This window comes from Agrobacterium sp. P15N1-A, from assembly GCF_044626815.1.
GTDB lineage: Bacteria > Pseudomonadota > Alphaproteobacteria > Rhizobiales > Rhizobiaceae > Agrobacterium > Agrobacterium leguminum.
Genome location: NZ_JBIUPF010000001.1, coordinates 1 through 226,057, shown reverse-complemented (window position 1 = coordinate 226,057; position 226,057 = coordinate 1). Strand labels below are relative to the sequence as shown.

Below are 226,057 nucleotides of genomic sequence, written 5' to 3'. Positions count from 1 at the left end.
CGCCATTGGCGGGCCGAAGCTTGCGCCTTCGATCTCGCCCGGCAAGACCTGGTCCGGCGCGATCGGCGGGGCGGTGGCGGCCGTGATCGGCGGCGGCGCGGTGTCCATGGCCTATCACGGCAGGATCAGCGTGTTGGTGCTGGGGCTCGCCCTGATCCTTTCGGTGTTCAGCCAGATCGGCGATCTCTTCGAATCCTTCGTGAAACGGCGTTTCCAGGTCAAGGATTCCAGCCATCTCATTCCGGGCCATGGCGGCTTCATGGACCGTGTCGACGGTCTTGTTTTCGCCTGCTTTACGGTATTCCTCATTGCTTTCGTGCATGCGGCGGCAACCGGTGACGTGCCCGGATCGGGCGGCGGTCTGTTGCCGGGTTTCTGAGCGGCGCGAAAGGTCACGACACAAAGGGCAGATTGTCATGAACACAGTAATGGCGGCGACCGGCTTTCTGACCGGCTATATCGTGCCCTTCATCCTGGTGCTGTCGCTGCTCGTTTTTGTCCATGAAATGGGCCATTATCTGGTCGGTCGCTGGTGCGGCATCCGCTCCACCGCATTCTCCATCGGTTTCGGCCCGGAGCTGATCGGCTTCACCGACAAGCGCGGCACGCGATGGAAGATCTCGGCGATCCCGCTCGGCGGTTACGTCAAGTTCTTCGGCGATGAGGATGCGGCGAGCAAGCCGGATAGTTCCGGCCTGTCGCATATGTCGCTGGAGGAGAGGGCGCAGACGCTTTCCGGCGCAAAGCTGTGGAAAAGAGCGGCCACGGTTGCCGCAGGCCCGATCGCCAATTTCATTCTCGCCATTCTCATCTTCGCGGTGCTCTTCGGCATTTACGGCCGGATGATCGCTGATCCGGTCGTGGCGGAAGTCCGTGAAAACAGCGCGGCTGCGGCCGCGGGCGTGCAGCCCGGCGACCGGCTGGTGGCGATCGATGGCGAAAAAGTGATGACCTTCGAGGATGTCCGCCGGTACGTCGGCATCCGGCCGGGCACCCCGATCACGGTGACGGTCGAAAGGGCGGGCGAGGAGCTGAAGCTGCCGATGGTCCCGACCCGCACCGAAACCACCGACCAATTCGGCAACAAGCTGGAAATGGGCATTATCGGCATCGTCACCGACCAGACCAGCGGCAATTTCCGCCATATCGAATATTCGCCGTCCGAGGCGCTGGTCGAAGGCGTGCGTGAAACGGGTCATGTCATCACCGGTACATTCAACTATATCGGCAATCTCGTGACAGGGCGCATGAATGCCGATCAGCTTGGCGGTCCGGTGCGTGTGGCGCAGGCTTCCGGCCAGATGGCGACGCTCGGCATTTCCGCCGTTATCCAGCTTGCCGCCGTTCTTTCCGTCTCCATAGGTCTTTTGAACCTGATGCCTGTGCCGGTTCTGGACGGCGGGCATCTGGTGTTCTACGCCATCGAGGCCATTCGCGGCAGGCCGCTCGGCGCGGGCGCGCAGGAAGTCGCGTTCCGTATCGGGATGATGATGATTTTGGGTCTTATGGTTTTTGCAACATGGAATGATATCAGCAGCTTGATCGGCTGAGGATTGTGTTTTAACGGTTTTGTTAGTTATTTGTTTACCTTGTTTTTATGCCGAAGTGGCGAATGAGCCACTCTGGAGCACGAAGTAAACAGAATTTAACGTTCGCGCTTGCTTGTAGGGGAAAAGCAGGTAAAACGACGCACATGGCCGGAGTCGGGTTCCGCCCGCTGAGGGACAACGTAAAAAGGTAAGAATTGAAATGAAGGCTGGTTCAAGATTTTTGAACGCTGTGTCGGCGGTTGCTCTGTCTGCCGGTGTTGCTTCGGTTGCGGGCCTTGGCGTGCTTGCCTCTGCTGGCGCTGCAAATGCGGCCGTCATCAGCAGGATCGATGTTCGCGGGGCCGACAGGTCCGGTGCGGACTCCGTGCGTTCCAACATCACCATTGCGCCGGGTAAGAACTTTTCCAATTCGGACATCGATGAATCGGTGAAGCGTCTTTACGCCACCGGTTACTTCTCGAATGTTTCCATGCGCGTTTCCGGCAGCACGCTGGTCGTGACCGTCAATGAGAACCAGCTCGTCAACCAGGTGGTCTTCAACGGTAACCGCAAGATCAAGGACGACAAGCTCGCCGGCGTCGTGCAGACCCAGTCCCTCGGCCCGTTCAATCAGGCCATCGTGACGGCGGATATCGCCCGCATCAAGGAAGCCTACGCCGCCATCGGCCGTAGCGATGTTGAAGTCACCACGCAGACCGTTTCCGTCGGTCAGGGCCGTGTGAACATTGCTTTCGTCATCAATGAAGGCGAACGCACGAAGATCGGACGTATCGATTTCGTCGGCAACAATGCCTATAGCGATGGTCGTCTGGCCGCCGTCATCAATACCAAGAAGTCCAACATGCTGTCGTTCCTGACGCGTAAGGACGTCTACAACGAGGACAAGCTGCGCGCCGACGAAGAGGCGCTGCGCCAGTTCTACTACAACCGCGGTTATGCCGACTTCCGTGTCGTGTCCTCCGAGGCTGTGCTGGACGAGTCCAAGAACGAATACACCATCTCCATCACGGTCGATGAAGGTCAGCGTTACAACTTCGGCAACGTCGCGGTCGAATCGACCGTTCCGGGCGTCGACGGCTCGGAACTTCAGGGCCTCGTGGAAACCCACCAGGGCGGAAGCTACAGCGCCAAGGAAGTGCAGCAGAGCATGGAAGCGATTTCCAAGCGCGTGGCCGGCGAAGGTTATCCCTTTGCCCGCGTAACGCCGCGCGGCGACCGCGACATGGCTGGCAACACCATCGGTGTGACCTATATCGTCGACCAGGGCGAGCGCGCCTATGTCGAGCGTATCGAAATCCGCGGCAACACCCGTACGCGTGACTATGTCATTCGTCGCGAGTTCGATATTTCCGAAGGCGATGCGTTCAACCAAACGGTCATCACGGCTGCAAAGCGCCGTCTCGAAGCGCTCGGCTATTTCTCGAAGGTCAATATTTCGACCGCGGGCGGCAGCGCGCCTGACCGCGTCGTCATCGTTGTCGACGTAGAAGATCAGTCGACGGGTTCGTTCGGTATCGGTGCCGGCTATTCGCAGAACGACGGTGTGCTGCTCGAAGCCTCCATCGAAGAAAAGAACTTCCTTGGTCGCGGCCAGTACATCCGTCTCGCCGCCGGTGCGGGTGAAGATGATGCGCGCAGCTATACGCTGTCCTTCACGGAACCCTATTTCCTCGGATACCGTCTTGCCGCAGGTTTCGACCTGTTCAAGAGCCAGAGCCGCAGCGAAGACTATTATGACTACGACGAGCAGGGCTTCTCGCTGCGCGTTACCGCGCCGATCACCGAGGACCTCTCGACGACGTTCAAGTACACCTACAAGCAGCTCAATTATGACGGTGAGGGCGACTGGGAAACCGGCAGCAACTTGGCCGGGCCCTACAAGGACTTGATCCGTGGCGGTGACTGGACGCAGTCCATCATTTCGAACACGCTGAACTACAATACGCTCGATGACCGCAACATGCCGCGCGAAGGCTGGCAGGCTGCTCTGACGAACGAATTTGCAGGTCTCGGCGGCGATTCCGAATATTACAAGATTTACGCCAAGGCTCGCTTCTTCTACACGCTTTCCGATGAGTACGATGTCATCGGCTCGCTGACCGGCCAGGCCGGCCATGTGCTGCCGACGGGTGACAATCTGCTCGTCTTCGATCAGTTCAAGTTCGGCGGTCGTCAGGTTCGCGGCTTCAAGAACGATGGTATCGGTCCGCGCATCGGTTCCGACTCCATCGGCGGCACGACCTATTTCGCCGCTTCTGCTGAAGTCTCGGCTCCGATGCCTGGCGTTCCGGAAGATTTCGGCCTGCGTCTTGCTGGCTTCGTGGATGCCGGCACGCTCTATGGCAACAAAGTTAAGATCGGTGCTGGGGAAACTCTGCAGGACGACAACTCCATCCGCGCATCTGCCGGTATCGGCGTGATGTGGGCGTCGCCCTTCGGTCCGATCCGCGTCGACTACGCCGTGCCTTTCGCCAAGGAAGACTACGACGAGGAACAGCGTTTCCGGTTTGGCATGTCCAACACTTTCTGATATCGGCAGTCCAGAACTGCAACTTTGAACGTTCTGGAGTTTCCGGCTGATGGAATACAACGCCTTTTTTCCGCCCCACGAGGGACTGCGATTGAAAGATATCGCAGACCGTTTTGGGGCGGAACTGTCTGATGACGCGGCGGGAGAGCGGATCATTCGGTCCGTTGCGCCGGTCTACCGGGCAAAACCCGATCAGCTCTGCTATATTCTTTCGCGCAAGAACCGCGATGAGCTGCAGACCTGCGATGCTGGCGCCGTCATTTGTGACGCCGCACTTGTAGACATGCTTCCGTCTCACACCCCTGCGCTGATATCGAAAAACCCGCACACGCTTTTTGCGCAGGTTGGTGCCTTGCTGCATCCTTCCGCCATGCGGCCTGGTCCGATTGCGCGTATGGAAGCTGAAATTTCCCATGCTGCGCATGTCGATCCATCCGCGAAGCTGGAGGCGGGCGTCATCGTCGAGTCTCTTGCCGTGATTGGAGCTGGCGCCCATATCGGCGCGGGCACTCGGATCGGTCCCGGCGTCATCATCGGGCAGGACGTGCAGATCGGGCGCGATTGCACTATTGCCGGCGGCGCAAGCGTTCTTGCAGCCCTCATCGGCAATAATGTGATTATCCATAACGGCGCGCGCATCGGTCAGGACGGTTTCGGTTATGCGCCCGGTCCGCGCGGCATGCTGAAGATCGTGCAGATCGGCCGGGTCATCATTCAGGACAATGTCGAGATTGGCGCCAACACCACGATCGATCGCGGCACCATGGATGACACGGTCATCGGCGAAGGCACCAAGATCGACAATCAGGTCCAGATCGGCCACAACGTCCGCATCGGCCGCCATTGCGGCATCGTCAGCAAGGTCGGCATTGCGGGCAGCACCCGCATCGGCGACGGTGTGATGATTGGCGGCGCGGCCGGCATCAACGGCCATATCAACATTGGCGACGGCGTACAGATCGCGGCGATGAGCGGCGTTGTGGCGGACGTGCCGGCGGGCGCCCGTTATGGCGGCACGCCCGCGCGTCCGATGAAATATTTCCTGCGCGACATGGCCGAAATTCTGGCACGCGCTGAAGGGCGTGATAAAAAAACAGGAGAGAAAAACAATGACTGAAGAAACGAAGACGGCGCTCGGCGCGGCTGACATTCTGGAAGTCATGAAGCTTCTGCCGCATCGTTACCCATTCCTGCTGATCGACAAGATCATCGAGATCGACGGTAACAACTCGGCGATTGGCATCAAGAACGTGACGGTCAATGAACCGCATTTCACCGGTCACTTCCCGGACCGGCCGATCATGCCGGGCGTTCTGATCGTCGAGGCCATGGCCCAGACGGCAGGCGCGATCTGCGCTCGCAGCCAGGGTGAGGGCGGTCACCTGGTTTACTTCATGACAATCGACAATGCGCGGTTCCGCAAACCCGTAATCCCCGGCGATCGTCTGGAAATCCATGTCGTCAAGCAGCGTCAGCGCGGCAATGTCTTCAAATTCCATTGCGAAGCGAAGGTGGACGGCGCGCTGGTGGCGGAGGCCGATGTCGGCGCCATGATGATCCCCGAGGATCAGCAATGAGCACGATTGCCGCCTCGGCCAGAATTCACCCGAGCGCCGTGATCGAAGACGGCGCGGTGATCGGTGAAAATGTCGTCATTGGTGCGCTGAGTTATGTTGGCGCGAAAGTCACGCTGCATGACGATGTCCAGTTGCACAATCACGCCGTTGTTTCCGGCCTGACCGTGATCGGCCGTGGTTCGGTCGTCCATCCCATGGCGGTCATCGGCGGCACGCCGCAGGCAATTCGCCACGACGGTTCGGAAACAACCCTCGAGATCGGTGAGCGCTGCATCATGCGTGAAGGCGTGACGATGAACGCCGGCAGTTCCGATGGCAGCAGCAAGACCATTATCGGTGACGATAATCTCTTCCTTGCCAATTCGCATGTGGCGCATGATTGCCGCCTCGGCAGCCACATCGTCCTGTCCAACAATGTGATGCTGGCGGGCCATGTCACCATTGAGGACCGCGCTATTCTCGGCGGCGGTTGTGCCGTGCACCAGTTCACCCGCATCGGCCGCCAGGCCTTTATCGGCGGACTTTCGGCGGTCAATTACGATGTCATTCCCTATGGCATGCTGAATGGCAATCCCGGCATTCTCGGCGGCCTGAACGTCGTCGGCATGACCCGTGCCGGCATCGAGCGCGCCGATATCCACAAGGTCAGACGCGTCTACAAGGCGATTTTCGAGGCTGAGGGCACGATCCGCGGCAATGCGGCGGCAATCGACCGTAACGACTATCTGGATTGCCCGCAGGCGCTCGAGATCATCGATTTCATTGGCGCAGGCACCGACCGTGCAATCTCTTCGCCCAACCGGGGCAAGTGAGCCGTGACAGGCGGCGGGCGTCTCGCCATTGTGGCCGGCAGCGGCCAGCTGCCGCTTTATGTGGCGGCCGCCGCCCGTGAGATGGGCGAGAACCCTTTCATCGTGCGCCTGCGCGACGATTCCCGTTTCGACTGGAGCGGTTTCGACAATGCCGTCATCAGTGTCGGCGATGTCGCCGGGCTAGGCCGTCTGCTGCGCGAAAACCGGGTAGACCGTGTCGTGCTGTCCGGTGGTGTGGCGCGGCGGCCGGAATGGCGCGAGATCCGCCCTACAGTCGGCATCCTGCTCAAATTGCCTTCGATTGTCAGGACGCTGCTGTCGAGCGGCGACGACGCCGTTCTGCAGATGGTCATCAAGATCATCGGCACGCTTGGCGCAAAAGTCATCGGCGCTCATGAGATCGCCCCCGGCCTGCTGGCCGCGATAGGCCCCTTCGGTGCGCAAAAACCTGCCGAGGATGATCTGCGCGATATACGCAAGGCGGCTGAAGCCGCGCTCGCACTCGGCAAGCTCGATGTGGGGCAGGGCGCCGTCGCCGTCGGTGGCCGTATCGTCGCGCTGGAAGGCGTCGAGGGCACGGATGCCATGCTGGCGCGCGTCGCGGCATTGCGCGCCGAAGGACGGATATCCCCGCGCCGCAGGGGTGTGCTCGTAAAGCTGTGCAAGCCGCAGCAGGATGTGCGCGCCGACCTGCCGACAATCGGTGTGGAAACGGTGGAGAATGCGCGAAAGGCCGGGCTGGCGGGTATCGCCGTCGAAGCCGGGCGGGCGCTGGTGCTCGATCGCGAGGCGATGTTGAAAGCGGCCGATGAGGCGGGCATATTCGTCTGCGGTATCGATACGTCACTCAGTGGAGACATGATGGGGGAGACTTGATCGGATGACAGCGGCATTAAAAGTGGCGGTCATAGCCGGGGAAGTATCCGGCGATCTTCTGGGTGCGGATCTGATCCGCTCGCTCAAGGCCCAATATACGGGGCCTGTCGAGCTGGTGGGTGTCGGCGGCGAGGCGCTGGAAGCGCAGGGACTGGTTTCCCTGTTCGACTATTCCGAACTCTCCATCATGGGCTTCACGCAGGTTCTGAAAAAACTGCCGAAGCTCATTGCGCGGATCAACCAGACCGCTCAGGCAATCGCCGCCGCAAAGCCCGATATTCTGCTGATTATCGACAGCCCGGATTTCACCCATCGCGTTGCGAAAAAAGTCCGGCGGCAATTGCCGCCTCTGCCGGTCGTCAATTACGTCTGCCCCAGCGTCTGGGCGTGGAAGGAATACCGCGCCACCGCGATGCTCTCCTATGTCGATCACGTGCTGGCTCTGCTGCCCTTCGAGCCGGAAGCCATGCAACGTCTCGGCGGCCCGCCGACCACCTTTGTCGGTCATCGCCTCAGCGTCGATCCCGAGGTGCTGGCGGTACGTCAAAAGCGGGCGGAACGTTCTCTGCCGGCGGATGGCGAACCGAAGTCCATTCTCCTCCTGCCAGGGTCGCGCTCCACTGAAACGACGCGGCTGATGGAGCCGTTTCAGGCGGCGGCGAGAGCTTTTGTGGAGCGCAACGGTCCGACGCGGTTCCTGTTGCCCACCGTGCCGCGTCAGGAAAAACGCATCCGCGAACTGGCTGCGTCATGGCCGGAGGATATCAGGCCCGAAATCGGTATCGATTCCGCTTTCAAATGGAATGCCTTTGCTGAAGCCGATGCGGCCATCGCCGCTTCCGGGACGGTCATTCTGGAACTCGCACTAGCGGGCGTACCGACGATCTCGGTCTACAAGACCGACTGGATTTTCACCATGCTGAGCAAGCGGGTGAAGACCTGGACCGGCGCGCTACCGAACCTGATTGCCGATTACGCCGTCGTGCCGGAATATTTCAATGAGGTGGTAAGGGCAGGTTCGATGCTGCGCTGGGCCGAGCGTCTGTCTTCCGACACCATTGAGCGGCAGGCGATGCTCGAAGGTTATGCGCTCGTGCAGCAGCGTTTGCATACGGATGTGCCTCCGGGCGAAACCGGTGCGCGCATTCTTCTGGATGTCCTGAAGAGCAAAGCTCGTCCCTCGCAATAATCAGATAAGCCCTTCTCCCACGAGCTGCCGTCCTGCTGCCGATGCAGGCAGGCGAGGGCGCGATTTTACTGCATTTGATCGTTAGCGCGGCAAACGGCCGACCGTCAGACGGCTCCCGGCCCATAAATTTTCGTCTGGCACACCTCTTGCTTTCAATCTTGTATGCAAGATAGCCATACATCAGAAAGCGCCCAGAGCGCGGTGGAAGACGCCATCATCTCCGGCATCCTTTCCGCGCGCATCCGTCCGGGAACCCGCCTCAGCGAGAACCAGCTCGCCAGCCTTTTCAGCGTGTCACGTACGCGCATTCGCGAAGCGATGATGCGGCTGGAGACGCGCGGCATCGTCACCGTCAGTCCGCGCCGCGGCTGGTTCGTGGTGGAGCCTTCCGCCGAAGAATCCATCAAGGTCTATGAAGCACGGCGCATCATCGAATATGGCCTCCTGCGCAATCTTTCCGGCGTCAGCGCCGAAGGTATCGCCATCCTCGCTGATCATCTCGATGAGGAGAAGGCGGCGATTGCCAAAGGCGATCGCCAGCGCCTGACCTGCCTGATGGGCGATTTCCACATTCGCATCGCTGAAATCGCCGGCAACGACATCATCGTCGAAACGCTGCGCGACCTGACAGCCAGAACCATCCTCATCTCCATGCTCTATCAGTCCGATTTCCATGCGCAGCAATCGCATGACGGACATTGCCGCATCTTCGAAGCGATCAAGGCTGCCGATTTCCATGGCGCCGCCGAACTCGCCATCCGCCATCTCGATGAAGTCGAAACCGGTCTCGACCTCACCCGCAGGCCGGACCCGCTCTACGAGCTTCGCAATTCCCTTTCACTTCAGCCTCTTTCCCCAAGCCACAAGGAGTAATTCCCAATGATTTCCAGACGTTCATTGCTTGCCATCGCCGCGATTTCCGCAACGCTCGGTTTTTCGCCCGCAGCCTTTGCAGATGCGCTCGGTGATATCACCTCCCGCGGCACGATCCGCGTTGCCGTCCCGCAGGATTTCCCGCCCTTCGGCAGCGTCGGCACGGATATGGCCCCGCAGGGCTATGATATCGACGTCGCTAATCTGATCGGCGAGAAGCTGGGCGTGAAGGTCGAACTCGTGCCGGTAACCAGCGCCAACCGCGTTCCCTATCTGCAGACCAACAAGGTCGATCTCGTCATTTCGAGCCTCGGCAAGAACCCGGACCGTGAAAAGGTCATCGACTTCTCCACCGCCTATGCGCCTTTCTTCAACGGCGTGTTCGCTCCGGATTCGGTTGCCGTGGCCAAAGCGGAAGATTTGTCCGGCAAGACCATCGGTGTCACCCGTGGCGCCGTCGAGGATCTGGAGCTGACGAAGGTGGCGCCTGCCGATACGACGATCAAGCGTTATGAGGACAATAACGGCACGATCTCCGCCTTCCTCGCCGGTCAGGTGGAAGCCGTGGCCACGGGTAACGTCGTGGCCGCCGCCATTCTCGCCAAGAACCCGCCAAAGCGCCCCGAGCTGAAGTTCCTGATCAAGAATTCGCCCTGCTATATCGGCTTGAACAAGGAACAGCCGGCGCTGCTGGAGAAGGTCAACACCATCATCGCCACCGCAAAGACCGATGGTTCGCTGAACACGATCGCGCAGAAATGGTTGAAAACCGACCTGCCCAAGGATCTCTGAGCAACCCGGCAAAATACATGCCCCGGCCTCGCCTTAAGGCGGGACCGGCGCATGGTTTGTCCTCGCCGAAAGGAAGCATCGGGTGAAATACACATTCGATTTTGAATGGCTTCTCGACTATTATCCGCAGATCGCCAAGGGCATCGCCGTTACGCTGGAATTGATTGCCATCGGCGGCGTTCTCGGCATCGCACTCGGCATTGTCTGCGCCTGGGTGCGCGCGCTCGGGCCCAAATGGCTGCGGCCGCCAGTCGCGACCTATGTGGAGCTCATTCGCAATACGCCATTCCTCATACAATTGTTTTTTATCTTTTTCGGCCTGCCGTCGCTTGGCCTGCAATTGTCGGAACTGACCGCCGCCAACATCGCCATGGTGGTCAATCTCGGGGCCTATAGTTGCGAAATCATCCGCGCGGGTATTCAGGCAACGCCGAAGGGACAGTTCGAGGCGGGGGCAAGCCTTGCCATGACCCGTTTCGAAACCTTCCGGCATGTGGTGCTGGTGCCCTCACTGCAACGAATATGGCCGGCGCTTTCCTCTCAGGTGGTGATCGTCATGCTCGGCTCGTCGGTCGTATCGCAGATTGCCGCCGAAGATTTGACTTTCGCGGCCAATTTCATCCAGTCGCGCACCTTCCGCGCCTTCGAGGCCTATATGGTCTCCACCGTCATCTATCTCGTGCTCGCCGTCCTTCTCCGGCAGGTGCTGGTCATGGGCGGCAACCTCATATTTCCGCGCAGGAGTGTCCGATGATCGAATTCTCCACCTGGGATATTCTCAGAAACCTGCTGCTCGCCACGCGCTGGACGGTGTTGCTCTCGCTCGTCTCCTTTGCGGGTGGCGGCATGGTGGCGCTGCTTCTGCTGTTCATGCGCATTTCCCGGAAAAAATCGATGCGGGCTTTCGCACGCTATTATGTCGAGCTTTTTCAGGGCACGCCGCTTTTGATGCAGCTCTTCATCGCCTTTTTTGGCCTCGGCCTGTTCGGCATCGATGTGCCGGCCTGGCTGGCGGCGGGCCTGACGCTGATCCTGTGGGCAGCTGCCTTCCTCACCGAAATTTGGCGCGGCTGTGTCGAATCCGTCGCGAAAGGCCAGTGGGAGGCATCGGCAAGCCTTGCCATGGGACGCCTGCAGCAGATGCGTTACGTCATCCTGCCGCAGGCCATGCGGGTCGCCATTCCGCCAACCGTCGGTTTCTTCGTGCAGGTCATCAAGGGAACGGCCGTGACCTCGATCATCGGTTTCGTGGAACTGTCCAAGGCCGGCACGGTCGTCACCAACGCCACCTTCCAGCCCTTCACCGTTTATGGCCTCGTCGCCCTCATCTATTTCGCGCTGTGCTGGCCGCTGTCCAAGAGCAGCCAGATCCTCGAAAGGAAGCTCAATGTCGCTCATCGAAATCACTGAAGTCCGCAAAAGCTATGGCAGCAACGAGGTTCTGAAGGGCATCAACCTCGATGTGGAGCCCGGTGAGGTTATCGCCATCATCGGCAAGAGTGGATCCGGCAAATCGACCCTGCTTCGCTGCATCAACGGGCTGGAGACTATTTCGGCCGGTTCCATATCGGTCGCAGGCGCGCAGCTTCTCGAAGACGATCTGCATCTGAAAGCCCTGCGGCTGAAGGTCGGCATGATCTTCCAGCAGTTCAACCTCTTCCCGCACCAGACCGTCGGCGGCAACGTCATGCTGTCGCAGACCGTGGTGAAGAAGACCCCAAAGCCGGAAGCTGAAGCCGTAGCCCGCAAGATGCTGGAACGTGTCGGGCTGGTGCATAAGTTCGATGCCTATCCCGATGAATTGTCCGGCGGCCAGCAGCAGCGCGTCGCCATTGCCCGTGCGCTTGCCATGCAGCCGATCGCGCTGCTCTGCGATGAGATCACCTCGGCTCTCGATCCCGAACTGGTTGCGGAAGTGCTGGCTGTCGTTCGTGAACTCGCCGCTGAAGGCATGACGCTCCTGATGGTGACGCATGAAATGAAATTTGCGCGCGACGTCTGCTCCCGCGTCGTTTTCATGCATGAGGGCAGGGTACATGAAATTGGCCCGCCGGAAGAGGTGTTTTCCAATCCCGCGACACCCGAACTCAAGCAGTTCCTGGGCGTTGCGGCACGCCACTGAGAACTATTCCGACGCCCAACAAAAAAGGCCGGCGGGTGAAAACCCGCCGGCCTTTGATCTTATAGGGTTTCGCGGCTTAGCGCTTGGAAACCGGAACGTAGTCGCGCTTGCCGGCGCCCGTATAGAGCTGGCGCGGACGGCCGATGCGCTGCTGCGGATCTTCGATCATTTCGTTCCACTGTGCGATCCAGCCGACGGTGCGGGCAAGAGCGAAGAGAACGGTGAACATGGTCGTGGGGAAGCCGAGCGCTTTCAGCGTGATGCCCGAATAGAAGTCGACATTCGGATAAAGCTTCTTTTCGACGAAGTAGGGGTCGGAAAGGGCGATCTTTTCCAGCTCCAGCGCGACCTGCATGATCGGATCGTCGGAGTTGCCGGTGGCTTCCAGCACTTCGTACATCGTCTTCTGCATGATCTTGGCGCGCGGGTCGTAGTTCTTGTAGACGCGGTGACCAAAGCCCATCAGGCGGAACGGGTCGTTCTTGTCCTTGGCGCGGGCGATATATTCCGGAATGCGATCAACCGTGCCGATTTCGTTGAGCATGTTGAGCGCCGCTTCGTTGGCGCCGCCGTGAGCCGGGCCCCAGAGGCAGGCAATGCCAGCCGCGATACAGGCGAACGGGTTCGCACCCGAAGAACCGGCAAGACGCACCGTGGAGGTGGAAGCGTTCTGCTCGTGATCGGCATGCAGGATGAAGATGCGGTCCATGGCGCGGGCCAGAACCGGGTCGACCTTGTAATCCTCGCAGGGCACGGCAAAGCACATGTGCAGGAAGTTGGAGGCGTAATCGAGGTCGTTCTTCGGGTAAACGAAGGGCTGGCCGATATGGTACTTGTACGCCATGGCGGCGATCGTCGGCATCTTGGCGATCATGCGCAGCGAAGCGACCATGCGCTGGTGCGGATCGGTAATGTCGGTCGAGTCGTGATAGAAGGCAGAGAGGGCGCCTACCGTGCCGCACATGACGGCCATCGGATGCGCATCGCGACGGTAGCCGGTGAAGAAGCGGCTCATCTGCTCATGCACCATGGTGTGGCGCGTGACGCGGGTGTCGAAGTCCTTCTTCTGAGCCGCGGTCGGCAGTTCGCCGTAAAGCAGCAGATAGCAGGTTTCCAGGAAGTCGCCCTGTTCGGCGAGCTGCTCGATGGGGAAGCCACGATGCAGCAGAACGCCCTCGTCACCGTCGATATAGGTGATCTTGGATTCGCAGGAGGCTGTCGACGTGAAACCCGGGTCATAAGTGAAAGAGCCCGTGTGCTTGTACAGCGTGGCGATATCGACGACGCTTGGTCCGATCGTGCCTTCCCTGACCGGGAGTTCGACCTGCTTTTCGCCAAGTGTCACTGTAGCGCTTTTTTCCGTCATACTGATCCTCCGAAAACATGCGGGTGGGGGCGTTGAGACACGCCCCGCGGTTAAGCGTCTACCGATTAGCTATATGATCCTTGCGCAGATGCCAAGCTATCCAAAGGTCAAATTGTGCATTGCGGCAAACGCAATTGCCTTGCTTTCGTCTTTCCCGGCGATGGCAATTCAATCTCAGTCAACGCAGGGTTAAAGGAAAGGATTGCAATCCCTCGCATCCGCCTGCAAACCTGTTCCCGGTGCGGCAGGGGCGCGGCGCGGATTGCTCGGTCAAGGGGAAAAACAGCATTTCAGATATGCCGAAACGATGCAGGGCGATTTGCCCGGCACGGCGGAAATCCTTTATCCGCTTCGCAGAACCGGCGATATCGCGACATATGATACGCCCGCCCTTGCCGGCAAGCCGAACCTGCGAACTGTCGCCTCTCAAAAAATCGCCGCATGCTTTGCCGAGGAGCGCGCATTCGGTCACGATTTTCTTTTCGTTCCGGTTTTCATCGGCGGCGGTGCGATCCTCTGGTTTTCCCTCGACACCTCGTCTTCATTCTCCGTTCTGGCGATCACATGTCTCATCGCCGCCGGTCTGGCGTTATTCGCGAAATATCGCTCGGGCTTCGCAGCGACGGCCTGCGGCATTTTTGCGCTGCTTTTGCTGGGCATGCTTTTCGCCAGCGTCGAAACGTGGCGTGCGGGAACGGTGGTGCTGGATACGCCCGTTACCACCACCATTACCGGCACGGTGACACGCCGCGAGGTGGATGCGCGCGGGGACTGGCGATATGTGGTGCAACTCACCGCGACGGAAGCGCCGGCATTGTCACGCCCGCCGGGCAAGGTCTCGCTCCTGTCACGCGGGGGAGGCGAGCCCGCCGCACTCGGCGCGACCATTCGTGGCAAGGCGCGGCTCTCGCCGCCATCCGGCCCGGCCTTGCCGGGGCTCAATGATTTCGCCTTCGCCTCCTATTTCAGGGGCATAGGCGCGACCGGATTCTTCTATAAGCCGCCACAGACGCTCACTTCACCCGGCATTGACGCTAAGACGGACTGGCTGGAATGGGCCGACATGCGGCTCTATGGCCTTCGCACCGCCATTGCCGAACGCATCCGCAACACCATCGGTGGCGATGCGGGAGCCTTCGCCGCCTCCATCGTCACCGATGAGAGACAGGCCATATCCGCCGAAACGATGGAAGCGTTGCGGCTCTCCGGCCTTGCCCATATCGTCGCCATATCCGGGCTCAACATGGCGCTGGCGTCGGGCATATTCTTCGTGGGGCTGAGGCTTGCCTTCAGTCTTTTTCCGGCATTTGCGCAGCGCTGGCCCGTGAAGAAGATTTCGGCTTTCGCCGCACTCCTGATGACGCTTGCCTATTACCTGATTTCAGGCTTCGCAGTTTCGGCTGAACGCGCCTGGCTGATGATGTCGGTGATGCTGATCGCGGTGCTGTTCGATCAACCCTCGCTCAGCCTCAGGAATGTCGCGCTTTCCGCTTTGGTCATTCTCGCTTTTTCGCCTTCGGAAATCATGGGCCCGAGCTTTCAGATGTCTTTTGCCGCGACCATCGCGCTCGTCGCCTCCTTTGCGGCCTGGAGCCGCTGGCGTGTCGACCGCGAGCGTCTGTTCATCGGGCGCAAACCGGCATGGATGACGGTGGCGCAAACGGCGGGCGCCATCATCGGCGGCGTCATCACGACGTCGCTGATCGGCGGTCTTTCGACGGCGATCTATTCGGTCGAGCATTTTCAGCGTGTCACCACCTATGGACTTTTCGCCAATCTGGCTGCCATGCCGCTGATGTCGCTGATTGTCATGCCTTTCGGCCTTGTCGCCATGCTGCTGATGCCTTTCGGGCTCGACGCACCATTCCTGAAGGTCATGGGATACGGCATGGCCCTCGTCATCGAGGTTGCGCAGGAGGTGGCGTCCTGGGGCGGAAGCGCTGCGACGGGCCGGCCACACGGGTGGTTTCTGGGGCTCGCCTCGGCCGGTTTTCTGCTGCTGACATTGCTGCGCAGCCGGCTTGCGCTTCTGGGCATGCCGCTTCTGCTCCTCGCCTTCGGCCTGTCGTCCGCCACGGCCTATCGCGATCCGCCCGACCTGCTTGTTCACGAGGATGGCGAGCTTGTGGCGCTGCTGGAGGACGGCAAAGCCTATACGACGAAGGCCCAGCCGCAGGGTTTCGTTTATGGCCAGTGGCAAAGGGCGCTGCTTTTGCCGGAACAGCCTGTGCCGCCAGTCTTTCTAAAGACGGAGGCCACGGCAAAAACCGTGGCTTTGGCCCCGAAGGCGAAGCTTGATCCGCAGGAGATGAGCGCGGTTGCACGGCAGATGACAGCGGCCCTGAGAGACGCCGAGCCCGGTGTTTTCACCTGCAGCAAAGGCATATGGTGCGTTGCGCGCGCGGGAAGCGGCGAATGGATCATCGTTCTGGAAGACGGCCGCTTTGCCGGAAAGGCTTGCGATATTGCCGATATCGTTATCGTCTCCCGCAGAACGTCCTTTTCCCAATGCCGTTCGGGCGCGCTTCTGCTGAACCGCGATATCTTGCGACGGATCGGTTCGCTGGAAATGGACTTCGCCGGCAGCGATCAGGCAGGGGCGATCGGCAGGCTGCGCGCCGCAATCGCCGGCATGGACAGGCCCTGGAGCGAACATCGCTATTACGACTGGAAAAGCGGCCGTTTCGATCACGACGTGCCTGATGCCGTCATGCGGTTGCTGGCGGCATCGCAATAAAGTGCCGCCAGCATGGGTCGTCAGGCCTTGATGCGCAGATCCGCGGTCAATTCGCCGATCCCGCTAATTTCCTCTTCATGCGCCGCATCGCGCCAGACTTCCTTCAGCCCGGCCTCGTACCATTCGCGCATGGCGGGAAGGGAAAGCAGTCGGTCGCAATAGGCTTTCGCCGCAGGCGAAAGTTCCGCGCCATAGGTCTGGAAACGAAATGCCACCGGGCAGAAGAAGGCATCGACCGCCGTAAATTTCTGGCCGGCAAGAAAAGGCCCGCCGAATTTCGCGAGGCCTTCGCTCCACAGCGTATCGATGCGCTTTATATCGGCCACAAGCCCGGTATCGCCACCCTTCGGTTTTACGCGAATACCGACGGACATCGGGTAGAGATTGCGCAGCGAGGAAAAGCCCGCATGCATTTCGCTCGCCGCCGACCGTGACCAGGCCCGTGCCTGCTTGTCGCTCGCCCAGACGCCCTGGTGTCTTTCCGCCAGATATTCGGCGATCGACAGCGATTCCCAAACCGTCACGCCCTCATCGACAAGGCAGGGCACCTTGCCGGTCGGCGAGAAGGTGGAGAAGGAAACGCCTTCGCCGAACGGAACGAGTTTTTCATCGAAGGCGATGCCGAGCGTGCGCATCAATACCCAGGGCCGCAGCGACCATGAGGAGTAGTTCTTGTTGGCGATATAAAGATCGTACATGACGTGTTTCCCCGATATGACGCGCATTTCTATACCGGCGGATGGGCCTTGGAATATTGCAAATAATCCATGGCTCCCATAAGCCGCATTGATGAATGGGAAGGTGAGGAAAGGGAGAAAGAAGCAAACCCGCGTCACCGCCCGCAGACGAGAGCGAAACTCACCCAAACGAGACTGGTAACCTGCATCCCTGCTCAACGAAATGAAGGATGCTCATTTCCTTGATTTCAACCGGCTCTCATTTTGCCGCAGTCTGCAGCGCAACGAAAACATCTCGCATGAAAGCCCAAACCAGATTTCACGACAAATATGTGCCCGTCCGCTGGACGATCTCTTTTCAGTTTCGCAGGGCCGCATTGTTCCAGGGAACAAGCCAAGATGCTTCAAACGGAGCGCCATCCTCTCGATGACGCCCCCAGCGAAAAAAGGCGGGCCGCCAATTAATGATAACGGCGGATCAGTCCAACCAGCTTGCCCTGGATTTTCACCCGGTCCGGTCCGAAGATGCGGGTTTCATAGGCGGGATTGGCCGCTTCCAGAGCGATGGAGGCTCCCTTGCGGCGGAAACGCTTCAGGGTCGCTTCTTCGTCATCCACCAGTGCTACGACGATATCGCCCGGATTGGCCGTATTGCCGTTGCGGATGATGACGGTATCGCCATCAAAAATGCCGGCCTCGATCATCGAGTCGCCCTTGACTTCCAGAGCGTAATGTTCGCCCGAGCCAAGCATGTCGACCGGCACGGCTACATCATGGGTATTGTTCTGGATGGCGGAAATCGGCACACCGGCGGCGATGCGGCCCATGACCGGCACGGTGGCGGCGCCGGCGAAATCATTGGCGGGCGCCTTCTGGGCAGGGGCCGGCTCCGGCGTCTTCGGCTTGCCGAGGCTGCCTTCGATGACGCTCGGCGAGAAGCCGCGCTGCGGCCTTGCACCCGGCGCATAGGCCTCGGGCAGCTTGATGACTTCCAGCGCCCGCGCCCTGTTAGGTAGCCGGCGAATGAAACCGCGCTCCTCGAGTGCGGTGATCAGCCGGTGAATGCCGGATTTGGAGGCAAGATCGAGTGCGTCCTTCATTTCATCGAAGGAGGGCGGCACGCCGGACTCTTTCATTCTTTCATGAATGAAGAGAAGCAATTCCTGCTGTTTGCGCGTGAGCATGAGGAAAACACCCTTGAGAATCGTCGTTGAAGTCGCGAAACAAATACAGAACGAACACTATATGTTCCATATGTGTTCCGCAATCCCCTAAAATTTCGTGAAGGGTGCATCGCAGAACGTGATTTGATCGTCGAAACCAGGAAGAGAGCAGATTTGATGAAGTGTCGCGGTGAATAAGCAAAATCGCCTGCACGTGAAGAATGGGCGAATGCTGACGCCGCTGACCCCGTGAATGCCTCTCTGTCCGGTGCGGTAGGCTGATCATTTGCCTCGCTGGCGCCATTTGTGCTTTTGTCTGAGGGAGCCGGCTCGGCTAAACCGCCAGACAATCCAGCACAGGGTCTCGACAATGGCAAACCGATATAAAGTCGATCATCTCGTTTTGCCGGTACAGGCTCTCGCCGTAGCGAAAAATCGTCTTCAGTCTCTCGGCTTCACCGTTGCGCCGGAAGCCCTCCATCCTTTCGGCACGCAGAATGCCTGTGTTTTCTTCACCGACGGCACCTATCTGGAGCCCCTCGCGATTGCTGATCCGGCTAAATATCATGCCTCAGTGAAAATGGGCGATGTCTTCACCGGTAGGGATCAGGCATTCCGGCAGCGTGACCGAGAAGAAGGTTTTTCGGCCCTTGTCGCGGCAACCGAAGATGCCCGTGCCGATCATGAGAGGTTTTCCACCTCCGGCCTTTCGGCAGGCGATGCCTTCGAATTTTCACGACCTGTTCGAATGCCCGATGGATCGCAGAGCGAGGCCTCGTTTCGGCTCGCTTTTGCTGCCAGCGGTTCGGCTGAGGATTTCTTCCTGTTCAGTTGTCAGCGGCTGCAGGCCCTGCCGGGCGATCGCACCGCACTTGAGCGGCACGCCAATCGTGCTTCGGGCCTTAAAGAGGTTGTCCTGTTTTCCGGAGACGATCCGAATGCGGCGCGCCTGATCGAAACGGTGTTCGGCTGTGAGGGTGAGATGTCTCCAGATGGGGATATGATCCTTGCAAGCGGCAATGCGCGCATCAGGTTGACCGGAAAACCAGCGTTCAGCGGGCAGGCTCTGAATGCGGCGGATCGGCGTGGCGGCGGATTGCGCGGCATGGGCATCGTCTTTTCCGTTGACGATCTTGCCGTGACAGAAGCGGTGCTTGCTGCTAATGGCGTCTCCAGCGCAGAAGCGGGCGGCCGTCTGGTGGTGTCCGCCGCGCCCGGTCAGGGCGTTGCATTCGCCTTCGAGGAAAAATGATGAGCGTTACGAACAATCTCAAAGTCACCGCCGGCGACGGCGCCAATTCGGTTTCCTTTTCCAATAAAGAGCGATTTTCCCTGATCGCCGGTCCGTGCCAGATGGAAAGCCGGGAGCACGCCTTCATGGTCGCTGGCGTCCTGAAGGAGCTTTGCGGCAAGCTGGGGATCGGGCTCGTTTATAAGTCGTCCTTCGACAAAGCGAACCGTACTTCGCTTTCCGGCAAGCGCGGCATCGGCCTTGAGAGCGCCATGCAGGTTTTCGCCGATCTCAAGAAGGAATTCGGCTTTCCGGTGTTGACCGACATTCACACCGAAGAACAATGCGCCATCGTGTCCGAAGTGGTGGATGTCCTGCAAATCCCGGCCTTTCTCAGCCGCCAGACCGATCTTCTTGTCGCCGCCGCCAAAACCGGCCGCGTCATCAACGTCAAGAAGGGCCAGTTCCTTGCCCCCTGGGACATGAAGAACGTACTGGGCAAGCTTAACGAGAGCGGCAATCCGAATGTGCTTCTGTGCGAGCGCGGCGCCTCCTTCGGTTACAACACGCTTGTTTCCGACATGCGCTCGCTGCCGATCATGGCTTCGCTCGGTGCGCCTGTTGTCTTTGATGCCACCCATTCGGTTCAGCAGCCGGGCGGGCAGGGCGGCTCCACGGGCGGCCAGCGCGAATTCGTCGAGACTCTGGCGCGGGCGGCGGTGGCCGTCGGCGTCGCTGGGCTCTTCATCGAGACCCATGAGGACCCGGACAATGCACCGTCCGACGGCCCCAACATGGTCCACCTGAAGGACATGCCGAAACTGCTCGAAAAGCTGCTTGCTTTCGACGCCATTACCAAAGCCTGAGGGGCGGGGGCGTTAACGGCGGGCACTGTCTGTGCCAATCGATTTTAATGGCGGGCGGGCCGTTTCTGCCGCTCGCCGTCATTGTAATTTCTTCGCCATCGTCTAAGACAGGCGACGGAAAATATCTGTTCCATTCCCAAGGGAGAGACCATGACTGCCATTACCGATATCATCGCGCGCGAAATCCTCGACAGCCGCGGCAACCCGACCGTTGAAGTCGATGTTTACCTCGAAGACGGCTCCATGGGCCGCGCCGCCGTTCCTTCGGGCGCCTCCACCGGCGCGCATGAGGCGGTTGAGCTGCGCGATGGCGGCAAGCGTTATCTCGGCAAGGGCGTGGAAAAGGCAGTCGAAGCCGTCAATACGGAAATCTTCGACGCCATTGGCGGTTTCGATGCCGAGAACCAGATCCAGATCGACCAGACGATGATCGTGCTCGACGGCACGCCGAACAAGTCGCGCATCGGCGCCAACGCCATTCTCGGTGTGTCGCTTGCTGTCGCCAAGGCTGCAGCCGAAGCCTCCGGCCTGCCGCTTTACCGTTATGTCGGCGGCCCGAACGCGCATCTGCTGCCGGTTCCGATGATGAACATCATCAATGGCGGCGCGCATGCCGATAACCCCATCGACTTCCAGGAATTCATGATCCTGCCGGTCGGCGCGGAAAACATCCGCGAAGCCGTGCGCATGGGTTCTGAAGTGTTCCATACGCTGAAGAAAGAACTGGCGGCACAGGGCCACAACACCAATGTCGGCGACGAGGGCGGTTTTGCACCGGGTCTCGAAAGCGCACCGGCCGCGCTCGATTTCATCATGAAGTCGATTGAAAAGGCCGGCTACCGTCCGGGCGACGACATGTTCGTCGGCCTTGACTGTGCATCGACCGAATTCTTCAAGGACGGAAAATACGTTCTCGAAGGCGAGGGCCGCACGCTGGAATCGGGCGCAATGGCGGAATATCTGGCGGAACTCGTCGCCAAGTACCCGATCATTTCCATTGAAGACGGCATGGCTGAAGACGACTGGGAAGGCTGGAAGACGCTGACCGATCTCATCGGCAACAAGTGCCAGCTCGTCGGCGACGATCTCTTCGTCACCAACTCCGCGCGTCTTCGCGACGGCATCAAGATGGGCGTTGCAAACTCCATCCTCGTCAAGGTCAACCAGATCGGTTCGCTCTCCGAGACGCTGGATGCGGTCGAGACGGCGCACAAGGCCGGTTACACCGCCGTCATGTCGCATCGTTCGGGAGAGACGGAAGATTCCACCATCGCCGATCTCGCGGTCGCCACCAATTGCGGTCAGATCAAGACCGGTTCGCTTGCCCGTTCCGACCGGCTCGCGAAGTACAACCAGCTGATCCGCATCGAAGAAATGCTGGGTCCGCAGGCTGCCTACGCTGGCCGTTCGATCCTGCGCGGGTAATTCCGGCAGTATTGGTTTGTGATGCGGCCCGCCGCCTTGGCGGGCTCATTCAGGGGCGAGCGGTAGCATCCGCATTCCGTCACCCCGGACTTGATCCGGGGTCCAGCGCGATCAAGTCCTTGATCGCGAGAGACTCTCCCCACAGCGCAGACGCGCTGTGGCTGGATGCCGGATCAAGTCCGGCATGACGAGGGTCCTTTTGACGTCGCTGCCATTCTTAGCCCGCCCTCCGGCGGGCTTTTTTGCGCCTATCCGCCAAAGAGAATTTAAGGTCAACGGATAGTTAAACAATCCGCCTTAGTCTCGAGACTCACGTTATGCGTTTTAAGGCTTCTCTCCGGCATGTGGACCAGACATCATAAAAAGAGACGATTCGGCCGTTTGATCGTTCCGGCCATCACGATCGCTTTTCTTTCCTATTTCGGGTATCATTCCATCCATGGCGACTTCGGCCTGCAGGCGACGGAGCGGCTGGAGCGGCAGCGTATCACCCGCACTGCGGAGCTTGCAAAGCTGACGCAGGCGCGTGTGGCGCTGGAGCGGCAGGTGGAATTGATGAGCGATGGCTCGCTGGAGCGGGACATGATCGACGAGATTTCCCGTTACCAGCTGAATATGTCCCGCACGGACGAAATCGTCATCATGAACACATATTTCTAATTAACCGAAATCGAGTTAATTTAACATTTCTGATTTATTCACAGCATCTTAGCGTGAATATGTGCCATGCGTTTAAAGCATTGCTGCATGGCATTTTCTTGCATATGGTACGCGCCACTCTATCCATTCAAATGGCAACTCAGGGAGGGATGAATGGCGCCGCGAAAACCAGCGACCGTATCCGGCCGCAAGACCACGGCAAAGGCTGCAACCGAATTCACCGGAAAGAACAGCCCCGACTTCTCCAAAGAAGACGAACTTCACGCTTACCGTGAAATGCTGCTCATCCGCCGTTTCGAAGAAAAGGCCGGCCAGCTCTACGGCATGGGCTTCATTGGTGGTTTCTGTCACCTCTACATCGGTCAGGAAGCCGTTGTTGTCGGCATGCAGATGTCGCAGAAGGAAGGCGATCAGGTCATCACCGCTTACCGCGACCACGGCCACATGCTGGCGCTCGGCATGAGCGCACGTGGCGTCATGGCCGAATTGACCGGCCGCCGCGGCGGCCTGTCGAAGGGCAAGGGCGGCTCCATGCACATGTTCTCGAAAGAGAAGCACTTCTACGGCGGCCACGGCATCGTCGGCGCGCAGGTTTCTCTTGGAACCGGTCTCGCCTTCGCCAACAAATATCGCGGTAACGACAATGTCTCCGTAACCTATTTCGGTGACGGCGCCGCCAACCAGGGCCAGGTCTACGAGAGCTTCAACATGGCCGCTCTCTGGAAACTGCCGATTATCTATATCGTCGAGAACAACCGTTACGCCATGGGCACCTCGACCGCCCGCGCTACCGCCCAGTCTAACTACTCGCTGCGCGGCCAGTCCTTCGGCATTCCCGGCGTTCAGGTGGATGGCATGGATGTGCGCGCCGTCAAGGCCGCCGCCGATCAGGCGCTGGAACATTGCCGTTCCGGCAAGGGTCCGATCATTCTGGAAATGCTGACCTATCGTTACCGCGGCCACTCCATGTCCGACCCGGCGAAATACCGTTCGAAAGACGAAGTGCAGAAGATGCGCTCCGAACACGACCCGATCGAGCAGGTCAAGGCACGGCTTCTGGAGCAGGGCTGGGCAAGCGAAGACGAATTGAAGGCCATCGACAAGGATGTCCGTGACATTGTCGCCGACAGCGCCGACTTCGCCCAGAACGACCCAGAGCCGGATGTCTCCGAGCTCTACACCGACATTCTGCTCTGATCGGGAAAGGGAAACCCATGCCAGTAGAAATTCTTATGCCCGCCCTTTCCCCGACCATGGAGGAAGGCACGCTTTCCAAATGGCTTAAAAAGGAAGGCGACAAGGTCACCTCCGGCGACGTGATCGCCGAGATCGAGACCGACAAGGCGACCATGGAAGTGGAAGCCGTGGATGAAGGTGTGATCGGCAAGCTGCTGATTGAGGCCGGCACTGAAGGTGTGAAGGTCAACACGGCAATCGCCGTTCTCCTTCAGGATGGCGAAAGCGCCGACGACATTTCTTCTTCCGCCCAGAAGGAAGAGCCAAAGGCTGAAGCTGCAAATTCCGGTTCTGATGCCGCCGGCGGCAAGACCCGCGAAGCCGCAGAAGAGCCGAGTGCTGCCAAGGAAGCCGCCAAGGTTCCGGCAGCCCCGAAGATTGAAGCTGCAGCCGATCCGGATATTCCGGAAGGCACGGAAATGGTGATGACGACGGTGCGTGAAGCGCTGCGCGACGCCATGGCCGAAGAAATGCGCGCCGACGAAAAAGTCTTCGTCATGGGTGAAGAAGTCGCCGAATATCAGGGCGCCTACAAGATCACCCAGGGCCTGTTGCAGGAATTCGGCGAGCGCCGCGTCATCGACACCCCGATCACCGAGCATGGTTTTGCCGGTATCGGCGTCGGCGCTGCGATGACGGGCCTGCGCCCCATCGTCGAATTCATGACCTTCAACTTCGCCATGCAGGCGATTGACCAGATCGTCAACTCGGCGGCCAAGACGCTTTACATGTCGGGCGGCCAGATGGGCGCACCGATGGTGTTCCGTGGTCCGTCCGGTGCTGCTGCCCGCGTTGGCGCTCAGCATTCGCAATGTTACGCCGCATGGTACAGCCATATTCCGGGCCTCAAGGTCGTCATGCCTTACACGGCAGCCGACGCGAAGGGTCTGCTCAAGGCCGCCATCCGCGATCCGAACCCGGTCATTTTCCTGGAAAATGAAATCCTCTACGGCCAGAGCTTCGAAGTGCCGAAGCTAGATGATTTCGTGCTGCCGATTGGCAAGGCGCGCATTCACCGCAAGGGCAAGGATGCGACCATCGTTTCCTTCGGCATCGGCATGACCTATGCCATCAAGGCGGTTGCGGAACTCGAGAAGCTCGGCATTGACGTCGAACTGATCGATCTGCGCACCATCCGCCCGATGGATCTGCCTACCGTCATCGAATCGGTCAAGAAGACCGGTCGTCTGGTGACCGTCGAGGAAGGTTTCCCGCAGTCGTCGGTCGGTGACTTCATCGCCAACCAGGTCATGCGCGCCGCTTTCGACTATCTCGATGCGCCGATCCTGACGATTGCCGGCAAGGATGTTCCGATGCCCTACGCGGCGAACCTCGAAAAGCTGGCTCTGCCAAACGTCGATGAAGTCGTTCAGGCCGTCAAAACCGTCTGCTACAAGTAAGGGGAGGCGTTTCGATGCCGATAAACATCACCATGCCTGCCCTTTCTCCGACGATGGAAGAGGGCAATCTGGCCAAGTGGCTGGTCAAGGAAGGCGACAAGGTCGCGCCCGGTGACGTGATCGCCGAGATCGAGACCGACAAGGCAACCATGGAAGTGGAAGCCGTGGACGAAGGCACGGTCGCCAAGCTCGTCGTTCCCGCAGGCACTGAAGCGGTCAAGGTCAATGCCCTGATCGCCATCCTTGCCGCCGATGGCGAGGATGTTGCCGAGGCGGCAAAGGGCGGCGCTGCCGCTCCCGCCAAGGCCGAGGCTCCGAAGCAGGAAGCCGTTAAGGCCGAAGCGCCGAAGGAAGAAGCAGCACCTGCCAAGGCTGAAAAGCCGGCCGCCGATCAGGCGCCCGCGTCTTCCACGCCGGCCCCGGTTGCGAAGTCAGGTGAGCGCATCTTTGCTTCGCCGCTTGCCCGCCGTCTCGCCAAGGAAGCTGGTCTCGACCTTTCGGCCGTCTCCGGTTCCGGCCCGCATGGCCGCATCGTCAAGACCGACGTGGAAAAGGCTGCCGCTTCCGGCGGTGCAAAGGCTGCTCCGGCCGCCGCGGCATCCGCAGGCACACCGGCTCCGGCCCTTGCCAAGGGTCAGTCGGACGAAGCGGTTCTCAAGCTCTTCGAACAGGGCTCCTACGAGCTTGTGCCGCATGACGGCATGCGCAAGGTCATCGCCAAGCGTCTGGTCGAATCCAAGCAGACGGTTCCGCACTTCTACGTCTCCGTGGATTGCGAACTGGATACGCTTCTGGCGCTGCGCGCCCAGCTTAACGCGGCTGCCCCCGAAAAAGACGGCAAGCCGGCCTACAAGCTGTCGGTCAACGACATGGTCATCAAGGCGCTGGCTCTTTCGCTGCGTGATGTACCTGACGCCAACGTCTCCTGGACGGAAAGCGCCATGGTCAAGCACAAGCATTCGGATGTCGGCGTTGCCGTTTCCATTCCGGGTGGCCTGATCACGCCGATCATCCGCAAGGCGGAAGAAAAGTCGCTCTCCACCATCTCCAACGAGATGAAGGACTACGGCAAGCGCGCCAAGGAGCGCAAGCTGAAGCCCGAGGAGTACCAGGGCGGAACGACCGCCGTGTCCAATATGGGCATGATGGGCGTCAAGAGCTTCTCCGCCGTCATCAACCCGCCGCATGCCACCATTCTGGCGGTCGGTGCGGGTGAACAGCGGGCAGTCGTGAAGAACGGCGAGATCAAGATCGCCAACGTCATGACGGTCACGCTTTCCACCGACCACCGCTGCGTCGATGGCGCGCTCGGAGCCGAGCTGATCGGCGCCTTCAAGCGCTACATCGAAAACCCGATGGGTATGCTGGTTTGATCGGAGAGTGACATGGTGAAGTCGGTCCTCTGCTTTGGCGATTCCCTCACATGGGGATCAAATGCGGAAACGGGTGGCCGGCACAGCCATGACGATCTATGGCCGAGCGTCTTGCAAAAGGCGCTCGGGCCTGACGTGCATGTGATCCATGAAGGTCTGGGCGGCCGCACCACCGCCTATGACGATCTGACGGCCGATTGCGACCGTAATGGCGCAAGGCTTTTGCCGACGATGTTGCACAGCCATGCGCCGCTTGATCTGGTCATCATCATGCTCGGCACCAACGACATGAAACCGTCGATCCATGGATCGGCCATTGTTGCCATGAAGGGTATCGAGCGGCTGGTAAAGCTAACGCGCAATCATGTCTGGCAGGTGCCCGACTGGGAAGCGCCTGACGTGTTGATCGTCGCGCCGCCGCAACTCAGCGAAACGGCCAATCCCGTCATGGGCGCGATCTTTCGCGATGCGATCGATGAATCGGCGATGCTGGCTTCCGTTTACCGGGACCTTGCCGACGACCTCGATTGCGGATTTTTCGATGCCGGCTCCGTCGCCCGCACGACGCCGGTGGACGGCGTTCATCTCGATGCTGAAAACACGCGGGCCATCGGGCGCGGGCTGGAGCCCGTCGTCCGCATGATGCTCGGACTTTAAGAACAATTCCCGGTCGTGGCGCTGCTCGCGACCCGATAGGACAAGGCAGGATTTCCAATGGCTCAATCTTATGACGTCATCATCATCGGTTCGGGACCGGGCGGTTATATTGCCGCGATCCGCGCCGCCCAGCTCGGCATGAAGGTTGCCGTTGTCGAGCGCGAGCACCTTGCCGGCATCTGCTCCAACTGGGGCTGCATTCCCACCAAGGCTCTGCTGCGCACCGCCGATGTCATGCACACCGCCACCCACGCCAAGGATTATGGCCTGACGCTGGAAGGTTCGATCAAGCCGGACGTGAAGGCAATCGTCGCCCGCTCGCGCGGCATTGCCGCTCGCATGAACAATGGCGTCGGTTTCCTGTTCAAGAAGAACAAGGTCGATATCATCTGGGGTGAAGCCAAGATCACCAAGCCGGGTGAGATCGTCGTTGGCAAGTCCACCAAGCCGGTGGTTCAGCCGCAGGGTCCGGTTCCGAAGAACACGCTGGGTGAGGGCACTTACACTGCCAAGCACATCATCGTCGCCACCGGCGCCCGTCCGCGCGCGCTGCCCGGTATCGAGCCGGATGGCAAGCTGATCTGGACCTATTTCGAGGCGATGAAGCCGGAAGAGCTGCCGAAGTCGCTGCTCGTCATGGGCTCGGGCGCGATTGGCATCGAATTCGCCAGCTTCTACCGCACCATGGGTGTCGACGTCACCGTCGTCGAAATTATGAGCCAGGTCATGCCGGTCGAAGATGCGGAAATCTCCGCCTTCGCCAAGAAGCAGCTGGAAAAGCAGGGTATCAAGATTCATCTGGAAACCAAGGTTTCCAAGGTCGAGAAGGCTGCAAACTCCGTCACTGCGACGCTCGAGAAGAAGGACGGTTCTTCCGAGAAGATCACCGCCGACCGGATGATTTCCGCCGTTGGCGTCGTGGCCAATGTCGAAGGCATCGGCCTTGAGGCCGTTGGCGTGAAGACCGATCGCGGCTTCATCGTCATCGACGGTTACGGCAAGACCAATGTGCCTGGCATCTACGCCATCGGCGATGTCGCCGGCCCGCCGCTGCTTGCCCACAAGGCCGAGCATGAGGCCGTCATCTGCGTCGAAAAGATCGCCGGTCTGCCGAATGTCCACCCGATGGACAAGCTCAAGATTCCCGGCTGCACCTATTGCAACCCACAGGTCGCCTCGGTCGGCCTCACCGAAGCCAAGGCCAAGGAACAGGGCCGCGACATCCGCGTCGGCCGCTTCTCCTTTGCGGCAAACGGCAAAGCCGTTGCGCTTGGCGAAGACCAGGGCATGGTCAAGACCATCTTCGACAAGAAGACCGGTGAGTTGCTCGGTGCGCATATGGTGGGTGCGGAAGTCACCGAACTCATTCAGGGCTTCGTCGTCGCCATGAATCTCGAGACGACCGAGGAAGATTTGATGCACACGATCTTCCCGCATCCGACCATTTCGGAATCGATGAAGGAAAGCGTGCTCGACGCCTATGGGCGTGTGCTGAACGCATAAGTGCCGCGTGATGCCCGGCATTGTCTAACCTTGCCGGGTGTCCCATATGTCTCAACGCCGGTTCCTCAAGGGAACTGTTCTTCAGGGAGCGTGGGAATGGAAAGTGTAGGCTGGATTGCAGCAATCATCATCGGCGGTCTCGCCGGCTGGCTTGCGGGCAAGCTCATGGACATGCGCTTCGGCATCTTCATGAACATCATTCTCGGCATTGTCGGCTCGGTTGTCGCCGTCGCCGTCCTTCGCACTCTTGATGTCTTCGTACAGGACAGCAGGCTCGGTTATTTCGTCACGTCTTTCCTCGGTGCCAGCCTTTTGTTGTTCCTGGCAAAACTGGTACGGCGCTGAAAATGCTTCGTGACCGGAAAGGGCTTACGCTTTTTCTGGAATTGTTCTAAAGCATCCGGCCAACAGGTGTTTAGATCGCCACAGGCGATGGAAGCAGGTTTTAAATGGTCACTATTCTCGACAGAACGTCGTCCGACGAAAAGCGCATCCGCCATCCGGAAAAGGCGCATCGGCCTGATACCGAGGTCATGCGCAAGCCGGAATGGATCCGCGTCAAGGCGCCGACCTCCAAGGGCTATCACGAGACGCGCGAACTGGTGCGCAGCCACAAGCTGGTAACGGTGTGCGAGGAAGCCGGCTGTCCGAATATCGGCGAATGCTGGGACAAGAAACACGCGACCTTCATGATCATGGGTGAAATCTGCACCCGCGCCTGCGCCTTCTGCAACGTCGCGACCGGCAAGCCCAACCCGCTGGATATGGCCGAGCCCGAGAACGTCGCCAAGGCGGTCAAGCAGATGGGCCTCTCACACGTCGTCATCACTTCGGTCGACCGCGACGATCTCGCCGATGGCGGTGCTGAACATTTCGAAAAGGTCATCTGGGCGATCCGTGCTGCGTCTCCGACGACGACCATCGAAATCCTGACCCCCGACTTCCTGAAGAAGCCCGGCGCGCTGGAACGGGTCGTCGCCGCCAAGCCCGATGTCTTCAACCACAATATGGAAACCGTTCCGGGCAATTACCTCACGGTTCGCCCCGGCGCGCGCTATTTCCACTCCGTGCGCCTCCTGCAGCGGGTGAAGGAACTCGATCCCACCATGTTCACCAAGTCGGGCATCATGGTCGGCCTCGGTGAAGAGCGCAACGAAGTGCTTCAGCTGATGGACGATCTGCGCAGCGCCGATGTGGACTTCCTGACCATCGGTCAGTATCTGCAGCCGACCCGCAAGCACCACAAGGTTGAGGCCTTCGTGACGCCGGAAGAGTTCAAGTCCTACGAGACCGTGGCTTATACCAAGGGCTTCCTGATGGTGTCGTCGAGCCCGCTGACCCGCTCCTCGCACCATGCCGGCGACGATTTTGAGCGCCTGCGTGCCGCCCGCGAAAAGAAGCTGCTTGCGGCTGCGGAGTAAGGGACAAAGGTTCGGCAACATAGGTTGCTGCATCGGGCGATATACGCTCTCTCCACCGTCATGCTCGGGCTTGTCCCGAGCATCTGCAACCTATCGATTGTACGATACGTGATTGGATCCTCGGGACAGGCCCGAGGATGACGTGAGTGGGAGGCGAGGCTTGTGAAATGGTTCCGCTGCCTGTTCCCGGCCTTCAACCCATCACACCACAACCTTCTCCGGCCTATGCGCCCGCATGCACAAGATCACGCTCAGCACCACCGAACAGATCGCCACGATCTCGACAATGGTCGGCCCGCGTCCTTCCCACAGAAAACCGTAGAGCAGCGCAAACAGCGTTTCGAACAGGATCATCTGCCCGACCATGGTGAGCGGCAGAAGGCGGCTCATGCGGTTCCATAAGGCATTGCCGAGAATGGAGGCGGTGAAACCCAGGCCGGCTGCAACAGCCACAAAGTGCAGCCAGTCGTCCGAATTATGGCTTTCGCCGCCAAAGGCGAAGGCCGGGATGGCGAGCGCCAGCGCAAGCCCGCCGGTCACGACACCGGTCATCATGTTCCAGTCATCGGCGCTGACATCGTGAAGGCGGGAGAGCCAGCGGGCATTGCCGACCGCAAAAGCGGTCCAAGACGCCAGCGCACCGAGCGCACAGGCAAGTCCGATGACGCGAGAGACATCGAGCCCCGCATCGTTTTCCGTCAGCGACTGCCAGGAAATGCCGATAATCCCCATCGCGCCGAAGGCGAGCGACGGCCATAGCTTCTTCAGCGACACCGCGCCGTGGTCGCGGCTGCCGATGATGGTGACGGCGACCGGCAGGAAACCGATGATGATCGAGGTGAAGGCGACGCCGCTCAGCTTCACCGCCGTCGATATGAAGACATAATAGGCGATATTGCCGATCATGCTCAGCCAGCCGAGTGCTATCCACTCCCGCGCGCCAAAATGAGCCGACACGCGTTTCAGGCGCGGCCCGATGATGATGAGGGAAATCAGCCCATAGGTGAGATAACGCGCCGTAGACAGTTGCAGGGCGGAAAAATCCGGCACGAGTTTGGGGGCGAGAAAGATCGCACCCCAGAGCGCACCCGCCAGCATGCCGTAAAAAACACCGAGACCTGTTCTGTTCATGTCATGTCACATCCGCATTCACATTTGCCTGCGATGTGCCACAGCCCTCCGTGGCTGTCTTGACAAAAACTCCTGACCTAATGCGCTGGCGGTTTTAGTGAATCCCGTAGGTCCGACGGTAGGCTGCGGGCGTTTCACCCACTGCATTGCGCATGGCGCGCGTCAGTGCAGTCTGGTCGGAAAAACCGGCCCGCAAGGCAATCTCGGCAATCGGCAGGGTGGAATTGCCGAGCAATGCGCAGACCTTGTCCATGCGCAGCCCGGCCAACCAGCGGTGAGGCGGGAGGCCGAATTCCTCGAGAAACAGCGCATGCAGGCGGCTGTCGCTGATCGTCACGCAGGAGGCGAGCATCTCGATGCTCCAGGGGAAGAACGGTTCCGCCCTGACAAGTGCAACGAGCCTGTGCAGGCGTTGGCGGATGTCGGCTTTCTCATTGGCAAGGCTGTCGACCAGCAGCGGCGCCCACAGGCCGGCAATATCGTCGCGTCGCCCATCTGTTGTGATGACGCCGCGCATATAGGCGATCAATTGCCGTGTATCCTGCGCTATGTCGAGAAACGGTGAGCGGAGGAATTTTTCGAGCGTTTGCTCGGGAAGGGCGCCTTCGTTGATATCGACCACCAGCGAGTGGTTGCTTGCCGTTGCTTCCTGGGTGTGCGGCGTGTCGCGATGGATGAACACGCCGCGTCCGGTCGACAATTCGTCCTGCCGTCCGGCCACATCGATCAGCAGACGCCCGGAGACCGGAAGAACGATCTGGACGAAGCCATGCCGTTCCTTCGGTCTTTCTTCCCTGTAGGTTCTGATATCGGCGGATGCGGCTGTCATGACGCTGTCGTTTCCATTGTGCAAAGAAATGGCCGCCTCGAAAAAGCGGCCAGTTTCATTGTTTGATTATGACATCGTCTTGAAGATTGGGCCAGTCGGCTTTATCGGTCGGCTCTGCGCCGGCAATTAACAGTCTTCCTTGGCGGTCGATTCGCCGCGTTTGCGTTTGCGCAGAACCGGCTTGTTCTCTCTCGCCTCGCATTTCGCGACGTCGATCAGATAGGCAAGCACGGGCATGCCGTTCATCGATGCGAGTTGCTTGGCGGATTCGAGAAGGTTGATGATGTTGGAAAAATCGTCCATCGGCTCACTCAGTGGCTCAAAGCGGTTATATGTCGGGTCTGAACCCAAGGATGAATACGCTGGGTGAAATCGGGAGCTTCCAGCGCCGTTGCATCCAATGGGTGTAATATTAGTCGCAAATAAATAGCAATCCCTGCGACGGGGTTACAATAGTCAATTTTCCGTAACTGTCATGCGCGGCGAAGATATCGCTCCGGGGCGATGACAGAAAAATATCCAGCAGTCAGATGAGGTTTCTGAAATGCCAAACTATCTTCACAGGGTGGAAGATGCTGCTGCGATCATCGCCGGGGCGCAGCGAATCATGGTCGTGGGCTGTTCCGGCGGCGGCAAGTCGACGCTTTCGCAGAAGCTCGCGCGCAATTTCGGGCTTCGCTATATCTCCATGGATCGAGATGTTTTCTGGCTGCCTGGCTGGCAGGCGCGCCCGCGCGACGAGCAGCGAGAGAGGATAGCCACCATCATTGCCGAGGAGCGATGGCTGATGGATGGCAGCAATCCGTCGTCTTTCGATATAAGGCTGCCGCGATCCCACATCGTTTTGTGGGTGCGCATGCCGCGCTGGCTCTGCCTGTGGGGCGCCGTCAGCCGGGCGATCAAGGGTTACGGCAAGGCCCGCCCGGAAATGGCGGAGGGGTGCCCCGAAAGAATAGACATCGAATTCCTGCGCTATATCTGGAATTTCGAGCGCCGCCATACGCCGATCTTCGAGCAGAATTTCGGGCTTTATGGTCCTGATGTGCCGGTATTCCAGCTGAAAAGCCGAAAACAGTTTCGCCGCCTTCTTGATCTTCTGCGTATCGAGGATTAACTGCCGCTCATGCCACAGTTCGAAACGCATCGCCACGTCAAACACTCGCCCGACCGCATGTACGACCTTGTCGCCGATGTGGAGAAATATCCGCAGTTTCTGCCCCTTTGCGAGGCGCTCACCGTCCGCTCGCGCAAGGAGCGCGATGGCAAGGTGCTGCTGGTGGCGGATATGACGGTGGGCTACAAGGCCATTCGCGAAACCTTCACCACACAGGTGCTGCTGAACCCGGCCGAGCGCGCCATCGACGTGAAATATATCGACGGCCCGTTCAAATATCTCGACAATCGCTGGCGTTTCGAGCCCGCCGACGATGGCGGCTCAGCCATTCATTTCTTCATCGATTACGAATTCAAGAACCGTCTGCTCGGCGCAGTCATGGGGTCGATGTTCGACCGGGCCTTCCGCATGTTCGCAGAAGCCTTCGAAACGCGTGCCGATAAAATTTATACGGACCCGGCCTGATTGAGGGCCGTCAGCATCTCTAGCGCCGTCCTCACCGTCGCAAGCCGGATTTCCGTGCGGCCGATCTCGCCATAACGCATTTCCCGATGCAGGATTTTACCGCTGCGCGCCTTGGCGGCCAGATGCACCAGCCCAACCGGCTTGTCGGCGGAACCGCCGCCCGGACCGGCAATGCCGGTTACCGCCACGGCGAAATCCGCCCGTGAACGGAAGAGAGCGCCATGCGCCATCTGCAGCGCCGTCTGCCGGGAGACCGCGCCGAAATTCGCCAGCGTCTCGGCGCCAACGCCCAGCATGTCCATCTTGGCTTCATTGGTATAGGTGACAAAACCACGATCGACGACAGCGGAGGAGCCGGCAATCTCCGTCAGGGCACCGGCGATCAGGCCGCCCGTGCAGCTTTCCGCGGTCGAGACCATGAAACCATGCGCGGTGAAATCGATAATGATCTGCCTGGCCAGCTCTTCTATGTCAGCGGGAAAAAGGTTCATAAAGGTCTGCCCCTGTAGACGACGGTAGCGGTGGCGATTGCAGCGATGCCTTCCCGGCGGCCGACGAAACCGATGGTCTCATTGGTCGTCGCCTTCACCGAGCAGCGCTCCAGCGCGATGCCCAGCATGTCCGAGAGTGCCTCGCGCATGGCCTGGCGGTGCGGGCCGATGCGCGGCGCTTCCGCAATCAGCGAGACATCGGCATTCATGATCGTGCCGCCATTGTCGCGAACCACTTTGGCCGCATGTTCGAGGAAGATGCGTGAGGCGGCGCCCTTCCATTGCGGATCGGAAGGCGGGAAGTGATCGCCGATATCGCCAGCACCGCAGGTGGCAAGCAGCGCATCCGTCAGCGCATGCAAAGCCACATCCGCATCCGAATGACCTTTGAGTTTCTGGTCGTGTTCGATGAAGACGCCACACAACGTCACGCCGTCGCCGGCCTCCAGCTGATGCACGTCGTAACCATTGCCGGTGCGCACGTCCGGCAATCCGTGGGAGAGCTTTTCATCGGCCATGGCGATATCCCGCTTGAGAGTGAGTTTTACATTGTCGACCGAACCCTCGGTCAGCGTCACCGTCAGTCCCGCCCATTCGGCAATCGAAGCATCATCGGTAAAATCGGACTTTCCGGAGGCGGCAGCGGCGCGGTGCGCGGCGAGAATATCGCCGTAGCCGAAACTCTGTGGCGTCTGCGCGGCATAAAGCCCCTGCCGGGAAACCGTTTCCACAACGCGACCATCCGAACCGCGCTTCAGCGTGTCGGTGACGGGCAGGGCAGGCAGGACGCCGCTAGCGCCGGCCCGGTGCAGGGCGATAATGCGTTCCAGCATGTCCACGGCGACGAAAGGCCGCACGGCATCATGGATCATCACATGCGTCAGCTCTTCCGAGGCGAGCGCTTCCAGCCCGGCAAGCACCGATTGCTGGCGTGTCGCACCGCCCGTGACGGTAACGATCCGCTCGCCGGCATCAAGCCGCTGGAGGATCGGCGACAACAGTGCCGCATCGTCTGCATGACTGACGATCACGATGGGGGAGGCATGATCCCAGGCAAGGAAGGTCGACAATGTATGCTCGATCACGGCCCTGCCGCCGATAGGGCGATATTGTTTCGGCCCTTCTTCGGGAGAGCCCGCTCTTTCTCCGCGTCCGGCGGCGACGATGACGATGCCGAGTTTCATAGTACTTTCCTGCATTGGTCTTATGCTTTGCGCGCAACCCTTAGCGGTTGACAGTCCTGCTCTAGCGTTTCAAAACCCGGATGGCCAGCCCGATAAGACGCGCATTCGCCCCTGCATGTCGCAGGATCGAGCGTCATTGCGCCTTTGAACCTGCACAAATTGCTGCCGACAGCAAAACAGGCAGGCAGTCGCCCAGCAAATAAAAGGTGCAACCTTCTAAAAGTGCTTGGCAACTGCACAAACACTGTCTAAAAATAATGCAAATAACCCTTCTGCATGAAAGATCATCAATTGCATCTTCCGGAGTTGTCAGAACCGTTCAGTATCGGCTCAGTCACGATCCGTAATCGTGCCGTGCTGGCGCCCATGTCGGGCGTGACGGATCTGCCGTTCCGGCAGCTCGCCTGGCGTTATGGCGCGGGCCTTGTCGTTACGGAAATGGTGGCAAGCCGTGAGCTCGTCGCCAACCGGGGCGAATCCTGGGCGCGGCTGAAAAATGCCGGCATGGTTCCGCATATGGTGCAGCTTGCCGGACGCGAGGCGCATTTCATGGCCGAGGCAGCGAAGATCACGGCCGATAATGGCGCCGGCATCATCGACATCAATATGGGCTGTCCAGCCAAGAAGGTGACGGGCGGTTATTCCGGCTCCGCTTTGATGCGCGATCCCGATCATGCTCTCTCGCTCATCGAGGCGACGGTCAATGCAGTCGACGTGCCGGTGACGCTGAAGATGCGGCTTGGCTGGGACGAGAACACCATCAATGCGCCGGAGATCGCCCGCCGTGCCGAAGCCGCTGGCGTTCAGCTCATTACCATTCACGGCCGCACCCGTATGCAGTTTTACGAGGGACGGGCGGACTGGGATGCCATCCGCGCCGTGCGTGAGGTGATTTCCGTGCCGCTGATTGCCAATGGCGACGTTGAAACGGCCGAAGATGCGCGCGAAATCCTGCGCCGCTCGGGTGCGGATGCCGTCATGGTCGGTCGCGGCGCGCAGGGGCAGCCCTGGCTGCCGGCGGTGCTTGCCGGACATTCAGCGCCGCACCGCGCCGATATTCCCGGCATCGCCATCGAACATTACGAGATGATGCTGGAATTTTATGGAAGGGAAGCCGGTCTCCGGCACGCCCGCAAACATCTTGGCTGGTATCTCGACCGTTTCGCGCCAGAGATCGCCACGACTGACAAGGCTGAAATCATGACATCGCGTGACACGGCGGAAGTGGCGGACCTGCTGCGCTCCGCCCTTAGCGAAAATGCGGGCGAAGACGCCGCAAGGAAGGCCGCATGAGCGCTGACAAACACAGCCCGGCAGATGCAAACCCGCTTGCCATGGCGGTTCTGAACGCGGTGCAGAACCCCGTCATTCTGGTGGATGCCGAAGGTTTCATCGCCTTTGCCAACTGGGAAGCCGAAGCCTTTTTCGGGGCGAGCGCCTCCCATCTCGCGCGCTACCGCGTTTCGACCTTCATTCCCTTCGGCAGCCCGTTGCTCGCACTGATCGATCAGGTGCGGGAGCGCCGCGCGCCGGTCAACGAATATCGCGTCGATCTGAGTTCGCCGCGTCTTGGTCAGGACAAGCTGGTCGATCTTTATGTCGCGCCCGTTGTCAGCGAGCCGGGATCGGTGGTGGTCGTCTTCCAGGAAAGGTCGATGGCCGACAAGATCGACCGGCAACTGACGCATCGCGCTGCGGCGCGCTCTGTCACAGGCCTTGCCTCCATGCTCGCCCATGAGATCAAGAACCCGCTGTCCGGCATTCGCGGCGCTGCCCAGCTGCTGGAGACTTCGGTTGCCGATGAAGACCGGGCGCTGACGCGGCTGATCTGCGACGAGACCGACCGCATCGTCTCGCTGGTCGATCGCATGGAGGTATTTTCCGACGAGCGGCCGGTGGATCGCGTGCCGGTCAACATCCATTCCGTGCTCGATCATGTGAAGGCCATCGCCAAGGCTGGCTTTGCCCGCAATATCAAGATTTCGGAAAACTACGACCCCTCGTTGCCGCCTGTTTATGCCAATCGCGACCAGCTGGTGCAGGTGTTTCTCAATCTGGTGAAGAATGCGGCGGAAGCCGTGGGCAACCAGCCGGACGGTGAGATCATCCTCACCACCGCCTATCGTCCCGGCATGCGGCTTTCGGTCGCCGGCAGCCGCGAGCGCATCTCGCTACCGCTCGAATTCTGCGTGCATGACAATGGCCCGGGCGTTCCGGCCGATCTTCTGCCGCATCTTTTCGATCCTTTCATCACCACCAAGACGAATGGTTCAGGCCTCGGGCTGGCGCTTGTCGCCAAGCTGATCGGCGCCCATGGCGGCATTGTCGAATGCGACAGCCAGAACCACCGCACGACTTTCCGCGTATTGATGCCCGTCTCGCCGGAAGTGGCGCTCGACGACCGCTCTTTGCCGAACACGACAGGAAATGACCAATGACAGCTACGATCCTCGTCGCCGATGATGATGCCGCAATCCGCACGGTGCTGAACCAGGCGCTGAGCCGCGCCGGTTACGACGTGCGCATCACCTCCAATGCCGCCACCCTCTGGCGCTGGGTTTCGGCGGGTGAGGGCGATCTTGTCGTGACCGATGTCGTGATGCCGGATGAAAACGCCTTCGATCTTCTGCCGCGCATCAAGAAGGCCCGCCCGGACCTGCCGGTTCTGGTCATGAGTGCGCAGAACACCTTCATGACGGCCATCAAGGCCTCGGAAAAAGGCGCTTACGATTACCTGCCGAAGCCCTTCGACCTGACGGAACTGATCGCCATCATCGGCCGCGCGCTGTCGGAACCGAAGCGCAAGCCGGCGAAACTCGATGACGACATGCAGGACGGCATGCCGCTCGTCGGCCGCTCTGCCGCGATGCAGGAAATCTACCGCGTTCTCGCCCGCCTGATGCAGACCGACCTGACGCTGATGATCACCGGCGAATCCGGCACCGGCAAGGAACTGGTGGCGCGTGCGCTGCATGATTACGGCAAGCGCCGCAACGGCCCCTTCGTCGCCATCAACATGGCGGCAATCCCGCGCGACCTGATCGAATCCGAACTCTTCGGCCATGAGAAGGGTGCCTTTACCGGTGCGCAGAACCGCTCCACCGGCCGTTTCGAACAGGCCGAGGGCGGCACGCTGTTCCTCGACGAAATCGGTGACATGCCCATGGATGCCCAGACACGCCTGCTGCGCGTGTTGCAGCAGGGCGAATATACCACAGTGGGCGGCCGCACGCCGATCCGCACCGATGTCCGCATCGTCGCCGCCACCAACAAGGACCTGAAGCAGTCGATCAATCAGGGCCTTTTCCGCGAAGACCTCTATTACCGCCTGAACGTCGTACCGCTGCGGCTGCCGCCGTTGCGTGACCGCGCCGAGGATATTCCCGATCTGGTGCGCCATTTCATCCAGCAGGGCGAAAAGGAAGGTCTGGAAGGCAAGCGTTTCGAGAGCGAGGCGCTGGAGGTCATGAAGGCCTATGCCTGGCCGGGCAACGTGCGCGAGCTGGAAAACCTGATCCGCCGCCTGATGGCGCTTTATCCGCAGGAAGTCATCACCCGCGAGATTATAGAGCAGGAACTGCAATCGGATGTGCCCGATAGCCCGCTCGACAAGATGGCGGTCCGCACCGGTTCGCTCACCATTTCGCAGGCGGTGGAAGAAAATATGCGGGATTATTTCGCCAGTTTCGGCGATGGCCTGCCGCCGCCCGGCCTTTACGACCGCGTTCTGCGCGAGCTCGAATATCCGCTGATTCTCGCGGCTCTGACCGCGACGCGCGGCAACCAGATCAAGGCCGCCGATCTTCTCGGCCTGAACCGCAATACGCTGCGCAAGAAAATCCGCGAGCTTGGCGTTTCCGTTTATCGTAGCTCCCGCCCAACCTGAGAATGTTGACAAGGCCGCATTTGTCGTTGCACTTTCGCCACATTGTGTTGCTTGAAAAACACTAGGAAGGAAAGAGATTCGCCGGTCTGAGGCGCGTCTTACCTGACTTCAGAAATGTGGTGCTGGCTGGTCAGCGATTGGGAGTAGTGCATGCGGAAACCCGCCGCCGAAAACGCCGTTGCCGATGAAGCAGCGGGCATGGTGGTTGCCGATCGCAGGATGTCTTTCGCTTTGCCGGGGCTGGTGCTCGCCGGCGTCGCTCTCGTTTGCGCCATCCTCACCCTGTTCGTGCTTCTGGGTGTCACGCCAATCGCGCCGACATCGAACGTCGTCATCGCCTCCGTCGTCATCAATTCGATCTTCGTGATCGGCCTGATCTTCCTCATCGGGCGCGAAATCAACCGGCTGCTGAAGGCGCGTAAAAAGGGCAGGGCGGCGGCGCGTCTGCACGTGCGCATCGTCGTGCTTTTCTCCATCGTGGCGATAACGCCCGCGGTGCTCGTCGCCATCTTCGCCAGTCTGACGCTGAATGTCGGCCTCGACCGCTGGTTTTCGCTTCGCACGCAGTCGATCGTCGATTCATCGAGCAATATCGCCCAAGCCTATATGATGGAGAATGCCGGTTATCTTCAGGGTCAGACCCTGTCGATGGCGACCGACCTCGACCGCAACCGTGCGCTTTTTTATCTGGATCGCACCGGCTTCGTCGATCTGATGACCCGTCAGGCCAAGGGGCGCGGCCTTCTCGGCGCGTTTCTGGTGCAGGAGGACGGCGACGCCGTTGCCCAGGCCGACATCAAGACCGAAAAACCGCTTCCCGCCATCCCGCATGACGCGCTTGAAAAGGCGGCCGCCGGCCAGCCGACGCTGATACCGCCCGGTATCACCAACCTCGTCGGCGCCATTATCAAGCTCGAAGGCATCAGCGGCACCTTCCTTTACACGGTGCGCGCCGTCGATCCCAAGGTAATGAGCGCGATGCGGCTGATGGAGGAGAACCGCGCCGAATACAAGGCGATGGAGGCAGGCCGCGCGCCGCTGCAGATCGCCTTTGCGATCCTCTATCTCGGTTTCGCACTGATCGTGCTTCTCGCCGCCATCTGGACGGCGATTGCGGTGGCCGACCGTATCGTGCGGCCTATCCGTCTCCTCATCAGTGCGGCAGACAGTGTCGCCACCGGCAACATGCATGTGCTGGTTCCCGTCCGCGCGGTCGATGGCGACGTCGGACGACTGTCGCGCACCTTCAACAAGATGGTCTCGGAACTGCGCAGCCAGCAGGAACAGATCATCGAGGCCAAGGACGATATCGACGACCGCCGCCGCTTCATCGAGGCCGTGCTGTCAGGCGTCACTGCCGCCGTCATCGGTGTCGATGAGAACCGCAGGATCACCATCGTCAATCCGTCGGGCGAAGAATTCCTGGCGCAGACATCCGAGCAGCTTATCGGCGCGCAACTGTCGGAGATCGCGCCCGAAATCGAACAGGTCGTCAACGAGGCCAATACCTGGTCACGCGGCAACTTCCGCAAGCAGATCAACATCATGCGGCGCGGCAAGGAACGGACGCTGAATGTGCAGGTGACCCGTGAGGACGCCCGCGACAGCCGTGACAGCTACGTTATTACCCTCGACGACATCACCGATCTCGTCATCGCCCAGCGTTCGACCGCATGGTCGGATGTGGCGCGCCGCATCGCGCATGAGATCAAGAACCCGCTGACGCCGATCCAGCTTTCCGCCGAGCGTATCAAACGCCGTTTCGGCAAGCAGATCGACGAGAGCGACCGCGCCGTCTTCGACCAGTGTACGGACACCATCGTCCGGCAGGTCGGCGATATCGGCCGGATGGTGGATGAATTCTCCGCCTTTGCGCGCATGCCGAAGCCGACGAAGGAAAAGTCGGATCTGCGGGCGATCCTGAAGGATGCGGCGTTCCTGAGGGAAATCAGCGCCGCCGATACGAAGTTTGCGACGGAGCTGGGTGATATCCCGCTGGAGGGTATGTTCGATGCCCGCATGCTGGGGCAGGCCTTCGGCAACCTCATCAAGAATGCGACGGAAGCCATCGAGGCGGTGGAAGGCGAAAAGCGGCCGGGTAAAATTCTGGTGCGCGCCGCTTTTGACGAAGCCAATTCGCGTTTCGTGGCTGACATCATCGACAATGGCCGCGGCCTTCCCGTCGAGAACCGTCACCGCATTCTCGAACCCTATATGACGATGCGGGACAAGGGCACGGGCCTCGGCCTCGCCATCGTCAAGAAAATCATCGAAGAGCATGGCGGGTATCTGGAACTCCACGATGCCCCGCCGGAGTTCGATCACGGCCACGGCGCCATGATCAGAGTGCTGCTACCCTATATCGAGGCGGTCGGCGGCGAAAATAACAAGGAAGCAGCATATGGCGTCTGATATTCTGGTCGTGGATGACGAGGCGGACATTCGCGAAATCGTAGCGGGCATTCTGTCCGACGAGGGCCACGAGACCCGCATGGCGTTCGACAGCGACAGCGCGCTGGCCGCCATTTCGGAGCGCGTGCCGCGCCTGATCTTTCTCGATATCTGGATGCAGGGCTCGAAGCTCGACGGTCTGGCGCTGCTGGATGAGATCAAGAGCCGCCACCCCGAAATCCCGGTGGTCATGATTTCCGGTCACGGCAATATCGAAACCGCCGTCAACGCCATCAAGCGCGGCGCTTTCGACTTTATCGAGAAGCCGTTTAAGGCCGACCGTCTGATCCTGATCGCCGAGCGGGCGCTGGAAAACTCCAAGCTGAAGCGCGAGGTTCAGGAGCTCAAGAAGCGTACCGGTGATGCGGTTGAACTCGTCGGCGCATCGCTTGCTGTGTCGCAGCTTCGCCAGACCATCGACCGGGTTGCGCCCACCAACAGCCGCATCATGATCCTCGGCCCCTCCGGTTCAGGCAAGGAACTTGTGGCGCGCATGGTGCACAAGAAGTCCTCGCGTGCGAGCGGACCCTTCGTGGCGCTCAACGCCGCGACGATCACCCCCGACCGCATGGAAATTGCGCTTTTCGGCACGGAAGGCCTGCCCGGGCAGCCGCGCAAGGTCGGCGCTCTGGAAGAAGCCCATCGCGGCGTGCTTTATCTCGATGAAGTCGGCGAAATGCCGCGCGAGACGCAGAACAAGATTCTGCGCGTGCTGGTCGATCAGCAGTTCGAGCGCGTCGGCGGCGGCAAGCGGGTGAAGGTGGATGTGCGCATCATTTCCTCGACCGCCCATCACCTCGAAAGCCTGATCGCCGAAGGCCAGTTCCGTGAAGACCTGTATCATCGCCTCGCCGTGGTGCCGGTGAAGGTGCCGGCGCTCTCCGAACGGCGCGAAGATATTCCTTTCCTCGTCGATATGTTCATGCGCCAGATTTCCGAGCAGGCCGGCATCCGTCCGCGCAAGATCGGCGACGACGCCATGGCGGTCCTGCAGACGCATGACTGGCCGGGCAATATCCGTCAGCTGCGGAACAATATCGAGCGGCTGATGATTCTCGCCCGTCCAGAAGGCGGCGAAGCGCCGATCTCGGCCGATATGCTGCCGTCAGATATTGGCGACATGCTGCCGAAGATTTCGGCGCAGGGCGATCAGCACATCATGACCCTGCCGTTGCGCGAGGCGCGTGAAATGTTCGAGCGCGACTACCTGATGGCGCAGATCAATCGCTTCGGCGGCAATATTTCGCGAACGGCGGAATTTGTCGGCATGGAACGGTCTGCACTGCATCGCAAACTGAAATCTCTCGGCGTATAAGGAAAGAAGGCGCTTCGCCGTAACCGATTATTCCGTCAGAGAGACAGCATGAAAGTCATCATTTGCGGCGCAGGGCAGGTGGGTTACGGCATCGCCGAACAATTGTCGCGGGAGGATAATGAGGTATCGGTCATCGATACCGCCGCACCGCTCATCACCGCCATTACCGAGACGCTGGATGTGCGTGGCTATGTCGGCCATGGCGCGCATCCTGACATGCTGGCCAAGGCCGGCGCCGATCAGGCCGACATGATCATCGCCGTGACCTTGCATGACGAGATCAACATCGTCGCCTGCGAGGTGGCGCATGCCCTGTTCAGCGTGCCGACCAAGATCGCCCGCATCCGCGACCAGAGCTATCTGAAGCCGGAATATGCCGATCTCTTCAGCCGCGAGAACATGTCCATCGACGTGACGATTTCGCCTGAAGTCGAAGTCGGCAAGATGGTGCTCCGGCGCATCGCCTTTCCGGGTGCAACGGATGTGGTGCGTTTCGCTGACGACACGATCTACATGCTGGCCATCGAATGCATGGAGGATTGCCCGGTCATCAACACGCCGCTGCAGCAGCTCTCCAGCCTCTTTCCGGACCTCATCGCCACGGTGGTGGGTGTTTATCGGGATGGTATCCTCAAGGTGGCGCATTCTTCGGAACAGTTGCGGGTGGGCGACCTTGCCTATGTCATTTGCCAGCGCCAGCACGCCCGCCGCACCCTAAGCCTTTTCGGCCATGAGGAGCAGGAAGCGCAGCGCATCGTGATTGCCGGCGCCGGCAATATCGGCCACTTCGTCGCCCGCAAGATCGAGGAAATGCAGCCGAAAACGCGGGTAAAGATCATCGAGGCGGACCGCGACAGGGCGGTTGCCGCATCCGAACAGCTCAGCAATACCATCGTCATGCACGGCTCGGCGCTCGACCAGAAAATCCTGATGCAGGCGGATATTCAGGATGCCGATCTGATGGTCACGCTGACCAATAATGATCAGACCAATATTCTGGCAGCGGTCATTGCCAAGCAGCTCGGCTGCAAATCGAATCTGGCGCTCTTGAACAGTACGTCGTTCCACGACGTCGCCCGCTCTCTGGGGCTCGATGCCTATATCAACCCCCGGGCCGTAACGATCTCCCGCGTGCTTCAGCACGTGCGCAAGGGCCGCATCCGCTCAGTTTATGCCGTCCAGCGCGGCTCGGCGGAGGTGATCGAGGCGGAAGCGCTGGAGACGTCGCCGCTGGTCGGCCAGTCCTTCCGCGACATCGATATGCCCGACGGTGTGCGCATTGGGGCGATCTATCGCGACGGCGTGGTGATCCGCCCGGATGGCAGCACGAAAATCAAGGCGAAGGACCGGGTCGTGCTGTTTGCATCCGCCGATGCGGTGCGCGACGTGGAACAACTTTTCCGTGTTTCGATACAATATTTTTGACTGTCCCGAATTGAAAATGTGGGTCAATACTCGTACTCATTCGGCTGTTTTGACCGTTGCGGAACGGAACACGATTTGATACCAGAGTTTGAGGTCGGCCAAGCGGGGGACAAGACTCGGCCGGCTTATTATTGATTGATTATTTTCCGGTATCCCTGCCGGCAAAAAAGAAAGAAGCGGCGCCATGGCGGAACGTTCTCAAAACCTTCAGGATCTCTTCCTCAATACCGTTCGTAAGCAAAAGATTTCGCTCACGATTTTCCTGATCAATGGCGTCAAGCTGACGGGCGTTGTCACCTCCTTCGACAATTTCTGCGTGCTTCTGCGCCGTGACGGTCATTCGCAGCTTGTTTACAAGCATGCGATCTCCACCATCATGCCCGGCCAGCCGATGCAGATGTTCGAAAGCGAAGAAGGCGCTGCCTGATCGGGCTCCCTCGACGGATATTCGATATAGACTGACCCGGAGCGGGAACATTTCCCGTGCCGTCAGGTTAATCCCCATGGCCGCCCGCGCGGATGCGGTCGGCCGCAATCCTCTTTCTGGACAAGGCTGAACCCATTTCAACGCGCGACACCTCGAACGAATCGATTATTCCGGAGCAGGAAAAGCGCCGCGACGACATGCGTGCGGTCGTCCTCGTGCCGGTCCTCAAGCAGCGCGAAACCCGCGACGCGGCTGCCGGCCCGGCTGCTCCCGGCCGTTCGGTCGAAGCCAAACTTGAGGAAGCAAAGGGGCTGGCGCTCGCCATCGATCTGGAAGTGACGCAGGGTCTCATCGTTCCGGTGAACCAGCCGCGCCCGGCCACGCTGTTCGGAACCGGCAAGATCGAAGAAATCGGCCATCTTCTCGACGAGACCGATTCCGGCCTGGTGATCGTCGATCATCCGCTGACCCCGGTGCAGCAGCGCAATCTCGAAAAGCAGTGGAATTGCAAGGTCATCGACCGCACGGGCCTGATCCTTGAAATCTTCGGTCGCCGCGCCTCCACAAAGGAAGGCACGCTGCAGGTCGATCTTGCGCATCTGAACTACCAGAAGGGCCGCCTCGTCCGAAGCTGGACCCACCTTGAACGCCAGCGTGGCGGTGCGGGCTTCATGGGCGGCCCGGGTGAAACCCAGATCGAAGCCGACCGCCGGCTTTTGCAGGAACGCATCGTCAAGCTGGAGCGCGAGCTGGAGCAGGTGGTCCGCACGCGTCAGCTTCACCGCGCCAAGCGCCGCAAGGTGCCGCATCCGATCGTCGCTCTCGTCGGTTACACCAATGCCGGCAAATCCACACTGTTCAATCGCATCACCGGCGCCGGCGTTCTGGCGGAGGATATGCTGTTCGCCACGCTCGACCCGACCTTGCGCCGCATGAAGCTGCCGCATGGCCGCACCGTGATCCTGTCCGATACGGTCGGTTTCATTTCCGATCTTCCGACGCATCTGGTCGCCGCTTTCCGTGCCACTCTGGAAGAGGTGCTGGAAGCCGATCTCGTTTTGCATGTGCGCGATATGTCCGATCCGGACAATGCCGCCCAGTCTGCGGATGTGCTGCGTATTCTCGGCGACCTCGGCATTGACGAGAAGGAAGCGGAAAAGCGCATCATCGAGGTCTGGAATAAGGTCGACCGTCTCGAGCCGGAAGCGCATGACGCCATCATGCAGCGCGCCGAAGGTCGTTCGGATATCCGCGCTGTTTCGGCCATTACGGGTGAGGGCGTCGATGCCCTGATGGACGAGATTTCAAAGCGCCTTTCCGGTGTGCTGACGGAGACGACGGTGCTTCTGTCCGTCGAGCAATTGCCGCTCATCTCCTGGATTTACAATAATTCCATCGTCGACGGTCGCGAAGACCATGAGGACGGATCGGTCGCGCTCGATGTGCGCCTTTCGGAAGCGCAAGCGGCCGAACTGGAACGGAAGCTTGGTAAAGTGACTGTCCGCGAACGGGAAGACTGGGAGCGCTGAGCTCCTTGCATTGTCCCAAACTCTCTCCGTCATTCCGGCCCTGAGCCGGAATCCAGCCACGGCGCGTCTGCGCCGTGAGAAGAGTCTTTTGCGATCAAAGACTTGATCGCGCTGGACCCCGGACTAAATCCGGGGTGACGGTTGCGGATGCTGCGCTGCTGCCAGATGCATTCGGCAGTCATAATGGAAGTGCTGTGCCTTACCGGATTCACCGCATATCCCTGCGATCAGGATGAAACCGTATCAAGCGAACGTTCGATGCGTTTCGCCGCCTGCCAGAGATCTTCCATTCTCTTGAGGCTCGCTTCTTCCAGCGTTTCGCCATTTTGGGTGAGCGACGTTTCGATGTGATTGAAACGTCTGCGGAATTTAGTATTCGTACCGCGCAGCGCATCTTCCGGATCGGCTTTGACATGCCTGCCGATATTGACGAGCGCAAAAATGAGATCGCCGAGCTCGTCCGACACCTTCTCCGGTTTTCCCTCCGCCAGCGCCTCACGCAATTCAGCGATTTCCTCCTCAATCTTGTCGAGAATGGGAGCGGGGTTCGACCAGTCGAAACCGGCACGCGCTGCCTGTTCCTGCAGCTTCAGGGCCTCGGTCAGCGCCGGCTGGCTGCGCTGTACGCCGCCCAGAAAACCTGCTTTGAAATCCTCGGTGATGCCGCGTCGCGCGCGTCGCTCTGCACGCTCGCGTTTTTCTTCCGCCTTGATGCGGTCCCATTGCAGTTTGACGCCGTCCGGCGTGTCGGCGTCGGATACGGCGAAGACATGGGGATGACGGCGGATCATCTTTGAGGTCACGGCATGCACCACGTCGCCGAAGGCGAATTCGCCCATCTCTTCGGCAATGCGGGCATGGAAAACCACCTGTAGCAGAAGGTCGCCCAGCTCCTCGCAAAGATCGTCCATATCCTTGCGCTCGATGGCGTCGGCGACTTCATAAGCCTCTTCAACGGTATAGGGCTTGATCGTCTCGAAAGTCTGCACGACATCCCAAGGGCAACCGGTTTCCGGCTGCCGCAGCGCTTCCATGATCTCGATCAGGCGGGAAATATCCTTCGAGGCTTCCATAGTGTCTCAAACCTTCGTTCTTTGTTTCTGCGCATCGCCCGGACGGAAAACCGCCACGCACGTCCTGCGGAAGTGCTCTAGTTCAATGGAATGTCGTTGCCGCTCTTGGACGACTGGTAGCTGGTGGAAAGATCGTCATAAGCGGCCTTGATGCGGGCCGTCTGCGCCTTCAACGTGGTCTTCAGCGGGTCCTCTTCACCCTCCACCAGATCGGCGATGAAATACGAATTCCAGAAGGCATTGTTACGGCGATAGCCGCCCGGTTCCAGCCGGAAAACTTCCTTGAGGATTTTCAGGTCGTGAGGGATCGCGAAAGCGTCGCGGGAATCCTCGTGGCTGAAGAAGGAGTAGAAATTATCGAAGCCGGCCCAGGTGATGGCGGACATGCACATGGTGCAGGGTTCGTGGGTGGAGAGAAAAATCAGCTCCCTCGTACTCGGCTTTTCGCCCAGCTCGTAAAACCGCTTCAGCGTGTGCACTTCACCATGCCAGAGCGGATTTTCCAGCTCGTTATTGGTCTCGGCGACCACCAGCGACAGGTCCGATTTGCGCAGGATCGCCGCGCCGAAAACCTTGTTGCCAAGGCTGACGCCACGCGCCGTCAAGGGCAGAATATCGTGTTCGATGACATCGAGAAGGCGGGCGGCGAGGGTGGAGCTGGTCAAGGGTCTGATCCTTAGTGCCGCTTTAGGGAAAAGCGGTCTTCGCATGGGGAAATCGATAGTCGATTGTCGCTCCTTGTTCGGCGCGGGGACCCGCTTTGTCAAGGGATTGCGAGGGGATTCTCAGGGCTTGCGCAGGTGTGGAAAAGCATCGCCGGTTTGTTTTCCTCCAAAACCGGGGTCTTCGAGAAATAAAAATCCAGGTGTCGGAAAGGCTTGAATTTCTGTTTCTTCAATCTTGCACCGCAATGCGGGATATATGTCCAATGCACAACGAACATGATTTTTCCGCTGCTGGCGACCGCCTTTCAACCTTCCCCGCTTTCTTCCGGGTCGAGGGGCGGCAGGTCGCTGTTTTCGGTAATGGCGATGAAGCCTTCGCGAAGGTAAGGCTTCTCGCCAATACCAACGCGCATATCGTTGCCTATGCCGATCAGCCGGAAGCCGATTTTGCCCGTTATATCAGCGAAAACGGCATCGATCACCGGGCTTTGCCTTTCGCCGGTGCGTTGATCGAAGATGCCACGCTGGTCTTCGCCGCTACCGGTGACGAGGCGCTGGACCGTGAGATCGTCACCGTCGCGCGCGCCGCGAAAATCCCCGCCAATGCGGTGGATCAGCCGGAATTCTGCGATTTCTTCACCCCCGCGCTCGTCGCCCGCGCGCCCCTCGCCGTGGCTATCGGCACGGAAGGGGCAGGGCCGGTTCTTGCCCAGATGATCCGCGCCCGCATCGATCAGATGCTGTCGCCGTCGCTTGGCAAACTTGCGCGCCTTGCCGTGCAGTATCGCGATGCGGCCGAGGAGAGCGTGCCGAAGGGCGCCTTGCGGCGCAATTTCTGGCGGCGGTTCTTTTCAGGTGCGGTGGCGGATGCCGTTGCCGTTGGCGACACGCTCTCCGCCCGTCAGGCCGTCGACCGCCTGCTGCAATCGCCCGAACGCAGTGAAGGCCGTATCTGGCTTGTCGGAGCGGGACCGGGCGCTGAAGATCTGCTGACGCTGCGCGCGCAGCGCGTATTGATGGAAGCCGATGTGATCGTTTACGACGCGCTTGTGCCGCAGGCGATTGTCGATATGGGCCGCCGCGATGCGGAGCGGCTCTCCGTTGGCAAGCGCAAGGGCTGCCACAGCAAGTCGCAGGATGAGATCAACCGCCTGCTGGTGCGCCTCGGCAAAGATGGCAAGCGCGTCGTGCGCCTCAAATCCGGCGATCCGCTGGTCTATGGCCGGGCGGGCGAAGAAATGGCGGCGCTGCGCGAGGCGGGTATTGCCTATGAGATCGTGCCCGGCATCACGTCGGCCTTCGCCGCCGCTGCGGATTTCGAATTGCCGCTGACGCTGCGCGGTGTCGCTTCATCGCTGATTTTCACCACCGGCCACGATCTGGCCGGCGATGTCCTGCCCGATTGGGCCCGGCTTGCCGTTTCCGGCGCCACCATCGCCGTCTATATGGGCCGCAGTGTTGCTGCTTCGGTCGCGAAGCGGCTCATCGACGCCGGGTTGGGTGTGGAAACCACGGTTGCCGTTATCGAAAACGCCAGCCGCGCGGATCGCCGCCTGCTGCATGGCACACTGAACGATCTGCCCGAGCTCGAACATCGCGATGAACTGACCGGCCCGGTCATGGTCATCATCGGCGATGCGGTGGCGGGCGCCAATTTTGACAGGTCCGAGGCGCTTGCATCGTCAGTGCGGCCGGTGGATTTCAAACGGGAGTATGTAAATGGCTGACAAGGTTTTGACCGCCAACCGCCTGAGCGATGGCATCGCCGTCTGGCTCGATGCCAACGGGGAGTGGACGGAGAACCTGCAGGGCGCAATCGTTGCCCGCCATGCGGAGGCCGTCGCCTCGTTCGAGGAAATCGGCAAGCGCGATTTCTCCGCCAACAAGGTCGTCGATGTGGCCGTCATCGATGTCATCGAGGAGAACGGCAAGCTCTGGCCCACGCGTCTTCGCGAACGCATTCGCGCCGCCGGCCCCACCGTGCACTATGCCACCGGCTTCAAGCCGGCCGATGCAGCATTCATCGCAGTCTGAGGAAGAATATGTACCGTTACGACGAGTTCGATCACGCATTTGTTGAAGGCCGCGTGGCGCAGTTTCGCGATCAGGTCGAGCGCCGCCTTTCCGGCGAACTGGCCGAGGATGCGTTCAAGCCGCTTCGCCTGATGAACGGCGTCTATCTTCAGCTGCATGCCTATATGCTGCGCGTCGCCATTCCTTACGGCACGCTGAATTCGAAGCAGATGCGGATGCTGGCTCACATCGCCCGCAAATATGACCGGGGTTATGGCCACTTCACCACCCGCCAGAACATCCAGTACAACTGGCCGCGTCTTTCCGATACGCCGGATATCCTCTCCGAACTGGCGAGCGTGGAAATGCACGCGCTTCAAACGTCCGGCAACTGCATTCGCAACGTCACCGCCGATCATTTCGCCGGCGCGGCCGCCGATGAGGTCGCCGATCCGCGTCCCTATGCGGAAATTCTGCGTCAGTGGTCTTCCGTACACCCGGAATTCTCCTTCCTGCCGCGCAAGTTCAAGATCGCCGTCACCGGCGCCGAGCGCGACCGTGCCGCCATTCAGGTGCACGATATTGGCCTGCATCTGAAAAAGAACGACAAGGGTGAGATCGGGTTCGCCGTCTATGTCGGCGGCGGGCAGGGCCGCACGCCGATGATCGCCAAGAAAATCCGCGACTTCCTGCCGGAAGAGGACCTCTTGTCCTACACGACGGCGATCATGCGGGTTTATAACCTGCACGGCCGCCGCGACAATAAATACAAGGCGCGCATCAAGATTCTCGTGCATGAGACCGGTGCGGAAGAACTGGCCCGCCAGGTCGAGGTCGAATTCGCCGAACTCAAGAACACCGAGTTGAAGCTTCCGGATGCCGATATCGCGGCAATCACCGCTTACTTCGCGCCGCCGGCACTGAAGGACCGGCCGGAAGGCTGGGAAAGTCTGGCGCGCTGGAAGCGGGCCGATGAAGGCTTTGCCCGTTTTGTCGAGCAGAACGTCGCACCGCACAAGCATCCCGACTACGGCATGGTTACGATCTCGCTGAAGCCGATCGGTGGCATTCCGGGCGATGCGACGGACGAGCAGATGGAACTCGTCGCCGATATCGCAGCGGAATATGCCTTCGACGAAATCCGTATCAGCCATGAGCAGAACATCATCCTGCCGCATGTGGCGCTGGCCGATCTCGAGCCGGTTTATCGCGCGCTGGTAGGCGCTGGCCTCGCAACCGCCAATGCCGGGCTGATCACCGATATCATTGCCTGTCCCGGGCTGGACTATTGCGCGCTCGCCAATGCGCGCTCCATTCCGGTGGCGCAGGAAATTTCCACCCGCTTCGGTTCGCCCGAGCGTCAGGCGGAAATCGGTGAGTTGAAGATCAAGATTTCCGGCTGCATCAATGCCTGCGGCCACCACCATGTCGGCCATATCGGCCTGCTGGGTGTGGAAAAGAAGGGCGCGGAACTCTACCAGATCACGCTCGGCGGATCCGGCGATGAGAACACTTCGATCGGTGAAATCATCGGCCGTGGCTTCGAGCCGGAAAAAGTCACCGACGCCATCGAAACCATCGTCGACACCTATCTCGGGCTTCGCCTTTCGAAGGAAGAAATTTTCCTCGAAGCCTATCGCCGTGTTGGACCGCAGCCGTTCAAGGACGCGCTCTACGGTTCCGCTGCAGAAGCCGCCTGAGGAGAATGCAATGACGAAAATCTGGAACCGTGACGGCTTCGTGGAAAACGATCCCTGGGTGATCGAAACGGAAGAAGTGAAAGCGACGGCGGAGCAGAAGCCGGTGCTGCCGCTTGCCGATTTTCTGGTTCGCGCCGCCGAAAGCAACGATATCGGCCTCGGTGTTCTGATCACGCCCGCCTACGATGTGACGCGGCTCGGACCCTATCTCGACCGTATCGACCTTGTCGCCATAAGCTTCCCGGCCTTCAATGACGGTCGCGGGTTCAGCCACGCCTCGCTGCTGCGCAGCCGTCTCGGTTTTGCGGGCGAGGTGAGGGCGGTTGGCGACGTCCTGATCGATCAGGTGCCGCTGATGCTGCGCACCGGCTTCACCAGCTTTGCGGTAACGAACGGCACGGCCATCCGCCGCCTGTCTGAAAATCGCCTGCCGGAAATCCCGGTTTATTATCAGCCGACAGCCAAGCCGGCGAGCGGCGGTGAGGCCTATAGCTGGCGTCGTCGTGCGTCTCTATGACACGTTGCGTGGAAATATGAGTGTTTGATACATATTTCCTACGCACATGGCAGTATTGACATTCTCATGCCTTCAAACCGGAGCAAAAATGGTATAATTGCCCGGTCGGAGAATGTCGCATCGAATAAGAATGGACGGAACCTGAAATGAACGCGCCAGCCAAGACGGAAGATTTCGCGATCAAGATACCTGACGGTGTTTACGCCGAGACGGTTTTATCGGTGGAGCACTATACCGACCACCTGTTCCGTTTCCGCATGACGCGCCCGGCCGGTTTCCGTTTCCGTTCCGGCGAATTCGCCATGATCGGCCTTATGGTTGGCGACAAGCCAATCTACCGCGCCTATTCCATCGCCAGCCCCGCCTGGGACGAGGAACTGGAATTCTTCTCGATCAAGGTTCCGAACGGCCCGCTGACATCGCATCTTCAGGCGATCAAGCCCGGCGATACCGTCCTGATGCGCAAGAAGCCGACAGGCACGCTGGTTCTGGATGCGCTGACGCCCGGCAGACGGCTTTACATGTTCTCCACCGGCACCGGCATCGCGCCTTTCGCGAGCCTTATCCGTGACCCGGAAACCTATGAGAAGTTCGAGGAAGTCATCCTCACCCATACCTGCCGCGACGTGGCCGAGCTTAAATACGGTTTCGATCTGGTCGAGGAAATCCGTAACCACGAATTCCTGAACGAGATCGTCGGCGACAAGCTCAAGCATTATGCGACCGTCACCCGCGAAGACTATCCTTTCAAGGGCCGCATCACCACGCTGATCGAAAATGGCAAGCTGTTTGCCGACCTCGGTGTTCCGGCCCTCGATCCCGCCATCGATCGTGGCATGATCTGCGGTTCCTCGGCCATGCTGAAGGACACCAAGGAGCTTCTGGAAAAGGCAGGCCTCAACGAAGGCGCCAACAACAAGCCCGCCGAATTCGTGATCGAGCGCGCTTTCGTCGGCTGACGCCGAATTTCCGATGCAACCGAACAAGACAGGGGGCCGCGAGGCCTCCTTTTTGTTTTTAAGACGGGTTGAGCGCTCCGGAACGGCAGAGCTGGAACATCCGGAGGCGATGGTGCGTTAGCGTTCGAACGAAACCAAATCGGCGAAATCGTCCAATGGAAAACAGAGAAACAATTCGCATGGTAATGATCGCCGTCACGGCAGGTTTTTTCGCGGCAATGCCCGCAGCAGCCGACGAAAGCACCTTTCTGTCGTCGCTGGAAGGTACGTGGACCGGTAAGGGAACGGTCATCACCAGGATCGGCATGCCGCCGATCAACGTGAATTGCACGCTCAACTCCGATGCGCAGGCGACGGCCTTACGCATGTCCGGCACATGCCGCGGACTTGTCGTGGTAAAACGCGCTATCGCCGCCGATCTCGCCGCCAGCGGCGCGCGTTACAGCGGCACCTATACCGGCCCTTCCGGCCGCCCTTCGGCGCTGGCGGGGAATCGCCGGGGAAACGCGATCAACCTCACGGTCCGTTGGAACCGTGAAATCAATGGTGACCGCGTCGCCGCGATGACCATTGAAAAAGTCGGCGATAACGGCTTGCGGCTGCGCACCACCGACAAGGACGGCAAAACCGGCAAGACGGTGGTGACGAGCGATATCCGGCTGGTGCGCTGACGGGTGGCGATCATACGGCGGCGGCGCTTCAGCTGAATTCAAGCAGCAATGGGCAATGATCCGAGACTTCGGGCTGTCTCACGACGTCGAAGTGATCAACCTTCACAGCCGGATTGACCAGCAGGTAATCCGCATATCTGTTCGGTTTGGCATAATGCGACGTCCGGGTATCAGTGAAACCGCGAGACGTAACGAGCTCAACAAGATTGAGCTCATTCAACACGGCGAAAGTACTGCTGTCAGGCAGAACATTGAAATCGCCGCAGACGATGACCCGGTCGCCATCCTCCGCAATGTTTTTGACGAGTTGCACAAGACGTTTTGCCTGTTCCAGCCGGGCAGGCGTATCATGCTTGCCGTCGAGGTCGCGCAGCCCATGCATATGGGCAATGACGACAGGCTGACCGGCCGTGAAGTCGAAAACCCTGATGGCGTGGCCCGTGCGTGATCGCGGATGGTCGCCATATCCCTCAGCCGAAAAGACGCCGTGTACGAAACCCTGCGCCTGCGCAATGACGGGAATGGATTTGCGAACGAAGGTGGCCAGCCCCCATTGGGAAGAATGTCGTGTCTCGCCCTGCCAGAGGTCGCCCTGCGCCGCGGGGCAGAATATCGCCACATGATACGGCAAGGCCTCCGTGACATCGCGGAAAAAGTTCGCCCGCTGCGGCAGCTCTATGCCGTGATCGCGATAGCTCAGCCAATCCTGCGTGGCGGCCGGTGTGTGCACCACCTCCTGAAGGCATAAAATATCGGGGTCGGATGAGGCAATATAAGGAACGAGCTCGTCATGAAGCTTTCCGCCCCAACCATTCAGGCAAATCAGACGCATTCCCACTCCATCCTCTTAACCGCCTCGACCTGTTTAGCATGGAGCGTGTGCGGATCAATCCTGCGCGGGAGGCGACCGCGCGGTTGCAAAGCTGACCGTGATGAAAAAGGCCCGGATCGCTCCGGGCCTTCCTATGTCGGTTTGCACCGATGTCTTACTCCGCCGCTTCGGCGTAAGCCTCCATCGGCGGGCAGGTGCAGATGAGGTTGCGGTCCCCATAGACATTGTCGATGCGGTTGACCGGCGACCAATATTTGTCGATGCGGAAGGCGCCGGGCGGGAAGCAGCCCTTTTCACGGCTATAGGGACGATCCCATTCGCCGACGAGGTCTTCCACCGTGTGCGGCGCGTTCTTCAGCGGATTGTTGGTCTTGTCCGCGCGGCCTTCCTCGATGTCGCGGGCTTCCTCGCGGATCGCCAGCATGGCATCGCAGAAACGGTCGATTTCCGCCTTGGTTTCGGATTCCGTCGGCTCGATCATCAGCGTGCCGGCCACCGGCCAGCTCATGGTCGGCGCGTGGAAACCGCAATCGACGAGGCGCTTCGCCACATCGTCCACCGTCACACCGCAGCTGTCTGCAAGCGGGCGGGTGTCGATGATGCATTCGTGCGCCACGCGACCGGTCTCGGACTTGTAGAGCACGTCGTAGGCACCCTTCAGCCGTTCGGCGATATAGTTGGCGTTGAGGATCGCCACCTTGGTCGCCTGCGTCAGCCCTTCGCCGCCCATCATCAGGCAATAGCTCCAGGAGATCGGCAGGATCGATGGCGAACCGAAAGGAGCTGCAGACACCGCACCCTCACGACCGTCCGTTGCGGGATGACCGGGCAGGTGAGGCGCCAGATGCGCCTTGACGCCGATCGGGCCCATGCCCGGACCGCCGCCGCCATGCGGAATGCAGAAGGTCTTGTGCAGATTGAGGTGCGAAACGTCCGAACCGATGTCGCCCGGACGGGCAAGGCCGACCATGGCGTTCATGTTGGCGCCGTCGAGATAGACCTGCCCGCCATGCTTGTGGGTGATCTCGCAGATCTCGCGAACCGTCTCCTCGAACACGCCGTGGGTGGACGGATAGGTGATCATGCAGCACGAGAGGTTTTCCGCATACTGCTCTGCTTTTGCACGGAAATCATCGATATCGACGTCGCCGTTGTCGCGTGCCTTCACCGGCACTACCTTCATGCCTGCCATCTGCGCCGAGGCCGGGTTGGTGCCATGCGCAGACGTCGGAATGAGGCAGATGTCGCGATGCGTATCGCCATTGGCGAGGTGGTAGTTGCGGATGGTCAGAAGGCCTGCATATTCCCCCTGCGCACCGGAATTCGGCTGCATGGAGAAGGCGTCGTAACCGGTGACCGAGCACAGCTTTTCAGAAAGATCGTCGATCATCTCTTTGTAGCCGAGTGCCTGATTGGCCGGTACGAAGGGATGGATGTCGGAAAATTCCGGCCAGGTGATCGGTAGCATTTCCGCCGTGGCGTTCAGTTTCATGGTGCAGGAACCGAGCGGGATCATCGAGCGGTCGAGCGCCAGATCGCGGTCCGAAAGACGGCGGATGTAACGGGTCATCTCGCTTTCGGCACGGTTCATGTGGAAGATCGGATGCGTCATGTACTGGCTGGTGCGCAGCAGTTCTTTCGGCAGGCGATATTCCGGCTCGAAATCCGAGATGGAGAAATTGCCGCCGAATGCGCGCCAGACCGCCTCAAGCGTCGCCGGGCGCGTGCGCTCGTCAAGGCTCATGCCGATCTTGGTCGCGCCCACCTTGCGCAGGTTCACGCCTTCCGCAACGGCCGAGCGCAGGATAACACCCTGCATATGGCCGACTTCGACGGTGATCGTGTCGAAGAAGGTCTCCGGCTCGATGGTGTAGCCGAGTTTCTCCAGACCCTTGGCCATCAAAACGGCCTTCTGGTGGGTCTGCTGGGCAATCGCCTTGATGCCCTGCGGGCCGTGGAAGACGCCATACATCGAAGCCATGACGGCGAGCAGCACCTGCGCGGTGCAGATGTTCGACGTCGCCTTTTCGCGGCGGATATGCTGCTCGCGGGTCTGCAGCGACAGGCGATAGGCGCGGTTGCCGCGCGCATCGACGGAAACGCCGACCAGACGGCCGGGCATGGAGCGCTTATGCGCGTCCTTGACGGCCATGTAAGCCGCGTGCGGACCACCATAACCGACCGGAACGCCGAAACGCTGCGAGGTGCCGATGGCGATATCTGCACCCATTTCCCCCGGGGACTTCAGGAGCGTCAGCGCCAGAAGGTCGGCGGCGACGGCGGCAATGGCGCCCGTCTGGTGCAGGCGGGAAATCAGGCCGGAGAAATCGCTGACATGGCCGTGGGTGCCCGGATACTGGAAGATCGCGCCGAACACGTCGACCGGATCGAGATCGGTAAACGGGTTGCCAACAATCACCTTCCAGCCGAGCGGGGCCGCGCGGGTCTCGATCAGCGCGATGGTCTGCGGATGGCAATTGGCGTCAACGAAGAAGGCGGTCGCCTTGGACTTGGCAACACGCTGGCACATGGCCATGGCTTCAGCGGCAGCCGTCGCTTCATCCAGCAACGATGCGTTGGCAACATCGAGACCGGTCAGATCGGACACCATGGTCTGGTAGTTCAGCAGCGCCTCGAGGCGACCCTGGCTGATTTCCGGCTGATAGGGCGTATAGGCCGTGTACCAGGCCGGGTTTTCCAGAATATTGCGCTGGATGACCGGCGGCGTGATGGTGCCGTAATAACCCTGGCCGATCAGCGAGGTCAGAACCTGGTTCTTGTTGGCCGTCTCGCGAAGACGGTCGAGCGCCTCGCGTTCGGTCAGCGCCGCACGCCAGGTGAGCGGCACCTTCTGGCGGATGGAGGAGGGAACGGTGGCGTCGATGAGCGCGTCGAGGCTCTTGTAGCCAACGACCTTCAGCATCTCGGCCATTTCCGACGGCGACGGCCCGATGTGACGCCGGTTGGCGAAATCATAGGGCTGATAGTCGGTGAAATGGAATTCGGTGGGCGTCGTCATTACGCGATCAGCTCCTTGTAGGCTGCTTCATCGAGCAGCGTCTCGGCATCGGCCGGATTGGAGAGTTTCAGCTTGAAGAACCAGCCGGCGCCCTGCGGGTCGGAATTGACCAGCGAGGGATCATCAACGATGGCCTGGTTGATTTCCACCACTTCGCCATCCAGCGGACAATAGACGTCGGAAGCCGCCTTGACGGATTCAACGGTCGCCGCGTCGCCATCCTTGGCAAAGGTTGCGCCCACTTCCGGCAATTCGACGAAGACGAGATCGCCAAGCTGTTCAGCGGCGTGGCTGGTGATGCCAACGGTGGCGATATCGCCTTCGAACTTCAGCCATTCGTGTTCTGCGGTAAATTTCAGCATCGTGTTCTCTCCGGAGATGGGATGAAATTATCGTTTATAGGTGGGCTTGATGAAGGGCAGGGCAGCGACGGTGACGGGCAGATATTTGCCGCGCACTTCTGCAAAGACAGCCGTGCCGGGAGCGGCGTGGGAAACGGGGACGTAACCCATGGCGACGGGACCTTCGACCGAAGGGCCGAAGCCGCCCGAGGTCACTTCACCGATTTCCGTCTTGCCTTCAGCATCCGCGAACAGCTTCGAATGGCCACGCACCGGCGCCTTGCCCTCGGGCTTCAGGCCGACGCGGCGGCGCGATGTGCCGTCTTTCAGTTCGCCGAGAATGCGCTCTGCGCCGGGAAAACCGCCCTCGCGGTCACCGCCAGCGCGGCGCGCTTTCTGAATCGCCCATTCGAGCGAGGCTTCGATGGGGGACGTGGTGGTGTCGATATCGTTGCCGTAGAGACAAAGGCCGGCTTCCAGACGCAGGCTGTCGCGCGCGCCAAGTCCGATCGGATCGCAATCGGGATGCTCTAGCAGCGCCTTGGCGATCTCTTCCGCCTTGTCGGCGGGTACGGAGATTTCAAAGCCGTCTTCACCGGAATAACCGGAGCGGGAGACGATGCAGGGCACGTCGTGCAGCGGCACTTCCTGCACATCCATGAATTTCATTTCCGAGACGCCGGCCCAGAGTTCAGCCAGAACGGCCTCAGCGCGCGGTCCCTGAAGCGCGATGAGCGCCCGGTCATCGAGAAGCGTGATTTCGCAGGCGTCGGAAAGATGCGCCTTCATATGGGCGACGTCGGCATCCTTGCAGGCGGCGTTGACGACGACAAAAAGATGATCGCCGCGATTGGTGATCATCAGGTCATCGAGGATACCGCCGTTTTCGTCAGTGAAGAAGCCGTAACGCTGGCGGCCTTCCTTCAGGCCGAGAATATCCACCGGCACCAGCTTTTCCAGCGCGAGCGCGGCATCTTCATTGTTGCCGGATTTCGCCCTCACGATCACCTGGCCCATATGGGACACATCGAAAAGACCGGCGGAGGTGCGGGTCTGGAGATGTTCCTTCAGCACACCGGCCGGATATTGCACCGGCATGTCGTAACCGGCAAAGGGCACCATGCGGGCGCCAAGCGAAATATGCAGGGAATTGAGCGGCGTGATTTGAAGCTCGGCGGTATCGTCCAAGGACGCCTCCAGGGTTGCGCGAAAGATCGCGCGGGCTCAGGTCATGGCGCGAAAAACGCACCGGGTTCAAGAGCCCCCTCTGTCCTTGTCGCCTGAGATTGTTATCCCTTCGGCGAGCCGTCCTTATGAAAGGTGGCTTCTCTCCAGAGTTCCGTCGTCACCGCTGGTCCTTTTGCCTGAGAGTTTCCGGGGCGGTTGCTCCTTCGGCACCGCAGTGAAGCGGTTTCTCCCAACGATGATGCGACGCTCATTATCTGCGAAGCCCCGCTGTTGGCAAGGACCAAATGACGCATCTGAACAGATTCTTGCTCCATCTGCGCCATCGGCGCAGCGATCCGCGGCGATAGATGGCCTCGGCGGCTTTCTTCAGTCGGATTTTTTCTCCGGCAGGCCCTTGCGTTTTGTCGATGCGAAATCCTCAAGTTCCTTTTCCGTCATGGACTTCTCCATGCTTTTTGAAGCACCTTTTAAACTGGATTTCTTCGTTTCTCCGCGTTTGGCCGCCAGTGCGGCGCCCGCCGCTTTCTGCTGGGCCTTGGATTTGGCTGGCATTGTGGGCCTCCCTTGAACAATGGTTCCGGCAGGAAAATGCCGCCTGACATCTATTGTTCCCTTGCGACGGTCTGGCCTGCGGCAAAATTCCCCTTTGAAATCGGAGAGAAACAGGGATATCGCCTAGAACATGGATGCAAATCGAAAAAGACGGCTGATGGGGATGGAGAAAATGCTTTGCATTTTCTGCGCGACTCTGATGTTGTCCCTCGGCTTTGCCCACAAGCCGGCACTTGCCGTAGCCCCTGCCGTTGCGCTGGATGAGAGTTACCGGCTGCCGGACGGCAGCTTTGCGGAAATCTGCCTTGGCCATGGCAACGGCGTCAACGCTTCCCATACCAGGGAAGGCCCCGTCCATTCCGGCGACGCCATCCTGTTTTGCGAGGCCTGCCTGCTGGCCTCGTCCATTCTTTTGCCGATGCCCGATACGGCTGGCTGGCTGAAGACTGAATTTGCCTGGCTCGACAATCGCCTGCCTGCGGAATGGAGCTTCCGCTCCGTGCTGACGATCCGGAAACCCGCCGCGCGCGGCCCTCCGTCCCTGTCCGCCTGATTTTTCGTTTTACGGGATCATCGCCGCCTTTGCGGCACGGAGCGGCTGCGCGGACCCAGAGGGATGGCAGTCGCAGGGACAAGCAAATGAAAACCACCAAAATCATCACCTGCAGCCTTTTCGTCGCCTCGGTTTCGACCGCGCAGGCTTTCGCCCACGCCACATTCGTTGACGGTTCGGCCGAACAGGAAAGCACCGTCGTTGCCGCCCTCCAGGTGCCGCATGGCTGCGAAGGCGGGCTCGCCACCACCGAAGTGCAGATCAAGCTGCCGGAAGGATTCATTTCCGCCAAGCCCCAGCCGAAGGCTGGCTGGGAACTGGAGGTCATCAAGGGAGACTACCAGAAGGCCTATAAGAACCACGGCAAGGAAATCAAAAGCGGACCGGTCGAAATCCGCTGGAAGGGCGGCAACCTGCCGGATGAATTCTACGACACCTTCGCCGTACAGGGAAAAATCTCCGGTATAGAGGCGGGGCAGGACCTGCCATTCAAGGTAACGCAGCTCTGCGGCGACAAGGGCAAGGTTGCCTGGGACGAGGTGGCAGCGGCAGGCGTCGATCCGCATTCCCTGAAAAGCCCCGCTCCCACCATTCGCGTTGCCGCAAAGGCTGCGCATGCCGGCGGCCACGATCACTCGGCCATGGATATGGATGTCGTAAAGGCCGGCAGCCTCGAAGTGTCGGGCGGCACGACCAAGGCCATGCTGCCGGGCCAGCCTGTCGGCGGTGGATACGTGACGATCAAGAATGCCGGCGATAGCGACGACAAGCTGATCGGTGTCGAATCTTCGTCCGCCGGACGTGCGGAAATCCACGAGATGGCCATGGTCAACGACGTCATGAAAATGCGCAAGCTGGATGACGGCATCGTCATTCCCGCCGGCCAGACGGTGGAGCTGAAGCCCGGCGGCCTGCACATGATGTTCTTCGATGTGAAGAAGCCCTTTGCCGAAGGCGACAAGGTGCCGGTAACGCTCATCTTCGAAAAGGCCGGCAAGGTGGAGATCGTGCTGTCGGCAGGCGCAGCCAAGGGCGGCGGCGACCACCAGCATAATTGACCGATGAAAAACGGCTACCGGAACGCGTGACAGGTCCGGTAGCCGCAAATTTTCATCTATCGTGTTTGTTCTTCAGCGCCGTGGCGGAAAAGCAGGGTGGCATTCGCCCACGTGATTTTCCGGAACTCGGTCGCAAATCTCTAGAAGATCAGTCTGACACCAGGCTGAATGCGGGGATCCCGCCTATAGAGCGAGAAACTGAAGAAACGACATTAAAATATCTATATATCCACCTGATCTATAAATTACTTTCAGATTTCGAGGTGAAGCTGTTTTCCTCGTAGGCCTCCACGGCCTGCTCCAGTGTCGCCTGCGGCTCCTGGCGCTGGCTGCTCGCTATCAGAAAATAGAGGGTGAGGGCCGGCGGCTTGATCGTCGTCATCAGGCCCCTGAGCTGGAAGTCATCCCCGTGTTCGGCCTTGCGCGCCAGTTCGTGAATGGCCTCTTCAACCTCGCTCTTGCGCGGCACGCGTTGCGGCGGCTTCATGGCCTCCAGCGCATAAGCCGCAGTATTTGCGGAAACGGAAAGAACCTGTGTCATCGAACCTCCGGCCATCTTCGCCGACCCTGAAAAGCCGGAGATTAGCAGCTGCCCATTGTTGGAAGGCTAAATCGCACAGCTGCAATTTAATTGTATTTTAACAGCCGAGAGCGCCGGGCAAAGGGGTTTCGCCGGCGGTTCCCATGGGCTAAAAATGTCCTGGACCTTCCGGTCCGACGATTTCTTCCGGAGACACAATTCCCCATGATCAATATCGCCCTTGTCGCCGCAGGCGGCGCAATCGGTTCTGTGTTCCGTTATCTGGTCGGGGTCTGGAGCGTGCGGTTGGCCGGACCGAATTTCCCCTGGGGAACCCTTGCCGTCAATGTGGTCGGATCTTTCCTGATCGGTCTGCTGGTCGAGCTTGTGGCGCGGCGACTGAACGCTTCGATGGAAATGCGCCTGTTTCTCGTCACGGGCGTGCTCGGCGGGTTCACCACATTCTCGTCCTTCTCGCTCGACGCGGTCGCGCTGTTCGAACGCGGCGCGCTCGGGCTTTCTGCCGTTTACGTGCTTGCAAGCCTTGCGGTTTCCATCGCGGCGGTTTTCGCCGGGCTGGCCTTGGGCCGCAGTTTGTTCTAAAGGCTTGGTCCAAACGGCGCGCCGACGAATAGGGCGCGCGATCAGGACAGAAAGACTGGAAATTTCATGGCAGGTATCGAGCATATCAAGGTCGGGGCCGACGAGGCCGGTATGCGCCTCGATCGCTGGTTCAAGATTCATTATCCAGGACTTGGTTTCGGGCAGTTGCAGAAGCTTCTGCGCTCCGGCCAGGTGCGTGTGGATGGCGGCCGGGTGAAGACGGATGCACGCGTGCAGCCGGGACAGATGGTGCGCGTACCGCCGGTCGATTCCGATCTCAAGGTCAAGAGCGGCCCGATCGGATCGAAGGACCTCAAACATTCCGAAGATGGCGAGCTTCTGGCGCGCATGCTCTTGCATGAAGACGACAAGGTGTTCGTTTTCAACAAGCCGGCCGGCATTGCCGTGCAGGGCGGCTCCGGCGTCACCCGCCATATCGACGGGCTGCTGGAAGCCTGGACCAACCAGAAGGGCGAAAAGCCGCGTCTGGTACACCGCCTCGACCGCGATACGTCGGGTGTGCTGGTGGTTGCCCGCACCCGCGGTGCTGCGCAGAAGCTGACCGCCGCCTTCCGCGAACGCGATACCAAGAAGACCTATTGGGCGCTGGTCAAGGGCGTGCCGCGCAAGCATCAGGACAAGATTTCCACCTGGCTGGTCAAGGAACAGACGATGGATGGCGATCGCATGCGTATCGCCAAGCATGGTGAGGAGGGCGCCGATCACGCCGTTTCTTATTACCGCGTCATCGATACCGCCGCGCAGAACCTCGCCTGGCTGGAGATGGAACCCTATACCGGCCGCACCCATCAGCTTCGCGTTCACGCGCTGCATATGGGCCACCCGATCATCGGCGATCCGAAATATTATATCGAAGATCCGAACTGGGACTTCCCGGGCGGTATCCAGAAGCGCCTGCATCTGCATGCACGCCATATCGACATTCCGCATCCGAATGGCGGCCGGCTTCGGGTCAGCGCACCCCTGCCGCCGCATATGGTACAGACCTGGAACCTGCTCGGTCTCGACGTGGCCGATGGCGATAGGGAAGACTGACAGCCCATGAAACTGGTTCTTTTCGATTGCGACGGCACGCTGGTGGATAGCGCCGGCCTGATCCATGCCGTCATGTCCGATACTTTCGCCGATTTCGGCAAACCGCGCCCCGATATCTCCGAAACCAAGGCGATCATCGGTCTGACGCTGGATATCGCCATCGCCCGCATGCTCGGCAAGGCGCATGTGGATGACGAGGCGAAGGCGATGACGGAACGTTACAGGGAAATCTATCATCCCCTGCGGGAGCGGCCGGAAATGACCGTGCCGCTTTTCGACGGTATCGCCACGCTGATCGATACGCTTTCGAGACGCGACGATATGCTGATCGGCGCGGTGACAGGCAAGGGTCGTCGCGGTCTCACCCATATCCTCCAGACCCACGGCCTTGCCGATCACTTCATCGTTTCGCGCACGGCGGATGATTGCCCATCCAAGCCGCATCCGGCCATGGTGATGGAATGCTGCCATGAAACCGGCATGGTTCCGGCCGATACTGTCGTTGTCGGCGATGCGATCTATGACATGCAGATGGCCAAGGCTGCGGGCGCGAAAGCAATCGGCGTCGCCTGGGGTTATGCCTCGGTCGACGATCTCTGGAAGGCGGGCGCCGATGCGGTCGTCAGCCACCCGCGCGAAATTCCGGCCTATGTTCCGGCCGATATTCTTGAATAACCCTTTCTATCCGACTGACGAGGACGTGCCATGCGTGATCTCCTGAACGACCTTTCGGAGGGCCTGAGCCATCCCGACCCGATCCTGCGCGCGCAGATCCAGATGCAGAAACCTTTGCCGAAGCGGTTCTACAGGGATGTCACCGTCGGCGAGGCGGAGGAGGGCGGCTTTACCATCCTTCTCGATGGTAAGCCGCTACGCACTCCCGCCAAGAAGCCGCTGACCGTCCCGACGCGTGCGCTGGCGGAACTGCTTCGCGACGAGTGGGACGCCCAGAAAGAAGTGGTCAATCCGGTGGTCATGCCCGTCTCTCGGCATGTGAACACGGCCATTGACGGCGTCGCCAACGACACGCAGGCGGTTTTTGAGGACATACTTCGATTTTCCTCTTCCGATCTCCTCTGCTATCGCGCCGGCGATCCGGAAGCGCTGGTCGCGCGGCAGACGGACCATTGGGATCCGGTTCTGGACTGGGCGGCCAATGTGCTCGGCGCGCGCTTCATTCTCGTCGAAGGCGTGATGCATCAGGATCAACCGCGCGAAGCCATCGCGGCTTTTGCGGTAACGCTGAAGAAATACGACACACCGATCGCGCTTGCCGCTCTTCACACAATGACGTCGCTGACCGGTTCCGCCATTCTGGCGCTGGCGCTGGCGGAAGGGGAGCTGACGCTGGAGGAAACCTGGGCGCTTGCCCATCTGGACGAAGACTGGACCGCCGAGCAATGGGGCGAGGACGAGGAGGCGCTGGAGCGCCGCGCCGTCAGGCTTGTCGACATGCGGGCGGCCCTCAATGTTCTGGAGTCCCTGAAGAGCGCTTCTTAACGCTTTTCTAACCCTGATGATCGAATATGCGGTTACCTCACGTTAGGGGAGCCGCTGATCATGACCACCTCGTTGAAACGCCTTGGCATTCTTGTGCTGGCGTGTTTCACGCTCATGTCTTTCAGGCTGGAACCGGAAGCGACCAATACTGACCGGCTGCTTTACGATGTGCGCGGCGCATTCGTCGCCGCACGCCCGGATGTCGCTCCGGCGCTGATGCAGTCCATTCATGCGCAGGTGCAGAATGCGATCAAGACCACGGCGCGTGGAGAAACCCGGCCGCGCGTGGTGCTGACCATTCGTCTGGCATCTGTTACACGCGGCCCGTTCCTGTTCGGGGAAAGGGCGTCAGCCAAGGTCATCGTCCGCGCCGCCGCCGTTGCGACGGGAGAGGTGATCGCGGAAGCCAAATTCACCGCCACCGTCGTCAGCTTCGACGATCAGTCGATAGAGCAGGAACTTGCCTATGGCGTCGCCGAACGCGTGATCCGCGAATTCAGGCTCAGCCGGCCTGGCCCGACGACGCTGGCGACGGCTCTATTTCCATAAGCAGGACACAGAAGGCCAGCGCGTGACGCCTATTCGTCCGCATTTCAGCTTCAGAAATATTTCAAGCTTCAATTACGCGCATCTCCGGTACCCTTAAGTTCACATACGTCGCGTATATGGAATTGACATGCGGCGCGTATGTAACTATCTGACATACGTAACGTATGTAAATGGCCGTCCGAAGCCCTCTTTTAAAAGAGCAATGCTTCTCGCGTCCATGACCAATCAGCCAAAAGAGAGATGCACAATGACCGCACGCGAAGCAATTTTCCCCGCTAACAGGCATGCGCTTTACGAGGAGCATGGCTATTCCGCAGCTATCCGATCCGGCGACCTTCTTTTCGTTTCCGGCCAGGTCGGCAGCCGTGCCGATGGAACGCCTGAACCTGATTTTGAACGTCAGGTCCGGCTGGCCTTTGAAAACCTCAAGGCCACGCTTGCGGCGGCGGGCTGCACCTTCGATGATATCGTGGATATAACGACGTTCCACACGGATCCGGAAAACCAGTTCGGAACGATCATGACCGTCAAGCAGGAGATTTTCAGCCAAAAGCCTTACCCGAACTGGACGGCTGTCGGCGTCAACTGGCTTGCCGGCTTCGATTTCGAGATCAAGGTCATTGCCCGCATCCCGTAATGTCAGGTTAAATCTGCCGCGGCGGCGCTTACAGGGCGCCGCAGCTTGCCTCTCCGTTCTTAACCCAGCCGCTCCGCATGCCACTTCAAATGGTCATCCATGAAGGTGGAGATGAAATAATAGGAGTGGTCGTAGCGCTCATGCATGCGCAGCGTCAGGCCGATATCCGTGCCCTTGAGCGCTTCTTCGAACAGCCAGGGGCGCAGGCCCTTTTCAAGAAAACTATCGGCCTTGCCCTGATCGATCAGGAACTCTGGAAAACGCGCACCGTCCTCGACCAGCGCACAGGCGTCGTATTGACGCCATGCAGCCTTATCCGCACCGAGATATTTTTCCAGCGCCGGCTCGGACCAGTCGGCCGAAGAGGGAGCCACGATCGGCGCAAAGGCGGAGCAGCTCTTGAAACGCCCGGGGTTCTTGAGCGCAATGGTCATCGCGCCATGGCCGCCCATCGAATGGCCGAAAATGCCTTGGCGGCTCATATCCGCACGGAAATGCTGGCCGATGAGGGCCGGCAGTTCTTCCGTCACGTAGCTGTACATCCGGTAGTGCTCGGACCAGGGCTCCTCCGTGGCATCGAGATAAAATCCGGCGCCCTTGCCCATCTGCCAGTTGGTCAGTTCATCCGGCACATCATTGCCGCGCGGACTGGTATCCGGGCAGACGACGATCAGCCCGAGTTCGGAGGCCATGCGGCGATATTCGCCCTTTTCCATGACATTGGCGTGGGTGCAGGTGAGGCCGGAGAGATACCACAGGACAGGGCAGGGCTCGTGGATCGCCTTCGGCGGCACATAAACCGCAAAGCTCATCTCAGATTTCAGGGTTTCCGATGTGTGCGAAAATACGCCCTGCATGCCGCCAAAGGCCGTATTCTGCGAAATAATGTTCATGAAGCCATTCCTTGTGAAAATTTCCCGGTTCAGCCCGCAAGCGAGACGGCTGCATTGACCGCCGCCGCCACCAGAACCGTGTTGAAGAAGAAAGAAACGATGGAGTGCAGCAGCGTGACCTTGCGCATGGCGGTCGTGGTTATACCCACATCCGACGTCTGCGCCGTCATGCCGATCACCACGGCGAAATAGAGAAAGTCGTAACCGCAGGGTTCCTTCGTGCCCGGAAAATCCATGCCGCCGCGATGCTGGCGTTTGCCGTCCACCATGGCCGGCCGCCAGTAAAGATGGGCGTAGTGCAGGGCGGTCATGGTGTGGATGGTCAGCCAGCCGAAGATCACCGAGGCGAAGGCGATGAGCAGCGTCCAGACCGTTTCGCCCGTATGGTTGAGGGCCTGAAACAGCGATACTACCGCGACTGCAACGGCAAGCAGCGTAACGGCGATGATGGCGACCGCAGGCAGGTCGTCGCTATCGGCATGGGCCTTCAGATGCTGCGCCGTCAGGCCCGACAGACGAAAGGCGATAAGGGTGAGGTAGGTCAGGAAGAACAGAACGGCCGCGATCTCTATCGCCAGCGGCGGCGCGAAAACCAGCGCCAGGCCAAGGCTCGCGGCGCCGACCAAAAAGGCAATGACGAAAGGTTGATGGCGGCGATAGCCGTTGCTTTTCATATTGGCCGGGGTCATGGGCGGCACCTTTCCGTTGGCGCCGTCATTTTTTGACACGGCGGCAGAAACGGTCAAGCGTCTCCAGAAAAGCGGATCGGTCACGCGGTGAAAAAGCCGCATTATATCCCTTGCTTTCACCGGTTTCGCGCAGATGCGCACCAAGATCGCGCATCGCCGTCGCCATCCCGATATTCGACTGGTCAAAAACGCGGCCGGTTGGCCCGGTCACCAGCGCCCCCTTGGCGACGCAGCGCCCGGCCAGTGGCACGTCGGCGGTGATGACGATATCGTTCTCACCGGCATGATCGGCGATCCAGTCGTCCGCCGCGTCGAAACCGGCGGATACGATGACGTTTTTCACCATGGGATCGCGCGACGGGCGCAGACCGGAATTGGCAACAAAGGTCACTTCCAGCCCATGCCGCTCCGCCACCTTGAGAATCTCCGGCTTCACGGGGCAGGCATCGGCATCGACATAGATTTGCGGGTTCTGCGGCATGGGCACTCTTTTTGAGATAATTCCTGCCACGCTTCTAAGCGCAAACGCCGCGATTACCAAGCCCGCCATTCTTGAAATGCGGGTTCGATGCCGGGCAGGGGCGCACTTGCGACCACCCTGAAAATCGCCTATGTTCCCTTTATGTTCTTGTCCCGAAAGGTTTCCCATGCTGGAAGAGTTCATCGTGCAGGCGAAGTCCGCCACCTATGTCGGCGGCGGCAACAAATCCGCTACGCCCACGCGCAAGGGATCGCACGATCTCGGCTATCAGAGCGGCGACTGGCACTATATCGACAGCTATTTCGGGGGAACCGATTTCATCGGCCAGGAGGTCGTCTGGCATGAGGGAACGGCGGTGTGGGCGATGAGTTATTACGGCCGCATCCTCCGGCCCGACATGATCGACGGCGCCACGGCTGGCATGGTCATTCAGCGATCGCTTTCCACGCTCTATCGTGAGGGTCGGTTCCTTGGCGGCTTCACCCACCCGGTGGAAAATCTGGTCTATGTCGATACGAATGAGGGTGAATTCCGGTCCTTCACCGGCATCGAGCGCATTTACCGGGGCCATGTCGAGACGTACCGGCTTGACTATCATGGCGGGATCATAAAGCCATAGCGCGCAGGAGATGCCATGGACGGGAGTTTGCGATGGCAAATGGCGACGCTCAATTTTTCAAGGCAACACTCTATTTCGACGGCGAACCCACGATTTCCGATTTGACGCTGACAGAAGCGTGGGGCGAGGAGGGATATGAATGTGAGCGGCTGAGCGAAAAGGGTGTATTTGACGGCCTGCGCGGTTCGACCAGGGTTTTTGTCGGCACTCCCGAGCCGGTCATAGCGGCGCCGGTTGCGCCGGCCCAATATCCGGCAGTCGCAGAGGCGAGGGTCGACTGGTCAAAGACCTTTTGCATCGATGCCAAAGCGGCATATGACGATTTAAGCCGCGCAACACATCAGTGCGAGTTCAGATTCCTGATCATAGCGGATGAGGACGATCCTGAAATCGCCCATAACGAGATCGCCTCAGCCCTGCTCGGCATTCATCAGGTCGCTCCCATGCTGGCCGTTGCATTGCATTATCTCGACATGATCGTCGGCCGCGCCAATCTCGATGACTATCTGAACTATGCAAATAGCCATCTGGACCAACCGCAGCAAATGGCGGCGATGCTGGCCTTCGGAACCTTCGTGATGGAGGAGGGGGAAAAGATCAGGGCCTGGACGACGGGTCTGGAACATTTCGGCCAGACGAATCTGCTTTTCGAAACCCCGGCCGGAGATGCGACGGAAGCGCTCCTCACCCTATTCGGCCTCGGGCATCTCGTCGTCAACGGGCGACGCTTCGCCGCCGGCGAAGCCATAACATCTTTCGACCTTCTTGCGCGTTTCACGCCCGCCGAACTCGATGCCCGGCCAATGCTGCGCGTTGTCAGGCAGGAAGCCGGCTAGAGCGCGCTGTCTTACCTAAGGAAGGATGGGACGATGATGTTTCACCGCCCCATCAAAGGCTTCAAATCAGCCGGGCTGCTTGGTCTTGCGCAGATACGGAAGAACCGTGTCGTAAGAACCGAAACGGGCAATCGCATCCTCGTTGGAAACGGCGGCGGTGATGATGACATCCTCGCCCTGCTTCCAGTTGGCCGGGGTTGCCACCTGATGTTTGGAGGTGAGCTGGATGGAATCGATGGCGCGAAGAATTTCCTCGAAGTTGCGGCCGGTGGTCATCGGGTAGGTGAGGACCAGCTTGATCTTCTTGTCGGGACCGATGACGAAGACCGAACGCACGGTGGCGTTGTCGGCAGGCGTGCGGCCTTCGGAGCTGTCGCCAGCGCCGGCGGGCAGCATGTCGTAGAGCTTGGCGACCTTCAGGTCCTTGTCGCCGATCAGCGGATAATCGACGTTGAAACCGGTCGCGGTGCGAATGTCGTTCTTCCATTTTTCATGGCTTTCGACCGGATCGACCGAAATACCGATGATCTTGACGCCGCGCTTTTCGAATTCCGGCTGCAGGCCGCCCATCGCGCCGAGTTCCGTCGTGCAGACCGGCGTGAAGTTTTTCGGATGCGAAAACAGGACCGCCCAGCCGTCGCCGATCCAGTCGTGAAAGCTCACCGGACCATGGGTGGTCTCGGCCGTGAAGTCGGGTGCTATGTCGTTGATACGCAGGCTCATCTGATGTTTTCTCCCTAATGATTTGAACTAAAAACTGATGGTTCTCGGCAATCCGTGTCCGGCGCTGGAGCTTAGAGTTTTTGCGTGAAATGGCCAGCCCTTTCATCGGGCTTAGGCGGTATTTGCTTCAGCCCCACAGAGATTTGATAACCCTGATTTTCCCTGTTTGTCGCGGTTTCACGATATCGGCCCGGTTGATTGTTTCAGGAGGACATGATTATTCCAGAGACGATCGGGGGGCCATCATGACGACTTCTTCTGCGCCTGCTTCTGCAACGGTCCGGGCACGCATTCCAGCGACGGTCTGGGTGCTGGGCATTGTTAGCCTTCTGATGGATATTTCTTCGGAAATGGTGCAGACGCTGCTGCCCTATTATCTCGTTTCCGGCCTCGGCGCTTCCGCGGTCACTGTCGGTTTCATCGAGGGCATGTCGGTTGCCATCGCCACCACAACCAAGCTGTTTTCCGGGATTATCGCGGACTGGACGAGGCGGCGGAAAATGCTCGCCGTGCTTGGATACGGTCTCGGCGCAATCTCGAAACTCGCTTTTCCCTTCGCCACCTCGCTTGGCTGGATCGTCGCCGCCAAGGCGGTGGACCGGGTCGGAAAGGGCATTCGCGGAACGCCGCGCGACGCCCTTATTGCCGATGTGACGCCGCCCGAAATTCGTGGCGCCGCATTCGGGCTCAGAAAGTCGCTCGATACGGTTGGCGGCTTCATCGGACCGCTGGCGGCCATCGGGCTGATGTTCGCGCTCAGCGAAAATGTACTCGCCATCTTCTGGATCGCCGTCATTCCCGCTTTCCTTGCGGTGTTCATTCTCATCGCCGGTGTGAAGGAACCGGATGCGCCCGCAAGACCAAAAGCCGAAAAGCCATTCCGGCTCGCCGATTTTGCGAAACTCAATCAGGCGGTCTGGATCGTCATCATCGCGGCGTCGCTCCTGACCTTCGCGCGTTTCAGCGAAGCATTCCTGCTGCTGAAATCCGAAGAGGCGGGTTTCCGGCCGGCATGGATACCGATCACGATGGTCATCATGCATGTCGTCTATGGCCTGACTGCCTATCCCGCCGGCCGGCTTTCGGACAGGATCGGCCGCGCGGGAATTATCGCGGCGAGCGTGGCCGTGCTGGCGGCCTCTTATCTGACGCTCGCTTTTGCCAATTCCATTCCGCTGTTCCTGTTCGGCATTCTTCTGTGGGGGCTGCATATGGGCCTGTCGCAGGGGCTGCTCGCGGCCCTGATTGCGGAAACGGCGCCGCCACACCTCAAGGGAACGGCCTTCGGCGTTTTCAATCTGATGACGGGTCTGGCGGTGCTGGTCGGCAATGTCATCGCGGGCTTGCTGTGGGACATCCATGGTTCCTTCGGCACGTTCCTGGCGGGCGCCGCACTGTCTTTTACCGCCTTGCCGGTGTTGATCTGGGTGTCCCGTCGAAAGCGCACCGCCGCCTGAGCCTGTGCCGAAAACACGACGACGTTGTTTTCGCTCATCCCAACGCATAGTGTGACACAACGTCAGGCGAGAGCAGGGGTGGGGAGTGATGGAGAACAGCAATGACAGTCACCATTACCGCTTTTGAACGTTCGCCCGATGGCGGCAAGGGTCTCGCCCGCGACATGCGCGTCCGCTGGGCACTCGAAGAAGTAGGCCAGCCCTATGACGTCCGCCTTCTTTCCTTCAAGGCGATGCGGGAACCGGCGCATCTCGCGCTTCAACCCTTCGGGCAGATCCCGACCTATGAGGAGGGCGATCTCGTCCTGTTCGAATCCGGTGCGATCATATTCCATATAGCCGAACGCCATGCCGGCCTGTTGCCGCAGGATGCGAATGCGCGGGCGCGCGCGATCATGTGGATGTTCGCCGCACTCAGCACCATGGAACCGCCCATTGTCGAGCATTTTGTCACCGGCTTTCTCGAAAGGGACAAAAGCTGGCACGGCGAACGCCTGCAGATCGTCGATGAACGTATTCGCAAGCGGCTCGGCGAATTGTCCAGCCGACTGGGCAAGGCCGAGTGGCTCGACAGCGCATTCAGCGCCGGTGATCTGTTGATGATATCGGTGCTGCAACGGATAAAAAGTTCGGGCATTCTCGATGAATACGCTAATCTCGCGGCCTATGTCGCCCGAGGCGAGGCGCGTCCCGCCTATAAACGCGCCTTTGCCGATCAGTTGGCGATTTTCAAAGCCGCATCGAACGGCTGAACCACCTCAAGCTGAGGGACGCTCGCTGCCGACTGCCGGCGATCAGGCCGAGGTGCTGACGCGATAGGCCATTCCCAGCGACCTCGGCGCGGTCTCCCTGAAGCCGAATTTTTCGTATAGCCTGTTTGCCGGCACATCGGCAATCAGGCTGACATAGGCCGAAGCGGGAAGCTCGCTCTTCACATGGCTCATCAGCGCCTCCATGACCGCCTTGCCCAGGCCCCGGCCCTGATGGGCGGGATCGACGGCAATGTCCACGATCTGAAAAAAGCAGCCGCCATCGCCGATCAGCCGGCCCATGCCGATGGCGGACCCTGCATGCAGAACCAGCACGGAGAAGACCGTGCCCTGCAAACCCTTCTCCGCCGCCTCCCGTGAGAAGGGGCTTAGCCCGGCCACGGCGCGAAGGCGCAGATAGTCTTCGACAGACGGGGTTTGCGCTACAATGGAATAGTCGGGGGAATAATCGGGTTGGTTCATTCGACTCTCCTCTTGGCCGCGCTCTGAAAGCGCCGCCCAATATGTGGAGAAGAGTTCTACAGGAGCTTTACCGATTCTGACGCGCAATTTTCAGCGCGTGAAGATCGTGCTGCGCGCGGACGCCCATGAAGGCGACCGTTTCTGTCTGTTAGCGGCGGCCTTCCACGGCGGAACGGATATGCGAGCGGCTGACGCCGATGTCGGAAAGGCTTCTGTCATCGAGCGCGCTCAGTTCGGCCACGGCGCGACGGTTGCGGAAATAGTTTCGAACGGTTTCGTGAAGTTTCATTTTCATGGTTTCCAGTGATGAAGTTGCATAAAATATGCCCATTCTGACGCGAAAAATACAGGCATTTGCCTGCATGGAAGACATGCAAAAATCGAAACCCGACGTCTGGATAGGGGGAAACAACTGCCGGCATAAGGAAACGCTATAGCGGCAGAAAGGACTTGTGTTGGCAAAATATCCGGCGATGAACCTACTCTGCCTGAAAGATTAGCATGACGTTGATCGACAAGAACCGCAAAAGCGGCAAAAGCTCGCCCGGCCAAAGCCGGAACAGATAAATCCGAAAAGGAGTGGGAACATGAAAAACGGTATTACTCGCAGACTTCTACTGGTTTCCGCAGCGGTCGCTCCGATCCTGAGCCTGTCGCCGGCGCTCTCCGCCGCAGCTTATGCGGCCGACACGATAAGGCTCGGCCTCGTCGCGCCGATGAGCGGTCCGAATGCGCGCTACGGCGCTTTCTCCATGCACGGCGCGGAACTCGCGGTAAGGGATATCAACGCGGCCGGCGGCATCAATGGCCAGCAGATCGAACTTTTCAACGCCGATAGCCAGGGCACTCCGGTCGAAGGCGTTTCGGCCACCCGCCGCCTGATCGATCAGGATGAGGTGGATTTCGTCATCGGCGACGTTTCCAGCTCCGTGACGCTTGCGATGCAGCCTGTCGCCGAGGATGCCGAGGTTCTGCTGCTGAACGCGGCGTCCTCCAACCCGAAGATCACCTATCAGGCGGGTGTCGGCGGTTTCAAATGGACATTCCGCAATTATCCGACGGATGAGAACCGCGCGCTCGTCGTGGCTAAATACGCCGCCGAACAGCGAGGTTTCACGAAGTTCGCCGTCCTGTCGGTCGATAGCGACTACGGCCGCTCCGCCATCACCTTCACCAAGAAATATCTGCCTGACTTCAAGGGCGAAATTCTCAGCGAGGATTATTACAAGGAAGGCGAGGTCGACTTCCGCAGCGTGCTGGCGAAGATCCGCGATAACGGCGCGCAGGCGATCATCATGTATGGTCTGGCCGATACCACGCCAATCGTTGCCCGCCAGATGCTGGAACTCGGGCTTGCCGGCAAGGTTGTGCTGATCGGCAACGGTGAATTCAACACCGAAAAGACGATCAAATCCGCGCCGAAAGCCATGGAAGGCGCCGTGGAAGCCGCCGCCTGGCTGCCGCAGTTCGATAGTCCCGCCAGCAAGGCCTTCGTCGAGAAATTCACCGCGACATACAAGGAAGCGCCGAACAATCACGCCTATGTGCATTGGGATACCGTCAACCTGCTCGCCCAGGCGATCAAGGAAGCCGGAAGCGCCGACCGCAACGCCGTCCGCGAAGCGCTCTCCAGGATCAAGTACAAGAGCCCGGTCGGCGAAGTGACCTTCGACGATCACAATCAGGCGCGCCTTCCGATGATCCTTCTCCAGATCGAGAACGGCAAGCCCAGCATCAAGGGCGCTTATACGGCGGAAATCCAGTACCCTGCGAACTGACAGACCGGGAGGGGTACAGCCATGTTCTCGACAATTCTCGAGCAAGTCGTAAACGGGATCGTCACCGGTTCCGTCTACGCGATCGTCGCCGTCGGCATGACCATGATTTTCGGGGTGCTGAGAGCCATCAACTTCGCTCATGGCGAATATTACATGCTCGGAACCTTCGGGGCGTGGTTCGCAATCGATTATCTCGGCCTTTCCTATGAGGCTTCGATCGTCGTCGGCGTGCTTTCCACCGTGGTCGTGGCATATGTGGTCGGCCAGCTGGTGATGCGCAGAATGGTGGGAGCGCCGGCGGAGTCCGGCGTTCTCGCCACCCTCGGCATCGCGCTGATCCTGCAGAACACGATCATTTTCGTCTTCGGCGGCGGCTACAAGTTTTTCGCCGGCGGTTATATCGAGCCGATTTCCATTCTCGGCTTCACGCTGGCGCAGCAGCGCGTGCTCATCCTCGTCGTCTGCCTCATCGTCTTCGTCGGTCTGGAACTGATGGTCACCTATAGCCGTCTCGGCATGGCGATGCGGGCGGTCTCGCAGAATGTCGAATGCTGCGGCGTGGTCGGCATCGATGTGTCGCAGGTCGTGTTGCGCACCTTCATCCTGGGCGCCGCGCTCGCCGCACTTTCGGGCGTGCTGACCGCGCCGGTCAATGTCAGCGTCTATGGCGGCATGGGGGAACTCATAACCTTCAAGACCCTGCCGATCATCATCATGGGCGGTCTTGGCAATGTGCGGGGCACCTTCTTCGCGGCCATGATCCTCGGCATCGCCGAAAGCCTCGTCGCCACCTATGTCGGGCTGCAATTCCGCGACACGGTGGGCTTCGCAACGCTGATCCTGATGCTGATGTGGCGTCCGCACGGCCTGTTTTCGACGCAGGCGCGCTTCTAGAGCATTTCCAGGAAAAGTGGACCCGGTTTTCCGTCCGGAAATGCGGAAAAATAAAGAGTTAGAGCGCTTTGGCGATTCGAAGAAAAGCCAAAACGCTCTGGAAGCCGCGCCCGCCGAATTTACTCGAATTTTGAGGACTAGACATGTCTCTCACAGACACCGTTCCCCAGGCACGCCGCCGCGATCTGCGCATTCCGCTCGCCGCCGTCCTGATCGTCGTCGCACTCGCCGCGCCCTTCATCGGCACGCGTTACGTCACCCATTCGCTCATCATCGCGCTCATCTTCATGCTGCCGGCGCACGGACTCAACCTGCTTGTGGGCTATACCGGTCTGCTGTCGCTGGCGCAGGCGGCTTTCTTCGGCATCGGCGCCTATACCGCCGGCCTGCTGGCGGTTCACTATGAAACGCCGTTTTACGTGAACCTCATTGCCGCCGGCCTTGTCTCCGGCGCGCTTGCCCTGCCGCTCGGCATTCCGGCTTTGCGTCTTCGCTCGACTTCCTTCGTCATGTGTACGCTCGGTTTCGTCATCATCGGCCAGGCAATCGCAAAGAACTGGATTTCGCTGACCCGTGGCGACATGGGCCTCTCCGGCATCCCGAAGCCTTATTTCGAGCTTGGCCCGCTCTCCTTCACGGTCAGCGGAACCACCAGTTTCTATTATCTGGCTCTCGCCATCTGCGTGCTGGGAACGCTTGCCGCATGGGCAATCGTCCGCTCGCCAGCGGGCCGCAACATGGTCGCCATTCGTGAAAACGAGACGCTGGCGGAATCCCTCGGTGTCCCCACCTGGCGTTACAAGCTGATCGTTTTCATGCTGAGCGCGGTCTTTGCCGGGGTGGGGGGCAGCCTCTATGCCCATTATCTCACGGTGGTCAGCCCGCTGACCTTCCAGATGTATTATTCCACGACGATGCTCATCATCGTCCTCGGCGGTGGTGCTGGCATGATTTCCGGAACCGTCTTCGGCAGCCTGCTTTTCGTCGGACTGACCGAGGCGCTGCGCGTCGCGCCAGAAGTGCGGATGATCGCTTATGGCTTCTGCCTTCTCGTCCTCGTCTTCTGGTTCAAAAAGGGCTTTGCTCCCCTGATCAATCGCTTCTGGAACGCGATCGGAGGCTCGAAATGACGGCTCATCTTCCCATCCTCGAGATAAAGAACCTCAGCAAGTCGTATGGTGCGGTGAAGGCGGTCAACGATGTCAGCATGCACATCAATCGCGGCGAGATCGCCGGGCTGATCGGCCCCAACGGTTCCGGAAAATCCACCTTCTTCGATTGCAGCACCGGGCTTGCCCGGCCGGATACCGGCAAGGTGATCCTGGACGGGCAGGACATCACCGGCTGGTCGCTCAACCGCATCGCCCGCGAAGGCCGCATGCTGCGCTCGTTCCAGAAGACGGTCACCTTCAAGGCGCTCGATGTGGAGGAGAACCTCATCATCGCCGGGCAGATGTTCACCTTTCCCTCGCTCCTGTCGACATTCGGGCTCGGCGGCATGTCGCGCCGCCGCGTGGCCGGGTTGAGAGAGCGGGCGCGCGAGCTGATCAAGATGGCGGGCCTCTGGGACGTTCGCCACCAGCCCGCCGGCAACCTCTCCGGCGGCCAGCAGAAACTCATTCAGTTCGCTTCCATGCTGATGCCGGAACCGAAGCTCATCCTGCTCGACGAGCCGATGGCGGGCATCAACCCGAAGATCATCGAGCGCGTGGTGGAGACGATCCAATATGCGAATAAATCGCTCGGCGTGAGCTTCCTCGTCATCGAACATAATATCGATGTCGTCACCAGCATCTGCCAGCGTGTCGTCGTGCTCGATCAGGGAACGAAACTGGTCGAGGGACTGCCGCATGACATCATTCAGGACCAGCGTGTGAGGGAGGCCTATCTTGGCGGCTGACAGCAATCTTTCCATCAAAGGCCTGCGCGCGGGTTACGGCAATCTCGATATCCTGAACGGCGTCGATCTGGATGTGCCGGCCGGGCAGTTCGTGGCTCTCATGGGGCCGAACGGGGCGGGAAAATCCACCCTGCTCAAGACGCTCTACGGTATGACGACCATCAAGGAAGGCGGCATCGACTGGCGCGGCAGGAATATCGCCGGATTGTCGTCGCGCGCCATTCTGGGGGAGGGCATATCCTTCGTGCCGCAGGGCCGTTGCAACTTCCCGGTCATGACTGTCGATGAAAACCTGCAAATGGCCGCCTATACCATTCGCGACGCCAAGGTGAAGGCGGACAGGGATTATGTCTACGACCTTTTCCCGATCCTGAAGACGCGGCGCTCGACGCTCGCGGGCAATATGTCGGGCGGCGAGCAGCAATTGCTCGAAGTGGCGATGGCGGTTCTGCAGCGGCCGAAGGTGCTACTGGTGGATGAGCCCTCGGTTGGCCTGTCGCCGGCCGCAATCGGCATCGTGTTCGACGAGCTGCTGCGGCTACATGCGAACGGCATGACCATCCTGCTTGTCGAGCAGAACACCAAAAAGGCCATGGAGGTGGCGCAGCGCGCCGTGATCCTCCGTCTCGGCAAGGTGATCTGGGACGGCACGCCGGCGGAGATCACCCATGACGAACTGGGCGAATTGTTCCTGACCGGAAAGATGCGCGGCGAACTCGAAGCCGCGCACTGACTGGTCCAAAGCTTTAGATTGAGACGAGGAAAGACCATGAGCACTTTCGTGCCAGCATCACGCGTGTCGAGAATAAAGGTATCGCCGAGCACGGCGGCGGCGGCCCGCGCCCGCGAATTGAAGGCCGCCGGCCGCGATATCGCCGACCTGACTGTGGGCGAGCCGGATTTCGATACGCCGGAAGCCGTCAAGGCCGCGGCGCATGCCGCCATCGACCGGGGAGAGACTAAATACACCGCTGTCAACGGCACGCCAGCGCTTCGCAAGGCGATCATCGGCGACTTCCAGAAACGTCTCGGCATCGCCTATGGCGAGAGTGAAATCTGCGTCGGCGGCGGCGCCAAGCAGATCCTGTTTCTGGCGCTGATGGCAAGCGTGGAAAATGGTGCGGAAGTCATCATCCCGGCTCCCTACTGGGTGTCTTATCCCGATATGGTCATCGCCAATGACGGCACGCCCGTCATCGTCGCATGCCCGGAGGAAACGGGGTTCAAACTGACGGCTGAAGCGCTGGAAGCGGCGATCACCCCGAAAACGCTGTGGTTGATCCTCAACGCCCCCTCGAACCCGACGGGTGCTGCCTATAGCGAAGCGGAGCTGAAGGCGCTGGGCGACGTATTGCTGCGCCATCCGCATGTCATGGTCCTTTCCGACGATATTTACGATCAGGTCTGGTTCAGGGACGAGCCGATGAAAACCCTCGTTGCCGTCGTTCCGGAACTGAAGGACCGCGTGCTTCTGACCAACGGCGTTTCAAAATCCTATGCCATGACGGGATGGCGGATCGGCTATGGGGCAGGGCCGGCAGCACTCATCGCCGCCATCAACAAGTTGCAATCGCAGATGTCATCCTGCCCGTCCTCGGTCAGCCAGGCCGCCGCCGCCCATGCGCTTTCCGGCGACCAGACATTCGTGACGGAAAGTGTTGCGGTCTATAAACAGCGGCGCGACTACGCCTGCGCGCGCCTGAACGCGATCCCCGGCCTTTCCTGCATGGTTCCGGATGGGGCCTTCTACCTCTATCCGAGCTGCGCCGGGGTGATCGGCAAAACGACGGCGGATGGCAAGATGATCGAAAACGATCTCGACTTTGTCCTCTATCTCCTCGACAGCGTCGGCGTGGCGGCTCTTCAGGGCGCTGCCTATGGGCTGTCGCCCTATTTCCGCATTTCCTTCGCCACCTCCATGGAGGTGCTGGAGGATGCATGCGACCGCATCGAACGGGCGGTGGCGGCGCTAAGATAGGGCAAATCGGACCCATAAACAGGCGCGCCTCTACAAGGGTTCGTGACGCTTTTCACCTTCCGTCATTCCGGCCTTGAGCCGGAATCCAGCCAGCCCAAGTCCTTGGGCTGAAAAGACTCATCCCGCCGCGCAGACGCGCGTCGACTGGATTCCGCCTCGGGGCCGGAATGACGGAGGTGGGGTTGCACGCGCAAAGCTGTGTCGTGCACCTGAACATATATCGAAAAAGCACCTATCCCATTGAAATTACGCATCGTCCTTGCAGAAATCCATTCCTGTTTCCGCATCAATGCGCTAGGATTTCCCCAAAAAGTGGGGACCGATGAGCGTCGATTTCAAAAAACTCAAAAGCTTCGTCAAGATCGTCGATACCGGTAGCGTGTCGCGCGCCGCCGGCATTCTGCGTGTGGCGCAGCCGGCGCTGTCGCAGCAGATCGCCTCGCTGGAACAGCATTTCAAGCATCAGCTTCTGTTGCGCAGCAATGTCGGCATCACGCCAACCGAGGCCGGGCTGATCCTCTATCGCCATGCGCAGATCATGCTGAAGCAGATCGAGCAGGCGCAGACCGATATCGATCGCTCGGCCCGCTCGCTCTCCGGCCGCGTCTCCATCGGGCTCGCCACCTATTCCTCGTCCAGCGCGCTGTCGCTGCCGCTCATCAAGGAGATGAGGGCGCGGTTTCCGGCCATTACGGTCCATATCAATGACAGCTTCGGCCATATCCTCAGCGAGCTGATCATGACCGGCAAGATGGATATGGCGCTGATCTACACCTCCGATCCCATCAAGGGCGTGACGCTGGAACCTTTGTTCCGGGAGGAGATGTTCCTTGTCTCGCCCGCCGATATGAAGCTGCCGGCCGAACCCGGCCAGCCGCTTCCGCTCTCGGCGCTGGATGGACACGCAATGTTGCTGCCAAGCAAGGCGCATTTCCTTCGCCGGCTCATCGACGAAGGGCTGGCGCGGGCGCGCTCGAAGCCGGAGGTCATTTCAGAACTGGAATCCGTGCCTGCTTTGGGCGCTGCGGTGCTGGACGGCCTCGGCTCGACGATCCTTCCCGCCTCGGTGGTTTTGGAAACCCCAAGCTTCAGTGGCGCGCAGCTGCACCCGCTCACAACCCCCGTCATCGACGCCACGGTTTCGCTCTGCGTTTCCGATCATATGCCGCTTTCCGAGCCGGCGCTGGCGGCGCGTTCCGTGCTTCTCGAGATCGTCACCAAGCTCAAGAGCGGCCACCACCCCGGCATTCGCGCGATCTGAATTCGCTATAAGCAAACCCTATGGCGGCAGACCGAGGTTGTGTTGGTAAAGGCCGGCTGAAGGCTTCAATTTTCCCTCAGTGAACGGACCCAAATCGTGGGTCCAAAAGGCAGCCGTAGAGGCTGCGTGGTCGCTCGAGGGAACAATGGCAAAACTGGCTTTCGATACTGGCGGTACCTTTACCGATTTCGCGCTTCTGGACGACAGCGGCGAACTTCACCTCCATAAAGTCCTGAGCACGCCGAAGAATCCGGCCGAGGCCGTTGTGCAGGGCGTATCGGAACTGCTCGAAAAGCATGGGGATGCGATTGCGATCGAGAACCTGCAGGTGCTTGGCGCAACCACCGTCGTCACCAATGCCGTGCTGGAGCGCAAGGGCGTGGAGACCGGTTTCGTCACCACCGACGGTTTTCAGGACATGCTGCGCATCCGCAACGAGGGGCGTTACGATCTTTACGACCTGAACATCAAATATCCCGATCCGCTGGTCACCCGCGCCAACAGCTTCGGTGCCGAAGAACGCATCGCCGCCGATGGCGAGGTGATGACGGAACTGAAGGAAGAAACCGTTCGCGAAATCGCCGGACGGCTGAAGGAAAAGGGCATCCGCTCGGTGGCGGTCTGCCTGTTGCACGCTTACAAATATCCGCAGCACGAGCAGCGCGTCGCCGCCCTTCTGCGCGAGGAAGACCCGGATATCTTCGTATCTTTGTCTTCCGAAGTTTGCCCGGAAATGCGTGAATTCGACCGCGCTTCGACAACGGTGGTCAATGCCTATACCCGCCCGCAAATGTCCGGCCACGTCGCCCATCTGCAACGGGAATTCGCCGACAGGGGCATCGACCGGCAGGTACTGTGGATGACTTCTTCGGGCGGTCTTGTGCCGAGCCGACGCGCTGCCGAACTTCCCGTCCGCCTGATCGAATCCGGACCCGCGGCAGGCGCCGTCGCCGCCGCCGAATTCGGCCGCACGGCGGGCGAAGCGAGCGTGCTTTCCTTCGATATGGGCGGCACCACCGCCAAGCTCTGCCTCATTCCCGATGGCGAGCCGAATGTCGGGACCGATCTCGAAGTCGCGCATTACCAGCGCTTCCGCAAGGGATCCGGTTTTCCTCTGAAAATCCAGTCGATCCAGATGATCGAGATCGGGGCTGGCGGTGGTTCCATCGCGGCGAAGAACCCGCTCGGTCTTCTCGATGTCGGCCCGCATTCCGCCGGCGCCATGCCGGGTCCGGCCGCCTATCAGCGCGGCGGAACAGAACCCACGGTGACCGACGCCGATATTCTGCTCGGTTACATGGGAACGGAATCCTTCGTCGGCGGCTCGTTCAAGGTGTCGAAGGACGCCGCCCATGAGGCGATGTCCAAACTGGCCACTTCTCTCGATGTGTCCGTCGAGCGCTGCGCCTGGGGCATCCACGATCTCGTCAATGAATCCATGAGCAAGGCCGCTGCCATGCACGCCACCGATCTCGGCGTCGATCCGCGCTCTTTGCCGATGGTCGCTTTCGGCGGAGCAGGCCCGGTCCATGCCTATGGCATCGCCCGCAAGCTCGGTATTTCGCGCATCATCTGCCCGACCGGCGCGGGCGTCAGCTCCGCCATCGGCCTGCTGATCGCGCCGGTCGCCGTCGATCTCTCCGCGAGCCATCCGATGGCGCTCGATGCCTGGGATATCGAGGCGATGAACCGCCTGCTCGACGATCTTTCCGCTCAGGGCGCGGAAGTGGTTTCGGCCGCCGGCGTTCCGAAGGAGACGATCACCAATCGCTATACCGTGGATATGCGCCATGTGGGGCAGGGACACGAGATCACGGTGGTCCTTCCTGACCGCAACCTGCCGAAGGACCTTTTCCTTGAAGAATTGCGCGGCAGTTTCTTCAAGCTCTACCGCGAATTGTTCGGCCGCACGGTGGCCGCACCGCTGGAAGTCATCACCTGGCGTCTGCGCGCCAGCGGCGAGAAGGATCAGGTCACCCGGCCGCATGAAACCGTCATTGCCGAAGCCCGGAAGGGCAGCCGCCAGGTCTATTTTCAGGAGGCGGGCGGCTATGTCGAAACCTCGGTTTACGACCATTACAAGCTGCCGGTCGGCCACGAGGTGAAGGGGCCTGCCATTGTGGAACAGCGTGAATCGACGGCCGTTGTCGGGCCGAGCGGCGCCTTCCATGTCGACGCCCACGGCAATCTCGTGATCAATATTCTCTAAGGGGCAGTCAGATGTCGAAACCCGCAACCGATTTCAACGATCCGATCAACCTTCAGGTCATGTGGAACCGCCTGATCTTCATCGCGGATCAGGCCGATAACGTGCTCGGCAAGACGGCGTTTTCGCCGATCGTGCGCGAGAACCACGATTACGTTACGGTACTTCTCGACAGTAAGGGCAGGGCGCTGGCGCAATGCACCTGGTCGATCCCGGTTTTCATAACCTCGCTGCCCGCAGCGGCGCAGAAATATTTCCTGCCGAAGTTTCCAGTCGAGATGCTGGAAGAGGGCGACGTTCTCGCCACCAACGATCCGGAAATCGGAACCGGCCATCTGCCTGACGTGACGATGATCACGCCGATCTTCAAGAATGGCAGGGTCGTCGCCTATGCGGGATCCATCGCCCATCTTCCCGATATTGGCGGCGCGCCGCTGCATTCGGAAGCCAGCGACATTTTCGCGGAAGGCATCCGCTTCCCCATCGTCAAGCTGCTCAAGGCCGGCGTTCCGAACGAGGACGTGTTCGATATCATCGCCGCCTCCGTCCGCCTTCCCACGGAAGTCCGCGGCGATCTGGAATCGATGATCGCCGCCAACAATGTCATGGGCCGCGAACTGGTGAAATTCCTCGATGAATACGGGCTGGACGATGTCGACGGGCTGGCGAACGCCATCCATACCCGCTCCGAGGCGCAGACCCGCAAGGCGATCCGCGAATGGCCGAACGGCACCTATTCCGCCGAAGTGCTGCTCGACGGCTACGATGTCGACGTCAAGCTGAAAGCCTCGGTGATCGTCAGGGACGATTCCATTCATGTGGATTATACCGGCACGTCGGAACAGGTCCTGCATTCGATCAACTGCCGCACGAACTACCGTTACGCCCATTCTGTCTACGCATTGAAATGCCTGCTCGATGCCGAAACGCCTAACAATGAGGGCTGCATCGTCCCGATCACTGATGAGGCGCCTCTCGGCTGCATTCTCAATCCGCAGGAATGGACGGCAGGCAATTCGCGCAACCTCATCGGCCACGTCATTCCCTCGCTCATCTTCAAGGCGCTGGAAGGCATCGTGCCGGAAAAGGTTCTGGGCGACAGCGGCGGCGCGCCGATCTGGGCGGCCAATTGCGTTGGCCAGCGCAACGATGGAAGCCAATATGCCTCCGTGCAGAATTTCCACGGCGGGCAGGGCGCGCGCGCGCAATTCGACGGGCTGGACACGCTGAGCTTCCCGTCCAACTGCAAGGTCACGGCCATCGAAATGTTCGAGGTCGCCGTTCCGGTGCTAACGGAACGCAAGGAACTCATCGCCGATTCCGGTGGCGCCGGCAAACATCGCGGCGGCCTTGGCCAGCGCGTCGTTCTGCGCAATCTCGGCAGGAACCCGATGAACATCTATCTGGCGTCGGAACGTGTGCGTCACCCCTGCTTCGGCGTAGTGGAAGGCCGGAGTGGATCGGCCGGCAAGGTGATGAAACAGGGCAAGTCGCATTTCCCCAAGGGCAAGGTGGTTCTTCAGACCGGCGAACGTCTCGAAGTCCAGACACCCGGCGGTGGCGGCTGGGGCAGGGCCAGCGAGCGTTCGCGCGCGCTGATCGAACAGGATATTTCCGAAGGTCTGGTAACCGCGAAGGCGGCGAAAGAAATCTTCGGCTATTCTGGCGCCATTGCTGCCGCAGCCGAATAGGAGATGAGAATGGGACTGCTGAACGGAAAAATTGCGCTGGTAACCGGCGCCGGTTCAGGCATCGGCCGCGAAACCGCAATTCTGCTGGCGAAAGAAGGGGCGACGGTCGTTCTGACCGGCCGCCGTCTGGATCCGCTGCGCGAGGTTGCGGAACTGATCGAGAAGAAAAAGGGCAAGGCCATCGCCCGCACGCTCGACATCGCCTCGCGCGAGGCGATCTTCGACACGGTCAAGTCTATCGGCGAGGCCGTCGGTCCCATCGATATTCTGGTGAACAATGCCGGCTCCGCCAGCAAGGTGCTCAACGCCCGCTTCATTGGCGAGGAGGAGTGGAACGCCACCATCAATGTCAATCTGACGGCCGTGTTCAACCTGACGCAGGCTGTGCTGCCGGAGATGATCGCAAAGGGTGAGGGGACCATCATCACCGTCTCCTCGCTCGCCGCCCTCAATCCCAATCTTCTGGGCGGCGTGGCCTATGGTGCGGCGAAGGCGGGTGTGAAGAACTTCATGACCTTCCTGCATAATACCTATCGCAACCAGGGTATCCGGGCGACGACCATTCTGCCGGGCGAGACGGATACGCCGATCATGAACAACCGCGCGCGTCCGCCTCTCAAGGAAGAACGCGCCGTGATGATGGATCCGCATGACGTGGCCCGCGCCATCCTGCTTTGCGCCAGCCTGAACAAAAGCGCAGTCATTCCGGAACTGCACATCTGCCCGACCCATATGCGTGACACATCGAAGGATATCGAAGTCGCGCGCTGGGTGGGCGCGCCGGACGACACGCCGGATATGCCGAAAAAGAACTAGGGAGAGACTTCCATGAATGGAGCAAAGCTGCGCGCCCGTCTTGCGGCGGGTGAGGCTATCAGCATGTTCACCCCGCACCATACGTCGTCGGGCCTTTCCGCCCGGCTGGTGGAGCTGGGTGCCGATGCGGTCTTCGTCGATTGCGAGCATGGCACGTGGAGTTTCGAGGATGTGCGGGCGACCGGGCAGGTGGTGCGCGCCGTTGGTGGTGCTGCCATCGTACGCCCGCATTCGCACGAGCGGCCGCTCATCATCCGCTATCTGAATGCCGGCGCGGACGGGATCATGGTGCCCATGGTCGGCAATGCCGAGGAGGCCCGCGCGATTGTCGATGCGGTGCGTTACGCCCTGCCGTCCGATTATGAGAAGCGGCTTGTCATCGCCATGATTGAGACCGTCGATGCGATCGATGCTCTGGACGAGATGCTGACGGTGGAGGGCATCGACGTCTTCTTCATCGGCCCCGGCGATCTTTCGCAGGACATGGGCTATCCGCCCGCACCGCCATTCGGCGAGCCGCGCCCGGATGTGGTGATGGAGAAGGTCGCCATCGCTGTCGACAAGATACGCGCAGCCGGAAAGATTGCGGGAACGCTCGCGACGCTGGATGAAATGCCGCACTGGCGGAAGCGTGGCGTGCAATTCTTCTACGTCCATTCCGATCCGTTCCTGCGCCGCGGTCTCGCTGCGGTGAAGAAGGCGCTCGCCTGAGGCGGAGCAGGGGATTTTCCGATTCGATGCCGCAAGCGAGGGCCTGAACCTTCAGGCCCTCGTTATGCCGTTAGAATTCCGCCGTGACGGGTTTCCACAGATGCTCCGGATCGAAGCCGTCGCAGCGCACGATCACAATCCGGGTGCCGTTTTTAACGCGCCGCCGCAAAAGATCGGAACGGTTGGACTGCGTCCGAAGCGAACCGTCATCGTGAAGCTTCTGCAGCATCGACCGCGAAAGCCCCAGTTCAGACGCCAGCAGACGGTCAAGGCGTATGCCGGCCTGAAACGGAACCATGAGATCGATCTCCGCCATGACCCAGTCGGGAGGTTCATCCCGTATCTGTTTCACGATATCGAATTCGGGAAACTCGTCGACGCGCTGCGATTTACGTCTCAAGGCTTCGAGATTGAATGTCTCCGCCCTTATCCATTGCGGATCGTTGGACTGCAGCGCTTCGAGAACGGCAGGGCTTATGTCCCGGACATTCTGCCGCTCGAAAATCGGCCTGTTCCAGCTCTTGTCGCAGATTATGCATCTATAGATAAGCCAGGCATCCAGCTTGCGGCCATTGGCGTTAAGCCGGATCTTGCCGCTGGTCTGAAATGCCCTCAGGCCGCCGCATCCGCTGCATGCAAGCCAGGGCTGGGGCGCCGTTCGTGGCGTAATGGTCCATTGGACCCGAAGTAAGTTGCACATAGTCTCTTGGTCTTCCATTCGGAAGTCCACCAAGATGGTGCAGGAGAAAACCCTTACGGGAACGGCATGGCGGTGTTCTGGGGTGGTGAAGAGCTGAGACAGCGGCGCTGCGCAGGGCACATTGTAACAATGCCAGACCGGTCTCTTGCCACCACCCGATGAACATGATCATACGCCGACAGCCTGTGGCTATCCGGCAATACGGGTGAAACTGGATTGAGACCGGTATTTACTTAGGCAAAGTCTACCTCGATGCGCCAATGCTCTTCGGCGGCGACAATAACAAACGATCGTTCCGAAACAGAGTCATCCAGCGCGGCGAAGAGTCTGAAAGCCGTTGTGATGCGACTTTTATGCAACGTCAGGCGACCCGCCCATTCTTTCCGGTTCAAACGACGTTATCGGACTGACGCTGCATTTCGTAAAATAAACAAAAACTGATATTTAAATAAAAATGGCTCGTGCATTTATTCTTTGGAGGCGGCGGTTTTGCGCCTGTTATCTGCGGCTGTCGAAAACGGAAGCATACGTCGGAGAATCGCGTCCTTGCGGATGAAATGGTGCCATAACGCCGCCGCCACATGAAGCAATACAATGGCTGCGGCAAGGTAGGCGAGGGTGGCGTGAACCTCGCTCCAGAAGGCCTCCGCCTGATCGGAAATCCGCAGGGGCAATCCCGGCACGACAATGAGATCAAAGACGTAACTGGGGATTTGCAGAGGCGAGGTCGACGCAATCGCCCAGCCGGCGAGTGGAACGGTGAGCGTAAGGAACAGCAATGCGGCGTGAGCGACCCGCGCGGCGAACCTCGATGCCAGCCCTTCACCTTCAAGAGCCTGCGGCTTTCTCCTGAAAAGCGACCACAGGAAACGCGGCACGGCGAGGGCCAGCACCAGAAATCCTATCGACTTGTGATATTGGAACAGGTCGAACTGAAGAACCGGGTCGATACTGTCGCGGCTCATCAGATATCCCAGCGCAAGCTGCGCCAGGAAAAGCACCGCGATTGTCCAGTGGAACGCGATCGCCACCAATCCGTAGGATATGGGCGTATTACGCCACGGCCGTTCCCGCGTTGATACGCTATCGGAATGATCCTCGAAATATCTCATCGGCTAGCTCAATTGTTGATAGGTATCTTTCGCGATGGCGTCCATGCGGTCGGAAGGCAGGTTGCCGACCAAAGCGCAGCGGATGGTTTCGTCGTCCCAGGAGATGGCCTCCAGTGAACCGACGCTGGAGCGCCGCATGGCGGTGTCGCTCGAATCGGCCGCAGCCACGATATAAAGAGTGACGCGCTGCCCGCTTTTATCTTCATACATCAGCTGTGCGGCGGCGCCTTCTGAACTGGGGAGCACCCGGCCGCCGACAAGGGACAGACCGTGGCGGGTGAGATCGGGAATGTTCAGTTTGCGGTCCAGCCGTTTCGAAATCCATTTCGGCAGGCTGGAAGCGTTCTCCGCATCTGCCCGGATTTCCACCGGATGCAGAACCTCGCTCGCAAACAGCTTATGTGCCTGCGTTGCATCCGCCACGATAGAGTGCCCAGGTTCTGCGAGCTGAGACACCAGCCCGCGTCCGAACCAGCCGCCTGCCAAGCCAACGGCCAGAATGAGGATGGATGCCGCCGCCATGTTACGCCAATCGGCGCGCTGCGACCGCAGGCGCCGCTCGATGCGGTAGACATCAAGGCGCTCGGGCAGGGCGTCGGTATCAAGTGGGCCGTAGAGAGCCGTCAGCGTCGCATTCTGCTGCTGCCACATCGCAACCTTGCGTGCGTCGGCCGGATTGGAGGCGAGGTGGGCACGAACGGTGTCTCGCCGCCGGTCTTCGAGCTGCCCGTCGACATAAGAGATCAGATCGGCTTCGGTTATCTGCGGCTCGCTGCCGGTCATTTTATCACCTTGAGATTTGGCTGGTCTTCCTGGGTCATACGGGCGAGGGCCGTTCGGGCCCGGCCCAGACGGGACATCAGCGTGCCCAGCGGAATTTCAAGAATATCTGCCGCTTCCGCATAACTCAGGCCCTCGACGACGACGAGGAGCAGGGCCTCGCGATGTTCGCCGGACAGTTTTTCAATGGCACGGGCCATTTCAGCAAGCGCAATCCTGCCCGTCTGCGCCGCCGGCACGAACAGCTGCTGCGCAACATCATCGATCGGTATTTGCGAGGGCCGGCGATTTCGTCCGCGCAGATTGTTGCGGTAGACGTTGACAAGCACCCGGTACAACCATGGACGCAAAGGTCCCTGCGGTTTCCACAGCGCCTTTTTACGGATCGCTCTTTCCAGACAGTCCTGGACGAGATCGTCAGCCGTGTCACGGTCGTGCGTGAGCGCATTCGCATAACGGCGAAGCGCTGGTATGCAACTCGTCATCTCGTCCAGAAAATCCGGCATGGACACTATTCCTTGGCAATGTGCCAGACGCCGCCGACACCATCGCCCGTGACATCGCCGGGCTTGCTGTCCATCTGCCAGCGATAGAGCGGCTTCCCGTCATGCGACCATTGCATCGTACCATCTTTGCGGGAGATTGGTTTATAGTCGCCATCCGCCTTGTCGGTTTTTGAGGCGGCGAGGGGCGGCCATTTCTTTGCGCAGCCGTCGTAGCAGACCGATACGCCATTGGTATCCTTGTCGAATGCATAGAGTGTCATGCCCTTGGCGTCAGTCAGGATCGTGCCTTTGGCCGTTGCCTTTTCAACCACGGCGCCACCGGCATATGGTTCGGCAAGGGCGGTGGTGGCGGCAAGCGCTACTACGCCGGCCAGAACGAAATGACGTGCACGCATGACGATACTCCTCTTAAGGGTGACGGATCGGACGACATGCCCAATATTAGACAAACACCCGCCCGCGGCATTTAATCCCACCGCCGCTCGATTTTTTGATGCCCCAGCGCCTTTATCTGACGCCCTTCAAATCGATGTCGAATGCGACCGTATTCGAATAGAGCGGCACTCCGACACCCATGCCATAGGGCAGGCGTGCAACATTGCCGGTGACGTGGAAGGTGACGGATCCCTTCTGTTGTTCAATGAATGTCGCATGAAACGTTTCGGGTCTGGATATGCCTCTGGCTGTCAATATACCTTCAACCACCGCGCTGCGCGGTCCGTCCTGCGTAACGCGGCTGGAGCGAAACACGATCTGAGGATAGACGGCGATATTGAAAACCGCGCTGGATCGCAGGAAGTTTTCCACCCGCTCTTGCCCGGTCTGGACGCTGGAAGGGTTGAGACTGATTTCCACGTAAGATCTGGCCGGCTGGTCCGGGTCGATGTCGAAGCGGCCGGAAATATCGGGAATTGTGCCCTTGATCCCGGGACCGGCAACCTGCGCAATCGAAAAGCGGATGTGAGAGGCAGGATCGATACGATAGCGTCCGGCCGCCGACGAGAATGGATTGGCAGAGACCGGCGTGCAAACCAATGCCGCGATGAGGAAAGTGATGGAGTAGGAATATTTCACGGCGCAAGCTCCTTCATGAGTAGTCGCACTCAGGAGAACACCACAGGAAGAGGTTTAATCCGCACCACGCCGGCGGACCGTCAAAATCCCGCCCATAGGAGAAGACCGCCTTTGACTGGGCCGAGAAAACACTCATGAGGGAGATAGCTTCAATCCACAAACAATAATCGCATAAGATAGATTATGGAACTTATTTAATGATGTAGCTCCGGATTTATGCGGTTATTGCTCCTTATAATGCCCGCCGAAAGGTTGAACAGAACTCACCCTGTCAGATTGATTTTAGCGAAACACGTTTCTCAAGTTCATCTGCCAACTCTTTGCGTTCGCTATATCTATCTGTGAGATAGCTGGAAGCGTCACGCGTCAGCAAGGTGAATTTCACCAGTTCCTCGCAGACATCCACGACCCGGTCATAATAGGATGACGGCTTCATCCGTCCTTCCGCGTCGAATTCCTGATACGCCCTTGCCACCGAGGACTGGTTGGGAATGGTGATCATCCGCATCCATCTACCGAGAATTCGCATCTGGTTCACGGCGTTGAAGGACTGGCTGCCGCCTGACACTTCCATCATGGCGAGCGTCTTGCCCTGTGTCGGCCGTACAGAACCGATTGCAAGGGGAATCCAGTCGATCTGCGACTTCATGATGCCGGTCATTGCGCCATGGCGTTCGGGGCTTACCCAGACCTGTCCTTCCGACCATTCTGAAAGTTCACGCAGTTCCTGCACCCTGGCATGGCTGGACGGCGCTTCATCGGGCAAAGGCAGGCCCTTCGGATCGAATATCCGAACCTCGCAACCGAGCCGTTCGAGCAGCCGCCCAGCCTCGAATGCCAGCAGACGGCTATAGGACACCTCGCGGAGCGAGCCGTAAAGGATCAGGATGCGTGGTTTATGGGTCGAAAACGCCAGACGCAGAGCCTCCGGGTCAATGTCGTGCAGGTGATGCGCCTGCAACGCGGGAAACCTGTCAGGCAATACGCTTTCCTTCCTTGTCGAAGACCTGCTCGCCGTCCTCCTTGAAGAACGGTCCTTTGAAAGTGTCCGGCAGAATATCCAGCACGACCTCTGAAGGACGGGCGAGCCTGGTGCCGAGCGGTGTTACGACGAAGGGGCGATTGATGAGGATCGGCGTTTTCATCATCGCATCGAGCAACTGGTCGTCAGTCAGGTCCGGATTGTCGAGACCGAGCTCGGCATAAGGCGTCCCCTTCTCGCGCATGGCTTCGCGCACCGTCAGGCCCGCATCCGCAATCATTCCTGCGAGCTTTTCGCGTGTCGGCGGTTCCCGCAGATATTCGATCACGGTCGGCTCGATCCCTGCCGCGCGGATCAGCGCCAGCGTGTTGCGCGACGTCCCACAGGACGGGTTATGATAAATCGTGGCGTCCATTGTCATGGCCTTTCGGGCTTCGCCTGCGGGCTGCAGCAGGGTGTCAGCTCGGCAATCAACGGCGCGCAAAGCTCGGTCGAACCACCGCAGCAATCCTTCAGCAGAAACAGGGTCAGCAGGCGCAACCCGTCAAGATCGGCGCGATAGATGATAGACCGGCTCTGCCGCTCACTCTTGACCAGACCGGCCCGGGAAAGCGTGGCGAGATGCGCCGACATCGTGTTCTGGGGAACGTCGACAAGACGCGCAAGTTCACCGGCCGGAATGCCATCCGGCTCGTGGCGCACGAGAAGCCGGAAGGTTTCCAGTCGGGTAGATTGGGCGAGCGCGCCAAGCGCGGTTATGGCACTAGTTTTATCCATATATCCAGAATAATAGATATATTAAGTGTGTCAAGCACCGGATATCGTCATGGTCGGTTGGCCAGGGCGAGGGAACTCCCCTCGCCCTTCCCCTGAAAGCGCTTAAGCGAGCTTCGCGTCGTAAAGCCGCTCCATGAAACCGCGCGGCACGACCGTCCTCGAAATTTCGGCCAATGGAAAGCCGCTACCGGCGAGCGGCAGAAAGCCTTCTTCGAAGGCATAGTCGAGATAGCGCATGACGCCGCCGGTCAGCACGGCGTCGCAGCTGCCGTCCGTCAATTCGCCGATGGCGGCCTTGATGGCGGCGAGACTGCTCGCGCAGGCGGCATCGACCATATAGGACGTGCCGCCGAGATCGAAATAGCTGGCGATGCGGCCGCAGGCCACATTGCCGAGAAAGCCGGGAAAACTATCCTCGTTCCATTCCAGCGACAGGCCCTGCAACCGCTCGACCGCATCTTCCGCCACCTCCGCGGACAGGCCGCTATTGAGGAGGATATTGCGCAGGAACGGGATTTGCTGACGCACCGCCAGCGAAAACGCCGTATTGCCGTTGCCGGAGCCGCCCAGAATGACGCCGATCCGGTCTCGGTCGATCTTCTCGGCCCCCGCCCCCAGAAGACCGGCATCCGCCATGGCCTGTTTCGCCACATGCAGCGCGAAAAGCTGCGCCGTGCTGATCGATTGCAGCATCAGCGGCGGCAGCTTGAAACCGACGGGATCGAAATCGATCGGCGGCACGAAGCCCGCCTTGCGGCCATAGACCTTGTCCGCAGCGCGCGGATCTGGATCGTAGAAATCCTCCGGCTTCCAATATTCGACCGGATCGACCGTATCGACGTCGCGGATCGCGTCATGACCGTTCACGATATTGGACCAGAAATCATAAAGATCGGCCGCATCGGGAAAATGGCTGGCCATGCCGACGATAGCGATATCCAGAGGCGGCGGTGTGGGAGTGTGGTTCTGCAGCATCACAATAATAGTCCTTCCCTGGGGACGGAAAGCAACGCTCCCGTCAGAGACAAGAAAAATCAGGATGTAATTCGAAAATTCCGAACTATTGCGCGGGCATAAGCATGAATAATATCCCGATATCGGAATATTAATTCAGTATATTCGTCAGTTAAGTTCGCGATTAAGCGTCTGCGGACGTATAAAACATATATTCATTCACTTGAAAAGCATTAATATACTTTACGTTGAAATTTTCATAATTCAGACATCTTTGGTTGAGCTGGTGAAAACTGGCTGTCAAAATCCACACATCAACGATCGGATTTCTCACAATACAAGCGAGCCCGCCGCCGCATGTCGGCGGCTGCCGGAGACATGAAATGAAAACCGCAGTCCGGTTTCCCGGGACTATTCGGTACGGGCCTCTGCCCCAGCCGTTGCCGGCGTCGGACATCGTCCGGTTTCATCCGCTGCATTGGAATATTGCCGTGCCGAAAGGAAGCGGCCTATGATCAGATGCATCATCTCGGCCTCTTTCAGGGGCCGGAAATCGGGATCGACCGCCAGACGCGAGAAAACACCGTCGATCAATGCGGCGATCCAGGTGGCGGCGCGCTCGGCGTCGAGATTGGCGTCGATCTGTCCCCGTTCCATTCCCTTGCGCACGAGATGGGCGATGCCCGCGCGAATTTCCTGGTCGGCGGTGCGTACAAGCGCATGAATGGCTGGATTGCGAATGGCTTCGGAAGCGATTTCCAGCACCAGTCGGGCATAGGTCGGATCGGTCGCAAGCTCCAGCGAGGCGTCGACGAAACCCAAAATCGCACCGAACTGATCGTCCGCCGCGCCGAGTTCAGCGAAATAGTCAGCGGTTTCCCGCCGCTCTTCCGCAACGATCGTTTCGATGATCGCTTCCTTGCTGTCGAAATAATGGAAGAGATTGCCGGAGCTCATGCCGACCGCCGCGCAAATCTGCGCCGTGGTGGTCTGGTGAAAGCCGTTTTGCGCGAAGCAGGTGATGGCGGCTTCGAGAATCTGCTGCCGCTTGGCTTCATGCTTGGCTGGATCCAGCTTGCGGGCCATGATTGCTCCCATAAATTAATTGAGCACTTAGTCCATTAATTATATCGCGCTCGCCTGTCAACCGGCCCTTACCCGTAAAAGGCGAATGGAGGGCGGAGAAGCACCCGCCCCGGCCGGATTTTCGGCTGCCAGAGGTATCAGGCGGTCAATTCAAACCGCTCGCATTCGCGAAGAAAAGGCAGTTTTGCCCGCGTTTCATCCAGTAATTGGCGGGAGAGCCGCTGCTGATGCACGGTTGCCTTCACATTGGCGTGAAAACATATCTCGCCCAGGGGGTCGATGACCATGCTGTCGCCGTCATAGGAGAGATCGTTGCCGTCGATACCCACACGGTTGACGCCGATGACATAGGACTGGTTTTCGATGGCCCGGGCCGGCAGCAGCGTTTTCCAGTGAGAAGCGCGGCGGGCGGGCCAGCTCGCTATATAGATCGCCGCATCATATTGGCCGCGATTGCGCGACCAGACCGGGAAGCGCAGATCGAAGCAGATGAAGGGAGCGATGCTCCAGCCCTTCAGCTCGATCAACTGCTGCGCCTGCCCCGGCGTATAATGCTCGTGCTCGCCCGCATAGGTGAACAGATGCCGCTTGTCGTAATGAATGAGCGTGCTGTCCGGGCGCGCCCAGATCAGCCGATTGAAATAACGCCCGTCCTCGGCAATCGCCACGCTGCCCACGATATCCGCGTCGTGCCGGCGCGCGGTCTCCAGCAGCCAGTTCACCGCCTGCCCGTCCATGGGTTCCGCCACGGCCTTCGGGTTCATGCTGAAACCCGTGGTGAACATCTCGGGCAGGACGATCAGATCCGTCGCCTCGATCTCATCGAGATGTCGGTCGAATTGCTGCAAATTCCGCTCGGTATTTTCCCAGGCCAGATCGGCCTGCACGAGCGTTACGCGAAGATCCTTGTCACTCATCAATATCTCCCTGAAAACATGGGTTTAACGACAAACAAGCCAGGTGCGGACAAAACTGCCCGTCACCGAAAAGCGGATGGAAAAACGGCGTCCTGCCGGAAGCGAGCGATGCAGCGGGCGCGTCAGTTCCAACCGCAATTCATCGCGGCCGGGTTTTTCGAAAAGACGCGCCGCATGGAAATCGAAATGGCGTCCAACCACCGGATAAAGCGCCTTGAACAGGGTCTCCTTGGCGGAAAACACCAGGAACGGCAGTATGCCTGCGTCACATTCCTCGCGGTCGGCAATCAGCCTGCGCTCCAGCGGTTCGAGGGCGCGCTTCAGGATGACCTCCGTTACCGCTCCCGGCTCGATTTTTTCGATATCGACACCAACCCTCACATCGCAGTCCTGCGTTACCATGCAGACGCAGATGCCGTGGGAATGGCTGATCGAGCCGCTTATGCCCGAAGGCCATACCGGCTCGCGCTTGTTGCCGATGCCGATCGGCTGAGGGTCGCGCCCGAAAAGCGTGAGCGCCGCCTGTCCCAGAAAGCGGCCCGCGAGAAACTCCGCCTGCCGCTTGGGAACCGCTTCGGCCAGCAGTTTCGGCATCGCCACCTCCAGTCGGTCGAACAGGGCCGTCCGGTAGAATGGCAGATGATATTGCACCTCGAGCGCGATGACGTTTTCCGATCCGCTATCGAGAAAAACCGGACCGGACAGAAATCCCTCGGATCGCCAGACGGCGGCGGCGATATGCTCGTGCATGGCGGGCGCCTTCAGGCCTGAGACCGGATAATCCGCCATCACCCCTGCCCCTGCACCGTTGCGGCCTCGCCTTCGGCTATCTGACGCTCCGCCCCTGCCCGGTCTGCGGCGGTCACGGAGGTGAGACGCTGCAGCCTGCGGCCGAGCCAGCCGCGCAGATCGTCCATATAAGTGGAGACCACGGGCACGAAGACGAGGCTCAGCAGGGTCGACGTAATCAGGCCGCCGATCACGGCAATGGCCATGGGCGCGCGGAAACCGGCATCCGCCCCTACCCCGAGCGCCGCCGGCATCATGCCGGCAACCATGGCAAGCGTGGTCATGATGATCGGACGGGCGCGCTCGACGCCGGATTCGACCAGCGCCCGTTGGCGGCTCAGCCCGCCATTGCGCTTCTCGATGGCGAATTCCACCAGCAGAATGGAGTTCTTGGTGACGATACCCATCAGCATCAGTAAGCCGATAACCGCCGGCAGATCGAGCGCGCCGCCATAAAGCAGCAGGCCGACAATTGCGCCGCCGACAGAAAGCGGCAGTGCCACGAGGATCGTGATCGGCTGGAGAAAATCCTTGAAGAGAACGATCAGCACGGCCAGAACCATCATCAGGCCGAACAGCATGGCGGCGCTGAAGCTCTGGAACATCTCGCCGATATATTCGGCATCGCCATATTGCACCTGCCGCACACCGGCCGGAAGCGAGGCCACGGCGTCAAGCGCATTGATACGCTCCAGCGCGACGCCAAGCGGAATGCCGGCGAGATCGGCGCTGACGGTCACCCGGCGCTGGCGGTCGAAGCGGTTGAGCTGCCCCGGCCCTTCCGAGACGGAAAGATCGGCCACCGACATCAGCGGCAGGCTGCCATTCGCCACCGATACCCGGAGCATGCCGAGCGTATCGAGATTGCTCTGCGCACCCCGGTCGATCATCACACGGATCGGCACCTGCCGGTCGCCGATGTTGAACTTGGCGGAATTGGCGTCCGTATCGCCCGTCGTGGCGATACGCGTGACAGCGGCGATGGATTGCGTGGAAACGCCGAGCCGGGCCGCCTCGTCAAAGCGCGGCCTGATCTGCAATTCCGCCCGCGGCAGGGGTTCGGTGGTCTGCACATTGGCGATGCCCTCGATGCCGCGCATGCCGGTTTCCACGGCAAGGGCGGCGGCGGCGAGCTTCGCCGGCTCGTCACCGACGAGGATGATGGAAATATCGCGCGCCGCGTTTTCATTCTGGAAGGCGAAGCGGATATTGGGTGTGCGGGCAATGAGGCCTGCTGCGCCAAGCTCAAACTGACGCTGGGACAGTGTGCGCTCGGAGGCCGGTACGAGGTTGACCAGCAGCGAGGCGCGGGCAACGTCGGGGCCGTCATCCGTCCTGCCGATGGAGGCGAAGACGCTTTTGACCTCCGGCATTTCCCGGAGCGCTGCTGTCACCGACTGCACGGCACTGTCGGTATCGCGCAACGTCGAGTCCGGCGGCAACTCGATCAGGATACGCGACAGGCTGCGATCATCACTCGGCAGGAAGCCCGAGGGCAGCAGCGGCACCAGCAGGAACGAACCGACCAGCACCAGAACGCCGATGCCGCAGGTTTTCAGCCGGTGGCGAAGGGCAAGCTCCAGAAGTGCGACGTAACCCCGGCCCATACGGGATTTCGGCGCGCCGTGCTCCTCGTGCTTCACCGCCTTCGGTACGAGAATATAGGCGGCCATCAGCGGCGTCACGAGACGCGCCACCAGCATGCTGGCGAGCACGGCAACGGACACGGTCAGACCGAACTGCTTGAAATATTGTCCGATCACACCGCCGATGAAGCTGACCGGCAGAAACACCGCGACGATGGTTGCGGTGATGGCGAGAACCGCAAAACCGATCTGGTAAGCCGCATCGATCGACGCCTGAAACGGCCGTTTGCCCATATGCAGATGCCTGTCGATGTTCTCCACCTCGACGATGGCGTCATCCACCAGAATGCCGATCACCAGCGTCAGCGCCAGAAGCGTGATGCTGTTGAGGGTGAAATCGAACCACAACATCACCGCGAAGGTGGGCAGGATCGAAAGCGGCATGGCGACGGCCGCGATCAATGTCGCGCGCCAGTCGCGCAAAAAGAGGAAGACGACGACGACGGTCAGCGCAGCACCTTCGATCAGCGTCTCCATGGCGACCTGATAGCTCGCCCGGGTATAATCGACGGTCGAAAGCACCCGGTCGATCTGGACACCCGGATAGGTGTCGACCAACCGCGCAATCGTGGCGTTGACGGCGTCTTCGACCGCCGTATCGCTCGACCCCTTGGCGCGAAACACGGAAAAGCCGACCACCGGCTCACCGTCGAGACGCGATAATTCGCGCGGCTCGGCCTCACCGTCCGTTACCTTGCCAAGCGTGGCGAGCGTTGTCCATTGGCCGTTCGGAAGGCTGATGGGCCGCTCCGCCAGTTCGGCGGCGGTGATCGCGCCGCCAACCGCGCGGATCGACTGTTCCTTCTCGTTGAGTCGACTTCTGCCGCCGGGCACATTGGTATTGAAGGCCTGAACCTGATTGTTGATATCCTCGGCATTGATGCCGAAGGCGATCAGCTGGTCCGGATCGAGCTGGACGGTGATTTCACGGCTCACACCGCCGATGCGCTGCACGCGCTGCACGCCCTTGGTCGTCAGCAATTCGCGGCCGATGGTCTCGTCGACGAACCAGGAAAGATCGACGGGCGACATTTGTGGGGCGCGAACCGCGAAATAAAGGATCGCCCCGCCCTCCACATCGACGCTGGCGATGGTCGGTTCCTCGATATCGCGTGGCATTTCGGAGCGTATCTGCGAGACGGCCTGGCGCACATCGTTGGTGGCGCGGGCCGTATCGATGCCGAGCTGGAATTCCACCGTCGTGGTGGAAAGCCCGTCGCCGATGGTCGACTGTATATGTCTTATGCCGGCAAGGCCGGAAATCGCGCCTTCGACCCGCCGCGTCACCTGCGTTTCAAGCTCCGCCGGGGCCGCACCCGCCTGAACGATGGAGACCGTGACAATCGGAAAATCGACGCGCGGATTGGCGTTGACCGGCAGCTTCATGAAGGACTGGATGCCGATAAGCGTCAAAAGCAGGAAAAGGACGAGGGTGGGAATGGGGCGACGGATAGCCCAGGAGGAGATATTGGTCATCGGCGATCCGCCTCCTTCTGCGCGACTTCGCTGACGCCGACGATCTCATCCCCGTCGCGCAGGAAGGCGCTGGCGCTTTCCACGACGCGCTCTCCCGCGCTCAACCCTTCGAGTATTTCAACGACGCCATTCTGCGCCTGCCCCACACGAACGGCGCGGCGCGCCACCCTGTTCTCACCATCGACCACCACAAGCTGGGCCGCACCTTCGCGGCGCAGTCGCAGCTCGGCTTCGGGAACGGAGACGAGAAAACGGCGCTCGCCGAGATCGACCTTGCCGCGCGCAAAGGCGCCTGCCCTCAGATCGGCGGCCGGTTGAACGGCGATGCGCACGATGCCGAGGCGGCTCTGGGTATTGACCGCCGGTTCGACGACACGGACGGTCCCCTGAATGGCCCTGTTGACCCCATTGACGGTGATCGACACGGATTGGCCGGTTTGCAGCGACGGCAGCACCCGTTCCGGCGCTTCGGCCAGAAATTCCAGTTCGCCATCCTGCAACAGGCGAAACAGCGGCTCCGTACTATCCGGCATCGCACCGATGCGGGCATGGCGTTGCGTGATGACACCGGGTTTCGGCGAAAGGATCTCGGTCCGCTCCAGTTCGAGACGGTGCTGGGTCAGTTGCGCCTGCGCGCCCGCCAGTTCGGCACGGGCGCCCTCGATCTTGGCCTGTGCCATGGCCGCTGCGGCCCGGCGCTGGCCAAGCTGTTCCTTGCTGACGCTGGAGCCGGAAAGCCCTTCGGCACGGCGCAGATTCTCGCTCGCCTCTATCTCCGCCGCCTCGGCCTCGGCGAGTGTGGCATGGGCGCGGGCGACGGTCGCCTCCGTCTGTTCGACCTGGGCCGCGAGCGTCTTGCTTTCCAGCCGCGCCAGCAATTGCCCGGCAGCAACCGTATCGCCGACATCGACGAAAACCTCGACGATGCGCTGGCCAGTCACGGCCGTGCCGATGGAAATATCGTTGCGGGCGGCGAGAAGCCCGGCCACATCCTGCCCGGCGTTGAAACCATAAGGCGCTGAGGTAACGACGGACACATGCGGCCGCACCTTGACGGGCGCCACAGTCTGCGCCTCTGCGGGCGCCTCTTCAACCGGCAGCATCATCCAGACAGCGCCGCCTGCAAGTCCAATGGCAAGCAACGCCCACCAGAACAGGCGTCGCGAAGGTCGTCGTCCGGTCGTTTCGCCGGGTAGTGGCCGAGGGTTTGTGGGCTGGGGATTGGGGAAAGAGGAATTCAGGTCGTTCATGGCAGGACGGGTCCGGGTTTGAACATCGGGTGCGGCAAAAACTGCGGCGCACGGGTGGTTTGATCGCATCTCGAGGGAACGGGTGGTCGCCCGCTCATGGCGGCGATTTCGCCAGCGCGCGTGCGGCCGGGCTGAGGAAAACCCAGAACACCAGCAGGCAGAGCGTGGCGCTGAGCCCCCACAAGAACCAGGCGGCGCCGGCGGCCTGGAGGCCGAAACCGGCGATCAGCACGGCAAGCGGCGTCGCCATCATGGCAATCGCAGCCGTGGTTCCAAGCACGCTGCCGCGGATCGCAGCGGGCGCGCGTTTCAGAAACATCGCATTGGCGAGCGGACCGAGCGCCCCGGTGGAAAAACCGATCAGGGTGGCCGCGATGAGCAGCAAGGGACCGCTCTGAAGGAAAGCGATGAGGCCGATGGAAAACGTTGCCCCGGATATGCCGGCAAGCAGCACGGCCCGGCCGTTCCAGGAGTGGCCGCGAATGGCGAAAATCACCGCCGACAAAGCCGCCCCTGCCCCGGAAACCGAAAGAAACAGCCCGAGGTCAAGGACATCCGCCCCGCTTTCCTTGAACAGCACCGGCAGGACAACGGCGTTGAGCGCCCCGAAAACCGCCAGCATCACCATGGCGACGATAAGCAGAAGACGCAAAAGCGGCTCCGTCAGCAGAAAGCGCAGACCTGCAAATGTCGCATCGCCGCGATCCGCACCGGCGGATTTACGCCTATGACGCGGCAAACAGATCGCGCCGATCACGGCAGCGAGCAGCGAACAGGCCGCCGTGATCAGCAGGGCATATTCCATCCCGAAAGCGGCAATGGCGATGCCCGCGACCGGCGGTCCGAAAATCATCGCCGCATTTTCAAGCAATTCATCTATCGAGGTGACCCGCTCGATTGGCATCCGGGCGATGCGGGCAAGTTCCGGCACCCTTGCATCATGGGCGATCATGCCCGGACCGTCGAGCAGCGCCCCGACCACGATCAGGCCGAGCAGAAGGCCGATATCCATCTGCCCCGCCATCATGAGAAAGGGTATGGCCACGACACTCAGGGCGCTGGCAAGATCGGCGGTAACCGCAACGATGCGCGAACCGAAACGGTCGACGACAGGGCCGCCGCAGAAAGCGCCGATAACCAGCGGTATCATGCCAGCCGCCGCCGCTATTCCCGTCCAGGCGGCATTTCCGGTCAGGGACAGCACGATCCACGGCAACGCGACGGCCGCCACCGCATTGCCGAAAAGCGACAGGCCTCCGGCAACGATGACGCCATAAAGCGGCGCACGGCGATGCGGAAGGCCGAGCCCGCGAAACCCGGCCCCCGAAACCGTTTCGAGTTGGCCGCAGGACGTCGCAAGAGGCATCGTCTCAACCGTGCTGCTGTCTGAAGGCATAACACTCTCCAAGTTTCATCGGCTCACGGCGCTGCCGGTAAGGATGAAGGCAGTAAAATATCTGGCCACTCGGGCTTCGGGACCGGACGGATGCGAACATCTCCACCTCGCCTTCCCCGACTGGCTCTTTTCCGGCTCGGCGTTTTATTAATTAAGTAGTCAGTCTATTTATTGCGGCGAATGTTTTTTTGTCAAGCGGGCACTGAGGAAAATGACATGACGACGAAAAATGCCGTGCGGGATCACATGTTCAGTGCCGCCGGGGTGCTGGGCCAGAAGCTGACTTTGGTGGAGTTGTTGTGCATCACATACGCGACAAATTGGCTCCCCGGAGCGGAGTCGTTCCTCCGCCCATTCCTGTGCCGATCACAGGAACCCGGCCGACACGCGTGTACGCGGCGAAAAAACCGTTCCCGGACAAGGATTAAAGGCAATAAAAGTACATTATAAAAACATAATTATATCAATAGATAAAACTGACAATCTAATGTAGTTTCAAAACTCACCTGACGCCTCCCGGCGTCTCAAATCCAGTTCTTCGCTATAGCGCCTCAGCGTATGGCTTTCGGTAAGCAATCCGACAGGCCGATTTTCGATCTTGTCATTAACGACAACCAGCGCTTCGCTCTCCGCCGCATCGAAGGCTGCCGCCGCCTGGCGGGCATTCATGGTCGGCAGCAACACATCGTTCTTGTACTGCAGATAGGTTTCGAGGCTGATCTTGCTGGGGTCGCGATCCATCGGGTCCGCGTAAATTTCCGGCACGAGGACGATGCCGGCATAACGTCCGTCATCATGGGTCATGATTACCCGTTGCGTCGAGCCGAGCGGAAACTTCTCCTTGAAGGCCGGAAGGCCCATGCTGACATTGGCCTTGCGGATATCGGCGCGCATCATCCTGCCGACCGTCAGGTCGCGGATCCAGCCGATATCATGGGCGCTGCGAATGCTCTCGCCCCGCAGGTGAAAACGCCATGTGGCGAAGGAGTAACCGAAGGTGGTGCGCACCACCAGCGAAGTGGTGATGACGGCGGCAAGCACCAGCGCCGTGATCTGGAAGTCGCCAGTCAGTTCCAGCGCCAGAAACGTCATCGTCAGCGGACCGCCGATGATGGCGGCGGCGAAGGCGCTCATGCCGATCACGGCATAGACGATGGGCGCCGTCGACCCATAACCGATATAGGGTGCGCAGAGCGCAAAAATCTTGCCGAGTAGTGAGCCCATGAACAGCGAGGCGAAAAACAGGCCGCCACGGAAATTCGAGCCGATGGAAATGGCGCTGGCCGCCGCCTTCAACAGGAACAGCCCGGCCACCCCGTATATCGTCAGTTCCGCATCGATATTAAGATGCAGCGCGCCATGGCCGCTCGACAGCACCTGCGGTGAAATCAGCGCAAGCCCGCCCACCGCCACGCCGCCGATGGCAGGACGCAGCCAGCCCGGAATGGCGCTTTTGCGTGCGGTTTCTTCGATGAAGGACACCGCCTGCATCAGCACGATGCCGATGGCCGCACACACGACGCCGAGAAAGATGGCAGGCACATAATCCGCCGGTGTTACACGGCTGGCATCGACAATATCGATCGAGATGCCATGGCCGCCGATAATTCCGATGACCGTCGTCGCTACCAGCGCCGAGACGATGAGCGGCGCAAGCGTCACCACGGTATAGGTGCCGATGATCAGTTCGATGGCGTAGAACGCCCCGGTCAGAGGTGCGTTGAAGGCCGCAGCAATCGCCCCCGCAGCGCCGCAGCCGACAAGGATACGCATATCCCCTCGCCGCAGTTTCAGCTTGATGCCGATCTTCGAGGCGACGCCGCTGGCGATCTGGGTGTAACCGGCCTCAAGCCCGACGGACGCGCCAAAACCGTTGGAGACGATATTCTGCACGCACACGATGATGCTGTCCGTCAGCGACAGCCTGCCGCCATGCAGCGCATTTGCCTCGATGGGGTCGACCATGGGTTTCTTGCGGGTCTTCGAAAGAATGAAGATGATCAGGCCGAGCACGATGCCGCCGATGATCGGGCCGGCAAGCACGATCCGTCCGGAAAGATCGCTGCTGCTCAACCGCTCGACGCCGAAAACCAGCATATGCAACGCCGTGCTCAAGGCGCCGATCAGCGCCACCAGAAGGCCCGCCGCAATGCCGATGAAGACGGCAAGGATAACCAGTCCCAGTTCGCCGCGCCGGAACATCGCCCGCAGACGACTGGCGCGCAGATTGTCGAAGAAGCTCGCCATACTGGGTGCACGGAAAGGCTTGGTCGACATGCTGCTCCTTTTCAGGCGGCGTCAGGCTGCTTCGATCTCGATCTCGAAACGCATCTGATCATAAGCCGGTTCGACATGATCAGGCGTTTCCCGCATCACCGTCTCATAATCGAGCGGAATATGCATGTGGGTCAAGATCGCCCTTTTGGGTGCGAATCTTTCGATCCAGCCAAGCGCCTGTTCCAGCGAAAGATGGCTGGGGTGGTAACGGTGCTGCAGCGCGTCGATGACGAGGACATCGAGACCGGCAAGCTTCGGCAGGGTCTCAGTCGGAAAATCGCTGACATCGGTGCAATAGGCGACGTCACCAATGCGGAAGCCCAGCGAATGCACATCGCCATGCTGCTGCATGTGCACGTTGAACGGGATCGGCCCGCCTGCCCCATCGATGATCAAGGCCGCGTCGATATCGGCGATGATCCGCGGTTCGACGATGGGCGGATAGCTGCTGCCCGGCGGGGTCTCCAGGCAATAGGCGAAACCGTCCTTTATGCGCGCCATGGTAACGGGATCGGCATAGATCGGAATGCGGCTTTGCTGAAGGGCGAAATAGATGCGCAGATCGTCGATACCGTGCAGATGGTCGGCATGGGCGTGGGTGTAAAGCACCGCATCGACCGCCTCCACCTTCGCCGCGATCATCTGTTCGCGAAAATCCGGGCCTGTGTCGATGACGACGGTCGTCCTTCCGCCATCCGGGCCGATCTGTTCCACCATGAAGGCCGTTCGCGTGCGCCGGTTCTTCGGGTTTTCGGGGTCGCAGGCGCCCCAGTCGCCGTTGATGCGCGGCACGCCGGGCGACGACGCGCAACCGAGAACCGTGAAGCGACGACGGTAGATTGCCACGCTACACCCTTGTCATCTTGGAAAAGCAGCGGAAGGCGTTTTCGGTGGTGATTTCGGCCATGCGCTCATAGGAAACGCCGTGCACCTCGGCCAGAACCTCCGCGGTATTGACCACATAGGACGGCTCGTTGCGCTTTCCCCGCCAGCGCTTCGGCGCAAGATAAGGCGCATCCGTTTCCACCAGCAGCCGGTCCAGCGGCACGGTGGCGGCGATATCGCGGATGTCCTGCGATTTAGGGAAGGTCAGAATGCCGGAAAAGGAGACATAACCGCCAAGCTCGACACCGGTTTTCGCCAGCTCGGGACCGGCGGAAAAGCAGTGCAGGATGAACGGGAAGGCCCCCTTCCCGCTTTCGGCGCGCAAAATAGCGGCCATGTCGTCATCGGCGCTGCGGCTGTGGATGACAAGCGGCAGCTTCGTTCGTCTTGCGGCCTCGATGTGGCGGATAAGGCCGGTCTTCTGGTCTTCCGGCTTCTGCGTATCGTAGAAATAATCCAGACCCGCCTCGCCGATTGCCACGATCTTGTCATGGCTCTCCGCCAGCCGCACGAGCTCATCGGCGGAAATATCCAGTTCCTCGTCGGCATTGTTCGGATGCGTGCCGACCGAACAGAAGACCGACGGATATTTTTCCGTGATCTTCAAAAGTTCGGGCAGACGACGCACCCGGGTCGAGATCGTCACCATCTGGCTCACACCCGAAGCATGGGCGCGGGCGATGATATCGTCGCGCTCAGCTTCGAAATCGGGAAAATCCAGATGGCAATGTGTATCGATCAGCATGGGTCTCGCCTTCACGCTTCCGGTGCGACGTAACGCGGGAAGACCGGCTTCGGTGCTTCCAGCGGCGTGCCCGGAACCAGACGGCCCGCTTCGCCGAGTGCTGCAAAATCACGTTTGTCGGCAGGTGCCGCAACGAGATCCAGCAGCTTGTCGCAGGATTCCGGCATGAACGGCTGCAGGAGAATGCCGATCTGGCGCACCACTTCCGCCGTAACGTAAAGCACGGTGCCCATGCGCTCGGGATCGGTCTTTTTCAGCGCCCACGGCTCCTGCGAGGCGAAATAGCGGTCGGTTTCCGAGACGACGGCGATGATGGCCGCAAGCGCGCGGTGGATGAGCTGCTTGCCCATCTCCTCGCGGCAAAGCGCCAGCAGCCCGTCTGCGGAAGCCAGCATCGCCTTGTCTTCTTCGGTAAACTCACCGGGCGTCGGGATCTGGCCTTCGCAATTCTTGACGATCATCGACAGCGAACGGCTGGCGAGATTGCCGATACCGTTGGCAAGATCGGCATTGATGCGGGTGGCGATGCCCTCTTCGCTATAGCTGCCGTCCTGGCCGAAGGAGACTTCGCGCAGGAAGAAATAACGGACCTGATCGAGACCGAAATGGTTCACCAGATTGGCCGGATCGACGACGTTGCCGAGCGACTTCGACATCTTCTCGCCCTTGTTGAGCAGGAAGCCATGCGCATAGACCCGCTTGGGCAACGGCAGCTTCGCGCTCATCAGGAAAGCGGGCCAATAGACGGCATGGAAACGGATGATGTCCTTGCCGATGATATGCACGTCGGCGGGCCAATATTTCGCACGCGGGCCGTTTTTATCCTCGATGTAACCAGTCGCGGTGATGTAGTTGGTCAGCGCATCGACCCAGACATACATGACGTGTTTCGGATCGTTCGGAACCTTGATGCCCCAGTCGAAGGTGGTGCGCGAAATCGACAGGTCCTTGAGGCCGGATTTGACGAAGGAGATGATTTCGTTGCGGCGCTCCGCCGGACCGATGAACTCCGGATTTTCCTCATAGAGCTTCAGCAGCTTGTCCTGATATTCGGAAAGCTTGAAGAAGTAGCTCTCCTCTTCCACCCACTCGACCGGCGTGCCCTGCGGCCCGTAGCGAACGCCGTCAGCGCGCAGTTCCGTTTCGTCCTCGGCGTAATAGGCCTCGTCGCGCACGGAATACCAGCCGGCATAACTGTCCTTGTAGATGTCGCCGCTATCGGCCATCAGGTTCCATATATTGCGCGAGGTCTCGTGGTGACGCTCTTCCGTGGTGCGGATGAAATCGTCGTTCGAGGCGTTGAGCAGCTTGCCCATCGCGCGGAACTGGTCCGAATTGCGCTCAGCCAGTTCTTCCGGCGAAATGCCTTCCGCCCGCGCCGTCTGCTGCATCTTCTGGCCGTGTTCGTCGGTGCCGGTCAGGAAGAACACATCCATTCCATCCAGGCGCTGAAAGCGTGCCATGGCATCCGTCGCAATCAATTCATAGGCATGGCCGATATGCGGCTTGCCGTTAGGATAGGAGATCGCGGTGGTGATGTAGAATGGTGTCTTGTCTGTCATGACGGTCTATCGACTTTACAGGCTGTTTTTTGGATAGACCGCTCTTAAACCATTGTTCGCAGCAGCGAAAGGCAGAGCGTACGTTTTGTACGACAGCTTGCAGACAAAGCGGATTTGGCGAGCGCTTGGCTTCGCACTTCGTCACCCCGGACCTGATCCGGGGTCCAGCGCGATCAAGTCCTTGATCGCAAAAGACTCGCTTCACGGCGCGGACGCGCCGTGGCTGGATGCCGGATCAAGTCCGGCATGACGGAGGAGAATTTATCCACCGTCGAATCGTACATTCCGCACGATCCCTCGCCTTCAAACGCCGCGAATATCTTCCAGAATGGAAAGCACCATCTGCTTCTTGTCGAGATTATAGGCCTGCGCCACGGTGATGCGCTCCGAGAGCGTCGAGGAAAGCCGTGCATGTTTCTCCGCCGCCGCGATATCGCCCGCCATCGCCGCCGCCCGTGCGCGCTCGATGAGCTCTTCCGTCACATGCTCCATGAAGAAGCCGAGAACGATGTCGCCATCCTTCTGTGCCAGAACCTCGGCGAGCTTATGCATCTGCTTGCGCACGCCGGGCGCTTCGGAAGCCATGACCTCCGCAAGGGCCTCAACAATATCGGAGCCGCCGTAATTCATCAGCTTCAGCGCCTGCGCGACGCTGCCCTTGGAGGCGGCGAGCAGGGCGTCGCGTTTTTCGCCTTCCGGGCTGATGCCGAGATGATCGAGGGACTGCACCATGGCCGCATCGGAAAGCGGCAGGAGCCTGAGCGGCATGCAGCGCGAACGGATGGTCGGCAGCAATTTTCCCGGCGCGTGCGAGAGAACGAGGAACATCGCCCGTTTCGGCGGCTCCTCCAGTATTTTGAGGATCGCATTCGCGGCGTTGCGATTGAGATCGTCGGCAGGATCGATGATGACGATACGCCAGTTGCCGGTGCCGGAGGTCTGCGAGAAGAAGTGCCCTGCCCGCCGCACCTCGTCCACCGTAATGGCGGATTTCACGCGACCGGTCTTTTCATCCACCGGACGGGTCAAATGCAGCAGATTATGCGAAGCGCCGGCGGTAATCTGCCGGCTGACCAGCGATTGCGGATCGGGATCGGTGAGAAAATCCGGCGCCAGCGACGGATCGGGATGGCTGAGCACATGATTGGCGAAACGGAAGGCAAGCGTCGCCTTGCCGATCCCCTCCGGCCCCTCGATCAGAATGGCATGATGGCCCTTGCCGGAACGGTAGGACTGCGCGAGGAAGGCTTCCGCTTCCTCATGCCCGAAAAGCTTCGTGTTCTGCTGCGGCGCAATCGCACCGTCGAGAACGCCCTGAACCTCACTCATGCGCCGCGCCCGCCGCTGTTTTCAGCTGTTCGAGCAAGGGCTCGACGAAGGACATGACATCCTCCGCCACTTTTTCTTCCGGCTGGTCGGCGTTGACGATCCGGCAACGACGCGGCTCGGCAAGCGCAATATCCAGATAGGCTTCCCGCCGCTTCTCGTGGGTCTCGATTTCCTCTTTTTCGAAGCGGTCCGGCGCAGCGCCTTCATCCGCGCGCTTTCTGGCGCGGGCGAGCCCCTTTTCGGCGGCAATATCGAAAATCAGCGTCAGTTCCGGCACGACACCGTCAATCGCAATGCGTTGCAGTGTCTCGATAAAATCCGGCTCCAGATTGCCGGTCGTGCCCTGATAGACGCGGGACGAATCGAGAAACCGGTCGCAGAGCACGATCTCACCGCGCGCAAGTGCCGGGCGAATGACCTCTTCGACATGGTCGTTCCGCGCCGCCGCAAACAGGATCGCTTCCATGCGCACCCCGAAGGATTCCGCAGCGCCGGATAGAAGAACATGCCGGACGGCCTCCGCACCCGGCGAGCCGCCCGGCTCGCGCGTCACGACCACCTCGAAACCACGGCCGCGAAGCGCCTCGGCAAGCGTGCGAATCTGCGTCGACTTGCCGGCGCCTTCGCCGCCTTCGAAGCTGATAAACAATCCGGTCTTTTCGGCCAATGTCACGTCCTGCACGGGTTTCCTCGAATTCGAAATGCCTGTTTACAGCATCGAACCGAAATCTGTGAAGCGCTTTTCAGAAAAACCGATGCCTGAACAAAAGCATAGGAACAAGGCCGCGCATGGAACAGGCTTTCAGAGCCAGAACAGCAGCAGTTCCTTCAGCGCACCTGTCGCATTCTGGGTGAGAGACCCCTTGCCGACTGCCGCCTTCGTATAAAGCGGCACTTCCCGCAACAGGCGCTCGCCCGAAAAAATCTTGAGCGTTCCGGCATTCGCCCCGACGTCCAGCGGCGCATTCAGGGGCCAGCGATAGACGATACGGCCGGAAATACGATCCGGATTATTGACCGGCACAAGCACACTGACATCTTCCTTCGGCGAAAGATCGATATGCGAAACATCGCCGCCATAAACGCTGACAGACCCGACGGCTTCGTCCTTGCTGAAGAGATGGCGTTTTTCAAAGGCGGTCAGGCCCCAGTCCACCACCCGGCGGGCCTCTTCCTGCCGCGTCTTGTCGTCCACGATGCCGGCAAGCGCCAGATAGACCCGGCGGCCGTCCCGCTCGGCCGAAACGACAGCGGCAAAACCGCTGCCTTCCGCAAAACCGAGGCCGAGACCGTCGATACCGCTGCCGGGCATCAGGAGCGTATTCTTGTTGCGCTGGAAAATCCGGTTCCATTCGAAATCCGGTTTGGTGAAAAGCCCGTAACGCTCGGGATAGGTATCACGCAGATGTTGCGCAAGACGCACCATGTCCCTCGCGGTCGTCCGGTTGCCGGGGTCGGGAAGCCCGGTCGAATTGGTGAAGGTGCTGCTGCTCATGCCCAGTTCGCCCGCCCGCACCGTCATGCGCTTGGCGAAAGCGGCATCCGAACCCGCCATGCCTTCGGCAACGACGATGCAGCCGTCATTGGCGTTCTGCACGATGATGCCGGTCAAAAGATCGTTGATGCTGACGGAGGATTTCAGCGCCGCGAACATGGTCGAGGTGCGTGAGGGCGCGCCGCCCGTGCGCCAGGCATATTCCGAGACGGGGTAAGCCGTCTCTGCCGTCACCTGCCCCTTTGACAGCGCATCCAGCACCACTTCCACCGTCATCAGCTTGGCAAGCGAAGCGGGCGGAAAAGGCTGATTCTCGTTTTGCGAAAGAAGCACCGTGCCTGTTTCGGCATCGATCATATAGGCCTGTTCGGCCTTTGCGATGAAGGGGCCGGTCTGCGATTGCACCGGGCCCGCACTGAAAAACGCAAACGCTGCCGCTGCGACGACCGAACAATAGGAGCGATGAATGGCCTTGCGCATGAAACCGCCCAGTCCTGCCTGCCGTAACCGGCTGCCCGCGATAAAGGCGAGAGGCCGGCCGTATCCTTCAATCCGTCAGCGCGACTTCGCCTGCTGACGCTTCACATGGGCGAGTATCGATTGCTCGTTGAGCGCGCCACGGTCGACGAGCACGCTGTCGAAGGCGCTCGCGGTCCTGGAGACCGTAGCCGATTCTTCGGAATAGGCCGCCGCAAATTTGGAAGAAGGCGTCGGCACGCGCAGATAATTGCCGCCGGGCGCCGCCGGCTCACGCATGAAATTGCCTTCCGGACGCTCGGCCAGGATAGGACCGATTTCCGGCAGTATCGCGAACTGCTCGAAAGCCGGCGCCGGGCCGTTGACCAGCGGCATGGCCTGAAGCGCCGCATTCTTCTTGGAACCGACGAGCGCCGTCTGTGCGGAGCCGCCATAATTCGGGTTGGACGCAGGAGCCGGAACGAAATTCGGCGAGGCCGAAGCCACCATCACGCCCGTCGCGATCTGCCCTTCGGGCGCTACACCCGGCGAACGCGAACCCTTCGGAATATAGGATGCCATCAGATAAGGCATGTCGTGACCATCGAGCGGTGCGCGGCCGGCATATTGTACCCGCACATTGGCCGTGCCGGTGGCCTTCATGTCGAGAAGATCGGCCGTCTTGCTGGAAACGTCGATCAGGCGGCCTTCATGGAACGGTCCGCGATCGTTGACGCGCACCAGAACCGAAGCGCCATTTTCCATGTTGGTGATGCGCGCGTAGCTCGGCAGGGGAAATGTCGGATGTGCGGCAGAAAGATGTTCCTTGTCGTAGACTTCGCCATTGGCGGTCAGGCGGCCATGGAAGGCGGAACCGTACCAGGAAGCAAGGCCGGTCTTGTTGTAGCCCGGCTCTTCCTTCGGGAAATAGCGGCGGCCCTTGACGGTATAGGCATTTCCGATCAGTTCGCGCCCGCCGCCCTTGGGAATGGCTTTGCCATCGGCCACGCGCGGACTGGCTTTGACGCCATATTCGGATTCGGAAAAATATTCCTTGCTGCGCTTGGGCTTAGGCTTGGTCTCGGACGTCGTGGAACACGATGCGGTTGCGGCGCAAAGCACGGAAATTGCAAGCCACTTCACGCCCGACCTGGCGTTGATGCCGAGTTTCTTGACCGTAGAATTCAAATCGTCTGCCCCACGCTGCTATTGGCTCGGAGAACCGCACCCTCACTTGCCTCGATTATTTGCCCCTGCCATCGAAGCACCTAACAGTCGCTTAATCTTGTGCATAACGTGGCGAAAATGCGAACGACTTCTGCAAATTCGATAAAATTGTAACGAACGTGGTTAATGATTTCTATCTTTTAAGCCCGCCCATCGGGCCGGCTTTACCCGCCCCAGCATCTCCCGTTCACCGCACCCGCAAGGAACAAACGGACAGCAACCGCGTTCTCTCCCCGCAAACAAACGAGCTTTCCGCCGGTTTCGGCTGAGGGAGGAAACATGATCAAGCTTATGAAAACCACAGCTCTGGCGATGGGCGTCGCCCTGGTATCCTTCGCCGCGCCGATCCCCGCAGGCGCGCAGGACATGGAACTCAGAATCGGCCCCGACGGCGTTCGCCCCGTCATCCGCGATCGTGACCGGGACGTAGACCGCCGCGGCCCGCCCCGCATGCGTGGATGCAGCGAACGCGAAGCCCGCGCCGCCGCCCGTGAGGCAGGCCTGCGCGATCCCGAGGTCGTGCGCGTCACCCCGGGCCGTGTCGTCGTCAAAGGCTTCACGCGCCGGGGACCGGATCGCATCACCTTCGCCAATGAACGCGGCTGCCCGGAAATCTGATTGGATCAGCCGCTTGGAACCCGCCGCAAGGCGGGTTTCCTCGTTTAACCAAAATCGACGGAAAAACGGTCAAAAGCGACCTAAAAAATCTGAATACTATTCGTTCTGGACGCGCTTAAGCGCATCCAAAAGACGACTGCCGGCACCAACTATTTTTGACAATACTTTGATTTGCTCGCGCAACGATACACTTTCAGTTGGTATCGGATAGTTTATTTGATGATCTACTTCGCCCCAAATTTCCTCAAAAAGTGTTCGAACTTGAATTTCACAGCAGAGGGGCGAATCCGCGCGTGGTCGGACAAGATAATGAACGCTCGTGTACGATGTCGATTTTTCGGCTACTTCTAGATCAAATGTTCTAAAGAAAGTTGCGGCTTCCGGGTCCCAAGTGTAAGCTTTCGGACGTTCGCCAAAAACCCAATCCCCATCCTCATCCACTTTACGTCTAATAAGAGCATCGATTGCGGTGAAATCCTCCTGAAAAAGGTGAAGAATCCTTACCCCTGCGAGGTCAGTTACTTCTTGATGCAGATTTTGCGCGTGCTTCTGTCTTCTGGTTCGAGTTGAATGTCAGGAAGCTGCCACATGGGGCGATGGTATTTTTGCGACATGCTAGGAAATGTATTATGGCCATGAATTACAGCTTTGCCACCTATAGAACCTTGCAGTATCTGCCCAAACGGTAATGAATTTTCTTCGTCTACAAAGCTTGAGATCGTTTTTGGTATTTGCTCCGCGTAATGAAAATGCGCCCGTGCTAAATCCAGGTCATTGCCTTGCCCGGAATATCTTTTGGCATTGTAAATCGTATACCCAAGCAGCTTCACAAATTTTTTCGGAAACTGATTTCTCTTACTATCCGAAAGTAAGTGGAAAATGGTGTCGAACTGTTTCCGCCAGAGACGAAGCGCGCTTCCAATATTTCGAATGCCATAAACAGAAAACAGGTCAGGAGAGCAAGGAATAAGGAACCCATCAGCCAAGGTCAGAAGATGACGATTTAGAGCACCCAGACTTGGCGAAGTATCGAAAATTACCAGCTCATAACCATTTTTAGCAGCATATTCATAAGCTAACTGCCGGACCTGCGTTGCTGTGCGGATCGATAAAGGTTCCCCCTGATAGATACCACTCCAACGCTCTCCAATTTTCCCTTCGAATAAATGAAGCGTAAGTCGGCCGGGGATCAGGTGGACATTACCCGTTAAAACTACAGGAGGAGGAAGCCGCTCAAGCTCTGCCGTACCGTCTTCTGTTGGTTTAAGATGGAAATGAATCGACCGAGGCTTGCCGAGAATGGTGTCGAATTCACCGCTGGACATAGAGTTTCTTTTCGAGGCAAAATCCTCAATAAAGTCGTCTTCTACAGCCCAAATATCGTGTATTTTTTCCATCGGCAGTGAAAAAATAGTTAGGTTACACTGCGGATCCAGGTCGACTAAAAGTACTTTTTTACCGAGTTCTCCCAACGCATGAGCCAAATGGAAAGTGAGAGTCGTTTTTCCAACTCCGCCCTTATTATTAAATATCGTCACGATGTAAGGATTCATTTGCCCTCCAAGTCCCGGCACAATCTATCCGTGTTTTCTATTTTAGCTATTAAAAAATCATTTATTCACAACAAATACAAAACAGCGCTGATACCCAACTACGAATAGAGATAGGATATTAGTCCGCTGCTCCCGCCCGCCTTTCGCGCGTATTTGCTGGGCTAGAAAAGCAAATGAGCTACAAGAGCCGTACACACAGCCCGTTCTTGCGAGGCCGTCAAGCGATTATCCGTTGGGCTCATTTTCATCCACCAAGAGAAGTTAGCAAACCTCTTCACACGGCTTGATGGCAGATGGGGTGGGATTCGAACCCACGGTACGCTCTCACGCACGCCGGTTTTCAAGACCGGTTCCTTAAACCACTCGGACACCCATCCATCGGTGGTGAGGCTTTATAGCGGTTTGAAAAAGGCCGTCAATCCCGCCCGGGCGAGCTGTATCGCCCTTCTCTTACGGTTGGCAGATCATTGCCCCGGGGTCGTTGCCGGCGGCAGGAGGGATCCATCGCCCGAAGGTATCGAGGGCACCTGCTGAGCCGTCTCGAATAGCGTCAGGCTTAAAACGATTGCGACAAGCACCAGCAAAAGCGCCACGAAGAGGATTCCCGATTTATCCATGCGTCTGCTCATGTCACGTTATGTTAAAGGCGAATATGTGCAATTCGAGGCAATGCGAAGAATAAAGCGAAAGTCTGTCAAGTTGTCTTACAGATCGTCCAAACTCATCGTTCAAAAATCTGCGGATTGAGCGAAATTTATGCATAGGCGTACTGTTTGGGACGGAAATGGCCTATCGCGTCAGCACTATTGTCACTTATATCAAGCCATCGCTCCCGGGCATTGCCCAACTTTCCCCGAGCGATCAACCTGCCCCGCCTCTTTGCGGGGCTTTTTTCTTTTATGGCCCAGAAGATGAAGCGCGGCCAAAAGGCTCGCGGCTCTCCGACCGCCCTCACCTCAAACGCCGATGCTCGGCCCGCCATTGCCATGCCGGCCGTCACCCCGGAGAATATCCTCAAACAGGTTCAGCAGCGCCGGCGGCAAGGTATCGGACAATTCCGCGATGATTTCGTTGGCGCGATTATAGGAATAGATGGCTGAAAGCGTCAGCACCAGAAGCACGATCCACGGCCAGATCGGCTTGCGCCTTTGCGGCGCTCCGTTCGGTTGTTGCGGTAAAGTCATGCCGGCACCTTCCCTTCAGGCCTTAACGCGCGGTTCGCCTCCGGGCGCATAGGCGGTTTTCTGCAGGAAACGGAATATATTGCCGCACTGGGCGCAGCGGATCATGAAATCCGTCGGATCGCCCGAGGCGCGCTCCGCGCGAAATCCGCGCGGCATTTCATCGATGCGAAAATCGACGTCCCGGCGGCTCTTGTCATCCGATTCCGACGCTTCGGCAAAACCCTGATGACCACATCTGGAACATTCGAGCTTCCGGGAATATCTGTCGCGCGCTGCCATATGCCGTCCTTTGCTTGGTTGGTATCAGGTAGCAGCGGCAAAACATCATTTCAATGCCGATCGCCCCGGGTTAAAGCTTTGCACGGCTATTTCCCGGCCGGAAATTGATCCGGCGGCCGGAACGAATATGGAAGCCCATGAACGACCAGAAACCCCTGCTTTCATCGTCACTCATGCTCCGGGCCGCTCTCATCGCCGGAATTCTTCTCGTCTTTCTCGGCGTCCTCAATGTCGGCATCAAATGGTATGGCGAGCGGATTCTCCAGGCGGGCCATACGACGGCCACCGAGGAGGTGGAGATCGTCATCGGCAACGACCGCCTGAAGCTTGCCAAAAACACCCTGCGGGCGCCTTCCGAGCGCCTCGGCGGAGAACGCGAGCGCGTCGACCTTTATCTGAGCTGGCCTGACCTCAAGGGTTATGAGGAAGCGAATCGCGCCGTCTTCGACGATCCGGCGCAGGCGGCAGGGCTGATCTTCATCCAGCTTTCGCAAAGCACCATGTCCGAGGACATGTCCGGTCGTTTCGGGCCGATCTATTCGCGGCTGACGGAGGGAGAGCCGGTGCCGCTGAAGCACGGCCTGATGCTGCACCGCCTGCGCGCCGATTCCGGCTACGGCAAGGAAGTCATATTGACCGGCAAACGCGAGGGCGAAAGCGCCTATGTGGTGCGCTGCCTCATGCCGCAAACGCCGCAGGAGGCCACCGGCAGCGATTGTCAGAGGGATATTCACGCCGGACAGGACCTGAGCCTGTTCTACCGTTTCTCCTCCGTCCTGCTGCCACAATGGCAAAAGCTGGACGCGGATGTGAAAAACTATATCGAGCGCCGCCTCGTAAAAGACGGAAATCGGTGAAACAGCACGGCACAGATTGCGTGCGAAAAGTCGCATTTTATGGAAGGCAGATACCTTTCATAAACCACTTGGTAACGCCATCCCGATAAAGTTTCTTCCCGGAGCATCGGGCGGGGCGTGTCCGAGCGGAACAGAAATATGCGATTGAAGAGTTCAGCAGTGTTGAAAAGTCTATCTGGGGCACATTCGCGCAAAGCGGGTGCGACGTCTTTCGTAAGGTTTATTGCGTTAACCCTTGCTGCGGCGTTCATAACCGCAACATCCGTTCAAACCGCAAAGGCCGATCCGAAATATGCGGGCATCGTCATCGATGCCAAGACCGGCAAGGTCCTCTATGGCGAGGATCCGGACGGGCTGCGTTATCCGGCTTCGCTGACGAAGATGATGACGCTTTATCTGACATTCGAGGCGCTCAATACCGGACGTATCTCGCTCGATTCCAAGGTGCCGGTGTCAGCCAACGCCGCCAAGGAGCCGCCATCCAAGCTTGGCGTGCGCGCCGGCGGCAGCATCACAGTGGAACAGGCTATCCTTGCACTCGTCACCCGGTCCGCAAATGACATGGCAACCGCGCTCGGCGAATATCTCGGCGGCTCGGAAGACCGTTTCGCCAGAATGATGACCGCCAAGGCCCGTGCACTCGGCATGACCCGCACGACCTATCGCAACGCCAACGGCCTGCCCAACACGGCGCAGATGACGACGGCGCGCGACCAGGCCCGCCTCGGCGTCGCGCTTCGTCAGCATTTCCCACAATATTACGGCTATTTCTCCACCCGCACCTTCAACTTCGGCAAGCAGGTTATCGGCAACCATAACCGCCTCGTCGGAACCGTGAAGGGTGTGGATGGCATCAAGACCGGTTACACCCGCGCAGCCGGCAGCAACCTTGCCACATCGGCGCAGCTCGACGGTCGCTCCATCGTCGCCGTCGTTCTCGGCGGCCGCTCCAGCGCTGCCCGTGACGCCACCATGCGCAAGCTTGTCGCAACCTACCTGCCGCAGGCATCGCGTGGCGGCAACAGCAACCTGATCGCGCAGACCCGCTCAGCGCCTGTCGAAGAGCCCGTCGCCGTGGCCGCTGCTGTTCCGTCCGTTGCAGTTGCAGCAACCGCAGCCGGCCTGCCCAATTCCGGTCCGGTGCCGCAGACCCGTTACGAAGAAGCGCCGGTCACCGCCTTCGCAGGCTCCTCTTCCAATGCAGCCGTCAAGGCCATGGAAGCCGCCACCTGGCAGAAGGGCAAGGATCCAATCAATCAGGCGCCCGCTGCGCCGGACCGCAAGTTGATCACCAACTCGACCAAGGTGGACAATATCGTCACCGCCTCCACCACGGCGCCTGTTGTCTCCGCCCCTTCGGTTTCGGCCAGGTCCGAGGCTCCGCAGGGCGGCTGGGTGATCCAGATTGGTGCATCTCCCGATGAGAACTCCGCGCGCGGCCTGTTGCAGAACGCGCAGGAAAAGGGCGGCGCGGCACTGCGCTCCGCAAAACCCTTCACGGTCGCCTTCAGCAAGGACGGCTCCCAGATCTACCGCGCCCGTTTCGGCGGTTTCGATGGCCAGAACGCCGCGGTGAATGCATGCAATGCATTGAAAAAGAAAGGCGTCAGCTGCTGGGCGTCACTCCAGTAACAGACGTTTCCGCAGGCGGTGCTTCATGGTCGAAACATCGCCTGTCTCCTCGAAGTTTGTAATGTGTAGCGAGGCTTTCCAAGATGGCAGTCAACGAGAATTATTCGGACATTGCGTCTGGCAACGGGCATGGCAGCCTGTCGGTTCTGCATCCCATTCACGAAGCGGCGATGCGTATCGCCGATCTCGGTCTCAATCGTTCCAAGGCGAAGACACGCGATCTCGTGGCGCTGCTTCTATCGCATGGCGCCCGCGCCTGGCGCTCCAATCAGCCGGAAGCGAACATCCACCTTCATGTCGCGAGCCGCTCGGGTCGCGCTCCGGTCCATATTCGCATTCGCTGAAAATCAAACGCAGTCGACAAGACACAAACAAAAACCCCGCGGAGCCTGAGCGCCGCGGGGTTTTTCTTGATTGGTAACCGAAGATAACGAGGCGGCTTACGCCTCGTTTTCCGGTGCCTCCGGCGTATCCGGCAGATCGTCGGCGGCATCTTCGCCATTGCCGTTCTCCGCTTCGTCATCGCCTTCAGGCTCGTTGATGCGCTCCACGGAAACCACCTTCTCATCCTTGGCGGTCGAGAAGATCGTCACACCCTTGGTGGCGCGGCTGGCGATGCGGATGCCGTTGACCGGCACGCGGATGAGCTGACCGCCATCGGAAACCAGCATGATCTGGTCGCCTTCTTCCACGGGGAAGGCCGCGACCAGTTCACCGATCTCGTTGGTCTTCGAGGTATCGGTGGCGCGGATGCCCTTGCCGCCGCGACCCGAGGTGCGGAAATCGTAAGAAGAGGAACGCTTGCCAAAGCCCTTCACGGAAACCGTCAGCACGAATTCTTCGCGTGCCTTCAGTTCCTGATAGCGCTCTTCGCTGAGTTCACCCTCCTCCGTCACTTCCTCGCCGACGAGCGCGATATCATCCTCATCGACACCTGCGGCCCGCCGCTCGGTAGCCGAGCGCTTCAGATAGGCCGCACGCTCCCACGGTTCAGCTTCCACATGGCCCACGATGGTCATGGAGATGATGCGGTCGCCCTCGGCCATGTTGATGCCGCGCACGCCGACGGAGTTGCGGCCGGCAAAGACGCGCACATCGTCCACGGGGAAACGGATGCACTGGCCGAGCGCGGTCGTCAGCAGCACGTCGTCGCGGTCCGTACAGGTTTCGACGGAGAGGATTTCATCGCCCTCCTCGTCCAGCTTCATGGCGATCTTGCCATTGCGGTTGACCTGCACGAAATCGCCGAGCTTGTTGCGGCGAACCGTGCCGCGCGTCGTCGAGAACATCACATCCAGCGTTTCCCAGGTGGTTTCGTCCTCGGGCAACGGCATGATGGTGGTGATGCGCTCGCCGGGCTCCAGCGGCAGCATGTTGATGAGGGCCTTGCCCTTGGACTGCGGCGTGCCGATTGGCAGGCGCCAGACCTTTTCCTTGTAGACGATGCCACGCGAGGAGAAGAACAGCACCGGCGTATGGGTATTGGCAACGAAGAGACGGTTGACGAAATCCTCGTCGCGCGTCGCCATGCCGGAACGCCCCTTGCCGCCTCGACGCTGCGCCCGGTACGTGGTCAGCGGCACGCGCTTGATGTAGCCGAGATGCGAAACGGTGACGACCATGTCCTCGCGGGCGATGAGGTCTTCATCGTCCATATCGGGACCGCCCTCGACGATCTCGGAACGGCGCGGCGTGCCGAACTCATCGCGGATGGCGACAAGCTCGTCCTTGACGATCTGCTGAATGCGCAGGCGCGATGACAGGATTTCGAGGTACTCGGAAATTTCAGCACCGATCTTGTTCAGCTCGTCGCCGATTTCATCGCGGCCAAGCGCGGTGAGGCGGGCAAGGCGCAGTTCGAGAATGGCGCGCGCCTGCTCTTCCGAGAGATTATAGGTGCCGTCTTCGTTGATGCGGTGGCGCGGATCGTCGATAAGACGGATCAGGCTTTCCACATCCTGCGCCGGCCAGCGCCGCGTCATCAGCTCTTCGCGGGCCGAAGCGGGATCCGGCGCATGACGGATAACCCGGATGACCTCGTCGATATTGGCAACCGCAATCGCCAGACCAACCAACACATGCGCGCGCTCGCGCGCCTTGCGCAGCAGATATTTCGTACGACGGCTGACGACATCCTCGCGGAAGGCCACGAAGGCGCGCAGCATGTCGATGAGCGTCATCTGCTCCGGCTTGCCGCCGTTCAGCGCCACCATGTTGCAGCCGAAGGAGGTCTGCAGCGGCGTGTAGCGGTAAAGCTGGTTCAGGATGACTTCGGCATTGGCGTCGCGTTTCAATTCGATGACGACGCGATAGCCCTGACGGTCGGATTCGTCGCGCAGGTCGGAAATGCCCTCGATGCGCTTTTCCTTGACCAGTTCGGCCATCTTTTCGATCATATTCGCCTTGTTCACCTGATAGGGAACTTCGGTGATGATGATCTGCTCGCGGTCGCCGCGCATCGGCTCAATGGTGGCGCGGCCGCGCATGATGACCGAGCCGCGGCCGGTCTCATAGGCCGAACGGATGCCGGAACGGCCCATGATCAGCGCGCCGGTCGGGAAATCCGGGCCGGGAATGATCTGCATCAGCTCCGGCAGCTCGATCGCCGGATTGTCGATCATGGCGATACAGCCGTCGATGACTTCCGAGAGATTGTGCGGCGGAATATTGGTGGCCATGCCGACCGCGATGCCGCCTGCCCCGTTTACCAGAAGGTTCGGGAACTTCGCCGGAATGACGACCGGCTCCTGCAAGGTGCCGTCATAGTTGTCGCGGAAATCGACCGTTTCCTTGTCGAGATCGTCGAGCAGCGAATGGGCGGCCTTTTCCAGACGGCATTCGGTGTAACGTTCTGCCGCCGGCGGGTCGCCGTCGATGGAGCCGAAATTGCCCTGACCGTCGATCAGCGGCAGGCGGAGCGACCAGTCCTGCGCCATACGCGCCAAGGCGTCATAGATCGCCGCATTGCCGTGCGGATGGAATTTACCCATCACGTCCCCGGTAACGCGGGCGCATTTGACGTATTTCTTGTTCCAGTCGATGCCGAGTTCGGACATGCCGTAAAGAATACGGCGATGAACCGGCTTCAGGCCGTCTCGCACATCGGGAAGCGCGCGGGACACGATGACGCTCATGGCGTAATCGAGATACGACCGCTGCATTTCCTCCATGATGGAAATCGGTTCAATGCCTGGCGGAAGTTTTCCGCCGCCGGGGGGGCTCTGGTCAGTCAAAACGGATCACATTCTCTGTTAAGAATCGGATGGATTTTTATAGCGGAAACAGCCACGTTAAGCCAATTTCCCGGCGAGTTTTGAACAGGCTTTTGCGTCATTTGCAAGACGAACGCCGCATTTCACGATTTAGCCCGGCAAAAGCGCCGCCGCTCCCTTTCAAAGTGCCGGCGACTTGCGTAGGCTCCGCCCTAAAAACAGATAAGACGGGGAAAGAATGGCCAGCAGCGAAACGCTCATCAACGCGCTTACCACACTTCTGGTCACGCTCGATCCGCCGGGCCTCGCCCCCGTCTTTCTGGCGCTGACCGCCGGCATGACGCGCGACCAGCGCAGCCAGGTGGCGCTGCGCGGCTCCATCATCGCCTTCGGCATTCTCGCCGTCTTCGCGCTCTTCGGCCTTGCCATCCTCAATCTTCTCGGCATCTCGCTCGGCGCTTTCCGCATCGCCGGCGGCCTGCTGCTGTTCTGGATTTCCTTCGAGATGATTTTCGAAAAACGCCAGGAGCGCAAGGAAAAGACCTCCGAGATCGCCATCACCAAGGACCATCTTCACAATCTGGCGGTCTTTCCGCTGGCGCTGCCCCTGATCGCCGGGCCAGGCGCCATTTCCGCGACCGTGCTACTTGCCGGCTCGATGAAAACCACCGTCGAGATGGTGGTGCTCATCCTGATCCTCGCTTTCGCCATGGCCCTCGTTTATGCGGCCCTGATCGTCTCGGAGCGGATGGACCGTTTTCTCGGCAATACCGGCCGCGCGATCCTGACCCGTCTGCTCGGCGTGCTGCTTGCCGCCCTTTCCGTGCAGTTCGTGGTCGACGGCATAAAATCGGCCTTCGCTTTTTGAAAAGCCGCCCCTTGGTGGCGCCAGCGCAATAAATTCCCGCCAACCGCTAAAATGCCGGAAAATCCTCCCTTTAAATCCGACCGCCGCTTCGGCTAAAAGACGCATGTTTTTTCGGATTCGAAAGTTATCTCCATGCGTTCCACGCTGCGTCGCCTCATCCCGGATGCCGCACCCGTCAGCAACAGGGAAAGGCTGCGCTCGGCAACCGGCGCCTTTGTCGGCATCCTGCTGACCGGCCTTATGGGAAGTCTCGCTCTCAGTTTCGATCCCACCCTGCCCGCCATGATCGCGCCGATGGGAGCTTCGGCCGTGCTTCTGTTCGCCGTGCCCTCAAGCCCGCTGGCGCAGCCCTGGTCGATCCTCTGCGGTAACCTCGTTTCGGCCTTTGTGGGCGTGACAATCGCGCTGCTGGTTCCGGATCTATTTCTTGCCAGCGCGCTCGCCATCAGTCTCGCCATCGCCGCGATGATGGCTTTGCGCTGCCTGCACCCGCCAAGCGGTGCAGTGGCGCTGACCGCCGTTCTTGGCGGCCCTGCCGTGCACAGCCTCGGTTATGGCTTCCTGCTCTGGCCGGTCGCCGGAAATTCGCTGATCCTTCTTGCCTTGGCCCTCGCCTATAACAATGCCACCGGCCGCGCATACCCTCATGGTCTGAAGCTTGGCAAGGCTGCCCACGGCACCACGGATCCGACCCCCATCCAGAAAATCGGCTTTTCCTCCAACGACCTCGACGAGGTGCTGAAGGAATATGACCAGGTCCTCGATATCGACCGTGACGAGCTCGAAACCATTTTACGCAAGACCGAACTGCGCTCCTGGCGTCGCCGTGCGCTGCATCTCGATTGCGCCAGCGTCATGTCGCGCGATGTCGTCGGTGTTGCGCCCGATGACAGTCTGCGACACGCCCATGCCCTGATGCACAGCCACCATTTCAAGGCATTGCCGGTCACCAACGATAAGGCGGAGATCGTCGGCATCGTCACCCAGACGGATTTTCTGGAAAAGGCAAGCTGGAGAAACGGCCGCCCCTCCATCGGTTTCCTGCAGCGGCTGCGCCTCATCCTCTCCGGCGCAAGCGCCCCCAACGATACCGTCAAGGACATCATGACATCGCCAGTCAGAACCGTACGGCCGGAAACGGCAATCGAGGAGGCCATCATCCGCTTTGCCGAAGAAGGACTGCACTACCTGCCGGTTATCGACGCCAGAGGCAAAATGGTAGGCATCGTGTCGCAATCCGATGTCATGGTCGCGATGCTGGCGGACAAGGTCGCGGCATAGGTCCTCGCAGCCTCAAAGCGGGCAGTCCGTGGTTTGCCCGGTGCCCGCCTCCTGTCAGTCGCTGTCTCGCTCAGAACGGAATATCGTCATCCATATCGTTGGAGAAGCCGCCGGAAGGCTGGCCGCCGCCGCTACGGGAAGAGCCGCCGCGCGACGAGGACTGCTGGTCGTAACCACCGCCATAGCTGGAGCCGCCACCGCTGCCATAATCATTGCCGCCGCCGAAATCGCCGCCGCTGCGGCCACCGCCCTCACCGCGACCATCGAGCATCGTCAGCGTGGAGTTGAAGCCCTGCAAAACGATTTCGGTGGAGTAACGGTCGTTGCCGGTCTGGTCCTGCCATTTGCGCGTCTGCAACTGGCCTTCAATATAGAGCTTGGCGCCCTTTTTTACATATTGCTCCACGACCTTGCACAGGCCTTCGTTGAAGACGACGACGGTGTGCCATTCGGTCTTTTCGCGGCGCTCGCCGCTGTTACGGTCCCGCCAGGTCTCCGAGGTGGCAATGCGCAGATTGGCGATGGGGCGGCCATCCTGCGTCCGGCGGATTTCGGGATCGGCGCCCACGTTCCCGATCAGAATTACCTTGTTTACGCTACCAGCCATCTCGTCATCCTGTCCGCCAGCCTTCATGACCGGCAATTGCATTTCAAAAAATTCGCTACACAATAGCTGCCGCCGCCCGCAAAGGGCACCGCAAGCAGGGAACTATCCACAAAGAATAATCTTAAGCTGTGGGAGCCGACATTCGCGCTTGCAATTCGTTCCTTTTTTGTTCTATTAAATCGCAGATTTCGAGTCAAGCATTCCGAAAAGCTGCGACCGATTGGGAATAGACCTCGACACATCCGGCTGCGTCACTACATAAGGACGCGCTGCCATCAAGCCTGTTATTTTTGTCCGAGCCTTGTCATGAGTGAACTGAAGACGATTTCCATCCGTGGCGCCCGCGAGCACAACCTCAAGGGCATCGATCTGGACCTGCCGCGCAACAAGCTGATCGTCATGACCGGCCTTTCCGGTTCGGGCAAGTCTTCGCTTGCCTTCGACACGATCTATGCCGAGGGCCAGCGCCGTTATGTCGAAAGCCTCTCGGCCTATGCGCGCCAGTTCCTGGAAATGATGCAGAAGCCGGATGTCGACCAGATCGACGGCCTGTCGCCGGCAATCTCCATCGAGCAGAAGACCACATCGCGCAATCCGCGTTCCACGGTCGGCACGGTCACCGAAATCTACGACTATATGCGCCTGCTGTTCGCGCGTGTCGGCGTCCCCTATTCGCCGGCCACGGGCCTGCCGATCGAAAGCCAGACGGTCAGCCAGATGGTCGACCGCATTCTCGCTTTCGAGGAAGGCACACGTCTTTATATTCTCGCGCCGATGGTGCGCGGCCGCAAAGGCGAATATAAAAAGGAACTCGCCGATCTGATGAAGAAGGGCTTCCAGCGCGTCAAGGTGGATGGCCAGTTCTACGAAATCGCCGACGTGCCCGCCCTCGACAAGAAATACAAACACGACATCGACGTGGTGGTCGACCGTGCGGTGGTGCGCCCGGATATGGCGGCGCGCCTTGCCGACAGTCTCGAGACCTGCCTCAAGCTCGCCGACGGGTTGGCGGTTGCCGAATTCGCCGACAAGCCCCTGCCGCCGGAAGAAACCGCCGCCGGCGGTTCCGCCAACAAGTCGCTCAACGAGACCCATGAGCGTGTGCTGTTTTCGGAGAAATTCGCCTGCCCCGTTTCAGGCTTTACCATTCCGGAAATCGAGCCAAGGCTGTTCTCCTTCAACAATCCGTTCGGCGCCTGCCCCAGCTGCGATGGCCTCGGCTCGCAGCAGAAGGTGGATGAAAACCTGATCGTGCCGGAACCCGCCCGTACCCTGCGCGACGGCGCCATCGCTCCCTGGGCGAAATCCTCGTCGCCCTATTACAATCAAACGCTGGAAGCGCTCGGCAAGGCTTTCGGTTTCAAGCTGTCGAGCAAGTGGTCGGATCTTTCGAAAGAGGCGCAGCACGCCATCCTGCAGGGCACCGATGACAAGATCGAATTCAACTATCAGGACGGCGCCCGCTCCTACAAGACGGTGAAGAATTTCGAAGGCATCGTGCCCAATCTGGAGCGTCGCTGGAAAGAGACCGACAGCGCCTGGGCGCGCGAGGAAATCGAACGCTACATGTCGGCGGCCCCCTGCCCGGCCTGCGCCGGTTATCGCCTGAAGCCGGAAGCGCTCGCCGTCAAGATCAACAGGCTGCATATCGGCGAAGTCACCGAAATGTCGATCCGCACCGCGCGCGACTGGTTCGAGGTGCTGCCGGAAAACCTCAACGCCAAGCAGAACGAGATCGCAGTCCGCATCCTCAAGGAAATCCGCGAACGCCTGCGTTTCCTCAACGATGTCGGGCTGGATTATCTCAGCCTGTCACGCAATTCGGGCACGCTTTCCGGCGGTGAAAGCCAGCGCATCCGGCTGGCCTCGCAGATCGGTTCGGGCCTCACCGGCGTTCTCTATGTTCTCGACGAACCGTCGATCGGCCTGCACCAGCGCGACAATGCCCGCCTGCTGGATACGCTGAAACACCTGCGCGATATCGGCAATACCGTCATCGTGGTCGAACATGACGAGGATGCCATTCTGACGGCGGATTATGTGGTCGATATCGGCCCGGCCGCCGGCATTCATGGCGGTCAGGTGATCGCTGAGGGCTCACCGCAGGAGGTGATGGCCAATCCGAAATCGCTGACCGGCAAATATCTCTCCGGCGAACTCGGTGTCGCCGTGCCGGCGCAGCGCCGCAAGCCCAAGAAGGGTCGCGAGATCAAGGTTTTTGGCGCACGCGGCAACAATCTGAAGAATGTCACGGCCGCCGTGCCGCTCGGTGTTTTCACCGCCGTAACCGGCGTATCGGGCGGCGGCAAGTCCACCTTCCTGATCGAGACGCTCTACAAATCGGCGGCGCGCCGGGTGATGGGCGCGCGCGAAATCCCGGCCGAACACGACCGCATCGATGGTTTCGAATTCATCGACAAGGTCATCGATATCGACCAGTCGCCGATTGGCCGCACGCCGCGTTCCAACCCGGCCACCTATACCGGCGCCTTCACGCCGATCCGCGACTGGTTCGCCGGCCTGCCGGAAGCCAAGGCGCGCGGTTATGCGCCGGGCCGTTTCTCCTTCAACGTCAAGGGCGGCCGCTGCGAGGCCTGCCAGGGCGATGGCGTCATCAAGATCGAGATGCACTTCCTGCCTGACGTTTACGTCACCTGCGATGTCTGCCACGGCAAGCGTTACAATCGCGAGACGCTCGATGTCACCTTCAAGAGCAGGTCCATAGCCGACGTGCTGGATATGACGGTGGAGGAAGGCGTGGAGTTCTTCGCCGCCGTGCCGGCCGTGCGCGACAAGCTGCAATCGCTTTTCGATGTCGGCCTCGGTTACATCAAGGTCGGCCAGCAGGCCAATACGCTCTCCGGCGGCGAGGCGCAGCGCGTCAAGCTCGCCAAGGAACTGTCGAAACGCTCGACGGGCCGCACGCTCTATATTCTCGACGAACCGACGACCGGCCTGCATTTCCACGATGTCAACAAGCTCCTGGAAATGCTCCATGCGCTGGTCGAACAGGGCAATTCCGTCGTGGTGATCGAGCATAATCTCGAAGTCATCAAGACGGCAGACTGGATCATCGATATCGGCCCCGAAGGCGGCACGGGCGGCGGCGAAGTGGTGGCGACCGGCACACCGGAGGACATCGTCAAGGTCGAGCGTTCCTATACCGGTCACTTCCTGAAGGAGCTTCTGGAGCGCCGGCCGGCCGGAAAACGGGAGGCTGCGGAGTAATCCGCAGCTTTCGTCGCAAGGGTTCGATAGGCCGAAGGCCGGAGGAGGAACAGCATATGTCGACATCAGGCACGATCCGCACCGGTATCGGCGGCTGGACCTTCGAGCCATGGGAAGGTACGTTTTATCCGGAAAAACTGCCGAAGAAGCGCCAGCTGGAGCATGCCAGCCGGCAGCTCACGGCCATCGAGGTGAACGGCACCTATTACAGCAGCCAGAAGCCGGAAACTTTTGCCAAATGGGCTTCCGAAGTGCCCGAGGATTTCATCTTCTCGCTAAAGGCGAGCCGCTTCGTCACCAACCGCAGGGTTCTGGCCGAGGCCGGTGAATCGATGACGAAGTTTCTGACGCAGGGGCTGACGGAACTCGGGTCCCACCTCGGCCCGATCCTCTGGCAATTCGCGCCGACGAAAAAATTCGACGCGGAGGATTTTGGCGCATTTCTGTCCCTGTTGCCCGAGAAGCAGGACGGCATTCGTCTTCGCCATGTCGTTGAGGTGCGCAACGAGACATTTCAGGTTCCGGAATTCATCGATCTTCTCGCCAGGCACAAGGTCGCTGTCGTCTGCGCCGACCATCATGATTATCCGATGCTGCCGGATGTGACGGCCGATTTCGTCTATTGCCGCCTGCAAAAGGGCGAGGACGATATCAAGACCTGTTATCCGAAAAAAGACATCGACCACTGGGCCGAGCGGGTAAACACCTATGCGAAGGGCGGCGTGCCGGACGATCTGCCGCTGATAGCGCCGGATCGGAAGGTCGAAAAGACACCGCGCGATGTCTTCGCCTTCTTCATCACCGGCGGCAAGGTGAATGCGCCTGTTGGTGCACAGGAATTGCAAAAGGCGGTCTGAGCGCTTTCAGCCCGCCATGTCTTTCGTCGGGCTGAAATCGATGGCCGAAAAAGCGGCCTCGATCACCTCCGGGCCAGCGCCCGGTCGGGTGGCGTCGCTGGAGAGGATTTGCCGGAAACGGCGCGCGCCGGGCATGCCCTGAAACAGCCCGACCATGTGGCGGGTGACGTGGTTGAGACGTCCGCCTGCGGCGATATAGTCGGCGGCATAGGCCATCATCGCGTCACGCAGCGCCATCCAGTCCGGCTGGCGAGCCTCTTCGCCATAGATACGATGGTCGACATCGGCAAGAATGGACGTGTTGTGATAAGCGGCGCGGCCAAGCATCACGCCATCCATATGCTGGAGATGCCCGCTCGCCTGATCGAGATCGGCGATACCGCCATTGATGCCGATAAAGACATCAGGGTTTTCCCGCTTCATGCGATAGACGAGATCATAATCGAGCGGCGGCACTTCGCGGTTTTCCTTTGGCGAAAGCCCCTGCAGCCAGGCTTTTCGCGCATGAACCCAGACCGCGTCCGCGCCTGCCGCAACAACCTGTTTCAGAAAATCCGGCAGAACCGCTTCCGGCTGCTGATCGTCCACGCCGATCCGGCATTTCACCGTAACCGGCACGCTGGCGACAGCCTTCAGTGCCGCGACACATTGCGCCACCACCTCCGGTTCGCGCATCAGGCAGGCACCGAAGGTGCCGGATTGCACGCGATCCGAGGGGCAGCCGACATTGAGGTTGATTTCGTCATATCCGTAATCGCCGGCGATCCGCACCGCCTCGGCAAGCTTGGCCGGATCAGACCCGCCAAGCTGCAGCGCAACGGGATATTCCTCAGCGTGGTAACCGAGCAGCCTTTCGCGCTGGCCATGGATGATGGCGTCGGCGACGATCATTTCGGTATAAAGCAGCGCGCGCTTCGACAATTGCCGGTGCAGAAATCTACAGCGGGTATCGGTCCAGTCGATCATGGGGGCCACGGCGAAGATTTTTTCGCCGCTTGCAAGCGCTTGTCTGTACATGGATTAACCTCTTTGCGCCGGCTTCTACAGCAAAGGACCGTAAAAAGCCAGTTTTGCAGGCAGGGTCATTTTGAACTGGAAATCGCCCCGGAATCGCGGGACAAGAATTGCACCGAAAAAGACGACAGGAAATCCACATGGCCGCCACCGTCATCCCCGCTCCTAAACCCGTTCTCCTGCCCGTTGAAGGCACGGGCGATCTGTTCCCCGTACGGCGGGTCTATTGCGTCGGCCGCAATTATGCCGATCACGCCATTGAGATGGGCCACGACCCCTCGCGCGAGCCGCCCTTTTATTTCCAGAAGAACCCGGACAATCTGCTGCCCGCCGGTCAGGATTTCCCCTACCCGCCGCTATCATCGAATGTGCACTACGAAGTCGAGTGTGTCGTGGTTCTGAAAAGCGGCGGTGCCGATATCCCGGCGGCCGAGGCGCTGGACCATGTCTGGGGTTACGCCGTCGGCATAGACATGACCCGCCGCGACCTGCAGGACGGTCTGAAGAAGATGGGCCGCTCCTGGGAAGGCGCGAAGGCCTTCGAATATTCCGCACCGGTCTCCCTCATCGTTCCCGCAGACAGGATAGGCCACCCCGCCGCAGGTGCGATCTGGCTTGATGTCAATGGCGAACGCAAGCAGACGGGTGATCTTGCCCAGATGATCTGGAAGGTGCCGGAAGTGATTGCCGAGCTTTCCAAGCTGTTCACGCTTGCCGCCGGTGACGTCATCATGACCGGCACGCCGGCCGGCGTCGGCCCGATCGTGCGTGGCGACCGCATCGAATGCGGCGTCGAGGGTGTCGGCACGCTGGGCGTGACGGTTGCCTGAAAGCCATCGCCAAGACTAAAGGGAGGACACCGCCATGCCGCTTTACCGCCTCGCCGACCGGGTGCCGCAGACCCCTGCGCCTAATCGCTACTGGGTGGCGCCCGATGCCAATGTCATCGGCTCGGTCACGCTCGGTGAAGATGTCGGCATCTGGTTCGGCGCAACGCTGCGCGGCGATAACGAGCCGATCAGCATCGGCCGCGGCACCAATATTCAGGAAGGCGTGATGGTGCATAGCGATCCCGGTTTTCCCGCCGTCATCGGCGAAATGTGCACCATCGGCCACCATGCCATCGTGCATGGCTGCACCATTGGCGACAATTCGCTCGTCGGTATGGGTGCGACGATCCTGAATGGCGCGAAGATCGGCCGCAACTGCCTCGTCGGCGCCAATGCGCTGGTGACGGAGGGCAAGGAATTTCCGGACAATTCCCTGATTGTCGGCTCGCCGGCGCGCGCGATCCGCACGCTGGATGATGAGGCCGCCGCGGGGCTGCGCCGCTCGGCGGAGAAATACATCGAAAACTGGAAGCGTTTTTCGAAAGATCTGGCGATAATTGAGGGATAGGAAACGGCGGGCATCCACGCCCGCCCTGCCATGAGATTAAGCCGAGCAGGCGGCGCAGAGGCCGCGAATTTCAATGGTGGTCTTTTCCGCCTTGAACTTGCTGTCCTTCACCCAGCGCTCCAGGCGATGGTCGATTTCATGATCGTGGAATTCCGTCACCTGCCCGCAGGATTCGCAGATAGCGAAAGCCACCGTGCCATGGTGGTGCGAGCAGCACTCAGCCTGCGTGTGGGTGCAGGCAACGAACGCATTAAGGCTCTCGAGCCGGTGCACGAGACCAAACTCCACAAGCTTTTCCAGCGCCCGGTAAACCTGCAGCGGCGCACGAAAACCCTCATCCCGCAGCTTGTCGAGGATCATATAGGCGCTGAGCGGCTGATGCGCGTTTGAGAGGGCATTCATGACCAGCGACTGGTTCTTGGTGAGGTTCTGCTGGGTCTGCGCATTCATGATTTGCCTCCTTCATCCGCGGCGCGGGAAAAACCCGGCGCCGGCAACAGGCTTATAACGAAGAGGAGCACCGCGGCAACCACGATGGATGGGCCGGACGGTGTATCGTAACTGAGCGAGCCGAACAGGCCGCCGACAACGGCGACCGCACCGATCAGCGACGCGACCACCGCCATCACCTCGGGCGTGGCGGAAAAACGTCTGGCGGTGGCAGCCGGTATGATGAGCAACGACGTGATGAGCATGATGCCGACCACCTTCATGGCAATGGCGATCACCAGTGCCATCAATAGCGTGAAGAACAGCTTTGCGCGCTCCGGGTTCAACCCCTCGGCCTCGGCCAGCTCCGTATTGACGGTGGAGGCAAGCAGCGACCGCCACAGGAACACCATGGAGACGATGACCACCAGCCCGCCGCCCCAGATCAGGGCGATATCGCTGCGGGTGACGGCGAGAATATCGCCGAACAGGAACGAGACGAGATCAATGCGCACCCAGCTCATGAAAGCGACGATGACGAGACCGATCGCCAGCGCCGAATGGGACAAGATGCCAAGCAGCGCATCGGCGGAAAGTGCCTGTCGCCGTTGCAAGAAGAGCAGCAGGATCGACACGGCCGATGCCACCAGAAAGACGCTGACAATGAGGTTGAGCTTTAACAGCAGCGACAGGGCGACGCCGAGCAGCGCCGAATGCGCCATCGTATCCCCGAAATAGGCCATGCGACGCCAGACGACGAAACAGCCGAGAGGACCGGCAGTGAGCGCAACGCCGATACCGGCGACCATGGCGCGAACGAAGAAATCGTCAAACATGGCGCTCTCCCTGTCGCTCGCTGGGAGGCGTATGGCCCTCATGCTCATGGCCGCAACCACACTCGTCATGGCTGTGGTGATGGTGGCCGTGGTCATGCATATGGTGGTGCCCATCCTCGGGGTGGCAATGATCGGTCACCGAACCATCCGCATGCTGGACCCGGCCATCGGGCAGATGGGTATGATCGTGATGGTGGCTATAGACGGCAAGAGCCTTGGCAGCCGAGCCGCCGAACAGCCGCATATATTCCGGGCTCTGGCTCACCGCCTGCGGCGTGCCCCGGCAGCACACATGGCCGTTCAAGCATATGACAGTGTCGGTTTCCGCCATCACCACATGCAGGTCATGCGAGATTAACAGAATTCCGCAATTATTTGAATTTCTGATATTTTTTATCAGATCATAGAGCGCGATCTCGCCGGAGAAATCGACACCCTGCACGGGCTCGTCGAGAACCAGCAGATCGGGTTTGCGGGCGATGGCGCGGGCGAGAAGCGCGCGCTGGAACTCGCCGCCGGAAAGGTGCTGCACTTCCGCATTGGCGAGATGCGCAATGCCCGTCGCATTCAGCGCCGCGTCGATTTCGCGGGCTGGCAGCGGCCCCGTCAGCGTCATCAGCCGCCGCACCGAAAGCGGCATGGTCCAGTCCACGGAAAGCTTCTGCGGCACATAACCGACCTTCAGACCGGCAATGCGCGAAACCTCGCCCTCGGTCGGCTTCACCACGCCGATCGCCATTTTCGCGCTGGTGGATTTGCCGGAACCGTTCGGCCCGATCAGCGTGACGATCTCGCCTTTGCTGACGGAAAACTCCACGCCGCGCACCAGCCAGCGGCCGTTGCGCTGCACGCCGGCATTGGCAAGGGAAACCAGTATCTCTTTGCCCCGATGGGCGGAATGAAGCATGGGATTGTCCGTTCGGCGATGTTGCTTACCGCTATTGCATACGTTATAGAGTTACGCAATAAATGTAATAACATAACTATACTTCTTCAAGTGGAGTGCATTTCATGAAATCGTTTCTGATCCCGCTCATGGCATCGGTGGCAATAGCGGCCGCCGCTTCCGGCGCCACCGCCGCGCCCGATGTCGTGGTCTCGATCAAGCCCGTCCATTCCCTCGTCGCCGCCATCATGCGGGGCGTCGGCGAACCGCAGCTCATCGTCGACGGCGCGGCCTCGCCACATACCTATAATCTCAGACCGTCCAATGCGCGCAAGCTCGAAAAGGCCGATGTGGTCTTCTGGGTTGGGCCGGGACTGGAAGCATTCCTGGAAAAGCCGCTCGAAGCGCTTGCCAGCAAGGCAACCGTGGTGGAACTGGAAGACGCAAAGGGTCTGGAAAAGCTGCCCTTCCGCGAAGGCGGCCCCTTTGAAACACATGACCATGGCGATGAAGGCCACGAGGCGCATGACGGCCACGCTGAAGAGGAAGGCGCGCACGATCATGGACACGACCATGCGGAGGGGCACGAGGACCATGACCACGGCGCATACGACACCCATCTCTGGCTCGATCCCGCCAATGCCAAGGCCATGGCGCAGACGATAGAAACCGCGCTGATCGCCGCCGATGCCGGCAATGCCGCGACCTATCAGGCCAACACCAAAAAACTGATCGACGACCTCGATGCGCTCGATGCCGAACTCAAGGAAACGATCAAGCCGGTGAAGGACAAGCCCTTCATCGTTTTCCACGATGCCTATCAATATTTCGAGCATCGTTACGGCGTGAAGACGGCGGGGTCGATCACCGTCAGCCCCGAAACCCTGCCCGGTGCGGACCGCGTCAAGCAGATGCAGGAAAAGGTTCGCCAGCTCGGCGCAACCTGCGTTTTCGCTGAACCGCAATTCGAGCCGAAGCTGATTTCGGTCATTACCGAAGGCACCGCCGCAAAGTCGGCGACGCTCGATCCGGAGGCAGCGACACTGGAACCCGGCCCGGACCTCTATTTCAAGCTGATGCGCGGCATTGCAGGCTCGCTGAAGGATTGCCTGTCCTGATGCGCATTGCCGCCGCTCACGCCCCGGCTCCGTCATTCCGGCTTTGAACCGGAATACGGCAGAAGCGTGAATGACCGGAATAATACATATTTTAAACCAGTTACTTGCGCTTGAAATATAAAGTACTGCATAAGGGAACGAGCCGCGACAATCGCTCGGCAGAGACGTCGCGCCATCAATCGCAAAGCGGCTCGTTACGGCTTCGGCGCCATCGAAGACCAGACAGGGCTGCTGATGCTCTGCAGGGTTTCCGGCGGCGCGCCGTTGATGCGCGCCAGAAGGGCCTTCGCAAGCTCCCTGCCCGCCAGCTTGATATCCTCATTGACGGTGTGGATCTGCGGCTTGATCCAGTTCAGGAACTCGGCGGACTGTTTCGAAACGATATCGATATCTTTGCCGATTTTCACACCTGCCGCTTCGAAACCGGCCACCAGCGCAATGGTGCTGCTGCCGCTGATCGAAACGATGCCGTCGGGACGGTCATCCGATTGCATCAGCTGCTGGCCGAAATCGCGGATTTTTTCGAGCGGCGTTTCGATGGTGATGGCATCCAGCGGAAATTCGCTAAGGCCGAAATCCCTGATCGCCCGGTTGAAACCCTTGCGGGCGTGATCGTGGAACGAAAACCGCGATGGCGGCACGACGACGGCGATCCTTTTGCGTCCGCATTGCGCCAGCCGCTCGACCGCCTCATAGGCATAGGCCTCATTGTCGAAATCATGAAATGCATGGTCGATGCCCATATCGGACCGCCCATGGGTGACGAAGGGCATGTTGCGCTCGGTCATGAACCGAACGCGCGGATCGTTGGGCTCGATTTTCGAAATAATGACACCATCCGCCGAACCGGTATCGAGAATATAGCGGATCGGCACCATGGAATCCTTGGCATGGATGTGGGGCGTCACGACCAGATGATATTGTGTGGTGGAAAGAACCTCGGTGATGCCGAATACCATCTGGCTGGTGAAACCCATCAGTTCTTCATCGACGCTCAGCACAAGGGCGATCACATTGGTCTTGCCGGTGCGAAGGCGCACCCCGGCGCGGTTTGGCTGGTAGCCGATCTGCCGGGCGATCAGCCGCACGCGCTCCTTGGTTTCAGCGCCGATATCGGGCGCATCCTTCAGCGCGCGCGAGACGGTGGTGATGCCGAGACCCGTCATATAGGCGATTGTCTTCAAGGTCGGACGCTCGCCCGTGGTCGCGGGTATCTCGTCCCTGCCGGATTTGCCAGTATCGTTCATGTCATTTCGCCACGCTTTACCGAACGATAATCATAGATAGCTTTTGCGCTGTTGCAAAGGCAAAGGTCGGCAGTCAAAGGCCAGTTCGTCCGACTATCCGCCAATTCAGCTAAAACGATATAGGTCCGGAAAATATTTCCCGACTGCGACCCTGTTCTTCCGGGGCCTAAAGTTCGGATATCATTGGATGAAAATCCTAATTATTCAGATTAGAAAACTGACATAAAATACTAATATAAAATGATAAAACTAACGAATTACTGAGCGAGACAACGTCATTGTCAAGACCCGGCGTTCCCCGGCATTTTTCATGTTACTGATTCCCACTCAAAGGAATGACGGAACGATTGTTTTACGGTAACGTTGCCGAAGGGCGGAAATCGCAAAGCCGGATAAATGTGAGGCAGCCGCTTTGCGAGCATCCATTCTCCCCAGATTCTGACACAAGCCTGCACCATGATGCAGGCCAGTCTTCTTCGAATTCATATTATGCAGGGTCCGATTATGATTTCTTCTTCCTCGCCCGAAACCCTCATCGATCTGGCCGGGTCCTGGCGCTTGACCTCGGTGGAAGGAGACCACGCCACCCAGCTTTCCGTACCGGGCGATATTCACACCGCGCTCAAAAATGCGGGCATCATTCCAGATCCCTATCACGGCGCGAATGAGAAGGCGGTGCAATGGGTCGCGCAGCAGGACTGGATCCTCGAGCGCACATTCATTCTCGATGAGGCGGATGCCAGCTGGTATCTCGATATCGATTACCTCGACACCGTCGCCATCGTCTTCGTCAACGACATCCCGGTCCTGAGCGCCGACAATTGCTTCCGCCGTTACCGCCCGGATGTTTCGCGCGCCGTGCGGCCGGGTGAAAACACCATTCGTATCCATTTCCATTCCAACATCGCGGCCGGTGCGGAACGGCAGGCGCGGCAGCCCTTTTATATTCCCTATCACCCCGGCAATTCGCCGATCGCCAATGGCAACATGCTGCGCAAGCCGCAATGCCATTTCGGCTGGGACTGGAATATCGCGATTGCGCCGCTCGGCCTTTACGGCAAAATCCTGCTGAAGCGCCTCAATACAGCCCGCATCGAACATGTCGTCACCTCGCAGCACCATGTCGAAGGCGGTGTGGAACTGCATGTGGCCGTCACGCTGTTTGCCGAAGGCCCCGCGAGCTTACCGGTCTATCTGTCGCTGAATGACGAAAGGCTCAGGCTCGATTGCGGCGTCGGTGCCGGCGAAACGGTGGTGCGTCACGTCTTCTTCGTGGAAAATCCGGAGCTCTGGTGGCCGGCCGGCAGTGGTGAGCAGACGCTCTACAGGCTAACGGTGGAATTGCCCGATGAGACCGTCACCCGCCAGATCGGCTTCAGGACCATCGAACTACTGACGGACAAGGATGAAGCGGGCAGCCGTTTCGCTTTCCGTATCAACGGCCGGGAAATTTTCTGCCGCGGCGCCAACTGGATTCCAGCCGACGCGCTTTATTCACTGACCAGCCGGCAAAAGACCGAAGACCTCCTCTGCTCCGCGGTCGAGGCCAACATGAACATGATCCGTGTCTGGGGCGGCGGGTTCTATGAGGAAGACTGGTTCTACGATCTCTGCGATCGTCTCGGCCTTCTGGTCTGGCAGGATTTCATGTTCGCCTGCAATCTTTATCCCTGCAGCGAGGACTTTCTCGACAATGTCGAACACGAGGTCGATTACCAGGTGAAACGCCTGTCCTCGCATGCCTCCATCGCGCTGTGGTGCGGCGATAACGAGCTGGTGGGCGCGCTGACCTGGTTCGATGAATCCCGCAACAATCGCGACCGCTATCTCGTCGCCTATGATCGTCTGAACCGCACCATCGAATGGGCCCTGAAAAAAGCCGCCCCCGAAGCGCTCTGGTGGCCATCGAGTCCCGCGTCTGGTTACCTCGATTACGGCGATGCATGGCACGCGGATGGTTCCGGCGACATGCATTACTGGTCCGTCTGGCACGAGAACAAATCCTTCGACAATTACCGGTCGGTCAAACCGCGCTTCTGCTCCGAATTCGGGTTCCAGTCCTACACATCCATGCCCGTCATCCGCACCTATGCGGAAGACAGGGACATGAACATCGCCTCCCCGGTCATCGAGCTGCACCAGAAGAATGTCGGCGGCAATGAACGGATCGCCGGCACCATGTTCCGTTATTTCCGCTTCCCCAAGGATTTCGAGAACTTCGTCTATCTGAGCCAGGTCCAGCAGGCGCTGGCCATCCGCACGGCTGTCGACTACTGGCGCTCGCTGAAACCCCATTGCATGGGCACGCTTTATTGGCAGCTGAACGACACATGGCCGGTCGCCTCATGGTCGAGCCTCGATTATGGCGGCGGCTGGAAGGCGCTGCATTATGCCGCCCGACGGTTCTTCCAGCAGGTCACGGTCTCGGCCATTCCCTCCAGGGATGGGCGACAGGTGAGCTTTTCCATGGTCAACGACACAGCGGAAGACGTCGAGATCGACATGAACATCGTTGCGCTGACCATGGACGGCAACCGCGTGCCGCTGAAATCCGCCAATGGAACATGCGCGACGGATAAGGCCGCGACGCTGACCGAAATCGACATGGACAGCCTGCCGGATGGCGCCATCCTTGCATGGAGCTTCATTGCCTCCAACGGCATGACCGGCGAAGGCCATCACGTGCGCGACACCTACAAGGCGCTGGAGCTTCAGCCCGCCGGGTTGGATCTGTCAATCGGGCCGCTGAAGAACGGTCAGTTTGAAATCGATGTCACCGCCGCCGGTCTCGCCCTCTTCGTCATGCTGGAGGCGGACCAGCCTGGGCGATATTCGGACAATCTGTTCGATCTTTCCGCCGGCGAAACGCGCCGCATCATCTTCACCCCGAAGGCGGATGGCCCCCAGCCGCATTTCCGCATCTTCGATCTTCATACCTGCCAATCCTCGCCCAATCCGGGCCCAATCTCGGGCCAATCCCGGCATTGAAACCAAGCGGAGAAAGGCATAACCATCCCTCTGGGGAATGACAGGTGCGCCCGCACCTGTTTTCATCGGTTCAAAGGTTGCCGGGTTCTCCGGCAGCCAGTCATCAGCAAGTGGAGGAAGACCCATGGTTTGGCAACCGGCCGAAAACCGATACGCGTCCATGAAATACAATCATTGCGGCAAGACCGGCCTGAAACTGCCGGCGATTTCGCTGGGGCTCTGGCACAATTTCGGCAACGATACGCCGCACCAGACGAAACAGGCCATTTGCCGTCGCGCCTTCGATCTCGGCATCACCCATTTCGATCTCGCCAACAATTACGGCCCGCCGCCCGGCAGCGCCGAAACCGCCTTCGGTGAAATCCTGAAGACGGATTTCGCCGGCTATCGCGACGAGATGATCATCTCCTCCAAGGCTGGCTACAACATGTGGCCCGGCCCCTATGGTGAATGGGGCAGCCGCAAATATCTGATCTCTTCCTGCGACCAGAGCCTGAAGCGCATGGGGCTGGACTATGTCGATATTTTCTATTCCCACCGTTTCGACCCCAACACGCCGCTTGAGGAAACCTGCGGCGCGCTGGACCAGATCGTGCGCTCGGGCAAGGCGCTTTATGTCGGCATCTCGTCCTACAACTCGAAGCGCACCCGTGAGGCCGCCGCCATCCTCAAGGACCTCGGCACGCCCTGCATCATCCATCAGCCGAGCTACTCGATGATCAATCGCTGGATCGAGGAAGACGGTCTCGTCGATACGCTGGAAGAGCTGGGCATCGGCTCCATCGTCTTCTCGCCACTGGCGCAGGGCATGCTGACGACGAAATATCTCGGCGGCGTGCCGGATGGCAGCCGTGCATCGCAGAGCAAGTCGCTGAACCCGGCCTTCCTTAACGAGCGCAATGTGGAAAACATCCGCTCCCTCAACAGCATTGCCGAACGCCGCGGCCAGACGCTGGCGCAGATGGCGATTGCCTGGGTTCTGCGCGGCGGCCGCATCACCTCGGCACTGATCGGCGCAAGCCGTGTCGAACAGGTCGAGGATTGCGTCAAGGCGCTCGACAATGCCGAGTTCTCCACCGAGGAGCTGGCGGAAATCGATCGTTACGCCAGGGATGCAGATATCAACCTCTGGGCAAAATCCGCCGAACGGGTCTGATACAGGAACGGTCGCCCGGTTCCTCCGGGCGGCCTTCGCACCCCGAAACTTGCGCCAAGAAACTCAAAACAAAAGATTAACTCCCGCCACTAAGCATTAACAACCATTACATAAATGTAATTTTAAATTCAGTTTCCGTTCATTCGTTTATTCGTAAGTTCTTCTCATCGAAACCCGAGAGGAAACTTCCATGAAAAAGTTCGTCACCATTCTTCTGGCAGCCACCGTTCTTGCAGCTCCGATGGCCCAGGCCCAGAGCCGCCACGACGATCGCCATCGCGGCGTCACCGTCGAGCGTCAGGTCACCACCAAGAAAGTCATCGTCAAGAAGCACCGCTGGGATCGCGGCCAGCGCCTCTCGGCCCGTGAGCGCCGCAACATGGTGGACCGCCGTGACTACCGCCGTTACCACCTCGCAGAACCGCGCCGCGACCAGCGCTGGGTACGCGTCGACAACCAGTTCCTGCTGATCAACGCCGTCAGCGGCCTCATCGTCGGCCTCGCCGCCGCCCGCTGAGTTGAAGCAGCAACCGAAATGAAAAAGGCCCGCTTGCGCGGGCCTTTTGTTTTTATCGTTTTAGCCGATCAGAAAATTTCGGCGCCGCTGCCCCATGGGCCGTGCGGTTTGTCCACTCCGTCGGTGCGTTCGAAACCATGCGCGCCGAAGAAGTCGCGCTGCGCCTGAATGAGGTTGGCGCTGCCGCGACCGCGGCGATAGGCATCGAAATAGCCGAGTGCCGAAGCCAGCGCCGAAACCGGCAGGCCAGAGAGCACGGCGTAGGAAACCACGCGGCGCAGCGGCGCATCGGTATCCTTGACGATGGCGGCGAAGGCAGGCGTCACGATGAGGTTGGCCACATGCGGATCCTTGGTGAAGGCCGAGGTGATCTCATCGAGGAATTCCGAGCGGATGATGCAGCCAGCGCGCCAGATGCGGGCAATCGTCGGCATCGGCAGGCTCCAGTTGAACTCCTTCGAAGCCGCCGACATGATGGCGAAGCCCTGCGCATAAGCGCCGACCTTGGCGGCCAGAAGCGCGCTTTCCAGATCGGCGATGAAGGCCTTTTTGTCAGCCGGTGCCGCTGCAAGGGTCGGCAGGCCGAAGATCTTCTCGGCAGCTTCGCGCTCATCCTTCTGCGAGGAGAGAATACGGGCAGCCACGGCCGCTTCGATGGCGGTTGCGGCGACGCCCATGTTCTGCGCCTCGATGACCGACCACTTGCCGGTGCCCTTCTGGCCGGCCTTGTCGAGGATCAGATCGACCATCGGCTTGCCGGTGATCGGATCGGCGGCGCGCAGAACCTTCTCGGTGATTTCGATCAGGTAGGAATTCAGGCGGCCCTTGTTCCATTCGGCGAAGACATCGGCGATTTCGACGGCGCTCATGCCAAGGCCATCACGCAGGATGCCGTAGATTTCGGCGATCATCTGCATGTCGGCATATTCGATGCCGTTATGGATGGTCTTGACGAAGTGGCCGGCGCCGTCATTGCCGAGCCATGCCACGCACGGATCGTCATTATACTTGGCGGAAATGGAGGTCAGCACCTTCTCGACACGCTTCCAGCTGTCTTCGGTGCCGCCGACCATGATCGACGGTCCGTGACGCGCGCCTTCTTCACCGCCGGAAACGCCCATGCCGATAAAGGTCAGGCCGCTATCCTTCAGATTGTCGAAACGGCGGATCGTATCGCGGAAATTGGCATTGCCGGCGTCGATCATGATGTCGCCATTGGCGAGATGGGGCTTCAGGATTTCCATCTGCTGGTCAACCGGATCGCCGGCCTTGATCATGATGATGATCGGGCGCGGAGGACGAATTGCAGCGACGAATTCCTCGATGGTTTCGCAGGGAATGATCTGGCTCTGCAGTTCGCCCGCATCGGCGTAGAATTTTCGTGTAACTTCCGGGGTTCGGTTGAATACGGCAATCTTGTTGCCCTTTTCCGCGATGTTCAACGCCAGGTTCGAGCCCATGACGCCGAGACCGATCAAACCGATTTCTGCCTGTTCCACGGATGTGCCTCCATCTTGCTTTTAGGTGGTCGTGTTGTGGCACTGTAATCACCAAACGGCAAGGCTAGGCGCGACTGAAACGATTAAATTTTGATGACGCAAATCAGCTTTGCATATTTGCGACAGGTCAAGGCCAGTTCGAAACTGACCTTTTGCTTCTCCTTCAAGAGGGCCGTGGCCGGTCATCCCCATCATCGATTACCCGCCAGGCAGCCCCGTCCATATCGTCATACTGCCCTGATCGAACCGACCAGAGGAAGGCGAAAAGCCCGAGTGCGCCCAGAAACAGCGCGACGGGAATGAGATAGATCAACATGTTCATGCCAGTTGCGCCCCCTCACCCGCAAATCCTGTTTTTACGTCGTTCCGGGGACGGATGGTTTCCGCCGCACCGGCGAGGCGCAACGCATTGGCAACGACGATCAGTGAAGATGTCGACATCGCAATGGCCGCGATCATCGGCGTCGCATAACCGGCAACCGCAATCGGCACGGCGATGATATTATAGCCGATGGCAAGCGCGAAGTTCTGCCGGATAAGCCTTCCGGCCCGCTGCGATGTCTCGATCGCAAAAGGCACGGCATTGAGATCCTCCTGCATGAACACGAAATCCGCGGCCTGACGGCCAATGTCGGCGGCGGTGGCGGGCGCCATGGAAACATGGGCGGCGGCGAGCGCCGGCGCATCGTTGATACCGTCTCCCACCATCAGCACCCTGCGCCCCTCTCCGGCAAGTTCGGCGCAGCGCGCCGCCTTGTCCTTCGGCGAAAGGTCCGCACGCCAGTTACCGATCCCCAGCCGCTGCGCCATCGCGCTGACGGCGGCGGCCCGGTCACCCGAAACGATTTCCTGCATCAGGCCCCGCACTGAGAGATCACGCAAAGCCGCAACCGCACCCGCGCGCGGATTATCCTCGAAGCCGAAGCTCGCCAGTTGATGGCCATCGAGCGACAGCACCACTTCCGACCGCGCATCGCCATTGTCGGTCTGTGCCTCATCCGGGCAGGCGAAACGGCGATTACCGAGCCGGTAGATGCCGGCTTCCGTCTCGGCCTCGACACCCGAGCCTGGAATTTCCCGCACCACCTCATAGGCCGGCAAGGCACCGCTATAAGCGGCATGCAGGGCTTTCGAGAGAGGATGACGCGAATGGGCGGCAAGTCCCGCCGCAATTGCCATGGTGGCCGGCTTCACATCACCTGTCTCGACCAGTCTCGGTTTACCAACGGTCAGCGTGCCGGTCTTGTCGAACAGTACGGTGTCGATTTCGGCCAGCCGCTCCATGGCCGAGCCTTCCTTGACCATGATGCCGTGCCGGAAGAGCCGTCCAGCGGCCACCACCTGCACGACGGGAACAGCAAGGCCGAGCGCACAGGGGCAGGTAATGATGAGAACCGCAATGGCAATCAGCATCGCCTGTTTCCAGTCCCCGCCAAAAATGCCCCAGCCGAGGAATGTAACCAGCGCGAGAAGATGCACCACGGGTGAATAATAGCTTGCGGCGCGGTCGGCGATACGGCGGTAACGCGCCCGCCCGCCTTCGGCCGCCTCCATCAACCCGATCACTTCCGACAGGAAGGAGTCCCTGGCCGAGGCGGTCACCCGGGCGGTGAGCGAACCGGTGAGGTTGAGCGTGCCGGCCTGCAGGCTGTCGCCTGCCGCAACGCGACGCGGCGCGCTTTCACCATTGACGATGGACATGTCGAGATCGCTGCTGCCGGAGACGACAATCGCATCCACCGCCACACGATCACCTGCCGCAATCGCAATCGACATTCCGGGTTGAACATCGGCAAGCTGGCGGTATTCCCGCGTTCCATCCTCCCCGATGACGGTCGCCCCGCGCGGCGACAGCCGGGCCAATCCGGCAATGGCCGAGCGCGCCTTGTCGCGCATGATATGGTCCAGCGTGCGGCCGATCAGCAGGAAGAACAGCAGCGATACGGTCGCGTCGAACCAGGCATGTTCACCGTGATGGATCGTTTCCCACAGCGAAACGGCATAAGAGAGCGTGATGGCAAGCGCGATCGGCACATCCATGTTGGTGCGGCCGTGTTTCAGCGCGTTCCAGGCAGATTGATAGAAGAAACGCCCGCCATAGATCAGCGCCGGCGCGGCGATCATCGCCGAAATCCAGTGGAACATGTCGCGCGTCGCCGCATCCGCCCCCGACCAGACGGAGACAGACAGAAGCATGATATTGGCGGAGGCAAAACCGCACAGCGCCACCGCCCTTATCAGCTGCGAGCGCAACGCGTCGGAGGCGTCCTGTCCGCTGGCGAAAAGATGTGTGCGGTATCCCGTCGACAGGATTGCACGGGCAATCTCGGCGGGATCGGTCCTGACGCCATTGACCTCTTCCCTCCACACAACCGCCACACGTTTGGATGACAGGTTCACCCGCGCGCGTTCCACCTGCGGCAAACGGTTAAGCGCGGTCTCGATGGTTGTGATGCAGGCACCGCAATAAACATCCGGCACGCTGAGATCGGTCTGACGCAGCCCCTGCCCCAGATCGCGGCTCGCCAGCAGCAATTCCTCCGACGATGGTGGATTGACCGGCTCGCCGAGTTGAAGCGAGCCTTCCGTTCCCGGTGCGCAGCAGCTCATTGACGTCCCCTGATAACGGCAATCCGCGTGCCCTCATGCACGATGATCCGGCCGTCCTTGACGGCGGTAACCTCGACGATCCATTGCCCCGGCAGCATGTCATGTGCGCCGGTAAAGACGCCGGTGGTGGCCGGGGTCAGTTCCATGTCGAAATTCTGGCTTTCACCCACGGGCCGACGAAAATGCGCCGTCACCGTATCCGTATCGATCGGACCTTTATCGGGATGGAAAACCTCGTAACGTACGGTCTTCTCATCCACCACGAGCCTGCCCTTGATGCCGGTTGCGGCCCGTGCTTTGGCGGCTTCCGCCTTGGCATTGAACTGCTGGCTGGCAACATAGGTGTTGGGCACAACGAGCCCGCTCCAGCTGTGGACCGCATTCCAGGCCATGATCATGTTGACGGTGATGATGGTGCCAAAGAACAGCACCATGACGCCGAGCATGTGCCAGCCGGTGAAAACGAAGCCGGATGTCTGGCGATTGTTGACTGTCATTTTTTCACTCCCGGAGCATTGAAGACCGCATCGTAGCGGGCCGTTTCGTGGCCGGCCGTATCGCTGACGATGAATTCGAAGTTTTCCGCCGTCCGCGCGATATCCTTGCCCGGCAGGGTGACGAAGACCTTCAGCGTCGTCGCCTCATCCGGTTCCACCGTCACCTCGAAGGCGCGCGCGGCCGTATCCGGCATGCCGTTTATCTTCATCACCGCATTCGGAAGGCCTTCTATTGTCAGGCTCATCACGCGCGGTTGCGGCACCATGTTGAGAATGCGCACGGTATAGCCGTTACGGATCGAACCGTTCGATTCCAGCACATATTGCGGATTGCGGTCGTGCAGGACATTGAGCGCCAGCCGCTCGCGCGTCACAAGCGCAAACAGCATGCCGATGCCAACGGCAGCCCAGATGGCGGTATAAAGCAGCGTGCGCGGCCGGAAGATGATGCGCCAGTTGAAGTGGCGGACGCGCTTGCTGAAACTGCCGTCCTCCTCACGCACATTGGCGGGGCGGATGGCGTACTCGCCATTGCCGGTCGCCAGCGCCATGTTGGACTGATATTCGGACAGCGTCGCATAGGCGATCAGCCCGCGCGGCTTGCCGATCTTGTCCATCACCCCGTCACAGGCATCGATGCAGAGCGCACAGGTGATGCATTCCAGCTGCTGCCCGTCCCTGATGTCGATGCCCATGGGACAGACCGCGACACAGGCATTGCAATCGACGCAATCGCCGATGCTCTCCCCAGCTGCCGCAGCCTTCTTGGCGTGCCGCGAGCGCGGCTCACCGCGCCAGTCATTATAGGTGACGACAAGCGAATTCTCATCCAGCATCGCCGCCTGGATGCGCGGCCAGGGACACATGTAGGTGCACACCTGTTCCCGCATCAGCCCGCCGAAGACATAGGTAGTGGCGGTCAGCGTGGCGACGGTCGAGTAGGCGATCATCGGCGCCTGCCCGGTCATGAACTGCATCGCCAGCGTCGGCGCATCGGCGAAATAGAAAATCCAGGCGCCGCCGGTCAGAACGCCAATCACCAGCCAGATCGCATGTTTCAGCACCCGCTTGCGCAATTTGCCAAATGTGAAGGGCGCCGCATCCAGCTTCATGCGGGCGTTCCTGTCGCCCTCGATCGCCCGTTCGACCACCAGAAACAGGTCGACCCAGACGGTCTGCGGACAGGTGTAACCGCACCATGCGCGCCCGACGGCTGATGTGACGAGAAACAGCCCCAGCCCCGCCATGACCAGCAGGCCGGCAACAAAAAAGAACTCCTGCGGCCAGATTTCGATGAAGAAGAAATAAAAGCGCCGGTTGGCGATATCGATCAATACCGCCTGATCGGGCGCATAGGGACCACGGTCCCAGCGCAGGAACGGCGTCAGATAATAGATGCCGAGCGTGACCAGCATCACCAGCCATTTGAACCGCCGGAACCTGCCTTCGGCGCGCTTCGGAAAAATCTTCTTGCGCGCTTCGTAAAGCGGTTTGCGCGTTTTTGCGGAATTGACGGCCTCCGCCTCCAGCCTTTCGACGGGCTGTTGCGGGCGATCCTGTCCGGCGCGATAGATGTTCATGATAGGAGTCCATTTTTATCTCCTTGCTTTCTCCCATCTCCCCGGTGAAACATCCTTGACTTACATCAAGTGACGACAAAGTGGCGCAGTATGGAAACGCGCCGCCAAGGGAGGATGAAATGCCTGTCATGCAGTCGAGAATCATTCATCTGTCGGTCGAAAAACCATGGAGCCACGTCTATGACTTCGCCTCCAACCCGCAGAACATGCCCCGATGGGCCGCAGGCCTTGCGGGCGGCCTCACCCCGGACGGCGAGGACTGGATCGCCGAGGGCGGGCCGCTTGGCGAAGTGCGCGTCAATTTTGCGCCCGCAAACGAGTTCGGCGTCATCGACCATGTCGTGACATTGCCGGATGGCGTGAAGGTTTATAACGCGCTACGGGTAACGCCGAACGGCAGCGGCACGGAGGTGAGTTTCACCCTGCTTCGCCTTCACGGCATGACGGACGAGGATTTCGAGCAGGATGCAAAATCGATCACGGCCGATCTCGAAACGCTGAAGGCGCTGCTCGAAAAGGATTGATGGAGGAACCATGACCACGAATACGAACGACCGGCGGATCGACTATGTCGAATTCAACGTCGCCGATATCGAGCGCAGCAAGGAATTTTACGGCGGCGCCTTCGGCTGGTCCTTCAAGGATTACGGTCCGCAATATTGCGAGTTTTCCGATGGCCGGCTGACCGGCGGTTTCACCACCACGGCGCCGGTTTCGGCCAAGGGCGGACCCCTCGTCATTCTCTACGCCGCCGATATCGAAGACGCACAACGCCGCGTCGAGGCTGCCGGAGGCAGGATCAGCGTCGCGATCTTTGCCTTTCCCGGCGGACGCCGTTTTCATTTCGCCGATCCGGACGGATATGAACTGGCCGTCTGGTCGGACAAATAAAAAAGGGCCGCATCACGCGGCCCTTTCTTCTTCTACAGGAGAGCTTATTCGCCCCCACCAAGCGAATGCACGAAGATCGCCAGTTGCTTGACGGTCGTGTCACCGAGACGCTCACCCCAGGCGGGCATGACGCCGTGCTTGGGCGAACGTATCTGCGAGACAATCCCCTCTTCGCCCTGGGACTTCAGCCAGATCGCATCGGCAAGATTGGGCGCGCCGAATTCGCGATTACCCTTGGCGTCTTCCCCGTGGCAGGAGGCGCAATTGTCGGCAAAGAGCTGCTTGCCTGGCTCCACCAGCGCCGGGTTGGAGGGGGTGCCGGTGAGACTGACGACATAGGCGGCAACCTCGCGAATTTCATTCGACTGGAGGATTTCGCCAAAGGCCGGCATTTCCGAAGCGCGCGTATCAGAATCATCGGCAAAACGAATGCCGTGCTTCACCGTCGTATAGATGTCGTCGACGCTGCCGCCCCACATCCAGTCGTCATCGTTGAGGTTGGGATAGCCCTGCCCGCCTTCCGCGCCCGAACCGTGACACTGAATGCAATTGACCTTGAAAGCCGCAGCGCCGCCGGAAAGGGCAAACTGCATCAGGGTCGGGTCGGCCTGAATTTCGGCGAGCGACGAATTGGCGATCTTATCGACAAAGACGCTCTGCGACTGTTTTGCATCGGCAATTTCGGCGGCAATATCGCCGCGGCTGTTCCAGCCGAGCAACCCTTGCGTCGCCCCATTGATCAGCGGCCATGCCGGATAGGCGATGGTATAACCGATGGCCCAGAGGATCGTGAAATAAAAGGTCCAGACCCACCAGCGCGGCATGGGATTGTTCAGCTCGCGGATACCGTCCCATTCGTGGCCGGTGGTTTCGACGCCGCTGATGTCATCAATGTGTTTTTCGGACATATCCTAGTCCTCCTTGAGCGGAATGCTGGCGGCATCGTCCGCGGCCTTCTTAGAGCCGGGGCGAAGGGTGAAAACGACGACGCCGGCGAAGAACAGGGTCATGGCAAGCAGACCCCAGCTGTCGGCGAAGTGGCGCATGGCCGTGTAGGTTTCCATCGTTTCGCCTCCTCACCGGTATCCGGCGGCATCGTCATAGGTCGAGAAATCGACCAGCGTGCCAAGCATCTGCAGATAGGCGACCAGAGCATCCATTTCGGTAAGCTTGGCCGGATCGCCGTCGAAATCGCCGACCTTCGCCTTCGGGTAACGCGCCAGAAGTTCCGACGAATCCGCATTCGGATCGGCCTGGGCGACAAGATCAGCCGCGGACTTCTCGATCATCTCATCGCTGTAGGGCACACCAACGGCGCGGTTGGCCTTCAGCTCCATCGAGATGTCGGTGATCTTCAGCGGTGTCGTCTTGAGGAACGCGTAAGACGGCATGATCGATTCCGGCACCACGGAGCGCGGATCGGCCAGATGCTGCACGTGCCATTCGTTCGAATATCGATCGCCGACGCGCGCAAGGTCAGGCCCCGTGCGCTTGGAACCCCACTGGAACGGATGGTCATACATGGATTCCGCCGCCAGGCTGTAATGCCCGTAACGCTCCACCTCGTCGCGGAACGGCCGGATCATCTGGCTGTGGCAGACGTAACATCCCTCGCGGATGTAGATGTTGCGCCCGGCCAGTTCCAGCGGCGTGTAGGGTCGCATGCCCTCCACCTTCTCGATGGTGTTTTCGAGATAAAAGAGCGGTGCGATTTCCACGATGCCGCCGATGGAGACGACCAGCAGGGAGCCGACCAAAAGCAGCGTGGCGTTGCGTTCGATGACGCCGTGTTTGTCTAGTATGGACATCGGCCTCTCCTTATTCAGCAGGCTGCAGCGAAGGAGCCGCGTCCTTGCGGGCGCCCTCCTCGCGTTGATGACCGAGGATGGTCATCGTGACGTTGTAGGCCATGATCAGCGCGCCGCTGAGGAACATCAGACCGCCCAGTGCACGCATCACGTAATAGGGGAACAAGGCCGCGACCGATTCCGCGAAGGAATAGACGAGGAAGCCTTGGGCATCATATTCGCGCCACATCAGAGCCTGCTGGATGCCGGCCACCCACATGACGGCGGCGTAAACGACGATACCGAGCGTGGCGAGCCAGAAGTGCCAGTTGACCAGTTGCAGGCTGTAGAGACGGTCCCTGCCCCAGAGTTTCGGCGTCAGGTAATAGATCGCGCCGAAGGTGATCATGCCGTTCCAGCCAAGCGCGCCGGAATGAACGTGGCCGATGGTCCAGTCGGTATAGTGGCTGAGCGAGTTGACGGCCTTGATCGACATCATCGGACCTTCGAAGGTCGCCATGCCGTAGAAGGCCACCGCCATCACCATCATGCGCACGACGGGATCGGTGCGGATCTTGTCCCATGCGCCCGAAAGCGTCATCAGGCCGTTGATCATGCCGCCCCACGAAGGCATCCACAGCATGACCGAGAACACCATGCCGAGCGTCTGCGCCCAGTCGGGCAGCGCGGTATAGTGCAGGTGATGCGGACCAGCCCAGATATACATGAAGATCAGCGCCCAGAAGTGGATGATCGACAGGCGGTAGGAATAGACCGGGCGGTTCACCTGCTTGGGGATGAAATAATACATCATGCCGAGGAAGCCGGCCGTCAGGAAGAAGCCGACGGCGTTATGGCCGTACCACCATTGCGTCAGCGCATCCTGCACGCCGGAGAACGCCGAATAGCTCTTGACGCCCAGGAACGACACGGGCACCGCCAGATTATTGACGATGTGCAACATGGCGATGGTGACGATGAAGCCGAGATAGAACCAGTTCGCCACATAGATATGTGGCTCCTTACGCATGAAGATCGTGCCGAGGAAGGTAACGAGATAGGCGACCCAGACGATGGTCAGCCAGATATCGACATACCATTCCGGCTCCGCATATTCGCGGCCCTGGGTGATGCCGAGCAGATAACCGGTGGCGGCCATGATGATGAAGAGGTTATAACCCCAGAACACGAACCAGCCGAGATTGCCGCCGAACAGGCGCGCGCGACAGGTTCTCTGCACCACGTAAAAGGACGTGGCGATCAGCGCATTTCCGCCAAAAGCGAAGATCACCGCCGAGGTGTGCAGCGGCCGCATGCGGCCGAAATTGAAATAGGGGGCGATGTTGAGATCGGGAAAGGCGAGCTGAAGCGCCACCACGACGCCGACCAGAAAACCGACGACACCCCAGAACACGGTGGCGATGACGCCGTATTTCACCACCTCGTCGAAATATTCCGACTTGAGGCGGGCACGCGCGGCTGAATCGACAGGCGCGAAGGAGACACGGCGCAAAAGAAGCACCGTGCTGACCAGAAGCGTAAAGAACAGCACCCACATATGGGCGGCGAAAAGACTGTCATGGGCAAAGGCTGCCCCAAGCAACGCGAGAAAGGCCCCAAGGGCCACGATCGCGGTTTCTAACGTGTAATTCATTGTTGGTTTCCCCCAACGTGCAAGCCGACCGACGAAAGGCACGGCACGCGCCTGGGAGAGCGGAAACGCGCCTTTGCGTCGGTTGGAGCATTGCCACCGGCAGGGGAACGCCACCTTGATCCAGATCAAGAAAGCAAAGCTGTCGCAGCCCCGGTAAAACAGGGCGCGGCTTTATGGGGGGAATTTGCGTAAGAGCAAAAGTGCGCGCCTATGTCGGCCCTGCTTTTGAAGGTGCCGTTTCAGCCCTTCATCTTCAGCGGTAGACCGGCGGCGACAAAATAGACCTCACCGACAATGGCGGCGATTCGCTGATGCAGGCGGCCGGCATGATCGCGGAATTCACGCGCCATACGGTTTTCCGGCACGATGCCGAGACCGACTTCGTTGGAGACGAAAATCAGCCTCGCCCGAGCCGATACAATCGCCGCCTCAAGCGCCGCAAAGGCAGCCTCGATATCGGCATTCTCCATCATCAGATTGGTGAGCCACAGGGTGAGGCAATCGATGAGAACGACATTTTCCGGCGCGTCGAGCTGCTCCAGCACGGCGGCAATATCGACGGGCGCTTCATGCGTGGCCCATTCGCCGCCGCGCCGCGCCTGATGATGGACGATGCGGTCGCGCATCTCGTCATCCCATGCCCGGCCGGTGGCCAGATAATGCAGGCTTCCACCGGACTTGCCCGCAAGCTCTTCCGCAAAACGGGACTTGCCGGAGCGCGCGCCGCCAAGAATGAAAACGGAGCGGTTCTTATCTGTCATCTAAAACCTGAAGGAAGAGAATGAAGCGGACCGGCATCTTCGCCGTGTCGCAAGCCAGGGACAGGCAGACATGAAGGGAACGATTCGTAGAAAAAGGCGTCCCCCGGTTGCTCATGCCGGACTGCCGCTGATACCGGACCGGAGAAAACAGGACCTGCCCGCAGGATGCGGGGCATATCAGCCTTGGCGACTCCGGATACCGGAAACACCGGTCCTGATGAAAGGCTAGGTGCGAACGGCCATCCTGTCAATCGGTCCCTGCCGCTAGCCAAAAATCAGGCGGAACCGGGACGCAAAACCTTAATCCGGAACCGGCAGACCTGTCGTCCGCGACTGGATTGATAAAGCGACTTGGTTACCGGAAAGTTAGCGAAAAACCGAATGATGAAACCGCAACGCCAAAGGAGAATATGGAGTGACGGCAGCCGCCGCCATTGCCTTGCCATGGCCTTCAAATCAATATGCTTTCAAAGATTCGCAAACAGCAAGGTGGCCTGCCCGTGATGACCGTCATGGACTATATCTCGATCGTCGTTTTCATCCTGTTATGGGCCGTCTATACCCATGTCACGACGGGGACGAGGCTGTTTTCGAGAGCCAGCCTCAATCAGGCCATGGCCGAGCGCCGGCGTGACTGGATCATGAATTCGCTGAAGCGCGACCTGAAGATGATCGACACGCAGATCATGGCCGGCCTGCAGAACGGCACCGCCTTCTTCGCCTCCACCTCCATCTTCGCCATCGGCGGATGTTTCGCCCTTCTGGGCGCGACCGAGCAGGTCGAATCGGTGTTTCGCGACATGCCTTTCGTGCATTACGCCGGGCGCACGGCCTTCGAACTGAAGGTCATAGGGCTCACCTGTCTTTTCGGTTATTCCTTCTTCAAGTTCGGCTGGTCCTACCGCCTGTTCAACTATTGCACGATCCTGTTCGGCGCCATTCCCATGGTCCACGACGTCGGCGCCGATCGTCAGGCGGCGGAGCGGGCGGCCGAAAACGTCATAAAGATGAACATCATCGCTGCTAAGAACTTCAATGACGGGCTGCGGACCATCTTTCTGTCCATCGGTTATCTCGGCTGGTTCATCAGCCCTTACGTCTTCATCGCCAGCACGGTCATCATCATCGTGGCGCTGTTACGCCGCCAGTTCTTTTCCGAAGCGCGACGCGCCATCATGGAAGAAAACAGGCCTTGAAATAGCCGCACTTCAAGGGCCAAGCCCAGCGTGATACCGGCCTCCCCGAAAGCTTGAAAAACGGACACCATGGACACGAACGCAGCCGCAAACGAAAACCGCCGCAAAGGCCGCATAGGCGGTCTCGACACCCTGCGCGGGCTGGCCCTCATCGCCATGGCGTCCTACCACTTCACATGGAACCTGGAATATTTCGGCTATCTCGAACCCGGCACGGCGACGACCGGCCTGTGGAAGCTCTATGCGCGCGGCATCGCCAGCTCGTTCCTGTTTCTGGCCGGTTTCAGCCTCTTTCTCGCCCACGGCAAGGGCGTGAACTGGCCGTCTTTCGGCAAGCGTTTTGCCATGGTGGCAGGCTCGGCGCTGCTCATTACCGTCGCCACCTATTTCGCCTTTCCGGACAGCTTCATCTTCTTCGGCATATTGCACAATATCGCCGCCGCAAGCCTTGTCGGGCTGCTGTTCCTGCGAGCACCCGCGGCCGTGACGCTGCTTTTTGCGGTGATTGCTTTCATCCTGCCGCACTATCTGCAATCTGAACTGTTCAACGCAAAATGGCTGGCCTGGATCGGTTTGTCCACCATGCCGCCCCGTTCGAACGATTATGTGCCGCTGCTGCCCTGGCTTGCGCCCTTCCTTGCCGGACTTGCGGTCTCGCAATTCGTCACGCCGAGCGACTGGCTGGATCGTTTTCGAAGCCCGAGTTCGCCTCGCAACCTGATCGCAGGCGCCGGCCGTCACAGCCTTGCCTTCTACCTCATCCACCAGCCGGTGTTGATCGGTCTCGTTTACACCCTGTCGCTTATCGCCCCGCCCCCGCCTGTCGATCAGGTCGAGCTTTACAAATCGAGCTGTGAAAAGAGCTGCGTCGAGCAGGCGAACGGGCTGGAGCTGTGCCAGCGTTTCTGCGGCTGCACGCTGGAGAAGCTGCAGGCGGAAAACCTGTTCGACACGATGATGGAAGGCAGGCTCAGCGCCGATCAGCAGACGAAGGTCAGCGAGGTGGCGCAGCAGTGCACGGTTGAGGCGCAGTAGGCTCAGGTAGCCAGAACGTTAGCGCTTGCCGCCTTTTCTTCTCCCCGCCGGGGAGAAGGTGGCCCGAAGGGTCGGATGAGGGGGCAACGTCTGCGATAAATCGAGAGCTTGCCCCCTCATCCCGCTGCCGCGACCTCCTCCCCGGCGGGGAGAAGAGACAAGCGAAACCCGCTCGTTCCATATGCAACAAAAGTGAAAAGGCTTCGGAGCCATTCTCGACAGCTACGTCAACGGAATAGCCAACACCGCTATAGGGCCGGGGCCGGCTTCAAGTCCCAACGCCGATTTCGGCAAGCCGCGTCAGACAGGCTTCTTCGACATTGTCGAGTTCCGCCAGCGTCTCTTCGATGTCCTTGCGTTTTTGCCGAAGCTCGGCGCGCTTTTCATCGACCTTCTTCATCAGAAGCACCAATTGGCCCGATTCGCCCGGCGGTTCCTTGTAGACGTGAATGATTTCGCGAATTTCGGAGATGGTGAAACCGATACGGCGGCCGCGCAGGATTTCCTGAATGAGGCGGCGGTCCGCAGCCCTGAAAAGCCGTGTGCGCCCGCGACGCTCAGGGTGAATCAGCCCCTCGTCCTCGTAAAATCTCAAGGTACGGGTGGAAACACCGAATTCGCGTGTCAGTTCGGTTATGCTATAATACTTGTCCAAGGGCCTATCCGATTCATAACCGGATGATATTATTTGACCTTCACGTAAAAGTCAATTTTCGCCCGCCTGACCCTACCCGGAAATACCGTACCACCAGGTCGCAATCCCCAGAAAGGCGAAAAAGCCGACAATATCGGTGACCGCCGTGACGAAGACCGCCGAAGAGACCGCCGGGTCCGCCCCGAACTTGTCGAGAACCAGCGGAATGAGAATGCCCGCCAGCGCCGCCGCCAGCATGTTGAGACACATGGCCGTGGCGATGATGCCGCCGATATGGATATCCTGAAACCAGACACCGGCAACAACGCCGATAGCGCAGCCGAACAGCATGCCGTTCAGAATACCCACGCCCGCCTCGCGCCGGATGATGCGCGCGGCGTTGTGAATATCGAGGCTTTTGGTGGCGAGTGCGCGCACCGACACCGTCATGGTCTGCGATCCGGCGTTGCCGCCCATACCGGCCACAGCCGGCATCAGGATCGCCAGCGCGACGATCTGCTGGATCGTCGCATCGAACAGGCTGATGACGGAGGCGGAGAGAAAGGCGGTGATGAGATTGACCGCAAGCCAGGGCACGCGTGAACGCGACGTGCTGGCGATCGAGTCAGACAGTTCTTCGTCACCGACACCGCCAAGGCGCAGCAGATCCTCTTCGGCCTCTTCCTGAATGACGTCCACCACGTCATCGATGGTCAGCACGCCCACCAGTCGACCGTTGTCGTCGACCACGGCGGCGGAGAGAAGGTCATATTGCTCGAAAAGCTGCGCAGCCTCTTCCTGGTCCATTTCGGCCGGAATGGAGTGGTTGGTCTCGTGCATGATCGTTTCGATCTTCACCTGACGCTTGGCGCGCAGCACCTTGTCGAGATCGAGCGCACCAACCAGCTTGAAGGTGGGATCGATGACGAAAATCTGCGTGAAGGAATCCGGCAGCTCCTCCTCCTCGCGCAGATAATCGATGGTCTGCCCCACGGTCCAGAACGGCGGCACGGCCACAAATTCCGTCTGCATGCGGCGGCCGGCCGAGCTTTCCGGATAATCCAGAGCCCTCATCAGCCGCACACGTTCGGTGAACGGCAGTTGCGAGAGAATATCCTCGCGGTCCTCGTCGTCGAGGTCCTCGAGAATATAGACGGCGTCGTCCGAATCCAGCTCGCCGATACCGGCGGCGATCTGCTCGTTCGACATCTGGTCGACGATATCGAGGCGGATGCCCTCATCCACCTCGGTCAGCGCCGTCATGTCGAAGTCGGAACCGAGAAGGCGCACCAGCGCATGGCGCTGTTCAGGCAGGATGGATTCCAGCAGGTCGCCGAGTTCGGATTCGTGCAGCCGCGCCACATTCTTGCGCAGGAAAAGCAGATCGCGGTCAGCGATCGCCGCACCCACCATCGTCAGAAAATCCGAGCGGACGGACCCGTCTTCTGCATAAATATCGGAGGGCGCTTCCGTTGGCTTCATGTCCTCGGGCGCGACAGGATCGTCGTCACGGTCTGTCATCTGGCGTCCCCTTGTATTCAAATGCCGCAGTGCACGGATGCGCAGGCAGAATGGCGTTAAAAGGTTTATTGTCAACAACCGGATAGCGGCAAATAAACAAGCTCTCCGGCTGCGGCGAAAAATCCATTCAACATTCCTCTTCCTGTTCGCAGGCTCTGCCACGGCCAGCGGCTATAGGCATGTTTAGCCAAGCTTTGCAGCTTGTTTTGCGACAACGCCCACCCCCTTTACGCCGTTCCCGTTTCAAATGTCGAACGGGCGAACAAAGGTTTCGCCGCAATGCACAATTAAGACATTGACAGGCAGCGTGGAACGGCGCTTCTGGATAGGCATTTGACAAACGGCAAACGCCGACAGGCGGGCACGAGAAGACAGATTCCGGGAATCAGGACCATGAGCAAGACGGACTTCATTGGCAAGGCATCGACCGCCGCAGGCGGCTGGGGCGCACTCAAAAGCGTCGGCAAACGCCTTCTCGAATCCGGCGCCCCGATTTCCGGCGCCCGCACGCTTTTGAAGACCAACCAGCCGGATGGATTCGACTGCCCGGGCTGCGCCTGGGGCGACCCGGAACATGGCTCCTCTTTCGAGTTCTGCGAAAACGGCGTCAAGGCGGTGTCATGGGAGGCGACGGAAGCCCGGGTGCCGCCGGATTTCTTCGCCAGCCGCACCCTCTCGGAACTGCGCGGCTGGTCCGACTACGATCTGGAGAAACAGGGCCGCCTCACCCACCCCATGCGTTATGACCGGGCGAGCGACAGATATCTGCCCGTGTCCTGGGACGATGCCTTCGCCGAAATCGGCCGTATCCTCAACAGTCTCGACAGCCCGGACCGGGCGGAGTTCTATACCTCCGGCCGCGCCTCCAACGAGGCTGCCTTCCTCTATCAGTTGATGGTCCGACTTTACGGCACCAACAATTTCCCCGACTGTTCCAACATGTGCCACGAAGCAAGCGGCGTCGGCCTGAAGGCTTCGATCGGCGTCGGCAAGGGCACCGTTTTGCTTGAGGATTTCGAGCAGACGGACGCCATTTTCGTCATCGGGCAAAATCCCGGCACCAACCATCCCCGCATGCTGGGCGATCTGCGCCGGGCCGCCCTTCGCGGCGCCCGCATCGCCGTCTTCAACCCCATCCGCGAAAAGGGTCTGGAGCGCTTTGCCGACCCGCAGGACAAGGTGGAGATGATTACCGGCAGCAGCACCCGCATCGCCACCAATTATTACCAGCCGCGCCAGGGCGGCGACATGGCGGCCGTGCGCGGCATGAGCAAGACGGTCTTCGCCGCCGATGATGCCGCAAGGGCGGCGGGCGAACCCGCCATCATCGATTACGACTTCATCGCCGAACATGCGGCGGAGTTCGAGGCCTATCGCGCTGCCGTCGATGCAACGAGCTGGGAAAGCATCCTCGACCAGTCCGGCCTCACCCGCGCGGAGATCGAGGAAGCGGCCCGTATCTACATGAATGCCGGTTCCGTCATCGCCACCTGGGCCATGGGCGTCACCCAGCACAAGCATTCGGTCATCATCGTTCGCGAGATCACCAATTTCATGCTGCTGCGCGGCAATATCGGCCGTCCGGGCGCCGGCCTTTGCCCGGTGCGCGGCCATTCCAACGTGCAGGGCGACCGCACCGTCGGTATCGACGAAAAAGCCCCGCCCGCACTTCTCGACGCGCTGGAAAAGGAACTCGGCGTCCCCATGCCGCGCAAGCCCGGCCACAATACCGTCGAAGCAGTCGCCGCCATGCTGGACGGCAAGGCGGAGACTTTCATCGCCCTCGGCGGTAATTTCATGCGGGCGACGCCCGACAGCCCGCTGATCGTCAAGGCCTTCGAAAAGCAGACGCTGACCGTCAACATCGCCACCAAGCTCAACCATTCGCATCTGGTGCCGGGCGAAACTTCCTTCGTGCTGCCCTGTCTCGGCCGAACGGAAATCGACCGCAATTCGGCCGGCCGGTCGCAGATCGTCACGGTGGAGGATTCCATGAGCATGGTGCACGGTTCCGGCGGCATCAACCCGCCGGCCTCGGATGAGCTGCGTTCGGAAGTCGCCATCGTCGCCGGCATCGCCGAGGCGACGCTTGGCAATGCCCATGTCGACTGGAAGGCGCTTGCCGATGATTACGATCTCATCCGCGACATGATCGAGCGGGTCATTCCCGGTTTCGATAATTTCAACGAGCGCGTCCGCGTGCCGCGTGGTTTTCATCTGCGCAACGCGGCAGCCGAACGGGAATGGAACACACCGGCGAAAAAGGCCACCTTCTATAGCGGTCCCTTGCCCGAACAGACCGAACACGAGCAGGCGCTCACGCGCGATGACCTGTTCGTATTGCAGACCTTCCGCAGCCACGATCAATACAACACCACGATCTACGGGATGGATGACCGTTATCGCGGCGTCTATGGCGAGCGCCACGTCATCTTCATGAACCCGAAGGACATGGAAGCGCTCGGCGCCCATTCCCGCCAGCGCGTCGACGTCATCGGCGAATATGGCGACGGCGTGGAACGCATTGCGCGGAATTTCCGGCTGGTGCCCTACAATATCCCGCAGGGCAGCGTCGGCGGTTATTATCCGGAGCTGAACGTGCTGGTGCCGCTGTCGAGCTATGGCGAAGAAAGTTTCACGCCGACATCGAAATCGGTGCTCGTCTCCGTTCGCCTGCGCCGGGATGCCTCCTGATGGAAGAGGAGCAATCCACTGCGGCTTTCATGGCGGCGGTGGAGCGGGTTCAGGAAAGCGCCGCACAGGCGCTGACCGCCACGGGCGCAGCGATCCTTCTTTCGGTTTATCTGAACATCGCCGCTGACAGCCGCAGCATCGCCAACCGGCTGGGGCTTGCGCACGCCCTCATTCTGCGCGAAATCACTGCCCTGTCACCACGTTTCGTGCGGGTGACAAAACGCGATGCCCGCACCCAGCGCAGCTTTCTGGAGGCAACCGAAGAAGGACGGACCCTTGCGGCGGCGTCCCTGCGGATTTGAAACGAACGGAGCATTCCTTGGCAATCAGGCCGATCCTGCCCTACCCCCATCCCGGCTTGTCCGAAATCTGTCCGCCGGTCACGGCTTTCGACGGGCAATTGCAGGAGCTGGTGACGGACCTGATCGACACGATGCGCGCCGCACCCGGCGTCGGCATCACCGCCGCCCATATCGGCATAAAACAGCGAGTTTTCGTGCTGGAGCTGACACCGGGAACCGTCCTTACCTACATCAATCCTGAAGTCGTCAGCCAGTCCGCACAAACCATGCGCCATATGGAGGGCAGCGTCTCCATGCCGGGCTTTACCGACGAGGTGGAGCGGCCCTGCGAAATCGAGGTGAGATTTCAGGACATAGCCGGCGGCGAACACCGGCAGACCGCCGAGGGATTTCACGCCATCTGCATCCAGCACGAGATCGACCAGCTGGACGGCATTTTCTGGCTGAAGCGCCTCTCGAAGCTCAAGCGCGACCGGCTGGTAAAAAAATGGGAAAAATCCCGGAAATCCTGATGGTCAGCCGGTAATCGACAGCGCAAACTCCGCATCGCCCTTCAGCGTGTTGCTGACGGTGCAGATATCCTCGGCCATATGGGCGATGGCGCTGCGCGTGGCCTCATCGAAATCCCCCTTTATCTCGATCCGGACATCGAAACGCGCTACCCGCGACGGCTCCTCCTCAGCCTTTTCGCCTGCTACATGCACCATGACCTTTTCGAACCGGTCGAGCACGCCCATGCGGCTCGCCGCAATCCGGGCGCTGAGCGCCAGACAGGCCGCCAGCGACGAATAAAGAAGATCGAGCGGATTGAAACCCGGCTCCGAGGCCGCCGTCACCACCGTCAGGGCGCCTCCGGTGGCGGTGACGACATCGGGATGCCCAAGACGGCCAAGAGTGACGACAGCCCCCGTCGGCCGTTTTTTAACCCTGAACTGATTCATGCCCGACCTCGCGCCGCGATTTCACCCGATGGAACCAAAATTAGCCTCGCGCTTTTACTCACGCAACGGTGAACGACCGTTGAGTATTGATTGAAAAGGGAGCTGGGACATATGGTTACATCTACGCTCGTCAGCATTCTGATCACCTTCCTGGTGATTGTGCTCGTCTTGTGGCTTATCGCGCGACTGCCGGTCGGCGGCGGTGCGAAACAGATCGCACAGGTGATCGTCATCATCATCGGCATTATTTCGCTGCTGAAATATCTCGCCGTCTTCTGATGTCCCCGCACGGTGCAGACGAAAAAAGGCGGCGAAAGCCGCCTCTTTTTATGCGAGATTTTCACCCAGCCGATCTCTATTGCCGAGGCTCGAACTGATAGGTTTTTTTCAGGGTAATATCCCGAACGCTGCCAATGCCCAGAAACGGTGTATTGTCAGCATCAAAAATCGCCCTGCCCTTCGCCACGATCCACCGGTCCGACCCGTCCGGCAGATTGACCTTATAGCGCTGGTCGAAAAACACACCGGTAGTGATGCTCTCAAAAATCGCCTGCGCCACCTGATCGCGCATCTCGACATCGATTCTTTCGAGAATCTCCTCGATCGTCACCCCGCGTGACGCAACCGGCTCCGAAAACCCATGGCATTCCGCAGTGACCGCATCCATGATCAGCCTGTTGTCGGAAATGCTCCACATGTAATAGCCAAGCGCATTGTCTGAATCCGTTTTGTCCCCCAGCACGAAAACCCCCAGACATATTTTCCTGACAAAAGCTAACATCGGACCTCTAATATTCCACCCCTCGTTTTTGTAGGGGGAAACGCACGGCTACTGCAGCGTGCATCGATATCCACCGAAATTTGACGACGGTCTGACCGGAGTAAGGGCTCAAAAGAGCGATAAGTTCCTACGAGATATCGTAAAACCACCGACCTGTTCCTACATTGCGCTGTGATGAAATTTCAAAGGAGGTCAATATGCTGCGAACCGCTCTCACTTTCGGACTGCTGACGGTAACTGTCGTTCTCGCTGGGTGCCAGACGTGGGAAAGTCCATATCGCGGAAGCGGATGGCGCATGGACCAAGTGATGGACGGCGACCCGTATCGTGTCGGAGACGGCAACCATCAGGAAAATGGTACGGCCTCAAATATCATTCGACGCTAAATCGCGACAACTGAGCTGAAATAGCAGCAGGCCGAGAATTTTCCGAACAGCACTATGAAGCCCGGGCAGTGACGCTAACGCAGCCCGGGTTACTTCCAATACGGTCCAATGAACCCTGAGGCGTAAAATGGAAACTAGCTAAATCACTGGCTAAAAAAGAAAAAACCCGCCGAAGCGGGTTTCTTTGGTGCGGTCGAGAAGACTCGAACTTCCACGGGTTGCCCCACAGCGACCTCAACGCTGCGCGTCTACCAATTCCGCCACGACCGCATCGTGGTAGGCGTCGACTTGCGCCGACGGGGGTGCATGTAGCAAAAGGATTTTCGGTGCACAAGAGCGTCGTGACAGTTTTTTGAAATTAAAAATCGCACCGCACCATCCTATATGCAGGAAGCCCGGAAATGGTGGGGTTGCGGCCTTGTCGCCATTTTGCGAGAAGGCTGTGGAAAGGACTTTTTCATGCTCACACGCACCGATATCGAGACAAACATGCTGCCCGCCGCCGGTTCGCCGCCCGTTCGCTGGCGAATCTCGGAAGGCCTCGTCCCTTATGAGCAGGCGATTGAGGAAATGGAGCGTGAAGTCGCGGCCATTGCAAATGGCGAGGCCGACGAACTCGTCTGGCTTCTGGAACATCCGCCGCTCTATACCGCCGGCACCAGCGCCGATGCCGCGGATCTTATAGAGCCGGAGCGTTTCCCCGTCTTCGCCACGGGTCGTGGCGGCGAATATACCTATCACGGGCCGGGACAGCGGGTCGTCTATGTCATGCTCGACCTCAAGCGGCGGCGGCAGGATGTCCGCGCCTATGTTGCGGCACTGGAGGATGTCATCATCCGCACGCTCGACAAGATGAATGTGCGTGGCGAGCGGCGCGAGGACCGCGTCGGCGTCTGGGTCCGGCGGCCGGAGAAACCGCTGCTTCCCGATGGCGGCATGGCCGAGGACAAGATCGCGGCACTTGGCATCAGGCTGCGCAAATGGGTGAGCTTCCACGGGCTTTCGATCAATGTCGATCCAGACCTCTCGCATTTTTCCGGCATCGTTCCCTGCGGCATCAGCGCCTATGGCGTCACCAGCCTTGTCGATCTTGGATTGCCGGTTATGATCGGCGACGTCGACGTTCTGCTGCGCGAGGCCTTTGAGGAGGTGTTGGGCGAAGCAGTGCCCGAAACCGGCGCAAGCGGCTGATCCCACCGCAACCTTTGCCGCAGGCCGGTGTTTCCAGCATCGATCACCACAAGAGGAGGAACGATCATGTTCACAACGTCCGCCTATGCCTGCGATGACGGTTCTTCGCCGATGAAGCTCGCGACCATCAAGCGTCGCGATCCCGGCCTGCGCGATGTCGAAATCGAGATCGAATTCTGTGGCGTCTGCCACTCCGATATCCACACGGCCCGCAGCGAATGGCCGGGCTCCCTCTATCCCTGCGTTCCCGGCCACGAAATCATCGGCCGCGTCGGCCGTGTCGGCTCACAGGTCACCCGGTTCAAGGCGGGCGACCGCGTCGGCGTCGGCTGTATCGTCGATAGCTGCCGGGAATGCGCAAGCTGCGCCGAGGGTCTGGAGCAATATTGCGAAAACGGCATGACCGGCACCTATAATTCGCCCGATAAAGCGATGGGCGGCGGCGCGCATACGCTCGGCGGCTATTCCGCCCACGTCGTCGTCGATGACCGTTACGTCCTCAACATTCCCGAAGGCCTCGATCCGGCGGCGGCGGCGCCCCTGCTCTGCGCGGGTATCACCACCTATTCGCCGCTGCGCCACTGGAATGCCGGACCCGGCAAGCGTGTCGGCGTCGTCGGTCTTGGCGGTCTTGGCCATATGGCCGTCAAGCTCGCCAACGCCATGGGCGCAACCGTGGTGATGATCACGACGTCGCCGGGCAAGGCGGAGGACGCGAAAAAGCTCGGCGCGCACGAGGTGATCGTTTCGCGCGATGCCGAGCAGATGAAGAACGCCGCTTCGAGCCTCGATCTCATCATCGACGCCGTGGCCGCCGATCATGACATCAACGCCTATCTGGCGCTGCTGAAACGTGACGGCGCGCTGGTGCAGGTGGGCGCGCCGGAAAAGCCGCTCTCGGTTATGGCCTTCAGCCTCATTCCCGGCCGCAAGACCTTTGCTGGCTCGATGATCGGCGGCATTCCCGAGACGCAGGAAATGCTGGATTTCTGCGCCGAAAAAGGCATCGCCGCCGAAATCGAGATGATCGATATCGATCAGATCAACGACGCTTATGAACGCATGATAAAAAGCGATGTGCGTTATCGCTTCGTCATTGATATGAAGAGCCTGCCGCGCCAGAAGGCCGCCTGAACCCGGAAGGGGGCGACCTTGCGGGCGTCCCCTCTCCCGTTGGACCTTTCGGTCGAAAGCGCAGCCTGACCCATGACCACTCCCCGATCCATGACCAGCCAGACCGGTTTCAACGATATCGCCAAGGGCATGACCATCATGGCGGGTTGCATGCTGGTGCTGCCGGTCATGGATGCGATTGCCAAATACATGGCGGTGAGCGGCGGCATGTCGCCGGCGCAGGTAACCTTCTACCGCTTCTTTTTCCAGGTGCTCTGCACCCTGCCGCTGCTGCTGGTGGTGTCGCCCAGGGCGCTGTTCAGCGCCAAACGACCGTGGATGAACTGCCTGCGCGGCGTCCTGCACGCCTCGGCCAGCCTGATGTTCTTCGCCGCCGTCAAATACATGCCGCTCGCCGATGTCTTCGCGATCTATTTCGTCGAACCTTTCATGCTGACGATGATGTCGGCCCTCTTCCTCGGCGACAAGGTGGGCTGGAAGCGCTGGACGGCGATTGCGGTCGGCTTCGGCGGTGCCTTGATCGTCATTCAGCCAAGTTTCGAAATCTTCGGCTGGACATCGCTTCTGCCGGTCGCCTGCGCCTTTCTTTATACGCTCTACCTCTTCCTGAACCGCGCCATCGGCGATGCCGACAGCCCGCTGGTCATGCAGACAATGTCTGGGATCGCGGGGACCGTGTTCATGGGGGCCGCACTCTTCGCCGGAGATGCGCTGGGCGACAAGGATTTTACCGTTTCCCTTCCGCAATCCGGCTTCGCACTTGCCCTTCTCATATTGTTGGGATCGATATCCGGCTACATGCACCTGCTGATCGTCAGGGCCTTCCGGCTTGCGCCGCTCTCTCTGCTGGCGCCGTTCCAGTATTTCGAGATCATCTCGGCGACGATTCTCGGTTATGCGCTGTTTTCGGATTTCCCGACGCCGTCGAAATGGCTCGGCATCCTCATCATCGTCGCATCCGGCCTGTTCATCATCTGGCGCGAACGCCAGCAGGCCGGTGCGACCCCGCCGCTTGACGGGCAGTGACAGCCGACACCTGACGTGCCTCAACCGTTCGAGGGCAGCGGCCCTTCGTCGTGATGATCCTGCGCCTCCACGAGACTGCCAAGCAGCCAGAGGGAGACCTCGGCCGCCTCTCCGGCCGATTTGAACCGGTATGAGCCGCTATATTTCGGCATGTCGAAAAAGGTGACGACGAAACCGTCGCCGCTCTCAAGACTTTCGACCCGGATGCGCTCGGGATCGATCATCACGCACACATAATGCGATCCCATATTGCGCATGAAGCCGGCCTTGTTGTCGTGCAGCCGCACAAAGGCTGCGCCGCCACCCGCCGTCATATGCAGACTTCTGATCGCCTCATTGGGAAAGGCGCGGGCGAAATCCATGATCGCCTGCCCCACATCATGACTGTTATCCTCATCCGTCGCCCGCGACATGCGCCAGGCATAAACAGCGAAGACCGAAAGCAGCACGAAAACGATAATCCAGATCGCAATACTCATCCGGGGCGCTCCCTCAGCATCGAAACATCACGATTCGCGAATCGAAACGATGCGAACCCGGTTCAGGTTCATATAGACCGAGGCTTGTGTGAAGTGTGGCTTTGCGGGATCGACGTCGTTTCGCCGCCTGGCGCGGTCTGTGCCATCAGAAACGCTTAAGGAAGGAAGCCTTTGCCAGCAGCCATTGCCGGCGAAGCTGCGACAGTTGCAGGTCGCCGTCGAATACGCCGCTCCCCGCCTTTCTGGCGGCGGCGATGACCGGCCCGGACAGGGCGACGGGAAGGTAAGCCGCAAAGACATTTTTCGAAATCTTCGCGCGTCTCGCCTTCTCGATATGATCCAGCGCATGAGCCGCAAAAATTTCGATGGCGATGCCGATGCGCTGCCTGTCCTGGCCTTCAAGAAAGGTCTCGCGGTCGAGCCCGGCCGCAGCCAGCATATCGGCGGGAATATAGACCTGCCCGCGACGCCGGTGCAGCGGCATGAGCAGCAGCATGCCAGCCATGGCCTGCGCCACGCCCGCGTGCCCTGCCGCCTCGGCGCTGGATGCGGCGTCTTCAGCGGAAAGCACGAGGCTTGCAAGCTGGATCAATGCGGATGCGGTCTCTCCGGCATAACCTTCCAGCGCATTGCGATCCTCGAACAGGTCGTCATAGAGATCGAAGATACGCGCCTCGATCATATTGGCCAGAATCGGGCGCGGCAGGCGATAGTGCTCGATCATCGTCAAAAGCGCTGCGGCCACCGGGTGGGCCTGGCTGTCGCCATGCGGATTGCCGTCGAGAAGATCGCGCCACCATTGCATGCGCACTTCGCCGGGCAGCGCTTCGCGCACGGAATCGCGGATGCGGGCGATTTCGGCATTGAAGGCATATAGCGCGGCAAGCGCATTACGCTTTTCGGCAGGCGACAGAAGACAGGCGAGATAGCGGTCGCGATCGGTATCGCGCAGCGTCGCGAGGCAGACGTCGAGATTTTCTGTGGGTGCCATGGTTCCCCGCGCGAAACGTCCTGTCAGCCTTCAACGGCAATCAGCGCCGCAGCCACGGCGCGCGATTCCGACAGCATGATATTATAGGTGCGCACGGCAGCGCCCGTGCTCATAGGGTCAACGGAAATGCCCGCCTCCTTGAAGGCGGCGCGCAACTCCTTCGGCAGGACCCGCATGCCGTCGCCCGTGCCTATCAGCAGCACTTCGATATCCTGCGCTTCTGCCAGAACCTTTTCGAAATATCCGACCGTCAGTTCTTTCGCATCGACAGGCTCCCACCCATAGATGCCCGAAGGCAGGAGCAGAAGCGAACCGCGATGCGACATGTCGGCAAAACGAAAACCGCCATTGCCATAGGCATCGATGGGCGCCCGGCCGGGAAAATGGGCCGGGCGTATTTCAATCCCGCCGGCCATCAGACGGCAGGCTTGCCGCCGATGGCGCCGGTGTTGTTTTCTTTCTTATCGTCCTTCTCATCTTCCGCATCCTTGCTGTCAGGACGCAGCTTGAAGGCGATCAGCACCGGAGCGGCGATGTAGACCGAGGAGAACACGCCAATACCGACACCGAACAGCATGGCGAAGGTGAAGGAACGGATGACCTCGCCGCCGAAGAGATAAAGCGACAGCAGTGCCAGAAGTACGGTCAGACCGGTAAGGATCGTACGCGACAGAGTCTGGTTCAGCGACACGTCGATGATCATGGAAAGCGGCATCTTCTTGTATCGCCTGAGGTTTTCACGGACACGGTCGTAGATGACCACGGTATCGTTCAGCGAATATCCGATGATCGTAAGGATCGCCGCGATACTGGTCAGATTGAACTCTATCCCAAGGAAGACAAACAGGCCGATAGTGAAGACCACGTCGTGCACCATGGAGATGACCGCGCCGAGTGCAAACTGCCACTCGAAGCGAACCCAGATGTAGACCATGATCGCCGCCATGGCGAGCATAACGCCGATGGTGGAGGTAACGGTCAGGTCGCCGGAAACGGCAGGCCCCACCACTTCCACACGACGGAAGTCGTATTTGTCCTCAAGCTCGCCGCGTACCATGGTGATGGCGGACTGCTCGGCATTTTCGCCGCCGTCCTGCGCCTGGATGCGGATGAGAACATCCTGCGGCGTACCGAAATTCTGCGCCTGGATTTCACCCAGATTGAGCTGGTTCAGACGATCGCGAATATCGGCGAGATCGGCTTCACCCTGCTTGGCGCGCACTTCGATGACCGAACCGCCCTGGAAATCGATGCCGAGGTTCAGACCCTTGGCCACGAAGCCGCCGACGCAGGCGAGCATGATGGCGCCGGTGATCATGAACACCACGCGGCGATAACGCATGAAGGGAATGTCGCGACCGTCGAACATGGCGGTGCGGACACCCTTCGGCAGGTGTTTCGGACGGCTGCGGCGAACCCAGTAGCCGAACATCCACGCCGTCAGCGTATAGGCCGTGAAGACGGTGGTGATGATACCGACGGCCAGCGTGACCGCAAAACCCTTCACCGGACCGGTGCCCATGTAGAACAGCACGCTTGCCACGATCAGCGTCGTCAGGTTGGCGTCGATAATGGTCGCAAAGGCGCGGGTGAAGCCGTTATCCAGTGACTGGATCAGCGGTTTACCGCTCTTCACCTCCTCGCGTATTCGCTCATAGATCAGAACGTTCGAATCCACGGCCATGCCGATGGTCAGGACGATACCGGCAATACCCGGCAAGGTCAGCGTCGATCCGATCACACTCAACACAGCGAGCAGCATGATAACGTTGACGATGAGGGCGATATTCGCCAGCAGGCCAAAGAAGCCGTAAAAGACGAACATGAAGATGAGGACGCCGACGGCGCCGATGGCGCTGGCCGTCAGGCCGGCGGTGATGGAGTCGTTACCGAGGCTCGGGCCGACGGTGCGTTCTTCAACCACGGTCAGCGTGGCCGGCAACGCGCCGGCGCGCAGCAGAACCGCGAGATCGTTGGCGCCCTGTACCGAGAAGTTACCGGAGATTTGTCCAGAGCCGCCAATGATCGGCTCGCGGATGACAGGCGCGGAAATGACCTGATTGTCGAGCACGATGGCGAAAGGCTTGCCGACATTCTGCTGCGTCGCCTGCGCGAAGCGCTGCGCGCCGCGGCTGTCGAAGCGGAAGGTGACGACGGGCTCGTTGGTCTGCTGGTTGAAGCTTGCCTGCGCGTCGACGAGGTTGTCGCCGGAAACGAGTGCGCGGCGTTCCACCAGATAGGGAACCGGCGGATCGTCCTGCGAATAGAGAACCTCGGAGGTAGCCGGCGGACGGCCGTTCATGGCCTCCTGCACCGGCATGGTGGTGTCGACCATGCGGAAGGAGAGCTTTGCCGTCTGGTTGAGGAGCGATTTCAGGCGCTGCGGATCCTGAAGGCCGGGCACCTGCACGATGATGCGGTCTGAACCCTGACGCTGGATGAGCGGCTCGGTGGTGCCGACTTCGTCAACGCGACGGCGCACGACTTCGATGGACTGCGAAACGGCGGATGACAGACGGTAGTCGATACCTTCATCCGTCAGGTTGAGCCGGAGCAGATTGTCGCCGCCGTCATTCATCGTCACTTCGGTGATCGAGCCGCCGACCAGCGTGCCGGCGGACACCGGCTGCGTCAGGTCGCGAAGCGCATTCTTGGCGGCTTCCACCTGAGCGGGATCGCTGATGCGGACCTGAATCTGCTGGCCGTTGCCGGTGAGCCCCGAATAGCGGATATTGGCGTCGCGAAGCTGTGTGCGCACATCGCCCACGATCGTTTCAAGCCGTTCCTTGACAATGTCGGAACGCTCGATCTTGAGCATGATGTGCGAACCGCCCTGAAGGTCGAGACCGAGGGTTACCTTGTTGTCCTTGTACCAGGCAGGCATGCCCTCCAGCTGTTTGTCCGTAAACAGGTTGGGAGAGGCGATGAAGACGCTTGCCAGCACAAGCAGCCAGATGAAGACTGTTTTCCAACGGGAAAAATGAAGCATTTCGATCTCGGTCAGGGTTGGGGTCGCGCTGTGCGCAACCCGTCAAAATTCGCAATCGGGCATTCGATAATCCGGCAGGATCAGGAAGCGGCTTCCGTCTTGACCACTTCGCCCTTCACACGCACTTCGGCAATGTAGGCGCGGGCGGCACGGATTTTCACGCCTTCGGCGATTTCGACTTCGAGTTCATTGTCATCGATGACCTTGGTCACCTTGCCGACGATGCCGCCGCCGAGAACGACCTGATCGCCACGGCGAATATTGGTCAGCGTTTCCTGGCGCTTCTTCATCTGCGCGCGCTGCGGGCGGATAAGGAAAAAGTACCAGACCACCATGAGCGGCGCAAACAGGAAAAGCATTTCAAGGCCGGAACCGAAGGCCGATGCGCCGCCCGCTGCGTCCTGGGCAAAAGCTTGACTAATGAACATATAAAACTCCTCAGAATTACGGCACGACCTTGGATGCCGCCCCAGCTTTCAAGCCGCCGGAATATAGTGGGGAACGCCGGGATTGCAACAGATGCAGGGCCCACGCCGTACCGATTCCGGACCTCTTAACCTTTATGGGCCTGAAACGCCATGCTAGGCCGGGCGCAAAACAGAGTTTTGAACACCAGACAAGCGGAAGAAACACCATGATTCGAGAAGAAACGGCCTCCCTGCTTCTTTCAGAACTGCGCCGGCTCACCATCGCCGTGGAACGTCTGGCCGGGCCGGCGCCCGCCGTAAACGACTGGAATGCGGCGGATTGTTTCGTCTGGGGGCCAGTCAACTCCTTTATCCAGCCGGTTCCCCGCCCCAACCGCATCGCCCTGAAGCTCATCCGTGGCGTCGATCATGTCCGCGACATTCTCCACGAAAACACGCTGCGTTTTGCGGAAGGTTTTGCCGCCAATAACGTGCTGTTGTGGGGTGCGCGCGGCATGGGCAAATCCTCGCTGGTCAAGGCCGTTCACGAAGATGTGCGCGCGGCAAGCGGCGTTTCGCTGAAACTGGTGGAAGTGCACCGTGAGGACATCCACACCCTGCCCGCTTTGCTCGATATATTGAAAGCCTCCGGCCATCGCGTCATCGTCTTCTGCGACGACCTCTCCTTCGATCATGACGATACGGCCTATAAATCGCTGAAGGCGGCGCTCGACGGAGGCATCGAGGGCCGGCCGGACAATGTGCTGTTTTATGCGACCTCCAACCGCCGCCATCTTCTGCCGCGCCACATGATGGAAAACGAGCAGTCCACCGCCATCAACCCTTCGGAAGCGGTGGAGGAGAAGGTCTCGCTTTCGGACCGTTTCGGCCTGTGGCTCGGCTTCCACAAATGCGGCCAGGACGATTATCTGACGATGATCGACAGCTATGCGGCGCATTTCGATCTGGGTCTGGACCGCGAAACGCTGCATCACGAGGCGCTGGAATGGGCCACCACGCGCGGCGGCCGCTCGGGCCGTGTGGCCTGGCAATATATTCAGGACGCCGCCGGCCGCCTCAGAAAACCGCTCGACAGATAACGCCACCGTGACATCGGGCGAAACGCGGTGTCGTTACGACCACACCGCGTGTCGTATTCCCGAACGCCACATCTCCCCTCACATGGTTTGCTGCGCCCATGGAGTCACCTGTCTGCGGAGGAGCCGACAGGTACGGTGTTCAAACCATGGAGGAGATGGATATGAGCAGGAACAGAGGCGTCGTCTACATGCGGCCGGGTCAGGTCGAGGTTCGCGATATCGATGACCCGAAGCTTGAGGCGCCGGATGGCCGCCGCATCGAGCACGGCGTCATTCTCAAGGTGATTTCCACCAATATCTGCGGCTCCGACCAGCATATGGTGCGCGGCCGCACGACGGCTATGCCGGGCCTCGTCCTCGGCCATGAAATCACCGGTGAAGTCATCGAAAAAGGCGTCGATGTCGAGATGCTGGAAATCGGCGATATCGTCTCGGTGCCCTTCAACGTCGCCTGCGGCCGTTGCCGCTGCTGCAAGTCGCAGGATACCGGCGTCTGCCTGACGGTGAACCCGTCCCGCGCGGGCGGCGCTTACGGTTATGTCGATATGGGCGGATGGATCGGCGGACAGGCACGTTATGTCACCATCCCCTATGCCGATTTCAACCTGCTGAAGTTCCCTGACCGCGACAAGGCGATGTCGAAGATCCGCGACCTCACCATGCTGTCCGACATTCTGCCGACCGGCTTCCACGGCGCCGTCAAGGCGGGCGTCGGCGTCGGCTCCACGGTCTATGTCGCGGGCGCCGGCCCGGTCGGCCTTGCCGCCGCCGCATCCGCCCGCATTCTGGGTGCTGCGGTCGTCATGATCGGCGATTTCAACAAGGATCGCCTTGCGCACGCGGCAAAAGTCGGTTTCGAACCCGTCGATCTGTCCAAGGGCGACCGGCTGGGCGACATGATCGCCGAAATCGTCGGCACCAACGAGGTGGATAGCGCCATCGACGCCGTCGGCTTCGAAGCGCGCGGCCATGCGGGCGGCGAACAGCCGGCCATCGTTCTCAACCAGATGATGGAAATCACCCGCGCCGCCGGCTCCATCGGCATTCCGGGCCTCTATGTCACCGAAGACCCCGGCGCGGTGGATGCGGCAGCGAAACAGGGCAGCCTGTCGCTGCGCTTCGGCCTCGGCTGGGCAAAGGCGCAATCCTTCCACACCGGCCAGACGCCGGTGCTGAAATATAACCGCCAGCTCATGCAGGCGATCCTGCACGACCGCCTGCCGATTGCCGATATCGTCAACGCCAAGATCATCGCGCTCGACGATGCGGTGCAGGGTTATGAAAGCTTCGATCAGGGCGCAGCCACCAAGTTCGTCCTTGATCCGCATGGCGATCTGTTGAAGGCCGCCTGATACTTCAGCGGCATATGGCTGATAACGTAAAAGCGCCCGCGACGAATATCGTCGCGGGCGTCCCTGTTTTCCGGCCCTGTCACCGTCAGGTGAAACTTACGGCTCCCCTACCAGCAGCGCTTCCAGCTCGGCTTTCGCTTCCGGGGAGAGATAGGGTCTGAACAGGCTTGAGACCTGCTTCAATCCCCAGTCCAGCTGCGGCGGACCGAACTCTGTGATACCCTCCTGAAGGTTGAGATAGGACGCCCAATAGGTGGAGACGATCCAGAGGTTCGTCAGAACGGCAGGCCGCTCTTCCTCGGGTATCGCGGCGAGGCCCGCTTTCTCCATGCGCGCGACGATATCGCCGACGGCAAGGCGCATCGCGGCGCTTATCGTTCGCACGGGCTCCACCAGCGCCGGGGCGGAAGAGACAAGACCGACCAGATCGCGAAACAGGAAACGATAGTCCCACACCAGCGAAAACCAGAGCCGCAGAAAACCGGCATAGGTTGCCGCCGCTCCCTCATCGGCCCCGTCAATCTTTCCGACAATTGCCAGCGCATCGGCCTCGAACCGGGCAAACAGCGCCAGAACCAGCGCTTCCTTGGTGCGGAAGTGATAATAGAGATTGCCCTCATTGATCTCTACCGCCCTTGCGATTTCGGCGGTCGTCACGTGGTCAGGCCCGCGCTCGTTAAACAGAGTAAGAGCGGCGTCGCGAATTCTCTGGCGCGTGGGGCGTGCCGCCGTCCGCCCGGTACTGCTTTTCTTCATTGATTTCGAACCCGACCATTGAAATCTAAGGTATGCACCTTAAATGCTCACAATAAGGTATACACCTTAACAGGAAATGTAAGTGTTCAACGCGGACAAAGGACCTGTAAATGACCGGAACCGACCTTCGCACCGCCTCCCCGGATACGCCCGGAATCGCTCCCGTCTCCAAATTCGCAACAGCCCGCGTCGCGCTGTCGCTTATCCGCAATCCGTTGAAGGCTCTGCCGCCGGAAATTTTCAGCGAGCCGGCGGTCTTTACGCGTCTCGGCGGCGTCATGCGGGTTCATCTTGCCGATCCCGCGCTTATTCATGAGGCGCTGGTCAAGAACGCCCATCTGCTCGGCAAGGGCGAAGATGTGCGCCGCGCCCTCGGCCCCGCGCTCGGCCAGGGGCTTCTGACGGCCGATGGCGATCACTGGAAGTGGCAAAGGCAATCCGTCGCCGCAGCATTCCGACACGAGAAGCTGCTGGAATTGCTGCCGGTCATGATCGACGCCGCGCGCCGCACGCAAGAGCGCTGGCACGCATCGCCTGCCGGTGACATCGATATCGGCCATGAGATGATGCGGACGACCTTCGACATCATCGTCGAAACCATGATGTCCGGCGGCCATGGGATCGATATAGCCCGCGTCGAGCAAAGCATCACCGATTATCTGAAACCCACGGGCTGGACCTTCGCACTCGCCATGCTGGGCGCACCGGAATGGCTTCCGCATCCGGGCCGGCGCAAGGCGCGCGCGGCGGTGGATTATCTTCGCTCCAGCCTTGCAACCGTCATTTCCGAAAGGCGCCGGAAGCCGATCGAGAGGAACGATCTGGTTTCCATGCTGCTCGAAGCGAAAGATCCGGAAACCGGGCGTACGATGAGCGACAAGGAAATTATCGACAATCTTCTGACTTTTATTACCGCCGGGCATGAAACCACGGCCCTCGGCCTTGCCTGGGCGTTCCATCTGCTCTCGCAAAACAGCGACGTGGAGCGCAAGGTTATCGATGAGATCGAGACCGTTACCGCCGGTGAACCGGTCGCGGCCGAACATATCGCCCGCCTGACCTATACCAGACAGGTATTTTCGGAAGCGATGCGGCTTTACCCCCCCGCCCCTGTCGTGACACGCACGGCATTGCAGGACTTCAGGCTCGGCGAACACGATATCCCCGCCGGCACCGTTCTTTATGTACCGATCTACGCCGTCCACCGGCACACAACACTGTGGGAAGAACCCGACCGCTTCGACCCGTCGCGCTTCGAGCCCGAAAAGGTCAAGGCGCGCCACCGCTATGCCTACATGCCCTTCGGTGCCGGCCCGCGCGTCTGCATCGGCAATGCCTTTGCCATGATGGAGGCTGTCGCAATCCTTGCCGTGCTTTTGCAGAACGACCACCTCAGGAACAAAAGCCCGGCAAATACCGAGCCGCTGATGCGGGTCACTTTGCGTCCGGAAAACCGCCTGATGATGCGGGTCAGCAGCCGAAAAAACAAATCGCCCGCGGCCTAACCGCCACGGGCGACTGTTTCAGTGCGAAACTCCATCCGTCACCGGATGGTGACGATCACAGATCGACGTCGAGGATCGCCATGGAGAAGTTGTAGGAGCGGTCGCCGTCTTCGTCATCGATATAAACGACGCCGAGAAACTCTTCGCCAAGATACACTTCGGCGGAATCGTCCTTGCGCGGACGCGCCTTGACCACCATCGTCGGGTTGAAGGTGCGCTTGAAATAGGCGTCGAGTTTTTTGATTTCGTCGGCTTTCACCACTATTCTCCTGTGCGGTTCGCGTTGGCCCGCTTTTGGCATGGGACAAAGGCCAAAGTAAAGTGAAAGCGGCAAGTCATCCGTGTCTTCCACACGGACGACCGTGAAAATGCCGGCCCCATCGGAGCGCGGCGGGGCCGGTCAGATATCGGCCCCGATAAGCTGGTCCATCAGGCGCGAGGGTTCGGAACACCCTGCTTCTCCCACCACACGCGCCGGCACGCCGGCAACGGTCGTTTTGGGCGGAACCGGCTTCAGCACCACCGAGCCGGCGGCGATGCGCGAGCAGCTGCCGATCTCGATATTGCCGAGGATTTTCGCGCCGGCCCCGATCATCACGCCATTGGCGATCTTCGGATGGCGGTCCGCCCCTTCCTTGCCGGTGCCGCCGAGCGTGACGCCATGCAGGATGGAGACGTTGTCGCCGATCACGGCCGTCTCACCGACGACAAGCCCGGTGGCATGATCGAGGAAGATGCCCTTGCCGATGCGCGCGGCCGGATTGATATCGGTCTGGAAAATGCTCGAGGAGCGGCTTTGCAGATAAAACGCGAAGTCCCTGCGGCCTTTCTGCAGCAGCCAGTGGGCGAGCCTGTGGGTCTGGATGGCCTGGAAACCCTTGAAATAGAGGAGCGGCTCCATGAAGCGCGTGCAGGCGGGATCGCGGTCGTAAACGGCCTGAATGTCGACGCGCAGCACGCTTCCCCATTCCGGCCAGTCATCCAGCATGTCCTGGAAGGTCTGGCGCAGAAGCACGGCCTGCATGTCGGGATGATCGAGGAGTTCGCAGATGCGATAGATCACACATTCTTCGAGAGACCGGTGATTGAGGATCGTCGAATAAAGGAAGGCCGAAAGCAGCGGGTCCTGTGCCGCAGCACTTCGGGCTTCATTGAGCAGGCTGCCCCAGATGGGATCGACGATCGCCAGCTGTTCGGGCTGACGGGCCTCGGTACGTGCGACCATGAATGGTCTCCTCGTTTGCAGTGGTCGTTCTTTATACAGAAAAAGACGTGCATTAGAAATGGGATTCGAATGACGACTTTAAAGGCGGCAAGGCTTCAGTTTTTCTTCATGCAGCATGAAAAACCGTTTCTTGCCGTGCCCTCAGCGTAGCCGCATTTCCGGACGGAAAGCCGGGCTCCGCTTTTCCTGGAAATGCTCCCGATCAAAGCGAGCGGTAAAATTCCAGTACCGCCGCCTTGAACACCCGGTCGCCGACGGCCAGCATATGGTCGCGGCCGGGAATGTCGATCGCCCGCGCATGCGGCATGATCGCGGCAAGCTCCGCACCGGACCCGGCGATATCGTCCTTCGTTCCGACCGCGATCAACGTCGGCGCATCGATTTTCTCAGCCTGTTCGCGCGTGACGAGAACCCGCGACGTCTCGATACAGGCGGCCAGCGCCAGCCGGTCGCTTTTCGTCTGGTCGGCAAAGGCGCGGAACATGCGGCCGCGCTCATGGGTGACGACATCGAGCGAAGGTGCGAGAAGCGCCTCGGCAATCGGATCCCAGTCGCCGACACCTTCGACCATGCCGATGCCGAGCCCGCCGAAGACCAGCGAACGCACGCGCTCCGGATGCGCCATGGCGAGAAATGCGGAAATGCGCGCGCCCATGGAATAGCCCATCACATGCGCTTCGGCGATGCCGAGATGGTTGAGCAGCGCCACCGCATCGCCCGCCATGGCGGGTGGATAATAGGCTTCGGAATCGTGCGGCTTGTCGCTTGCGCCGTGGCCGCGATTGTCGATGGCGATCACCCGGTAGCCCGCTTCCCCTAGCGTCTTCAACCAGCCGGGATGCACCCAGTTGACATTGGCGCTGGAGGCGAAGCCGTGGATCAGCAGAACCGGATCGCCCGCCGGATCGCCCTCGTCGAAATAGGCAAGGCGAAGGCCGTCATGGGAAAAATCGGAAAACTGCGGCGTGTTGAGATTCATCAAGGACATCCTTTTTGCCGGACCATATGGCAGGAATTAGCAATGTTGAACATGTTTTGCTGACGATTTTTATGGAGATGCAATGCGTTTGAGGCTACATATCCGCAACGACGAGCCGACACGCGAAGACGGATTGCGGCTCGATAACGATATTGCATTTGGAGACGAACATGGCCGGGCATTCCATTCCCCACTTCCAGAACGATGGCGGACACCGCATGATCGAGATCGGCGTCAAGGAATTCATGTGCACCGGCGCTTCCGTGCCTTTCGATCATCCGCATATCTTCATCGATATGGGCGACGACAACGAGAAGGTCTGTTCCTATTGCTCCACCCTTTACCGCTACAATCCGTCGCTGAAGGCAGAGCAGACCAATCCTCCGGGCTGCGTCTTCCATGTGAAGGCCGCCTGACCTTCCACTTTTCCTGATCGGGGCGCACCAATGCCCATCAAATCCGTAGCCATTGTCGGTGCCGGCATCGCCGGTCTCACCGCTGCCCTTTCCTTTGCCCGGCACGGTATCGACTGTGACATCATCGAACAGGCCGGTGAGCTGACGGAAGTCGGCGCAGGCCTGCAACTCTCGCCCAATGCCGCCCGCATTCTCGCCGAACTCGGCGTGCTGCCGGAAATCCAAGCGCGCTGGACCGAACCGGTCAGCGTCGAACTCGCCTCCGGAAAATCGCTCGCCACGCTGCTCTCCCTGCCGATGGGCGCGGTGGCTCGCACACGCTGGGGCGCACCCTACGGCGTGCTGCACCGCTCGACGCTGCAGAATGCGCTTCTCCAGGCGGTGACACGCAACCCGCTCTGCCGCCTGCATCTCGGCAAGCGCATCGAAAACGCGACGGTGGACGCGATTGCCGCAACCACCTTCCGTGACCACGATCTGGTCGTCGGCGCGGATGGCGTCTGGTCGGCGGCCCGCTTCGCGGTCCCTTCCGCCCCCACAGCCACCTTCTCCGGCAATATTGCCTGGCGCTTCACCGTTGCCGCAAACGACGTGCCGTCAGCCATCAACAAGAGCGCCGTGACCGCCTATCTGGGTTCCGGGGGCCATATCGTCGCCTATCCGCTGAAGGAAGTCGGCGGTTTCAACATTGTCGCCATCGCGCTCGGTGCCGACCCCGGCGCAACCTGGCGGGCGGAATCGAGCGGGCGGCAGAAAGCCATGCTGCTGGAACAGTTTCGCGGTTTCAGCCCGGATATCGTCCGATTGCTCGATTCGTCTGAAAATCCGACCTTCTGGCCGCTCTATCAGGCCGGCCCGGGCCGCTGGCACAATGGCCGCGACACGGTGCTGATCGGCGACGCCGCGCATGCCATGATGCCCTTCGCCGCACAGGGCGCGGCCATGGCGATAGAGGATGCTTTCGAACTTGCGGGAGCGACGGCAGGCGGCAGTGGCGAAAAAACCCTGCCCTTGCCGCAGGCCCTTGCCGCTTTCGAGTCCCTGCGCCTGCCGCGCATAGAAAAGGCCCGCAAGCGGGCCTCACTCAATCGTTTTGCCTATCACGCCACTGGCCCGGTGCGTATTGCGCGGGACTTCGTGTTTTCCACGCGCCCCACCGACGCCTTCCTGAAGGACTTTGACTGGCTCTACGGCTATCGCGCCAAAGGCTGAGGTCAAACCCCGGCCGCTGCCGCAAACCCGGCCTCGAGGTCCTTCTTGAGATCGGCGATATCCTCAAGCCCGATCTGCAGGCGGATGACCGGTCCTTCCGAGGGGCCCTTGGCAATGGTCCTGTCGACAAGCGAGACCGAAACGGCAAGCGATTCGTATCCGCCCCAGGAATAGCCGAGCCCGAAGAAGGTCAGCGCATTGAGGAAGGCGGCCGCCGCCTGCTTGTATTTGCCCTCTTCCGCCTTCAGCACGAAGGAGAAGACACCGCTTGCGCCCTGGAAATCGCGCTTCCAGAGTTCGTGCCCGGCAAAGCTCGGCAGCGCCGGATGCAGCACGCGGACGACGTCGTCACGGCTCTCCAGCCATGTGGCGATATCGAGCGCGCTTTTCTGGTGGTGCTCCAGCCTTATTCCCATCGTGCGCATGCCGCGCAGGATCTGATAGGCATCGTCAGAGGTGACGCAGATGCCGAGATTGGTATTGGCCTGATAAAGCGCCTTCCAGTGCTTTTCATTGGCCGAAACGAAACCCATCAGCACATCCGAATGACCCGAAGGATATTTGGTGGCGGCGTGAATGGAGACATCGACGCCGAAATCGAGCGGCTTGAAATAAAGCGGCGTCGCCCAGGTATTGTCCATCGTCACCACGCAATCATGCCGGTGAGCGATATCGGCGATCAGCCTGACATCCTGAATCTCGAAGGTGTTGGAGCCCGGCGCTTCCAGATGCACCAGCTTCGTGTTCGGCCGGATGAGAGCCTCGATGCCCTCCCCGATTGCCGGGTCGTAATATTCCACCTCGACACCGAGCTTCTTCAGCATCGTATTGCAGAAACGGCGCGTCGGAAAATAAACGGAATCGACGATCAGCGCATGGTCGCCGGCGCCGAGATAGGCAAGGAACGGCACGGTGATGGCCGCAAGGCCCGAGGGCACGAGAATGGTTCCGGCAGACCCTTCCAGCTCGTTGACGAGATTGCACAAAGCATCCGTCGTCGGCGTGCCGTGGGTGCCATAGGTATATTTCTGGTTTTCGGTCGAAAGCGTCTCCGCATCTGGAAAAAGCACGGTCGAACCGCGCACGATGGGCGGATTGACGAAACCGAAACAGTCCGCGGGATCGTTGCCGCCATGGGTCAGGCGCGTATTCACACCTGCGGCGGAAAGCAGGTCATTTGTCTTGGTCATTTCAGATCAGCTTTCGAAGGAACATTGACGCGTGCGACAATGCTAAGAGCGCAACGCAAGGTCAAGTCCCGCGGGGACGCGTGAGCGGGTTGGATTGATCCATCGCCAACCAGAATACAAGAAGTATACAAATACTGTGCAAGTGCAAATTTCCGCAAAAATATGCTTATATTTTCACCCTTTGCACACTTCCCGACCAAAATTTGGAAAATTCCGTTTTATAGGCACAATTATTGCCCGCACGTCTTGACCCCGCTGCCAATTGCGATTGTGATAGAAAAAGCGGATCGAAAAAGATCTCGCTGAAGGGGGAGCTGGGGCAAAACAAACATGCCGGTCCTCTTCCAAGTGACGATAACAAACAAAGGTTGGGAAAAATGAAAAAGGCAATTCTGTCAGCCGCCATCGGCGCAGCAGTTTTGGGAGGAGCCTCGGTCGCTTCGGCTGCGACGCTTCAGGATGTGAAGGGAAAAGGTTTCGTCACCTGCGGCGTAAGCGCCGGCATTCCGGGATTTTCCAATCCCGATGACAAGGGCGAATGGTCCGGCATCGACGTGGACTATTGCCGTGGTATTGCCACTGCGGTTTTCGGTGATCCTTCGAAAGCCAAGTTCGTCGCCCTTTCGAGCAAGGACCGCTTCCCGGCTCTCCAGTCCGGTGAAGTCGATGTTCTGACCCGTAACACCACCTGGACGATCAGCCGCGACACGTCGCTCGGCTTCAACTTCCGCACCGTCAACTATTATGACGGCCAGGGCTTCATCGCCAAGAAGAGCCTCAACGTGAAGTCCGCTCTCGAGCTCTCCGGCGCCGCCGTCTGCGTTCAGACCGGCACGACCACCGAGCTCAACCTGGCCGACTACTTCAAGACCAACAATCTGCAGTACAACCCGGTCGTTTTCGAAAAGGAATCCGACGCAACCTCCGCCTATGATTCGGGCCGTTGCGACGTTTACACCACCGACCAGTCGGGTCTCTATGCAATCCGTCTGAAGCTGAAGAACCCGGACGAAAACGTCGTTCTGCCGGAAGTCATCTCCAAGGAGCCGCTTGGCCCGGCCGTTCGCCAGGGTGACGACCAGTGGTTCGACATCGTGACCTGGGTTCACTATGCGATGGTCAACGCCGAAGAACTTGGCGTCACCTCCAAGAATGTCGATGAGCAGAAGAACAGCGCCAATCCGGACGTGAAGCGCCTGCTCGGCACGGAAGAAGGCACCAAGATCGGTACCGATCTCGGCGTGACCAACGACTGGGCCTACAACATCATCAAGCTGGTGGGTAACTACGGCGAAGTCTTCGACCGCAACGTCGGCGCTGGCTCCCCGCTGAAGATCGAGCGTGGCCAGAACGCGCTGTGGACCAAGGGCGGCCTGCAATACGCACCGCCGGTCCGTTGATCGGCCCCATTACCGGCTAGATCATAAGGAGGCTGGGCAACGCCCGGCCTCCGCTTCAAATTATATAAATAAGCTCGCAAAGAGCATATAAAAGGGAAAGGTGCCTATGGCAGGCAACGCGGTCAGTTCGCAACGATCGCGCGCGCAAAGCGCGTCGTCACTTATCTACGATCCACGCATACGCGGCATTTTCTATCAGGTCCTGACAGTCGTCGTCCTGGCCGCCTTCGTCTGGATCATCGTGACGAATACGATCACCAATCTTCAACGGTCAAACATTTCGTCCGGCTTCGGCTTCCTCAACGGAAGAGCCGGTTTCGATATCGGCCAATCGCTGATCGCTTATACCAGCGACGCGACCTATGGCCGGGCATTGCTCGTTGGTATTCTCAACACGATCCAGGTTGCGTTTTTCGGCATCATCGCCGCCTCGATCATCGGTTTCATCGTCGGCATCGCCCGGCTGTCCAACAACTGGCTGATTTCGAAACTCGCGCAGGCCTATGTGGAAATCTTCCGCAACATCCCGCCGCTGCTCGTCATCTTCTTCTGGTACAAGGGCGTCATCTCGGTTCTGCCGCAGGCGCGCGAGTCGCTCGAGCTTCCGCTTGGAACCTACCTCAACAATCGCGGCTTCTTCTTTCCCAAGCCGCTGTGGGGAGAAGGCACCTGGCTCGTGCCACTGGCCTTCCTCGTCGCCATCGTTCTCAGCGTCTTCGTTTACCGCTGGGCGAAGGCCAGACAGGAAAGAACCGGACAGCAGTTCCGCACCGGCATAACGGTAACGCTTCTCATCGTCGGCCTGCCGCTGGCGACATTCCTGGCGCTCGGGGCGCCGCTGACATTCGACTATCCGATTGCCGGGCGGTTCAATCTCTCGGGCGGCGCGGTCGTCGCACCTGAATTCATGTCGCTGTTCCTGGCGCTTTCCTTCTACACCGCCTCATTCATCGCCGAAATCGTTCGCGGCGGCATCAAGGCCGTGGCAAAGGGGCAGACGGAAGCTGCGGACGCACTGGGGCTTCGCTCCAGCACCACGACGCGCCTGATCGTCGTTCCGCAGGCGATGCGCATCATCATCCCGCCGCTGACGAGCCAGTATCTCAACCTGACCAAGAACTCCTCGCTTGCGGTCGCTGTCGGCTTCGCCGACATCGTCTCGGTCGGCGGCACGATCCTGAACCAGACGGGACAGGCAGTCGAAGTCGTTGCAATCTGGCTGGTCATCTATCTCTCGCTGTCCCTGCTCACGGCCGTGGTCATGAACTGGTTCAATGCGAAAATGGCCCTGGTGGAGCGATAACGATGACGATCAGCAATCACGCTTTCGTGCGACAGACCATCGAGGACGCCAAACCCGCGCCCTCGAGCGCCGTCGGCTTCGGCCATTGGCTGCGCACCAAACTTTTCGCCACGCCGAAGGACACCGTTCTCACGGTTATCGCCCTTGCCCTGCTCGCCTATCTGGTGCCGCCGATCGTCAAGTGGCTGTTCATCGACGCGGTATGGACCGGCAGCGATCGTATCGCCTGCCTGACCGCTTCGCAGGGCGGTGCGCTGCCGGACGGCCAGTCCGGTGCGTGCTGGGCCTTCGTTTCGGCGAAGCTCGGACAATTCGTCTTCGGCCGCTATCCGATCGACGAACGCTGGCGTCCCATCCTGGTGATGGTGACGTTCGCCATCCTGCTGATACCGATGCTGATCCCGAAGGCGCCGTTCAAGCGACTGAATGCGCTGGCGCTTTTCATCATCCTGCCCTTCATTGCGTTTTTCCTGCTGATCGGCGGCGTCTTCGGCCTGCCGAAGGTGGAAACGCAGCTCTGGGGCGGCCTGATGGTGACCCTCATCCTGTCGTTCTTCGGGATCACCGTCTCCCTGCCCTTCGGCATTCTTCTGGCGCTCGGCCGGCGGTCGAACCTGCCGGTGATCAAGATGCTCTGCGTGCTCTTCATCGAAGTCATCAGAGGCATTCCGCTGATCACCGTGCTGTTCTTCGCCAGCATCATGCTGCCGCTGTTCCTGCCCGACGGCTGGACCTTCGACAAGTTCCTGCGCGCGCTCGTCGGCGTGTCGCTGTTCTCCTCGGCCTATATGGCGGAGGTGATCCGCGGCGGCCTGCAGGCCATTCCGAAGGGTCAATATGAAGGTGCGGATTCGCTCGGCCTGAACTACTGGCAGAAGACGCGGCTGATCGTGCTGCCGCAGGCGCTGAAGCTCGTCATTCCGGGCATCGTCAACACCTTCATCGGGCTGTTCAAGGACACGTCGCTGGTCTCGATCATCGGCATGTTCGACCTGCTCGGCATTGTCACACTCAACCAATCGGATGCGAACTGGGCCACGCCCGTCACCGCCATGACTGGCTATATTTTCGCAGGCTTCGTATTCTGGATATTCTGCTTCGGCATGTCGCGTTATTCGCTGTTCATGGAACGGCACCTCGACACCGGGCATAAACGATAAGGGACGCTCAAATGGCAGAAACCCAAGCAAAAAAACTGACCGTCTCGACAACGGACGTGGCGATCGAACTCATCGGCATGAACAAGTGGTATGGCGACTTCCACGTGCTGCGCGATATCAACCTGAAGGTCATGAAGGGCGAGCGCATCGTCATCGCCGGCCCTTCCGGGTCGGGCAAGTCGACCATGATCCGCTGCATCAACCGGCTTGAAGAACATCAGTCGGGCACGATCAATGTCGATGGCATCGAGCTCACCAACGACCTGAAGAAGATCGACGAGGTGCGTCGTGAAGTCGGCATGGTGTTCCAGCACTTCAACCTCTTCCCGCATCTGACGATCCTCGAAAACTGCACACTGGCGCCGATCTGGGTTCGCAAGATGCCCAAGAAGGAAGCCGAAGAAGTGGCGATGCACTATCTGAAGCGCGTCAAGATCCCCGAGCAGGCGAACAAATATCCCGGCCAGCTCTCCGGCGGCCAGCAGCAGCGCGTGGCGATTGCCCGCTCGCTCTGCATGAAGCCGAAGATCATGCTGTTCGACGAGCCGACCTCGGCGCTCGACCCGGAAATGGTCAAGGAAGTGCTCGACACCATGGTCAGCCTTGCCGAAGACGGCATGACCATGCTGTGCGTAACCCACGAAATGGGCTTCGCCCGCCAGGTGGCAAACCGCGTCATCTTCATGGACCAGGGCCAGATCGTCGAACAGAACTCGCCCGCCGAATTCTTCGACAATCCGCAGCATGAGCGCACCCGTCTGTTCCTCAGCCAGATTCTGCACTGAGACTGCGATCGACATGTATATCGAGCGGGGCCGTTTCGGCCCCGTTTTCGTTTCTGGAGACCTGCTGAAATCGTTACCGCCATGCGCGAGCGCAATGATCTCGATTCCGTGATTCCACCGCTCTAGAAGCGCCAAGAGCACAAAAATAGACCCGGCGTCGCAGTTTAACCATTTGTTACGAAACAAGAATCCTTGTTTTTCAGGGCTTCTGGCGGCCCATGTCATTTTTTTGTCAAATCATGCATTTTTCCGCTTGCAGACCTTCGGGAGCCTGACTATAAGGGCGCCACACCACAAGCGCACGCGCCCTTCGTCTATCGGTTAGGACGTCAGATTTTCATTCTGAAAAGAGGGGTTCGACTCCCCTAGGGCGTGCCACTTGCCTTCGTGTTATATCCCTTCAAAAAAATGACAGCATCGCATCCGCTGGCAAATTCGTCACGCGTGATCGATGCGCCGGAACCGATTCTCGCCGGGCACGTTAGAATGCTGTCCCCCCGATGGAAGGCAAGCCGGACGAAACGCCAACAGGCAAATCGACCCGGCTTGCCTTTCCCCTTCAGCAGCCACAGCATCCGCTTCATCCAGCCGGCAGCATATGCCAGCTAAGGGTTGGACAACCTTGTCCCTGGCCTCCAGCAAGGCATGGGGGCATTACTGATGCGCAGCGATAGGGGCGATATTTCAAGGCCTTGGCCAGTTCTGGCGCAGTTTTCCACAGCCCTTCCGGCCTCCATAAAAAAACTCGTCACGAAGCGAGAAAAATCAATTTTTCCGCTTGCGGACCAACCGGAGCCTGACTATAAGGGCGCCACACCACAAGCGCACGCGCCCTTCGTCTATCGGTTAGGACGTCAGATTTTCATTCTGAAAAGAGGGGTTCGACTCCCCTAGGGCGTGCCACTTGCTTCTCCTTTAAAATCAGCGGCCTGCACGAAAATCTTCACGCTTCGCGTAAAGAAGTGTCGTTGCGCCTCATCCACTCGCCTGGGCCGGTGTCCGGTGAAATTCGAGGATTGCTGGAAGGCCCTGTCAGGGCGCAAAGTCACGGCGCGAAAGCCGCGTCCAGAACGCGCAGTTGAACGCGCCTCTGGCCCTGCCAGAGATCGGCGCCCACGGTGCCAGCGACGTGAATGTTCCTGCCACGCGCATTCAGCAGCATCTGCCCCAGAGGCGCTTCTGCGGCGCGAAACGCGATGCCATCCAGTCGCGAGCCGTCCATGGCCTCCAGCGTGATCTTGACGTGAGCTGTCCCCACAAGCCGCACATCGCGCAGGCGATGCGCCGGCACGGCAAAGATGGGCTGCGAATGACCGGAGCCATATGGACCGGCCTGCTCCAGCTGGTCGACAAGCTGCAATGTGGCACCCGACGCGCCGATAGCGCCGTCGATCTTCAGCACGCTGCTTTCCACCAGCTCGTTCACGGTCTTTGCCGCCGCTTCCTCGAAGAAAGTCCTGAGCTTGCCGAGATTGGCGCGCTCCACCGTCAGTCCGGCCGCCATGGCATGCCCACCGCCCTTGACCAGCAAGCCGGCCTCCACGGCGGCGCGCACCATGCGCCCCATATCGAAGCCGTTGATCGAGCGGCCGGAACCGGTGCCCTTGCCGGAGGGATCGAAGGCAATGGCGAAGGCGGGACGGCGGAAGCGATCCTTCAGACGCGAGGCAAGCAGACCGACAATGCCGGGATGCCAGTTTTCGCGCGCAGTAACGATGACGCCCGCACCGGAACCATCGCCATATTCGAACAGCGCCTCCGCTTCTGCTTCCGCCAGCATGGCGGCTTCCATGGCCTGCCGCTCGCGGTTCAGCTCATCCAGCCTCTCGGCAATGACTTCGGCCTGCGAAGCATCGTCGATGGTCAGGAGACGGCTGCCGAGCGCAGCGTCGCCGATGCGGCCGCCGGCATTGATGCGCGGCCCGATCAGGAAACCGAAATGATAGGGCGTCACAGGTCCGCCCAGCCCCGCCTTCTTGAACAAGGCAGCAAGCCCGGCATTGTTCATATGGCGCGCGGCAATCAGCCCCTTCACCACATAGGCGCGGTTGAGGCCCTTCAGCGGCACCACATCGCACACGGTGGCAAGGGCGACGATATCGAGAAGCGACAGCAGATCGAGCGTGAAGGCCTGCCTGTGTCGCTTCTCTTTCAACAGCCGCAGGGTGGCCACCAGCACGAGGAATACCACGCCGGCGGCACAGAGATGCCCCTGCCCCGAAAGATCGTCCTCACGGTTGGGATTGACCAGCGCCACGGCCGGCGGCAGCTCCGTGCCGACCTGATGGTGGTCGATCACCACCACATCCGTTCCCGCATCCCTGGCGGCTTTCAGCGATTCATGGCTGGTGGAGCCGCAATCGACCGTCACGATCAGCGTCGCGCCATTGGCGGCAAGCTGCTGCATCGCCGCCGGGTTCGGCCCGTAGCCCTCGAAAATACGGTCTGGAATATAGATTTCCGGTGTCAGACCGAAATGCGCGAGAAACCGGTACATCAAAGCGGAGGAAGCAGCGCCGTCGACGTCGTAGTCGCCGAAGATCGCCACCTTCTCGCCGGTCTCGATGGCGCGCACCAGCCGCTCGGCGGCCTTTTCGCAATCGGTCAGCACATGCGGATCGGGCATAAGCGAGCGAATGGTCGGATCGAGGAACGCCAGGGCGTCATCGACACCCACACCGCGCCCGGCAAGCACCCGTGCGATCAATTCGGGGATGGCGTGGATCTGGGACATGGCCAGCGCGCGGTTCTGCCCGGCCTGATCCAGCCGCGACACCCAGCGCTGTTCTGTCGCCGACCGCTCCACGCTTAAAAACGCGCGGGCCACGGTATCGGCCGGCTCCATCATTGCCATCCTGTCCATTCATCCTGTCACGCGCCCAATCGCGCTTTAAAACGGGCTAAATGGCGATGGCGTGTTTTTCAAGCAAAAACGCGCTTATGAGGATTCACACCGAAAAAATCGAGAAAAACGGGCTGACGATCGAGACCGCGCCAACAAGCAGCAGCAGCGAGAACACGGCAAGCGAACACCAGTTGCGCTCATGCTCCCCAATATCGAATTCCATGCTGCGAATATTGTCATTGGCATTGTGAGGCCGCGCCCGGTGATGGGCGGCCGCAACGCCTGCACGCTTATTGTCCTTGAACAGGATGATCGATGTCACGGCCACGCCTCCCTCGCTTGGTGAACAGGATTAACCATAGTGCCGAATCGCCTTGTTTTCCAGCGCTTCCGACGCCGTCCCCCCAAATTTTATGGGCGTGAGACTACCGGCATGATGCAGGCAATCGTAGAACGAAAAACCGCGCCTCCATCCGGAAGCGCGGCCCTCGATAACATCAAGATGACGAAGCGTCTCAGGTGCGCTCGATGCGGATGACCTGCGGCTCGCTGACGAGATATTTCTCGTTCTTGATCGCCTTCACCGCCTTGCGGATCGCATCTTCCATCGTCGCATGGGTAACGAGGATGATGGTCTGCGGCGCGCCTTCCACATGCACGCGCTGGCGCTGCACGATGGATTCCAGCGAGATGTTGTTATCCGCCATCCGGGTGGCGATGGAGGCGAAGACGCCCGCCTGATCCTTCACCGTGAGGCGAATGAAATAACCGCCCTCGTGGCTCTTCATCTTGGCGCGGCGGTATTCCGTCAGCGATTTCGCCGGACGACCGAGAACCGGCACCTGCTGGGCGCCCGGACGGCTCTTGGCGATATCGGCAATGTCGCCCAGAACGGCGGACGCCGTGGCGTTGCCGCCCGCACCCGGACCGACCATCAGCAATTCGCCGAGAATATCGGATTCGATCGCCACCGCATTGGTGACGCCATCCACCTGGGCGATGACGGAATCGAGCGGCACCATGGTCGGATGCACGCGCTGCTCGATGCCGGATTCGGTCACCTGCGCCACGCCGAGAAGCTTGATGCGATAACCGAGTTCGGCGGCCGCCTGAATATCCTCGCTCGAAATATTGGTGATGCCTTCGAGATAGATGTCATCGGCCGAAATCTTGTTGCCGAAGGCAAGCGTCGTCAGGATGGCGAGCTTGTGGGCCGTATCGTTGCCCTCGATATCGAAGGCCGGATCGGCTTCGGCATAACCGAGCCGCTGTGCTTCCTTCAGACAGGCCTCGAAGGACAGCCCTTCCTTCTCCATCTTAGTCAGGATGTAGTTGCAGGTGCCGTTCATGATGCCGTAGATGCGCGACACATGGTTGCCGGTAAGAGACTCACGCAGCGCCTTGATGACGGGAATACCGCCGGCCACGGCCGCTTCAAAGTTGAGAAGCGCACCCTTGTCTTCGGCAATGGTCGCCAGTTCGACGCCGTGCTTGGCCAGCAGCGCCTTATTGGCTGTCACCACGTGGAGACCGCGTGCGAGTGCAGCGCGCACCGCATTTTCCGCCTGACCGGAAGCACCGCCGACCAGTTCGACGAACACGTCGATCTCGGCTTCGCTTGCCATCTGCTCGGGCGTATCGAACCAGGTAATACCCTTGAGATCGATGCCGCGATCACGCGAACGGTCGCGCGCGCTCACCGCAATAATCTCAATCGCGCGTCCGCAGGTAATCGCAAGTTCGTTGCTTCTCTGCTGGAGGATGCGCACGAGCGAAGCGCCGACAGTGCCGAGCCCCGCTATGCCGATTCTCAATGAATCTGCCATGGGTATGTTCCTGATTGCTGTTGATGGTGGCGGCCGGGACCCGGCCGCCTTGGGTTGCCCTTATCTGTGGGCGTTGAGCGAAACGACGTTATGCATCGTTTCGTCTGCGCTCGACAGGAAACGCTTCAGATTGCGCGCTGCCTGACGAATTCGATGCTCGTTTTCCACGAGCGCGAGACGGACGTAGTCGTCGCCCATCTCGCCAAAGCCGATGCCGGGAGCAACGGCGATATCTGCCTTCTCGACCAGAAGCTTGGAGAATTCCAGGCTGCCGAGATGACGGAACTTTTCCGGGATTTTCGCCCAGGCGAACATCGTCGCCGCCGGCGGCGGAACCTCGAAACCGGCCTTGCCGAAGGTGTCGACCATCACGTCGCGGCGGCGGCGATAGACATTGCGCACTTCGGCGATGTCGGAACCGTCACCGTTGAGAGCGTGGGTGGCCGCAACCTGGATCGGCGTGAAGGCGCCGTAATCGAGATAGGACTTCACGCGCGTCAGAGCCGCGATCAGCCGCTCGTTACCGACGGCAAAGCCCATGCGCCAGCCGGGCATGGAGAAGGTCTTCGACATGGAGGTGAACTCCACCGCAACGTCGATTGCGCCGGGAACCTCGAGAACCGATGGCGGCGGATTGTTTTCGTCGAAATAGATTTCCGAATAGGCAAGGTCGGAAAGCACGATGATCTCGTGCTTCTTCGCAAAGGCGATGACGTCCTTGTAGAAATCCAGCGAGGCGACATGCGCCGTCGGGTTCGACGGGTAATTGACAATCAGCGCCAGCGGCTTCGGAATGGAGTGGCGCACCGCGCGCTCCAGCGGTCCGAAGAAGCTGTCATCCGGTTCGACATTCATCGAACGGATAACGCCGCCCGCCATCAGGAAGCCGAAGGCATGGATCGGATAGGTGGGGTTCGGACACAGGATCACGTCACCCGGCGCGGTGATGGCCTGCGCCATATTGGCGAAGCCTTCCTTGGAGCCGAGCGTGGCGACGACCTGCGTGTCGGGGTTCAGCTTCACGCCGAAACGGCGGGCATAATAGGCTGCCTGCGCGCGGCGAAGGCCGGGAATGCCCTTGGACGAGGAATAACGATGGGTGCGCGGGTCCTGAACGACTTCGCAAAGCTTGTCGACGATGGCCTTCGGGGTCGGAAGGTCGGGATTGCCCATGCCGAGATCGATGATATCGGCCCCGGCCGCTCGCGCGCTCGCTTTCAAACGGTTGACCTGTTCGAAGACGTATTGCGGCAGACGCCGGACCTTGTGAAACTCTTCCATCTCTTTCCTCATGGGAATGGACCGGTTCTGCCGGCCCATAACGAAGGTTCGTTTTTTGTTGTTAAACGCCGCCGACACGAACCGACCCGGCAGGCGTTATTCATTGTAGCGCAAAGCACGGGAAAACCTACAAGGCTTTTCTCGACCCACGCCGCATAGCGGTGATCCGCCCGTGCTTCCCGCAGGGCCTTCTCAGCCCCGCCGGCAAGGCGGATCGCGCACTATGATCAGGGAACTTGCATAACGCCAGATTCTTGGAAAATGCAAGGCAAGCCATGCTCAAGAACGGCCATTCCTGCCCTTCAGCCGCGCTCACCCTTCACAATTGCCGCGCGGATGACCGAAAGCACGCGCTCCGGCTCGATATCCGTGCAGATGAGCTGGCTCGGATGCCCGTCCCAGTCGCCCGGCGGAAAGGCGCGGCCATCCGGCTTCTGGATCGTCTGGCCGTCGGCAAGACCGCCGCACACGACGCGCACCGGGCCGCTGCGGGTGGTAAACAGTTCCGGCGCGACGAGATAAACGCAGGCGCAGCTGTCATGCACGACCATTCCGTCACCGGTGCGGGTCTTGTAGAAATCGATGTAGAACTGCGACAGGTCGGAGAGCAGCTGCACGGGCTTGCCGCCGGCCTTGGCCATCTCCGCCATGAAGGCGCTGGTCATCACCGTTTTTGTCGTCACGTCCAGACCAACGACGACCACGCGCCAGGGCGCGGTGAAGACGAGATCGGCCGCCTCCGGATCGCCGTGAATATTGGCCTCGGCCGCCGGCGAGACATTGCCGTTCATGTCGAAGGCGCCGCCCATCACGATCACTTCCTTCACCAGCGCGGCGAAGTCAGGTTCTTCGCGCAAAGCCAGCGCCAGATTGGTCATACGGCCGACGGCGATCAGCGTCACCTCGCCGGGATTGGCCTTCACCGTCTCGATGATGAAGCGATGCGCCGGGCGCGGATCGAGCGGCAGATCGATGGTCTCAGGGATATCGATATCGCCGAGGCCGTTTTCGCCGTGGATGAAGGTGGGCCAATGGCCTTCCTTGCGGGCGGGATCGAAGGTCACGCCGGCGCCTCTCGCGACCGGTGCGGTCATCTGCCATTCCCGCTTGAGGAAGAGCGCATTGCGGGTGGTGATATCGATGGGGGCGTTGCCGAAAACCGTGGTGACGCCGATCAGATCGATATCGGGGTGACGGTGCAGGAACAGAAGCGCCATGGCGTCGTCTACACCGGGATCCGTATCGAATATCACTTTATGCATAATGCCCTCATCCATATGTCTCAAGCGCCATCCGCTTCTTCCGGCGACGCGCCACGGAAACATAACGATAAGCCGCAACACCGCAATCCCCCCGCAGGCGGCATATCATGCAGAAAAATATTGCGTGGCGGTCTTTTCAGTGAAAGAAGAAGCCCTCTCCCGCCGCCTGCCCGGACATCCCAAGTGCAAGACATCGCCCTCAACGTTTTTCTCGTCCTTTTCTGCGTCGCCATCTTTGCCGGCTTTATCGATTCCATCGCCGGTGGCGGCGGTCTCATCACCATTCCGGCGATGCTGATCATGGGCATTGCGCCGCTCGATACGCTCGGCACCAACAAGCTGCAATCGCAGTTCGGCTCGGCCTCCGCCACCATCGCCTATGCCCGGCGCGGCCATGTCAATCTGAGGGAACAATTGCCCATGGCCGTCATGGCCATGCTTGGCGGCGGGCTCGGTGCGGTCACCGCCGCCTTCGTGCCGTCGGACCTGCTGCGCACCATCATGCCGTTCCTGCTGATCGCGATTGCGATCTATTTCGCCTTCAAGCCGCAGCTCAGCGATATCGACAGCCATCGCCGCATCACGCCCTTTGTGTTCGGCTTCACCGTCGCGCCGCTGGTGGGCTTTTACGACGGCGTTTTCGGCCCCGGCGCGGGTTCCTTCTACATGCTCGCCTTCGTGGCGCTTGCCGGTTTCGGCATGTTGAAGGCAACCGCCCATACCAAGCTTCTGAACCTTGGCTCGAACTTCGGCGGTTTCGTTGTGTTTGCGATAGGTGGTGCGGTTTTGTGGAAGCTCGGCCTCGCCATGGGCGTCGGCCAGTTCATCGGCGCACAGATCGGCTCCCGCTTCGCCATGAAGAACGGTGCGAAGATCATCCGCCCGCTTCTCGTTCTGTCCTGTCTGGCAATGGCGACGAAGCTCCTTGCGGATGCATCATCCGCATGGTCCATCGCCGCGATATGGGAAACCATCTTCCCGAAATAAAGGATGGTGGAGCGCCGCCTCCCCGTGACTAACGGGCAGATGGAAGGCGCTCCCATAGATCAGCCGGTGGCGCGGCGCCGGCGATCGGCAATTTCCCTTATCACCACCATGGCGCCCACGAGCTTGTAGGCGGAGGAATAGCAGGGGGACATTTCCAGCGACTTCACGATCGTCCGGCCGTTCTGATCTTCCGCATAGGTATATTTCGACGTATCGCCCTTGAAGCAATTGTCGAGTTTTTCCCGAAGGTCGTTCTGGAAGCGGTGGACGCCGACGAGTTCGGCAATGTGGCAGCCGACAAGCCCTTCCGGCGCATTGCGCTGGAAAGCATCAAGCGCATTGGCAAAGGACACGCGGTAGCCGGGAGAAACGATGACCACCGGCTCGTCCAGATCGTTGAGCATGTCCTCATCGAGGATCAGATGGCGGTGATGCCATTCCAGGGTGTCCTCGTCCTCGTCACCGATGACCTTGGCCTTGGGCGGCATGCCGACATAACGGTCGACCAGGGTTCTCAGAAGCTCGGAATTGCGCTGCACGCAGCCGAGATCCTCCGCCTCGTGATTCAGGAGGTCGATGGCGAAACGGAACTGTTCGCGAATATCCTCGGAGTTTTCTGTCTGACGCCCGACGACCCGCTCGAGAAGCTGCTCCAGTTCACGCTCCAGCACTGCGATCTTGTTGGCTTCGTTTTTACCAACGGCAGATTGCAGTTCCGTATAACGCAGCCAGAACAACTCAATCAAATCTTTCAACCCAACTCTCCCTGAACGGGCATAACCCGGTTCCCAATGCGAACGGATTAACCCTTTGCCCCCTGATTATAGCGTCTTTGCGCTTAAAAATGACGTAACGAAACGCAGGAACGCCACGAGGATTGTTGTCCAAAATATCACAGCAGCCGCTAATTTTTCAATTTCGATAATCCATGAACGAAAAATGAGGTTCCACTAATAGGGAAAAACATCGAAACGCACAATTTTCCGGCCGAATTCCGTGAAAATCGCGGAAAATCCGGCCGCACGGCAGTCACCTCAAATCTGGTGCTTCACGTCCCAGCGGTCGTGATACCACAGCCATTGTCCCGGGTATTCGCGCACCCAGCTTTCCACCTTGTCGTTCAGAAGCTGCGCCGTCGCCTGAATGTCGACATTGCCCTTCTCATCGCGCGGAATTTCAACCCTGGGCTCTATTTCCAGCCTGTAACGATTGTCGGGAAGACGCACGCAACGGGCGGGATAAACATCGCAGTTGAACTGCCGCACCAGCTTGGCAAGCAGCGGATTGGTGCGGACTTCAAGGCCGAAGAACTTCGTCGTCAGACCCTTGCCGAACTTCTGATCGACGAGCACGCCGACACCGCCGCCCTTTTCCAGCTGCCGCGCAAGCGCAAAGGAGGAACCGGCGTGCGACGGCACGAGATTGCCCATGCGCTCCTTGCGGAAATTGAACACCTTGTCGGCCACGAAGGGATTGTTCGGCGGACGGAACAACACGGTCACATCAAGACCGAAGGCAGAACTGGCCACCGGCAGCAACTCGAAATTACCGCTATGGGCGGTGAAGACGATGAAGGGCCGCGGATTGTCGCGCAGTTCCAGAAAGGTCGGAATACCCTCGACCTGAATGCGGCCGGGCTCGTTCTTCTCCGGATCGAAATCGAACAGCCGGTCGAGAAACACATATTCCGCCGCAAGCCGGCCCATATTGGCCCAGCTATCCATGGCGATCTCAAGCCGCTCCTCCTCGGATTTCTCCGGAAAGGCACGCGCCAGATTATGGAGCATCAGCTTGTGGCGGCCGGTTTTCGGCCCCACCCAGCGTGCCAGCCGGTCGGCGGCTCGAATGCCCGCATCGGCGGGAAAAAGCTTCAGCAGGTTGAGAAGGCCGAAGGCGAATGTCGCAATCAGCCACTGCCGGAAGTGGTCCAGTTTCAGGACAATCCGTGTCAGGAACAGCTTCAAGATGTTCAGTCCATCCGCAAAACGATCTTGCCGAACACCTGACGCGTCTCCATGCGCTCCAGCGCCCGGTCGATATCGTCGAAGGTCACTTCGGTGTCGATGACGGGATGAACGATGCCGCGCGCCATCTTCTGCATGGCGTTGGCCATGTTTTCCATACGGCAGCCGAAGGAGCCAAGCAGTTTCAGCTGCTGCTGGAACAGCATCATCAGGTTGATTTCGGTGGAAACGCCCGACGTGGAACCGCAGGTGACGAGACGGCCGCCGCGCTTCAGCGAGAACATCGAGGCGACGAAGGTGTCCTTGCCGACATGTTCGAACACCACGTCGACGCCCTTCTTTTTCGTCAGCTTGCGCACGACGCCTTCGAAACGGTCGGTCCGATAGTTGATGACATGGTCGGCGCCCAGCGCTTTGGCCCGCTCGATCTTGTCATCGGAACCCACTGTCGTGATGACGGTGCAGCCCATCTTCTTGGCAAGCTGGATCGCCGCCGTGCCGATGCCGGAACCGCCGGCATGGATGAGGATGGTTTCGCCCGGCTCCAGCTTGGCATTGTCGAACAGCATGTGCTCGACCGTGCCGAAGGTCACCGGTGCGAGAGCCGCAGCAACGGCGTCAATGCCATGCGGCGCGGGCACCAGCTGGCGGGCGGGAATATTGATCTTTTCCTGAGCGAAACCGTCGAGGTGAAAACCATGCACGCCCTGAACGTGTTCGCACAGATTGTCACGGCCTTCGCGACACGGCTTGCACAGCCCGCAGGTGCGCGCACCGTAGATCGAAACGAGCTGGCCGGGCAGCACATTCGAAACGCCCGGACCGATGGCTTCAACCACGCCCGAGGCCTCGGCACCGATGGTCAGCGGCATCTTGCGCTTGGCAAAAGCCATGCCGCGCCAGCCCCATACGTCGATATGGTTCAGCGCAACGGCCTTGACGCGCAGCGTCACCTCGCCCGGCGCCGGAGCATCCGGTTCGGGCAGGTCCACTTTTTCGAGCTTCCGGTCGTCCACGAGTTGAAGAGCGCGCATATATCAGTCCTTCGCCCAGGGGCGTTTATCTGGGGGCGTTTATCTAAAAAGCTATTCCAGCAAACCTCTGTAACGGTTTTGCGGCCGGAATGCGTAATCAAAGAAGCGAGAGCGTTTCCGCAATTGCCGCGGAAACGCTCCTGTTGATGGCGAAACCGGTTAAGCCGGTTCCCGCGTCATGACAAGGCTTGCATTCTGCCCGCCGAACCCGAAGGAGTTGGACAGAACCGCGCTCACCTGAGCATCCCGCTTTACATTCGGCACCACGTCGAGCGTGATGGTCGGATCGGGATTGTTGTAGTTGATCGTCGGCGGCAGCGTGCCGGTCAGCATGGTCTGCAGCGAGAACACCGCTTCCACGGCGCCTGCTGCGGTCAGGGTGTGACCGATCATCGACTTGTTGGACGATAGCGGAATATCCTTCAGGCCCTCGCCGAAGACGGCGAGCATGGAGCCATATTCCATCTTGTCGTTCTCAGGCGTCGAAGTGCCATGGGCGTTGATGTAACCGATATCGCTTTCGGCCACGCCCGCATCGGCCAGCGCCGCGCGGATCGTCGCAATCGCCGGGCCGCCATCGGGCGAAGACCGCGTGCGGTGGAAGCTGTCGGCCTTCTCGCCAGCACCCTTGATGATGCCCAGGACCTTCGCACCGCGTGCAACCGCAGCTTCGAGCGATTCCAGCACCAGCGTCGCTGCACCTTCGGCGATCACGAAACCGTCGCGGTCCTTGCTGAACGGCTTGGAGGCCTTTTCCGGCGGGTCGTTCTGGGTCGAAAGCGCGGAGAGAAGCGAGAAGCGAATGAGCGCCTCGGCACTGACCGAACCGTCGGTCGCAACCGTCAGCGCCCGCTCGGTGCGGCCCTGGCGGATCGCCTCGACACCGAGCTGGATCGCGGTCGCACCAGATGCACAGGCGGTGGAAAGCGTGACCGGCAGGCCGCGTGTGCCGAAACGGTCGGAAAGACGCTCGGAAATCGCACCGAACAGGGCGGCTTCCTGGAACGCCGGATCGGGACGCTGGCGGAAGGCCGTCAGGAACCGCTCATAAGCATCGCCCGGCTGGGCGGCCGGCGGAGATCGGTCGGCAAGCTCGAAACGGGCGCTCCATTCCGGTTCGATAGGCGGTGCTGCGAGAAACAGCGGGCCGTCGAAATCGCCGGAGATACCGGCCTGCGCCAGCGCCTCGATGGTGGTTTCGCGCGCGAAGGCATAGGAACGCTCGACGGAATTCGGAACCGGGATATCGATGAAATCCACCGTGCCACTGATGCGGGTCGAAAGCCCCTCGGTCGGAAAACGGGTGATCTTGTGGATGCCCGATTTGCCCGATGTCAGCGCCGCCCAGTTATCGGCAAGCCCCTGCCCGAGCGAAGTGATGATGCCCATGCCGGTGACGGCGACGATGGGACGACCGAGATGATCCCTGAAATTGGAAGTCATGGTCTTTCTCCTCAAACGTCGCGGGACAGAACGGCGACACCTTCGCCGCGCACATGGCCGACGGTGGTGACGACGGCTTCGCTGGCCGCCTCGCCCATGGGCTTTTCCTGGCCCGCATCGAAGGTAGGCACCTTCGCGCCGCTTTCAAGCGTCAGCGCGGCAAGCGCCAGTCCGAGCGGAAACTGTGCTTCCAGCCCGTGGCCGGTGACACCGCCAAAACCGCGAATGACGGCATTCGGCAGGGCCTTTTCGAGAATGTCCTTCTCGCGGGCCGTCACGCCGTCATAACCGCTCGCGCCGGAAAATACGACGGTCGCCGCACTGTCCTTGGCGGGGGCAAGCAGCCGCTCCATGCGCTTTTCCATCTTGCCTTCGTCACGGCTGCCGCGGTCGCCCTCGATGGCGTCGATGCGGGCATAAATGCGCGCGCCGCGCTCGCTGGCGTGCCTGCGCGATTCCAGCACCAGGAATGCGCCGAGCGAACCGGAAACCATGCCGCCGCCGTCCTGGCCTTCGCGCGACCACAGCGGCTGCCAGCCGCCCTGCGCATGTGCGCCGATGGCCTCAAACAGCAGGATCATGTCGGGACGTTCCGCCGAGAAAGCGCCGCCCACCAGCGCATGGCTCGATTCGCCGGAGCGGATGCGGTGGAACGCGGTTTCGACGGCGGAAATGCCGGCCGCTTCCTCGCCCATGAAGGTGCGGGAAGATCCGGTGACCTTGTGCACGATGGAGATATTGCCGGCCATCAGGTTGGAAAGCTGGGCGAGAAACAGCGTCGGGCGCAGTTCCGTCGTCAGCTTCTCGTTGAGCAACTTTTCGCGGTCATTGCGCTTCAGCGCCTCGTCGACGATCAGCGTATCGACATTGATGTCGCGCTCGCCGCCGCCGGCGGCAACGATCATGTCCATGGTGGCGCAGGCCTCGGCATCTTCCTTCAGTCCGGCATCGTCGAGTGCGAGACCGGCGGCGAAAACGCCGAGGCGCTGCCAGTTTTCCATCTGGCGCTGGTCGCCGCGCTTGGCGATCTGCGCGGACCAGTCGATCTCCGGCATGGGATGGACCGGATAGGGCTTGAACTTTTCGGTCTCGACCACCGGCTCCGGCACGGCGGTTCCGGAAAGAAGCGCCACATGCGCCTGGCTGCCGACGCCGTGACAGGTCACGATGCCGACCCCTGTTATCACCACATCATTGTCAGATTTCATCGTCTGTCATCCTTTGCAGCCGGCCCCGTCGAAACGGTCACGGCTATCCAACAGCGGTCGCGAACAACCACTTCATGCGTTGCGGAATAAAGCGCGCGATGCGGATTGGCAATGGTGAAGGCCTGATCCGCCGTCGCGAGCCCACGATTTTCGTGCTCAAAAACCGGGCCGGCGGGAAAAACGCTCTCCTTCGAAACGGAAGGAAAAGCTTATTTCTGCGCATCCGCGGCAATCGCCGCCATCAGGCCGACTTCTTCCGCCCGCTTCTTGACGATAGGCCCGAGCGGAATTTCGCTGAAGGGCATGGTCCTGAGCTTAAGCTGCGCGTCGCAGACCTTCTTGCCATCCGAGGTGATCTTCGCCTTGGTAACGGCAAAGCCGGAGCCGTCATGCTCCAGCACCGCCTCGATGTCGAGAACAGCGCCCGGCTCCACGAAGGTACGCATCTTGGCGCCGTCGACCGACATCAGGAACGGCATGGACGCAAAATCGGAAAACGCCAGAACCAGCATGCCGGAAGCCTGCGCCATGGTCTCGATCAGAAGCACGCCCGGAACGAGCGGCATGCCGGGAAAGTGGCCTTCGAAAACCGGGCTTTTATCGGGAACGACAGACTGCGCCTTCAACGTGCGCGTCGTCATGTCCACGGCCTCGACCTTGTCGATCATCTGAAAATATTCAAGCAGCATCCGTCCGGCCCGTCTCTGGTCGGTTAGTCATGGTTTGCCCGCAGGCGGCATCAAAAGAAAATGCCCGCTGCAAGCGGGCATTGTCACATCAGCCCTTGGCTGCGCGCAATTCGTCGATCTTGGCGCAAAGGTTCTTCAACACGAAATATTCTTCGGTGGAAACCTTGCCTTCGTTGACTTCCTGCGTCCACTGCTCGAGCGGAATCTTGATGCCGAATTCCTTGTCGATCGCGAAAACGATATCAAGAAAGTCGAGGCTGTCGATGCCCAGATCGTCGATCGTGTGGCTCTCCGGCGTAATGGTTTCGCGGTCGATTTCGCTGGTTTCGGCGATAATGTCGGCAACCTTGTCGAATGTAGCTGTCACGCCCATAATCCTTATTGTCGTTCGTATGAATTATCCTGTCTGACGCACCACATAGGCAAGTCGCACAAAAAAGCCAATGGTTTCGTGACGTAACTTTGAAATTTGCCCCAAAACTGTTGCCTAAACAGCAACCGAATGACGGCCGCGTCCATTGCCGAGATAAGCGTCGAAGATTGCCGCGATATTACGCACGAAGGGCTTTCCAGCCTCCGTCACCGCAAAAATATCGGCGTCCATCCGCACCACGCCATCCCTGTCGCTTGCGGCAAAATGCTGCGCCTGGGCTCTCAGGGAATGGCTCACCTTGCCGAAACGGTGCTGCAACTGCGAAAGATCGATAGCGAAATCGCACATCAGCCTTTCGATGACATGCGAGCGCAGATGATCGTCCTCAGACAGCTCTATGCCCTTGACGGCGGCAAGACCGCCCTCGCCCACCATCCGCTGATATTCCCCCGTCGCCACCATGTTCTGCACATAACCCTGCGGCAGCCTGCCGATGGATGATGCGCCAAGCCCGATCAACGCATCGGCCGTGTCGGTCGTATAGCCCTGAAAATTCCTCCGCAGGGCGCCGGCTTCGGCGGCCTGACATAATGTATCGGTCGGCTTGGCGAAATGATCGATGCCGATGGCCTCGTAACCCGCCTGTTTCAGCATCTCCGCCGCCATTGTCATCTGGCGGTAGCGCTCGGCAATATCCGGCAGGGCGTGCTCCGGGATCAGCGACTGGTGTTTTTTCATCCACGGAACATGCGCATAACCGAAAAGCGCGATGCGATCGGGGTCGAGCGACACGATCTGGTTCACCGTCTTTTCCAATGTCCCGCAGGTCTGGAACGGCAACCCATAAAGAATGTCGCAATTGACCGAGTGAACGCCCCTCGCCCGCACCGCATCCACCACGGATTTCGTCTGTTCGAAGGACTGGATACGGTTGATGGTTTTTTGCACTTTGTCATCGAAGTCCTGAACCCCGAGGCTCGCCCGCGACATGCCGATGGCGGCAAGCGCATCGTAGCGGCTGTCATCCAGATCGTTGGGATCCATCTCGACGCTGATCTCGGGTGCGAGGCCGAAGGTGAAATGACGCCGCAGACAGTCCATCAGGCTCTGCATGTCCTCCGGCTTCAGCATGGTGGGCGAACCGCCGCCGAAATGCACGGCGCTCACCACCGCATCCGGCGAAACAAGTGCGCCGACGGCTTCTATCTCCCGCTTAAGTGCTTCAAGATAAACGGCAATCGGCTCGTATTTCAGGGTGTGCTTGGTGTGGCAGGCACAAAACCAGCAAAGCCGGTCGCAATAGGGAATATGCAGATAAAGCGACAGGCGATTCCTGTGACCGAGCGCGCCGAGCCAGCGGCGATAGGCGCCATTATCGATTCCCTCGTGGAAATGCGGCGCGGTCGGATAGCTCGTGTAACGCGGCACTGCACCCGAATATTTGTGAAGAAGTTCGGTATTCATCGCCCGATTTGCCTTTTATCAAGAAAATGTCGATTTCCTCTCTTTCAGTAACGGCTGCGACAGTTTGCAACTTTGACTTCAATCAAATTGCACCGTAAGTTCTTGCTAAAGTAGACGCAGGGGCGACGGCTACGTGGCGAAAGCCTTGCATGAGACCGGATTTGACACCCACGGTCGTAATCGTCCCGAAAAAGCCAGCATTGGAAAAGGCTTATGGACACGCTGCAGAAGACCATCCACAATTCGGAAGAGCCCGTCGTTTGCCGCTCCTGCGAGGCGCGTCACGGCGGTCTTTGCAGCACGCTGACGCCGCAGCAGCTTTGCGACCTCAACCGCCATTCCAGCCGCAAAAAGCTGGAAGCCGGCAACGAGCTTCTCGGCCAGGGCGAACTCGTCACCTCCTACGGCAATATCCTGAACGGCGTGGTGAAGCTGTCGAAAATGATGTCGGATGGCCGCCAGCAGATCGTCGGCCTGCAATTCGCACCGGACTTTCTCGGCCGCCCGTTCATGGCGGAAAGCAAGATGACGGCGGAAGCCGCAACCGATGTGGAAATTTGTCTCTTCCCGCGCCGCGTCGTCGACCGGATGGTTTCCGAAGTGCCCGATATGGAACGCAAGCTCCACAGCCAGTCCCTGAAGGAACTGGACGAGGCGCGCGACTGGATGCTGACGCTGGGCCGCAAATCGGCGCAGGAAAAGGTTGCCAGCTTCCTTTACATGATCGCCACCCATATCGATCCGGAAAACGACGACAAATCCTGCTTTGACCTGCCGCTTTCACGCGCCGATATCGCCGATTTCCTCGGCCTCACCATCGAAACGGTTAGCCGGCAAATGACCAAGCTGCGCAAGGAAGGCATTATCCGCATCGAGAACAACCGCCACATCACCGTGCCTGATCTCGACGTGCTGAGCGACGCCGCCGGCAACGACTGACGGAATTTTCCCTCTCACTGCCCCTGAAGTGCAGGCGTCCCGAAATTGATGTGCGGCGCCCGCGCCTGAGCGGGTGCGAGCGCAAAACCGGCAAGAACCAGCAAAGCGGCGATGCATTTCATGATATTTCACCCCGTGCCCCGCTTTTTCAGCGGCCTGTTTGTTATGACCGCATCATAAGCGGCAAACCGCATCCATCCGCTTAACATCTTGGGTAAGCGGAAGGTTCAGAGGCAGGGTAAAGAAGGGGTTATGATTGCCGCTCCTCCCGCAAGACTGAGCCGTCGAAGCAAATCAGGCTTTCGCTGCAAGCAGCAACAGGACAAGGGAGAGAGGGCTGGACATGCCGGCCAGTACAAAAGCGAATACGCAGGCGACCCCGTAACTTAGCCACCCTAAACGATATCGCGTGGCCGCACCCCACAAGCAAACTAAAATGTTCAGAGCAAAGATCGATATACCGAGGAAGATCGACGGCCCTATATCGAGTAAGCGCAGGACAAGAGGCAGAACGCCCAACAAAACTACAAAAACTAAAAGCACTTTTGGATTGCGCATTTCGATCAAAACCGGTTTCGCAAAATATAGCGCCAAAGCTGCCATACGCGATGGCCATAGCATGTATTGATTTGGGATTTATTGCGAGGCGGCAGGCGTCGCAACCGGCTTCTGGTTTTCGGCAAGCGCCCGCAGCTCCGCCACGCGGCGCTTGTATTCCGCTTCCGATATCTGGCCGTTGCGCCGTGCCGCACCGAGGCGGGACAGGCTCGATTCCATGGTGGAGGCCTCATCCTCGCCCATCTGGGTGCCTGCGGCCGTCAGCGGCTGCGAGAAGGTCGGATAGGTGCCGGTGTCGCGCTTCTGGCTCACCGCAGTGTCGCTGACCGGGCGCGGGCCGACGATTTCGGCCGTCGGGCGGCGCATATGGGCGGGCGCGACGATCGGCTCCGGAGCCTTGCAGGCGGCAAGTGTGGCGGCGAGCATTGCGCCGGAGAGCGAAAGCACAGCGATTCTTGCCGCATTTTCCGCATATGTTCCCCATGTGCCCATGTGCTTGCCCATCGTCATGTTCCGCCTGTAAGGATATCTGCCGATATCGAATTCGACCACGGTTCGGCCCTTTGCGGCCTCCCCTTGCTGGTGGAACTTGTATTCGTTTTCATGCAGAATGTGCAAACACAAATTTGGTGGAGGATCGTGCATGGCAGGTGTTGACGGTGGCGGCAAGAAAAAGGGCGGCAAAACGCCCGGCTTCGACGCCAGCTCCGCCGAGGCCTACCTGATCCGCGACCCGGAAACCTTCGCGATCAATATCGCCCGTGCGCTCGAAAATCTCGGCAAGGCCGCATCCGAATGGCTCGCCCCGCGCGAACGCGGTGAGATCCTTAAGACCAGCGCCGATCCGGTAACCGATCTCGTCAAGACGCTCTCCGATGTCGCCGAATACTGGATGGCCGAACCGAAGCGCTCGCTCGAGGCTCAGACCCATCTGCTTTCCAGCTATTACGATCTCTGGGCGAAATCGGTGGCGCAGTTTTCCGGCGATGCCGATTCGGCCCCGGAAAAACCCGCCGAAAGCGGCCCTGCGGAACGCAGGAGCAGGCGTTTTGCCGATGCCGACTGGCAGGCCAATCCGTTCTTCGATTTTCTCCTGAAAGCCTACCAGACCACCGTCGGTTTCGCCGACCGGATGGTGACGGAGGCAGAGGGGCTGGACGAACACACCCGCACCAAGGCGCTGTTTTACATGCGCCAGGTGACGGAGGCTCTTTCGCCGGCCAATTTCGTCTTCACCAATCCGCAGGTCTTTCGCGAAACGGTCGCCTCCAGCGGCGCCAATCTCGTCAAGGGCATGGCGCAGCTGGCGGAAGATGTCGCGGCCGGCAACGGCCACCTGAAACTGCGCCAGACCGATTACAGCAAATTCGTCATCGGCCAGAATATCGCCGTCACGCAAGGCAAGGTGGTGGCGAAAAGCCCGCTCTGCGAAATCATCCATTATGCGCCGACAACGCAGAAGGCCTTCAAACGGCCTTTGCTGATCGTGCCGCCATGGATCAACAAATTCTACATTCTCGATCTCAACCCGCAGAAATCCTTCGTCGGCTGGTGCCTCGAGCAGGGCCACAGCGTCTTCATGGTCTCCTGGATCAACCCGGATGCCCGCCTCGCCGACAAGGGCTGGGATGATTACGTCCGTGAAGGCATCGATTTTGCGCTGGATACCATCGAGGAGCGAACCGGCGAAAAGGAAATCAACGCCATCGGTTATTGCGTCGGTGGCACGCTTTTATCCTCGGCGCTGGCGCTGCATGCGCAGCAAGGCGATGAGCGCATCCGCAGCGCCACGCTGCTGGCCGCCCAGACCGATTTCATCCATGCCGGCGATCTCAAGGTCTTCATCGACGAAGGCCAGCTTGCGGCGCTGGACAAGCACATGCAGGCGGTCGGTTATCTCGACGGCTCGATCATGGCGACCGTCTTCAACATGCTGCGCGCCTCCGATCTCATCTGGCCCTATGTTGTCGATAATTACCTGCGCGGCACCGAGCCCCTGCCCTTCGACCTGCTCTACTGGAACTCCGATTCGACCCGGGTGACGGCCGCCAGCCATTCCTTTTATCTGCGCAATTGTTACCTCGAGAACAATCTCGCCCGCGGGCTGATGCGGGTTGCCGGCAAGCGGATCAATCTCGGCGACATCAAAATCCCGGTCTATGACCTCGCCACCCGCGACGACCATATCGCGCCGGCGAAATCGGTTTTCACGGGTGCCGCGCTGTTCGGCGGGCCGGTGGAATTTGTGCTTGGCGCTTCCGGCCATATCGCCGGCGTCGTCAATCCGCCGCAGCTTGAAAAATACCAATATTGGACAGGATCGTCACCGGCCGGAGACTTCGATGCCTGGCAGGCCACTGCGACGCCGCATAAGGGCTCCTGGTGGGTGCACTGGCAGAACTGGATCGAAAGCCAGAGCGCTGAAAAGGTAAAGGCGCGAAAACCGGAAGACGGCAAGCGCCCCGTGCTCGGCGATGCGCCGGGAACCTACGTCCTCTCCTGACCACACCCATCATTTCTCATCTTTCAGGCCACATGTTCTTCACGCCCCCGCTTACTCCCGCCACGCTGATTTCCCGCTACAAGCGTTTCCTGTTCGACGCCGTTCTGGAGGACGGCACCGCGATCACCGGCTCCTGCCCCAATACCGGCTCCATGCGCGGGCTCACGACACCGGGCTCCCGCATATGGCTGTCCGAACATGACAGCCCCACCCGCAAGTACCGGCACATGCTGGAAATGGTCGAGGCCGATGGCACCACGGTCGGCATCAATACCGGCATGCCGAACCGGTTGGCGGAAGAGGCTATCCTCACCGGCCGCATCCCCGAACTCGGCGGCTATTCGACGATCCGGCGCGAACAGAAATATGGCCGCAATTCCCGCATCGATTTCCTGCTGTCGCAACCCGGCCGGCCGGATGCCTACGTGGAAGTGAAGAACGTGCATTTCATGCGCGAACAAGGCCTCGCCGAATTTCCCGATACCGCCACCAAACGCGGCGCGAAACATCTGGAGGAGCTGGGTGACGCTGCGGAAGCAGGTTACCGTTCGGTGATGCTCTATCTCATCCAGCGCGACGATTGCGACCGGATGCGCATCTGCGACGATCTCGATCCCGTCTATGCGCTGGCATTTCAGCGGGCGATGGCGCGCGGCGTGGAGGCCTATGCGGTGAAATGCGCGGTTTCCCCGACACAAATTTCGGTCAGCGGAACGGTTAAGATGGACGAATGGCGTCCGGCTGTTTTATGAACAGGGACGTAAAGAGACAGAAAGCACCAAGATGGTCACCTATATCGACGCAGCCTCCGCCCCCCTCAAGAATACCGGCGTCATCCGCCTCTATACCCCTGAGGACTTCGACGGGATGCGCAAGGCGTGCCAGCTGACGGCGCGCTGCCTCGATGAACTCGCCGCAATCGTCAAGCCGGGCGTGACGACGGACGCCATCGACCGTTTCGTCTTCGAATTCGGCGCCGACCACGGCGCGCTGCCGGCGACGCTGAACTATCGCGGTTATACCAAATCCGTCTGCACCTCGATCAACCACGTCGTCTGCCACGGCATTCCGGATGAAAAGCCGCTGCGCGATGGCGATATCGTCAATATCGACGTGACCTATGTGCTGGATGGCTGGCATGGCGATTCGAGCCGCATGTATCCGGTCGGCCAGATCAAGCGCGCCGCCGAGCGGCTGATGGAAGTGACCTATGAATGCCTGCTACGCGGCATCGCGGCGGTGAAGCCCGGTGTACGCACCGGCGCAATCGGCGCGGCAATCCAGGCCTATGCGGAAGCGGAGCGCTGCTCCGTCGTGCGCGATTTCTGCGGCCATGGCGTCGGACGCCTGTTCCACGACACGCCGAACATCCTGCATTACGGCCGCCCGGACGAAGGGCCGGAAATCCGCGAGGGCATGATCTTCACCATCGAGCCGATGATCAATCTCGGCAAACCGCATGTGAAGGTGCTTTCCGACGGCTGGACGGCGGTAACGCGCGACCGGTCGCTCTCCGCGCAATATGAACATGCCGTCGGCGTCACGGCCACGGGCTGCGAAATCTTCACACTGTCGCCCGGCGGCTTCGACCGTCCGGGCCTGCCGCCGCTTCCCCCCGCATAAGGCCAGACCCGCCTATGGCAAAACGCCCCGCCCCGCCTTCCGCCGATCTTTCCACAACTCCCGGCTTTCAGGCGGGCGAAGGCGATCTGTTCAACGGAGCGGATGAGCGCGGTTTTTTCGCCGAATCGCGGAGCGGCGCGAAAAGGCCGGCAGCCATCGTCGAACAGGAAACGGATGCCGCCCATTATCATGGACATCGCGACCGGCTGCGGGCGCGTTATCGCGATGGCGGCGACGCGGCGCTCGCCGATTACGAATTGCTGGAGCTTCTTCTCTTCCGGCTGATCCCGAGGCGCGATACCAAACCCATCGCCAAGGCTCTCATTGCCCGTTTCGGAACGCTTGGCAGCGTGCTCGGCGCGCCCTTGCCGTTGTTGCAGGAGGTGAAGGGCGTGGGCGAAACCGTGGCGCTCGATCTGAAGCTCGTCGCCTCCGTTTCCCAGCGCATGCTGAAAAGCGAAATCCGCAACAAGCAGGTGCTCGGCTCCTGGTCCTCGGTCATCGATTATTGCCACGCCGCCATGGCCCATGAAACGCGCGAACAGTTCCGCGTCCTGTTCCTCGACAAGCGCAACGTCCTGATCGCCGATGAGGTGCAGGGTCAGGGAACAGTGGATCATACGCCGGTCTACCCCCGCGAGGTCGTGCGCCGCGCCCTTGAACTTTCATCTACCGCCTTGATTTTAATTCATAATCATCCAAGTGGAGACCCGACCCCTTCGCGCGCCGATATCGAGATGACCAAGACAATCGTCGATACGGCAAAGCCGCTCGGCATCACCGTCCACGACCACATCATCATCGGCAAGGACGGCCACGCCAGTTTCAAAGGCCTTCGGCTGATCTGAAGTAGACGCGAAAGCTTAAGAAGAGCTGCAACCCATGGGAGCGGCATCAACACAAAATTAACACCTATAAATTAGCATTTCCGAAAATAATAAATCAAGGCATCGAACCTTGATGCCTGAAGGAACGGGGGTGCTTTATGTTTAATGGAGTGCGTTTCTTTCGCGATAGATCTGGCTCGTCTGCTGTCGAGTTCGCCATCGTCGCACCGATATTCTTTCTCGTCCTGCTCACCATGATCGCCTACGGCATTTATCTGATGGCGGCCTATTCGGTGCAGCAGATCGCCGCCGACGCGGCGCGGACGGCGGTTGCCGGCCTCAACACGACCGAGCGCCAGCAGCTTGCCCGGGATTTCGTCACCAAAAGCGACCTCAGCTACGCCTTCATGGACAAGAGCCGCTTCACCGTCAATGTCGCCACCGATCCCGCCAATGCCAACCAGTTCACGGTAAAGGTCGAATATGACGCTCGCGATCTGCCGATCTGGAGCCTCTACAGCTACACCCTGCCCGAGCCGGTCATCCGGCGTTTTTCCACCATCCGGATCGGAGGAGCATGACATGCGAGATATTCATTCCCTGCTTCCCCGCTTCCTCAAGGATAAAACGGGCAACATCGCCATTTCGGCGGGGCTCACCGCACCGCTCTTCATCGGCATATTGGCGCTCGGCGTCGATTACGGTTATCTGACATTGCAGAAACGGCAATTGCAGCAGACCGCCGATCTCGCGGCCATATCGGCGGCAGCCAACGCCACGGACGCCGAAAAGGCGGTCCAGCAATATTTCGCCCTCAATGGCATGGATCTCGGTGTCAGGACGGCCCAGGGACTTTTGACCGAAAAGGGCCTGCAACCCTTCGACCCGCTGAATGAATTCGCCAACAGCAAGGGTTACGCCGAAGTCATCAAGGGACACTACGAGCCGGATGCGACAGTCCCGGTCGGCCAGCGTTTCGTCGATAACGCCCTGCCCACCAATGCGATAAAGGTGAACATCGTCGAACAGGGCCAGATATTCTTCGCTTCCGCCTTCACCAAGCCGCCAAAGGTCTCGGCGGTCGGAACGGCCTCGTCCCAAAGGATCGCGGCATTTTCGGTGGGATCGCGCCTCGCCAGCCTCGATGAGGGAATTCTCAACAGCCTGCTCGGCGGTCTGCTCGGCACCACGGTTTCATTGAAACTCATGGATTATCAGGCGCTTCTCGCCGCCGATGTCAACGCGCTGAAGATCGTCGAGGCGCTGGCCATCGATCTCAACCTCACCGCCGGCACCTATAAGGATGTTCTGAAGACGGAAATCAGCTACGGCAAATTCCTCGACGTGCTGACGAAAACCACGGGGCTGCAGCCGGCGGTCGTCAACATTTTGAATACGCTGCAAAAAACCGTCAACAAGAGCAACGTCAAGATCAAGCTGGAGGAGATACTCAATCTCGGTCCGTTCTCGGACAAGCTGATCGGTACGGGCGAAAACCTCAAGGTCACCGCCGGCGTCTTCGATCTCATCAATGCCGCCGCCGTGGCGGGCAATGGCGGCAACCAGCTGGGGCTTAATATCAACGCCAATCTTCTCGGCCTCGCCTCGGTCAAGGCAACGCTCGCCATCGGTGAACCGCCGGTCGAAACACCGTCGCTCGCCGTCGGCGGCCAAGGCACCGTGGTGCGCACCGCACAGACCCGTCTTGCGGTCAGTGTCGTGGTGGACGGGCTTCAGGCCATTGCCGGCCTCAAGGTCAACCTCCCGCTTTATGTGGAAGTCGCCCATGCCGAAGCACGGCTTGCCGATATTCGTTGCACGGGCGGCGGACAGGGCACCGTCGATGTCGAGGTCGTTCCCGGCGTCGTCGAAATCGCCCTTGGCAATGTCGACACCACGGCCTTTGCCAATTTCGGCAGGGACCCGCGCGTCACCAAGGCCGCAATCGTGGATTCGGCGCTGCTCGCCATCAATGGCAGCGCCCTCATCAATGCCACCAATATGACCAAGACCAAGCTGACCTTCACGCAGTCCGATATTACCCAGGCCAAGATCAAGAGTGTCTCCACCAAGGACACCGTCACCACTCTTGTCAGTTCACTGCTGAAGAACCTCAATCTCGATATCAGGCTTCTCTTCCTCAACCTGGATTTGGGAGGCCTGGCGGGCATTCAGTCGGCGCTTGCCAACACGCTTGCGGCAGTCACCGCTCCGGTCGATCAACTGCTCTACAACGTGCTTCTGGTTCTCGGCGTCAAGATCGGCGAAGCCGATGTGCGGGTCACGGATGTCCGCTGCCAGCAGCCGGCGCTGGTGCAATAATTCAGCACCGCGCATGAAAAAAGCCGCCGGAAGGTCTCCCGGCGGCTTTTTTTTTCGTTTAAGGCTTCATATCACGCGTTGGCGATTGCCAGACGCTTCTCATCGCGGCCGCTCTTCATGCGCTCGGACAGCAGGAAGGCCAGTTCCAGCGCCTGATCGGCATTGAGGCGCGGATCGCAATGGGTATGGTAACGGTCGGACAGCGAATCCGCCGTCACGGCGCGCGCGCCACCCGTGCATTCCGTCACGTCCTTGCCGGTCATCTCGATATGGATGCCGCCCGGATGCGTGCCTTCGGCGCGGTGGATCTGGAAGAAGCTTTCGACTTCCGACAGGATGCGCTCGAAAGGACGCGTCTTGTAGTGGTTGAGTGTGATCGTGTTGCCATGCATCGGGTCGCAGGACCAGACGACCTTGCGGCCTTCCTTCTCGACGGCGCGGATGAGCTTCGGCAGGCTGTCCGCCACCTTGTCATGGCCGAAACGGCAAATCAGCGTCAGGCGACCGGCCTCGTTTGCCGGGTTCAGCACATCGATCAGCTCGATCAGATTGTCGGGCGTCAGCGACGGACCGCATTTCAGGCCGATCGGGTTCTTGATGCCGCGGAAATATTCCACATGCGCATGGTCAAGCTGACGCGTGCGGTCGCCGATCCAGATCATGTGGCCGGACGTCGCGTACCAGTCACCGGAGGTGGAATCGATGCGGGTCAGCGCCTCTTCGTAGCCAAGCAGCAGAGCCTCATGGCTGGTGAAGAAATCGGTTTCGCGCAGGCTCGGATTATTGTCCGCGCTGATGCCGATCGCCTTCATGAAGTCCATGGTTTCGGAAATCCGGTCGGCCAGCTTGCGGTAGCGATCCGCCTGCGGGCTGTCCTTGATGAAGCCGAGCATCCACTGGTGAACGTTTTCAAGGTTGGCGTAACCACCCATCGCGAAAGCGCGCAGCAGGTTCAGCGTCGCGGCCGACTGGCGATAAGCGTCGAGCTGGCGCTCCGGGCTCGGTATGCGCGAACCTTCGTTGAATTCGATGCCGTTGATGATGTCACCGCGGTAAGACGGCAGCGTCACGCCATCGAGCACTTCCACATTGGAAGAGCGCGGCTTGGCGAACTGACCGGCAATGCGGCCGACCTTTACGACGGGCAGCTGCGCGCCATAGGTGAGCACAACGGCCATCTGCAGGAACGCGCGGAAGAAGTCGCGGATATTGTCCGCGCCATGTTCGGCGAAGCTTTCGGCGCAATCGCCGCCCTGCAGCAGGAAGGCGTTGCCTTCCGCCACATTGGCGAGCTGCTTCTTCAGACGGCGGGCCTCACCGGCAAAGACCAGGGGCGGATAAGTCGCAAGTGTGGCTTCCGTTGCCGCAAGCGCTGCCGCATCCGGATATTCGGGAACCTGCTGGATCGGTTTCTGCCGCCAGCTGCCGGGGGTCCAATTCTGTGCCATGTTCTCACCCTTTTCTCGCCCGCGCGACGTCGCGCGGCCGCCTCGAAAAATTGAGCGGCTTATAGCTCCAAGCATCGGCTTTGCATAGCCGATCCCTGAGCCATCCGGCTCATTCTGCCCGTTTTGAGCGCTCCAGACGCACAAAAGTCAATTCAAACGATTTAACAATCCCGCCGCCATTCGAAAACTTCGCTTTCAAAGGGCGGCAGGCTGATGCGGGCGGCGATTATATCACGCCTGTACCGGCGTTACACACGCTCGCCATTCACGACGCGATAGCTCGGCGAATACATCGTCACCAGCTCTTCGGCGGCCGTCGGATGAACCGCCATGGTGCGGTCGAAATCATCCTTGGTGCAGCCGGCTTTCAGCGTGATGCCGAGAAGCTGCGCCATCTCCCCTGCCTCATGGCCGAGAATATGCACGCCCACGACCTTGCGGTCGGCGGCATTGACGATCAGCTTCATGATCGTCTTTTCCTGACGGCCGGAAAGCGTGGCCTTCATCGGCCGGAACTGGGCGCGATAGACTTCCAGTTCCGGATATTTCTTGCCGGCCTCCTCTTCCGAAAGACCGACGGTGCCGATTTCAGGCTGCGAGAACACCGCCGTTGCGATCAGTTCGTGATCCGGCTTGGTCGGGTTGTTCTTGTATTCGGTTTCGATGAAGCACATGGCCTCGTGGATCGCCACCGGCGTCAGCTGTACCCGGTCGGTGACGTCGCCCAGCGCGAAGATGTTCGGCACATTCGTGCGCGAATAATCGTCGACGATGATCGCGCCCCGCGCATCGAGCTTCACACCGGCGTTTTCGAGCCCCAGACCCTTCGTATTCGGATCCCGGCCAAGCGCCAGCATCACCAGGCCGACATGCAGCGAGGCGCCCTGCTTGGTGCGGGCCACGAAGCCACCGGTACCATCCTTGCTGACTTCCTCGATGATATCTTCGAGAATGATGCGGATGCCCTTGGCCTCCATCGCTTCATGCAGGCCCTTGCGCATGTCGTGATCGAACCGCGAGAGGATTTCCTTGCCGCGATAGATCAGCGTCGTTTCGACACCGAGCCCATGGAAGATATTGGCGAATTCCACAGCGATATAACCGCCGCCGGCAATCAGGATCGATTTCGGCAGTTCTTCCAGGTCGAAAGCCTCGTTGGACGAGATCGTCAGCTCATGACCGGGCAGCGCCTTGTGCTCGTTCGGCGTGCCGCCAACGGCAATCACGATACGCTCGGCCGTGAAGGTCTTGCCGGTTTTCGTCAGCTTCACGGTATGGGCGTCTACCAGTTCCGCCCGGCTGTCGAAAATATCGGCCTTGGCGTTTTCCAGACCCTTGCGGTAGAGCCCTTCGAGACGGGTGATTTCCTTGTCCTTGGCGGCGATCAGCTTCTTCCAGTCGAAGCTGCGCTCGCCGACGCTCCAGCCGAATCCTTCCGAATCCTCGAAATGCTCAGGGAATTGCGAGGCGTAGACGAACAGCTTCTTCGGCACGCAACCGCGGATGACGCAGGTTCCGCCATAACGATATTCCTCGGCGATTGCCACGCGCTTGCCGAGCGAGGCGGCCACGCGGCCGCTGCGCACGCCGCCGGAACCGCCACCGATGACGAAAAGATCGTAGTCATAAGCTGTCATAGTCAAAACCCCTGATCAAAACCGCCGCCATCAGCCTCAGGACGGGCGGCGGTGCATTCACGCCACATATAGGTGCTGCGACGCACAAATGAAAAGCCCGGTCTTGCGGCCGGGCTTTGAATATTTCTGAATTGTCTGTTCACCCAATCAGGGCTTGGGAGCCACGGGAGCGCCACCGGTGGCGTTCTGATCGGCCGGAAGCGGCTTCAGGTCCGCGCCGGCAACCTTCTGCAGTTCCGACATGCTGGAAGCGTTGAGGTCGCGGTTGATGCCGGCGGCCCAGATGTCGGCGGCCTTCATCAGTTCGCGCGTGGCGATCGGGCCGTCCTTCAGGAGCTTCTTGCCGGCTTCGCTGCTGTAGAAGGTGGAAATGGCGTTCAGCTCTTCGACGGTGAAGGCGCGCGCATAGGTGAGCGCTGCTTCGCGCTCCAGATCGGCGCGGCGCGGCGCAAGCTCGAGAGCCTTCGCGTCAACAGTCTCGGTGATCGCGTCCTGAACGTTCGGCGAAGCCTGAATGAGTTCGGCCTTCAGACGCTCCGCCAGACCCGGCAGAATGTCGTCGAAACGGTCGGTAACGCCAAGAGAGGTGATCGCCTGCCGTGCGGCAGCGATATGCGCTTCCGAAATTTCCTGAGCGCGTGCGGCAGTACCGAACACGATGCCGGAAATGAGGATCGAAGCAGCGGCAGCTTTGCCCAGTCCCGCTAGTTTGACCATGAAAATCTCGCTCCTGTTATACTGCCTGCATCACGCGGGCGCCTTCAGGACCCGCGATAATGGCAAGCGATGCCAAATTTATGAAAAGTCCGTGCTCGACGACACCGGGAATCGTGTTCAACTCGCGTGCTAGCGCTTCTGCATCAGGAATACGGCCAAAAGATGCGTCGAGGATAAGGTGTCCGCCATCCGTCATGAAGGCGCCGTCGCCGGAAGAACGCATCGTCAGCGTGCCGGAAAGCCCGGAACGCGACGCCAGTTTTTCGATGGCGATACGCGTCGCCACCTGGCCGAACGGGTTGATTTCGATGGGAAGCGGAAAGGCGCCCAGCGTCTCCACCACCTTGCTCTGGTCGGCAATCACGATCACGCGGGCGGATGCCGCCGCAACGATCTTCTCGCGCAGCAGCGCGCCGCCGCCGCCCTTGACGAGACGCAGCGCATGATCGACCTCATCCGCGCCGTCAATGGTCAGATCCAGTTCCGGCAATTCATCGAGGGATTTCAGCGGAACGCCAAGCTCGACGCAGAGACGCGCGGTGCGCTCGGATGTCGGCACGCCCTCGACTTTCAGACCGGCGGCGACCTTTTCGGCCAGAAGCCTGACGAATTCCTCGGCCGTCGAACCCGTGCCGATACCAAGCCGCATCCCATCCTGTACATGGGACAATGCGGCCTCGGCGGCCTTGATCTTCATCTGGCGGGCATCCATGTGCCTGAAACTCCGGTAGCTTTGTCGTCGCCGTGCTGTTTACACGGGTCGAAAGCCAAACGAAAGCCTTTTTCAAGCCAACGAACAGAACGTTGTGACGCGGTTGCAAAGACAGACCCGTTTGCCTAGGCTTGGCGGGAATGAAAGCACCGATACATCAGTTACACGCATTCCCGAGAGGCCAGTTCCCGTGACATCCCGCCCGCTCTCCCCGCTCGCCATTTTCGATCTCGACGGCACGCTGGTCGATACCGCCGCCGATCTGGTCTCCAGCCTCAACCACACCATTGCCGCAGTCGGGCTTGCTCCCGTCACCTATGACGACCTGACCCACCTCGTCGGCCAGGGCGCGCGGGTCATGATCAAGCGGGCCTTCGCGCTTCGCGAGACGGAACTGCCGGAAGCCGAAATCGAGCCGCTCTATGAGCGCTTCATCGCCCATTACCGCGCCGAAATGCCCGGCGAAAGCCGCCCCTATCCCGGCATCATCAACGCGTTGGATGCGCTCTCGGAAGCCGGCATCACGCTTGCCGTCTGCACCAACAAGACAGAAATCCTCGCTCTGCCGCTGCTCGAAGAACTCGATCTGACACGCTATTTCGCCGCCATTACCTGTGGCGACACCTTCTCCTTCCGCAAGCCGGACGCCCGCCATATTCTCGGCACCATCGAAAAAGCCGGCGGCGACGTCCAGCGCTCCATCATGGTCGGCGACAGCATCAACGACATTCTCGCGGCAAAGAACGCCGCCGTGCCGTCGATTGGCGTCACGTTCGGTTATTCGGATGTGCCGATGGCTGAACTCGAACCGGACGTCGTGATCGACGATTTCAGTGAATTGACGCCGGCGCTGTTCGAAGAACTGGTTGCGAAGGGTGCAGCCGCCGCCTGAGAGGCTGGACCAGACAAGTAAAGCGCCAGGGAACGGCGTTTCCGACGTCAATGAGAGCTGAACAACCTCTCCTCCGTCATGCCGGACGAGATCCGGCATCCAGCCACGGCGCGTCTGCGCCGTGAAAAGACTCTTTTGCGATCAAGGACTTGATCGCGCTGGACCCCGGATCAAGTCCGGGGTGACGGAGTACGGTGTTGCCGTTGACGCCAAATGTAGCAGGCGGACTCCAGCACCAAACAAATTGGGCAGGCCTTTCCTTCAAACAAAAAAGCGCCGTCTCCGGCGCTTTTTCTCTTGATGCTATCCTGATCAGATCGACGCGGCCCGCGCCTTCGTCGTCACGGCGAACGCCTTCTGCACATAGCTGTCGCGGTCATACACATCGTCGAAGAACTGCACCTTGCCGTCCTTGTCCGGCCAGGCGGTGAAATAGGCCACGTAGACCGGAACCTTCTCCGGCACCTGCACGGCGCGGTTCTTGCCCGAAGCGATCTGCTCACCCACCTTATCGACGCTGGTGCCGAGAACCGCGGCAGCCATGCGGCGCGGATCGACCAGACGGATACAGCCGTGGCTCAGCGCCCGCATGTCGCGGTTGAAGAAGCTCTTGGCAGGCGTGTCATGCATGTAGATGGCATGCGCATTGGGGAACAGGATTTTCAGGTCGCCCAGCGCATTGTCGCTGCTCGGCGGCTGGCGCACAGAAACGGCGTTGGTGGAGCCATACCAGTTGACGCTGGTGGAGGAGACGGCACGGCCGCCCACCTGAACCTCATAACCCAGCCGGTCGAGATAGGACGGATCGCGGCGCAGCTTCGGCAGCATCTCGTTGACGATGATCGACTGCGGCACGCCCCAATAGGGGTTGAACTCGACGGTCTGGATTTCGTCCTGGAAGAAATAGGTCTGATTGGCCTTGGAGCCGACGACGACCTTCATGCCGAACTGTTCCACGCCATCATTGTGGTAATAGGCCATGAAGGCGGGCTGGTTGATGAAGACGTAACGCTGGCCAAGATCGGCTGGCAGCCAGCGGACCTGCTCCATCGCCACCTGCACCTTGGCGATCTTCGCGTCATTGCTTTCGCCGACCATGGCGCGCACGGTGGCGCGGCCGATGACGCCATCGGGCTTCAGGCCGTTTTCGCTCTGGAACGCCTTCACCAGATCGACGAGATCAGGCGTATAATCCGGCGTCTGCTGGTAAGCGGAAATGATCGCCGCATGCTCGGCCTTGAAGGCGGGCGAAGCGCGATGTTCGATGGCCTTGACGACATTGGCCATATCCGCGCTGCTGTTGCCGGGCTTCAGCACCAGATCGGCGGGAACGCGGACGACATGCGCCGCATCGCCTTCACCACGCAGGCGGGCAAGCTCCGCCTTCAGCGCCAGATATTCGGCGCCCGACGGTTCGCGGCTACGTAGATAGGCGGCAACATCGGGGCTCAGGCCCGCAAGCTTCAGCACCGGTGCGAGGTTCACCGTCTTGCGCTTGAAATCATGATAGCCGGAAAGCCGGTTCGGATCGACACGGCCACGGGCCGTATCCTGCACATAGGCGAGAACCTTGGCGGAAAGCGCCAGCTCGAACTGCATCTGCGCCCGCTGATAGGCATCGGACACGGGCGCCGAGGCCGTCTCTACCGGCGTACCGGTCGCAGCCGAACCGGAAGCGTTGCTGATGCTGGCCGTCACATCCTTTGCCGGTGGCGAAATGCTGTAATCGGCCGGATCGAGGCCGCTTTCACCGACCGTCTCCAGAAAGGCGATGACAGCATTGGCGCGCGCGGTCAGCTCGCCTTGCGAAACCCAGAGCGTCTTGCCGCCGGCGCCGTAATAGGCTTCCAGCGCCTTGGCGATCTCGGGGGTGGCGCTGAACTTCAGATTGGCAAGGCCTTCACCGAAATTCGCCGTGTTCACCGCACGGGCCGTATCCGCCTTGTAGTCGTAATAGCGCGGGCCGGAAACACGCGGCAGCGGCTCGGGATCGGAAGCATCGGCACTTTGGCCGGCACTCGATCCGGGGGGCGAGGTAACGATGCCGGCCGGCGGCAACTCACCGCGATCGCGCGCGATCTTGCCAGGGCCGCCGCGCAGGAGGTCCATCAGCGTTACCGCACCGGCGCTGCCGGGAAGAGCGGTGGAAACGGAAAGACCGAGAGCCAGCACCAGTGCTGCCGATGTTTTTCCAGATGTGACTTGCAATTTGATCCTCGTAGCACCCAGCACCGCCAGCGAAAGGGCGGGCATCAGTTTCATGCCTGTCTAGCCGATCGACGGCCCGTTGAAAAGAAAACGCGAAAAAGCCCACAACCGTGCCGAAATGAACCTTATGATACAGCCAAAGCCGTAAAAACGTAATTTCCAGAATTGGCGAGAATGGTTAAATTTCCATTTATTTCATTCACTTTGCCCTGCCCCGCCCGACCTTCCCAGCCCCCCGGAAAGCCCGGTTTTCCAGCCATTTCGCGTCGTAGTAAAAATGACACGCCGGCGCCTTTTTCACCCCGCGCCGCGCCAGACGGCGAAATCGCTTTTGCGCGGCGGGAAATATCTGCCTCCGCTGCATTGCAGCGCTTTCATTGCCGGCGCGATGATTCTATATATCGGCCGCGCAAGGCGGGCGAAGGCGCCGTTTTGGCGGAGGAAAACGAGTAAAAAGGCAAGATTGATGACAGCCACACGGACGGAAACCGATACATTTGGACCCATTGAAGTTCAGGCCGATCGCTATTGGGGCGCGCAGGCGCAGCGCTCGCTCGGCAACTTCAAGATCGGCTGGGAAAAGCAGCCGGCCTCTGTCGTTCGCGCGCTCGGCATCGTCAAGCAGGCCGCAGCCCGCGCCAACATGGCGCTGGCTGGTCTCGACCCCAAGGTCGGCGACGCCATCATCGCCGCCGCGCAGGAAGTCATCGACGGCAAGCTGACCGAGCATTTCCCGCTCGTCGTCTGGCAGACCGGCTCCGGCACCCAGTCCAACATGAATGCCAATGAGGTGATTTCCAACCGCGCAATCGAGATGCTCGGCGGCGAAATGGGCACCAAGAAGCCGGTTCACCCGAACGACCACGTCAATATGAGCCAGTCCTCGAACGACACCTACCCGACGGCGATGCACATCGCCTGCGTGGAAGAGATCGTTCACCACCTGCTGCCCGCCCTCAAGCACCTGCACAAGGCGCTGGAAGCCAAGGTCAAGCAGTTCGAGAAGATCATCAAGATCGGCCGCACCCACACGCAGGATGCAACGCCGCTGACGCTCGGCCAGGAATTCTCCGGCTACGCCGCGCAGGTCGCCTCCGCCATCGCCAATATCGAAACCACCCTGCCCGCGCTCTCCAAGCTCGCCCAGGGCGGCACCGCCGTCGGCACGGGCCTCAACGCTCCCATTGGCTTTGCCGAAAAGGTCGCCGAGGAAATCTCCAAGATCACCGGCCTGCCCTTCGTGACCGCGCCGAACAAGTTCGAGGCGCTCGCCTCGCACGATTCCATGGTCTTCTCGCATGGTGCGATCAATGCGGCTGCTGCTGCGCTGTTCAAGATCGCCAACGACATCCGCTTCCTCGGCTCCGGCCCGCGCGCCGGCCTCGGCGAATTGTCGCTGCCGGAAAATGAGCCCGGCTCGTCGATCATGCCGGGCAAGGTCAACCCCACCCAGTCGGAAGCGCTGACGCAGGTCTGCGCCCACATCTTCGGCAACAATGCAGCGCTGTCCTTCGCCGGTTCGCAGGGCCATTTCGAGCTCAACGTCTATAACCCGATGATGGCCTACAACTTCCTGCAGTCGGTCCAGCTTCTGGGCGATGCGGCCGTCTCCTTCACCGACAATTGCGTCGTCGGCATCGAGGCCCGCGAAGACAACATCAAAAAGGGCGTCGAGAACTCGCTGATGCTGGTGACGGCGCTGAACAGCAAGCTCGGCTACGACATCTGCGCCAAGATCGCCAAGACCGCGCACAAGAACGGCACGACGCTGCGCGACGAGGCCGTTGGCGGCGGATACCTCACCAACGAGGAATTCGACCAGTATGTGCGTCCGGAAAACATGATCGGGCCGAAGTAAGCCTGTCGGGATTTTTTGAAACAAGGAACGGGCCTTCGGGCCCGTTTTTTGTTTGCTCAACAAAAGACAAGCCCATCCAGAACGAATCTCAGGATGGTCAGTCGGGGAAGAATTCTCCGTCATGCCGGACTAGATCCGGCATCCAGCCACGGCGCGTCTGCGCCGTGAAAAGAGTCTTTTGCGATCAAAGACTTGATCGCACTGGACCCCGGATCAAGTCCGGGGTGACGGAGGAGATGTCTAGACTTCCCGCAATAAAAAAGGGCCGCTGTCGCGGCCCTCTTCATCTCCTTCAAACCATCAAACCAGCCGGCTCTGCTCCACCGCCGCTTCCACGAAGCTGGCGAAAAGCGGATGCGGATCAAGCGGGCGGCTCTTCAGTTCCGGGTGATACTGAACGCCGATGAACCACGGGTGGTCGGGATATTCCACCGTTTCCGGCAGGACACCATCCGGAGACATGCCCGAGAACACCAGGCCGCATTCTTCCAGCCGGTCCTTGTAGTCCACATTCACCTCATAGCGGTGACGGTGGCGCTCGGAAATATCCGTGGTGCCATAGATTTCGGCGATCTTGGTGTCTTTCTTCAGCGCCGCCTTGTAGGCGCCAAGACGCATCGTGCCGCCGAGATCACCCTTGGAGGAGCGCTTCTCCAGCTCGTTACCCTTCACCCATTCGGTCATCAGGCCAACAACCGGCTCGGACGTCGGGCCGAATTCGGTGGAGGAGGCATTTTCGATGCCGGCGAGATGACGGGCCGCTTCCACGACCGCCATCTGCATGCCGAAGCAGATACCGAAATAGGGCACGTTGCGCTCACGCGCGAACTGCGCCGCCATGATCTTGCCTTCCGAACCGCGCTCGCCGAAGCCGCCCGGCACCAGAATGCCGTTGACCTTTTCGAGATAGGGCGTCGGGTCTTCCTTTTCGAAAACCTCGGACTCGATCCACTCCAGCTTGACCTTGACGCGGTTGGCGAAGCCACCGTGATGCAGCGCCTCGATCAGCGACTTATAGGCATCCTTGAGGCCGGTATATTTGCCGACGATAGCAATCGTCACTTCGCCTTCCGGCGTGCGGATGCGGTTGCAGACCTCTTCCCAGGGCTCCAGACGCGGCTTGGGCGCCGGCTCGATGCCGAAAGCGGCCAGCACTTCCGAATCGAGACCTTCCTTGTGGTAGGCGATCGGCACGTCATAGATATTCGCCACATCCAGCGCCTGGATGACGGCGGAAGGACGCACGTTGCAGAACAGCGAAAGCTTGCGGCGTTCCGCTTCCGGGATTTCCCGGTCGGCGCGCACCAGCAGAATGTCGGGATGAATGCCGAGCGCCTGCAGTTCCTTGACGGAATGCTGGGTCGGCTTGGTCTTCAGCTCGCCGGCTGCCGGAATATAGGGCATCAGCGTCAGGTGAAGATAGATCGCCGTGCCGCGCGGCAGGTCGTTGCCGAGCTGACGGATCGCTTCCATGAACGGCATCGCTTCGATGTCACCCACCGTGCCGCCGATCTCGCAGATGACGAAATCGTAATCGTCATTGCCTTCGATCACGAAATCCTTGATCTCGTTGGTGACATGCGGAATGACCTGAACCGTTGCGCCGAGATAATCGCCGCGCCGTTCCTTGTCGATGATGTTCTTGTAGATGCGACCGGTGGTGATGTTGTCGGTCTTGGTGGCCGAACGCCCGGTAAAGCGTTCATAGTGGCCAAGGTCGAGGTCCGTCTCGGCACCGTCATCCGTCACGAACACTTCGCCGTGCTGTGTCGGGCTCATGGTGCCGGGATCGACGTTCAGATAGGGGTCGAGTTTACGAAGCCGCACCCGATAACCACGGGATTGCAACAAAGCTCCGAGTGCTGCCGCAGCGATGCCCTTGCCTAGAGAGGAGACCACGCCGCCTGTGATGAATACATATCGCGCCATGGGATTCACCGGATACCTTTTTACCTCTGATTCCGCCAGCCCAAAATTCATGCTTTCGAAAATTCGCTGTTGACGAATTTGCGATGGGTCAGGCCGGAATACGAACAAAAGAAAACCGGCAGGCTTTTGGCCTGCCGGAGCGTTAAATCAAAACCGGGCTTATTGACCGGTCGGAACTGCGTTCGGATCGGCGGGCTGCGCCGGTGCCGGAGCGGCCGTGCCGGAAGCGGCCGGAGCCGGAGTGGTCTGCGCCGGAGCGGCTGCACCATTATTGGTCGGAACGCCATTTTCAGCCGGAGCCGGAGCGGGCGTCGAAGGCGTCGTCGCCGGGCCGAGCGTATCGAGAATGCCGTTACCCTGGCCCTGCGTGGCCGGAATACGGTTAAGAATATCGGTCGGGCGCGATTCGTAGCGCGTCAGAAGACCGAGGCCGAGCGAGGTCGCGAAGAACAGCGCGGCAAGGATCGCCGTGGTGCGCGTCAGCGCATTGGCCGTTCCGCGCGCGGACATGAAGCCCGAACCGCCGCCGATACCGAGGCCGCCGCCTTCGGAACGCTGGATCAGGACCACGCCGACAAGCGCCAGCACGATCATGAGGTGAATAACAATCAAAACGGTCTGCATGACAATCCATTCCATGCCCCGCGCGGAGCACTACAAAGAAGGTTTCGCGGCTCTTTACATGAGGCGAAGGCTTATTCCAAGCCCCTTTCCCGCCATCTGTAACAGGAAAACCTGTCTCAGGCCGTCAGTTGCTCGTATGCCGCATAGATGGACAGGAAGTCTGCGGCTTTCAAGCTCGCGCCGCCGATCAGCGCGCCATCCACGTTCTCGACGCCCATCAGTTCCAGTGCATTGGCGGGCTTTACCGAGCCGCCATAGAGGATGCGCATGGTCTTGCCGGCCTCACCGAAGCGCTTGACGAGTTCGTCGCGCATGAAGGCGTGGGCCTCGCGCACATCGTCCACGGTGGGTGTCAGACCCGTGCCGATTGCCCAGACAGGCTCATAGGCGATGACGGTGTTTTCAGCCGTCGCTTCATCCGGCAGGGAGCCGGCAAGCTGGCGCTTGAGGATATCGAGAGTCTGGCCCGCCTTGCGCTCATCTGCGGTCTCGCCAATGCAGACGATGGCGATGAGATCGGCCTGATGGGCGGCCGCGGCTTTGGCGCGCACCAGATGATCCGTCTCTGCATGGTCGGTGCGGCGCTCGGAATGGCCGACGATGACATGGGTGCCGAAGCAGTCGGCGATCATCTCGGCGGAAATATCGCCGGTATGTGCGCCAGATGCATTCTGATGGCAATCCTGTCCGCCGATCATCAGCGGGCTGTCGTCGCACAGCGCCGTTGCTACATAAAGCAGCGTCGAGGGTGGGCAGATCAGCGCATCCACCTTCTCGGACAGCGCGCCCTTGACGCCTTCTGCCATGGCCTTGATCTGATCGAGCGAGGCACGGGTGCCGTTCATCTTCCAGTTTCCGGCAACAAGCGGTCGAACATTCGGCGTCATGCGTATCCCATTCCCTTTGTCTTGAGGCCGCCTGTGGCGGCGCCCCTTCCCTCAGCCGTATCACGGCCCATAATCGCGACAGAAACACTGCCGGAAATCCCGGGATATTCCTTTAACCGGCCCCGGCAATAAATGGTACAAAAAAGCGGCCGGAAGGTTCAAAACGACGGGCAATTTCTAAAAATTTGCCGTTGCTGACCCAAATCGAGGCCTCAGCGGCTCAAAATCCAGTTCAAAACCGCCCGCCAGTCGGTCATGCGCACAGGTGTGCCGTGGCTGCCGGTCTCATACCGCGTGAACCGCGCCGGCTCGCCGGCCTTCAGCAAGGAGCGGAAGATGCTTGCCTGCTGATCGGCCGAATAGACCTTGTCGGCGCTGCCATGGGTGAACCAGACCGGTTTCTTCGCCCTGGCAAAGGCGCTTTTCGGAAAATCCGGATCGACCGCACCGCCGAGGATCGCCATGCCCTTGAGATTGGTGACGGCAGCCTTGTCGCGGCTGATGCCGTAGCAGATGAAACTGCCCATCGAAGCGCAAGTCAGCACGACAGGCTTGCCGCCCGATTTTTTGGCCGCATCGGCAATCAGCGCCGCGATATCGGCGACGCCGTTCTCATCGAAGGAGCTCACGCTCGGCGCATAATAGGCGCCGCCATTGGCGACGGCCAGATTTTTCAGCCGGTTGAAATTGCCGCCGAACGTATAGTCGTTCATGCCGAGCCGCCGGTCGCCGCCGCGCCCGTGGATGAAGATGATCGTGAAGGCCTGCCCGCTCGCCGGCCCGACGCGGCCGACCTCAAGCGCCCTGCCCTCAACGGAAACGGTCTCCAGCGCCTGCGCCTTCTTCGGCGTCATATCGACATATTGCCGTTTCACCCGCCGCTCGGGCACCTCGTCGCGGCCGTTGATATCGCGCATCTCCTGATAGTCGATCACCTCGGAAGCGCCGCCATCGCTGCTGGAAAGCACCGTCTGGGCGGAAAACAGCTCGTCCTTGAAGGGACGCAACGGCCCGTCGGAGGCGAAGGCTGCAACCGGCATGGCCGCAACAGTCAGGCTGAAAAGAGTACAAAACGTGAAATGAGCTGTGGACATGCCTTGGCTAACCGTTCATTCGTGGCCGCGAGACTTGCCATTGCAACCTCGCCAGCGCAATCCTCCTGTTGCGAAACCCTGACACAATCGTGGCATAGGATGCGCCGCGTTTGCCAGACGGATCCACTTCAAATCGGACGGGAACCGCGTTTGGCGTTATGATTGACGCTACTGGCATAATGATTCGCATGGCGAAATTCTGACACACGCTTTTGAACTTTGGACATGATGGACGACAGCAACGATCTCTTCTCCGGTCTTCCGGCAGCACGAAACAGCGATACGGAAACGAACGAGGACACCGCAAAGACGCCGGTGACCGCGGCCGCCAACGTGCCCGCCAACGCGAATGTGCAGCCGAAACCCGCAGCCGTTGCGGCCGTCACGCCGCCCGCCCCCGTATCACCATCCGGTGACGACTACGGCGCGTCCTCGATCCGCGTGCTCGAAGGACTGGAGCCGGTGCGCATGCGTCCCGGCATGTATATTGGCGGCACCGATGAGAAGGCGCTACACCATCTCTTCGCCGAAGTCATCGACAACTCCATGGACGAGGCCGTCGCCGGCCACGCCAATTTCATCGAGGTCCATCTCGACGCCGAAGGTTTCCTGACGGTCACCGACAATGGCCGCGGCATTCCGGTGGAAAACCACCCGCAGGTTCCGGGAAAATCCACGCTCGAAGTCATCATGACCAAGCTGCATGCCGGCGGCAAGTTCGACGGCAAGGCCTATGAGACATCGGGCGGCCTGCACGGCGTCGGTGTTTCCGTGGTCAATGCGCTCTCCGATCTTCTCGAAGTGGAAGTGGCCCGTAACCGCAAGCTTTACCGCCAGCGTTTCTCGCGCGGCCTGCCCATCGGTCCGCTGGAAGAGCTTGGCGACGTGCACAATCGCCGCGGCACCCGCGTGCGTTTCCATCCCGATCCGCAGATCTTCGGCGACCACGCGAAGTTCGAACCGGCCCGCATCTTCCGCATGGCCCGCTCCAAGGCCTATCTCTTCGGCGGTGTCGAAATCCGCTGGAGCTGCGATCCCGGCATGGTGCCGGCCGGCGGCGAAATCCCCGAAAAGGCCGTGTTCCATTTCCCCGGCGGCCTAAAGGATTATCTTGCCGCCACGCTTGGCAAGGAATTCACCGTCACCCGCGAGATTTTCTCCGGCCGCACGGAAAAGACCGGCGGCCACGGCGCGCTGGAATGGGCTGTCACCTGGTATGGCGGCGACACGCAGATCCATTCCTATTGCAACACCATTCCGACACCCGAAGGCGGCACGCATGAGGCCGGTTTCCGCATCGCGCTCACCAAGGGCCTGAAGAACTATGCCGAGCTGACGCAAAACAAGCGCGCCAAGGACATCACCACCGATGACGTGATGATTTCGGCGGCCGGCATGCTCTCCGTCTTCATCCGCGAACCGGAATTCGTCGGCCAGACCAAGGACAAGCTGGCAACCGTCGAGGCCCAGCGCATCGTCGAAAACGCGCTGCGCGATCCCTTCGACCATTACCTCGCCGGCAATCCGGGCGAAGCGGCCAAGCTGCTCGACTGGGTGATCGAGCGCGCCGAAGAGCGCCTGCGCCGCCGCAAGGAAAAGGAAGTCAACCGCAAAACCGCCGTGCGCAAGCTGCGCCTGCCCGGCAAGCTCGCGGATTGCGCCCAGAACACCGCAGAAGGCGCTGAGCTTTTCATCGTCGAGGGCGACTCGGCCGGCGGCTCGGCCAAGCAGGCGCGCAACCGCGCCAATCAGGCCATCCTGCCGCTGCGTGGTAAAATCCTCAACGTCGGCAGCGCCAGCCGCGAAAAACTCTCCGCCAACCAGCAGATCGCCGATCTCATTCAGGCGCTTGGCTGCGGCACGCGCACCAAGTACCGCGAAGAGGATCTGCGGTATGAGCGCATCATCATCATGACCGATGCCGATGTCGACGGCGCGCATATCGCCTCGCTGCTCATCACCTTCTTCTATCAGGAAATGCCGGAACTCATTCGCGGCAACCATCTCTATCTGGCCGTGCCGCCGCTTTATGTCATCCGTCAGGGTGCCAAGAGCGCCTATGCCCGCGACGACGCCCACCGTGCCGAGCTGATGGAAACCGTCTTCAAGGGCAAGAAGGTCGAAATCGGCCGCTTCAAAGGCCTCGGCGAAATGATGGCCCAGCAGCTGAAGGAAACCACCATGGATCCCGAAAAGCGCACCCTGCTGCGCGTCGAGATCGACGATGTGGATTTCGAGGGCACCCGCGAGGCCGTCGACAATCTGATGGGCACCAAGGCCGATGCCCGCTTCCGTTTCATTCAGGAACGGGCGGCGTTTGCGGATAATCTGGATATCTGATGAGAAATCCCACCTGATCCTGGCCGAAAACCGCTGAAACTGGCCATTTTTGAAGCCAAAACTGGCCAACTGCTCAAGACACAGTCTCAAGCACTTTCGAATGCATGGGATTTATTGAAAGACGAACCGAGGTCTTCTGCTGCCAGCGATGGCAAGCATTCGACTAGGGGGATCGCGGGATGCGCTAGTAAGCTTGATTTTTCGCCCGAGTCTTATCCCGATTATTAGTGGTACGGCCAAGTTGATCAGTGTCTGACTCCGAAGGTTTCCGGGCGGGCCGCCCCGGCCCTAGCACACCCCTCCACCAGACAGCCCTGGCTTGCCGTTATATTCCTTCACCGCTCCGGTGATTCTGATGATGTTCGGGTTGTCTTGAATGGACATACGAGTCTCCCTGCAGGTTTTCGGGAGACGGTGGCTGTTTCGGATTAAGGGAGTTACCTGTTTGGCAGGGGGAAACTACCCGATCTCCGGCTGGAAAGGTGGATTTCTGGCCCCGAGCGCCTGGCTCTTTCCGGCTTCAGCGAAAATAGGGTCAGGCCTGCAAGCCCGCGGGCCCTCCCCGATCGCCCCCATGGAAAACACACGCAAAGGTCGTTCATCTTCGCCCTTACTGGCCGGGAAAATCAAAAAATCTGTCCCGGATTCGCTGCGTCTGGTGCCCATGCCGGCATTCAGGGCAGATCACAAACAATCACATATAACTTTTTGCATCTTATCCTGCGACCAATTCAACTGCTTGCAGCCGGCTGCCTGCTTAACTTCGGCCGGCAAAATAAAATCAGCGATGGCAAACACTTACTATAATTCTGACGTGAAGTATCGCCCCTTGAATCCACTCTGGCCAGCACCGTGCGAGCTTCGATCTCAACGAAATCCAACGCATAACTGATGCAAATTGGTAACTCAATTCCCATTCTTTTGATAAGCGCGCCAGAGTTGTCTTGCAAAATACCCTCTATTGATTAATGCGTCGAATTGGGCAACATGGGGTTGAAGTTTATTGATGACCAGATATCTGGCCAGAGCGCGATTTGTCGTTCCGGCAGCTACCAAATCATCTACATCAGGTGATTTCGACAGGAAGGTGATCGGTGGTATCGCACCGACCTCACCCGCGTTGCGAAACTCGGTCGTCGTTCTCTGCGCAGCTCTTTGCTTTGCTCCACAAGCGGCATTGTCATGGGATGATTTCAAAGGGCGGCGGCCGGCAGAGGCAAACGCAGGTCAGGCAGATCCAGATGTTGCTGCATCGCATGAGCCTGCCCTGACTATCCAGACATTTGCGGGTTCCGCATCTGATAGCGCGGCGTCCGGCGCTTCATCATGTTTTCCCGTGGACACGATCCGCATCGAAGGTGGACACGAACTCATTGGCAGCGAAGCTGTTGAAGATGTGACAAGACCCTTTGCATTGTCCTGCCAGAATGTTGGTTTCCGCGCAGAACTGAGCCGGTTTTTCCACCGAGAAGTGAGCCACCTCTGAGTATGGTTTTGTGATCAGGCTTTGGTCAAGGGATTGGCCTTTTCTCCTCTCTTCTGTGCTGCTGCAGC

Annotated in this window: 216 protein-coding genes, 4 tRNA genes and 1 riboswitch (1 of these 221 cut by a window edge); of the genes, 112 read left to right on the top strand and 108 right to left on the bottom strand. The window is 59.9% G+C overall.

The features are described from left to right. The 13 genes from ACIK7D_RS01100 to ACIK7D_RS01040 all read left to right on the top strand — a co-directional run. A protein-coding gene (locus ACIK7D_RS01100; protein ID WP_003521405.1) for a phosphatidate cytidylyltransferase crosses the window boundary here: on the top strand, positions 1 to 379 show its end. 455 nt of this gene lie to the left of the window's left edge; 379 of the gene's 834 nt are visible here — the last part of the coding sequence; its start codon lies beyond the left edge, outside the window; its stop codon occupies positions 377 to 379. A 49-nt stretch (positions 380 to 428) separates the two neighbouring features. Next, entirely contained in the window at positions 429 to 1,550 is a 1,122-nt protein-coding gene (rseP, locus tag ACIK7D_RS01095; RefSeq protein ID WP_170985874.1) for an RIP metalloprotease RseP, read from the top strand. A 199-nt stretch (positions 1,551 to 1,749) separates the two neighbouring features. Continuing rightward, on the top strand, positions 1,750 to 4,080 hold the full coding sequence (bamA, locus tag ACIK7D_RS01090) for an outer membrane protein assembly factor BamA (RefSeq protein WP_400155440.1): 2,331 nt from the start codon (positions 1,750 to 1,752) through the stop codon (positions 4,078 to 4,080). A gap of 49 nt (positions 4,081 to 4,129) precedes the next feature. Continuing rightward, positions 4,130 to 5,197, top strand: a complete 1,068-nt coding sequence (lpxD, locus tag ACIK7D_RS01085; RefSeq protein ID WP_003521402.1) for a UDP-3-O-(3-hydroxymyristoyl)glucosamine N-acyltransferase — start codon at positions 4,130 to 4,132, stop codon at positions 5,195 to 5,197. Next, positions 5,190 to 5,657, top strand: a complete 468-nt coding sequence (gene fabZ / locus ACIK7D_RS01080; protein ID WP_003521400.1) for a 3-hydroxyacyl-ACP dehydratase FabZ — start codon at positions 5,190 to 5,192, stop codon at positions 5,655 to 5,657. Before lpxD ends, fabZ begins: the two co-directional genes overlap by 8 nt. Next, positions 5,654 to 6,469, top strand: coding sequence for an acyl-ACP--UDP-N-acetylglucosamine O-acyltransferase (gene lpxA, locus ACIK7D_RS01075; protein ID WP_080817118.1), 816 nt, complete (start codon positions 5,654 to 5,656; stop codon positions 6,467 to 6,469). The genes fabZ and lpxA overlap by 4 nt, the downstream gene beginning before the upstream one ends. A gap of 3 nt (positions 6,470 to 6,472) precedes the next feature. Then, the gene (locus ACIK7D_RS01070; protein ID WP_400155439.1) at positions 6,473 to 7,345 is read left to right on the top strand and encodes an LpxI family protein; all 873 of its coding nucleotides are present in this window, start codon (positions 6,473 to 6,475) and stop codon (positions 7,343 to 7,345) included. Between the two features lie 4 nt (positions 7,346 to 7,349). Continuing rightward, positions 7,350 to 8,534, top strand: coding sequence for a lipid-A-disaccharide synthase (gene lpxB / locus ACIK7D_RS01065; protein WP_400155438.1), 1,185 nt, complete (start codon positions 7,350 to 7,352; stop codon positions 8,532 to 8,534). A gap of 162 nt (positions 8,535 to 8,696) precedes the next feature. Then, a complete protein-coding gene (locus ACIK7D_RS01060; RefSeq protein WP_400155437.1) occupies positions 8,697 to 9,407 on the top strand; it encodes a GntR family transcriptional regulator in 711 nt (236 codons plus the stop codon). A gap of 6 nt (positions 9,408 to 9,413) precedes the next feature. Next, complete coding sequence (locus ACIK7D_RS01055; RefSeq protein WP_400155436.1) at positions 9,414 to 10,199, top strand: transporter substrate-binding domain-containing protein; 786 nt, start codon at positions 9,414 to 9,416, stop codon at positions 10,197 to 10,199. Positions 10,200 to 10,281: 82 nt separating this feature from the next. Beyond that, the gene (locus ACIK7D_RS01050; RefSeq protein ID WP_400155435.1) at positions 10,282 to 10,953 is read left to right on the top strand and encodes an amino acid ABC transporter permease; all 672 of its coding nucleotides are present in this window, start codon (positions 10,282 to 10,284) and stop codon (positions 10,951 to 10,953) included. Beyond that, positions 10,950 to 11,609, top strand: a complete 660-nt coding sequence (locus tag ACIK7D_RS01045) for an amino acid ABC transporter permease (RefSeq protein ID WP_080817113.1) — start codon at positions 10,950 to 10,952, stop codon at positions 11,607 to 11,609. Before ACIK7D_RS01050 ends, ACIK7D_RS01045 begins: the two co-directional genes overlap by 4 nt. Next, positions 11,587 to 12,321 (top strand): amino acid ABC transporter ATP-binding protein, encoded by a 735-nt coding sequence (locus tag ACIK7D_RS01040; RefSeq protein WP_137003444.1) that lies wholly within the window; start codon positions 11,587 to 11,589, stop codon positions 12,319 to 12,321. Before ACIK7D_RS01045 ends, ACIK7D_RS01040 begins: the two co-directional genes overlap by 23 nt. Before the next feature lie 76 nt (positions 12,322 to 12,397). On the opposite strand, the gene gltA is transcribed toward ACIK7D_RS01040, so the two are convergent. After that, positions 12,398 to 13,687, bottom strand: coding sequence for a citrate synthase (gltA, locus tag ACIK7D_RS01035; RefSeq protein ID WP_003502585.1), 1,290 nt, complete (start codon positions 13,685 to 13,687; stop codon positions 12,398 to 12,400). 307 nt (positions 13,688 to 13,994) lie between these two features. On the opposite strand from gltA, the gene ACIK7D_RS01030 reads away from it, so the two are divergent. Continuing rightward, entirely contained in the window at positions 13,995 to 16,424 is a 2,430-nt protein-coding gene (locus ACIK7D_RS01030; RefSeq protein WP_400155996.1) for a ComEC/Rec2 family competence protein, read from the top strand. Positions 16,425 to 16,444: 20 nt separating this feature from the next. On the opposite strand, the gene ACIK7D_RS01025 is transcribed toward ACIK7D_RS01030, so the two are convergent. After that, positions 16,445 to 17,122: a glutathione S-transferase family protein gene (locus ACIK7D_RS01025; RefSeq protein WP_400155434.1), complete on the bottom strand. Its 678-nt coding sequence runs from the start codon at positions 17,120 to 17,122 to the stop codon at positions 16,445 to 16,447. Between the two features lie 440 nt (positions 17,123 to 17,562). Next, a complete protein-coding gene (gene lexA / locus ACIK7D_RS01020; protein ID WP_080817110.1) occupies positions 17,563 to 18,285 on the bottom strand; it encodes a transcriptional repressor LexA in 723 nt (240 codons plus the stop codon). A 349-nt stretch (positions 18,286 to 18,634) separates the two neighbouring features. Here lexA and ACIK7D_RS01015 point away from each other — a divergent pair, with 349 nt between their 5' ends. From ACIK7D_RS01015 to lipA, 11 genes are all read left to right on the top strand, one after another. Beyond that, positions 18,635 to 19,516 (top strand): VOC family protein, encoded by an 882-nt coding sequence (locus ACIK7D_RS01015; protein WP_400155433.1) that lies wholly within the window; start codon positions 18,635 to 18,637, stop codon positions 19,514 to 19,516. Continuing rightward, the gene (kdsA, locus tag ACIK7D_RS01010) at positions 19,516 to 20,361 is read left to right on the top strand and encodes a 3-deoxy-8-phosphooctulonate synthase (protein WP_400155432.1); all 846 of its coding nucleotides are present in this window, start codon (positions 19,516 to 19,518) and stop codon (positions 20,359 to 20,361) included. The genes ACIK7D_RS01015 and kdsA overlap by 1 nt, the downstream gene beginning before the upstream one ends. A gap of 150 nt (positions 20,362 to 20,511) precedes the next feature. Beyond that, a complete protein-coding gene (gene eno, locus ACIK7D_RS01005) occupies positions 20,512 to 21,786 on the top strand; it encodes a phosphopyruvate hydratase (RefSeq protein WP_003521367.1) in 1,275 nt (424 codons plus the stop codon). Between the two features lie 342 nt (positions 21,787 to 22,128). After that, a complete protein-coding gene (locus ACIK7D_RS01000) occupies positions 22,129 to 22,446 on the top strand; it encodes a septum formation initiator family protein (protein ID WP_003502598.1) in 318 nt (105 codons plus the stop codon). A 153-nt stretch (positions 22,447 to 22,599) separates the two neighbouring features. Continuing rightward, entirely contained in the window at positions 22,600 to 23,643 is a 1,044-nt protein-coding gene (pdhA, locus tag ACIK7D_RS00995) for a pyruvate dehydrogenase (acetyl-transferring) E1 component subunit alpha (RefSeq protein WP_077982350.1), read from the top strand. A 17-nt stretch (positions 23,644 to 23,660) separates the two neighbouring features. Continuing rightward, a complete protein-coding gene (locus tag ACIK7D_RS00990; protein ID WP_127756084.1) occupies positions 23,661 to 25,082 on the top strand; it encodes a pyruvate dehydrogenase complex E1 component subunit beta in 1,422 nt (473 codons plus the stop codon). 14 nt (positions 25,083 to 25,096) lie between these two features. Further along, positions 25,097 to 26,455: a pyruvate dehydrogenase complex dihydrolipoamide acetyltransferase gene (locus ACIK7D_RS00985; protein WP_400155431.1), complete on the top strand. Its 1,359-nt coding sequence runs from the start codon at positions 25,097 to 25,099 to the stop codon at positions 26,453 to 26,455. A gap of 12 nt (positions 26,456 to 26,467) precedes the next feature. Then, entirely contained in the window at positions 26,468 to 27,112 is a 645-nt protein-coding gene (locus tag ACIK7D_RS00980; RefSeq protein WP_400155430.1) for an SGNH/GDSL hydrolase family protein, read from the top strand. A 57-nt stretch (positions 27,113 to 27,169) separates the two neighbouring features. Then, the gene (gene lpdA / locus ACIK7D_RS00975) at positions 27,170 to 28,615 is read left to right on the top strand and encodes a dihydrolipoyl dehydrogenase (protein WP_046800216.1); all 1,446 of its coding nucleotides are present in this window, start codon (positions 27,170 to 27,172) and stop codon (positions 28,613 to 28,615) included. Positions 28,616 to 28,711: 96 nt separating this feature from the next. Continuing rightward, positions 28,712 to 28,960 carry a GlsB/YeaQ/YmgE family stress response membrane protein gene (locus ACIK7D_RS00970; protein WP_065115534.1) on the top strand — a complete coding sequence of 83 codons (249 nt, stop codon included), beginning with the start codon at positions 28,712 to 28,714 and terminating at the stop codon, positions 28,958 to 28,960. 104 nt (positions 28,961 to 29,064) lie between these two features. Then, positions 29,065 to 30,036 (top strand): lipoyl synthase, encoded by a 972-nt coding sequence (gene lipA, locus ACIK7D_RS00965; RefSeq protein ID WP_127756080.1) that lies wholly within the window; start codon positions 29,065 to 29,067, stop codon positions 30,034 to 30,036. Positions 30,037 to 30,237: 201 nt separating this feature from the next. Here the strand turns inward: lipA and ACIK7D_RS00960 are convergent, their stop codons facing one another. From ACIK7D_RS00960 to ACIK7D_RS00950, 3 genes are all read right to left on the bottom strand, one after another. Next, entirely contained in the window at positions 30,238 to 31,167 is a 930-nt protein-coding gene (locus ACIK7D_RS00960; RefSeq protein WP_400155429.1) for a DMT family transporter, read from the bottom strand. Positions 31,168 to 31,261: 94 nt separating this feature from the next. Further along, the gene (locus tag ACIK7D_RS00955; RefSeq protein WP_400155428.1) at positions 31,262 to 31,996 is read right to left on the bottom strand and encodes an AraC family transcriptional regulator; all 735 of its coding nucleotides are present in this window, start codon (positions 31,994 to 31,996) and stop codon (positions 31,262 to 31,264) included. Between the two features lie 126 nt (positions 31,997 to 32,122). Beyond that, positions 32,123 to 32,299: a hypothetical protein gene (locus ACIK7D_RS00950; protein WP_003496171.1), complete on the bottom strand. Its 177-nt coding sequence runs from the start codon at positions 32,297 to 32,299 to the stop codon at positions 32,123 to 32,125. A gap of 241 nt (positions 32,300 to 32,540) precedes the next feature. Here ACIK7D_RS00950 and ACIK7D_RS00945 point away from each other — a divergent pair, with 241 nt between their 5' ends. Further along, positions 32,541 to 33,110: an AAA family ATPase gene (locus tag ACIK7D_RS00945; protein WP_400155427.1), complete on the top strand. Its 570-nt coding sequence runs from the start codon at positions 32,541 to 32,543 to the stop codon at positions 33,108 to 33,110. A 9-nt stretch (positions 33,111 to 33,119) separates the two neighbouring features. Then, positions 33,120 to 33,575, top strand: coding sequence for a type II toxin-antitoxin system RatA family toxin (locus ACIK7D_RS00940; protein WP_269314647.1), 456 nt, complete (start codon positions 33,120 to 33,122; stop codon positions 33,573 to 33,575). Here ACIK7D_RS00940 and ACIK7D_RS00935 read toward each other — a convergent pair. Together ACIK7D_RS00935 and ACIK7D_RS00930 are read right to left on the bottom strand one after the other, a co-directional pair. Further along, positions 33,557 to 34,066: a CinA family protein gene (locus ACIK7D_RS00935; protein WP_400155426.1), complete on the bottom strand. Its 510-nt coding sequence runs from the start codon at positions 34,064 to 34,066 to the stop codon at positions 33,557 to 33,559. The genes ACIK7D_RS00940 and ACIK7D_RS00935 overlap by 19 nt on opposite strands. Next, positions 34,063 to 35,250, bottom strand: a complete 1,188-nt coding sequence (locus ACIK7D_RS00930; protein ID WP_400155425.1) for a bifunctional 2-C-methyl-D-erythritol 4-phosphate cytidylyltransferase/2-C-methyl-D-erythritol 2,4-cyclodiphosphate synthase — start codon at positions 35,248 to 35,250, stop codon at positions 34,063 to 34,065. The genes ACIK7D_RS00935 and ACIK7D_RS00930 overlap by 4 nt, the downstream gene beginning before the upstream one ends. 276 nt (positions 35,251 to 35,526) lie before the next feature. Between ACIK7D_RS00930 and dusB the strand changes: the two genes are divergently transcribed. From dusB to hflX, 8 genes are all read left to right on the top strand, one after another. Further along, positions 35,527 to 36,543: a tRNA dihydrouridine synthase DusB gene (gene dusB / locus ACIK7D_RS00925; protein ID WP_400155424.1), complete on the top strand. Its 1,017-nt coding sequence runs from the start codon at positions 35,527 to 35,529 to the stop codon at positions 36,541 to 36,543. After that, positions 36,540 to 37,688 (top strand): nitrogen regulation protein NR(II), encoded by a 1,149-nt coding sequence (locus tag ACIK7D_RS00920; RefSeq protein ID WP_035264009.1) that lies wholly within the window; start codon positions 36,540 to 36,542, stop codon positions 37,686 to 37,688. Before dusB ends, ACIK7D_RS00920 begins: the two co-directional genes overlap by 4 nt. After that, a complete protein-coding gene (ntrC, locus tag ACIK7D_RS00915) occupies positions 37,685 to 39,136 on the top strand; it encodes a nitrogen regulation protein NR(I) (RefSeq protein WP_003521350.1) in 1,452 nt (483 codons plus the stop codon). The genes ACIK7D_RS00920 and ntrC overlap by 4 nt, the downstream gene beginning before the upstream one ends. Positions 39,137 to 39,286: 150 nt before the next feature. Continuing rightward, entirely contained in the window at positions 39,287 to 41,548 is a 2,262-nt protein-coding gene (locus ACIK7D_RS00910) for a PAS domain-containing sensor histidine kinase (RefSeq protein ID WP_003521349.1), read from the top strand. Beyond that, positions 41,538 to 42,902: a sigma-54 dependent transcriptional regulator gene (locus tag ACIK7D_RS00905; protein WP_003521348.1), complete on the top strand. Its 1,365-nt coding sequence runs from the start codon at positions 41,538 to 41,540 to the stop codon at positions 42,900 to 42,902. The genes ACIK7D_RS00910 and ACIK7D_RS00905 overlap by 11 nt, the downstream gene beginning before the upstream one ends. A 48-nt stretch (positions 42,903 to 42,950) precedes the next feature. Continuing rightward, the gene (gene trkA, locus ACIK7D_RS00900) at positions 42,951 to 44,327 is read left to right on the top strand and encodes a Trk system potassium transporter TrkA (protein WP_400155423.1); all 1,377 of its coding nucleotides are present in this window, start codon (positions 42,951 to 42,953) and stop codon (positions 44,325 to 44,327) included. Between the two features lie 184 nt (positions 44,328 to 44,511). Further along, positions 44,512 to 44,754, top strand: coding sequence for an RNA chaperone Hfq (gene hfq / locus ACIK7D_RS00895; RefSeq protein ID WP_003496145.1), 243 nt, complete (start codon positions 44,512 to 44,514; stop codon positions 44,752 to 44,754). Between the two features lie 92 nt (positions 44,755 to 44,846). Further along, a complete protein-coding gene (gene hflX / locus ACIK7D_RS00890) occupies positions 44,847 to 46,283 on the top strand; it encodes a GTPase HflX (protein WP_175421975.1) in 1,437 nt (478 codons plus the stop codon). 227 nt (positions 46,284 to 46,510) lie between these two features. Here the strand turns inward: hflX and mazG are convergent, their stop codons facing one another. Together mazG and ACIK7D_RS00880 are read right to left on the bottom strand one after the other, a co-directional pair. After that, on the bottom strand, positions 46,511 to 47,356 hold the full coding sequence (mazG, locus tag ACIK7D_RS00885; RefSeq protein ID WP_400155422.1) for a nucleoside triphosphate pyrophosphohydrolase: 846 nt from the start codon (positions 47,354 to 47,356) through the stop codon (positions 46,511 to 46,513). A 77-nt stretch (positions 47,357 to 47,433) separates the two neighbouring features. Then, the gene (locus tag ACIK7D_RS00880; protein WP_400155421.1) at positions 47,434 to 48,066 is read right to left on the bottom strand and encodes a deaminase; all 633 of its coding nucleotides are present in this window, start codon (positions 48,064 to 48,066) and stop codon (positions 47,434 to 47,436) included. A 218-nt stretch (positions 48,067 to 48,284) separates the two neighbouring features. On the opposite strand from ACIK7D_RS00880, the gene cysG reads away from it, so the two are divergent. The 6 genes from cysG (at position 48,285) to ACIK7D_RS00850 (ending at position 53,881) form a co-directional block, all read left to right on the top strand. Further along, a complete protein-coding gene (cysG, locus tag ACIK7D_RS00875; RefSeq protein ID WP_400155420.1) occupies positions 48,285 to 49,748 on the top strand; it encodes a siroheme synthase CysG in 1,464 nt (487 codons plus the stop codon). Further along, positions 49,741 to 50,055, top strand: coding sequence for a DUF2849 domain-containing protein (locus ACIK7D_RS00870; RefSeq protein ID WP_003521341.1), 315 nt, complete (start codon positions 49,741 to 49,743; stop codon positions 50,053 to 50,055). Before cysG ends, ACIK7D_RS00870 begins: the two co-directional genes overlap by 8 nt. Positions 50,056 to 50,063: 8 nt before the next feature. Then, on the top strand, positions 50,064 to 51,734 hold the full coding sequence (locus ACIK7D_RS00865) for a nitrite/sulfite reductase (protein ID WP_003521340.1): 1,671 nt from the start codon (positions 50,064 to 50,066) through the stop codon (positions 51,732 to 51,734). Between the two features lie 10 nt (positions 51,735 to 51,744). Beyond that, entirely contained in the window at positions 51,745 to 52,251 is a 507-nt protein-coding gene (locus ACIK7D_RS00860; RefSeq protein WP_400155419.1) for a DUF934 domain-containing protein, read from the top strand. Between the two features lie 146 nt (positions 52,252 to 52,397). Then, positions 52,398 to 53,210: a ferredoxin--NADP reductase gene (locus ACIK7D_RS00855; RefSeq protein WP_127756066.1), complete on the top strand. Its 813-nt coding sequence runs from the start codon at positions 52,398 to 52,400 to the stop codon at positions 53,208 to 53,210. A gap of 179 nt (positions 53,211 to 53,389) precedes the next feature. Then, entirely contained in the window at positions 53,390 to 53,881 is a 492-nt protein-coding gene (locus tag ACIK7D_RS00850; protein WP_262535230.1) for a hypothetical protein, read from the top strand. A gap of 28 nt (positions 53,882 to 53,909) precedes the next feature. On the opposite strand, the gene ACIK7D_RS00845 is transcribed toward ACIK7D_RS00850, so the two are convergent. From ACIK7D_RS00845 to ACIK7D_RS00825, 5 genes are all read right to left on the bottom strand, one after another. Next, positions 53,910 to 54,713 (bottom strand): endonuclease/exonuclease/phosphatase family protein, encoded by an 804-nt coding sequence (locus ACIK7D_RS00845; protein ID WP_400155418.1) that lies wholly within the window; start codon positions 54,711 to 54,713, stop codon positions 53,910 to 53,912. Positions 54,714 to 54,867: 154 nt separating this feature from the next. After that, complete coding sequence (gcvP, locus tag ACIK7D_RS00840) at positions 54,868 to 57,732, bottom strand: aminomethyl-transferring glycine dehydrogenase (protein WP_400155417.1); 2,865 nt, start codon at positions 57,730 to 57,732, stop codon at positions 54,868 to 54,870. After that, positions 57,732 to 58,094 carry a glycine cleavage system protein GcvH gene (gene gcvH / locus ACIK7D_RS00835; RefSeq protein ID WP_400155416.1) on the bottom strand — a complete coding sequence of 121 codons (363 nt, stop codon included), beginning with the start codon at positions 58,092 to 58,094 and terminating at the stop codon, positions 57,732 to 57,734. The genes gcvP and gcvH overlap by 1 nt, the downstream gene beginning before the upstream one ends. Before the next feature lie 27 nt (positions 58,095 to 58,121). After that, positions 58,122 to 59,261, bottom strand: coding sequence for a glycine cleavage system aminomethyltransferase GcvT (gcvT, locus tag ACIK7D_RS00830; RefSeq protein ID WP_400155415.1), 1,140 nt, complete (start codon positions 59,259 to 59,261; stop codon positions 58,122 to 58,124). Between the two features lie 154 nt (positions 59,262 to 59,415). After that, positions 59,416 to 59,503, bottom strand: a riboswitch (glycine riboswitch). Positions 59,504 to 59,627: 124 nt separating this feature from the next. Then, positions 59,628 to 59,813: a DUF3008 family protein gene (locus tag ACIK7D_RS00825; RefSeq protein WP_065655407.1), complete on the bottom strand. Its 186-nt coding sequence runs from the start codon at positions 59,811 to 59,813 to the stop codon at positions 59,628 to 59,630. 172 nt (positions 59,814 to 59,985) lie between these two features. On the opposite strand from ACIK7D_RS00825, the gene ACIK7D_RS00820 reads away from it, so the two are divergent. After that, complete coding sequence (locus tag ACIK7D_RS00820) at positions 59,986 to 60,366, top strand: hypothetical protein (RefSeq protein WP_400155414.1); 381 nt, start codon at positions 59,986 to 59,988, stop codon at positions 60,364 to 60,366. Between the two features lie 86 nt (positions 60,367 to 60,452). Further along, entirely contained in the window at positions 60,453 to 61,424 is a 972-nt protein-coding gene (locus ACIK7D_RS00815; RefSeq protein ID WP_137451990.1) for a copper chaperone PCu(A)C, read from the top strand. Positions 61,425 to 61,662: 238 nt separating this feature from the next. Here ACIK7D_RS00815 and ACIK7D_RS00810 read toward each other — a convergent pair whose 3' ends face one another. Then, the gene (locus tag ACIK7D_RS00810; RefSeq protein ID WP_035239747.1) at positions 61,663 to 61,965 is read right to left on the bottom strand and encodes a hypothetical protein; all 303 of its coding nucleotides are present in this window, start codon (positions 61,963 to 61,965) and stop codon (positions 61,663 to 61,665) included. A 204-nt stretch (positions 61,966 to 62,169) separates the two neighbouring features. Here ACIK7D_RS00810 and crcB point away from each other — a divergent pair, with 204 nt between their 5' ends. The 6 genes from crcB (at position 62,170) to ACIK7D_RS00780 (ending at position 66,289) form a co-directional block, all read left to right on the top strand. Further along, positions 62,170 to 62,547, top strand: a complete 378-nt coding sequence (gene crcB, locus ACIK7D_RS00805; protein WP_059752900.1) for a fluoride efflux transporter CrcB — start codon at positions 62,170 to 62,172, stop codon at positions 62,545 to 62,547. A gap of 66 nt (positions 62,548 to 62,613) precedes the next feature. Beyond that, complete coding sequence (locus tag ACIK7D_RS00800; RefSeq protein ID WP_003523610.1) at positions 62,614 to 63,603, top strand: RluA family pseudouridine synthase; 990 nt, start codon at positions 62,614 to 62,616, stop codon at positions 63,601 to 63,603. A gap of 6 nt (positions 63,604 to 63,609) precedes the next feature. Next, positions 63,610 to 64,278, top strand: a complete 669-nt coding sequence (locus ACIK7D_RS00795) for an HAD family hydrolase (RefSeq protein ID WP_400155413.1) — start codon at positions 63,610 to 63,612, stop codon at positions 64,276 to 64,278. 30 nt (positions 64,279 to 64,308) lie between these two features. Beyond that, on the top strand, positions 64,309 to 65,103 hold the full coding sequence (locus ACIK7D_RS00790) for an ATP12 family chaperone protein (RefSeq protein WP_080817085.1): 795 nt from the start codon (positions 64,309 to 64,311) through the stop codon (positions 65,101 to 65,103). Between the two features lie 60 nt (positions 65,104 to 65,163). Next, on the top strand, positions 65,164 to 65,652 hold the full coding sequence (locus tag ACIK7D_RS00785; RefSeq protein WP_080817084.1) for a hypothetical protein: 489 nt from the start codon (positions 65,164 to 65,166) through the stop codon (positions 65,650 to 65,652). A 247-nt stretch (positions 65,653 to 65,899) separates the two neighbouring features. Further along, entirely contained in the window at positions 65,900 to 66,289 is a 390-nt protein-coding gene (locus tag ACIK7D_RS00780) for a RidA family protein (protein WP_080817083.1), read from the top strand. Between the two features lie 59 nt (positions 66,290 to 66,348). Here the strand turns inward: ACIK7D_RS00780 and fghA are convergent, their stop codons facing one another. The 3 genes from fghA to ACIK7D_RS00765 are packed head-to-tail and all read right to left on the bottom strand — an operon-like array spanning position 66,349 to position 68,352. Continuing rightward, positions 66,349 to 67,182 carry an S-formylglutathione hydrolase gene (gene fghA / locus ACIK7D_RS00775; RefSeq protein WP_262535240.1) on the bottom strand — a complete coding sequence of 278 codons (834 nt, stop codon included), beginning with the start codon at positions 67,180 to 67,182 and terminating at the stop codon, positions 66,349 to 66,351. Positions 67,183 to 67,211: 29 nt separating this feature from the next. Next, entirely contained in the window at positions 67,212 to 67,871 is a 660-nt protein-coding gene (locus ACIK7D_RS00770; protein ID WP_127756056.1) for a DUF1345 domain-containing protein, read from the bottom strand. 25 nt (positions 67,872 to 67,896) lie between these two features. Then, positions 67,897 to 68,352, bottom strand: coding sequence for a YaiI/YqxD family protein (locus ACIK7D_RS00765; RefSeq protein ID WP_003502698.1), 456 nt, complete (start codon positions 68,350 to 68,352; stop codon positions 67,897 to 67,899). Positions 68,353 to 68,518: 166 nt separating this feature from the next. Here ACIK7D_RS00765 and ACIK7D_RS00760 point away from each other — a divergent pair, with 166 nt between their 5' ends. Beyond that, positions 68,519 to 68,971, top strand: coding sequence for a DUF5680 domain-containing protein (locus tag ACIK7D_RS00760; RefSeq protein WP_174056759.1), 453 nt, complete (start codon positions 68,519 to 68,521; stop codon positions 68,969 to 68,971). Between the two features lie 32 nt (positions 68,972 to 69,003). Next, positions 69,004 to 69,807: a hypothetical protein gene (locus tag ACIK7D_RS00755; RefSeq protein WP_400155412.1), complete on the top strand. Its 804-nt coding sequence runs from the start codon at positions 69,004 to 69,006 to the stop codon at positions 69,805 to 69,807. A gap of 66 nt (positions 69,808 to 69,873) precedes the next feature. On the opposite strand, the gene ACIK7D_RS00750 is transcribed toward ACIK7D_RS00755, so the two are convergent. Then, on the bottom strand, positions 69,874 to 70,530 hold the full coding sequence (locus ACIK7D_RS00750) for a peroxiredoxin (protein ID WP_035217366.1): 657 nt from the start codon (positions 70,528 to 70,530) through the stop codon (positions 69,874 to 69,876). Between the two features lie 245 nt (positions 70,531 to 70,775). Between ACIK7D_RS00750 and ACIK7D_RS00745 the strand changes: the two genes are divergently transcribed. Both ACIK7D_RS00745 and ACIK7D_RS00740 read left to right on the top strand, forming a co-directional pair. Further along, positions 70,776 to 71,987 carry an MFS transporter gene (locus ACIK7D_RS00745; RefSeq protein ID WP_269314666.1) on the top strand — a complete coding sequence of 404 codons (1,212 nt, stop codon included), beginning with the start codon at positions 70,776 to 70,778 and terminating at the stop codon, positions 71,985 to 71,987. A 101-nt stretch (positions 71,988 to 72,088) separates the two neighbouring features. Beyond that, the gene (locus tag ACIK7D_RS00740; RefSeq protein ID WP_400155411.1) at positions 72,089 to 72,739 is read left to right on the top strand and encodes a glutathione S-transferase family protein; all 651 of its coding nucleotides are present in this window, start codon (positions 72,089 to 72,091) and stop codon (positions 72,737 to 72,739) included. Positions 72,740 to 72,781: 42 nt separating this feature from the next. On the opposite strand, the gene ACIK7D_RS00735 is transcribed toward ACIK7D_RS00740, so the two are convergent. Together ACIK7D_RS00735 and ACIK7D_RS00730 are read right to left on the bottom strand one after the other, a co-directional pair. Next, positions 72,782 to 73,219 (bottom strand): GNAT family N-acetyltransferase, encoded by a 438-nt coding sequence (locus tag ACIK7D_RS00735; RefSeq protein ID WP_400155410.1) that lies wholly within the window; start codon positions 73,217 to 73,219, stop codon positions 72,782 to 72,784. Between the two features lie 148 nt (positions 73,220 to 73,367). Further along, positions 73,368 to 73,508 (bottom strand): DUF1127 domain-containing protein, encoded by a 141-nt coding sequence (locus ACIK7D_RS00730; RefSeq protein ID WP_080853169.1) that lies wholly within the window; start codon positions 73,506 to 73,508, stop codon positions 73,368 to 73,370. Between the two features lie 298 nt (positions 73,509 to 73,806). On the opposite strand from ACIK7D_RS00730, the gene ACIK7D_RS00725 reads away from it, so the two are divergent. From ACIK7D_RS00725 to ACIK7D_RS00675, 11 genes are all read left to right on the top strand, one after another. Then, positions 73,807 to 74,997: an ABC transporter substrate-binding protein gene (locus ACIK7D_RS00725; RefSeq protein WP_400155409.1), complete on the top strand. Its 1,191-nt coding sequence runs from the start codon at positions 73,807 to 73,809 to the stop codon at positions 74,995 to 74,997. Between the two features lie 21 nt (positions 74,998 to 75,018). Next, a complete protein-coding gene (locus ACIK7D_RS00720) occupies positions 75,019 to 75,891 on the top strand; it encodes a branched-chain amino acid ABC transporter permease (protein ID WP_035217353.1) in 873 nt (290 codons plus the stop codon). 143 nt (positions 75,892 to 76,034) lie between these two features. Then, positions 76,035 to 77,021: a branched-chain amino acid ABC transporter permease gene (locus ACIK7D_RS00715; RefSeq protein WP_080817073.1), complete on the top strand. Its 987-nt coding sequence runs from the start codon at positions 76,035 to 76,037 to the stop codon at positions 77,019 to 77,021. Next, positions 77,018 to 77,791 (top strand): ABC transporter ATP-binding protein, encoded by a 774-nt coding sequence (locus tag ACIK7D_RS00710; protein WP_080817072.1) that lies wholly within the window; start codon positions 77,018 to 77,020, stop codon positions 77,789 to 77,791. Before ACIK7D_RS00715 ends, ACIK7D_RS00710 begins: the two co-directional genes overlap by 4 nt. Continuing rightward, positions 77,781 to 78,524 carry an ABC transporter ATP-binding protein gene (locus tag ACIK7D_RS00705; RefSeq protein ID WP_400155408.1) on the top strand — a complete coding sequence of 248 codons (744 nt, stop codon included), beginning with the start codon at positions 77,781 to 77,783 and terminating at the stop codon, positions 78,522 to 78,524. Before ACIK7D_RS00710 ends, ACIK7D_RS00705 begins: the two co-directional genes overlap by 11 nt. 36 nt (positions 78,525 to 78,560) lie before the next feature. Then, positions 78,561 to 79,769: an aspartate transaminase gene (locus ACIK7D_RS00700; RefSeq protein WP_400155407.1), complete on the top strand. Its 1,209-nt coding sequence runs from the start codon at positions 78,561 to 78,563 to the stop codon at positions 79,767 to 79,769. A gap of 322 nt (positions 79,770 to 80,091) precedes the next feature. Further along, positions 80,092 to 81,030 carry a nitrogen assimilation transcriptional regulator NAC gene (gene nac / locus ACIK7D_RS00695; RefSeq protein ID WP_400155406.1) on the top strand — a complete coding sequence of 313 codons (939 nt, stop codon included), beginning with the start codon at positions 80,092 to 80,094 and terminating at the stop codon, positions 81,028 to 81,030. A gap of 145 nt (positions 81,031 to 81,175) precedes the next feature. Continuing rightward, positions 81,176 to 83,239, top strand: a complete 2,064-nt coding sequence (locus tag ACIK7D_RS00690) for a hydantoinase/oxoprolinase family protein (RefSeq protein WP_400155405.1) — start codon at positions 81,176 to 81,178, stop codon at positions 83,237 to 83,239. Positions 83,240 to 83,250: 11 nt separating this feature from the next. Further along, positions 83,251 to 84,927 (top strand): hydantoinase B/oxoprolinase family protein, encoded by a 1,677-nt coding sequence (locus ACIK7D_RS00685; protein ID WP_400155404.1) that lies wholly within the window; start codon positions 83,251 to 83,253, stop codon positions 84,925 to 84,927. A 9-nt stretch (positions 84,928 to 84,936) separates the two neighbouring features. Continuing rightward, a complete protein-coding gene (locus tag ACIK7D_RS00680) occupies positions 84,937 to 85,743 on the top strand; it encodes an SDR family oxidoreductase (RefSeq protein WP_080817066.1) in 807 nt (268 codons plus the stop codon). 12 nt (positions 85,744 to 85,755) lie between these two features. Continuing rightward, positions 85,756 to 86,454: an HpcH/HpaI aldolase/citrate lyase family protein gene (locus ACIK7D_RS00675; RefSeq protein ID WP_400155403.1), complete on the top strand. Its 699-nt coding sequence runs from the start codon at positions 85,756 to 85,758 to the stop codon at positions 86,452 to 86,454. A 70-nt stretch (positions 86,455 to 86,524) separates the two neighbouring features. On the opposite strand, the gene ACIK7D_RS00670 is transcribed toward ACIK7D_RS00675, so the two are convergent. The 24 genes from ACIK7D_RS00670 to ACIK7D_RS00555 form a co-directional block, all read right to left on the bottom strand. Further along, positions 86,525 to 87,154: a DUF1062 domain-containing protein gene (locus ACIK7D_RS00670; protein WP_400155402.1), complete on the bottom strand. Its 630-nt coding sequence runs from the start codon at positions 87,152 to 87,154 to the stop codon at positions 86,525 to 86,527. A gap of 467 nt (positions 87,155 to 87,621) precedes the next feature. Further along, positions 87,622 to 88,266, bottom strand: a complete 645-nt coding sequence (locus tag ACIK7D_RS00665) for a cytochrome b (protein WP_400155401.1) — start codon at positions 88,264 to 88,266, stop codon at positions 87,622 to 87,624. 3 nt (positions 88,267 to 88,269) lie between these two features. Next, positions 88,270 to 89,049: an anti-sigma factor family protein gene (locus ACIK7D_RS00660; RefSeq protein WP_400155400.1), complete on the bottom strand. Its 780-nt coding sequence runs from the start codon at positions 89,047 to 89,049 to the stop codon at positions 88,270 to 88,272. Next, positions 89,046 to 89,552 (bottom strand): sigma-70 family RNA polymerase sigma factor, encoded by a 507-nt coding sequence (locus tag ACIK7D_RS00655; protein ID WP_400155399.1) that lies wholly within the window; start codon positions 89,550 to 89,552, stop codon positions 89,046 to 89,048. The genes ACIK7D_RS00660 and ACIK7D_RS00655 overlap by 4 nt, the downstream gene beginning before the upstream one ends. Positions 89,553 to 89,557: 5 nt before the next feature. Further along, positions 89,558 to 89,947, bottom strand: coding sequence for a hypothetical protein (locus ACIK7D_RS00650; RefSeq protein WP_262535257.1), 390 nt, complete (start codon positions 89,945 to 89,947; stop codon positions 89,558 to 89,560). Between the two features lie 112 nt (positions 89,948 to 90,059). Beyond that, a complete protein-coding gene (locus ACIK7D_RS00645) occupies positions 90,060 to 90,626 on the bottom strand; it encodes a YceI family protein (RefSeq protein ID WP_400155398.1) in 567 nt (188 codons plus the stop codon). A 271-nt stretch (positions 90,627 to 90,897) separates the two neighbouring features. Beyond that, on the bottom strand, positions 90,898 to 91,608 hold the full coding sequence (arsH, locus tag ACIK7D_RS00640; protein WP_400155397.1) for an arsenical resistance protein ArsH: 711 nt from the start codon (positions 91,606 to 91,608) through the stop codon (positions 90,898 to 90,900). Further along, on the bottom strand, positions 91,601 to 92,023 hold the full coding sequence (arsC, locus tag ACIK7D_RS00635; RefSeq protein ID WP_400155396.1) for an arsenate reductase (glutaredoxin): 423 nt from the start codon (positions 92,021 to 92,023) through the stop codon (positions 91,601 to 91,603). The genes arsH and arsC overlap by 8 nt, the downstream gene beginning before the upstream one ends. Before the next feature lie 2 nt (positions 92,024 to 92,025). Further along, positions 92,026 to 92,385 (bottom strand): ArsR/SmtB family transcription factor, encoded by a 360-nt coding sequence (locus tag ACIK7D_RS00630; protein ID WP_400155395.1) that lies wholly within the window; start codon positions 92,383 to 92,385, stop codon positions 92,026 to 92,028. 102 nt (positions 92,386 to 92,487) lie between these two features. Then, entirely contained in the window at positions 92,488 to 93,360 is an 873-nt protein-coding gene (locus tag ACIK7D_RS00625; protein ID WP_400155394.1) for a beta-ketoacyl synthase N-terminal-like domain-containing protein, read from the bottom strand. Positions 93,361 to 93,750: 390 nt separating this feature from the next. Next, positions 93,751 to 94,425: a TetR/AcrR family transcriptional regulator gene (locus ACIK7D_RS00620; RefSeq protein WP_127756032.1), complete on the bottom strand. Its 675-nt coding sequence runs from the start codon at positions 94,423 to 94,425 to the stop codon at positions 93,751 to 93,753. Between the two features lie 137 nt (positions 94,426 to 94,562). Continuing rightward, a complete protein-coding gene (locus ACIK7D_RS00615; protein WP_400155393.1) occupies positions 94,563 to 95,342 on the bottom strand; it encodes an amidohydrolase in 780 nt (259 codons plus the stop codon). A gap of 24 nt (positions 95,343 to 95,366) precedes the next feature. Beyond that, positions 95,367 to 96,131 carry a 4'-phosphopantetheinyl transferase gene (locus ACIK7D_RS00610; RefSeq protein ID WP_400155392.1) on the bottom strand — a complete coding sequence of 255 codons (765 nt, stop codon included), beginning with the start codon at positions 96,129 to 96,131 and terminating at the stop codon, positions 95,367 to 95,369. Beyond that, positions 96,131 to 99,253 carry an efflux RND transporter permease subunit gene (locus tag ACIK7D_RS00605; protein WP_400155391.1) on the bottom strand — a complete coding sequence of 1,041 codons (3,123 nt, stop codon included), beginning with the start codon at positions 99,251 to 99,253 and terminating at the stop codon, positions 96,131 to 96,133. Before ACIK7D_RS00605 ends, ACIK7D_RS00610 begins: the two co-directional genes overlap by 1 nt. Continuing rightward, positions 99,250 to 100,503 carry an efflux RND transporter periplasmic adaptor subunit gene (locus tag ACIK7D_RS00600; protein WP_400155390.1) on the bottom strand — a complete coding sequence of 418 codons (1,254 nt, stop codon included), beginning with the start codon at positions 100,501 to 100,503 and terminating at the stop codon, positions 99,250 to 99,252. The genes ACIK7D_RS00605 and ACIK7D_RS00600 overlap by 4 nt, the downstream gene beginning before the upstream one ends. A gap of 94 nt (positions 100,504 to 100,597) precedes the next feature. Beyond that, positions 100,598 to 101,899: an MFS transporter gene (locus ACIK7D_RS00595; protein ID WP_400155389.1), complete on the bottom strand. Its 1,302-nt coding sequence runs from the start codon at positions 101,897 to 101,899 to the stop codon at positions 100,598 to 100,600. Between the two features lie 495 nt (positions 101,900 to 102,394). Further along, positions 102,395 to 104,176, bottom strand: a complete 1,782-nt coding sequence (locus tag ACIK7D_RS00590) for a chloride channel protein (RefSeq protein ID WP_080817044.1) — start codon at positions 104,174 to 104,176, stop codon at positions 102,395 to 102,397. A gap of 21 nt (positions 104,177 to 104,197) precedes the next feature. Continuing rightward, positions 104,198 to 105,022 (bottom strand): MBL fold metallo-hydrolase, encoded by an 825-nt coding sequence (locus ACIK7D_RS00585; protein WP_137451958.1) that lies wholly within the window; start codon positions 105,020 to 105,022, stop codon positions 104,198 to 104,200. Position 105,023: 1 nt separating this feature from the next. Next, on the bottom strand, positions 105,024 to 105,806 hold the full coding sequence (locus ACIK7D_RS00580; protein WP_127756024.1) for a TatD family hydrolase: 783 nt from the start codon (positions 105,804 to 105,806) through the stop codon (positions 105,024 to 105,026). A gap of 11 nt (positions 105,807 to 105,817) precedes the next feature. Beyond that, the gene (gene metG / locus ACIK7D_RS00575) at positions 105,818 to 107,368 is read right to left on the bottom strand and encodes a methionine--tRNA ligase (protein ID WP_127756023.1); all 1,551 of its coding nucleotides are present in this window, start codon (positions 107,366 to 107,368) and stop codon (positions 105,818 to 105,820) included. 303 nt (positions 107,369 to 107,671) lie between these two features. Further along, complete coding sequence (locus ACIK7D_RS00570; RefSeq protein WP_400155388.1) at positions 107,672 to 108,697, bottom strand: DNA polymerase III subunit delta'; 1,026 nt, start codon at positions 108,695 to 108,697, stop codon at positions 107,672 to 107,674. Continuing rightward, positions 108,690 to 109,364: a dTMP kinase gene (gene tmk / locus ACIK7D_RS00565; RefSeq protein ID WP_065655460.1), complete on the bottom strand. Its 675-nt coding sequence runs from the start codon at positions 109,362 to 109,364 to the stop codon at positions 108,690 to 108,692. Before tmk ends, ACIK7D_RS00570 begins: the two co-directional genes overlap by 8 nt. Before the next feature lie 135 nt (positions 109,365 to 109,499). Then, a complete protein-coding gene (locus ACIK7D_RS00560; protein ID WP_400155387.1) occupies positions 109,500 to 110,672 on the bottom strand; it encodes a D-alanyl-D-alanine carboxypeptidase family protein in 1,173 nt (390 codons plus the stop codon). 75 nt (positions 110,673 to 110,747) lie between these two features. Beyond that, positions 110,748 to 111,836: a septal ring lytic transglycosylase RlpA family protein gene (locus tag ACIK7D_RS00555; protein ID WP_121490272.1), complete on the bottom strand. Its 1,089-nt coding sequence runs from the start codon at positions 111,834 to 111,836 to the stop codon at positions 110,748 to 110,750. Between the two features lie 318 nt (positions 111,837 to 112,154). Here ACIK7D_RS00555 and ACIK7D_RS00550 point away from each other — a divergent pair, with 318 nt between their 5' ends. After that, entirely contained in the window at positions 112,155 to 112,493 is a 339-nt protein-coding gene (locus ACIK7D_RS00550; protein ID WP_400155386.1) for a hypothetical protein, read from the top strand. A 96-nt stretch (positions 112,494 to 112,589) separates the two neighbouring features. On the opposite strand, the gene ACIK7D_RS00545 is transcribed toward ACIK7D_RS00550, so the two are convergent. The 6 genes from ACIK7D_RS00545 to ACIK7D_RS00520 form a co-directional block, all read right to left on the bottom strand. Next, positions 112,590 to 112,991 carry a hypothetical protein gene (locus ACIK7D_RS00545; RefSeq protein ID WP_400155995.1) on the bottom strand — a complete coding sequence of 134 codons (402 nt, stop codon included), beginning with the start codon at positions 112,989 to 112,991 and terminating at the stop codon, positions 112,590 to 112,592. Positions 112,992 to 113,011: 20 nt separating this feature from the next. Beyond that, positions 113,012 to 114,046 (bottom strand): ParA family protein, encoded by a 1,035-nt coding sequence (locus ACIK7D_RS00540; RefSeq protein ID WP_400155385.1) that lies wholly within the window; start codon positions 114,044 to 114,046, stop codon positions 113,012 to 113,014. Between the two features lie 287 nt (positions 114,047 to 114,333). Further along, positions 114,334 to 114,423: transfer RNA gene (locus ACIK7D_RS00535), tRNA-Ser, on the bottom strand. 87 nt (positions 114,424 to 114,510) lie between these two features. Continuing rightward, complete coding sequence (locus ACIK7D_RS00530) at positions 114,511 to 114,663, bottom strand: hypothetical protein (protein WP_164865308.1); 153 nt, start codon at positions 114,661 to 114,663, stop codon at positions 114,511 to 114,513. A gap of 339 nt (positions 114,664 to 115,002) precedes the next feature. Further along, complete coding sequence (locus tag ACIK7D_RS00525; protein ID WP_035261278.1) at positions 115,003 to 115,230, bottom strand: hypothetical protein; 228 nt, start codon at positions 115,228 to 115,230, stop codon at positions 115,003 to 115,005. A gap of 15 nt (positions 115,231 to 115,245) precedes the next feature. Beyond that, positions 115,246 to 115,509, bottom strand: coding sequence for a hypothetical protein (locus ACIK7D_RS00520; protein ID WP_035261275.1), 264 nt, complete (start codon positions 115,507 to 115,509; stop codon positions 115,246 to 115,248). 137 nt (positions 115,510 to 115,646) lie between these two features. Between ACIK7D_RS00520 and ACIK7D_RS00515 the strand changes: the two genes are divergently transcribed. From ACIK7D_RS00515 to ACIK7D_RS00505, 3 genes are all read left to right on the top strand, one after another. Continuing rightward, the gene (locus tag ACIK7D_RS00515; protein WP_400155384.1) at positions 115,647 to 116,366 is read left to right on the top strand and encodes a hypothetical protein; all 720 of its coding nucleotides are present in this window, start codon (positions 115,647 to 115,649) and stop codon (positions 116,364 to 116,366) included. Between the two features lie 138 nt (positions 116,367 to 116,504). After that, positions 116,505 to 117,998, top strand: coding sequence for a D-alanyl-D-alanine carboxypeptidase family protein (locus ACIK7D_RS00510; protein WP_080816997.1), 1,494 nt, complete (start codon positions 116,505 to 116,507; stop codon positions 117,996 to 117,998). Positions 117,999 to 118,081: 83 nt separating this feature from the next. After that, complete coding sequence (locus ACIK7D_RS00505; RefSeq protein ID WP_003502750.1) at positions 118,082 to 118,342, top strand: hypothetical protein; 261 nt, start codon at positions 118,082 to 118,084, stop codon at positions 118,340 to 118,342. Between the two features lie 96 nt (positions 118,343 to 118,438). On the opposite strand, the gene gyrA is transcribed toward ACIK7D_RS00505, so the two are convergent. Then, positions 118,439 to 121,231, bottom strand: coding sequence for a DNA gyrase subunit A (gyrA, locus tag ACIK7D_RS00500; protein ID WP_035261270.1), 2,793 nt, complete (start codon positions 121,229 to 121,231; stop codon positions 118,439 to 118,441). A 217-nt stretch (positions 121,232 to 121,448) separates the two neighbouring features. Here gyrA and ACIK7D_RS00495 point away from each other — a divergent pair, with 217 nt between their 5' ends. Next, positions 121,449 to 122,078, top strand: coding sequence for a MarC family protein (locus tag ACIK7D_RS00495; protein WP_174024834.1), 630 nt, complete (start codon positions 121,449 to 121,451; stop codon positions 122,076 to 122,078). A gap of 132 nt (positions 122,079 to 122,210) precedes the next feature. Continuing rightward, positions 122,211 to 123,359 (top strand): HPP family protein, encoded by a 1,149-nt coding sequence (locus ACIK7D_RS00490; protein WP_400155383.1) that lies wholly within the window; start codon positions 122,211 to 122,213, stop codon positions 123,357 to 123,359. Between the two features lie 70 nt (positions 123,360 to 123,429). On the opposite strand, the gene ACIK7D_RS00485 is transcribed toward ACIK7D_RS00490, so the two are convergent. Further along, positions 123,430 to 124,008: a single-stranded DNA-binding protein gene (locus ACIK7D_RS00485; protein ID WP_400155382.1), complete on the bottom strand. Its 579-nt coding sequence runs from the start codon at positions 124,006 to 124,008 to the stop codon at positions 123,430 to 123,432. 264 nt (positions 124,009 to 124,272) lie between these two features. Between ACIK7D_RS00485 and uvrA the strand changes: the two genes are divergently transcribed. Both uvrA and ACIK7D_RS00475 read left to right on the top strand, forming a co-directional pair. Next, positions 124,273 to 127,194, top strand: coding sequence for an excinuclease ABC subunit UvrA (uvrA, locus tag ACIK7D_RS00480; protein ID WP_400155381.1), 2,922 nt, complete (start codon positions 124,273 to 124,275; stop codon positions 127,192 to 127,194). 56 nt (positions 127,195 to 127,250) lie between these two features. Beyond that, complete coding sequence (locus ACIK7D_RS00475) at positions 127,251 to 128,051, top strand: DUF72 domain-containing protein (RefSeq protein WP_400155380.1); 801 nt, start codon at positions 127,251 to 127,253, stop codon at positions 128,049 to 128,051. A gap of 6 nt (positions 128,052 to 128,057) precedes the next feature. On the opposite strand, the gene dusA is transcribed toward ACIK7D_RS00475, so the two are convergent. Then, positions 128,058 to 129,068 carry a tRNA dihydrouridine(20/20a) synthase DusA gene (gene dusA, locus ACIK7D_RS00470; RefSeq protein ID WP_400155379.1) on the bottom strand — a complete coding sequence of 337 codons (1,011 nt, stop codon included), beginning with the start codon at positions 129,066 to 129,068 and terminating at the stop codon, positions 128,058 to 128,060. A gap of 137 nt (positions 129,069 to 129,205) precedes the next feature. On the opposite strand from dusA, the gene ACIK7D_RS00465 reads away from it, so the two are divergent. After that, positions 129,206 to 129,895: a fumarylacetoacetate hydrolase family protein gene (locus tag ACIK7D_RS00465; RefSeq protein WP_400155378.1), complete on the top strand. Its 690-nt coding sequence runs from the start codon at positions 129,206 to 129,208 to the stop codon at positions 129,893 to 129,895. Between the two features lie 34 nt (positions 129,896 to 129,929). After that, complete coding sequence (locus ACIK7D_RS00460) at positions 129,930 to 130,463, top strand: gamma carbonic anhydrase family protein (RefSeq protein ID WP_400155377.1); 534 nt, start codon at positions 129,930 to 129,932, stop codon at positions 130,461 to 130,463. A gap of 36 nt (positions 130,464 to 130,499) precedes the next feature. On the opposite strand, the gene zur is transcribed toward ACIK7D_RS00460, so the two are convergent. Genes zur through znuC form a run of 3 tightly spaced genes read right to left on the bottom strand, consistent with a single transcriptional unit; the run spans position 130,500 to position 132,635 of the window. Beyond that, positions 130,500 to 130,913 carry a zinc uptake transcriptional repressor Zur gene (gene zur, locus ACIK7D_RS00455; protein ID WP_020809932.1) on the bottom strand — a complete coding sequence of 138 codons (414 nt, stop codon included), beginning with the start codon at positions 130,911 to 130,913 and terminating at the stop codon, positions 130,500 to 130,502. Then, entirely contained in the window at positions 130,910 to 131,728 is an 819-nt protein-coding gene (gene znuB, locus ACIK7D_RS00450; RefSeq protein WP_400155376.1) for a zinc ABC transporter permease subunit ZnuB, read from the bottom strand. Before znuB ends, zur begins: the two co-directional genes overlap by 4 nt. Next, positions 131,721 to 132,635: a zinc ABC transporter ATP-binding protein ZnuC gene (znuC, locus tag ACIK7D_RS00445; protein WP_400155375.1), complete on the bottom strand. Its 915-nt coding sequence runs from the start codon at positions 132,633 to 132,635 to the stop codon at positions 131,721 to 131,723. The genes znuB and znuC overlap by 8 nt, the downstream gene beginning before the upstream one ends. A gap of 104 nt (positions 132,636 to 132,739) precedes the next feature. Between znuC and znuA the strand changes: the two genes are divergently transcribed. Then, entirely contained in the window at positions 132,740 to 133,732 is a 993-nt protein-coding gene (znuA, locus tag ACIK7D_RS00440) for a zinc ABC transporter substrate-binding protein ZnuA (protein WP_400155374.1), read from the top strand. A gap of 194 nt (positions 133,733 to 133,926) precedes the next feature. Here the strand turns inward: znuA and ACIK7D_RS00435 are convergent, their stop codons facing one another. Then, positions 133,927 to 134,979 (bottom strand): LacI family transcriptional regulator, encoded by a 1,053-nt coding sequence (locus ACIK7D_RS00435; RefSeq protein WP_400155373.1) that lies wholly within the window; start codon positions 134,977 to 134,979, stop codon positions 133,927 to 133,929. A gap of 489 nt (positions 134,980 to 135,468) precedes the next feature. Between ACIK7D_RS00435 and ACIK7D_RS00430 the strand changes: the two genes are divergently transcribed. From ACIK7D_RS00430 to ACIK7D_RS00420, 3 genes are all read left to right on the top strand, one after another. Continuing rightward, on the top strand, positions 135,469 to 137,967 hold the full coding sequence (locus ACIK7D_RS00430; RefSeq protein ID WP_400155372.1) for a glycosyl hydrolase 2 galactose-binding domain-containing protein: 2,499 nt from the start codon (positions 135,469 to 135,471) through the stop codon (positions 137,965 to 137,967). A gap of 124 nt (positions 137,968 to 138,091) precedes the next feature. After that, on the top strand, positions 138,092 to 139,123 hold the full coding sequence (mgrA, locus tag ACIK7D_RS00425; protein ID WP_127756005.1) for an L-glyceraldehyde 3-phosphate reductase: 1,032 nt from the start codon (positions 138,092 to 138,094) through the stop codon (positions 139,121 to 139,123). A 190-nt stretch (positions 139,124 to 139,313) separates the two neighbouring features. Beyond that, positions 139,314 to 139,640: an RcnB family protein gene (locus tag ACIK7D_RS00420; RefSeq protein ID WP_003525025.1), complete on the top strand. Its 327-nt coding sequence runs from the start codon at positions 139,314 to 139,316 to the stop codon at positions 139,638 to 139,640. 68 nt (positions 139,641 to 139,708) lie between these two features. Here ACIK7D_RS00420 and gndA read toward each other — a convergent pair whose 3' ends face one another. The 5 genes from gndA to ccoG form a co-directional block, all read right to left on the bottom strand. Further along, complete coding sequence (gene gndA / locus ACIK7D_RS00415) at positions 139,709 to 141,139, bottom strand: NADP-dependent phosphogluconate dehydrogenase (RefSeq protein WP_400155371.1); 1,431 nt, start codon at positions 141,137 to 141,139, stop codon at positions 139,709 to 139,711. A gap of 163 nt (positions 141,140 to 141,302) precedes the next feature. Further along, positions 141,303 to 141,461 (bottom strand): cbb3-type cytochrome oxidase assembly protein CcoS, encoded by a 159-nt coding sequence (gene ccoS, locus ACIK7D_RS00410; protein ID WP_035223387.1) that lies wholly within the window; start codon positions 141,459 to 141,461, stop codon positions 141,303 to 141,305. Next, positions 141,458 to 143,749, bottom strand: a complete 2,292-nt coding sequence (locus tag ACIK7D_RS00405; RefSeq protein WP_400155370.1) for a cation-translocating P-type ATPase — start codon at positions 143,747 to 143,749, stop codon at positions 141,458 to 141,460. Before ACIK7D_RS00405 ends, ccoS begins: the two co-directional genes overlap by 4 nt. Continuing rightward, on the bottom strand, positions 143,746 to 144,246 hold the full coding sequence (locus ACIK7D_RS00400; protein ID WP_065115620.1) for a FixH family protein: 501 nt from the start codon (positions 144,244 to 144,246) through the stop codon (positions 143,746 to 143,748). Before ACIK7D_RS00400 ends, ACIK7D_RS00405 begins: the two co-directional genes overlap by 4 nt. Next, on the bottom strand, positions 144,243 to 145,826 hold the full coding sequence (ccoG, locus tag ACIK7D_RS00395; protein WP_206913003.1) for a cytochrome c oxidase accessory protein CcoG: 1,584 nt from the start codon (positions 145,824 to 145,826) through the stop codon (positions 144,243 to 144,245). Before ccoG ends, ACIK7D_RS00400 begins: the two co-directional genes overlap by 4 nt. Before the next feature lie 119 nt (positions 145,827 to 145,945). Here ccoG and ACIK7D_RS00390 point away from each other — a divergent pair, with 119 nt between their 5' ends. Together ACIK7D_RS00390 and ACIK7D_RS00385 are read left to right on the top strand one after the other, a co-directional pair. Next, positions 145,946 to 146,350, top strand: coding sequence for an SRPBCC family protein (locus tag ACIK7D_RS00390; protein WP_400155369.1), 405 nt, complete (start codon positions 145,946 to 145,948; stop codon positions 146,348 to 146,350). Positions 146,351 to 146,360: 10 nt separating this feature from the next. Next, complete coding sequence (locus ACIK7D_RS00385) at positions 146,361 to 146,717, top strand: VOC family protein (RefSeq protein WP_400155368.1); 357 nt, start codon at positions 146,361 to 146,363, stop codon at positions 146,715 to 146,717. A gap of 44 nt (positions 146,718 to 146,761) precedes the next feature. On the opposite strand, the gene ccoP is transcribed toward ACIK7D_RS00385, so the two are convergent. The 5 genes from ccoP to cobU form a co-directional block, all read right to left on the bottom strand. After that, positions 146,762 to 147,625, bottom strand: coding sequence for a cytochrome-c oxidase, cbb3-type subunit III (gene ccoP / locus ACIK7D_RS00380; RefSeq protein WP_400155367.1), 864 nt, complete (start codon positions 147,623 to 147,625; stop codon positions 146,762 to 146,764). Positions 147,626 to 147,628: 3 nt separating this feature from the next. Continuing rightward, entirely contained in the window at positions 147,629 to 147,781 is a 153-nt protein-coding gene (locus ACIK7D_RS00375; RefSeq protein WP_003502810.1) for a CcoQ/FixQ family Cbb3-type cytochrome c oxidase assembly chaperone, read from the bottom strand. A 12-nt stretch (positions 147,782 to 147,793) separates the two neighbouring features. Then, positions 147,794 to 148,525, bottom strand: a complete 732-nt coding sequence (gene ccoO, locus ACIK7D_RS00370; RefSeq protein ID WP_137003548.1) for a cytochrome-c oxidase, cbb3-type subunit II — start codon at positions 148,523 to 148,525, stop codon at positions 147,794 to 147,796. 10 nt (positions 148,526 to 148,535) lie between these two features. After that, complete coding sequence (gene ccoN, locus ACIK7D_RS00365; RefSeq protein WP_080816974.1) at positions 148,536 to 150,158, bottom strand: cytochrome-c oxidase, cbb3-type subunit I; 1,623 nt, start codon at positions 150,156 to 150,158, stop codon at positions 148,536 to 148,538. Positions 150,159 to 150,397: 239 nt separating this feature from the next. After that, a complete protein-coding gene (gene cobU, locus ACIK7D_RS00360) occupies positions 150,398 to 150,919 on the bottom strand; it encodes a bifunctional adenosylcobinamide kinase/adenosylcobinamide-phosphate guanylyltransferase (protein ID WP_400155366.1) in 522 nt (173 codons plus the stop codon). 503 nt (positions 150,920 to 151,422) lie between these two features. Here cobU and ACIK7D_RS00355 point away from each other — a divergent pair. Next, positions 151,423 to 152,115, top strand: a complete 693-nt coding sequence (locus tag ACIK7D_RS00355; RefSeq protein ID WP_127756178.1) for a DUF599 domain-containing protein — start codon at positions 151,423 to 151,425, stop codon at positions 152,113 to 152,115. A 69-nt stretch (positions 152,116 to 152,184) separates the two neighbouring features. Further along, complete coding sequence (locus ACIK7D_RS00350; protein ID WP_400155365.1) at positions 152,185 to 153,150, top strand: heparan-alpha-glucosaminide N-acetyltransferase; 966 nt, start codon at positions 152,185 to 152,187, stop codon at positions 153,148 to 153,150. Positions 153,151 to 153,418: 268 nt separating this feature from the next. On the opposite strand, the gene ACIK7D_RS00345 is transcribed toward ACIK7D_RS00350, so the two are convergent. Together ACIK7D_RS00345 and mgtE are read right to left on the bottom strand one after the other, a co-directional pair. Beyond that, positions 153,419 to 153,805, bottom strand: a complete 387-nt coding sequence (locus ACIK7D_RS00345) for a MerR family DNA-binding transcriptional regulator (protein WP_003524989.1) — start codon at positions 153,803 to 153,805, stop codon at positions 153,419 to 153,421. Between the two features lie 72 nt (positions 153,806 to 153,877). Continuing rightward, the gene (gene mgtE, locus ACIK7D_RS00340; RefSeq protein WP_262535326.1) at positions 153,878 to 155,305 is read right to left on the bottom strand and encodes a magnesium transporter; all 1,428 of its coding nucleotides are present in this window, start codon (positions 155,303 to 155,305) and stop codon (positions 153,878 to 153,880) included. Positions 155,306 to 155,698: 393 nt separating this feature from the next. Here mgtE and ACIK7D_RS00335 point away from each other — a divergent pair, with 393 nt between their 5' ends. The 3 genes from ACIK7D_RS00335 to ACIK7D_RS00325 are packed head-to-tail and all read left to right on the top strand — an operon-like array spanning position 155,699 to position 158,813. Further along, positions 155,699 to 157,999 (top strand): FdhF/YdeP family oxidoreductase, encoded by a 2,301-nt coding sequence (locus ACIK7D_RS00335; protein WP_400155364.1) that lies wholly within the window; start codon positions 155,699 to 155,701, stop codon positions 157,997 to 157,999. Further along, positions 157,999 to 158,301: a hypothetical protein gene (locus ACIK7D_RS00330; RefSeq protein WP_400155363.1), complete on the top strand. Its 303-nt coding sequence runs from the start codon at positions 157,999 to 158,001 to the stop codon at positions 158,299 to 158,301. The genes ACIK7D_RS00335 and ACIK7D_RS00330 overlap by 1 nt, the downstream gene beginning before the upstream one ends. Before the next feature lie 17 nt (positions 158,302 to 158,318). Further along, positions 158,319 to 158,813 (top strand): peptide deformylase, encoded by a 495-nt coding sequence (locus tag ACIK7D_RS00325; protein ID WP_400155362.1) that lies wholly within the window; start codon positions 158,319 to 158,321, stop codon positions 158,811 to 158,813. Between the two features lie 3 nt (positions 158,814 to 158,816). Here ACIK7D_RS00325 and ACIK7D_RS00320 read toward each other — a convergent pair whose 3' ends face one another. Continuing rightward, complete coding sequence (locus tag ACIK7D_RS00320; protein ID WP_400155361.1) at positions 158,817 to 159,242, bottom strand: OsmC family protein; 426 nt, start codon at positions 159,240 to 159,242, stop codon at positions 158,817 to 158,819. Between the two features lie 111 nt (positions 159,243 to 159,353). On the opposite strand from ACIK7D_RS00320, the gene ACIK7D_RS00315 reads away from it, so the two are divergent. Beyond that, on the top strand, positions 159,354 to 159,521 hold the full coding sequence (locus tag ACIK7D_RS00315; protein ID WP_003502827.1) for a Thivi_2564 family membrane protein: 168 nt from the start codon (positions 159,354 to 159,356) through the stop codon (positions 159,519 to 159,521). Between the two features lie 76 nt (positions 159,522 to 159,597). Here the strand turns inward: ACIK7D_RS00315 and ACIK7D_RS00310 are convergent, their stop codons facing one another. Then, a complete protein-coding gene (locus tag ACIK7D_RS00310) occupies positions 159,598 to 160,023 on the bottom strand; it encodes a PAS domain-containing protein (protein ID WP_020813199.1) in 426 nt (141 codons plus the stop codon). Between the two features lie 571 nt (positions 160,024 to 160,594). Then, a tRNA-Leu gene (locus ACIK7D_RS00305) sits at positions 160,595 to 160,679 on the bottom strand. 189 nt (positions 160,680 to 160,868) lie between these two features. Between ACIK7D_RS00305 and lipB the strand changes: the two genes are divergently transcribed. The 3 genes from lipB to ACIK7D_RS00290 all read left to right on the top strand — a co-directional run bounded on the left by lipB (position 160,869) and on the right by ACIK7D_RS00290 (position 163,760). Next, complete coding sequence (gene lipB / locus ACIK7D_RS00300; RefSeq protein WP_400155360.1) at positions 160,869 to 161,600, top strand: lipoyl(octanoyl) transferase LipB; 732 nt, start codon at positions 160,869 to 160,871, stop codon at positions 161,598 to 161,600. Positions 161,601 to 161,666: 66 nt separating this feature from the next. Next, positions 161,667 to 162,734 (top strand): NAD(P)-dependent alcohol dehydrogenase, encoded by a 1,068-nt coding sequence (locus ACIK7D_RS00295; protein WP_400155359.1) that lies wholly within the window; start codon positions 161,667 to 161,669, stop codon positions 162,732 to 162,734. Between the two features lie 90 nt (positions 162,735 to 162,824). Continuing rightward, positions 162,825 to 163,760, top strand: a complete 936-nt coding sequence (locus ACIK7D_RS00290) for a DMT family transporter (RefSeq protein ID WP_164865327.1) — start codon at positions 162,825 to 162,827, stop codon at positions 163,758 to 163,760. A 20-nt stretch (positions 163,761 to 163,780) separates the two neighbouring features. Here the strand turns inward: ACIK7D_RS00290 and ACIK7D_RS00285 are convergent, their stop codons facing one another. The 5 genes from ACIK7D_RS00285 to yajC form a co-directional block, all read right to left on the bottom strand. Further along, entirely contained in the window at positions 163,781 to 164,239 is a 459-nt protein-coding gene (locus tag ACIK7D_RS00285; RefSeq protein WP_137003556.1) for a hypothetical protein, read from the bottom strand. A gap of 145 nt (positions 164,240 to 164,384) precedes the next feature. Continuing rightward, positions 164,385 to 165,230 (bottom strand): phytoene/squalene synthase family protein, encoded by an 846-nt coding sequence (locus ACIK7D_RS00280; RefSeq protein WP_400155358.1) that lies wholly within the window; start codon positions 165,228 to 165,230, stop codon positions 164,385 to 164,387. Between the two features lie 23 nt (positions 165,231 to 165,253). Then, positions 165,254 to 165,646, bottom strand: coding sequence for an Mth938-like domain-containing protein (locus tag ACIK7D_RS00275; RefSeq protein WP_400155357.1), 393 nt, complete (start codon positions 165,644 to 165,646; stop codon positions 165,254 to 165,256). Next, complete coding sequence (gene secDF, locus ACIK7D_RS00270) at positions 165,646 to 168,219, bottom strand: protein translocase subunit SecDF (protein ID WP_400155356.1); 2,574 nt, start codon at positions 168,217 to 168,219, stop codon at positions 165,646 to 165,648. Before secDF ends, ACIK7D_RS00275 begins: the two co-directional genes overlap by 1 nt. 80 nt (positions 168,220 to 168,299) lie before the next feature. Beyond that, positions 168,300 to 168,647, bottom strand: coding sequence for a preprotein translocase subunit YajC (gene yajC / locus ACIK7D_RS00265; protein WP_003524964.1), 348 nt, complete (start codon positions 168,645 to 168,647; stop codon positions 168,300 to 168,302). 206 nt (positions 168,648 to 168,853) lie between these two features. Between yajC and ACIK7D_RS00260 the strand changes: the two genes are divergently transcribed. Both ACIK7D_RS00260 and fdhA read left to right on the top strand, forming a co-directional pair. After that, entirely contained in the window at positions 168,854 to 169,726 is an 873-nt protein-coding gene (locus tag ACIK7D_RS00260; protein ID WP_400155355.1) for an ATP-binding protein, read from the top strand. Positions 169,727 to 169,887: 161 nt separating this feature from the next. Continuing rightward, on the top strand, positions 169,888 to 171,078 hold the full coding sequence (fdhA, locus tag ACIK7D_RS00255) for a formaldehyde dehydrogenase, glutathione-independent (RefSeq protein WP_003524961.1): 1,191 nt from the start codon (positions 169,888 to 169,890) through the stop codon (positions 171,076 to 171,078). A 96-nt stretch (positions 171,079 to 171,174) separates the two neighbouring features. On the opposite strand, the gene ACIK7D_RS00250 is transcribed toward fdhA, so the two are convergent. Beyond that, positions 171,175 to 171,834 carry a TetR/AcrR family transcriptional regulator gene (locus ACIK7D_RS00250; RefSeq protein ID WP_400155354.1) on the bottom strand — a complete coding sequence of 220 codons (660 nt, stop codon included), beginning with the start codon at positions 171,832 to 171,834 and terminating at the stop codon, positions 171,175 to 171,177. Between the two features lie 110 nt (positions 171,835 to 171,944). Here ACIK7D_RS00250 and ACIK7D_RS00245 point away from each other — a divergent pair, with 110 nt between their 5' ends. Continuing rightward, positions 171,945 to 173,339: a cytochrome P450 gene (locus ACIK7D_RS00245; RefSeq protein ID WP_400155353.1), complete on the top strand. Its 1,395-nt coding sequence runs from the start codon at positions 171,945 to 171,947 to the stop codon at positions 173,337 to 173,339. A gap of 55 nt (positions 173,340 to 173,394) precedes the next feature. Here ACIK7D_RS00245 and ACIK7D_RS00240 read toward each other — a convergent pair whose 3' ends face one another. The 3 genes from ACIK7D_RS00240 to ACIK7D_RS00230 form a co-directional block, all read right to left on the bottom strand. Then, a complete protein-coding gene (locus tag ACIK7D_RS00240) occupies positions 173,395 to 173,598 on the bottom strand; it encodes a DUF3126 family protein (protein WP_003524869.1) in 204 nt (67 codons plus the stop codon). 141 nt (positions 173,599 to 173,739) lie between these two features. Then, the gene (gene cysE / locus ACIK7D_RS00235) at positions 173,740 to 174,564 is read right to left on the bottom strand and encodes a serine O-acetyltransferase (protein ID WP_080816963.1); all 825 of its coding nucleotides are present in this window, start codon (positions 174,562 to 174,564) and stop codon (positions 173,740 to 173,742) included. Positions 174,565 to 174,766: 202 nt separating this feature from the next. After that, positions 174,767 to 175,543 carry an alpha/beta fold hydrolase gene (locus ACIK7D_RS00230; protein WP_400155352.1) on the bottom strand — a complete coding sequence of 259 codons (777 nt, stop codon included), beginning with the start codon at positions 175,541 to 175,543 and terminating at the stop codon, positions 174,767 to 174,769. 170 nt (positions 175,544 to 175,713) lie between these two features. On the opposite strand from ACIK7D_RS00230, the gene ACIK7D_RS00225 reads away from it, so the two are divergent. After that, positions 175,714 to 175,959 carry a zinc-finger domain-containing protein gene (locus tag ACIK7D_RS00225; protein ID WP_003502857.1) on the top strand — a complete coding sequence of 82 codons (246 nt, stop codon included), beginning with the start codon at positions 175,714 to 175,716 and terminating at the stop codon, positions 175,957 to 175,959. Between the two features lie 30 nt (positions 175,960 to 175,989). Continuing rightward, a complete protein-coding gene (locus ACIK7D_RS00220; RefSeq protein WP_400155351.1) occupies positions 175,990 to 177,171 on the top strand; it encodes an FAD-dependent monooxygenase in 1,182 nt (393 codons plus the stop codon). Between the two features lie 2 nt (positions 177,172 to 177,173). Here the strand turns inward: ACIK7D_RS00220 and ACIK7D_RS00215 are convergent, their stop codons facing one another. Then, positions 177,174 to 178,361: a cystathionine beta-lyase gene (locus ACIK7D_RS00215; RefSeq protein ID WP_137003562.1), complete on the bottom strand. Its 1,188-nt coding sequence runs from the start codon at positions 178,359 to 178,361 to the stop codon at positions 177,174 to 177,176. A gap of 377 nt (positions 178,362 to 178,738) precedes the next feature. Here ACIK7D_RS00215 and ACIK7D_RS00210 point away from each other — a divergent pair, with 377 nt between their 5' ends. From ACIK7D_RS00210 to ACIK7D_RS00185, 6 genes are all read left to right on the top strand, one after another. Further along, positions 178,739 to 179,761, top strand: a complete 1,023-nt coding sequence (locus ACIK7D_RS00210) for an amino acid ABC transporter substrate-binding protein (protein WP_003524863.1) — start codon at positions 178,739 to 178,741, stop codon at positions 179,759 to 179,761. A 106-nt stretch (positions 179,762 to 179,867) separates the two neighbouring features. Further along, positions 179,868 to 181,064 (top strand): amino acid ABC transporter permease, encoded by a 1,197-nt coding sequence (locus ACIK7D_RS00205; protein WP_080816960.1) that lies wholly within the window; start codon positions 179,868 to 179,870, stop codon positions 181,062 to 181,064. Between the two features lie 2 nt (positions 181,065 to 181,066). After that, positions 181,067 to 182,224 carry an amino acid ABC transporter permease gene (locus ACIK7D_RS00200; protein ID WP_080816959.1) on the top strand — a complete coding sequence of 386 codons (1,158 nt, stop codon included), beginning with the start codon at positions 181,067 to 181,069 and terminating at the stop codon, positions 182,222 to 182,224. 11 nt (positions 182,225 to 182,235) lie between these two features. After that, the gene (locus ACIK7D_RS00195) at positions 182,236 to 183,009 is read left to right on the top strand and encodes an amino acid ABC transporter ATP-binding protein (protein WP_003524857.1); all 774 of its coding nucleotides are present in this window, start codon (positions 182,236 to 182,238) and stop codon (positions 183,007 to 183,009) included. 303 nt (positions 183,010 to 183,312) lie between these two features. Next, positions 183,313 to 183,387 (top strand) — tRNA-Glu (locus ACIK7D_RS00190). A gap of 450 nt (positions 183,388 to 183,837) precedes the next feature. Continuing rightward, positions 183,838 to 183,912 (top strand) — tRNA-Glu (locus ACIK7D_RS00185). A 142-nt stretch (positions 183,913 to 184,054) separates the two neighbouring features. Here ACIK7D_RS00185 and recJ read toward each other — a convergent pair. From recJ to ACIK7D_RS00160, 5 genes are all read right to left on the bottom strand, one after another. Further along, positions 184,055 to 185,863: a single-stranded-DNA-specific exonuclease RecJ gene (gene recJ / locus ACIK7D_RS00180; protein WP_127756171.1), complete on the bottom strand. Its 1,809-nt coding sequence runs from the start codon at positions 185,861 to 185,863 to the stop codon at positions 184,055 to 184,057. A gap of 94 nt (positions 185,864 to 185,957) precedes the next feature. Next, positions 185,958 to 186,182, bottom strand: a complete 225-nt coding sequence (locus ACIK7D_RS00175) for a hypothetical protein (RefSeq protein WP_162936643.1) — start codon at positions 186,180 to 186,182, stop codon at positions 185,958 to 185,960. Positions 186,183 to 186,369: 187 nt separating this feature from the next. Then, a complete protein-coding gene (locus tag ACIK7D_RS00170; protein WP_080816956.1) occupies positions 186,370 to 187,680 on the bottom strand; it encodes a homoserine dehydrogenase in 1,311 nt (436 codons plus the stop codon). Between the two features lie 60 nt (positions 187,681 to 187,740). Beyond that, positions 187,741 to 188,961 (bottom strand): LL-diaminopimelate aminotransferase, encoded by a 1,221-nt coding sequence (locus tag ACIK7D_RS00165; protein ID WP_035260789.1) that lies wholly within the window; start codon positions 188,959 to 188,961, stop codon positions 187,741 to 187,743. Positions 188,962 to 189,263: 302 nt separating this feature from the next. Then, entirely contained in the window at positions 189,264 to 190,223 is a 960-nt protein-coding gene (locus ACIK7D_RS00160; protein WP_400155350.1) for a nucleoside hydrolase, read from the bottom strand. Between the two features lie 183 nt (positions 190,224 to 190,406). Between ACIK7D_RS00160 and ACIK7D_RS00155 the strand changes: the two genes are divergently transcribed. Next, a complete protein-coding gene (locus ACIK7D_RS00155) occupies positions 190,407 to 191,210 on the top strand; it encodes a TSUP family transporter (RefSeq protein WP_080816955.1) in 804 nt (267 codons plus the stop codon). Between the two features lie 59 nt (positions 191,211 to 191,269). Here ACIK7D_RS00155 and ACIK7D_RS00150 read toward each other — a convergent pair whose 3' ends face one another. The 8 genes from ACIK7D_RS00150 to hemN all read right to left on the bottom strand — a co-directional run bounded on the left by ACIK7D_RS00150 (position 191,270) and on the right by hemN (position 199,385). Beyond that, a complete protein-coding gene (locus tag ACIK7D_RS00150; protein WP_080816954.1) occupies positions 191,270 to 191,965 on the bottom strand; it encodes a hypothetical protein in 696 nt (231 codons plus the stop codon). A gap of 279 nt (positions 191,966 to 192,244) precedes the next feature. Next, on the bottom strand, positions 192,245 to 193,174 hold the full coding sequence (locus ACIK7D_RS00145; protein ID WP_400155349.1) for a lipid A biosynthesis lauroyl acyltransferase: 930 nt from the start codon (positions 193,172 to 193,174) through the stop codon (positions 192,245 to 192,247). Between the two features lie 5 nt (positions 193,175 to 193,179). Continuing rightward, the gene (locus ACIK7D_RS00140; RefSeq protein WP_003524845.1) at positions 193,180 to 194,208 is read right to left on the bottom strand and encodes a zinc-binding dehydrogenase; all 1,029 of its coding nucleotides are present in this window, start codon (positions 194,206 to 194,208) and stop codon (positions 193,180 to 193,182) included. A gap of 159 nt (positions 194,209 to 194,367) precedes the next feature. Next, positions 194,368 to 195,651: a beta-ketoacyl-ACP synthase gene (locus ACIK7D_RS00135; RefSeq protein WP_003524844.1), complete on the bottom strand. Its 1,284-nt coding sequence runs from the start codon at positions 195,649 to 195,651 to the stop codon at positions 194,368 to 194,370. An 11-nt stretch (positions 195,652 to 195,662) separates the two neighbouring features. Further along, entirely contained in the window at positions 195,663 to 196,859 is a 1,197-nt protein-coding gene (locus ACIK7D_RS00130) for a beta-ketoacyl-ACP synthase (RefSeq protein ID WP_127755924.1), read from the bottom strand. A 209-nt stretch (positions 196,860 to 197,068) separates the two neighbouring features. Continuing rightward, the gene (locus ACIK7D_RS00125) at positions 197,069 to 197,548 is read right to left on the bottom strand and encodes a 3-hydroxyacyl-ACP dehydratase FabZ family protein (RefSeq protein ID WP_020810293.1); all 480 of its coding nucleotides are present in this window, start codon (positions 197,546 to 197,548) and stop codon (positions 197,069 to 197,071) included. Between the two features lie 88 nt (positions 197,549 to 197,636). After that, on the bottom strand, positions 197,637 to 197,921 hold the full coding sequence (locus ACIK7D_RS00120; RefSeq protein ID WP_003495848.1) for an acyl carrier protein: 285 nt from the start codon (positions 197,919 to 197,921) through the stop codon (positions 197,637 to 197,639). A 114-nt stretch (positions 197,922 to 198,035) separates the two neighbouring features. Next, on the bottom strand, positions 198,036 to 199,385 hold the full coding sequence (gene hemN, locus ACIK7D_RS00115; RefSeq protein ID WP_080816950.1) for an oxygen-independent coproporphyrinogen III oxidase: 1,350 nt from the start codon (positions 199,383 to 199,385) through the stop codon (positions 198,036 to 198,038). 213 nt (positions 199,386 to 199,598) lie between these two features. Between hemN and fnrN the strand changes: the two genes are divergently transcribed. Continuing rightward, positions 199,599 to 200,324 carry a transcriptional regulator FnrN gene (gene fnrN / locus ACIK7D_RS00110; RefSeq protein WP_080816949.1) on the top strand — a complete coding sequence of 242 codons (726 nt, stop codon included), beginning with the start codon at positions 199,599 to 199,601 and terminating at the stop codon, positions 200,322 to 200,324. A 294-nt stretch (positions 200,325 to 200,618) separates the two neighbouring features. Here fnrN and ACIK7D_RS00105 read toward each other — a convergent pair whose 3' ends face one another. Both ACIK7D_RS00105 and ACIK7D_RS00100 read right to left on the bottom strand, forming a co-directional pair. Then, on the bottom strand, positions 200,619 to 200,927 hold the full coding sequence (locus ACIK7D_RS00105; RefSeq protein WP_080816948.1) for a hypothetical protein: 309 nt from the start codon (positions 200,925 to 200,927) through the stop codon (positions 200,619 to 200,621). 33 nt (positions 200,928 to 200,960) lie between these two features. Next, a complete protein-coding gene (locus ACIK7D_RS00100; protein WP_003524833.1) occupies positions 200,961 to 201,500 on the bottom strand; it encodes a hypothetical protein in 540 nt (179 codons plus the stop codon). A 25-nt stretch (positions 201,501 to 201,525) separates the two neighbouring features. On the opposite strand from ACIK7D_RS00100, the gene ACIK7D_RS00095 reads away from it, so the two are divergent. The 6 genes from ACIK7D_RS00095 to ACIK7D_RS00070 all read left to right on the top strand — a co-directional run bounded on the left by ACIK7D_RS00095 (position 201,526) and on the right by ACIK7D_RS00070 (position 208,157). Continuing rightward, positions 201,526 to 203,385, top strand: a complete 1,860-nt coding sequence (locus tag ACIK7D_RS00095; RefSeq protein WP_400155348.1) for a PHA/PHB synthase family protein — start codon at positions 201,526 to 201,528, stop codon at positions 203,383 to 203,385. A gap of 32 nt (positions 203,386 to 203,417) precedes the next feature. Next, on the top strand, positions 203,418 to 204,137 hold the full coding sequence (sfsA, locus tag ACIK7D_RS00090; protein WP_400155347.1) for a DNA/RNA nuclease SfsA: 720 nt from the start codon (positions 203,418 to 203,420) through the stop codon (positions 204,135 to 204,137). Positions 204,138 to 204,168: 31 nt separating this feature from the next. Then, positions 204,169 to 205,008 (top strand): type I methionyl aminopeptidase, encoded by an 840-nt coding sequence (gene map / locus ACIK7D_RS00085; protein ID WP_003524822.1) that lies wholly within the window; start codon positions 204,169 to 204,171, stop codon positions 205,006 to 205,008. Positions 205,009 to 205,022: 14 nt separating this feature from the next. Continuing rightward, positions 205,023 to 205,856, top strand: a complete 834-nt coding sequence (gene radC, locus ACIK7D_RS00080; RefSeq protein ID WP_400155346.1) for a DNA repair protein RadC — start codon at positions 205,023 to 205,025, stop codon at positions 205,854 to 205,856. Positions 205,857 to 205,993: 137 nt separating this feature from the next. Next, positions 205,994 to 206,416, top strand: coding sequence for a TadE/TadG family type IV pilus assembly protein (locus tag ACIK7D_RS00075; protein ID WP_078053032.1), 423 nt, complete (start codon positions 205,994 to 205,996; stop codon positions 206,414 to 206,416). Between the two features lies 1 nt (position 206,417). Then, on the top strand, positions 206,418 to 208,157 hold the full coding sequence (locus tag ACIK7D_RS00070; RefSeq protein ID WP_080816944.1) for a TadG family pilus assembly protein: 1,740 nt from the start codon (positions 206,418 to 206,420) through the stop codon (positions 208,155 to 208,157). 71 nt (positions 208,158 to 208,228) lie between these two features. Here ACIK7D_RS00070 and ACIK7D_RS00065 read toward each other — a convergent pair whose 3' ends face one another. The 4 genes from ACIK7D_RS00065 to rpiA form a co-directional block, all read right to left on the bottom strand. Further along, positions 208,229 to 209,605 (bottom strand): class II 3-deoxy-7-phosphoheptulonate synthase, encoded by a 1,377-nt coding sequence (locus tag ACIK7D_RS00065; protein ID WP_400155345.1) that lies wholly within the window; start codon positions 209,603 to 209,605, stop codon positions 208,229 to 208,231. Between the two features lie 248 nt (positions 209,606 to 209,853). Next, positions 209,854 to 211,242: a glutathione-disulfide reductase gene (gene gor / locus ACIK7D_RS00060; protein ID WP_400155344.1), complete on the bottom strand. Its 1,389-nt coding sequence runs from the start codon at positions 211,240 to 211,242 to the stop codon at positions 209,854 to 209,856. 147 nt (positions 211,243 to 211,389) lie between these two features. Continuing rightward, positions 211,390 to 211,959 (bottom strand): DUF2059 domain-containing protein, encoded by a 570-nt coding sequence (locus tag ACIK7D_RS00055; RefSeq protein WP_400155343.1) that lies wholly within the window; start codon positions 211,957 to 211,959, stop codon positions 211,390 to 211,392. A gap of 16 nt (positions 211,960 to 211,975) precedes the next feature. Further along, on the bottom strand, positions 211,976 to 212,671 hold the full coding sequence (gene rpiA / locus ACIK7D_RS00050; RefSeq protein WP_080816941.1) for a ribose-5-phosphate isomerase RpiA: 696 nt from the start codon (positions 212,669 to 212,671) through the stop codon (positions 211,976 to 211,978). 190 nt (positions 212,672 to 212,861) lie between these two features. On the opposite strand from rpiA, the gene ACIK7D_RS00045 reads away from it, so the two are divergent. Next, complete coding sequence (locus ACIK7D_RS00045) at positions 212,862 to 213,563, top strand: HAD family hydrolase (RefSeq protein WP_400155342.1); 702 nt, start codon at positions 212,862 to 212,864, stop codon at positions 213,561 to 213,563. Positions 213,564 to 213,875: 312 nt separating this feature from the next. Here ACIK7D_RS00045 and ACIK7D_RS00040 read toward each other — a convergent pair whose 3' ends face one another. Beyond that, positions 213,876 to 215,735, bottom strand: a complete 1,860-nt coding sequence (locus ACIK7D_RS00040; protein WP_400155994.1) for a murein L,D-transpeptidase — start codon at positions 215,733 to 215,735, stop codon at positions 213,876 to 213,878. A 502-nt stretch (positions 215,736 to 216,237) separates the two neighbouring features. Here ACIK7D_RS00040 and fumC point away from each other — a divergent pair. Then, entirely contained in the window at positions 216,238 to 217,629 is a 1,392-nt protein-coding gene (gene fumC / locus ACIK7D_RS00035; protein ID WP_080818713.1) for a class II fumarate hydratase, read from the top strand. Between the two features lie 300 nt (positions 217,630 to 217,929). Here fumC and ACIK7D_RS00030 read toward each other — a convergent pair whose 3' ends face one another. The 4 genes from ACIK7D_RS00030 to ACIK7D_RS00015 form a co-directional block, all read right to left on the bottom strand. Beyond that, positions 217,930 to 219,558: a CTP synthase gene (locus ACIK7D_RS00030; protein WP_003524803.1), complete on the bottom strand. Its 1,629-nt coding sequence runs from the start codon at positions 219,556 to 219,558 to the stop codon at positions 217,930 to 217,932. Between the two features lie 159 nt (positions 219,559 to 219,717). Continuing rightward, a complete protein-coding gene (secG, locus tag ACIK7D_RS00025; protein ID WP_059760449.1) occupies positions 219,718 to 220,182 on the bottom strand; it encodes a preprotein translocase subunit SecG in 465 nt (154 codons plus the stop codon). A 116-nt stretch (positions 220,183 to 220,298) separates the two neighbouring features. Next, entirely contained in the window at positions 220,299 to 221,069 is a 771-nt protein-coding gene (tpiA, locus tag ACIK7D_RS00020; RefSeq protein ID WP_400155341.1) for a triose-phosphate isomerase, read from the bottom strand. A gap of 212 nt (positions 221,070 to 221,281) precedes the next feature. Continuing rightward, complete coding sequence (locus ACIK7D_RS00015; protein WP_400155340.1) at positions 221,282 to 222,163, bottom strand: alpha/beta hydrolase; 882 nt, start codon at positions 222,161 to 222,163, stop codon at positions 221,282 to 221,284. A gap of 225 nt (positions 222,164 to 222,388) precedes the next feature. Here ACIK7D_RS00015 and parE point away from each other — a divergent pair, with 225 nt between their 5' ends. Both parE and ACIK7D_RS00005 read left to right on the top strand, forming a co-directional pair. Next, positions 222,389 to 224,503, top strand: coding sequence for a DNA topoisomerase IV subunit B (gene parE, locus ACIK7D_RS00010; RefSeq protein WP_400155339.1), 2,115 nt, complete (start codon positions 222,389 to 222,391; stop codon positions 224,501 to 224,503). A 1,006-nt stretch (positions 224,504 to 225,509) separates the two neighbouring features. After that, positions 225,510 to 225,989 (top strand): hypothetical protein, encoded by a 480-nt coding sequence (locus ACIK7D_RS00005; protein ID WP_400155338.1) that lies wholly within the window; start codon positions 225,510 to 225,512, stop codon positions 225,987 to 225,989. Positions 225,990 to 226,057 lie beyond the last annotated feature (68 nt).

What these genes read in the sequence shown, in the direction of transcription:
- ACIK7D_RS00760 (WP_174056759.1), top strand. Translation starts at nt 68,519, where the DNA reads ATGCTGGAAGAGTTCATCGTGCAGGCGAAGTCCGCCACCTATGTCGGC.
- ACIK7D_RS00735 (WP_400155410.1), bottom strand. Translation starts at nt 73,219, where the DNA reads ATGAACCAACCCGATTATTCCCCCGACTATTCCATTGTAGCGCAAACC.
- cobU (WP_400155366.1), bottom strand. Translation starts at nt 150,919, where the DNA reads ATGACAGATAAGAACCGCTCCGTTTTCATTCTTGGCGGCGCGCGCTCC.
- hflX (WP_175421975.1), top strand. Translation starts at nt 44,847, where the DNA reads ATGCGGTCGGCCGCAATCCTCTTTCTGGACAAGGCTGAACCCATTTCA.
- ccoG (WP_206913003.1), bottom strand. Translation starts at nt 145,826, where the DNA reads ATGAACATCTATCGCGCCGGACAGGATCGCCCGCAACAGCCCGTCGAA.
- ACIK7D_RS00730 (WP_080853169.1), bottom strand. Translation starts at nt 73,508, where the DNA reads ATGAAACTTCACGAAACCGTTCGAAACTATTTCCGCAACCGTCGCGCC.
- lpdA (WP_046800216.1), top strand. Translation starts at nt 27,170, where the DNA reads ATGGCTCAATCTTATGACGTCATCATCATCGGTTCGGGACCGGGCGGT.
- ACIK7D_RS00375 (WP_003502810.1), bottom strand. Translation starts at nt 147,781, where the DNA reads ATGGAAACCTACACGGCCATGCGCCACTTCGCCGACAGCTGGGGTCTG.
- ACIK7D_RS00745 (WP_269314666.1), top strand. Translation starts at nt 70,776, where the DNA reads ATGACGACTTCTTCTGCGCCTGCTTCTGCAACGGTCCGGGCACGCATT.
- ACIK7D_RS00400 (WP_065115620.1), bottom strand. Translation starts at nt 144,246, where the DNA reads ATGACAGTCAACAATCGCCAGACATCCGGCTTCGTTTTCACCGGCTGG.
- ACIK7D_RS00205 (WP_080816960.1), top strand. Translation starts at nt 179,868, where the DNA reads ATGGCAGGCAACGCGGTCAGTTCGCAACGATCGCGCGCGCAAAGCGCG.
- ACIK7D_RS00070 (WP_080816944.1), top strand. Translation starts at nt 206,418, where the DNA reads ATGCGAGATATTCATTCCCTGCTTCCCCGCTTCCTCAAGGATAAAACG.
- ACIK7D_RS00430 (WP_400155372.1), top strand. Translation starts at nt 135,469, where the DNA reads ATGCAGGGTCCGATTATGATTTCTTCTTCCTCGCCCGAAACCCTCATC.
- ACIK7D_RS00320 (WP_400155361.1), bottom strand. Translation starts at nt 159,242, where the DNA reads ATGAATCAGTTCAGGGTTAAAAAACGGCCGACGGGGGCTGTCGTCACT.
- ACIK7D_RS00215 (WP_137003562.1), bottom strand. Translation starts at nt 178,361, where the DNA reads ATGACCAAGACAAATGACCTGCTTTCCGCCGCAGGTGTGAATACGCGC.
- ACIK7D_RS00630 (WP_400155395.1), bottom strand. Translation starts at nt 92,385, where the DNA reads ATGGATAAAACTAGTGCCATAACCGCGCTTGGCGCGCTCGCCCAATCT.
- ACIK7D_RS00140 (WP_003524845.1), bottom strand. Translation starts at nt 194,208, where the DNA reads ATGCGCGCTCTTCAACTCGTGGACGACCGGAAGCTCGAAAAAGTGGAC.
- ACIK7D_RS00055 (WP_400155343.1), bottom strand. Translation starts at nt 211,959, where the DNA reads ATGGTCAAACTAGCGGGACTGGGCAAAGCTGCCGCTGCTTCGATCCTC.
- ACIK7D_RS00960 (WP_400155429.1), bottom strand. Translation starts at nt 31,167, where the DNA reads ATGAACAGAACAGGTCTCGGTGTTTTTTACGGCATGCTGGCGGGTGCG.
- ACIK7D_RS00465 (WP_400155378.1), top strand. Translation starts at nt 129,206, where the DNA reads ATGGCCGCCACCGTCATCCCCGCTCCTAAACCCGTTCTCCTGCCCGTT.
- metG (WP_127756023.1), bottom strand. Translation starts at nt 107,368, where the DNA reads ATGACAGACAAGACACCATTCTACATCACCACCGCGATCTCCTATCCT.
- ACIK7D_RS00865 (WP_003521340.1), top strand. Translation starts at nt 50,064, where the DNA reads ATGTACCGTTACGACGAGTTCGATCACGCATTTGTTGAAGGCCGCGTG.
- ACIK7D_RS00855 (WP_127756066.1), top strand. Translation starts at nt 52,398, where the DNA reads ATGAACGCGCCAGCCAAGACGGAAGATTTCGCGATCAAGATACCTGAC.
- ACIK7D_RS00250 (WP_400155354.1), bottom strand. Translation starts at nt 171,834, where the DNA reads ATGAAGAAAAGCAGTACCGGGCGGACGGCGGCACGCCCCACGCGCCAG.
- ACIK7D_RS00530 (WP_164865308.1), bottom strand. Translation starts at nt 114,663, where the DNA reads ATGGATAAATCGGGAATCCTCTTCGTGGCGCTTTTGCTGGTGCTTGTC.
- mgtE (WP_262535326.1), bottom strand. Translation starts at nt 155,305, where the DNA reads ATGACAGACCGTGACGACGATCCTGTCGCGCCCGAGGACATGAAGCCA.
- ACIK7D_RS00505 (WP_003502750.1), top strand. Translation starts at nt 118,082, where the DNA reads ATGGCAGTCAACGAGAATTATTCGGACATTGCGTCTGGCAACGGGCAT.
- ACIK7D_RS00005 (WP_400155338.1), top strand. Translation starts at nt 225,510, where the DNA reads ATGACCAGATATCTGGCCAGAGCGCGATTTGTCGTTCCGGCAGCTACC.
- parE (WP_400155339.1), top strand. Translation starts at nt 222,389, where the DNA reads ATGATGGACGACAGCAACGATCTCTTCTCCGGTCTTCCGGCAGCACGA.
- ACIK7D_RS00860 (WP_400155419.1), top strand. Translation starts at nt 51,745, where the DNA reads ATGACGAAAATCTGGAACCGTGACGGCTTCGTGGAAAACGATCCCTGG.
- ACIK7D_RS00490 (WP_400155383.1), top strand. Translation starts at nt 122,211, where the DNA reads ATGCGTTCCACGCTGCGTCGCCTCATCCCGGATGCCGCACCCGTCAGC.
- nac (WP_400155406.1), top strand. Translation starts at nt 80,092, where the DNA reads ATGAGCGTCGATTTCAAAAAACTCAAAAGCTTCGTCAAGATCGTCGAT.
- fabZ (WP_003521400.1), top strand. Translation starts at nt 5,190, where the DNA reads ATGACTGAAGAAACGAAGACGGCGCTCGGCGCGGCTGACATTCTGGAA.
- ACIK7D_RS00030 (WP_003524803.1), bottom strand. Translation starts at nt 219,558, where the DNA reads ATGGCGCGATATGTATTCATCACAGGCGGCGTGGTCTCCTCTCTAGGC.
- ccoS (WP_035223387.1), bottom strand. Translation starts at nt 141,461, where the DNA reads ATGAACATGTTGATCTATCTCATTCCCGTCGCGCTGTTTCTGGGCGCA.
- ACIK7D_RS01055 (WP_400155436.1), top strand. Translation starts at nt 9,414, where the DNA reads ATGATTTCCAGACGTTCATTGCTTGCCATCGCCGCGATTTCCGCAACG.
- ACIK7D_RS00075 (WP_078053032.1), top strand. Translation starts at nt 205,994, where the DNA reads ATGTTTAATGGAGTGCGTTTCTTTCGCGATAGATCTGGCTCGTCTGCT.
- ACIK7D_RS00200 (WP_080816959.1), top strand. Translation starts at nt 181,067, where the DNA reads ATGACGATCAGCAATCACGCTTTCGTGCGACAGACCATCGAGGACGCC.
- ACIK7D_RS00715 (WP_080817073.1), top strand. Translation starts at nt 76,035, where the DNA reads ATGTCTCTCACAGACACCGTTCCCCAGGCACGCCGCCGCGATCTGCGC.
- ACIK7D_RS00515 (WP_400155384.1), top strand. Translation starts at nt 115,647, where the DNA reads ATGAACGACCAGAAACCCCTGCTTTCATCGTCACTCATGCTCCGGGCC.
- ACIK7D_RS00815 (WP_137451990.1), top strand. Translation starts at nt 60,453, where the DNA reads ATGAAAACCACCAAAATCATCACCTGCAGCCTTTTCGTCGCCTCGGTT.
- ACIK7D_RS01045 (WP_080817113.1), top strand. Translation starts at nt 10,950, where the DNA reads ATGATCGAATTCTCCACCTGGGATATTCTCAGAAACCTGCTGCTCGCC.
- ACIK7D_RS00245 (WP_400155353.1), top strand. Translation starts at nt 171,945, where the DNA reads ATGACCGGAACCGACCTTCGCACCGCCTCCCCGGATACGCCCGGAATC.
- lipA (WP_127756080.1), top strand. Translation starts at nt 29,065, where the DNA reads ATGGTCACTATTCTCGACAGAACGTCGTCCGACGAAAAGCGCATCCGC.
- trkA (WP_400155423.1), top strand. Translation starts at nt 42,951, where the DNA reads ATGAAAGTCATCATTTGCGGCGCAGGGCAGGTGGGTTACGGCATCGCC.
- ACIK7D_RS00600 (WP_400155390.1), bottom strand. Translation starts at nt 100,503, where the DNA reads ATGAACGACCTGAATTCCTCTTTCCCCAATCCCCAGCCCACAAACCCT.
- cysG (WP_400155420.1), top strand. Translation starts at nt 48,285, where the DNA reads ATGCACAACGAACATGATTTTTCCGCTGCTGGCGACCGCCTTTCAACC.
- ACIK7D_RS00280 (WP_400155358.1), bottom strand. Translation starts at nt 165,230, where the DNA reads ATGGCACCCACAGAAAATCTCGACGTCTGCCTCGCGACGCTGCGCGAT.
- gcvP (WP_400155417.1), bottom strand. Translation starts at nt 57,732, where the DNA reads ATGACGACGCCCACCGAATTCCATTTCACCGACTATCAGCCCTATGAT.
- bamA (WP_400155440.1), top strand. Translation starts at nt 1,750, where the DNA reads ATGAAGGCTGGTTCAAGATTTTTGAACGCTGTGTCGGCGGTTGCTCTG.
- rpiA (WP_080816941.1), bottom strand. Translation starts at nt 212,671, where the DNA reads ATGGATGCCCGCCAGATGAAGATCAAGGCCGCCGAGGCCGCATTGTCC.
- dusB (WP_400155424.1), top strand. Translation starts at nt 35,527, where the DNA reads ATGAAAGATCATCAATTGCATCTTCCGGAGTTGTCAGAACCGTTCAGT.
- fghA (WP_262535240.1), bottom strand. Translation starts at nt 67,182, where the DNA reads ATGAACATTATTTCGCAGAATACGGCCTTTGGCGGCATGCAGGGCGTA.
- ACIK7D_RS00615 (WP_400155393.1), bottom strand. Translation starts at nt 95,342, where the DNA reads ATGAGTGACAAGGATCTTCGCGTAACGCTCGTGCAGGCCGATCTGGCC.
- ACIK7D_RS00595 (WP_400155389.1), bottom strand. Translation starts at nt 101,899, where the DNA reads ATGCCTTCAGACAGCAGCACGGTTGAGACGATGCCTCTTGCGACGTCC.
- lpxA (WP_080817118.1), top strand. Translation starts at nt 5,654, where the DNA reads ATGAGCACGATTGCCGCCTCGGCCAGAATTCACCCGAGCGCCGTGATC.
- cysE (WP_080816963.1), bottom strand. Translation starts at nt 174,564, where the DNA reads ATGGTCGCACGTACCGAGGCCCGTCAGCCCGAACAGCTGGCGATCGTC.
- ACIK7D_RS00130 (WP_127755924.1), bottom strand. Translation starts at nt 196,859, where the DNA reads ATGAAATCTGACAATGATGTGGTGATAACAGGGGTCGGCATCGTGACC.
- ACIK7D_RS00390 (WP_400155369.1), top strand. Translation starts at nt 145,946, where the DNA reads ATGCCTGTCATGCAGTCGAGAATCATTCATCTGTCGGTCGAAAAACCA.
- ACIK7D_RS00820 (WP_400155414.1), top strand. Translation starts at nt 59,986, where the DNA reads ATGCTTTGCATTTTCTGCGCGACTCTGATGTTGTCCCTCGGCTTTGCC.
- ACIK7D_RS00905 (WP_003521348.1), top strand. Translation starts at nt 41,538, where the DNA reads ATGGCGTCTGATATTCTGGTCGTGGATGACGAGGCGGACATTCGCGAA.
- gcvH (WP_400155416.1), bottom strand. Translation starts at nt 58,094, where the DNA reads ATGCTGAAATTTACCGCAGAACACGAATGGCTGAAGTTCGAAGGCGAT.
- ACIK7D_RS00540 (WP_400155385.1), bottom strand. Translation starts at nt 114,046, where the DNA reads ATGAATCCTTACATCGTGACGATATTTAATAATAAGGGCGGAGTTGGA.
- ACIK7D_RS00120 (WP_003495848.1), bottom strand. Translation starts at nt 197,921, where the DNA reads ATGGGCGTGACAGCTACATTCGACAAGGTTGCCGACATTATCGCCGAA.
- hemN (WP_080816950.1), bottom strand. Translation starts at nt 199,385, where the DNA reads ATGAATACCGAACTTCTTCACAAATATTCGGGTGCAGTGCCGCGTTAC.
- ACIK7D_RS00420 (WP_003525025.1), top strand. Translation starts at nt 139,314, where the DNA reads ATGAAAAAGTTCGTCACCATTCTTCTGGCAGCCACCGTTCTTGCAGCT.
- znuA (WP_400155374.1), top strand. Translation starts at nt 132,740, where the DNA reads ATGAAATCGTTTCTGATCCCGCTCATGGCATCGGTGGCAATAGCGGCC.
- ACIK7D_RS00580 (WP_127756024.1), bottom strand. Translation starts at nt 105,806, where the DNA reads ATGCTGATCGATACACATTGCCATCTGGATTTTCCCGATTTCGAAGCT.
- ACIK7D_RS00590 (WP_080817044.1), bottom strand. Translation starts at nt 104,176, where the DNA reads ATGTCGACCAAGCCTTTCCGTGCACCCAGTATGGCGAGCTTCTTCGAC.
- yajC (WP_003524964.1), bottom strand. Translation starts at nt 168,647, where the DNA reads ATGTTCATTAGTCAAGCTTTTGCCCAGGACGCAGCGGGCGGCGCATCG.
- znuC (WP_400155375.1), bottom strand. Translation starts at nt 132,635, where the DNA reads ATGCTTCATTCCGCCCATCGGGGCAAAGAGATACTGGTTTCCCTTGCC.
- pdhA (WP_077982350.1), top strand. Translation starts at nt 22,600, where the DNA reads ATGGCGCCGCGAAAACCAGCGACCGTATCCGGCCGCAAGACCACGGCA.
- ACIK7D_RS00680 (WP_080817066.1), top strand. Translation starts at nt 84,937, where the DNA reads ATGGGACTGCTGAACGGAAAAATTGCGCTGGTAACCGGCGCCGGTTCA.
- ACIK7D_RS00750 (WP_035217366.1), bottom strand. Translation starts at nt 70,530, where the DNA reads ATGAGCCTGCGTATCAACGACATAGCACCCGACTTCACGGCCGAGACC.
- lexA (WP_080817110.1), bottom strand. Translation starts at nt 18,285, where the DNA reads ATGCTCACGCGCAAACAGCAGGAATTGCTTCTCTTCATTCATGAAAGA.
- ACIK7D_RS00850 (WP_262535230.1), top strand. Translation starts at nt 53,390, where the DNA reads ATGGTAATGATCGCCGTCACGGCAGGTTTTTTCGCGGCAATGCCCGCA.
- arsC (WP_400155396.1), bottom strand. Translation starts at nt 92,023, where the DNA reads ATGGACGCCACGATTTATCATAACCCGTCCTGTGGGACGTCGCGCAAC.
- ACIK7D_RS00355 (WP_127756178.1), top strand. Translation starts at nt 151,423, where the DNA reads ATGACCGTCATGGACTATATCTCGATCGTCGTTTTCATCCTGTTATGG.
- fnrN (WP_080816949.1), top strand. Translation starts at nt 199,599, where the DNA reads ATGGACACGCTGCAGAAGACCATCCACAATTCGGAAGAGCCCGTCGTT.
- ACIK7D_RS00720 (WP_035217353.1), top strand. Translation starts at nt 75,019, where the DNA reads ATGTTCTCGACAATTCTCGAGCAAGTCGTAAACGGGATCGTCACCGGT.
- ACIK7D_RS00870 (WP_003521341.1), top strand. Translation starts at nt 49,741, where the DNA reads ATGGCTGACAAGGTTTTGACCGCCAACCGCCTGAGCGATGGCATCGCC.
- ACIK7D_RS00795 (WP_400155413.1), top strand. Translation starts at nt 63,610, where the DNA reads ATGAAACTGGTTCTTTTCGATTGCGACGGCACGCTGGTGGATAGCGCC.
- ACIK7D_RS01060 (WP_400155437.1), top strand. Translation starts at nt 8,697, where the DNA reads ATGCAAGATAGCCATACATCAGAAAGCGCCCAGAGCGCGGTGGAAGAC.
- ACIK7D_RS00330 (WP_400155363.1), top strand. Translation starts at nt 157,999, where the DNA reads ATGGAAGAGGAGCAATCCACTGCGGCTTTCATGGCGGCGGTGGAGCGG.
- ACIK7D_RS00350 (WP_400155365.1), top strand. Translation starts at nt 152,185, where the DNA reads ATGGACACGAACGCAGCCGCAAACGAAAACCGCCGCAAAGGCCGCATA.
- map (WP_003524822.1), top strand. Translation starts at nt 204,169, where the DNA reads ATGGTCACCTATATCGACGCAGCCTCCGCCCCCCTCAAGAATACCGGC.
- fdhA (WP_003524961.1), top strand. Translation starts at nt 169,888, where the DNA reads ATGAGCAGGAACAGAGGCGTCGTCTACATGCGGCCGGGTCAGGTCGAG.
- ACIK7D_RS00485 (WP_400155382.1), bottom strand. Translation starts at nt 124,008, where the DNA reads ATGCAATTGCCGGTCATGAAGGCTGGCGGACAGGATGACGAGATGGCT.
- ACIK7D_RS00065 (WP_400155345.1), bottom strand. Translation starts at nt 209,605, where the DNA reads ATGGCACAGAATTGGACCCCCGGCAGCTGGCGGCAGAAACCGATCCAG.
- ACIK7D_RS00315 (WP_003502827.1), top strand. Translation starts at nt 159,354, where the DNA reads ATGGTTACATCTACGCTCGTCAGCATTCTGATCACCTTCCTGGTGATT.
- ACIK7D_RS00930 (WP_400155425.1), bottom strand. Translation starts at nt 35,250, where the DNA reads ATGAAACTCGGCATCGTCATCGTCGCCGCCGGACGCGGAGAAAGAGCG.
- ACIK7D_RS00435 (WP_400155373.1), bottom strand. Translation starts at nt 134,979, where the DNA reads ATGAACGATACTGGCAAATCCGGCAGGGACGAGATACCCGCGACCACG.
- ccoO (WP_137003548.1), bottom strand. Translation starts at nt 148,525, where the DNA reads ATGTCCATACTAGACAAACACGGCGTCATCGAACGCAACGCCACGCTG.
- ACIK7D_RS00785 (WP_080817084.1), top strand. Translation starts at nt 65,164, where the DNA reads ATGACCACCTCGTTGAAACGCCTTGGCATTCTTGTGCTGGCGTGTTTC.
- znuB (WP_400155376.1), bottom strand. Translation starts at nt 131,728, where the DNA reads ATGTTTGACGATTTCTTCGTTCGCGCCATGGTCGCCGGTATCGGCGTT.
- ACIK7D_RS00845 (WP_400155418.1), bottom strand. Translation starts at nt 54,713, where the DNA reads ATGCGTCTGATTTGCCTGAATGGTTGGGGCGGAAAGCTTCATGACGAG.
- ACIK7D_RS00980 (WP_400155430.1), top strand. Translation starts at nt 26,468, where the DNA reads ATGGTGAAGTCGGTCCTCTGCTTTGGCGATTCCCTCACATGGGGATCA.
- ACIK7D_RS00945 (WP_400155427.1), top strand. Translation starts at nt 32,541, where the DNA reads ATGCCAAACTATCTTCACAGGGTGGAAGATGCTGCTGCGATCATCGCC.
- ACIK7D_RS00770 (WP_127756056.1), bottom strand. Translation starts at nt 67,871, where the DNA reads ATGACCCCGGCCAATATGAAAAGCAACGGCTATCGCCGCCATCAACCT.
- hfq (WP_003496145.1), top strand. Translation starts at nt 44,512, where the DNA reads ATGGCGGAACGTTCTCAAAACCTTCAGGATCTCTTCCTCAATACCGTT.
- uvrA (WP_400155381.1), top strand. Translation starts at nt 124,273, where the DNA reads ATGAGTGAACTGAAGACGATTTCCATCCGTGGCGCCCGCGAGCACAAC.
- fumC (WP_080818713.1), top strand. Translation starts at nt 216,238, where the DNA reads ATGACAGCCACACGGACGGAAACCGATACATTTGGACCCATTGAAGTT.
- ACIK7D_RS00675 (WP_400155403.1), top strand. Translation starts at nt 85,756, where the DNA reads ATGAATGGAGCAAAGCTGCGCGCCCGTCTTGCGGCGGGTGAGGCTATC.
- lpxB (WP_400155438.1), top strand. Translation starts at nt 7,350, where the DNA reads ATGACAGCGGCATTAAAAGTGGCGGTCATAGCCGGGGAAGTATCCGGC.
- ACIK7D_RS01000 (WP_003502598.1), top strand. Translation starts at nt 22,129, where the DNA reads ATGTGGACCAGACATCATAAAAAGAGACGATTCGGCCGTTTGATCGTT.
- ACIK7D_RS00475 (WP_400155380.1), top strand. Translation starts at nt 127,251, where the DNA reads ATGTCGACATCAGGCACGATCCGCACCGGTATCGGCGGCTGGACCTTC.
- crcB (WP_059752900.1), top strand. Translation starts at nt 62,170, where the DNA reads ATGATCAATATCGCCCTTGTCGCCGCAGGCGGCGCAATCGGTTCTGTG.
- ACIK7D_RS00685 (WP_400155404.1), top strand. Translation starts at nt 83,251, where the DNA reads ATGTCGAAACCCGCAACCGATTTCAACGATCCGATCAACCTTCAGGTC.
- ACIK7D_RS00935 (WP_400155426.1), bottom strand. Translation starts at nt 34,066, where the DNA reads ATGAACCTTTTTCCCGCTGACATAGAAGAGCTGGCCAGGCAGATCATT.
- ACIK7D_RS00670 (WP_400155402.1), bottom strand. Translation starts at nt 87,154, where the DNA reads ATGTGCAACTTACTTCGGGTCCAATGGACCATTACGCCACGAACGGCG.
- ACIK7D_RS00275 (WP_400155357.1), bottom strand. Translation starts at nt 165,646, where the DNA reads ATGGCCGGCGGGATTGAAATACGCCCGGCCCATTTTCCCGGCCGGGCG.
- gor (WP_400155344.1), bottom strand. Translation starts at nt 211,242, where the DNA reads ATGACAGCTTATGACTACGATCTTTTCGTCATCGGTGGCGGTTCCGGC.
- ACIK7D_RS00405 (WP_400155370.1), bottom strand. Translation starts at nt 143,749, where the DNA reads ATGAGCTGCTGCGCACCGGGAACGGAAGGCTCGCTTCAACTCGGCGAG.
- ACIK7D_RS00295 (WP_400155359.1), top strand. Translation starts at nt 161,667, where the DNA reads ATGTTCACAACGTCCGCCTATGCCTGCGATGACGGTTCTTCGCCGATG.
- ACIK7D_RS00780 (WP_080817083.1), top strand. Translation starts at nt 65,900, where the DNA reads ATGACCGCACGCGAAGCAATTTTCCCCGCTAACAGGCATGCGCTTTAC.
- lipB (WP_400155360.1), top strand. Translation starts at nt 160,869, where the DNA reads ATGCTCACACGCACCGATATCGAGACAAACATGCTGCCCGCCGCCGGT.
- ACIK7D_RS00790 (WP_080817085.1), top strand. Translation starts at nt 64,309, where the DNA reads ATGCGTGATCTCCTGAACGACCTTTCGGAGGGCCTGAGCCATCCCGAC.
- ACIK7D_RS00125 (WP_020810293.1), bottom strand. Translation starts at nt 197,548, where the DNA reads ATGCTGCTTGAATATTTTCAGATGATCGACAAGGTCGAGGCCGTGGAC.
- ACIK7D_RS00825 (WP_065655407.1), bottom strand. Translation starts at nt 59,813, where the DNA reads ATGCCAGCCAAATCCAAGGCCCAGCAGAAAGCGGCGGGCGCCGCACTG.
- gltA (WP_003502585.1), bottom strand. Translation starts at nt 13,687, where the DNA reads ATGACGGAAAAAAGCGCTACAGTGACACTTGGCGAAAAGCAGGTCGAA.
- ACIK7D_RS00950 (WP_003496171.1), bottom strand. Translation starts at nt 32,299, where the DNA reads ATGGACGATTTTTCCAACATCATCAACCTTCTCGAATCCGCCAAGCAA.
- ACIK7D_RS00710 (WP_080817072.1), top strand. Translation starts at nt 77,018, where the DNA reads ATGACGGCTCATCTTCCCATCCTCGAGATAAAGAACCTCAGCAAGTCG.
- ACIK7D_RS01025 (WP_400155434.1), bottom strand. Translation starts at nt 17,122, where the DNA reads ATGTACGATCTTTATATCGCCAACAAGAACTACTCCTCATGGTCGCTG.
- ACIK7D_RS00740 (WP_400155411.1), top strand. Translation starts at nt 72,089, where the DNA reads ATGACAGTCACCATTACCGCTTTTGAACGTTCGCCCGATGGCGGCAAG.
- ACIK7D_RS00495 (WP_174024834.1), top strand. Translation starts at nt 121,449, where the DNA reads ATGGCCAGCAGCGAAACGCTCATCAACGCGCTTACCACACTTCTGGTC.
- ACIK7D_RS00260 (WP_400155355.1), top strand. Translation starts at nt 168,854, where the DNA reads ATGATTCGAGAAGAAACGGCCTCCCTGCTTCTTTCAGAACTGCGCCGG.
- mgrA (WP_127756005.1), top strand. Translation starts at nt 138,092, where the DNA reads ATGGTTTGGCAACCGGCCGAAAACCGATACGCGTCCATGAAATACAAT.
- ACIK7D_RS00910 (WP_003521349.1), top strand. Translation starts at nt 39,287, where the DNA reads ATGCGGAAACCCGCCGCCGAAAACGCCGTTGCCGATGAAGCAGCGGGC.
- ACIK7D_RS00195 (WP_003524857.1), top strand. Translation starts at nt 182,236, where the DNA reads ATGGCAGAAACCCAAGCAAAAAAACTGACCGTCTCGACAACGGACGTG.
- radC (WP_400155346.1), top strand. Translation starts at nt 205,023, where the DNA reads ATGGCAAAACGCCCCGCCCCGCCTTCCGCCGATCTTTCCACAACTCCC.
- ACIK7D_RS00335 (WP_400155364.1), top strand. Translation starts at nt 155,699, where the DNA reads ATGAGCAAGACGGACTTCATTGGCAAGGCATCGACCGCCGCAGGCGGC.
- ACIK7D_RS00135 (WP_003524844.1), bottom strand. Translation starts at nt 195,651, where the DNA reads ATGACTTCCAATTTCAGGGATCATCTCGGTCGTCCCATCGTCGCCGTC.
- ACIK7D_RS00655 (WP_400155399.1), bottom strand. Translation starts at nt 89,552, where the DNA reads ATGCCGGATTTTCTGGACGAGATGACGAGTTGCATACCAGCGCTTCGC.
- ntrC (WP_003521350.1), top strand. Translation starts at nt 37,685, where the DNA reads ATGACAGCTACGATCCTCGTCGCCGATGATGATGCCGCAATCCGCACG.
- ccoP (WP_400155367.1), bottom strand. Translation starts at nt 147,625, where the DNA reads ATGTCCGAAAAACACATTGATGACATCAGCGGCGTCGAAACCACCGGC.
- sfsA (WP_400155347.1), top strand. Translation starts at nt 203,418, where the DNA reads ATGTTCTTCACGCCCCCGCTTACTCCCGCCACGCTGATTTCCCGCTAC.
- ACIK7D_RS00310 (WP_020813199.1), bottom strand. Translation starts at nt 160,023, where the DNA reads ATGTTAGCTTTTGTCAGGAAAATATGTCTGGGGGTTTTCGTGCTGGGG.
- ACIK7D_RS00230 (WP_400155352.1), bottom strand. Translation starts at nt 175,543, where the DNA reads ATGAATCTCAACACGCCGCAGTTTTCCGATTTTTCCCATGACGGCCTT.
- ACIK7D_RS00525 (WP_035261278.1), bottom strand. Translation starts at nt 115,230, where the DNA reads ATGACTTTACCGCAACAACCGAACGGAGCGCCGCAAAGGCGCAAGCCG.
- ACIK7D_RS00625 (WP_400155394.1), bottom strand. Translation starts at nt 93,360, where the DNA reads ATGCTGCAGAACCACACTCCCACACCGCCGCCTCTGGATATCGCTATC.
- ACIK7D_RS00160 (WP_400155350.1), bottom strand. Translation starts at nt 190,223, where the DNA reads ATGCATAAAGTGATATTCGATACGGATCCCGGTGTAGACGACGCCATG.
- ACIK7D_RS00970 (WP_065115534.1), top strand. Translation starts at nt 28,712, where the DNA reads ATGGAAAGTGTAGGCTGGATTGCAGCAATCATCATCGGCGGTCTCGCC.
- ACIK7D_RS00560 (WP_400155387.1), bottom strand. Translation starts at nt 110,672, where the DNA reads ATGCGCAAGGCCATTCATCGCTCCTATTGTTCGGTCGTCGCAGCGGCA.
- ACIK7D_RS00105 (WP_080816948.1), bottom strand. Translation starts at nt 200,927, where the DNA reads ATGGCAGCTTTGGCGCTATATTTTGCGAAACCGGTTTTGATCGAAATG.
- ACIK7D_RS00880 (WP_400155421.1), bottom strand. Translation starts at nt 48,066, where the DNA reads ATGCGAAGACCGCTTTTCCCTAAAGCGGCACTAAGGATCAGACCCTTG.
- ACIK7D_RS00290 (WP_164865327.1), top strand. Translation starts at nt 162,825, where the DNA reads ATGACCAGCCAGACCGGTTTCAACGATATCGCCAAGGGCATGACCATC.
- ACIK7D_RS00460 (WP_400155377.1), top strand. Translation starts at nt 129,930, where the DNA reads ATGCCGCTTTACCGCCTCGCCGACCGGGTGCCGCAGACCCCTGCGCCT.
- dusA (WP_400155379.1), bottom strand. Translation starts at nt 129,068, where the DNA reads ATGTACAGACAAGCGCTTGCAAGCGGCGAAAAAATCTTCGCCGTGGCC.
- recJ (WP_127756171.1), bottom strand. Translation starts at nt 185,863, where the DNA reads ATGGCAATGATGGAGCCGGCCGATACCGTGGCCCGCGCGTTTTTAAGC.
- ACIK7D_RS00660 (WP_400155400.1), bottom strand. Translation starts at nt 89,049, where the DNA reads ATGACCGGCAGCGAGCCGCAGATAACCGAAGCCGATCTGATCTCTTAT.
- ACIK7D_RS00690 (WP_400155405.1), top strand. Translation starts at nt 81,176, where the DNA reads ATGGCAAAACTGGCTTTCGATACTGGCGGTACCTTTACCGATTTCGCG.
- ACIK7D_RS00550 (WP_400155386.1), top strand. Translation starts at nt 112,155, where the DNA reads ATGATCAAGCTTATGAAAACCACAGCTCTGGCGATGGGCGTCGCCCTG.
- rseP (WP_170985874.1), top strand. Translation starts at nt 429, where the DNA reads ATGGCGGCGACCGGCTTTCTGACCGGCTATATCGTGCCCTTCATCCTG.
- ACIK7D_RS00810 (WP_035239747.1), bottom strand. Translation starts at nt 61,965, where the DNA reads ATGACACAGGTTCTTTCCGTTTCCGCAAATACTGCGGCTTATGCGCTG.
- kdsA (WP_400155432.1), top strand. Translation starts at nt 19,516, where the DNA reads ATGAGCGTTACGAACAATCTCAAAGTCACCGCCGGCGACGGCGCCAAT.
- ACIK7D_RS00985 (WP_400155431.1), top strand. Translation starts at nt 25,097, where the DNA reads ATGCCGATAAACATCACCATGCCTGCCCTTTCTCCGACGATGGAAGAG.
- ACIK7D_RS00620 (WP_127756032.1), bottom strand. Translation starts at nt 94,425, where the DNA reads ATGGCCCGCAAGCTGGATCCAGCCAAGCATGAAGCCAAGCGGCAGCAG.
- ACIK7D_RS00510 (WP_080816997.1), top strand. Translation starts at nt 116,505, where the DNA reads ATGCGATTGAAGAGTTCAGCAGTGTTGAAAAGTCTATCTGGGGCACAT.
- ACIK7D_RS00610 (WP_400155392.1), bottom strand. Translation starts at nt 96,131, where the DNA reads ATGGCGGATTATCCGGTCTCAGGCCTGAAGGCGCCCGCCATGCACGAG.
- ACIK7D_RS00385 (WP_400155368.1), top strand. Translation starts at nt 146,361, where the DNA reads ATGACCACGAATACGAACGACCGGCGGATCGACTATGTCGAATTCAAC.
- ACIK7D_RS01040 (WP_137003444.1), top strand. Translation starts at nt 11,587, where the DNA reads ATGTCGCTCATCGAAATCACTGAAGTCCGCAAAAGCTATGGCAGCAAC.
- ACIK7D_RS00015 (WP_400155340.1), bottom strand. Translation starts at nt 222,163, where the DNA reads ATGTCCACAGCTCATTTCACGTTTTGTACTCTTTTCAGCCTGACTGTT.
- ACIK7D_RS00210 (WP_003524863.1), top strand. Translation starts at nt 178,739, where the DNA reads ATGAAAAAGGCAATTCTGTCAGCCGCCATCGGCGCAGCAGTTTTGGGA.
- ACIK7D_RS00570 (WP_400155388.1), bottom strand. Translation starts at nt 108,697, where the DNA reads ATGAGTGAGGTTCAGGGCGTTCTCGACGGTGCGATTGCGCCGCAGCAG.
- ACIK7D_RS00285 (WP_137003556.1), bottom strand. Translation starts at nt 164,239, where the DNA reads ATGAGTATTGCGATCTGGATTATCGTTTTCGTGCTGCTTTCGGTCTTC.
- secDF (WP_400155356.1), bottom strand. Translation starts at nt 168,219, where the DNA reads ATGCTTCATTTTTCCCGTTGGAAAACAGTCTTCATCTGGCTGCTTGTG.
- mazG (WP_400155422.1), bottom strand. Translation starts at nt 47,356, where the DNA reads ATGGAAGCCTCGAAGGATATTTCCCGCCTGATCGAGATCATGGAAGCG.
- ACIK7D_RS00225 (WP_003502857.1), top strand. Translation starts at nt 175,714, where the DNA reads ATGGCCGGGCATTCCATTCCCCACTTCCAGAACGATGGCGGACACCGC.
- zur (WP_020809932.1), bottom strand. Translation starts at nt 130,913, where the DNA reads ATGAATGCGCAGACCCAGCAGAACCTCACCAAGAACCAGTCGCTGGTC.
- eno (WP_003521367.1), top strand. Translation starts at nt 20,512, where the DNA reads ATGACTGCCATTACCGATATCATCGCGCGCGAAATCCTCGACAGCCGC.
- ACIK7D_RS00095 (WP_400155348.1), top strand. Translation starts at nt 201,526, where the DNA reads ATGGCAGGTGTTGACGGTGGCGGCAAGAAAAAGGGCGGCAAAACGCCC.
- ACIK7D_RS00520 (WP_035261275.1), bottom strand. Translation starts at nt 115,509, where the DNA reads ATGGCAGCGCGCGACAGATATTCCCGGAAGCTCGAATGTTCCAGATGT.
- ACIK7D_RS00800 (WP_003523610.1), top strand. Translation starts at nt 62,614, where the DNA reads ATGGCAGGTATCGAGCATATCAAGGTCGGGGCCGACGAGGCCGGTATG.
- ACIK7D_RS00765 (WP_003502698.1), bottom strand. Translation starts at nt 68,352, where the DNA reads ATGCCGCAGAACCCGCAAATCTATGTCGATGCCGATGCCTGCCCCGTG.
- ACIK7D_RS00220 (WP_400155351.1), top strand. Translation starts at nt 175,990, where the DNA reads ATGCCCATCAAATCCGTAGCCATTGTCGGTGCCGGCATCGCCGGTCTC.
- ccoN (WP_080816974.1), bottom strand. Translation starts at nt 150,158, where the DNA reads ATGAATTACACGTTAGAAACCGCGATCGTGGCCCTTGGGGCCTTTCTC.
- tpiA (WP_400155341.1), bottom strand. Translation starts at nt 221,069, where the DNA reads ATGACGCCGAATGTTCGACCGCTTGTTGCCGGAAACTGGAAGATGAAC.
- secG (WP_059760449.1), bottom strand. Translation starts at nt 220,182, where the DNA reads ATGCAGACCGTTTTGATTGTTATTCACCTCATGATCGTGCTGGCGCTT.
- ACIK7D_RS00725 (WP_400155409.1), top strand. Translation starts at nt 73,807, where the DNA reads ATGAAAAACGGTATTACTCGCAGACTTCTACTGGTTTCCGCAGCGGTC.
- ACIK7D_RS00920 (WP_035264009.1), top strand. Translation starts at nt 36,540, where the DNA reads ATGAGCGCTGACAAACACAGCCCGGCAGATGCAAACCCGCTTGCCATG.
- ACIK7D_RS00940 (WP_269314647.1), top strand. Translation starts at nt 33,120, where the DNA reads ATGCCACAGTTCGAAACGCATCGCCACGTCAAACACTCGCCCGACCGC.
- ACIK7D_RS00990 (WP_127756084.1), top strand. Translation starts at nt 23,661, where the DNA reads ATGCCAGTAGAAATTCTTATGCCCGCCCTTTCCCCGACCATGGAGGAA.
- ACIK7D_RS00650 (WP_262535257.1), bottom strand. Translation starts at nt 89,947, where the DNA reads ATGCGTGCACGTCATTTCGTTCTGGCCGGCGTAGTAGCGCTTGCCGCC.
- ACIK7D_RS00955 (WP_400155428.1), bottom strand. Translation starts at nt 31,996, where the DNA reads ATGACAGCCGCATCCGCCGATATCAGAACCTACAGGGAAGAAAGACCG.
- ACIK7D_RS00170 (WP_080816956.1), bottom strand. Translation starts at nt 187,680, where the DNA reads ATGGCAGATTCATTGAGAATCGGCATAGCGGGGCTCGGCACTGTCGGC.
- lpxD (WP_003521402.1), top strand. Translation starts at nt 4,130, where the DNA reads ATGGAATACAACGCCTTTTTTCCGCCCCACGAGGGACTGCGATTGAAA.
- ACIK7D_RS00700 (WP_400155407.1), top strand. Translation starts at nt 78,561, where the DNA reads ATGAGCACTTTCGTGCCAGCATCACGCGTGTCGAGAATAAAGGTATCG.
- ACIK7D_RS00165 (WP_035260789.1), bottom strand. Translation starts at nt 188,961, where the DNA reads ATGGAAGAGTTTCACAAGGTCCGGCGTCTGCCGCAATACGTCTTCGAA.
- ACIK7D_RS00665 (WP_400155401.1), bottom strand. Translation starts at nt 88,266, where the DNA reads ATGAGATATTTCGAGGATCATTCCGATAGCGTATCAACGCGGGAACGG.
- ACIK7D_RS00755 (WP_400155412.1), top strand. Translation starts at nt 69,004, where the DNA reads ATGGCAAATGGCGACGCTCAATTTTTCAAGGCAACACTCTATTTCGAC.
- ACIK7D_RS00605 (WP_400155391.1), bottom strand. Translation starts at nt 99,253, where the DNA reads ATGACCAATATCTCCTCCTGGGCTATCCGTCGCCCCATTCCCACCCTC.
- ACIK7D_RS01015 (WP_400155433.1), top strand. Translation starts at nt 18,635, where the DNA reads ATGGCAAACCGATATAAAGTCGATCATCTCGTTTTGCCGGTACAGGCT.
- ACIK7D_RS01030 (WP_400155996.1), top strand. Translation starts at nt 13,995, where the DNA reads ATGCAGGGCGATTTGCCCGGCACGGCGGAAATCCTTTATCCGCTTCGC.